Raw genomic sequence first — 175952 nt, 5'->3', positions numbered from 1 at the left:
AGATGTATTGCTGACCCACCGCTATCGCAGGCAAGCCAGCTCCCACATTGGAATTTCACAAGGCTTATGTTCAGGCCAGGCCGGACTCAACCAACAGCGCCTCCAACCCCATCAAATCCGGCACCTTCGCCACCTGCTCCCCTACCTGCACTGCCGCCAGTTCCAGCGGGCACAGCGGCACATCCACATAGCTCAACTCGCTATCGAGTTTGTACGAGCGGGGAATGCCCTGAATAACCAGCGCAATGAATTTCAACGTGGGCCTGCCCCCCAACGCATTCAACACCACGATCCGCGAGCGTTCGCCGGTCACGCTGGCTTCACCGCACACGGCTTCAAAGCTGATCAAGGGGATTTGCCGATCACGCCAGGTCACTTGCCGCAGGTACCACGGCGGTGCATCGCTGGCCGGTTCGCCGCGCTGGAAGTCGATCAGCTCTGCGATGGCCACGTTGGGCAGCACCAGGTGGCGGTCGGCCAGGGGCAGCAGCAGGCCGGTGAGTTGGCTGGCGCGGTGGTCAAGCATGGGACTTGCTCCAGTAGGCGATGCTTTCCAGCAGCACCGACTCTTGGTACGGCTTGCCGAGGTAGTCGTTGACGCCAATGGCCATGGCGCGGTCGCGGTGTTTCTGGCCGGTGCGCGAGGTGATCATGATGATCGGCAGGCGCATCAGGCGCGGGTCATTGCGTATCTGGATGGCCACTTCGAAGCCGTCCATGCGCGGCATTTCGATGTCGAGCAGCATCAGGTCCGGGGTGTGTTCTTCAAGCACCGCGAGGGCATCAATGCCGTCCTTGGCGGTAAGCACGTTCATTCCATTGCGCTCCAGCAGGCGGCTGGTGACTTTGCGCACGGTGACCGAGTCGTCCACCACCAGTACCAGCAGCGGGCGTTTTTTCAGCGGGTCGTTGAGGACCAGTGGCACATCCACTGCCTGGGCCGGCAAGGCCGGTTGGCGGGCGCGGATATGCGCGAGCAGGTCAATGATCAACACCACGCGGCCATCACCGAGGATGGTCGCACCGGGCACGCCCTGTACCCCGGCAAACTGCGGCCCCAGGCCCTTGACCACGATCTCGCGAGTGCCGGCCATGGCGTCCACATGCACCGCTACGCGCCGTTCATTGCAATGCACCAGCAACACCGGCAGCGGTTGGTATTGGCCTAGAAGTTTCGGGCGGCTGACGGTGTGCAGCAGATCCCCCAGGTAAAACAACTCGTAGCGCTGGCCGGCGTATTCATAATGCGGCGGGTCTTGCTGGTAGTGCCCGGCCAGTTCATGTGGCAGTACGCGCACCAGGCCTTCGAGGGTGTTGAGGGGGATCGCGTACTGGTCGTCTGCGCATTGCACCATCAACGCACGGTTGACCGACACGGTAAACGGCAGGCGAATACGAAAGTGCACGCCCACGCCTGGGGTCGAGTCGATCACCATCGAGCCGCCGAGTTGACGCACTTCTTCGTGCACCACGTCCATGCCCACGCCACGCCCGGAGATCTGGGTGATTTTTTCTGCCGTGGAAAAGCCCGGCTGCAGGATGAACTGCAGCACGTCGCGGTCGCTGATGGTTTGATCCGGGCCGAGCAGGCCGCGCTTGATCGCCTTGCGCCGCACCGCTTCAAGGGGCACGCCGGCGCCGTCGTCACGCATGTCGAAGACGATGTCGCCGCCTTCGTGGGTCAGGTCCAGGGTAATGCGCCCCTTTTCCGGCTTGCCCGCCTGCAACCGCACCTCACGCGATTCCAGACCGTGGTCGACGGCATTGCGCAGCATATGTTCCAGTGGCGCCGCCATGCGTTCGAGCACGTTGCGGTCCATCTCGCCTTCGGCATTGCCGACGATGAACTCCACGTCCTTGCCCAGCTCTTGCGCCACTTGGCGCACGATGCGCTTGAGGCGTGGCAGCATCCGCTCGAAAGGCACCATGCGCGTGCGCATCAGGCCCTCCTGCAATTCGGTGTTGATGCGCGCCTGTTGCTGGAGCAAATCGTGGGCATCCTGATGGCGCTGCTCCAGGGTGTCCTTGAGGTCGAGCAGGTCGGAGGCCGATTCGGACAGCGCGCGGGACAGCTGCTGCAACTGCGAATGGCGATCCATTTCCAGTGGGTCAAACTCTTCGTAGCCCAGGCGTTCGGCCTCGGCCTGCTGACGACTGAGCAGGCGCCCCTGGGTTTCGCTGTCGAGCCGGCGCAATTGATCGCGCATCCGCTCGATGGTGGTTTGAACTTCATTCAATGCAATGCGCGCATCGTTGACTTGCTGCTCGATACGGCCACGGAAAATCGAGGTTTCACCGGCGAGGTTAACCAGGTCGTCGAGCAGTTCGGCGGAGATTTTCACCATGTCGGCAGCGGGGTCGACCACCGCTTCAGCCTTGCCCGCAGGCAACGCCACGGGCACCACCGGCTCTACACTGGGGTGCACCAGGCTTTTGATGCGCTCGATAAGTTTGTCCACCGCCCCCACCGGCAGCCCATCCGCTACGGCGTCGACCATCTGTGCCAAACGATCATGGCAACCTTGCAGCAGCGCAAACAGCTCTGGGGTCGGCGCCAGCAACCCGGCGGATAGCCCCTCGTAGAGAAACTCCAGCTCATGGGCCAAATCGCCAATCGGCCCGATCTCTACCATGCGCGCCCCGCCCTTGAGGGTGTGCAGGTCACGCAGCAGGGTTTCGACTTCCTGGCGGTTGCCCGGCTCGGCCTGCCAACGCAGCAACGCGCTGCCTGAACTGTCGAGGATATCGGCGGCCTCTTCGAGGAAGATATCCAGCAATTCAGGGTCTGCACCCGAGGCCGGCGCCGCCGCAGCCGGAGTCGCCGGCGCGCTGTTCTGGCGCAGCTCGCGCAGTTTGGCGATCAGCTCGGCAGCATCGCTCAAAGGCTGCTGCTGTTGCAGTTCTTCCAGTTGCAAAGCCAACCGTTCGTGGCTGGCCATCAGCACCTGGGACAGCTCGGGGGTGTAACTGTAGCGGCGGTCCACCAGGCCCTCGTACAGGCACTCCAGCTCATGGGCCAAGTCGCCCACCGGGTCGATTTCGGCCATGCGCGCACCGCCCTTGAGGGTGTGCAGGTCCCGTTGCAGTGAGGACAACGGCGCGGCGCTTTCGGGCTCCAGCAACCAGCGCTTGAGGGACTGCCCGGCACTGTCGAGGATATCGACGGCCTCCTCAAGAAAGATGTCGACAATCTCATCATCCATGGCTGTTTGCTGATCCAACTGCGCAGTGGCAGCGCCCAGTTCCGAAATGCTCAGGGCGCGGCTGCCGTCGCTTTTGATCAGGCCGGTGGCGGACGGGTCCAGCGCGTCATCCAGCAACGCGTGCAAGGCTTGTACCCGCGCAGGCGCCGGGCTGATTTCCTGGCCGGCAGCCAGTTGGTCGAGCATGTTGATCAGCGCCTCATGGGCCTGTTCCGCCTCATGGAAAAACCGCTCGCTGACCGCCAGGCTGCTTTCTTCCACAGCGCCATACAGGTCGAGCAAGGCCTCGCACAACGCATCGATGGCGTGCAGGTCGGCGATGTGCGCGCCCTCCCCCAAGGTGGTCAGCTCATCCAGCAAGGCGGTCAGTTCCTGGCGTTCGCCGGGATGTTGCTGCCAGCGGCGCAACAGGTTGTCGGCGTCGAGCAGAATGTCCATGCCCTGGGCCAGGAAGTTGGTGATCAGATGCCGATCGCGCTTGATCGGCAGGCCGCTGCCAGGGGCTTCGAGCAGCGCTGCAAGCTGCTGGTCCAACAGGCTTTGGGTGCGTCTGATCAGATCCGCTGCGCCCTGGATGGGTGCCAGGGGATCGCTGTCCAGGTCGCGCAGGCCACGCTGGAACAGCCCTTCGGCTTCCAGCAGCAACTCTACTTCGTCCAGGTCCAGGGGCAAGCGATGGGCCTTGTATTCGCGGGTCAGGTGGTCGAGGGGGCGCGCCAGTTCCGCGATGGGCAACACCCCGGCCATGTAGGCACTGCCCTTGAGCGTATGCAGGGCGCGTTGCAGTTCATCACTGACCTGCAACGGCACCTGTTCGGCGGCGTGGTGCAGGAAGTGGTTGAGGCTGTCCAGATGGCTCTGGGCTTCGTTACGGAAGATCTCCATCAGCATCGGGTCATGGGGCTCGCCAACGGTTGTTGCCGCGCCACTGGCCAAGGCATGGGCGCGGGCGGCCAAGGCGTCGACTTCGTCGCGCTGGCGTTGGTCGTCGATGGCAAAATCGGCGATCAATTCCGGCAGCACGGCCACGGCCTCATCCAGCACCTGCTGCACGTCGGCACCAAGGGCGACGCTGCGTTCCAACACGCGGTTGAGCAGGTTTTCCACGGCCCAGGCCAGTTCGGCCAGCACCAGGGCACGGACCATGCGACCGCTGCCCTTCAACGTATGGAAGGCACGGCGCATTTCGCCCTGGGCGGTTTTGTCCGCACTGTTGGGCAGGTTGCGGTGCAGCACGTCGAGAACTTCGTCGGTTTCTTCGAGGAAGACTTCGCGCAGCTCATCGTCAATCGGCTCTTCACCTGCCGGCGGTGGCAGCAGGCTGCCGGGGCGTTGCAGGGCCGGAGGATTAAGGCCTGACGTGGGGCTTGCCAGTGCGTCAAATTGGGATTGGCTCGGTGCCTGTTCGGTCGACAGTGCGCCATCGGGCGCGACCAATGCCTGGCGCCAGGGTTTTTCGGCCGGCAGATAACCCAGCGCCGCCAGGCTTTGGGTGGCCCGCTCCAGCACACGCTCGCCAGCGGCGTCAGGGTCCTGGAGCATGCGTTCCAGGTAATACTCCAGGCTGCTGATCACATCGGCGAACTGCTCCAGTTGCACCGGCGAAGGCGCGACGTCGCTGATCATCAACTGCTCGTCGACATAATCGGTGCAGCCGCGCATCAGGCTCGCCGCACGCGGCAAAGGGATCATCGCCAGCGCGCCACGCACCTGGCTCAGCAATTGCGGCAAGGATTCCAGACGCTGGCGGTCCCAATGGGCTTCGACGCAGTCGATCACCAGTTCCTTGGCTTGTTTGAGGCACTGGCAGGATTCAGCAATCACCAACTGATGGATCTGGGTCAGGTCGGTGGTGGGCAGCCGGCTTTCTTCGCGGCTTTGCGGCTCCACCGTGCCGATCATGCCCGCCAGCGTGGCTTCGACGTAGAGCAACGCGCCTGCCACGTCCATCAGCACCGCGTCATTGGGTTCGCGTTGCCCCTGGGCCAGGCTCAGCACGACGGCCAACTGGTCGATGATCACTTTGCGCGGCTGGCCAAAACCCAGTACGGCGAGGGTGTCGGCGATCTGCCGCAGGGGCGCCAGCAGTGCGTCGAGTTCGTCGATGTGCTGGCGGTCGCTGCGTACGAACAGATCGAGGCGCTCCTTGACCCGCACCAGTTCCTCACACAAGGCACCGAGCACCGACCCCATGGCATTACGGTCCGGCCCGGCCATGCGCGCACGCTCGGCGTCGACCACGGCGCTGTCGGGCAAAGCTTCATCCAGGCCGTAGCGCTCTTTAAGGCTTTGCATGCGCGGCGTCGGTCGGGTGACTTTGGCCACGTAAAACAACAGGCTTTTGAGCAGCTCATCCGGCGCAGGCTGATTGATGCCGTCAATACCCTGGGCCAGCAGGCGCTTGAGTTGTTTGCCGCTGGCCTTGAGCAGGCTGCGCAGCGCCGGGCTGTTGGCGACCACGCCGGTCAACATGCCCTCGACCAGTGCCGAGGCCACCTGCCACAGCGGTAACAACGGCGCGCCCTGGCACAACGCCTCAAGGCGTGCGAACACCCGCGCCATATCTTCCAGGTTGCTCGGGCCGTGGTCTTCACGCAGCAACCCGGCGAGGGCTTGTTGCAGCAAGGGGTGCCATTGGCGCAACTGCTCATGCAACTGCGGCGTTGCTCGTTGGGCCAGTGTTTCATCAGGCAGCGGCGCGATCGACAGCAGTTGCGGGCTGAACAGGCTGGTTTCCGACAACAGGCTTTCACCCCGCGCAGTGCGCAGGTCGTTGAGCAGCGGCAGTACCACCAGCGGCAGGTCGCGGCGGGCGCTGTGTACGCGATCCAGGTACAGCGGCAACTGGCCGAGGGCCTGTTGCAGCAGGCGGATGCTTTCTTCGCGCTGGCTGACGCGACCGGTCTGGAGCGCCAGGGCCAGTTCCTCGATCTCTTCGGCCAACAGCGCCGCGCCGTAGAACTCGACCATTTGCAGCGCGCCATGCACCTGGTGGATCCCGGCCAGGCAATTGTCGAGGGTGTCGCCGTCGCCGGTTTCAACGTAAGCGTCCAGCGCCGAACGGGCCTGTTTCAGGGTTTCGGCAATGTCGCCCTTGACCCATTCGAGGGCCACGTAGTCGTGCCGATCAACCATAACTGCTCCGCTTAGAATTCGTGGGTTGCTGGTATCTCACAAACAATGGAGATCCAATGTGGGAGCTGGCTTGCCTGCGATAGCGGTGGGTCAGCAATACATCTGTATTTGACAGACCGCTATCGCAGGCAAGCCAGCTCCCACAATTGGACTGTTGCGTTCTTCAGGTCGTATTTCAATCGTCCACCTGCTTGGGTGGCGGCAAGGTGAAACCCGACACCGACCTGCGCAACTGACTGGCCATCTTCGCCAGGTTACCAATGCTCTCGGCGGTCGCGGTCGACCCCGACGACGTCTGTGTGGTGATCTGCTGGATCACATTCATGGTCAGGGAAATCTGCCCGGCCGAAGACGTCTGCTGCTGCGCCGCATTGGAAATGCTCTGGATCAGCGCCGCCAGGGTTTTCGACACGCCTTCGATCTCTTCCAGCGCGACCCCGGCATCCTGGGCCAGGCGTGCGCCGCGCACCACCTCGGTGGTGGTCTGCTCCATGGAGATCACTGCTTCGTTGGTGTCGGCCTGGATCGCCCGCACCAGAGTTTCGATCTGCCGGGTGGCCGCCGACGAGCGCTCGGCCAGGCGTTGCACCTCATCGGCCACCACCGCAAAACCGCGCCCGGCATCGCCTGCCATGCTGGCCTGGATCGCGGCGTTGAGGGCGAGGATATTGGTCTGGTCGGCAATGTCGTCGATCAGGCTGACGATGTCGCCAATTTCCTGGGATGACTCGCCCAGGCGCTTGATGCGCTTGGCGGTGTCCTGGATCTGTTCGCGAATGTTGTCCATGCCATGGATGGTGTTGTGCACCACCTCGTTGCCTTTGTTGGCGATCTCAACCGAGCGCTCTGCCACCGCTGAGGACTCGGCGGCGTTGGCCGATACCTGGTCGATCGACTGCGCCATCTGGTTGATCGCGGTAGACGCTTCGGCAATCTGCTGCGCTTGATGCTCCGACGCCTGGGCCAGGTGCATGGCGGTGGCCTGAGTGTCTTGCACTGCACCGGCGACTTGCCCGGCCGTCAGGTTGATGGTGGCGACCAGGTCGCGCAATTGGTCCACGGAGTAGTTGATCGAATCGGCGATGGTGCCGGTGAAGTCTTCGGTAACCGAGGCGGTGACAGTGAGGTCGCCGTCGGCCAGGTCTTCAATTTCATCCAGCAGGCGCATGATCGCGTTCTGATTGCGCTCGTTCTTCTCGGCGGTTTCACGCAGTTGGCGGTTGGTCTCGCGCACCATCACCAGGCCGATCAGGATGATCGAGGCCAGCGCCAACAGGCCCAGCAGATAGCCGCCGATGGTGTCGAAACTGCGCCCGCCGGCGAGGTTTTCAAAACCGGTGGCCAGGTGCGAGGCTTCATCAAGCAGGGTTTGCGACAGGTTGAAGATATGGCTCGCCGAAGCCCGCACCTGGAACAACTGCGGCGAGGTTTCGAGGATTTCATCCACGGAGCCTGAGACAAACTCGAACAGCTCGGCAATCTCCACCAGCCGCGTACGGGCGTCAGGGTCTTCGACCTGAGTGATACGCAGCCCGGGGTTGCCGTTGAGCATACCGTTGAGCACCACGCCAAAACGGTTGGCGTCGCGACCGAAGGCATCGGCAGCCTGCACGGCGGTTTCATCGCCCGCAAGCACGGTGTTGACCGCCCCCAGGATCCGTTCGGCCAGCAGCGACTGGCGCTGGGCCAACGCCACCTGGCTGGCCGGGGCGCCGCGTTGCAGCAGGATATCGACGACTTTTTCCGACTCCATTTGCAGTTGCGGCACGGTTTCGGCCAGGGTCGCAGCCACCTGGTGCAGGGACAGAACGGTCTGCTCGCTGGCGAGGATCGCATCGGTGTTTTTCAGCAGCGCTTCCCAGTCGGTCTGCACGGCACGCATTTCGGCGCGCACCGCGCTGGGTGCGGCGGGCAAGCCGGTTTGCGGATCACCCTTTTTCAAGTAGCCCCAGCGCTGGGCAAAATCGTTGCGCGCCTCGCCCAGCAGCTTGAACGCGGCGGCCTTGCCGGCGGCGGCTTCGGTGGCGTTCTTGGCAATGCGCTGGGACAGCACGCGCAGCTCACCGGCGTGGCCGATGTACTGCTTGTCGTAGGTGGACTGGGTGTTGAGGTACGCAAAGTTGGCGAACAGCAACATGATGAACACGATCAAGGCGATAAACAGCACAATGATCTGCGAACGGCTGCGCGAAGCGGCCTGGGGTTTGGGCGTAGTAACGGTGCTCATGCGGCGACATCCATGAAGCCAGGGGCCTGGGCCAAAGCGAAGGGGCTGAAGACTTGCCACTGCGGGTCGCCGTCGAACTGGCCCTGGATAAAGGGCGCGCCGGACGCGGTGCTGGCCATCCAGGCATCCAATGGGAAGTGCTGCATACCGACCACTTCGTCTACCAGCAGCCCGACAAACACGTCATTGAACTCCACGACCAGCACCCGCCTTTGCTTGCGCGCCTTGGATAACTCAAGGCCAAGGAAACCGCCCAGGTCCAGCACCGGCAGCAAGCGCCCGCGCAGGTTGGCCACGCCCTTGACCCAGGGTTTGACCCCCGGCATCAAGGTGCAGCGCGGTTCATGCAACACCTCGGCGACCTCGCCCATGGGCGCCACGTACCAGTGTGGCCCCAGGCGAAAGCCGATACCGCTCCAGCGTTGCAGGCGGGTTTCCTGGGACGGCAGGTCGGCGGCCAGCAGGCGGCAACGGCGGTCGATGTCCAGCAGCAGCTCGAAGGCGGTTTGCGACTCGGTCATGATCGCGAGCCTTTAGCCGGCCAGTACCTTGTTCAGGGTGGCGATCAGTGTGTCTTCGTCCACCGGCTTGGTCAGGTAATCCTTGGCGCCCTGGCGTGCACCCCAGATCTTGTCGGTTTCCTGGTCCTTGGTGGTGATGATGATGATCGGAATACCGTTGGTTTCCGGCTCCTTGGACAACTGGCGGGTGGCCTGGAAGCCGTTGAGGCCCGGCATCACGATGTCCATCAACACGGCGTCGGGCTTTTCCTGACGAGCCAGCGCTACGCCGTCCGCGCCGTTTTCGGCTTTCAGGACTTGATGGCCGTGCTTTTCCAGCATGCCGGTCAGTTTGTACATTTCGGTCGGCGAGTCGTCGACGATCAGAACACGTGCCATGGTTTTCCCCACTACATTGGTCGGCGCCGGCCCTTGTGAGGTGGCGTCAGTGTGCTTGTTCTACTGCGGCGAAGGCAGGCACATAGGCCTTGATCGCACCCAGCAGTTCTTCCTTGCTGAAAGGCTTGGTCAAAAATTGATCGACACCCACGATGCGCCCCTTGGCCTTGTCGAACAGGCCATCCCTGGAGGACAACATGATCACCGGGATCGCCTTGAACGCCGGGTTGTTCTTCACCAGGGCGCAGGTCTGGTAGCCATCCAGGCGCGGCATCATGATGTCGACAAAGATAATGTGCGGGTGATGATCCACAATCCGCGCCAGGGCATCGAAACCGTCGATGGCGGTGATGACCTCGCACCCCATGTTCTTCAACAGTGTCTCGGCGGTGCGGCGGATCGTTTTCGAATCGTCGATCACCATCACTCTCAAGGCGTTGGAATGCTGTTCCATATCTGCTCTACCATCGCCACAGCGAATCGGTTTTCGGTGTGTACTGCCTGATGTTGCACAGGATGAGCGCCGCAAGCCTTGGAATTCAAGGGCTGCTACGCCGTGGCAGTCTTTTTAGCACAGTCTCCGGGCGCAATCTATCGAGGCACCCACCCGGTGGTTTTTCCTTGACCCACAACAACCACAGCGCCACTCTGACGCCACTTTTATGCGCCCTAATTTGCTAGAGGAAACCCCCCATGAGCGTTCGCGTCGGCATTGTCATGGACCCTATCGCCAGCATTTCCTATAAAAAGGACAGCTCGCTGGCCATGCTCCTGGCCGCCCAGGCCCGCGGCTGGACGTTGTTCTATATGGAACAGCGCGACCTGTACCAGGGCGACGGCGAGGCGCGGGCGCGGATGCGCCCGTTGCAGGTATTCGCCAACCCCGAGAAATGGTTCGAGCTTTCGGATGAAATCGACAGCCCCCTGAGCGACCTCGATGTGATCCTGATGCGCAAGGATCCGCCGTTCGACATGGAGTTTGTGTACTCCACCTACCTGCTGGAGCAGGCCGAACGCGCCGGCGTGTTGATTGTCAACAAGCCGCAGAGCCTGCGCGACTGCAATGAAAAGCTGTTTGCCACCCTGTTCCCGCAGTGCACGCCGCCGACCGTGGTCAGCCGCCGCGCCGATGTACTGCGTGAATTCGCTGCCAAGCATGGCGATGTGATCCTCAAACCGCTGGACGGCATGGGCGGCACTTCGATCTTCCGCCACCGCGCTGGCGACCCGAACCTGTCGGTGATCCTCGAAACCCTGACTGCGCTGGGCACCCAGCAGATCATGGGCCAGGCTTACCTGCCGGCGATCAAGGATGGCGACAAGCGCATCCTGATGATCGACGGCGAGCCGGTGGACTACTGCCTGGCGCGCATCCCGGCAGCGGGCGAGACCCGTGGCAACCTGGCGGCCGGTGGTCGTGGTGAAGCACGGCCGTTGTCGGACAAGGACCGCTGGATCGCCGCTCAAGTTGGCCCGACCCTGCGCGAAAAAGGTCTGCTGTTTGTCGGACTCGACGTAATTGGTGAGAACCTCACGGAAATCAACGTCACCAGCCCTACCTGTATTCGCGAGATCGACAATGCATTTGGCACGAACATCGGCGAAATGCTGATGGCCGCCATTGAGCGCAAGCTACAAGCCAAGTGACATAGAACAGCCGGACACACACCAACATTGCGTTATCATGCGCCACCTGTGAAACGCGCGATGTTGGTTTTCTTGTCATGACACTCCCGTCCGATCTGCCCCCAGAACTCACCCACAGAGGCGTGCGCCCGGCTGATCGGCTCGGATTTACCCTGTTTCTCGCCGCATTGATTCACCTCGCCTTGTTGCTGGGCGTGGGCTTCACCATGGTCGAGCCCAAGCAGATCACCAAGACCCTGGAAATCACCCTCGCTACGTTCAAAAGTGAGAAGAAGCCCGAAAAGGCCGACTTTCTTGCCCAGGACAACCAGCAGGGCAGCGGTACGCTCGACAAGAAAGCCGTGCCCAAGACCACTGAAGTAGCGCCCTTCCAGGACAACAAGGTCAATAAGGTCACCCCGCCGCCGGTGCCCAAGCCCGAGGTCAAGCAGGCAACGCCCAAGGCCGCCGTGACCACCGTTGCGCCCAAGCCGCAAAAGGCCCCGACCCAGCGCGAAAAAACCAGGACTGAACCCAAGCCCGAGCCGGTGAAGCCCGCGCCAACCTTCGACAGTTCGACGCTGTCCGACGAAATTTCCAGCCTGGAAGCCGAACTGGCCCACGAACAACAGCTGTATGCCAAGCGCCCGCGCATCTACCGCCTGAACGCCGCGTCGACCATGCGCGACAAAGGTGCCTGGTATAAGGACGAGTGGCGCAAGAAGGTCGAGCGCATCGGCAACCTCAATTACCCGGACGAAGCCCGGCGTCAGCAGATTTATGGCAACTTGCGCTTGCTGGTATCGATCAACCGTGACGGTTCGCTCTATGAAGTGCAGGTGCTGGAGTCCTCCGGCCAACCGCTGCTGGACCAGGCCGCCCAGCGCATCGTGCGCCTGGCCGCGCCTTTTGCGCCGTTCAGCGGCGACTTGAATGACGTGGACCGCCTGGAAATCATCCGCACCTGGAAGTTTGCCAAGGGCGACCGGCTGTCCAGCAACTGACACCGCTCCTACACTTGTCAGTTCGCCCCTCCAACGCCACACTAGCGGACATGAAAAACGTCAGCCCGACCTACCTCAAGCACCAATTCCTGATCGCCATGCCCCATATGGCCGACCCGAACTTTGCGCAGACCTTGACCTATATCGTCGAGCACACGGCCAATGGTGCCATGGGGCTGGTGGTCAACCGTCCACAGGAGCTGAGCCTGGCCGATATCCTTGAGCAATTGCGCCCGGAACTCGACCCACCGACCCGCTGCCAGGATGTGCCGATCTATATCGGCGGGCCGGTGCAGACCGATCGCGGCTTTGTGTTGCACCCCACCGGGCCGCAATACCAGGCCACGGTGGATCTTGAGGGCGTGTCACTGTCCACGTCTCAGGACGTGCTGTTCGCGATCGCCGATGGCGTCGGCCCTGAGCAAAGCCTGATTACCCTGGGCTACGCCGGTTGGGAAGCCGGGCAACTGGAGGCCGAGCTGGCGAGCAATGCCTGGCTGACCTGCCCATTCGACGCCGACATCCTGTTCAACACCGCCAGCGAACTGCGCCTTGATGCTGCCGCCGCCAAGCTGCGGGTCAACCTCAGCCTGTTGACCAGCCAGGCGGGGCACGCCTGATGGCCTTGCGTCTGATCCTGGGTTTTGACTACGGCACTAAACAGATCGGCGTAGCGGTCGGCCAGGTTATTACCGGCCAGGCCCGCGAGCTGTGCACCTTGAAGGCCCAGAACGGCATACCGGACTGGAACCAGGTTGAAGCCCTTATCAAAGAGTGGAAGCCCGACGCTGTGGTGGTCGGCCTGCCTCTGAACATGGATGGCACCCCCAGCGACATGTGCCTGCGCGCCGAAAAATTCGCGCGCCGCCTCAATGGCCGCTACAACCTGCCCTTCTATACCCACGATGAGCGCCTGACCACCTTTGAAGCCAAGGGTGAGCGTCGTGACCGCGGCGGGCAGAAGGGCAGTTACCGCGACAACCCCGTGGACGCCATCGCCGCCGCCTTGCTGTTGCAGGGTTGGCTGGATGAAAACACCGCTTTATTTGAATCCTGACCCGCCGCGATCCTGTGGGAGCGGGCTTGCCCGCGAAGAACGTTAACGATACCGCGTGAAGGCTGGATGAACGCGGTACCCATGAGTTTTTCGCGAGCAAGCTTGCGCCTACACACTTAAAAAGGAGCCCCCATGAGCCTGCCCAATCCCGCCGAACTGATCAGCCAGATGGCATTACGCCTCAAGGCGCACCTGGAACACCGCGGCATCAGCGAACCGCGCTTTATCGGCATCCGCACCGGCGGTGTCTGGGTAGCCCAGGCGTTACTGGAAGAACTGGGCAGCGATTCGCCCCTGGGTACGCTGGACGTGTCCTTCTACCGCGACGACTTCAGCCAGAACGGCCTGCACCCACAGGTGCAACCTTCGGCCCTGCCATTCGAGGTTGAGGGCCAGCACCTGATCCTGATCGATGACGTCCTGATGAGCGGCCGTACCATACGCGCCGCCATGAACGAACTGTTCGATTACGGCCGCCCGGCCAGCATTACGTTGGTCTGCCTGCTGGACCTGGATGCTGGCGAATTGCCGATCAGCCCGGATGTCGTAGGTGCAACACTGTCTTTGCAAGCCCGGCAGCGGGTAAAATTGTCCGGTCCCACGCCGCTCGAACTCGAACTGCAAGACCTTGCCCTTTAAACCGCCTTGTACAGAGTCCCCGCGATGACGCCTCTAGATGCCAAGCGCCCGCTGCAGCTCAATGCTCAGGGCCAGTTGCAACATTTCTTGTCCCTCGACGGTTTGCCCCGCGAACTGCTCACCGAAATCCTCGACACCGCCGACTCGTTCCTTGAAGTCGGCGGCCGCGCGGTGAAGAAGGTCCCGCTGCTGCGCGGCAAGACCATCTGCAATGTGTTCTTCGAGAACTCCACCCGCACCCGCACCACCTTTGAACTGGCAGCCCAGCGGCTATCGGCCGACGTGATCACGCTGAACGTGTCCACCTCGTCGGCGAGCAAGGGCGAGACCCTGCTCGACACCCTGCGCAACCTCGAAGCCATGGCCGCCGACATGTTCGTGGTCCGCCACGGCGACTCCGGCGCCGCGCACTTCATCGCCGAGCATGTGTGCCCGCAGGTAGCGGTCATCAACGGCGGCGACGGCCGCCACGCCCACCCGACCCAGGGCATGCTCGACATGCTCACCATCCGTCGGCACAAGGGCAGCTTTGAAAACCTCTCGGTGGCCATCGTCGGCGACATCCTGCACTCCCGTGTAGCACGCTCGAACATGCTGGCCCTCAAAGCCCTGGGCTGCCCGGATATCCGCGTGATCGCGCCGAAAACCCTGCTGCCCATCGGCATCGAACAGTATGGCGTGAAGGTCTACACCGACATGGCCGAGGGCCTCAAGGATGTGGACGTGGTGATCATGCTGCGCCTGCAACGCGAGCGCATGGCTGGTGGCTTGCTACCCAGCGAAGGCGAGTTCTACCGCCTGTTCGGCCTGACCACCGCACGTTTGGCCGGGGCCAAGCCGGATGCCATCGTGATGCACCCGGGGCCGATCAACCGCGGGGTGGAGATTGAGTCGGCGGTGGCCGATGGCCCACAGTCGGTGATCTTGAACCAAGTGACCTACGGCATCGCGGTACGCATGGCCGTGCTGTCCATGGCCATGAGCGGGCAGACCGCGCAACGTCAATTCGAGCAGGAGCAGGCCCAGTGAAGCTCAGCATTCTCGGCGCCCGAGTCATCGATCCAGCCAGTGGCCTGGACCAAGTTACCGATCTTTATCTGGACGCCGGCAAGATCATCGCCATTGGCGCCGCACCTGCCGGCTTCAACGCCATCGAAAGCATCGACGCCAAGGGCCTGGTGGCCGCGCCCGGGCTGGTGGACCTGAACGTCGCCCTGCGCGAGCCGGGCTACAGCCGCAAAGGCAACATCAACAGCGAAACCCAGGCCGCTGCGGCCGGTGGCGTGACCAGCCTGTGCTGCCCGCCGAACACCAAGCCGGTGCTGGACACTTCGGCGGTGACCGAGCTGATCCTGGACCGCGCCCGTGAAGCCGGCAATTGCAAGGTGTTTCCCGTCGGCGCCTTGAGCAAAGGCCTGGATGGCGAACAACTGGCCGAACTGATCGCACTGCGCGATGCCGGTTGCGTGGCCTTCAGCAACGGCCTGGAAAGTTTTCGCAGCACCCGCACGCTGTGCCGTGCCCTGGAATACGCGGCCACCTTCGACCTGACGGTGATCTTCCACTCTCAAGACCGCGACCTGGCCGAAGGCGGCCTGGCCCATGAAGGGGCAGTCGCCAGCTTCCTCGGCCTGCCGGGCATCCCGGAAACCGCCGAAACCGTGGCCCTGGCCCGAGACCTGTTGCTGGTGGAGCAAAGCGGCGTACGCGCACACTTCAGCCAGCTGACCAGCGCCCGCGGCGTTGCCCTGATCGCCCAGGCCCAGGCCCGTGGCTTGCCGGTGACGGCGGATGTGGCGCTGTACCAATTGATCCTGACGGATGAGGCGCTGATCGACTTCTCCAGCCTGTATCACGTGCAGCCTCCACTGCGTACCAAGGCCGACCGTGACGGTTTGCGTGCGGCGGTGAAGTCGGGGGTGGTGTCAGCGATTTCCAGCCATCACCAGCCTCACGAGCGTGACGCCAAGTTGGCGCCATTTGGCGCGACCGAGCCGGGTATCAGTAGCGTGGAGTTGTTGTTGCCGCTGGCAATGACCTTGGTGGAAGACGGCTTGCTCGACCTGCCGACGCTATTGTCCCGCCTGAGCGCCGGCCCGGCCGACGCTCTGCGCTTGCCGGCGGGCAAGCTTGAAGTCGGTTCGCCAGCGGACCTGGTGCTGTTTGACCTGGGCAGCTCGACGGTGGCAGGGGAGCATTGGTTGTCCAAGGGTGAAAACTGCCCGTTCATTGGCCACAGCCTGCCGGCGACGGTGCGGTACACCTTGATGGATGGGCGGATCACTTACCAGGCCTGAAACCGGTCTAGAGTGAGCGCAGTAAAAAATGTGGGAGGGGGCTTGCTCCCTTCCACATTTTGTTCTCTATAGGGCCGAGAGATCAGCGGCCGTTATTGCGCTCGGCATTGCGGATCGAGATCTGCGTATTCAACGTCCAGAAGTCATACAGCACCCCAATCAGGAACAAACCGCCGGTCAGCAGGTAGATCAGGCCGGTGATCCATTTGCCCTGGTACATACGGTGCACACCGAACAGGCCCAGGAACGCCAACAGGATCCACGCGACGTTGTATTCGATAGGCCCGGCGGTAAAACGCAGGTCGGCTTCACGGTCCATGGCCGGGATGAGGAATACGTCGATCAACCAACCAATGCCCAGCAGGCCGAAGGTAAAAAACCAGATCGTGCCGGTCACGGGTTTGCCGTAATAAAAGCGATGCGCCCCGGTAAAACCGAAAATCCACAGCAGGTAACCGATCACCTTGCTATGGGTATCTTGCTGCTGACCAACCTGTTGATAGGTGTTCATGGAGTACCTCTTTTGCTTCGATAGATAAATTTTTTCATTTTCTTTGTGACTTTTTTACGAGCGCCCGACGTACGGCAAATGGTATCTTCCTGTCCTCAAAGCCTTATGCCACCTGACTTGTGTAGGACAATTGCGGCAATTCGTCGCGTTTTTCCTGGATTTGACCCCAAGGTTCAGTCGACAAACGGCCTGAGAACGACACAAAAAGCTGTTATAAAGTTGCGCGCAAACCCATAAGAGCCACGCCTAATGCGACCATTTTTCAAGACATGGCTGACCATCTGCCTATTAATGCCACTGGCCGCCCACGCCACCAATCGTGAGCAACGACTTCCGAACGTCAATGGTTTCACCCCTAAAGTCCACAGCACAACCACCAAGGCCAAATCGGTAAAGCTGACCGTCAACCGCCCGACTCAACTGAGCAAGGCACACGGTAAAGCAACACCCGGCCTGATGGCTGTCAACACCAAGCAAAGCAGCAACGTCCTCAGCCGTGCCGTCAACGTGCTGGGTACTCCTTATCGTTGGGGCGGTAGCAGCCCAAGTAAAGGGTTCGACTGCAGCGGCCTGGTGAAATATGCATTCAACGATGTAAAAGCCGTGGATTTGCCACGCACTTCCAACGCCATGGCTGCCGGCCACGGCTTGAAGGTTGATCGCAAAGACCTGAAGCCCGGCGACTTGTTGTTCTTCAAGCTCAAGAGCCGCCAGGTCAATCACGTAGCCATCTACCTGGGCAACGACCGTTTTATCCACGCGCCGCGTCGTGGCAAGTCGGTGAGCATCGACACGCTGAAAAAGCCATTCTGGGACAAGAACTACGTGATTGCCAAGCGTGTGCTGCCTAAAGAGCAGAACAGCAACCTGCGGATCGTGCAGCGCTAAGCCAGGCGCCACTGAAGCTCCCCATTTGAAATGCAATCAAATGTGGGAGCTGGCTTGCCTGCGATGACGGTGTGTCAGTTGGCAGAGAGAGCGCCTGACAGCCCGCTATCGCAGGCAAGCCAGCTCCCACATGAGTATCTGTGCGTTTTAGATATCTGCAGGCACCCTCGCCTTCTCCCGCGCCTCTTCCCGGCTGACCAGCCCCGCGCCGACCAACGTCTTCAAACTCATATCCAGGGTCTTCATCCCCAACGCGCCACCGGTCTGAATTGCCGAAACCATCTGCGCCACCTTGTCCTCACGGATCAGATTGCGAATCGCCGGCGTGCCCAGCATGATTTCATGGGCGGCCACACGGCCGCCGCCGACCTTCTTCACCAGTACCTGAGACACCACCGCCTGCAACGACTCCGACAACATCGAGCGGACCATGGCCTTTTCCCCGGCCGGGAAGACGTCCACCAGCCTGTCTACAGTCTTTGCAGCCGATGAAGTGTGCAGGGTGCCAAACACCAGATGCCCGGTCTCAGCTGCCGTCAAGGCCAGGCGGATGGTTTCCAGGTCGCGCAATTCGCCCACCAGGATCACATCCGGGTCTTCCCTCAGGGCCGAGCGCAGGGCCACGCAGAAGCTGTGGGTGTCGCGGTGCACCTGGCGTTGGGTGATCAGGGCCAGTTTCGGCCTGTGGATAAATTCGATGGGATCTTCAAGCGTGAGGATGTGCTGGCGCCAGTGCCGGTTCAGATAATCGATCATCGCCGCCAGCGTCGTGGACTTGCCCGAACCCGTAGGCCCGGTGACCAGCACCAGGCCACGGGGAAACTGAGCCATACGCTGGAATACCTCGCCCAACCCGAGGTCTTCCAGGCTCTGGACCTCGGTCGGGATGGCACGAAACACCGCGCCTATACCGCGATTCTGGCGGAACACGTTCGCCCGAAAGCGTGCGACTCCCGGCAATTCGAAGGCAAAATCCGTTTCAAGAGATGTTTCGAAATCCTTTTGTTGGTGTTTATTCAACAAAGGGCTCACCAGATCGACCAGTTGCGCTGCGCTCAGCACCGGCTCATCCATCGGCCAGACCTCGCCATCGACTCGCACCATCGGCGCCAGGCCGGCCGACAAATGCAGGTCACAGGCGCCACGGCTTACGCTGGCCGTCAGCAATTGCGTGATATCCATAGGGCTTTCCATTTCCAGTAGAATGCCGCGGACTCCATATCCACGGGCGCATCTTGAATGTCGACGATAGCAGACAACATCGGCCTGGTTAGCCAGCGCATCCGCGCCGCAGCCGACGCCGTGCAACGTGACGCAAGCAGCATCCACCTGCTGGCCGTGAGCAAGACCAAACCCGCACAAGCCGTGCGCGACGCCTATGCCGCCGGGATGCGCGATTTTGGCGAGAACTACCTGCAGGAAGCCTTGGGCAAACAGGCGGATTTAACCGACCTGCCCTTGAGTTGGCACTTCATCGGCCCCATTCAATCGAACAAGACTCGCGCCATCGCCGAGAACTTCGCTTGGGTGCATTCTGTGGACCGCCTGAAAATCGCACAACGCCTGTCCGAACAACGCCCGGCCGACCTGCCGCCGCTGAATATCTGCATCCAGGTCAATGTCAGTGGCGAGGCCAGCAAATCTGGCTGTACGCCGGCCGACCTGCCAGCCCTGGCCAACGCGATCAGCGCCCTGCCGCGCTTGAAGCTGCGCGGCCTGATGGCGATCCCCGAGCCGACTAAAGACCGGGCCGCACAGGATGCGGCGTTTGCCAGCGTACGCGACCTGCAAGCCAGCTTGAACCTGGCGCTGGACACACTTTCCATGGGCATGAGCCATGACCTTGAGTCGGCCATCGCCCAAGGCGCCACCTGGGTGCGGATCGGTACCGCCCTGTTTGGCGCCCGCGACTACGGCCAGCCGCAAAATGGCTGACTTCCCTCGAAAATAAGGACCTGTCATGAGCAACACGCGTATTGCCTTTATCGGCGCCGGTAACATGGCGGCCAGCCTGATCGGTGGCCTGCGGGCCAAGGGCCTGGAGGCCGAACAGATCCGCGCCAGCGACCCGGGCGCAGAGACCCGCGAGCGCGTCAGCGCCGAACACGGCATTGAAACCTTTGCCGATAACGCCGAAGCCATCCACGGCGTCGATGTGATCGTGCTGGCGGTCAAGCCCCAGGCCATGAAGGCCGTGTGCGAAAGCCTGCGCCCAAGCCTGCAGCCGCATCAATTGGTGGTGTCCATTGCCGCCGGCATCACCTGTGCCAGCATGAAAGCCTGGCTCGGTGACCAGCCGATCGTACGTTGCATGCCCAATACCCCAGCGTTGCTGCGCCAGGGCGTAAGCGGTTTGTACGCCACCGCTGAAGTCAGCGCGCAGCAGCGTGACCAGGCTCAGGAGTTGCTGTCTGCGGTGGGCCTTGCCGTATGGCTGGAGCAGGAGCAGCAACTGGATGCGGTCACCGCCGTTTCCGGCAGCGGCCCGGCCTACTTCTTCCTGTTGATCGAGGCCATGACCGCCGCTGGCGTCAAGCTGGGCCTGCCCCACGACGTTGCCGAACAACTGGCTGAGCAAACGGCCCTGGGCGCCGCGAAAATGGCTGTCGGCAGCGATGTCGATGCCGCCGAACTGCGCCGGCGGGTAACGTCGCCGGGCGGCACCACGCAAGCCGCCATTGAATCGTTCCAGGCCGGGGGCTTTGAGGCCCTGGTGGAAAAAGCACTGGGTGCCGCGGCACATCGTTCGGCCGAGATGGCTGAGCAACTGGGCAAATAGTCGTCCCTTACCAAGGTAATCAAACATGCTCGGAATCAATGACGCTGCCATTTTCATCATTCAGACCTTGGGCAGCCTGTACCTGCTGATCGTGCTGATGCGCTTTATCCTGCAACTGGTGCGGGCGAACTTCTACAACCCGTTGTGCCAGTTCGTAGTCAAGGCCACCCAACCGCTGCTCAAGCCACTGCGCCGGGTGATCCCGAGCCTGTTCGGCCTGGACATGTCGTCGCTGGTGCTGGCGTTGCTGCTGCAGATCCTGCTGTTCGTGGTGATCCTGATGCTCAACGGCTACCAGGCGTTCACCGTGCTGCTGTTGCCGTGGGGCCTGATCGGTATTTTCTCGCTGTTCCTGAAGATCATTTTCTGGTCGATGATCATCAGCGTGATTCTCTCGTGGGTCGCACCCGGTAGCCGTAGCCCGGGTGCCGAACTGGTGGCTCAGATTACCGAACCGGTGCTGGCACCCTTCCGTCGCCTGATCCCGAACCTGGGTGGCCTGGATATCTCGCCGATCTTTGCGTTTATCGTGATTCAGCTGCTGCAAAGCTGGGTGATTCCACGCCTGGCGTACTTTGCCTACATGCCCAAAGAGCTGTTCGGCCTGATCTGAATGCCGTAGCCCCTATAGGAGCTGGCTTGTGTGGGAGCTGGCTTGCCTGCGATAGCATCACCTCGGTGTGTCTGAAACCGCGGTGCCTGCATCGCGGGCAAGCCCGGCTCCCACATCAACCCTTCCCACATTTTGTATCTGCGTACTGGTACAGACCATTGCTTGCCGCTAGGGTCCCCGCTCTTTAGACTTACGCCTCATTTAAACGAGAGCAGGGTCGATGCCAGCTGCCTTCCCCCCCGATTCTGTTGGACTGGTCGTGCCTCAAGTGGCGCACTTCAGCGAACCGCTGGCCCTGGCCTGCGGCCGTTCGTTGCCTGCCTACGACCTGATCTACGAAACCTACGGCCAACTGAACGCCACGGCGAGCAACGCCGTGCTGATCTGCCACGCCCTGTCCGGCCACCACCACGCCGCCGGTTTCCACAGCGTTGACGAGCGCAAACCCGGCTGGTGGGACAGTTGCATCGGCCCCGGCAAGCCCATCGACACCAACAAGTTCTTCGTCGTCAGCCTCAACAACCTCGGCGGCTGCAATGGCTCCACCGGCCCCAGCAGCCTCAACCCGGACACCGGCAAGCCATTCGGCGCGGACTTCCCGGTGTTGACCGTAGAAGACTGGGTACACAGCCAGGCACGCCTGGCCGACCTGCTGGGCATCCACCAGTGGGCCGCAGTCATTGGTGGCAGCCTGGGCGGTATGCAGGCGCTGCAATGGACCATCAGCTACCCGGACCGCGTGCGCCACTGCCTGGCTATCGCCTCGGCGCCCAAGCTGTCGGCGCAGAACATCGCCTTCAACGAAGTGGCACGCCAGGCCATCCTCACCGACCCCGAGTTCCACGGCGGTTCGTTCCAGGAAGCCGGCGTGATCCCCAAGCGCGGCCTGATGCTGGCGCGGATGGTGGGGCATATCACCTACCTGTCCGATGATTCCATGGGCGAAAAATTCGGTCGCGGCCTCAAGAGCGAGAAGCTCAACTACGACTTCCACAGCGTCGAGTTCCAGGTGGAAAGCTACCTGCGCTATCAGGGTGAAGAATTCTCCGGGCGTTTTGACGCCAACACCTACCTGTTGATGACCAAGGCCCTGGACTACTTCGACCCGGCGGCCAACCACGACGACGACCTGGCGAAAACCTTCGAGCACGCCACGGCCAAGTTCTGCGTGATGTCATTCACTACCGACTGGCGCTTCTCGCCGGCCCGCTCCCGTGAGCTGGTGGATGCGCTGATGGCCGCCAAAAAAGACGTCTGCTACCTGGAGATCGATGCACCGCAGGGCCACGACGCCTTCCTGATTCCGATCCCGCGTTACCTGCAGGCCTTTAGCAACTACATGAACCGAATCGCACTGTGAGAACGCCATGAGAGCCGACCTGGAAATCATCCAAGACTGGATCCCCGCCGGCAGCCGCGTGCTCGACCTGGGCTGCGGCGATGGCGAACTGCTGAGCTGGCTGCGCGACAACAAGCAAGTCACCGGCTACGGCCTGGAAAACGACCCGGACAACATCGCCCAGTGCGTGGCCAAGGGCATCAACGTAATCGAGCAGGACCTGGACAAGGGCCTGGGCAACTTCGCCAGCAACAGCTTCGATATCGTGGTGATGACCCAGGCCCTGCAAGCGGTGCACTACCCGGACCGCATCCTCGACGAAATGCTGCGCGTTGGCCGCCAATGCATCATCACCTTCCCCAATTTCGGCCACTGGCGCTGCCGCTGGTACCTGGCCACCAAGGGCCGTATGCCGGTCTCGGATTTCCTGCCGTACACGTGGTACAACACGCCCAACATCCACTTCTGCACCTTCGAAGACTTCGAAGCGTTGTGTGGCGAGCGTGAAGCCAAGGTCATCAACCGCCTTGCCGTCGATCAACAGCACCGCCACGGCTGGGCGAGTAAGCTATGGCCCAATCTATTGGGCGAAATCGGTATTTACCGGGTCAGCAGTCCTGGCCTGACCGACCACAAAGTTGCCGTCTAATCATCTTCAAGAGGGACGTTCATGAGTCGTTTGGCTATTTTTCTATTGACCGCATGCCTGGGCGCCAGCGCCATGGCTGCAGACGCTATCGACGCTAATCGCAAGAAAGACTTTGGCGATATCACCGTCCACTACAACACCTTTACCTCCAGCTTCCTGCCACCCGAGACCGCTCAGAAAGTCGGCGTAGTGCGCAGCAAAGAGAAGGGTTTGATCAATGTGACTGTGATCAAGGGCGTGGCCCCGGTCGCGGCCCAGGTGACCGGCACCATCAAGGATTTGGGCGGCAAAAGCGAGATCCTGACGTTCAAGCAAATCGAAGAGAAAGGCGGCATCAGCTACCTCGCGCCCTACTCGGTGACCCAGCGGGAATACAAGACATTTACCATCAACGTTGAAACCGGCGGCAAAGCCCATGGTTTCCAATTCAACCAAGAACTGTTTCCGGCCGAATGATGAACCTTACCCAACTCGTACTGGCCAGCCATAACACCGGCAAACTCAAAGAACTGCAGGCCATGCTCGGCGAATCCGTGCAACTGCGTTCGATTGGCGAGTTCAGCCAGGTCGAACCGGAAGAAACCGGCTTGTCGTTCGTTGAGAACGCCATCCTCAAGGCCCGCAACGCAGCACGCATCTCCGGCCTGCCGGCCCTGGCGGATGACTCGGGCCTGGCGGTGGACTTTCTCGGCGGCGCGCCCGGCATTTATTCGGCCCGTTACGCTGACGGCAAGGGCGACGCAGCCAATAACGCCAAGCTGCTCGACGCGCTCAAGGACGTGCCCGACGCCGAACGTGGTGCACAGTTCGTCTGCGTGCTGGCCCTGGTGCGACATGCCGATGACCCGCTGCCGATCCTGTGCGAAGGCTTGTGGCACGGGCGCATCCTGCACGCCGCCAGCGGTGAGCATGGCTTCGGTTACGACCCTTTGTTCTGGGTGCCGGAGCGCAATGTCTCCAGCGCCGAACTGAGCCCGGCCGACAAGAACCAGATCAGCCACCGCGCCCGCGCCATGGTGTTGCTGCGCCAGCGCCTGGGCTTGAAATGACCCAGAACACCTCTGCGCAGCCGCTGATCCACGGTGGCGCGCAAACACCACGGGCGGCCCTGCCCCACCTGCCGCCCCTGGCGCTGTACATCCACATCCCTTGGTGCGTGCGCAAATGCCCGTATTGCGACTTCAACTCCCACACCGCCAGCAAGGTGCTGCCGGAAGAAGAGTATGTAGATGCATTGCTGGCGGATCTGGATCAAGACCTGCACGCCGTTTATGGCCGGGAGCTGAGTTCGATTTTCTTCGGTGGCGGCACGCCCAGCCTGTTCAGCGCCGCCGCGTTGGGCCGCTTGTTAAAAGGCGTGGAAGCCCGTATTCGGTTCGCCGCGGATATCGAGATCACCCTGGAAGCCAACCCCGGGACCTTCGAGCAAGAGAAGTTCGTGGCGTACCGCAAACTGGGGATCAATCGCCTGTCCATCGGCATCCAGAGCTTCCAGCAAGAGAAGCTTGAAGCCCTGGGCCGTATTCACAATGGCGATGAAGCCGTGCGCGCCGCTGGCATGGCGCGCCAGGCAGGGTTCGATAACTTCAACCTGGACTTGATGCACGGTTTGCCCAACCAGTCCCTGGACGACGCCCTGGGCGACCTGCGCCAAGCCATTGCGCTCAAGCCGACACACCTGTCCTGGTACCAACTGACCTTGGAACCCAACACCGTCTTCTGGAACCAGCCGCCCGCGCTGCCGGAAGACGACACACTGTGGGACATCCAGGAAGCCGGCCAGGCGCTGCTCGCCGAACACGGTTACGCGCAATACGAGGTGTCGGCCTATGCCCAGCCCGGCCGCCCGGCGCGACACAACCTGAATTACTGGAGCTTTGGCGACTTTATCGGCATCGGCGCCGGCGCCCACGGCAAGCTCAGCCACCCGGACGGGCGCATCGTACGCACCTGGAAAACCCGCGCCCCCAAGGACTACCTCAACCCGGCCAAAAGCTTCCAGGCCGGAGCGAAAGAGCTGACCAACGACGAACTGCCGTTCGAGTTCCTGATGAACGCTCTGCGCCTGACCGAAGGGGTCGATGCCAAGCTCTACGCCGAACGCACCGGCCTTGATCTGGCCAGCCTCGATGAAGGCCGCCGCGAGGCAGAACAAAGTGGATTAATGCAGGTCGAACCGTCACGCCTGGCGGCAACCGACCGCGGGCAACTCTTTCTCAATGACCTGTTGCAGACGTTTTTGAGCTGATCGCTCTTAAGGAAATCGAATGGATCTGGTACTCGACCTGCTCGCCACCGTATCCCGCTGGAGCCGTAGCAACCTGTCGGAAATCTCCCTGGCCCTCGTGGGCTGCTTGCTGGTGCTGTTCGGCGCCGATATCAAGGGCTGGGTCGAAGCACGTCTGGGCAACATTGCCGGCGCCTTGCGCGTACCCTTGATGGCCCTGCTGTGCCTGATCGGCAGCGGTGCGGCGTTGATCTACGCTACGCCGTGGATTGTGCGGGGGCTGAGCCAATTCAATAACTACAGCCTGGCGCCGGTGTTGATCGTGGTGCTGGTGTTGATTGGGGTAGTGGCAGACCGGCGCTGATCCCAGGCCCAACACAGATACAAATGTGGGAGGGGGCTTGCTCCCGATTGCGGTGTATCAGCCAAAGATTTGGTGGCTGACACCCTGCTATCGGGAGCAAGCCCCCTCCCACATTTGATTGCATTTCAAGCTGATGACTGTTTAAGCCAACTTCTCAAACTTCAAATCCCACACCCCATGCCCCAATCGCTCGCCGCGGCGTTCGAACTTGGTGATCGGCCGCTCGGCCGGGCGTGGCACGCATTTGCCGTCTTCGGCCAGGTTGCGGTAGCCAGGGGCAACGTTCATCACTTCCAGCATGTATTCCGCGTACGGTTCCCAGTCGGTGGCCATGTGCAGGATACCGCCCACTTTCAGCTTGCTGCGCACCAACTCCGCAAAGGACGCCTGGACGATACGACGCTTGTGGTGACGGGCTTTGTGCCACGGGTCGGGGAAGAACAGCATCAGGCGGTCGAGGCTGTTGTCGGCGATGCAGCGGTTGAGCACTTCAATCGCGTCGCAGTCGTAAACTCGCAGGTTGGTCAGGCCCTGGGTCAGCACGCCATTGAGCAATGCGCCGACACCTGGACGGTGGACTTCCACACCGATGAAATCCTGCTCCGGCGCGGCCGCGGCCATTTCCAGCAGGGAGTGGCCCATGCCGAAACCGATTTCCAGGGAGCGTGGGGCCGAACGGCCAAACACCTGGTCGTAATCAACCGGCGCATCGGCCAGGGGCAAAACGAACAGCGGCGTGCCTTGCTCCAGGCCCTTTTGCTGGCCTTCGGTCATACGGCCGGCGCGCATCACAAAACTCTTGATGCGGCGGTGCTTGGACTCGTCGCCCGCTTCCACGGTGTTCGGCGTTTCGTTTGATTCAGTCATCAATAGCTCTTACTTGATCAGACCATCCAGCGGCGAAGAGGCGCTGGCATAGAGTTTTTTCGGCATGCGCCCGGCGAGGTAGGCCAGGCGGCCCGCGACGATCGCGTGTTTCATGGCTTCGGCCATCATGATCGGTTGCTGGGCGTGGGCGATGGCCGAGTTCATCAGCACCGCGTCGCAGCCCAGTTCCATGGCGATGGTCGCGTCGGAGGCAGTGCCCACGCCCGCATCCACCAGCACTGGGATCCTGGCTTCTTCAAGGATGATCTGCAGGTTGTACGGGTTGCAGATGCCCAGGCCGGAACCGATCAGGCCAGCCAGTGGCATCACCGCGATGCAGCCGATTTCTGCCAGCTGCCGGGCGATGATCGGGTCATCGCTGGTGTAGACCATCACGTCAAAGCCTTCCTTGACCAGGGTCTCGGCGGCCTTGAGGGTTTCGATCACATTGGGGAACAGGGTTTTCTGGTCGGCCAGCACTTCCAGCTTCACCAGGTTGTGGCCGTCCAGCAACTCACGGGCCAGGCGGCAGGTGCGCACGGCTTCGATGGCGTCGTAGCAACCGGCGGTGTTCGGCAGGAAGGTGTAGCGGTCTGGGGACAGCACTTCGAGCAGGTTCGGTTCGCCTTCAATCTGGCCCAGGTTGGTGCGGCGCACGGCGAACGTCACGATTTCGGCACCCGAGGCTTCGATGGCCTGGCGGGTCTCTTCCATGTCGCGGTACTTGCCGGTGCCGACCAGCAAGCGGGACTGGTAGGTACGACCGGCCAGGACGAAAGGCTTGTCGTTACGAACGATGCTCATGGGAAATCCTCTGTTTGGATGAGGTTCTGCAGAATGCGTTACCGCCGTGGCGGGCTAACCGCCACCGATGGCGTGGACCACTTCGACCTGGTCGTTTTCCTTCAGCGAGGTCTCGGCGTGCTGGCTACGCGGGACGATATCCAGGTTGAGCTCCACTGCGACGCGACGCCCGGTCAGGTCCAGGCGGGTCAGCAGGGCTGCGACGGTTTCACCGTCGGGCAGTTCAAAGGGTTCGCCGTTCAACTGAATGCGCATGCCACGGGCCGCCATCGTTTTTAGGGGCCCGCATTCTAGCGCGATTGGGACCTGCCGGTCAGCTCCAAGCGTCAAGCGGTCAAAGCTGCAAGCGCCACGCTGCCAGGCCAAGGAAGAACCAGCCAAGCAGGAACGCCAGCCCGCCGAACGGCGTAATGATCCCGAGTTTGCTGATGCCAGTCATCGTCAGCACATACAGGCTGCCCGAGAACAGCAGGATACCGACGGTAAACGAGATACCCGCCCAACTGACCAATCGACCGGGAATATGCGCCGCCAGCAACGCCACGCCGAACAACGCCAGGGCGTGCACCAGTTGGTAGGTCACGCCGGTATGGAAGATCGCCAGGTAGTCGGCGCTCAGGCGGTTTTTCAGGCCGTGGGCGGCGAACGCACCCAGGGCGACACCGGTAAAACCGAAAAAGGCAGCCAGCATCAGAAAGCTACGCAGCATGGGGAACTCCAGTCAGACTCATCGGGCAGGGTCTGTATAATGGCCCGCTCAACGGGTTCGGCCAAGCCATCTCTATGCTGCGTGTCCTCTTCAAACGCTTTCTCAACGTCGTGAAATGGTTCGCCATCGGCAGTGTGTTGCTGGTGCTGCTGTTTCGTGTGGTCCCGCCCCCGTTTACCGCGTTGATGGTGGAGCGCAAGGTCGAGTCCTGGATCGACGGCGAACCCATTGACCTGCAACGCAGCTGGGTACCGTGGGATGAAATCAGCGATGACCTCAAAGTGGCGGTGATGGCCGGTGAAGACCAGCGCTTCCCGCAACATTGGGGCTTTGATTTTGGCGCGATCCAGGCCGCGATCCTGCACAACGAACGCGGCGGCTCGATTCGCGGCGCCAGTACGCTGAGCCAGCAAGTGTCGAAAAACCTGTTCCTGTGGGCCGGCCGCAGCTATTTGCGCAAGGGCCTGGAAGCGTGGTTCACCGGGTTGATCGAGGTGCTGTGGCCCAAGGAGCGGATTCTTGAGGTGTACCTCAACAGCGTGGAGTGGGATGACGGCGTGTTTGGTGCCGAAGCGGCGGCGCGGCATCACTTTGGCGTGAGCGCCAAGGGGCTTTCGCGGCAACAGGCCAGTTATCTGGCGGCGGTGTTGCCTAATCCACGGGTGTGGAGTGCCAGCCACCCGACAGCTTATGTGGCACGGCGGGCGGCGTGGATTCGTCAGCAGATGAGTCAGTTGGGTGGGGATGGCTACCTGACTGAGCTGAACAACTCTCGAAAAGCCCCCTGGTCCAACTGACACAACACAAAACAAATGTGGGAGGGGGCTTGCTCCCGATAGCGATAGATCAGTCACTTTGATGTTGACTGACACTCTGCTATCGGGAGCAAGCCCCCTCCCACATTTTTAACCCAGCATTGCCAGCTGGATCAGGCGGCGATCGACAACTTCAACTTGTTCATCGCGCTTTTCTCAAGCTGACGAATCCGCTCGGCCGACACGTTGTACTTCTGCGCCAGGTCATGCAGCGTGGCTTTCTCTTCTGCCAGCCAGCGCTGGTAGAGAATGTCACGGCTGCGGTCGTCCAGCACTTCCAGCGCTTCGTGCAGGTTGTGGTTGGAATTGTCACTCCAGTCGGCGTCTTCCAGTTGACGCGCCGGGTCGTACCGGTGGTCTTCCAGGTAGTTGGCAGGCGATTGGAAGGCGCTGTCGTCATCCGCTTCGGCGGCTGGGTCAAAGGCCATGTCATGGCCGGTCAGGCGGCTTTCCATCTCGCGCACTTCACGAGGCTCCACACCGAGGCTTTCAGCCACGCGGTGGACTTCCTCGTTGTTCAGCCACGCCAGGCGTTTCTTCTGGCTGCGCAGGTTGAAGAACAGTTTGCGCTGGGCCTTGGTGGTCGCGACTTTCACGATGCGCCAGTTGCGCAGGATGAACTCGTGGATTTCCGCCTTGATCCAGTGCACGGCGAACGACACCAGGCGCACACCCATTTCAGGGTTGAAGCGCTTTACAGCCTTCATCAGGCCAACGTTGCCTTCCTGAATCAGGTCAGCCTGGGCCAGGCCGTAGCCACTATAGCTACGGGCGATATGTACAACAAAACGCAGGTGGGCGAGCACCATCTGCCGAGCCGCCCCCAAATCCTGCTCATAGTAGAGACTCTCGGCCAGTTCACGCTCCTGCTCGGGTGTCAGCAATGGAATGCTGTTGACCGTGTGCACATAGGCCTCCAGGCTCGCACCCGGGACCAAGGCATAAGCAGGTTGCAAAGAAGTGGTCATACGAAAAAACCTCCGACTCACATAACTCGTGCAGTTCAGCACTGCGAAAATTGACCTGGGAACCGTAGGACAAGTTCCCTAAACCACTGATACGGTCAATACAAACGAAACCACATTAATCTGGCATTAACTACTTCGGCGCCAGTTCACGTAAATGCCGTGCTACCGCAATCCAGGCACCGATATACCCCAACAACACCGCGCCAAGCAAGAGACTCAGACCATCGGCTACCGGCACCCCGGCCAGGGCAAAATCACTGCCATACAAACCCGCCAGCCCGACAACCGCGTCGTTCAACCAATTCAGGCCAAACGCCAGCACGCCCCAGGACAACACCCCGGCACCCAGGCCATAAAGCGCGCCCATGTACAGGAAAGGACGGCGTACATAGCTGTCCGTGCCGCCGACCAGTTTAATCACTTCTATCTCGGTGCGACGGTTTTCAATATGAAGACGAATGGTATTACCTATCACCAAAAGTAATGCAGACACTAATAACACCGTCAGGCCGAACACAAAGCGGTCACCCAGCTTGAGGATCGCGGCCAGGCGCTCTACCCAGACTAGATCAAGTTGGGCCTGTTGCACCTTGGGCATCTCTGCGAGTTTTTGTCGCAGGGCCTCCAGCGCCGGCTTGTCGACCTCGTTCGGCGTCACCAGCACCACGCCCGGCAGCGGGTTCTGCGGCAGCTCCTTGAGCGCCTCGCCCAGGCCGGACTGCTGCTGGAATTCTTCAAGGGCTTGATCGCGGCTTATGTATTCGGCATCCGCTACGCCCGGAATGTTCTTGATGTCGTCGCGTAGCGCTTCGCCGTCCTTGCTGCTGGTGTCCAGATTCAGGTACAGCGATATCTGCGCCGCCCGCTGCCAGGAACCGCCGAGGCGCTCCACATTATTAAGCAGCAGCGACAAGCCCATCGGCAGGCTCAAGGCTACGGCCATGACCAGGCAGGTGAAAAAGCTGCCGATCGGCTGTTTGCCCAGGCGACGCAGGCTGTCAAGCAGGCTGGCGCGATGGCTTTCGATCCAGGCGCGCAGCAAGGTGCCGAAGTCCGGGCCATCGTCTTCGTCACGCTTTTTCTTCGGCGGTTGCGGATCGGCAGGCTTGGGTGCCACGCGTTCGGATACTTTGGGGCTACGGGTAGCACTCATACGCCAGCCTCCCCATCACCGATCAAGCGGCCACGTTGCAAGGTCAACATACGATGGCGCATACGGGCGATCAGGGCCAGGTCGTGGCTGGCGATCAATACGCTGGTGCCCAGCCGATTGATGTCTTCGAACACCCCCATGATCTCGGCCGCCAGGCGCGGGTCGAGGTTACCGGTGGGTTCGTCCGCCAGCAGCAAGGCCGGGCGGTGGACGATGGCGCGGGCAATACCGACGCGCTGTTGCTGGCCGGTGGACAGGTCCCCCGGGTAAAGGTCGGTCTTGTCCGACAATGCCACGCGCTCCAGCGCCGAATCCACGCGCTTGACGATTTCGGCTTTGGACAGCCCGAGAATCTGCAGCGGCAGCGCGATGTTGTTGAACACCGTGCGATCGAACAGCAGCTGGTGATTCTGGAACACCACGCCGATCTGGCGGCGTAGAAACGGAATTTGCGCATTGCTGATGGTAGCCAGGTCCTGGCCCGCCAGCAGCAACTTGCCGGTGGTCGGGCGCTCCATGGCGAGTAACAGGCGCAACAGCGTGCTTTTGCCAGCGCCCGAGTGACCGGTGACAAACAAGAACTCGCCGCGACGCACTCGAAAGCTCAGCTCATGCAAGCCCACATGCCCGTTGGCATAGCGTTTACCGACCTGTTCGAATCGAATCATGAACGCTCCCGCTCGGCAAACAGTGCCTGTACAAAGGGTTCGGCTTCAAAGGTGCGCAGGTCGTCGATACCTTCACCGACACCGATATAACGAATCGGCAACCCGAACTGTTTAGCCAGGGCGAAAATCACCCCGCCCTTGGCCGTGCCGTCGAGCTTAGTCAATGCCAGGCCGGTCAGCTGCACCGTCTGGTTGAATTGTTTGGCCTGGCTGATGGCGTTCTGACCAGTACCGGCGTCGAGCACCAGCAAGACTTCATGCGGCGCATCGGCGTCGAGCTTGCTGATCACACGGCGCACTTTCTTCAGCTCTTCCATCAGGTTGTCTTTGGTGTGCAGGCGCCCGGCGGTATCGGCGATCAACACGTCGATATTACGCGCCTTGGAGGCCTGCACGGCATCGAAGATCACCGAAGCGGAGTCGGCGCCGGTGTGCTGGGCGATCACCGGGATCTTGTTGCGCTCGCCCCATACCTGCAACTGCTCGACGGCGGCGGCACGGAAGGTGTCACCGGCGGCGAGCATGACTTTCTTGCCCTCGCCCTGCAGCTTCTTGGCCAGCTTGCCGATGGTGGTGGTTTTGCCCGCGCCGTTGACGCCGACCACCAGGATCACGAACGGCTTGTTCGGGGTGATCACCAACGGCGCTTCCACGGGCTTGAGCATTGCAGCCAGTTCGGCCTGCAAGGATTTGTACAACGCATCGGCGTCGGTCAGTTGCTTGCGCGCGACCTTCTGAGTCAGGCTCTGGATGATCACGGCAGTGGCTTCGACACCCACATCGGCGGTGAGCAGGCGGGTTTCGATGTCTTCCAGCAGTTCATCGTCAATGACCTTCTTGCCCAGAAACAGGCTGGCCATACCTTCGCCGATGCTGGCGCTGGTCTTGCTCAGACCCTGCTTGAGGCGGGCGAAAAAGCCGCTCTTGCTGGTTTCGGCTGGCGCGACAGGCTCTTCGATGACCGCAGGCTCGGCAACGACAGCAGGCACTTCAACCGGGATTTCGACCGCTGGCGGCGTCTGGACCACTACCTCTACCGGTGGCGCCACCGGAATGGGCGGCGTCACGTGTTCAGCCTGCACATCTTCAACCAGTGCCACCGGCTCTTCGGCTACCGGTAGCGCAAGCCACGGTTTGTGCTCGGGCTCGGGCTCCGGCTCGGGTTCTGCCTCGACCACCGGCTGCAATACCGGCTCCGCGATGGGCAACACCACCGGCGCCGGCGTCTCGGCAACCGGCTCGGCTTCCACTATAGGCTCTGGAATAGGCTCAGCTTGAACCTGCGGCTGTTCGACGACGGTTTCCTGCGGCTTTTTGCGCAGCCATCCGAACAGGCCTTTTTTCTCGCCAGCCGCAGCTGGGCTCTTCTTGTCGTCGTTGGAACCAAACATGGAGGACGGCTATCTCAAAGTAGCGATGCGCCAGGGCGCCTCGGTAAATAAATTCGATGCAGAACAGACTGCTTTAACGCCCGCTTGTTCATGCGCAACATTTTGTAAGGCGTAAATAAGTGCCTTGGCAAATCGTTTCAATATGGGACTGAAGCGATAAAATCGGCGAAACGTGGAAGATTGTCGGGGAAAAACGCCAACTACTCCAACTTTCCTACGACTGAACCCAGGACTAGATGACGACCGCAGTGGCCGTCCCTAAATCGGATCAGTATCCTAGCACCTCCTCGCCCGCCGACGCTAAGACCAAGCGGGCAGCCCAACAGGTTAAAAAACGAATGAATGCTCTAGCCCGCCGCGCCGCAGGCCTGCTGCTCAGCACAGTTTGTCTGCCCCTTTCAGCCTTCGCTGCCGACCCACAACCCACTCATGAATTCACTCTGGATAACGGCCTTAAAGTGGTCGTGCGCGAAGACCATCGCGCGCCAGTGGTGGTTTCCCAAGTCTGGTACAAGGTTGGTTCAAGCTACGAAACCCCAGGCCAGACCGGTTTGTCCCACGCCCTTGAACACATGATGTTCAAAGGCAGCGCCAAGGTCGGCCCCGGCGAAGCCTCGCTGATCCTGCGTGACCTGGGCGCCGAAGAAAACGCGTTCACCAGCGATGACTACACCGCGTATTACCAGGTGCTGGCCCGCGACCGCCTGGGCGTGGCCTTTGAGCTGGAAGCCGACCGCATGGCCAGCCTGCGCCTGCCCGCCGACGAGTTCATCCGCGAAATCGAGGTAATCAAGGAAGAACGCCGCCTGCGCACCGACGACAACCCGATGTCCAAGGCCTACGAACGCTTCAAGGCCATGGCCTTCCCGGCCAGCGGCTACCACACGCCGACCATCGGCTGGATGGCTGACCTTGAGCGCATGAAGGTCGAGGAACTGCGCCACTGGTACCAATCCTGGTATGTGCCCAACAACGCTACCCTGGTAGTGGTCGGCGATGTGACCCCGGACGAGGTGAAAAGCCTGGCCCAGCGTTACTTCGGCCCGATCCCCAAGCGTGATGTGCCACCGGCGAAGATCCCGCTGGAGCTGGCCGAACCCGGCGAGCGCCTGCTGACCCTGCGGGTGCAGACCCAACTGCCAAGCGTGTTCCTGGGCTTCAACGTACCGGGCCTGGCCACCGCCGAAGACAAACGCTCGGTGCAAGCCTTGCGCCTGATCTCGGCCCTGCTGGACGGCGGCTACAGTGCACGTATCTCCGAGCAACTGGAACGTGGTGAGGAGCTGGTATCCGCCGCGTCCACCAACTACGACGCCTATACCCGTGGCGATACGTTGTTCATGCTCTCGGCCACGCCCAACCAGCAGAAACAAAAGACCGTCGCCCAAGCCGAAGCCGGCCTGTGGCGCCTGCTTGATGAGTTGAAAGCCAAGCCGCCGACCGCTGAAGAACTGGAGCGCATCCGGGCCCAGGTCATTGCCGGCCTGGTGTACCAGCGTGACTCCATCACCAGCCAGGCCACTGCCATCGGCTCCCTGGAAACCGTCGGCCTGTCCTGGAAGCTGATGGACACCGAACTGGCTGACCTGCAAAGCGTGACGCCAGAAGATATCCAGAAAGCCGCGCGCACCTATTTCACCCGCGAACGTCTGAGCGTCGCCCATGTATTGCCTGAGGAGACCGCTCATGAGTGATCGTAAAAGCAGCCGCCTGATCCTGCCCAGCCTGATCGCAGTCACCCTGGTTGCGGCCAGTGCCGTGTATTTCCTGCGCCCGAGCGAGTCGGTCGCCAGCCAGGCTCTGGAAAAGGCCCAATCGGCCAGCACCCTGCAGTCGCTGGCGGAACTGGACGGCAAGGCGCCAACCAACCGCAAGCTCGATGTGCAAACCTGGACCACCGCCGAAGGCGCCAAGGTGCTGTTTGTCGAAGCCCATGAACTGCCGATGTTCGACATGCGCATCCTGTTCGCCGCCGGCAGCAGCCAGGATGGCGACATACCGGGCCTGGCGCTGATGACCAACGCCATGCTCAACGAAGGCGTGCCGGGCAAGGATGTCAGCCAGATCGCCAGTGGTTTTGAGGGCCTCGGCGCCGACTTCGGCAATGGTGCCTACCGCGACATGGCGCTGGTCACCCTGCGCAGCCTCAGCGACAGCGATAAGCGCACCGCAGCCCTGGCACTGTTCGACCAGGTTATTGGCCAACCGACGTTCCCGGCAGACTCCCTGGCGCGGATCAAGAACCAGATCCTGGCCGGCTTCGAGTATCAGAAGCAGAACCCCGCCAAGCTGGCGAGCATCGAACTGTTCAAGCGCCTGTACGGCGATCACCCTTACGCGCACCCGAGCGAAGGCACCCCCGAGAGTGTGCCGAAGATCACCCTGGCGCAGTTGAAGGCATTCCACGCCAAAGCCTACGCGGCGGGTAATGCTGTGATTGCGGTGGTCGGCGACCTGACTCGCGCTGAGGCCGAGGCCATGACGGCCAAAGTGTCGGCCTCGCTGCCCAAAGGGCCCGCCATGGCCAAGATCGCTCAACCGACCGAGCCAAAAGCCGGCCTGAGCCGTATCGAGTTTCCCTCCAAGCAAACCCACCTGCTGTTTGCGCAATTGGGCATCGACCGCGCCGATCCGGACTACGCAGCTCTGTCCCTGGGCAACCAGATCCTTGGCGGCGGTGGCTTCGGCACCCGCTTGATGAGCGAAGTGCGCGAAAAACGCGGCCTGACCTACGGCGTGTACTCCGGTTTCTCGCCGATGCAGGTGCGCGGCCCGTTCATGATCAACTTGCAGACCCGCGCCGAAATGAGCGGCGGCACCCTGCGCCTGGTTGAGGATGTACTGGCTGACTACCTCAAGAACGGCCCCACGCAAAAAGAACTGGACGACGCCAAGCGCGAACTGGCCGGCAGCTTCCCGCTGTCCACCGCCAGCAACGCCGATATTGTCGGGCAACTGGGCGCCATGGGTTTTTACAACCTGCCGCTGAGCTATCTGGAAGATTTCATGAAACAATCCCAGGCCCTGACCGTAGAGCAGGTCAAGGCTGCAATGAACAAACACTTGAGCGCCGACAAGATGGTCATCGTGACCGCCGGCCCGACGATTGCGCAAAAGCCACTACCGCCCCCCACTGATAAACCTGCCGAGCAGCCGCTCGGGGTTCCGGAGCATTAATGGCCAGTTCATCTCGCCCGAAAAAACCTGTCCACAACGTACATAACGGTGTGGGCCAACTGCGCATCATTGGCGGTGAATGGGGCAGCCGCAAGCTGAGCTTCCCCGACGTCGTAGGCCTGCGCCCGACGCCGGATCGCGTGCGTGAAACCCTGTTCAACTGGCTTGCGCCATACATCGGCGGGGCCAAGGTGCTGGACCCGTTCGCCGGCAGTGGCGCGCTGTTCCTGGAGGCGCTGTCGCGTGGCGCAGCCCAGGGCCAGGCGTTGGATGCCAGTAATGTGGCGGTGTCCAGCCTCAAGGAACACCTGGGCACGCTGCGTTGCACCACCGGCCAGGTACAGACGGTCGACGCGCTGCGCTACCTGGAAACCCAGGCGGTGACTGAATACGACGTGGTGTTCCTCGACCCGCCGTTCAACCAGAACCTGCTGCCGACTGTGTGTGCTTTGCTCGAAGAGCGCCAGTGGCTGGCACCGGATGCCTGGATCTACACTGAAAGCGAGACCGCGCCATCAACGCTCGGCCTGCCGGGCAGTTGGCGCCTGCATCGGGAGCAAAAGTCCGGGCGGGTGTATTACGCGTTGTGGCATCGCCTGGTCGAAAACGCCTCTTAACCTGTGGCAGGGGAGCTTGCCACGGCGAGCTCACTGGCTACCGAGAGTTTCATGACCCCCTCTTCCGATCTGTTCAAACCCGCCTTCGGCCTCGGCAACCCTCACCTGCAAACACTGTGGGGGCCGCTGTTGCGCCCAACGACCCATATCGAACGCCAACGCGAACGTCTATGGCTGGAAGACGGCGACTTCCTCGACCTCGACTGGCATGGCCCCCATGACCTGCACGCACCGTTGGTACTGGTGCTGCATGGACTGACCGGTTCGTCCAATTCGCCCTATGTGGCCGGCCTGCAACAAGCCCTCGCCGGCCAAGGTTGGGCCAGCGTTGCGTTGAACTGGCGCGGCTGCTCGGGCGAGCCCAACCTTCTGGCGCGCAGTTATCACTCCGGGGCCAGCGAAGACCTGGCCGCGGCGATTGCCCATCTGCGCGCCAAACGGCCACTGGCACCGCTGTATGCCGTGGGGTATTCCCTGGGCGGCAATGTGTTGCTCAAGCACTTGGGCGAAACCGGCGTGACTTCGGGGCTGCAAGGCGCGGCGGCGGTCTCGGTACCGTTTCGCCTGGACCAATGCGCTGATCGCATCGGTCTGGGGTTTTCGCGGATCTACCAGAAGCACTTCATGCGCGAGATGCTGGCGTACATTCGCGTAAAGCAACGCCAGTTTTTGCAAGATGGACGTGAGGAAGGACTGAAAACCCTGGAGGCACTGGGCTCCCTGGAGAAGATGCGCACGTTCTGGGACTTCGATGGGCGAGTGACTGCGCCGTTGCATGGCTTCTTGAGTGCTGAGGATTACTATCGCCGCGCATCCAGTCGCTACTACCTGGGCGATATCCGCACACCAACACTGATCATCCAGGCCGCCGATGATCCGTTTGTGTTTGCTCATAGCCTGCCGGAAGCGAGTGAGCTGTCGGAGTGCACCGAGTTTGAATTGCTGACAAAGGGTGGGCATGTGGGCTTTGTGGAGGGTTCACTGAAACGTCCCGGCTATTACTTGGAACGCCGCATCCCACAGTGGTTACTGACACAACGCAGTTAAAAATGTGGGAGGGGCGGTGCGACGATTCGACTTGCCCCCGACAGCGGTGGATCAGTTACAGATACTGAGACTGACACACTGCAATCGGGGGCAACCCCCCTCCCACATTTTGATTGGGTTTACAGGGCCAATTGCTCAGTCGCCTGTTGCAATTTCCCGCGCCGGATCCGTAATCCACTCACTCCACGACCCCGCATACAACTTGCCCAACGGATATCCCGCCAACGCCAGGGCAAACAGGTTATGGCATGCCGTCACCCCCGAACCGCAATACGCCACCAACTCCTGCGGCGGGCGCCCCTGCAACTGCGCAGCAAAGCGTTGCTTGAGCTGCTCGGCCGGCAGGAAGCGCCCGTCACTGCCCAGGTTTTCATTGAATGCTGCGCACTGCGCGCCGGGAATATGCCCGGCAATCGGGTCTATGGGCTCTACTTCGCCACGAAAACGCGGCTGGGCGCGGGCGTCGATCAAGGTCAGGCCGGGCTGACCCAGGCGTTTTTGCAAATGCTCGGCATCCAGCACCAGCCGATTATCCGGCGTACCAGTGAAGGTGCCCGGCTCGGTCACCGGCGCATCCAGGCTCAAGGGGAAACCGGCGCTGTGCCAGGCCTTGAGGCCACCATCGAGAATAAACACCCCATCACGCTTGCCCAGCCAGGCCAGCAGCCACCAGGCACGGGCGGCATAGGCACCGGGGCCGTCGTCATACAGCACCACATCGGTGTCGGCGCTGATGCCCCAAGCTCGCAGCTGTTGGGCGAAGGTGTCCGCCGCAGGCAAAGGATGGCGGCCGGTCAAGCCCTTGGTCACCGGGCCACTCAGATGACGCTCCAGGTCGGCGTATTGCGCGCCCTCGATATGCCCTTCGGTGTAGCTGCACAGGCCGTAATCCGGGTCTTCCAGGGCAAAGCGGCAATCCAGGATCACCAGCCCTGCCGACTTCTGGCGCTCGGCCAATTGCGGGGGGCTGATCAGTTGGGCAAGCGGCATGACTGACTCCTGTGAATACAAAGGGGAAAGGTCTTACTTCACTTCTTCCAGTGCCTGGTTCAGGGGCACGTAAAATTCCTTGAACAACGCATCCACCGCTTCTTTGGCCTGGGGCGTGACAAACCCCGCCTCCAACACCAGCACCTGGTACACCCCGCGCTTGATCGCCTCGGCGCTCAGGTGGGTGGACTTTTCGTTGGTGGTGCACAGGAACCGCACCCAGGAGGTCAGGATGATCCAGGCATTCAGGGTCAGGGCTTCGGTTTGCACCGGGCCCATATTCAGAATGCCGGCATCGACAAACCCCTGGTAAATGGCACCGCCCTGGATCAGGCAACGCTGGGAAAACCGCCGATAGCCCGTGGCCAGTTCCGGATCGCTCTCCAGCAGATGTTCGAGGTCGCGGTGCAGGAAACGATAGCGCCACATGCCCGCCAGCACGGCTTGCAGATAAAAGCGTTTGTCCTCCACCACCATCGTGCGCCCCTGGGGCGGGCGCAGGAAACTGTCCACCAGGGCTTCATATTCGCGAAACAGCACGGCGATGATCGCCTGCTTGTTGGGGAAGTGGTAGTACAGGTTGCCCGGAGAAATCTCCATATGGGCGGCGATATGGTTGGTGCTGACACTGCGCTCGCCCTGCTGGTTAAAAAGCTCCAGGCTGGTTTGCACAATGCGCTCGCTGGTCTTTACTCGTGGTGCCATGGGGGATCAGCTTCCAAACACGGGATGGGGCATCTTACGGCCTATGCCGGCCAGGTTAAATCTGGATGTTACTGCAATGTTATTTGACAATTTAGAGCAATGACTCTAAAAATCCAGGCAGACCTATAACAATCGGGAACTGCGCCATGTCTGCCAACGTTGCCTACCTGCAAGATGCCCAGGCCTTGGACCACCTCCAGGAGCTGTTCGAAGCCCAGCGTCGCGCCTACTCCGCCAACCCGATGCCACCGGCTGCGCAACGCCAACAATGGCTCAAGGCCCTGCGCGATGTGCTCAGCGACGAACGCCAGGCGCTGATCACTGCGATCAGCCAGGACTTCAGCCATCGCAGCGCAGACGAAACCCTGTTCGCCGAATTGATGCCCAGCCTGCATGGCATTCACTATGCCAGCAAACACCTCAAGGGCTGGATGAAACCCTCCCGCCGCGCTGTAGGCATTGCCTTCCAGCCCGCCTCGGCCAAAGTCATTTATCAACCGTTGGGCGTCGTCGGCGTCATCGTGCCGTGGAACTACCCGTTGTATCTGGCTATCGGCCCGCTGGTCGGGGCTTTGGCCGCCGGCAACCGGGTGATGCTCAAGCTCAGCGAGTCCACACCGGCCACCGGCGAACTGCTCAAGGCGCTGCTGGCCAGGATCTTTCCCGAGGACCTGGTGTGCGTGGTGCTGGGCGAAGCCGAAGTGGGCATGGCGTTTTCCAAATTGCGCTTCGATCACCTGCTGTTCACCGGCGCCACCAGCATTGGCAAACACGTGATGCGTGCGGCGGCCGAAAACCTCACGCCGGTCACCCTGGAACTGGGCGGCAAGTCGCCAGCCATCGTCTCGGCCGATGTACCGCTCAAGGACGCCGCCGAGCGTATCGCCTTCGGCAAAGCCTTGAATGCCGGGCAAACCTGTGTGGCGCCAGACTATGTGCTGGTGCCGGAGGACCGCGTCGCAGGGTTTGTCGAGGCGTATTCCAAGGCCGTACGTGGGTTTTATCCGACCCTGGCCGACAACCCGGACTACACCGCCATCATCAACGAGCGGCAACTGGCCCGGCTCAATGCCTACGCCAAGGACGCCACCGACAAGGGCGCCACCCTGGTCCCACTGTACGAGCAAGGCCAGGCTCGACGTATGGCCCACAGCCTGCTGCTGAATGTCAGCGACGACATGACAGTCATGCAGGACGAGATTTTCGGCCCGCTCTTGCCCATCGTGCCGTATCGCGGCCTTGACCAAGCCTTTGCCTACATCAACCAGCGTCCACGCCCACTGGCCCTGTACTACTTCGGCTACAACAAGAACGAGCAGGAGCGTGTGCTTCACGAAACCCATTCCGGCGGCGTATGCCTGAACGACACCTTGCTGCACGTAGCCCAGGACGACATGCCATTTGGTGGCATCGGCCCGTCGGGCATGGGCCATTACCACGGCCATGAAGGCTTCCTGACATTCAGCAAGGCCAAGGGCGTGCTGGTTAAACAGCGCCTGAACGCGGCGAAGTTGATCTACCCCCCTTACGGCAAATCGATTCAGAAATTGATCCAGAAGTTGTTTATCCGCTGATAACCGTCACCTTCAGGACGATAAAAACAATGAACCCCAGCCTGAACGATTCACCCGCACTGTCTCGGCGCGGCGTCTTGAAAATCGGCCTGTGCGCCAGCGCTTTCCTCGCCACCGCCGGGCTTGGCGCCAGTCTCAGCGGTTGCTCCAGCAGTACGCCGGCCAGCGGCTTCACGATGTTGCGCGCCAGTGATTTGCCGTTCTTGCGCGCGGTGATCCCAGTGCTGCTGGAGGGTGCAGCCAGCGCCGAGACAGTGGTCGCAGGCATTGAAGACACCCTGAAAAAACTCGACTACAGCCTGCAAAACTTGTCGCCGGAGATGTTCAAGCTCACCCAGCAGTTATTCGACGTGCTGGGCATGGGCATCACCCGCGGCCCGCTGACCGGTATCTGGGGCAGTTGGGAAAATGCCAGCAGCGAGCAGATCCGCAACTTCCTGCACCGCTGGGAAAACAGCTACCTGAACCTGCTGCGCATGGGACAGGGCTCGCTGCTCAAGTTGGTGATCATGGCCTGGTATTTTCGGCCCGCCTCCTGGGCCCATTGCGGTTATCCCGGCCCACCGAAGATCTGATTCGCATCCCTCACAATAAAAACCAGAGACGACCCTGATGCCCGTACCCGATCTGTTCCGCGATGGCCTGGCCCGTGGTTGGAAAACCCACAATGGCGCCGCCCTCGACAACGACCTGACCCTGGAAGCCGATGTAGCCATTATTGGCAGCGGTGCCGGTGGTGGCACCACCGCCGAGATCCTCAGCGCCGCTGGCTACAAGGTGTTGCTGATCGAAGAGGGCCCCCTCAAGACCAGCAGTGACTTCAAGCTGCTCGAAGACGAAGCCTACGCCAGCCTCTACCAGGAAGGCATCGGCCGCATGAGCAAGGACGGCGCCATCACCATCCTGCAAGGCCGGGCGGTGGGCGGCACCACCTTGATCAACTGGACCTCCAGCTTTCGTACACCCGACGCCACCCTCGCCCACTGGGCCAGCGAATACGCGGTGAAGGGCCACAGCAGCACCGAGATGGCGCCCTGGTTCGAAAAAATGGAGCAGCGCCTGGGCATCGCACCCTGGGCGCTTCCACCGAATGCCAACAACGATGTGATCCGCAAAGGCTGCGAAAAGCTTGGCTACAGCTGGCATGTGATCCCGCGCAATGTGCGCGGCTGCTTCAACCTGGGTTATTGCGGCATGGGTTGCCCGGTGAACGCCAAACAATCGATGCTGGTGACGACTATCCCCTCCACCCTGGAGAAAGGCGGCGAACTGCTGTACCTCGCCCGCGCCGAGCAGCTCAAATACAGCGGCGACACCATCAGCAGCCTGGAATGCGTGGCCATGGACGAGCGCTGCGTGGCGCCGACCGGGCGCAAGATCACCGTAAAAGCCAGGCATTACGTGCTGTCGGGCGGCGGTATCAATAGCCCGGCCCTGCTGATGCGCTCGGACGCGCCCGACCCGCATTCGCGGCTGGGCAAGCGGACCTTCTTGCACCTGGTCAACTTCTCGGCGGGGCTGTTCGACGAAGTGATAAACCCGTTCTACGGTGCGCCGCAATCGATTTACTCCGACCATTTCCAATGGCAGGACGGCACTACCGGCAAAATGTCCTACAAGCTCGAAGCGCCACCCTTACACCCAGGATTGGCCAGCACCTTGTTTGGCGGTTACGGCAAACAGAACGCGTTGGACATGAACCAACTGCCTCACACCCACGCCATGCTCGCCCTGCTGCGCGACGGCTTTCACCCCGACAGCCCGGGCGGCAGCGTGGATTTACGCGGCGATGGCACACCCGTGCTCGACTATCAGGTTTCGCCCTACGCCTGGGACGGCCTGCGCCGGGCCTTCCACAGCATGGCCGAGATTCAGTTCGCGGCAGGGGCCAAATCGGTCAAGCCTTTGCATCACGACGCACGGTACGTGAACAGCCTGGCCGAAGCGCGCAGCATGATTGACGGTTTGAACCTGGAGTTGCACCGCACAACACTCGGCAGCGCCCATGTGATGGGCGGCTGTGCCATGGGCGAAGATCCGAAGCATGCGGTAACCGACAGCCTCGGTCGCCACCACCAACTGCGTAACCTGTCGATTCATGACGGCTCGCTGTTTCCTACCAGCATCGGGGCAAATCCCCAGTTGTCGGTGTATGGATTGAGCGCCCAACTGGCGTCAGCCTTGGCCGAACGTCTGAAAACAGCGTGAAAAACCGTTCGATTCACGGCATTTATCTACGTAAGTCGACTTGGCCGACCGGGATGGCTGCGATACCATCCGGTTCCCCAACGGACTCCGCCAGGACGACGCGATGAACCGAGTGTTGTACCCAGGTACCTTCGACCCGATTACCAAAGGCCATGGCGATCTGGTCGAACGCGCCTCTCGCCTGTTCGACCATGTGATCATCGCGGTCGCAGCCAGCCCCAAGAAAAACCCGCTGTTTCCCCTGGAACAACGTGTAGAGCTGGCGCAAGAGGTCACCAAGCACCTGCCGAATGTGGAAGTAGTGGGCTTTTCGACATTGCTGGCGCATTTCGCCAAGGAGCAGAACGCCAATGTGTTCTTGCGCGGCTTGCGGGCGGTGTCGGATTTCGAATACGAATTCCAACTGGCCAACATGAACCGCCAACTGGCGCCGGACGTGGAAAGCCTGTTCCTCACGCCGTCGGAGCGTTATTCGTTCATTTCCTCGACGTTAGTTCGTGAAATTGCTGCTTTGGGCGGAGATATCACCAAGTTCGTGCATCCTGCCGTGGCGGACGCACTGACATTGCGCTTCAAGAAGTAAGACCGCTCAATCGGTGCCTGCTCGCACTGCGGGCGCCAATGCGGCACAATTGCGCGCATTAGTTTTCAGATGCCTTGGCAGAGTGCCCTGGCAGGAGTTTCCATGTCCCTGATCATCACCGACGATTGCATCAACTGCGACGTCTGCGAACCCGAGTGCCCGAACGCCGCCATTTCCCAGGGCGAAGAGATCTACGTGATCGACCCCAACCTGTGCACCCAGTGCGTCGGCCACTACGACGAACCGCAGTGCCAGCAGGTTTGCCCGGTTGATTGCATTCCGCTGGATGAAGCGCACCCAGAGACTGAAGAGCAGTTGATGGAGAAGTACCGCAAGATTACCGGTAAGGCCTGAGTTTTTTAGTGCCTGTGAGGGCCTCATCGGGGGCAAGCCCCCTCCCACATTTTGAATGTGTTCACAAATCAAAGTGTGGGAGGGGGCTTGCCCCCGATGACAATCTCAGCCATCACCAAGCTATCAGCTCTGGCACTTGGGGCAAAACACACTCGCCCGCTGCCCCAGCACCACATTGCGCAACTCGCTCCCGCAGACCTTGCACGCCTCGCCGCCACGGCCATACACGAACAGTTCCTGCTGGAAATACCCCGGCTGCCCATCACCGCCGATAAAGTCGCGCAGCGTGGTGCCGCCCCGCTCGATAGCGGCGGCCAGCACCCGTTTGATCTCAATCGCCAGCTTCAAATAGCGCCCGCGTGAAATGCCACCGGCGGCACGCCGCGGGTCAATACCCGCCGCAAACAACGCCTCTGTCGCATAGATATTGCCCACGCCCACCACCACCGCGTTGTCCATGATGAACGGCTTCACCGCCATGGACTTGCCGCGTGACAGCTGGAACAAACGCTCGCCATCAAACAGCTCGGTCAACGGCTCCGGGCCCAGACGCAGCAGCAGTTCGTGGTTGTGCGGATCCTGGCTCCAGAGCATCGCGCCGAAACGCCGAGGGTCGGTGTAGCGCAGGGCCATCCCCGACTCCAACTCGATATCCACATGTTCATGCTTGGCCGCGGGCATACCGACCTCAACCAGACGCAGGTTGCCCGACATACCCAAGTGACTGATCAAGGTGCCCACTTCGGCATTGATCAACAGGTACTTGGCCCGCCGTTCCACCAGCACGATGCGCTGGCCAGACAGGCGCACATCCAGGTCTTCCGGGATCGGCCAGCGCAGGCGCCGCTCACGCACCACCACGCGACTGACGCGTTGGCCTTCCAGGTGCGGGGCAATGCCGCGTCGGGTGGTTTCGACTTCAGGTAACTCGGGCATGTGTACCTCTTGAATGACGGTTCAGTGCGCACCCAGTTCGCGGATCGACAACTTCAGGCTTTCGAAGTCGTAATCCGACAGGCCCACGTAATCCAGCACCAGGTGCCCGATTGCATTCCATTCATGGTCCACCGCCTGGTTCCCCAGTACGCGGTAGGAAGAACAGATATGCTCGGCCATCTTCAAGATAGCCAGCAGGTTCTTGAGCTGCGGGTTGCGCGACGACTCATCGCTGAAAATCGCCAGAGCGTTGTGGTGATTGGCGATGGCGTCGGTGACATGCTCCGGCAGGCGCCAGGACTTGGCGGTGTAGTAGCCGACCACTGCATGGTTGGTGTGGAACGCGTTGTTTTCGGTGTCGACCACGCGGCAATCCGGGCCGGCGTTGGCGTAAGCCTGTTCCAGCACGGACATGTAGTTGGGAAAACGCTTGAGCATCAACGGTACGCCGCAATCGTGGAACAGGCCCAGGGCATAGGCTTCGTCGACGGTTTGCGAGCCGGTGCGCTTGGCCAGCGTGAGGCAGGTCATCGCCACATCCTGGGCGGTGTCCCAGAAGCGGTTGAGGGTGACGATGGTGTCGTCGCTCATCTCGCCCTTGATCGACAAGGCATTGATCAGGTTGATGACCGACCGGCTGCCCAGCAGGTTAACTGCACGCTGGATCGAGGCGATCTTGTTGCTCAAGCCGTAATACGACGAGTTGACGATCTTGAGCAGCGCACCAGACAAGCCCGGGTCCTGGGAGATCAACCGTGCGATCACTTCCAGGTCCGGGTCGGGCATGTACTGCTCCATCTGCAAATCCACCATGATTTGCGGTTGGGGCGGCACGCTGATGCCTTGCAGGGCCTGTTGAATCTGCTCGGCGGAAAGCTCTTGGGACATAAATACACACTCTGGACTAGGCGCGAATTCTACCCCTTATGCAGCCGTGACCGACACCCAAAAACCCAAGTGAAACCCGATCGAATGTGGGAGCTGGCTTGCCTGCGATAGCATTACCACCGTACGTCTGATACACCGCACCGCCCGCATCGCAGGCAAGCCAGCTCCCACATGAAAGAGTGCGCAAAGGGTATACTCCCGCTCTTTTTTCCGGAGCGACGTCATGTCCCTGCCAAGCCTGCGTCTCAAAGCCAACGCCGATCGTCGTTTGCGCAACGGCCACCTGTGGGTCTACAGCAACGAAATCGACGTGGCCGCCACCCCACTTCACGGCTTCCAGGCAGGCGACCAGGCTATCCTGGAAGCAGCCGGCGGCAAGACCCTGGGCATCGTGGCCATGAGCCCGAACAACCTGATCTGCGCCCGCCTGCTGTCGCGCGACATCAAGTTGCCGCTGGACAAGTCGCTGCTGGTGCACCGCCTCAACGTCGCGCTGTCCCTGCGTGATCGCCTGTTCGACAAGCCGTTCTACCGCCTGGTCTACGGTGATTCCGACCTGCTGCCGGGCCTGGTGGTCGACCGTTTCGGCGACATCCTGGTGGTGCAGATCGCTTCGGCGACCATGGAAGCGCATAAAGAAGACGTGATCGCGGCCCTCACCCAGGTGCTCAAGCCCAGCGGCATCCTGTTCAAGAATGACTCCGCCGCACGCGACGCCGAGGGCCTCAACCGCTACGTCGAAACGGTTTTCGGCCTGGTGCCGGAGTGGGTGGCGCTGGAAGAGAACGGCGTGAAATTCGAAGCCCCGGTGATCCAGGGCCAGAAAACCGGCTGGTTCTACGACCACCGCATGAACCGCGCCCGCCTGGCCCCGTATGCCAAAGGCAAGCGCGTGCTCGACCTGTACAGCTACATCGGCGGCTGGGGCGTGCAAGCTGCAGCCTTTGGCGCCAGTGAAGTGTTCTGCGTCGACGCTTCGGCCTTCGCCCTCGACGGCGTAGAGCGCAACGCCGCGCTGAACGGCTTTGCCGAGAAGATGACCTGCATCGAAGGCGACGTCTTTGAAGCGTTGAAAGAACTGAAAGCCAGCGAAGAGCGCTTCGACGTGATCGTCGCCGATCCACCGGCCTTCATCAAACGCAAAAAAGACATGAAGAATGGCGAAGGCGCCTACCGCCGCCTCAACGAGCAAGCCATGCGCCTGCTCAGCAAGGACGGCATCCTGGTCAGCGCTTCGTGCTCGATGCACCTGCCGGAAGACGATCTGCAAAACATCCTGCTGACCAGCGCCCGTCATCTGGATCGCAATATCCAGATGCTCGAACGCGGCGGCCAGGGCCCGGACCACCCGGTGCATCCGGCAATTGTCGAGACGCGGTATATCAAGAGCATTACTTGTCGCTTGCTGCCTAATAGCTGACAGCGGGATGCTCCCCGTAGGAACAGTCAACGACTGATCCTACGGGCCTTTCAGCTGTTTCCCACTGCCATTTCCATTGACTTCCCTTGCCGTCACACCGACTCTCCTCCCCCCAGCAAGGAAGGATAGAGCGGTCCGGTTGATGCCTATTAGTACAGCCACACCAAACAAGTCATATTTCATCGTACTGTTGATGACCATGACCCTGCTCGCAGTCTTCCCCCTCGACGTAGTCCTGCCATCCTTTCCCGCCCTCTCCAATCACTTTGGCCACACGCCTTCAGAAATCGCCCAGTCCGTCAGTATTTTTGCCATTGGCCTGGCCGTCTCGTTACTGCTGATAGGCCCGTTGTCTGACATGTTCGGCCGCAAAAAACTGCTGCTGGCAGGTATTGCCTTATCGGCGCTGGGTGCAGCCGGTTGTTTGCTGGCCCCGGATTTCAATTGGTTTATCGGCTTTCGCGTGGTTCAGGCCGTAGGGTGCGGGGCGTTTGCCCTGTCGCAGGCGCTTATCCAGGACTTGTTTACAGGACGGGAACTGCAACGGATTCGAATCTGGATGACCACCGCCGGCGGAGTGTTCATCTCAAGCTCGCCACTGATGGGCACCTGGCTGCAAATTTATGGCGGATGGCAGGCGAGTTTTTACGTGTTTATCGTGTTAGCCACAGTGGTGTGGCTCTGGTCCGCACGCCTGCTGCACGACTCGCGCAGCAGCCATCGCCCTTCACCGCTACAGTTCTTCAACGGCTATTGGCTGCTGTTTTCCGACCTCCGTTTCGTCAGCTATTGGTTGATTTCCGCCCTGGCCTTTGCCTGCCATTTCTCGTTTATCGTGATGTCGCCCCTGATCTTCATGGAGCGCTTGAACCTGTCGACGTATCAATTCGCCTGGGCATTGCTGCTATATGGCGCGGCCTACGTCTGCGGCGGAGTGATTGCCAGTATCCTGCATCGCAAAATGGACGCCGACCGGCAAATCAACACTGGCCTGTTGCTGATCACTGTTTCAGGTCTGGTCATGCTCTGGCTGGCCTGGCAGTTCGGCCTGTCGGCCGCCACGGTGCTGATCCCGATGTTGATCTGCACAGCCGGCACCACCATCTGTCGACCCATCGCCAACTCCAAGGCCATGAGCCTCTACCCGCAACTGGCTGGCACGGCGACCTCTGCCGGTAGCTTGCTGATTTTCATGTGCGGCGGCCTGATCAGCCTGGTGATCAACCTGGCCACCGCCAACCTGACCACCGCGCTAGCCCTGTGCTTTCTAACCCTGAGTGCCGCCGGGCTCGCCCTGAATGCGCTGATCAAGCAGCGCCCACATGTCCTGTAGCGGCTATCTTCAAGGTTACGGCCATTCCCTCCAGCCGCCAGCGGTGTAGAATCGGCCCTATTCATCGCCAGTCATCCCCCGGCGGGTTTATGAGCTCGAGGCCCAAGCAAGCGGCGATCCCGCGATGCGAGTGGCAACTTCCGGACACACGGCCATTTTTCGGGTGTTCCAGTCGTCAATTAGAAGCTCACTCCCCTTTGCACCTGATTAATAAGTGATTAGCCGCCCGGAGTGCTCCATGCCAGATTACCGCTCGAAAACATCCACCCACGGCCGCAACATGGCCGGCGCCCGCGCACTGTGGCGTGCCACGGGGATGAAGGATGACGACTTCAAGAAGCCGATCATCGCGATTGCCAACTCCTTTACCCAGTTCGTACCGGGCCATGTCCACCTCAAGGACCTGGGCCAACTGGTCGCCCGCGAGATCGAACGGGCCGGCGGCGTGGCCAAGGAATTCAACACCATTGCCGTGGACGACGGCATCGCCATGGGCCATGACGGCATGCTGTATTCCCTGCCGAGCCGCGAGATCATCGCCGACTCCGTGGAGTACATGGTCAACGCCCACTGCGCCGACGCCATCGTGTGCATCTCCAACTGCGACAAGATCACCCCCGGCATGTTGATGGCTGCCTTGCGCCTGAACATTCCGGTGATCTTCGTCTCCGGCGGCCCGATGGAAGCTGGCAAGACCAAGCTCGCGTCCCACGGCCTCGACCTGGTTGACGCCATGGTGATCGCCGCCGATTCCAGCGCTTCTGACGAGAAGGTCGCGGAATACGAGCGCAGCGCCTGCCCGACCTGCGGTTCGTGCTCCGGTATGTTCACCGCCAACTCGATGAACTGCCTGGTAGAAGCCTTAGGTCTCGCCTTGCCGGGTAACGGTTCCACACTGGCCACCCACAGCGACCGCGAGCAACTGTTCCTGCAAGCCGGCCGCACCATCGTCGATCTGTGCAAGCGTTACTACGGTGAGAACGATGAGTCGGTGCTGCCGCGCAACATCGCCAACTTCAAGGCGTTCGAGAACGCCATGACCCTGGACATCGCCATGGGCGGTTCCACCAATACCATCCTGCACTTGCTGGCCGCCGCCCAGGAAGCCGAGATCGACTTCGACCTGCGCGATATCGACCGCCTGTCCCGCCACGTTCCGCAACTGTGCAAGGTCGCGCCGAACATCCAGAAGTACCACATGGAAGACGTGCACCGCGCCGGCGGGATCTTCTCGATCCTCGGCTCCCTGGCCCGTGGCGGCCTGCTGCACACTGACCTGCCGACCGTGCACAGCAAGTCGATCGCCGAAGGCATCGCCAAATGGGACATCACCCAGACTGACGACGAAGCCGTGCACACCTTCTTCAAGGCTGGCCCGGCCGGCATCCCGACCCAGACCGCATTCAGCCAGTCGACCCGTTGGGATACGCTGGATGACGACCGTGAAAACGGCTGCATCCGCAGTGTGGAGCACGCCTACTCGCAAGAAGGCGGCCTGGCCGTGCTGTACGGCAACATTGCCCTCGACGGCTGCGTAGTGAAAACCGCGGGTGTGGATGAGTCCATCCACGTCTTCGAAGGCCGCGCCAAGATCTACGAAAGCCAGGACAGCTCGGTACGCGGCATCCTCGCTGACGAAGTCAAGGAAGGCGACATCGTGATCATCCGCTACGAAGGCCCCAAAGGCGGCCCGGGTATGCAGGAGATGCTCTACCCCACGTCCTACCTGAAATCCAAAGGTCTGGGCAAAGCCTGCGCGCTGCTGACCGACGGGCGTTTCTCCGGCGGGACTTCGGGCCTGTCCATCGGCCACGCTTCCCCGGAAGCTGCTGCCGGTGGCGCGATTGGCCTGGTGCAGGATGGCGACAAGGTGCTGATCGACATTCCGAACCGCTCGATCAACCTGTTGATCAGCGATGAAGAACTGGCGGCACGCCGGGTCGAGCAGGACAAGAAAGGTTGGAAGCCGGTGGAGAAGCGTCCGCGTAAAGTCACCACTGCGTTGAAGGCCTACGCCCTGCTGGCCACCAGCGCCGACAAAGGTGCTGTGCGTAACAAAGCGATGCTCGACGGTCTGTAAGACTCGTGCAAAAAAATGCCCCGCCAAGTGCGGGGCATTTTTTTGCCTGGCGATAGCCCTAGGAACAATGAAAGTCAAAATGTGGGAGGGGGCTTGCCCCCCGATGACGGTATTTCAGTTAGTCGATTTGTAGCTGACTCACCGCTATCGGGGGCAAGCCCCCTCCCACATTTATGATCGCATTCAGTCTGTTATTGAATGTCCTCGGGCTTAACGATCACCCAGTTCTTGTCCGCCGTCACCGGCAGCCCTTCCTTGGCCTGCGCCGCCGCGTGCTTGGCGATCATGCCGTTAAGCTGGGTCATGTATTTGTCTTTACGGTTGATCCACAAATGGATGCCACCCTTGGCCACGTCCACATCGTGGAACAGCATGTAACCGTCGCTGGTGGGGGTATCACCGCCGACGATCACCGGCTTTTTCCACTCGTCGATGTAGGTGAGGATCGCCGCGTGCTTGCCGGCCATCCAGGTCGCCGGGGTCCACAGGTAGGGCGTCAGCTCCAGGCCGAGGTTGGCCTTCTCGTCATATTTACCCGCGGTGATCTGCTTGCGTGCGGTGGTCAACTCGCCGGTCTTGCGGTCCTTGAGCATCGTGGTCACGCCGATGACGTTCTCGGGCTTGACGTTGTAGCCGTACTTCGGATCGGCCGCGACCATGCGCACCAGTTCCTCGGACGCGGCGGTCATCACATACACCTCGATGCCGTTTTCCATCAGTTTGTTGTACAGCTCGGCCTGGCCGGTGAAGATTTTCGGCGGCTGTATCTCGGTTTTTTTCACCACGTCGCCTTCAAAATAGCTGACGGGTACGGGCTTGCCGGAGGCCATCAGCTCGTCGACCTGCACCTTGAGTTCCTTGAGGGTGAAGCCGGAAAAAATCTGCGCAACCCAGGGGTAGCAGACCATGTCGTCGACTTCGCACAGGCGGTAGTAGTAGCTGAACAGACTTTCCTTATGGTCGGCGGTGTCTTTGAAGGGGATAAGCTTGAGCGATGGGTCCATGGTTTCGCGGGTGATCAGGCCCTTGTTTTCCATGTACGGCAGCAGCGACTCTTCAAGGTCGTAGCGGTAGCTGGTGTTGTCCATGTCGAACACCGCATAGTTACCCTTGTTGGCGTTGGCGGCGATCATTTCGTTGAGTTGCTTGGCGGCCGGTGCCGGCCAATGTTTCAACTCGGTGGCGGCAAACGCCTGGCTGGCGAGTCCGAGGCAAAAGGCTGCGGATAAGAGTAGTTTCGGCGCGAGCTTCATAGGCGTTGTCTCCCTCAAGTGAAAGACATCGACGCTAACAAATCCCTGTGACACTTATCACCCGAGCGCGACGGCTTTGGTTCTGATTCCGCCACGGCCATGCGCAGCAGCGTCAGACGCTTATTCCAAAAACGACAGTCACCATTCCATATTGGTATTAAATCAATATATTTCAAGCTGTTAGGCTTGCCGGTTCGCAATCGCAGGCTGACGCGATTGGCTGCCTTCTCAACGGAGCTTCAATGAATCTGCCCCTGATTCTCAATTTATTGGTGTTCGTGGCCCTCTTGCTGGGCCTGGCACAAACCCGTCGGACTAACTGGAGCCTGGCCAAGAAGGTCCTGTTCGCTTTGGTTCTGGGCGTGCTGTTCGGTGCGGCCTTGCACACCATCTATGGCGACGGCAATCCAGTGCTCAAAGCCTCCATCGGCTGGTTTGATCTGGTCGGCAATGGCTATGTGCAGTTGCTGCAAATGATCGTGATCCCGCTGGTGTTCGCTTCGATCCTCAGTGCCGTGGCGCGCCTGCATAACGCCTCGTCCCTGGGCAAGATCAGCTTCCTGACCATCGGCACGCTGTTGTTTACCACGGCCATCGCGGCGCTGATCGGCATCGGCCTGACCAACCTGTTCGGCCTCACCGCCGAGGGCCTGGTGGCCGGCACCCAGGAAATGGCGCGCCTGCAAGTGATCCAGAGTGATTACGCAGGCAAGGTCGCCGACCTGAATATCCCGCAGTTGCTGCTGTCGTTCGTGCCGGCCAACCCGTTCGCCGACCTGGCCCGGGCCAAGCCGACGTCGATCATCAGCGTGGTGATTTTTGCCGCGTTCCTCGGGGTGGCCGCTCTGCAACTGCTCAAGGATGATGTGGAAAAGGGCCAGAAGGTCATCAACGCCATCGACACCCTGCAAGCCTGGGTGATGCGCCTGGTGCGCCTGGTGATGAAGCTGACCCCGTACGGCGTGTTGGCGCTGATGACCAAGGTGGTCGCCGGTTCCAACCTGCAAGACATCATCAAGCTGGGCAGTTTCGTGGTGGTGTCGTACCTGGCCCTGGGCCTGATGTTTGTGGTGCACGGCCTGCTGCTGTCGTTGGCCGGGATCAACCCGCTGCGCTTTTTCCGCAAGGTGTGGCCGGTACTGACCTTTGCCTTCACCAGCCGCTCCAGCGCCGCCTCGATCCCCTTGAGTATTGAAGCGCAGACCCGCCGCCTGGGTATCCCCCAGTCGATCGCCGGTTTCGCCGCTTCGTTTGGCGCGACCATCGGCCAGAACGGTTGCGCCGGTCTTTACCCGGCGATGTTGGCGGTGATGGTCGCGCCGACCGTGGGCATCAACCCGTTGGATCCGCTGTGGATCGCGACGCTGGTGGCGATTGTGACCTTGAGTTCGGCGGGCGTCGCCGGTGTGGGCGGTGGTGCGACCTTCGCCGCGCTGATCGTACTGCCGGCCATGGGCTTGCCGGTGTCACTGGTGGCGTTGCTGATTTCGGTGGAACCACTGATCGATATGGGCCGTACAGCGTTGAACGTGAATGGTTCGATGACGGCGGGGGCGATTACCAGCCAGATCATGGGGCAGACGGATAAAGCGTTGCTGGATGCCGATGAGCATGCCGAGTTAGCGCAGGTCTGATAGACCGCTATCGCAGGCAAGCCAGCTCCCACATTTGAATGTATTCACACATCAAAATGTGGGAGCTGGCTTGCCTGCGATGCTTTTAGGCTTTTTCCCACACTTCGAAGTTGTAGGCCGGTTTATCACCTTCGGCCGGATTCTCGACATTCGACACCAGCTTCCACTGGTTCCTATCAAACTCTGGAAACCACGCATCCCCTTCCGGGCTCAGCGCCACCCGCGTCAGGTACAGGCGATCGGCCTGCTGCAGTCCCTGCGCATACAACTGCGCACCGCCGATCAACATCAACTCGTCCACGCCTTGGGCCTTGGCCCACTCCTCGGCACGCTCCACCGCCGCTTCCAATGACGGAAACACTTGCGCACCTTCAAGCGTCAGATCGGTCTGACGGCTGACCACCAGGTTCAAACGCCCCGGTAACGGTCGGCCCAGGGAATCCCAGGTCTTGCGCCCCATGATGATCGGCTTGCCGAGCGTGGTGGCTTTGAAATACTTGAAATCCCCCGGCAAATGCCAGGGCATGCTGTTGTCGACACCGATCACACGGTTTTCACCGAGGGCTGCGATCAGGCTTAAAGGGAGAGTTTTTTTCATGGCGACGAGAATACCAGAGCCGCGAGTCAGCGGTTATGCTCCACCTTCACTGAAACAACAGGATGGCGCGTGACTGCACTGACTCCTCTGCACACACTCTGGCTGACAGAAGCCGTGCGCCTGCGTGAAGAACACGCCGGCCCCCTGGAAGACCTGGAAGCCAACCGCCTGGCCCGCACGGCCGGGGGCGACCTGTCGACGCGTATTACCCAGCGCGCCTTGCACCTGGCCGAGCGCGATGGCCTGACCGGTGCCCTCACACGCTGGCTGCAAGGCGCGCGCCTGGCGCTTATATTACTGGCGGTCGTGGCCGTGATCAGTGGCGCCGGCCTGGCATTCGCTGCGCTGGGCAATGGCCTGACGCCGGTGAACGTGTTCTGGGCCCTGGGCAGCCTGCTCGGGTTGAACCTGATCCTGCTGGTCAGTTGGGCCCTGGGGCTGCTGTTTGCTGGCGAACACAGCGCCAGCCTTGGGCGCCTGTGGTTATGGCTCAGCGAGAAACTGGCGCGTGACGCCAAAGCCGCACAATTGGCGCCAGCGTTGCTGCTGTTGTTGCAACGGCAAAAACTCAATCGCTGGGCGGTGGGTGTGTTGGTCAACAGCCTGTGGCTGCTGGCGTTGCTCAGCGCCATGGTGATCCTGCTGACCCTGCTCGCCACCCGTCGCTACGGCTTTGTGTGGGAAACCACCATTCTCGGCGCCGACACGTTTGTCGCCGTGACCCAGGCCCTCGGCAGCCTGCCCGCTTTGCTGGGTTTCAATGTGCCAACCGTCGACATGATCCGCGCCAGCGGTGATTCAGCCCTGAATATCGAAAACGCCCGCCAAGCCTGGGCCGCCTGGCTGGTGGGCGTGTTGCTGGTCTACGGCCTGCTGCCCCGATTGATCCTCGCCCTGTTCTGCCTGTGGCGCTGGAAAATCGGGCGTGCGGCGTTGCGCCTGGACCTCAACCTGCAAGGCTACGCCCAACTGCGCGAACGCCTGATGCCTAGCAGCGAACGGCTTGGGGTCAACGATGCCGCGCCCGAACAGCTGCACCACGTCAGCGGCGGCGTCAGCGAGATGGACAGCGACGGCGCCTTGCTGGTGGCCATCGAACTCGACGATCACTACCCGTGGCCACCCAAACTGCCCAGCAACGTTAAAAACGCCGGCATCCTCGACAGCCGTGAATCGCGGAACAAGCTGCTGGAACAACTCAGCCGTTTCCCGCCCGCACGTCTGGTCATCGTCTGCGACCCGCGCCGCTCGCCGGACCGTGGCAGCCTGGCGTTGATCGCCGAACTGGCGCGCAGCGCCACCGCCACCCGTGTATGGCTGCTGCAAGCGCCGCCGGGCCAGGCGCTGGACGCCGAACGCTTGGGTGACTGGCACACCGCACTGCAACAACTTGAGCTGCCGTTTGCCGATTGCGCACCGCTGAACTGGCTGGAGACCGGGCATGACTAAACCGCTGAAACTCGCCGTGGTCGGCCACACCAATGTCGGCAAGACCTCACTGCTGCGCACCCTCACCCGTGACGTGGGCTTCGGCGAAGTCTCTCATCGCCCCAGCACCACGCGGCATGTCGAAGGCGCGCGCTTGTCGGTGGATGGCGAAGCCTTGCTGGAGCTGTACGACACGCCCGGCCTGGAAGACGCCATCGCCCTGCTCGACTATCTGGAGCGCCTGGATCGCCCCGGTGAACGCCTGGACGGTCCCGCTCGCCTGGCGCGTTTTCTGGAGGGCAGCGAAGCGCGCCAGCGTTTCGAACAGGAAGCCAAGGTGTTACGCCAATTGCTGGCCTCGGACGCCGGCCTGTATGTGATCGACGCCCGCGAGCCGGTGCTGGCCAAGTACCGCGATGAGCTGCAAGTGCTGGCCAGTTGCGGCAAACCCTTGTTGCCGGTGCTCAACTTCGTCACCAGCAGCGACCAGCGCGAGCCGGACTGGCGCGAAGCCCTGGCCCGCCTCGGCCTGCACGCGCTGGTGCGCTTCGACAGCGTGGCGCCGCCGGAAGACGGTGAACGTCGCCTGTATGAAAGCCTGGCCCTGCTGCTGGAAAACTCCCGCCCGCAGTTGGAACGCCTGATCCTCGATCAAGAGGCCCAACGCCAGGCCCGCCAGCAAAGCGCCGCACGCTTGATCGCCGAACTGCTGATCGACTGCGCGGCCTGCCGTCGCAGCGTCGTCACCGAAGATGAACAGCAAGCCATCGGCGATCTGCGCAAAGCGGTGCGCCAACGGGAACAAAAGTGCGTTGAAGCCCTGCTCAAACTGTTCGGCTTTCGCCCACAGGATGCCGCCGCCAGTGATCTACCGTTGCTTGACGGTCGCTGGGGCGATGACTTGTTCAACCCCGAAACCCTCAAGCAACTTGGCGTACGGGTCGGTGGCGGAATCGCCGCCGGTGCCGCTGCCGGTGCTGGCGTGGACCTCCTGGTCGGTGGCCTGACCCTTGGCGCTGCGGCACTGGCCGGCGCTATCGCCGGTGGCGCCCTGCAAACCGCACGCAGCTACGGCAGCCGCCTGCTGGGCAAGATCAAAGGCCAACGCGAGCTGACCGTCGACGACAGCGTGCTGCGCCTGCTCGCCCTGCGCCAACGTCAGTTGCTCAAGGCCCTTAGTCTGCGCGGGCATGCGGCGATGCATAGCATCAAGGTCGACACGCCCCAGGACAAAACCTGGCGCGAGGGCAAGCTGCCCGACGCGCTGCACAAGGCCCGCGCCTATCCGCAATGGTCATCCCTCAACCCCCACGCCAAGCTGAGCCAGGCCGAGCGTCAGGAACAGGTCGAAACATTGGCTGAACAGCTCAACGAAGCGTGACGCGCTTAAAGCGCTCACCAATTCAACCCCAGGAACGCCTTGCATAGCGAGCGAACCAGTTCTTTATCAGCGTTTTCAGCTACCCCGTTGCGGTCGATATCACTATTGGTGGTAGCGGTTTCCAACACGCTGTCGCTGTCGACGTCATAGTCCATGGTTCTGGAGACCAGTAATGTTTTCCCCTCGGACACCTTGCTCTCACGGAACTCCAGCCTCACCGAATCCGGCCGTCCCGCGTCGCTGAAATCATCCGCATAGATGACGAGCGCACACTGCCAATGGCTTGCCGGGTTAAACCAATTGAGTTTCACGAAGCTGTCGGCGAAAGTCGCGATCCGGCGCTTATCCAGGTCCAGCGAACCGGGTTTACTATGCCCTCCCCATTTTGCATTCGAGGTCATTTCCTGTCCGACGATATCGTGGATCAGCTCATCGGGACGACCCGGCCGTTGCTGATAGAAATGCAAAATGACCGTATCGGCATGACCGTTGCCTTGCAGGTCTTGGGCGATGGCTTTCAAATAGTGCATCAGTGTTGCTCTTTTAATGGGTGAAGCAAGCACCTTAGTGGGGTAACAACAAGGGCTCCAGGCGGCGTATCGGCTTATTGTGTAAGGCCCATCTTCGCTGCCAGTAGCCTCGCCGCCTTGGCCTTGAGTACATCAAGGTCGAGCACCGGGCTCATCACGTCTCTCCCCACAAGGTACTGATATTTCGCTCGGCCATCGCCGGCCCCACGCTCATGCCCACGCCGGTGTGCATCAACGCAGCGCTGACACCGGATGCTGCCTGCACAAACGAGAACGGCCCGGGCCCGCGAGCGCCGTAGACGCCTTGCCAGCGTTCGACCACCTGGATTTTGCAGCCCAGGGTCTGTTCGGCCAGCTCGATCATCCAGTCATCTACCTGCTCGGCATTGAAGGGCGACGGGTCGCTGTCGTAATGGTGGGAGTCGCCAATGATCAGTTCGCCATGGGGTGTAGGGCTGATCAACAGGTGAATGCCGTGCTCCTGCAGGTACGGTGTTTCGCGCAGGATCTGCGCCTGCACTGCGGCAGCCTCCGGCAGGTCGGCGAAGGCGCCGTAGTGCACGCAGCTCAGGCCGGTGAGCAGGGCGTGTTGCAGGTTCAGGTTGACCGCCGGCCGGGCGCGCAGCATTTGCAGGCGGCAGGTTTGCGGGTTGAGCGGGGCGATGGATTCGGCCAACAGGGTCTGATAGTCGTGGCCGGAGCAGACGATGATCTGCTCGCCGCGAAAGCTGCCGGCCGTGCTGTGCAATTGGCCCGGTTCGACGTCGCGCACCAGAGTGGAAAAGTGAAACTCCACCTTCAACGCCTGACTCAGGTACTGGATCAGCGCCGGGATCGCCTCGCGGGAATACAGTTGCTGGTCATCCTTACCGTGCAGCGCCGCGCGGTGATGGCGGAACTGGCCGGCGTAAAGACCCTTCATCGCAGCGCCTTGCAGCAGCTCCACGTTATACCCGTACTCCCGGGCACGCCCCGCGCAAAAGGCTTCGAGCAGTTGTTCTTCGGCCTCGGTGCGGGCGAACAGGTAGGAGCCATTGCGCTTGAGCGCAAGGCCCGCTGCTTGCGCCCATTGGCCCCAGATTTCGCGGCTTTCCCGCGCCAGGTCGAGCATCGGCCCCGGTGGTTGGCCGGTGACCAGCGCCTGGCCGAAGTTACGCACAGAAGCGCCCAATGGCGTGGCGCTGCGCTCGAACACCTTGACCTTGAGGCCGCGCTTGGCGGCGGCATAAGCGTGGGACAGGCCGAGGATGCCGGCGCCGATGATCAGCAGGTCGCTGTGGTGTGTCATGGAGTGATGTCCTGAATTCAAAGCCACTATCGCAGGCAAGCCAGCTCCCACATTTTGATGTGTGAATACCTTCAAATGTGGGAGCTGGCTTGCCTGCGAAGGGGCCATAAGCCCTAACGAAAACCTTACTGACCCGCCACCTTCTCCGACTTACCGTCATAGCGCTTGCGCCATTCAGTCAGGATGCTGTCGCGGTTTTTCGAGGCCCAGGCAAAGTCGTTCTTGATCAGGCGCTGCTCGTAGTCGGCCGGCAATTCGGTCTGCGGCTTGGCGATACCCGGCTGGGCGAGGATGGCGAAGTTAGCCTTGTACAGCTCCATCGCCGCTGGGCTGGCGGAAAAGTCAGCGAGTTTTTTTGCCGCATCGGCGTGTGCGCTGCCCTTGACTACGGCGGTGGCTTCGATCTCCCAGCCCAGGCCCTCTTTCGGCAGGATGATGTCCAGCGGCGCACCCTGGCGTTTGAGTTGAATCGCCGGGTATTCAAAGGAAATCCCGATCGGGAACTCACCGGACGCCGCCAACTTGCACGGCTTGGAGCCGGAGTGAACGTACTGGCCGATGTTCTGGTGCAGGTCGTCCATGTACTGCCAGCCCTGCTTCTCGCCGAAGGTCTGCAACCAGGCGCTGACATCCAGGAAGCCGGTGCCGGAGGACGCCGGATTGGGCATCACGATCTTGCCCTTGTATTCAGGCTTGGTCAGGTCCTGCCAGCTCACCGGTTTGGTCAGGCCCAGCTTTTCGGCTTCGATGGTGTTGAAGCAGATGGTCGCGGCCCACACGTCCATGCCCACCCAGGCGGGCGGGTTGGCGGCGTCTCGGTAGTTTTTGCCGATCTTGTCCAAATCCTTGGGCGCGTAGTTGTCCAACATGCCTTGCTGATCGAGGATCGCCAGGCTGGAGGCGGCCAGGCCCCACACCACGTCAGCCTGCGGGCGGTCTTTTTCAGCCAGCAGCTTGGCGGTGATAATGCCGGTGGAATCGCGTACCCACTTGATCTCGATGTCGGGGTTGGCCTGCTCGAAGGCTTTTTTGTAGGTCTTCAATTGCTCGGCTTCGAGGGCCGTGTACACGGTCAACTCGGTCTTGGCGAAGGCATTCAGGCTGAATGCCGTGAGTACCGCAGCGACCAGCGCCAGGGGCTTGAACATGGAGCACCTCCTTCAGGGATGTTTATTGGCCGGGCGCGGTCTGGCGCCAGGCTTGGGAGCGACGCAGCGCGCCACGTGAGGCCCACGCCAGCAACAGCGAGACGCCGACTGAGGTGAACAGGATCAGGGTCGACATGGCCGCCGCGCCGCCCACGTTGCCGGCGTCGTCCATGTTCAGCACGGCGACGGCGGCGAGGATGGTGTCGGGGCTGTAGAGAAAGATCGCGGCGGACACGGTGGTCATCGCCGACACAAACAGGTAGCGCAGGATATCCAGCAGCGCCGGCAGGCAGATCGGCACCGTGACGCGCCAATAGTGGCGGTACAACGGCGCCTTGAGCGACAACGCCGCCGCTTCGAACTCGGCGTCCAGCTGGCGCAGGGCGGTGGTCGCGGTCATCTGCGCGGTGGTCAGGTAGTGCGCAATGGTGCACACCACCAGCAACGCCATGCTCCCGTAGAACACGTGCAGCGGGTTGCCGTTGAGGTTGAAAAAGAACACGTAGCCCAAGCCGAGCACCAGCCCCGGCACCGCCATCGGTACGAAGCTGAGCATGCGCAGCGCCAGGTTCAGGCCCTTCTGGCCCTTGGTCTTCTCCATCAGGTAGGCACCGGTGAAGATCAACACACTGCCGATCAACGCCGTGCACAGCGCCATGGTCAGGCTGTTGCGGTAGGCCAGCCAGCCGCCGCCGGCGGTGTCTTCGAACTGGTAGTGGTTGAGCGATAGCGACAGGTTGTACGGCCAGAACTTCACCAGCGACGAATACACCGCCATGCCGAACACCAGCAGCAACACCGCGCAAATCAGCAACACGATGGCCAGGTAGCAACCGTCGCGCAGCCGCGATGGCGCGGGCAGAAACACCTGGGCGCGACCGCTCATCGAGTCGCCATGCCGACGGCGCAACCAGGCATCCACGCCGAAGCTGAACAGTGCCGGCAGCAGCAACACCATGCCGATCAACGCGCCGCGCCCGAACTGTTGCTGACCGACCACCGCCTTGTAGGCTTCCAGCGCCAACACCTGGTAATCACCGCCCACCACCACCGGTACACCGAAGTCGGTGATGGTCAGGGTAAACACCAGGCAGAACGCGGCGAACACCGCCTGGCGCGTGGCCGGCCAGGTGATGCTGCGAAACGCCCGGGCCGGGCTGGCGCCCATGCTCGACGCCGCATCGAACAAGCGTGCATCCGCCAGGGACAGCGCCGAGAGCAAGATCATCAAGGCATGGGGAAAGGTGTAGATCACTTCACCGAGCACAATGCCCCAGAAGCCGTAGATATTGTCCGAGAGCAAGCCGCGCAACATGCCCTGGTTGCCGAACAGATAGACCAGGGCAATGCCCGGCAGCATCGACGGCGCCATCAAGGGCAGCAATGACAAACCGCGCCAGACGGTCTTGCCGGGAATCAGCGTACGTTGCAGGGCGTAGGCAAACAGGTAAGCCAGCGGTACGACGATGGCCGCCACGCTGAGGGAAACTTTCAGGCTATTTCCCAGCAACCAGTGGAAGTTGGCGCTGGTCAGCAGCTCCCGCGCTGCAACCAGGCCACCGCCCTGCCCGGCTTCGCTGCTGAAGCCGCGCCAGAAGATCGCCAGCAGCGGCAGCAGGACCGCCACCACCAGCAGGCCGAGCCAGAGCCATTTACCGCCGACCACAAAGAGGCGGTCGCCCCACTCGGCGCGGGACACCTGACGCGGTACCGGCGATGTCATGACGGCGGCCATCTCAGGCAAACACCTGCAGGCTGCGCGGCGGCAAGGCCACCCAGATGTCCTGGGCGCCCAGGCGCGGCATGGCTTCGGGCGCCAGTTCGGCCAGCAACGGATGGCCCGGCAACTGCTCCAACTCAAAGCTCATGCGGCAGCGGTTGCCGAGGAAAGTAATTTCGCGAACCTTGGCCGGGAACAGGTTTTCTTCATGCACCGTCGGGTTGACGCTGATCGCTTCCGGGCGACAGAACAGGCGGCCGGACCGGGCCACACCCGCATCGTCGGCCAGGCGCATATTCATTCCGCCGACCTGGGCATGGCTGGCGCTGCTACGGCTGAACGGCAACCAGTTGCCCTGGCCGACAAACTCGGCCACGAACGGCGTGGCCGGGCGGTCGTAGATCTCCTGGGGCGTGGCGTACTGCTCGACCTTACCGTTATTCATCACGGCAATGCGGTCGGCCATCAACATAGCTTCGTCCTGGTTGTGGGTCACCATCAAGGTGGTAATACCCAGGCGCCGCTGCAATTGGCGCAGCTCGGTGCACAAATGCTCGCGCACACGGGCGTCGAGGGCCGACATCGGTTCATCCAGCAGTAATAACGAAGGGGCCGGCGCCAATGCACGGGCCAGAGCGACGCGCTGCTGCTGGCCGCCGGAGAGTTGGCCGGGGTATTTCTTTTCGCTGCCGACCAAACCGACCAGTTCAAGCATCTGCCCGACGCGCTTGCGCACTTCATCGCGGCCGCTGCCGGTGAGGCCGTAGCCGATGTTTGCTTCAACCGTGAGATTGGGGAACAGCGCGTAGGACTGAAACAGGATGCCGTAGTCTCGCGCCTGGGGCGGCAGCAGGGAAACGTCCCGCTCGCCCAGGTAAAGCTCACCGCTGTCCTGACGTTCCAGGCCGGCGATGCAGCGCAGCAACGTGGTCTTGCCGCAGCCGGACGGGCCCAGCAGGCACACCAGCTCGCCGGCGGCGACGTCCAGGGACACGTTGTCCAGCGCGGTGAAAGCGCCAAAGCGTTTCTGGATCCCGCGCACCTTCATGGGCGCGCCGGGTTGGGTCAGGGCTGTGTTCATGCAAGGCACCTCATCGAACGGATGAAGGCCATGCTAGGGAGGCAATGCGTAGTTGGTGTGGCAGAAAGGCAAAACGGGGTGATAGTGGTATTGGTGGATTTGTGTAGGACTCATGGAGATGAGTTGCCTGGCCTACCGCAATCGGGAGCAAGCCCCCTCCCACAGTTGACCGGGTTCCAACATGAGAATGCGGTCAAAATGTGGGAGGGGGCTTGCTCCCGATTGGCCCTCAAGCCAGCCGCAGAACTTAAATTGGCGACATTTCCTGAGCCAGGCCAAGGAATGCCGCCGGCAGCCGTGCACCTTTACGCTCTTTGAGGCAATACAGATACTCCGGAATCTGCGGCGCATTCTCGATGGTCAGCACACGCAATTGCGGATCATGGGGCACTTCCTGGCGAGCGATGATGCTGATGCCGATATTGCGCAGCACCGCCTCGCGAATCGACTCACGGCTGCCAATCTCCAGCAACGGCCCATACCCCACGCCGCCGCTTTTCAACAGTTCTTCGGTCAGCCTGCGGGTGGTGGAGCCGGCTTCACGCATCAACAGCGTGTGCCCGGCCAGCGCGCTCAACGACACATGCTCAAGCTTGGCCAACGGGTGATTGCGATGTACCGCCAGCACCAGCGGGTCGGTGCCCAGCACGCGGCGGATCAGGCGCGGGTCGTCCAGCAATTGCGAAGAGGCCGCAACGTCGACGCGGTAATCATCCAGCGCTTCGAGTACCTGCTGGGAGTTGCCGATTTCCACCGACACTTCCACGTGCGGCAGGCGTTCACGAAAGGCTTTGACCAGGTCGAGAATGTAATACGGCGCCGTCGCGGCAATCCGCAGCGCGCCCTGGACCTGACCATTGTTGCGCAGGAAAAACTCGATATCCGCTTCCTGCTGCAACAGCGTCTTGACCATCGGCAACAGCCGCGCACCTTCGTCGCTGACCGTCAGGCGACGGCCACCGCGATAGAACAGCTCAACGCCGTATTGGCTTTCCAGGTTGCGAATCTGGGTGGTCACCGTGGGCTGGCTCAGGCCGAGTTTTTTCGCCGCCTGGGTGATACTGCCCAGGCGGGCGACCATGAAAAACGCCTTTAACTCAGCACTCAGCACACCACCCTCTCATCCTCTATTTGCGCAACAGGCGCAGGCCATTGAACACCACCAGCAAACTCACGCCCATGTCGGCGAAGACCGCCATCCACATGGTCGCCATGCCCATGAAGGTCACGGCCAGGAAAATTGCCTTGATCACCAGCGCCAGGGCGATGTTCTGCTTGAGGATACTCGACGTTTGCCGCGACAGCCGAATGAAAGCCGGAATCTTGCGCAGATCATCATCCATCAGCGCCACGTCAGCAGTCTCGATAGCCGTGTCAGTGCCCGCCGCTGCCATGGCAAAGCCGATCTCGGCCCGCGCCAGGGCTGGAGCATCGTTGATGCCATCGCCGACCATGCCCACCCGATGGCCTTGGCCGTAGAGGGTTTCGATGGCTTGCAGCTTGTCGGTGGGCAACAGGTCACCCTGGGCCTGGTCGATGCCGACTTGGGTCGCAATCGCCTGGGCGGTGTGGGTGTTGTCGCCGGTGAGCATCAGGGTTTTGATGCCCAGGTCGTGAAGTTGCTGGATGGCTTCGCGGCTACTGTCCTTGACCGTGTCGGCCACGGCGAACAGCGCCAGGGGGCCGGACTTGTCCAGCAGTAGCACGACGGACTTGCCTTGTTTTTCCAGGGCGAAGAGTTTTTCTTCCAACGCCTCTGAGCACAGGCCGAGGTCTTCCACCAGGCGGTGGTTGCCCAAGTGATAGGTCTGGCCGTTGATGTCGCCGCGCACACCGCGCCCGGCCAGGGCCTCGAAGTTATCCACAGCATGAATTGACAGGTTTTTATCCACAGCCGCGTTGGCGATCGCCAGGGACACCGGGTGGTCGGAACGCCCGGCCAAACTGGCGGCCAGGGCCGGGGCGCTGTCTTCAAGATTCGGGAACAGCGGCAGGTAATCGGTTTGCACCGGTTTGCCGTGGGTGATGGTGCCGGTCTTGTCGAGCGCCAGGTAGTCGAGCTTGTAACCGCCCTCCAGGTACACGCCGCCCTTGATCAGGATGCCTTTGCGCGCTGCGGCGGCCAGGCCGCTGACGATGGTCACCGGTGTGGAGATCACCAAGGCACACGGGCATGCCACCACCAGCAGCACGAGGGCGCGATAGATCCAGTCGAACCACACGCCCGCCATGAACAGCGGCGGAATCACCGCCACGCCCAGGGCAAACAGGAACACCGCCGGGGTGTAGACCTTGGAAAAACTGTCGACAAAGCGCTGGGTCGGCGCCCGTGCGCCTTGGGCTTGTTCCACGGCGTGGATGATTCGCGCCAGGGTCGAGTTGTTGGCCGCCGCAGTGACTTTGTACTCCAGGGAACCGGCCTGGTTGATGGTGCCGGCGAAGACTTTATCGCCGATGGTCTTTTCAATCGGCAGGCTTTCCCCGGTGATCGGTGCCTGATCGATGGTGGATTGACCGGCAGTGACTTCACCGTCCAGGCCGATACGCTCGCCGGGTTTTACTCGGACGATCGCACCAAGTTCAATGCTTTTGACCTCTTGTTCCATCCATGAGCCGTCAGCCTGGCGCACGGTGGCCTGCTCCGGGGTCATCTGCATCAAGCCGCTGATGGCATTGCGCGCCCGGTCCAGGGACTTGGCCTCAATCAACTCGGCTACCGTAAACAGGAACATCACCATCGCCGCTTCCGGCCACTGACCAATCAGGATGGCGCCGGTCACCGCGATGCTCATCAGCGCATTGATGTTCAGGTTGAGGTTTTTCAGGGCAATCCAGCCCTTTTTGTAGGTGGTCAAGCCGCCGCTGAGGATCGACACCAGCGCCACCAGTGCGATCACCCAAGTCGGTGCCACACCGGTGAAGTGCAGCACTTCGGCACCCAGGGCGCCCACGCCCGACACTGCCAATGGCCACCAATGCTTCTTGGCCGGCGGCGCGGCGGTGGGGCTGCCTTCCTCGATAGGGTCGGCCTGCATACCGATGGACTTGATCGCCGCAATGATCGGCGCAGTGCTCGGCAGATCATGGGTGACGCCGAGGATGCGGTTGATCAGGTTGAATTCCAGTTGCTGCACGCCGGCGAGCTTGCCCAGTTTGTTCTGGATCAGCGTCTGCTCGGTGGGGCAGTCCATGGCTTCGATGCGGAAAGTGCTCAGGCGCGAGCCGGCGGTGGGCGCTTCGCTCAGGGTCACCACGGCAGGCCCGGCAGCGCCGGAACAGCAGGAGCCTGAGTGGCCGTGGCTATCCACCGGCGTGAGTTTTGCCGGGGCGTGATCATGTGGGTGGTCATGAGCATGGTCATGATCGTGCTTGTGGTCGTGCTTGTGCGGGGTGTGAATGGAGTGGCTCATCAGGTCGCGTCCGTAAAGGTGCCTGTTGCCAAGTAAAGACCCTGTAGCCACTATAGGGTCAAGCACCCATTTGGAGATTGCTGCGATGAAGATCGGCGAACTGGCCAAACTCACCGACTGCCCGGTGGAAACCATCCGTTATTACGAGAAGGAAAGCCTGCTGCCACCGCCTGCGCGCACTGAGGGCAACTACCGGGTCTATACCCAGGCGCACACCGAGCGGCTGATCTTTATTCGCAACTGCCGCAGCCTGGACATGACCCTCGAAGAAATCCGCAGCCTGTTAGGGCTACGCGACAGCCCCCAGGACCAGTGCGAAAGCGTGAATGCGTTGATCGACGAACATATCCACCACGTAAAAGCGCGGATCGACGGATTGTTGGCCTTGCAGGAACAACTGCTGGACCTGCGCCAACGTTGCGGCGGTGGGGATCAGTGCGGGATTTTGCAGCAGTTGGAGGTCAGCGGCGGGATTGCGGCCAGTGAGGCCGAGCCTTCACATGTGGGCCGAAGCCACGGCCACTAAACTCAAGCGAACACGCAACCCATGTGGGAGCTGGCTTGCCTGCGATAGCGGTGGGCCCGCGACATTGATGTCGCCTGACACTCCGCTATCGCAGGCAAGCCAGCTCCCACAGTTTTTTACCGCGTTGGGCCGTTAGATAGCCACGTCGGCCTTGATGCTCGGGTCGGCGTCGTAGCCCACGATCTCGAAGTCTTCGAACTTGTAGTCGTAGATCGAAGCAGGCTTGCGCTTGATCACCAGCTCCGGCAGCTTTTTCGGCGTGCGCGCCAACTGGGTCTGGATCTGTTCCATGTGGTTGCTGTAAGCGTGGGTGTCGCCAGTGGTGACAATGATCTCGTGAGGGATCAGGTCGCATTGCTGGGCCAGCATATGGGTCAGCAACGCCAGCGCGGCGGTGTTATACGGCAGCCCCAGGAATACGTCAGAGCTGCGGATATACAGCTGCATCGACAGATGGCCGTCATGCACGAACGCCTGATACAGCAAGTGGCACGGCGGCAGGGCTTGCTTGCCGTTGCGCGCGTTTTCCTGCGGGCTCTGGGTTTCGTCCGGCAGGTACTCGACGTTCCAGCCGTGGAACAGGATGCGGCGGCTGTTGGGGTTGGTCTTGAGCGTGTGCACCATGTAGTCGATCTGGTTGATCGTGCCGCCGTCCTTGGTGGGCCAGGCGGTCCACTGCTCGCCGTACACCGGGCCCAGGTCACCGTCTTCGGTGGCCCACTCATCCCAGATCTTCACGCCATTTTCGTTGAGCCATTTGATGTTGGTGTTGCCGCTCAACATCCAGATCAGCTCGTTGGCGATGCTTTTGAAGTGCAGTTTCTTGGTGGTCAGCAGCGGGAAGCCGTCGGCCAGGTTATGCCGATACTGACGGGCGAACACGGCCTTGGTGCCGGTGCCGGTGCGGTCGCCCTTGGTCAGGCCATTGGTCACGACGTCGTGCAGCAGTTCGAGATATTGCTTCATGTGAGTACCTGTATCGTTGAAGCCGAGGCGGGCAAACCTCGGCGTTCGAATTTAAAGCGCGGCGTTCTTCAGCGGCTGCGGGCGGTTGTAAGCCCACCACAACATGCCCAGGCCCGCCAGGATCATCGGCAGGCTGAGCACCTGACCCATGGTCAGCCAGCCCCACGCCAGGTAGCCCAACTGCGCATCCGGCACCCGAACGAACTCGACGATAAAGCGGAAAATCCCGTAGAACAGCGCGAACATACCCGACACGGCCATGGTAGGGCGTGGCTTGCGCGAGAAGAGGTAAAGAATAAGGAACAGCGCCACACCTTCCAACGCGAACTGATACAGCTGCGACGGGTGGCGCGGCAGTTGCGCCGGGTCGCTGAACGGCGGGAACACCATGGCCCACGGCACGTCGGTCGGCTTGCCCCACAACTCGGCGTTGATAAAGTTGCCAATGCGCCCGGCACCCAGGCCGATCGGCACGAACGGCGCCACAAAATCCATCAACTGGAAGAACGACTTGCCGTTGCGGCGCCCGAACCACCACGCAGCGATCATCACGCCGACAAACCCGCCGTGGAATGCCATGCCGCCCTTCCACACTTCGAAAATCAGCGTCGGGTTGGCGATATACGCAGACAGGTCGTAGAACAGCACATACCCCAGGCGCCCGCCGACGATCACCCCCATCGACATCCAGAACACCATGTCGGAGAGCTTCTCCTTGGTCCAGGTCGGGTCGAAACGGTTCAGGCGCCGGGAAGCCAACAGCCAGGCACCGCCGATGCCGATCAGGTACATCAACCCGTACCAATGGATTTTCAGCGGACCAATGGCCAGGGCCACCGGGTCGATCTGCGGGTAAGGCAGCATTGCGACTCCTCGTTAAAACATTTAGTCATGACGCACCGGACCATGCCGATGTGCGATTAAGCCTGCGTTACAGCGGCGAGATCAAATTAAGAAGTTCACATACACGCCAAATAGCCCGGCATGTTAACGGATGGAAGGTGAACGGCCCAACTTCGTTACGATGGAACGCCTGCACATCTGTGGGTAGAGTGGCAAAAACACAAAAGGGGTCACCCGATGTGCCTGATTGTTTTCGCCTGGCGACCAGGCCATGCCCAACCGCTGATCGTCGCGGCCAACCGCGATGAGTTCTATGCCCGCCCCAGCCTGCCGCTGGCCCAGTGGCTGGATGCGCCGCAGGTCTATGCTGGCCGCGATCAGGAGGCCGGGGGCACTTGGTTGGGTGTCAACTCGGATGGGCGTTTCGCTGCGCTGACCAATATCCGCGACCCGCACCAGCCACCGGCACGCAAGTCGCGGGGCGAGCTGGTGGCGCGCTTTCTCAGTGGGTCGCTGCCCATTGATGACTATTTAGCCGACGTTAACAGACGTTCGATTGAATATTCCGGGTTTAACCTGCTGGTGGGGACGCGGGATGAGCTGTGGCATTACAACGCCAATGATACCGAGCCTACGCTGCTGAAGGCTGGGGTTTACGGGTTATCCAATGCCGGGCTGGATACGCCCTGGCCTAAGTTGGTGAAGGCCAAGGCGGCGTTCAGCGCAGTACTGGAGAACCCCGAGCCTAAGGCACTGCTGGGAATTCTCAGCGACCCGCAGACCGCCCCGTTTGCTGAACTGCCGGACACCGGCGTAGGCCTGGCGACCGAAAACCTGCTATCGAGCGTGTTTATCGCCAGCCCCAGTTATGGGACACGGGCCAGCACGGCGCTGATTGTGAATGCCGATGGGACGCGCAGGATGCTGGAGCGTAGCTTTGGCCCACACGGCGGGCGGCTGGGCGAGGTCGAACTGGAAATCTGACGGCGCTTGGACTGACGTCATCGCAGGCAAGCCAGCTCCCACATTTGGAATGCAGTTCCCTGTGGGAGCTGGCTTGCCTGCGATGAAGGCGCCTCGGTCTAGAGGGTTTTCGCCGAGGCCGGGTTGATCATCCGGGTCAGCCCGAGGTTCTTCAGCGCCAACTGCAACGAGCTGTGGATAACTTGCGGGTTGTCGATGGTCATCAACTGCGCGAGCAAATCCTTGGCCATGCCCAGGTCAACCTGGCGCAACATCCACTTCACCTTCGGCAAGTTGGTGGCGTTCATCGACAGGCTGTCAAAGCCCATCGCCATCAGCAACACCGCAGCGGCCGGGTCGCCAGCCATCTCACCGCAGATACTCACCGGCTTGCCTTCGGCATGGGCGTCGCGCACCACGTGTTGCAACGCTTGCAACACCGCCGGGTGCAGGTAGTCGTAGAGGTCGGCCACCCGTGGGTTGTTACGGTCCACCGCCAGCAGGTACTGGGTCAGGTCGTTGGAGCCCACCGAGAGGAAGTCCACCTGCCGCGCCAACTCCTTGGCCTGGTATACCGCTGCGGGAATTTCGATCATCACGCCAATCGGCGGCATCGGTACGTCGGCGCCTTCGTCGCGTACTTCGCCCCAGGCGCGGTGGATCAGGTGCAGGGCTTCTTCCAGCTCATGGGTGCCGGAGATCATCGGCAGCAGGATACGCAGGTTGTTCAACCCCTCGCTGGCCTTGAGCATGGCGCGGGTCTGGACGAGGAAGATTTCAGGATGGTCGAGGGTAACGCGAATGCCACGCCAGCCAAGGAAGGGGTTGTCTTCCTTGATGGGGAAATACGACAGTGACTTGTCGCCGCCAATGTCCAGGCTGCGCATCGTCACCGGTAGCGGGTGGAAGGCCTGCAGTTGCTCGCGATAAATCGCCAGCTGCTCCTTCTCGCTCGGAAAACGCTGGTTGATCATGAACGGCACTTCGGTGCGGTACAGCCCCACCCCTTCGGCGCCGCGTTGTTGCGCGCGGGCCACATCCGCCAGCAGGCCGGTGTTGACCAGCAGCGGCACGCGGTGGCCGTCGAGGGTGACGCACGGCAGCTCGCGCAACGAATCGAGGCCCTGGGCCAGTTGCTTCTCTTCTTCCACCACTTCGGCGTATTGCTTGCGCAGCACGTCGCTGGGGTTGGTAAATACCTCGCCGCGATGACCATCGACGATCATGTCGATACCGTCGACCTTGGAGTACGGCAGGTCCACCAGGCCCATCACCGTCGGGATACCCATGGCCCGGGCCAGGATCGCGACGTGGGAGTTACCCGAGCCCAATACCGAGACCAGGCCCACCAGCTTGCCCTCAGGCACTTCGCCGAGCTGAGTGGCCGTCAGCTCTTCGCTGACCAGGATGGTGTTATCGGGGAAGACCATGTTGGTGCTGCGGTCTTCCTGCAGGTACGCCAGCAGGCGGCGACCCAGGTCGCGCACATCCGAAGCCCGCTCGCGCAGGTAGGCGTCGTCCATCATTTCGAAACGGTTGACGTGATCGGTGACCACCTGGCGCAACGCGCCCTGGGCCCACTGGCCGGTCTTGATCACGGTTTTGACTTCGTTACCCAGGGACGCGTCGTCGAGCATCATCTGGTACACGTCGAACAGCGCACGCTCTTCAGGGCGCAGCTGGGTGGCCAGCTTGTTCGACAGGTTGCGCATGTCGGCGCGCACGCCTTCCAGGGCGGTCTTGAACAGTTTGATTTCGGCTTCGATGTCGTGGACGGTCTTGTCCGGCACCACATCGAGGTCGGCCGGCGGCAGCATGACCACCGCCGTACCCACCGCAGCACCCGGCGAACCGGGCACGCCGACGAACTTGGCTTCCTGGATACCCTTGCCCTGGCGCCCCAGGCCGCGGATCGAGCCGGTGGCTTCGGCGTGGGCGATAACCCCGGCCAACTGCGCGCTCATGGTCACCAGGAAGGCTTCTTCACCTTCATCGAACTGGCGACGTTCTTTTTGCTGGATGACCAACACGCCGACAACGCGGCGGTGGTGGATGATCGGCGCCCCCAGGAACGAGGCGTAGCGCTCTTCACCGGTTTCGGCGAAGTAGCGATAACGCGGGTGGTCGGCCGCATGTTCGAGGTTCAGGGGTTCTTCACGCGTCCCCACCAGGCCCACCAGACCTTCATTGGGCGCCATGCTGACCTTGCCGATGGAGCGCTTGTTCAAGCCCTCCGTGGCCATCAGCACAAAACGGTTGGTCTCGGGGTCCAGCAGGTAAACCGAGCAGACCTGGCTGCCCATGGCTTCCTTGACGCGCAACACAATAATCCCCAACGCCGCCTTGAGATCCTTGGCGGAGTTAACTTCCTGGACGATCTTGCGCAGCGTATTGAGCATGGCTCGGGGTCGAACTCCGTCGTCAGTCGCGCGCTAAAAGGCGCGGGGCAAGCTCTTTGAGAGCGCGGCGGTAAACCTCGCGCTTGAATGTCACCACCTGGCCCAACGGGTACCAATAGCTGACCCAGCGCCAGCCATCGAACTCCGGTTTACCGGTCAAATCCATCCGCACCCGCTGCTCGTTGGAGATCAGGCGCAAAAGAAACCATTTCTGCTTCTGGCCGATGCACAGCGGTTGGCTGTGGGTACGCACCAGGCGTTGCGGCAAACGATAGCGCAACCAGCCACGGGTACAGGCCAGAATCTGCACATCTTCACGCTCAAGGCCGACTTCTTCGTTCAACTCACGGTACAAGGCGTCTTCAGGGGTTTCGTCGGGGTTTATCCCACCTTGAGGAAACTGCCAGGCATCTTGGTTGATTCGGCGAGCCCATAGCACCTGTCCGGCATCATTCGTAAGAATAATCCCGACATTAGGACGGAAACCATCGGGGTCGATCACGGCAACAACCTCGCAAACGCATGTCGCCGCATTGTTCCACAAAGATTGTTCCAGCGGCAACGAGGCTTCTTACCTTATGTGCACTCTTGTGAAAAGACCGTATTCTGGACGCCTTTTTACAGACTTTTCAGCGAGTAACTGCAATGCGCCTGGCTTTATTCGACTTGGACAACACCCTTCTCGGCGGTGACAGCGATCACGCCTGGGGCGATTACCTGTGTGAGCGTGGGATTCTCGACCCGGTGGCCTACAAGGCCCGCAACGACGAGTTCTACCAGGACTATCTGGCCGGCAAGCTGGATAACGCCGCTTACCTGAACTTCTGCCTGGAAATCCTCGGCCGCACCGAGATGGCCCAACTGGACGAGTGGCACAACGACTATATGCGCGACTGCATCGAGCCGATCGTGCTGCCCAAGGCGGTGGAACTGCTGGCCCAGCACCACGCCGCCGGCGACAAGCTGGTGATCATCACCGCCACCAACCGCTTCGTCACTGCGCCAATTGCCGCACGGCTAGGCGTTGACACCCTGATCGCCACCGAATGCGAGATGGAAAACGGCCGCTACACCGGGCGCAGCACTGATGTGCCGTGCTTTCGAGAAGGCAAAGTGACGCGCTTGAATCGCTGGCTGGAAGAGACTGGGTACAGCCTGGAAGACAGCTACTTCTATAGCGACTCGATGAATGATTTGCCGTTGCTGGAGCAGGTGACGCATCCGGTGGCGGTGGATCCGGATCCGAATTTGCGCGCTGAAGCGCAGAAGCGGGGCTGGCCGGTGATCACTCTGCGCAGCTGATGACGCTATCGCAGGCAAGCCAGCTCCCACATTTGGAATGCATTCCCCTGTGGGAGCTGGCTTGCCTGCGATGAAGGCGACGCGATCTAACGCTTTAAACCGGCTTGGCGCCCATCAGCCCTGCAATCGCCACAAACCCCACCAGGCTGACCACCGCCAGCACCAGGGTAAAATTCAGGCTGCCGCCCTCACCCTTGCGCAGGCGATTAAGGCGCGCCACCAGCCAGAACCACGCCAGCGCCGCCACGGTGTAGAGGATGCTGGAGCCTAAAATCCAGGTTTGCCCCAGGGGCCAGCCGATCAGGTGCACCAGCCACCAACCGGTGAACGGCATACTGACCAGGCAAATGCCCATCAGCAGCCACACGAACGCCCATGGGCGTTGCACGATGACCGCCGGGCCGGCACTGCGTTTACGCCAGGCCAGTACGGCCAGGCCGAGGCCGCTGAGCAGCAGCAACACGGTGGCGGTGATGTGGATAACCTTGAGGGTGGTCAGTGTTTCCATGGTCTCGATTCCTTAAAGGCCGCTCAGTCAGCGTAGTCGCTCAACCGAGGAACAACTGGTAGGCCGGGTTTTCGCTTTCATCCCAGTACGGGTAGCCGATTTCAGCCAGGGCTGCCGGCACCAGGTGGCGCTCGTCCGCCGGCACCTGCAGCCCGGCGACCACACGCCCGTCCGCTGCACCGTGGTTGCGATAGTGGAACATCGAAATGTTCCAGCGCCCGCCCAGCTTGTGCAAGAAGTTGAACAAGGCGCCCGGACGCTCCGGAAATTCGAAGCGAAACACCACCTCATCGCTGACTTTGGCCGCATGGCCGCCCACCATATGGCGAATGTGCAACTTGGCCAGTTCGTTTTCGGTCAGGTCCAGCACGGGGAAACCCTGGCTGGTCAGGCTGGCGATCAGTGCGCTGCGCGGATCGTTTTCCGGGTGGGTCTGCACGCCGACGAAGATGTGCGCTTCGCTGCCAGAGTGGTAGCGGTAATTGAATTCGGTGATCTGGCGCTTGCCCACGGCCTCGCAGAACGCCTTGAAACTGCCCGGCTGCTCGGGGATGGTTACCGCGATGATGGCTTCGCGGCCTTCACCCAGCTCGGCACGCTCGGCCACATGGCGCAGGCGATCGAAGTTGACGTTGGCGCCAGAGTCGATGGCGACAAAGGTCTGGCCGCTGACGCCGCGAGTCTCGACGTACTTCTTGATCCCGGCCACGCCCAACGCGCCTGCCGGCTCGGTGATGGAGCGCGTGTCGTCGTAGATATCCTTGATCGCCGCGCAGATTTCATCGGTGCTGACGGTGATCACTTCATCCACATGATCCTTGCAGATGTCGAAGGTGTGTTGACCGATCTGCGCCACCGCCACGCCATCGGCAAAGATTCCCACGGTCGGCAGCACCACGCGCTCGCCTGCCGCCATGGCGGCTTGCAGGCAGTTGGAGTCGTCCGGCTCGACGCCGATGATCTTGATTTCCGGACGCAGGTATTTCACATACGCCGCAATACCGGCGATCAGCCCGCCGCCGCCCACCGGTACGAAAATCGCGTCCAGCGGCCCCGGGTGCTGGCGCAGGATTTCCATCGCCACGGTGCCCTGCCCGGCAATGGTGTGTGGATCATCGTAAGGGTGAATGTAGACGTAGCCTTTTTCGTCGACCAGCTTGAGCGAATAGGCCAGGGCTTCCGGGAAGGAATCACCGTGCAGCACCACTTTGCCGCCCCGCGAGCGCACGCCTTCGACCTTGATCTCCGGGGTGGTCTTGGGCATCACGATGGTGGCCTTGACCCCCAGCACCTTGGCCGCCAGGGCCAGGCCCTGGGCATGGTTGCCCGCCGATGCCGTGACCACGCCACGGGCGCGTTCCTCGCTGCTCAATTGGGTCAGCTTGTTATAGGCGCCGCGAATCTTGAACGAGAACACCGGCTGCAAGTCTTCGCGCTTGAGCCAGACCTTGTTGCCCAACCGCTCGGAGAGCTGGCGGGCAGTCTGCAAGGGAGTTTCCACGGCGATGTCATACACGCGCGAGGTGAGGATCTTTTTGACGTAGTCTTCAAGCATCGGCAGGCATCTACTTCACGAGTTGGGCAGGGCCAAGGAGTCTAACCCAGCGTTTGGGCGGGCGACCACACGAATCCGGAGGTTTTGTTGGGTTATACTCGCGCCCCTCGATAACTCCCCGCCCGTTCCGGAGCCCGCATGACCCAGGATCAACTCAAACAGGCAGTGGCCCAGGCCGCCGTCGATTTAATCCTTCCCAAACTCGACGACAAGAGCATCGTCGGTGTCGGCACCGGCTCCACTGCCAACTGCTTTATCGACGCGCTGGCCCAGCACAAGGGCGCGTTCGACGGCGCCGTGGCGAGTTCCGAAGCCACCGCTGCACGCCTTAAAGGCCATGGCATTCCGGTGTACGAGCTCAACACCGTGAGCGACCTGGAGTTCTACGTGGACGGCGCCGATGAAAGCGACGAACACCTGAACCTGATCAAGGGCGGCGGCGCGGCCCTGACCCGCGAGAAAATCGTCGCGGCCGTGGCCAAGACCTTTATCTGCATCGCCGACGCGAGCAAGCTGGTGCCTGTGCTCGGCGCGTTCCCGCTGCCGGTGGAAGTCATCCCAATGGCTCGCAGCCACGTAGCCCGCGAACTGGTGAAACTGGGCGGCGACCCGGTGTACCGCGAAGGTGTATTGACCGACAACGGCAACATCATCATTGATGTGTTCAATATGCAGATCACCAATCCGGTGGAGCTGGAGACGCAGATCAATGCCATCGTCGGTGTGGTCACCAACGGCCTGTTCGCCGCACGCCCGGCGGATGTGCTGCTGCTGGGTACCCCGGAAGGCGTGAAAACCCTCAAGGCTTAACAACACCACAACTCCAATGTGGGAGGGGCGGTGCGACGATTCGACTTGCTCCCGATAGCAGTGTGTCAGTCAGAATATCTGGTACTGATACACCCAATCGGGAGCAAGCCCCCTCCCACATTTGCAGCACTCCCCTCCAAAACCGTGCGCTCTGTCACGGCATCCCCTGCCCCGCCTGGTATCCAATCGGATACAAATTACAGCCACGCGACCCACGCGTTTAACAATGCGCCAATTTGCAGCCGCCCACGGAATGAGGCGCGCATTGTGCAAAGGGTCTGGGCTTTGAACATTCCCATCACCTCAAGGAAGACCTTGTGATAAAGCCCCTAGCCCTCGCCATCAGCGTTGCCGGTGCCCTGCTGTCCGCGCAAGCCCAAGCTTACGAGTACGGCCAGCACGCCAACACCACCCTGGAAAAACTGATCAATGACTACCCCGGTCGTTATCGCGGCACGGCCAATTTTGCCGGCGCTGCTGATTGGATGCAGAGCCAGATGGGCGCGGCCTATTCCATCAGCCGCCAGGACTTCACCTGGAGCAGCGGCAGCCGTGCTTCGCAAAACGTGGTGGCCTACGCCGCCGGCACCAAGCCGCAGTACGTGGTGATTGGCGCGCATTTCGACACCTACTTCGGCCGCCCGACCCTGCAAGGCCTGGATGACAATGGCTCCGGTGCCAGCGTGCTGACCGAGGTGGCGAAGAACCTCGGCGGCCTGTCATTGGAAAATGGCCTGCAAATCGTCGGATTCGGCGCGGAAGAAGAAGGTTTGCGCGGCTCCCGGGCCTTTGTTGACTCGCTGAGCGCCAGCCAGCGCGCCAATATGCTTGCGATGATCAATCTCGACAGCCTGATCACCGGCGACATGATGTATGCCCACGCCGGCCAGAACAGCACCGACAACCCGGCCCTGGCGTCATTGCGCGAGCACACGTTTCAGATCGCCAAGGAGTTGAATATCCCGCTATTCACCAACCCCGGCCTGGACCCGCAATACCCCAAAGGCACAGGCTGCTGCAGTGATGGTGAACCTTTCGAGCCGCTGAATATCCCGATCCTTTATGTAGAAGCCACCAACTGGGAACTGGGCGATCTGGACGGTTATACCCAGACCGACAACCCGAAAATCCCAGGCGGCTCGACCTGGCACGACCCGAGCGAAGACAACAAAGGCGTACTCACCGACGCCTTCGGCCAGGCGCGCATCGACCAGCGCCTGCGTGACTATTCACGCTTGCTCAGCCGCCTGGTGCTGGAACTGACCAACGCCGACCTGATGGCCTCGACGGCGTCCGGCGGTGCCGTCGCACGCAACATGCAGGACAACCTGCAACGTCAGCATCAAGCCATGGTGCGCCTGCACGATCGCCGCTGGCTGACCCTGCAGGCCGCCAGCCGCGAGGTGGGCAGCTTTGATGGCGAGATCGGCGTGGACGGCGAGTACAGCCCGGACAGCGGTTTCGACACGGCCCCCAACCCCGAAGCCCGACGCCTGGGCCTGCATGCCCTTGGCGATTATCAGCTGACCCCAAGCCTGAATATCGGTGCCAGCCTGAGCTACCTCAACGGGCGCGACAAACTGGAGCATCGCGGCAAACTGGACAGCGACACCTGGCAGGCAGCCGTGTACGCGCTGCTCAATGATGGCGGGCCAAGCTGGCTGGCCGGTGACCTGAGCATCGGCCACACGCGTTTCGATTCCAAACGCAACCTGATCATCCAGGCCAATGGCGGGCCGATCCTGCTCAATCAGCAACTGACGGGCGAGACTGATGCCCTGGCGTTGGGCGCGCGGGTGCTGGGCGGCTACGACTTTGACTTCGGTGCGCTCAAGAGCGGGCCTTTCGCCGGCCTGGACTACAGCCACTACCGCATCGACACGTTCCACGAAAAACAGAACCTGCGCACCGCCCTGCAGTATGAAGAGCAGTCTTTCGACTCCCTGCAAGCCAGCCTCGGCTGGCGCGTGCGTGGCGCTGTCGCCCTGCCCTACAGCCTGAGCCTGATGCCGTATGCAGACATCGCCTGGGTCAAGGAAATGGCCGATGGCCGCTTGGATGACCTGCAACTGACAGCCCGCGCCGATGGCCAGGCGCGCACCGCTCGGCTCGGCTCAGCAGACAAGAGCTTTGGTCGCGCACAAATCGGCAGCCAATTGGCGATCACCCCGCAGTTGGGGGTGTATGCCGAGGTCAATGGCCGCCTGGGTCATGCCGAAGGCAGCCAGACCGGCTATACGCTGGGCGTGCAATGGATGTTCTGATCAGGTTTTTTTGAACACGTAAAACAGGTTCGGCTCGCTGACCATATACAGCGTGCCCTCGTCATCCATGGCAATCCCTTCGGCCTGAGGCACGCGCTTGCTCAGGCCATGGCGCCCTTTAAGCAACGACAAACTGCTTAAGGGGCGACCGTCGATGTCCAGCTCCAAAACCAGGAACGATTCATCCGACAGCGCCAGCAGATGGCCGCTGCGCTCGTCGTATTGCAGGCTCGACAGGTCGCGCACAAACAGTCCGGCATCGCGCTTGGGGTTGTTGATCACGTGCACCGAGTAGGTTTTTTCCGCCTTGAAATGCGGGAAGCCATGCACTTCATAGATCAGCATCGGGTCGCGCTCCTTGGCGACGAACAGACGCTTGCCCACCGAATCATAGGCCAGGCCCTCGAACCCCTTGTTGCTGCCGATATGTACGCCGAGGGTCATCTGCTCCGCGTCGGCGGCGTCGAGGAAGGTTGTGTCGTCGTCCACATGCACCTTGATCAGCCGCTGCTGGCGCTCATCGCTGATGACGTAAATGTTGTCACTGATAAACTCCACAGCCTCTGCATCGCCAAACCCCACCAGTGGAATGCGCCGCAGGATCTTGCCCTCCAGGGACAGCTCCACCAGCTCGGCGTTTTTATTGGTGACGGTAAACAGGCTTTTGCGCACCGGATCGTAGGTGAGGGCCGAGACATCATCGTCGAGCCCTTCGATCACCTGGCCTTCCAGGGTCACGCGGTAATCTGCCAGGCCAATGGCGCGCTCATCGGCAGGCTGGCGCCACACCTGCCAGTTGAACCAGGCACGCTCGAACAGACGAAACTGCTGCGCAACGACCCCGGCGGCAACCAGGGCAAGCAACAGCAAGATGAAAACAGCAGGTTTGGGGCGGGCAAGTCGACGCATCGGGGCGGGCTCAGTGAAAAAACTGGCGAATAGATATCAAGGTCGCCTGAATTTAAACTTAAACGCGCCGAACTGTCTGGCGAATGCCGTTTATAAAGAAAAGTCTGACGTAATTCGTCAGTTATTTTTGCTTTTCAAAACGATAGAACAAGTTGGGTTCACTGACCATGTACAGGTTGCCGCTCTCATCCAGGGTCACCCCTTCGGCGCGCGGGATGGTGTCTTTCAGGCCGTTGAAGCCACCGAGCAAGGTCATGAAGCTGACTTGCTCGCCTGTTTCGTCCAGTTCCAGCAACAGGTGGGAATCGGCCGACAGCACCAGCAAGTGCCCAGTGCGCGGGTCAATGGACAAGGCCGAAAGGTTGCGCACATCCAGTTCGGTGCTGGCCAGCTTTTGCTTGTCGCCGGTCAGCGTGTTGCCATCGCTCTTCCACGTGAACAAGGCCGGCGGCCGCTCTTCGCCCAGTACAAGCTGCTGATTGCGCTTGTCCCACGCGATCGCTTCAAAGGCTTTGTTCTGGTCTTTGGAGGGGCCCAGGTCATGGCTTGGGAAATCAGCTTTGTTCAGCGCCGTGGTGCCGGCGTCCACCTTTACCACGGTCACGGTGTGATCGCGTTCATCTACCACGGCCATCGAGCCGTTTTCCATCACCGTCACGCCCTCAGGATTGTTCCAGCCATTGAGCGGCATCTTGCGCAATACGTCGCCTTGCAGGCTCAGCTCCACGAGAAACGGGTTTTTGCCCATGACGGAAAACAGGGTTTTGGTCTGGGGGTTGTAGGACAGGTCGGAAGCCTCATCCTTCTCCATACCGGGCAGCGGCTTGGCGTCGATGACCGCCTGATAGTCCGGGAGCCAAACACTCTCCTGGCGTTCAACCGGGCTCTCGAAGCGCTCCAGCACCCACAGCACACCGCGATCATCCCAGTGCATGGCCCAGGCCACGCCATACAGAATGGCACCGGCCAAGAATACCCAGGAATACCAGCGCATGGACAAGCGCGAGCGAAGCGAGGTTTTCGAAGTGGGTAGAGGCACGGCCATTGAGCGCTTTTCCGGAAAGTCAGCTGTATGGGATAGCACAGGATTCAACGGCCTGCGCGCAAGAGGCTGGGATTATCCGGATGGCGTGTGAAAAAAATGCAAAAGCCCATACTTGGGATATACACAAAACCAATGTGGGAGGGGCGGTGCGACGATTCGACTTGCTCCCGATTGCGGTCTGTCTGCCAGCTTATTTGTAGCTGACCCACCGCTATCGGGAGCAAGCCCCCTCCCACAGTTTGGCCGTTACTTAGCGCACGACGCTTTCGAAACGGTTCACACCCGCCAGCTCCAACACCAGCTCATCCCCCACATTCAACGGGCCTACGCCTGCCGGAGTGCCGGTGAGAATCACATCACCCGCCTGCAGGGAGAAGCAGCCCGCCATGTGCTGGATCATAGGCACGATCGGGTTGAGCATCTGCGCGCTGTTGCCATCCTGGCGCACTTCGCCGTTGATGGTCAGGCGTATGCCGATGTCGGTCACGTCCGCAAAGGTACTGCTGACGACGAAGGGGGCAAGCACCGCCGCGCCGTCGAAGCACTTGGCGATTTCCCACGGTAGGCCCTTGGATTTCAGCTCGGCCTGTTTGTCGCGCAGGGTCAGGTCCAGCGCCGGGGCGAAGCCGGAGATGGCGTCGAGGACTTCTTCGCGGTTTGGCTTGTTCGACAACGGCTTGCCGATCAACACCGCGATTTCCACCTCGTAATGCACCGAACCACGTTCGGTGGGAATCGCAAAACCACCTTCCAACGGCACCACGCAGCTACCGGGCTTGATGAACAGCAAAGGCTCGGTGGGCACCGGGTTATCCAGCTCCTTGGCGTGTTCGACGTAGTTACGCCCGATGCACACCAGTTTGCCCACAGGGAAGTGGATGTTGGTGCCGTCGACATACTTGTGCTGGTAGCTCATGGAACGACTCCTTCAGGTGCGGTTAAACCGCGAAGATTTTGCCAGGGTTCATGATCCCGTTCGGGTCGAACACGGCCTTCACAGCTTTCATGTACTCGATTTCAACCGGCGAGCGGCTGTAGGTCAGGTAATCACGCTTGGTCATGCCCACACCGTGTTCGGCGGAAATCGAGCCGTTGTACTTGGCGACGGTTTCGAACACCCACTTGTTCACGGTGGCACACTTGGCGAAGAACTCGTCCTTGCTCAGGTTTTCGGGCTTGAGGATGTTCAAGTGCAGGTTACCGTCACCGATATGACCGAACCAGACGATTTCGAAATCCGGGTAGTGTTCGCCGACGATCGCATCAATTTCGCTCAAGAATGCAGGCACTTTGGAGACGGTGACCGAAATATCGTTCTTGTACGGTGTCCAGTGGGAGATGGTCTCGGAGATGTACTCGCGCAGCTTCCACAGGTTGTGCAACTGGGTTTCACTCTGGCTCATCACACCGTCCAGTACCCAGCCCTGCTCGACGCAATGCTCGAACGTTTCCAGAGCATGGTTGGCGACTTCTTCAGTGGTGGCTTCGAATTCCAGCAGCGCGTAGAACGGGCACTCGGTTTCGAATGGCGCCGGCACATCGCCACGGCCGAGGACTTTAGCCAGGGCCTTGTCGGAGAAAAATTCGAAAGCGGTCAGGTCCAGCTTGCTCTGGAACGCGTGCAGCACCGGCATGATCGAGTCGAAGTCGGTGGTGCCGAGTACCATGGCGGTGAGGTTTTTCGGGGCACGGTCCAGGCGCATGGTGGCTTCGACCACAAACCCCAGGGTGCCCTCAGCGCCGATAAACAGCTGGCGCATGTCGTAGCCGGTGGCGTTTTTGATCAGGTCGCGGTTCAGTTCCAGCACATCGCCCTTGCCGGTAACGACTTTCATGCCGGCCACCCAATTGCGGGTCATGCCGTAGCGAATCACCTTGATCCCGCCGGCATTGGTGCCGATATTACCGCCAATCTGGCTGGAACCGGACGAGGCAAAATCCACCGGATAGTACAGGCCGTTTTCTTCAGCGACGTTCTGCAATTGCTTGGTGACCACGCCCGGCTGGCACACGGCGGTGCGATCGGTGAGGTTCACGTCGAGGATCTGGTTCATATAGTCGAACGACACCACCACTTCGCCATTGGCCGCGACTGCCGCTGCCGACAGGCCGGTGCGCCCACCGGACGGCACCAGTGCTACCTTGTGCTCGTTGGCCCAACGGACGATGGCCTGCACCTGCTCGGTGGTCTTGGGAAACACGATAGCGCTGGGCGCGGGGGCGAAGTGCTTGGTCCAATCCTTGCCGTAAGCCTCCAGGGAGTCGGCATCGGTCAGCACTTTGCCGGGCTCAACCAGGGTCTTTAGCTCATCAATCAGGGCAGGATGGGTCATCGACAGAACTCTCGAACAATTCATGGTCATCCTGAGAACGCTTCACGTCGCAGGAATAGGTGTTTAGCGGGGTGCGTATGCTAGCATACCGCCCCCGCAGGACAGACCCAAAGGGCGTTTCTGCGGTGACGGCTTTCCTGCCGTCCGGGTCAGCTTGCGCTGCTCGACTCCCTGCCAATTTTCTCCGGGATACAGGTTTACGCAGATGAGCAAGACTTCTCTCGATAAGAGCAAGATCAAGTTCCTTCTTCTGGAAGGCGTCCACCCATCGGCTGTCGACGTTCTGAAAGCCGCCGGGTACACCAGCATTGAGTACATCACCAGTTCTCTGCCGGAAGCCCAGCTCAAGGAAAAGATCGCCGACGCGCACTTTATCGGCATTCGCTCCCGCACTCAGCTGACCGAAGAGATCTTCGACCACGCCAAGAAACTCGTGGCGGTCGGTTGTTTCTGCATCGGCACCAACCAGGTTGACCTCAACGCAGCGCGCGAACGCGGTATCGCGGTGTTCAACGCCCCGTACTCCAACACCCGTTCCGTAGCGGAGCTGGTATTGGCCGAGGCCATCCTGCTGCTGCGCGGTATCCCAGAGAAGAACGCCTCCTGCCACCGTGGCGGCTGGATCAAAAGCGCGGCCAACTCCTTCGAGATCCGCGGCAAGAAGCTGGGTATCGTCGGTTACGGCTCGATCGGCACTCAACTGTCGGTGCTGGCCGAAGGCCTGGGTATGCAGGTGTTCTTCTATGACACCCTGACCAAGCTGCCATTGGGCAACGCGACTCAAGTCGCCAGCCTGACCGAACTGCTGGGCATGTCCGATATCGTCACGCTGCACGTTCCGGAAACCGCCGAGACTCAGTGGATGATCGGCGAGAAGGAAATCCGCGCGATCAAGAAAGGCGGGATCCTGATCAACGCCGCTCGCGGCACTGTGGTCAAGCTCGATGCCCTGGCCGACGCGATCAAGGACAAGCACCTGATCGGCGCCGCCATCGACGTGTTCCCGGTGGAGCCACGCTCCAACGACGACATCTTCGAAAGCCCGCTGCGTGGCCTGGACAACGTGATCCTGACCCCGCACATCGGCGGCTCCACTGCTGAAGCCCAAGCCAATATCGGCCTGGAAGTCTCGGAAAAACTGGTCAAGTACAGCGACAACGGTACCTCGGTATCGTCGGTCAACTTCCCGGAAGTGGCCCTGCCGGCTCACCCGGGCAAGCACCGCCTGCTGCACATCCACCAGAACATCCCGGGCGTGATGATGGAGATCAACAAGGTCTTCGCGGAAAACGGCATCAACATCTCCGGTCAGTTCCTGCAGACCAACGAGAAGGTCGGCTACGTGGTCATCGACGTCGACGCCGAGTACTCGGACCTGGCGCAAGAGAAGCTGCAGCACATCAACGGCACTATCCGTAGCCGCGTGTTGTTCTAAGGTTTCAACCGCACCACGAAAAAGGGAGCCCCTCGGGGCTCCCTTTTTTGCATCTGAACAAATCTTACTTGACGTTAACCGTGATGACTTTCGAGGCTACCGTAGGCTCGAACTGGCGATGCACGTTGTCGCCAGCCACCAGTTGCAAGGTGTGCTTGCCTGGCGTGAGGGTCAGCTCGGTCTCGGTTTGCGCCTTGCCGAAGTGAATCGAGGTAGCGGTGGCCGGGATCGCTTCGTTTGCGTTGAGCGCCCCCACTTCCTGATCTACCAGCAGGTGATGATGGCCGGCGCCCGGTACCTGTTTGTCGATCGGCTCCAGGTCCAGGCCCTTGATGCCAAATTTGACGGTGAAGGTTTTGTCGACAGTAGCGCCGTCTTTGGGCGAGACAATGAACACTTCAGCACCAGCAGGAGCCGGTGTGCGCGGCTGGTCGGCAGCGCTGGCCAACATCGAAGCACCCAGCAGCAGGGACGCCAGGGTTGCACGGGACAAAAGGGCTTTCATTCGCTTCTCCAGTTTTTCAGTGAAATCTGTAGGGTTATGACAACTTCGCGATAAATTGCGGTCCAAGGCACCCAACACCATAGCAAAACGATGCTGAACAGCGCCTCGTCCATTCGAATTCTCTAGGAGTGACCATGCGCTTTTCGCCTGGCCTGTTACTGTTGCTTGCCCTTCTGAGCCCATTGGCCCATGCCGAGCTGATCGATGACGTCAATGATCGCGGCGAACTGCGTATAGCCCTGGAAGCCAACACCCCGCCGTTCAATTTCAAGGAAGGCGACAAGCTCACCGGCTTTGAAGTGGAACTGGGTGAGCAACTGGCGAAAGAAATGGACGTACGCTCCTCGTTTATCACCACCGATGATGCCGACCTGATGAACGGCGTGGCGACCGGCAAGTACGATGTGGCAATCAACCATATCGCTATGACTGCCGAGCTGAAGGATCGTTTCGATTTCAGCGCCGCTTATAACGACAAACCTGAACTGGTGATCCCGTTTCAGAAGGGCAACCCCGCGTTCAAGAGCAGCCTGGACAAGGCGCTGGAGCGGGTGAAAGCGGATGGCCGCTTGAAGGCGCTGGCGCAGAAGTGGTTTGAAAGCCAAACACCGATAGTCAAGACACAGTAGGTCAAATGTGGGAGGGGGCTTGCTCCCGATTACTGAGTGCCAGTCACGGCATCTGTTGACTGAGCCACCGCTATCGGGAGCAAGCCCCCTCCCACATTTTGTCCAAGGCAAGACTTTAGAATCCTTTGCCTGCCTAAAACGGCTCGTTGCCCCGCCGGCGAAACCAGCCGGTCAGGGACAGGCGTTCGCGCGTGGCCGGCAGTACCTCGTGGGGCACCTCGCCCGACAAAAACACCACCAGGCAGCCGCCGGTGGGCACCACGTCATATTCGACGCCGCCCTTGAGGTACATGCGCAACTGGCCGCCATGCTCGGGCAGCCAGGCGTCGTTCAAGTAGATCACCGCCGAGACCATGCGCCGGTCGTCGTCACGAAAGCGGTCCACATGCTTGAGGTAAAACGCACCGGGTGGGTACATCGCGAAGTGGCTTTCGAAATCTTCCAGCCCAAGGAACAGGCTGCGGTTCATTGCCAGGCGCAGGCTGTCCATGACGGCCATATAGGTGTCGCAAACCGCCGCGTCGCCCTCTTCCAGCCACTGAATATGATCACCGCGAATACCCTCGCGAATCTCCTGGGCCGGCCCGCGCCCGACTGCCGCCGGTGCCAGCTCACCTTCGTCCGCACGTTTATGGCACTCAGCCGCCAGTTCCAGGGTCAGAGCCTGGGGCAGGAAGCCATTCTGCTGCGACCAGCCTTTTTCGGCCAAGTCGTCAACGATACGTTGCAGCAGCGGGTCATCGAGGGATATTTGCATGGCGCGCATAGTATCCATACGCCTGAGAATCCGACAGCGCCGTCGAGCGCCCGAATGCACTTTAAATCAGCTGTCTGATAGGACTTCTCGACAAATCCTACGCCCGACACGGACAATAGTGGCCGACTGACAGGAGTCCATATGCGTCGTTTGTTTTTTACCGTGTTGATGTTCTGCGTTTTGCCCGCCTGGGCAGACGGCCATGACCAGTTGTACAAGGTTGCCGGCTGGGCCGAACAACGTGCGCATTTCAATGACGCCCTCAGTGCCGCCCAGCAACGCTACCGCAATAGCCTGCCGCCGGCGGTGTACCAGGCGCTGGTGGACAACAGTAATAAGCGCTTTGGCGCCCAAGCCATGGATCAGCGTGCCGAGGCGCAACTGCGCAAGCACCTGGCCAACCCGAAACCGGCCCTGGCGTTCTTCCAATCGCCCCTGGGCCGCAAGATCGTCGCCGCAGAATTGCTGGCCACGCGCCGCGACCAGTTGGCGAAAAACGCTCAGGGCCTGCCGAAAATCCAGGCCGACGCCACCCGCAGCCTGATCATCGGCCATCTGGCCCAGGCCCTGCCCGCGCGCGAGGCCGGTGCAGAAGTCAGCCTGGCGATTGCCGGTGTAGCGGCCGACAGCTTGAGCCAGATGATCCCCGGTTTGCTTGGCGGCGGTCAGGCCCAGGGTATGTTGAATGGGCAGCGCGAACGGTTGATGCAACAAATCGACAAGGACCTGAACAACACGCTGTTGTACGTCTACCGGGATTTGTCCGACCCGGAGCTGGAAGAGTTCGCTACGTTTGCCGAATCGCCGGAAGGTAAGGCGTATTACCAGGCGGCCCTGGCAGCCATTCGCGCAGGGCTGGCTGTCGGCCAGAGCACCTCAAGCCTGACGCAGTAATTGTGGGAGGGGGCAAGCCCCCTCCCACATTTAAAATGCGTTAGTTCAGGTGATCGGTGAGGTACTTGAAGTACTCATTACGAATCTCTGGAATCTCATTGGCCAGGTGATGCCTGCCCCGCGGCAGCATCAACACCTCGGGCCGGTCGAACTTGCCGCGCAGCACCTGCAAATTGTGTTGCCAATCCACCGTCATATCTTCCTCACCCTGCACGATCACCGGCCGCCGTGGGCTGCGGGGTGCGGCTTCGATGCGTTTGATCCAGCGCGCCAGCGCCCCTACCCAAGCGGTGGGCAATTGGCGCGGCTGCAGTGGGTCGGCTTCAAGGAACGGTTTGAACGCAGGGTCGTTGGAGTTATCGCTGAAGCGTCGGGCGATGCCTTTGACGAACGGGCGCAGCAGGTAATAGCTGACCTGCGACCATCCCCAGGCACGCGGCCGCACCAGCGGTGAGAGCAGGAAGGTCTTGCCCTGGGCCGGGCTGTCGGCGCCGTGGTTGAGCAAGTGATCCACCACAATGGCGCCGCCGGTGCTTTGCCCGAACAGGTGCCAGGGTTGCGGCAATTGCAGCGCCTTGGCCTCAGCGAACAACGCCTGCACCACGCTCTGGTACACCGCAAACTCATCGATGCTGGCGCGCGGGCCGCTGGACAAGCCGTGGCCCGGCAAGTCGCAGGCGATCACCACAAAGCCCTGGTCCAGCGCCCAATCCACCACATGGCGGTACAACCCCATGTGGTCGTAGAAACCGTGGAACATGAACATCGTTGCCACCGGCGCAGGCGGCCACCATACCTGGGCCACCACTTCAAACCCGTCCACTTCCAGGCGCCCCAACCGGCTCACCGCCGGCACCTTGCGAGCGGCCAGGTCAAGCCCATAGAAACGTTGATAGACCCTTGCCTCGGCGCTAAGCGGTTGCGCGTCCACCAGGGGCCGCAAGCTTTCGCGCAGATGATCAGGGTCAAAGGTGACGGGCATAAAGGCTTCCAGACTGGCGGTGAAGATGAATATCGAGCTGCGATATTCATCTGTCAGGACAAGCATGGCAAGCTACGCGACCTGCGAGGATACCTTTGAATGCGACCGCCTTACCGCAACGCCCTGTTCGCCAGCCTGATCCTGGTTATCTGCGCCGGCGTGCTGTGGGCCGCGTATGACTGGTTCCAGGGCCGCTACCTGCGCGCCTTCAGCGAGCACACGGCGGTATTCTCCGGCGATGCGCTGCAACTGCCCGCCGCCCTCAGCGGCCCTGGCCCGATTCGCCTGGTGCACTTCTGGGACCCGGCCTGCCCGTGCAATGTCGGCAACCAGCAACACCTGGGTGAGCTGATCGAGCAGTACGAGCCCCAAGGGGTCGAGTTTTACGCCCTGCAAAAAGCCGGTAGCCACGGCACCCTGCCCGACAACCTGCGCCACATGAAAATCCTCGACGCCCTGCCCGGCGCCGATCGCATACCCGCCAGCCCGGCCGTGGGCATCTGGGACCGCACAGGCAAACTGGCCTATTTCGGCCCCTACAGCGAAGGGCTGACGTGCAATGCCAGCAACAGTTTTATCGAACCCATTCTCAAGGCCCTTGGAACCGGACGCGAAGTGAATGCCACTCACACCCTCGCGGTAGGCTGCTATTGTTCGTGGCCTAAGGATCTGTAGCCCGTCCACTCTGGTAAGGAATGTTCATGAAGCGCGTCTTGCAGATTTTCGCGGTGCTGATTGCGCTGGTCGCCCTCGGCGCCGGTTGGTATGTCTACAGCAAGCAGCCCACGCGTCAGGGCACAGTGCCGCTGGCCCACCTGCAAAGCTCGGTCACGGTGCGCTACGACGACCGTGGCGTACCGCATATCCGTGCCGAGAACGAGGCTGACCTGTACCGCGCCCTGGGCTATGTGCATGCCCAGGACCGGCTGTTCCAGATGGAGGTCATGCGGCGCCTGGCCCGTGGCGAACTGGCCGAAGTGCTGGGGCCCAAACTGCTTGAGACCGACAAGCTGTTTCGCAGCCTGCGCATTCGTGAGCGCGCCTTGAGCTACGCAGAGCACATGGACCCCGACTCAGCGTCGTCCAAAGCCCTGCAAGCCTATCTGGACGGGATCAACCAATATCAGGACAGCCACGCCAGCCCCATGGAGTTCGACGTGCTGGGCATCCCCAAGCGCCGCTTTACCGTCGAGGACAGCATCAGCGTCGCCGGGTACATGGCTTACAGCTTTGCCGCCGCCTTTCGTACCGAGCCGGTGCTGACTTACGTACGTGACCATCTGGGCAGCGACTACCTGAAAGTGTTCGATCTCGACTGGCAACCCAAGGGTGCGCTCAACCTGGCGGCCAGTGACTGGCAAACCCTCGGCGCCATCGCCGCCCTGAGTGAGCAGGCCCTGGCCGACAACGGCCTGCCGCAGTTCGAGGGCAGCAACGCCTGGGCCGTCAGCGGCAGCCATACCAAAAGCGGCAAGCCGTTGCTGGCGGGTGACCCGCATATTCGCTTCTCGGTGCCATCGGTGTGGTACGAGGCGCAGTTGCAGGCGCCAGGCTTTGAGCTGTACGGCTATCACAACGCGCTGGTGCCGGTGGCGTTCCTGGGGCACAACCTGGACTTCGGCTGGAGCCTGACCATGTTCCAGAACGACGACCTTGATCTGGTCGCCGAGAAGGTCAACCCGGACAACCCCAACCAGGTCTGGTATCACGGCCAATGGGTCGACATGACCAGCAGCGAGCAACAGATCCAGGTCAAGGGCCAGGCGCCGGTGACCCTCACGCTGCGCCGTTCGCCCCACGGCCCGATCATCAATGACGTGCTCGGCGAGAACGCGGGCAGCACGCCAATTGCCATGTGGTGGGCGTTCCTGGACACCGAAAACCCGATCCTCGACGGCTTCTACCAACTCAACCGCGCCGATACCCTGGCCAAGGCACGTGCCGCGGCCGCCAAGGTGTCGGCACCGGGCCTGAACATCATATGGGCCAATGCCAAGGGCGATATCGGCTGGTGGGCGGCAGCGCAGTTGCCGATCCGCCCGGCCGGCGTCAACCCGGCGTTCATCCTTGATGGCAGCACCGCCCAGGCCGACAAGTTGGGCTTCTACCCGTTCAGCGCCAACCCCCAGGAAGAGAACCCGGCACGTGGCTATGTGGTCTCCGCCAACGCCCAACCGGTATCGCCCACCGGCATGGAGATCCCGGGCTACTACAACCTCGCGGACCGTGGCCAGCAGTTGAACGCGCAGTTGAACGACAACAGCGTGAAGTGGGATGTAAGCAACAGCCAGGCTTTGCAACTGGGCACCACCACCGCCTACGGCCCACGCCTGCTCGCACCGCTGCTGCCGGTGCTGCGCGAAGGGATCAAGGACCCGGCTCAGCTCAAGCTGGTGGAACAGCTCGCAAGCTGGAAAGGCGACTACCCGCTGGACTCCACCAGCGCCACGCTGTTCAACCAGTTCCTGTTCAACCTTGCCGACGCGACCTTCCACCCGAAGCTGGGCGATGCACTGTTCAAGACCCTGATCACCACCCGTGTGATCGACGCCGCGTTGCCACGCCTGGCAGCCTCGGCGGACTCACCCTGGTGGGATGGCAAGCGCGCGGATATCGTCAAGCTCGCCTGGGACAACAGCCTGGCCCACCTCAAGACGACCTTCGGCGACGACCCGGCGCAGTGGCAGTGGGGCAAGGCGCACACCTTGACCCATGGTCATCCGCTGGGCATGCAGAAACCGCTGGATAAGCTCTTCAACGTCGGCCCGTTCGCCGCACCGGGCAGCCACGAAGTGCCGAATAACCAGACCGCCGCGATCGGCCCGGCGCCATGGCCAGTGACCTATGGGCCTTCGACACGGCGCCTGATCGACTTCGCCGACCCTGCCCACGCACTGACCATCAACCCAGTGGGGCAAAGCGGCGTACCGTTTGATGCTCACTATGGTGATCAGGCGCAAAGCTATATCGAAGGCGGGTATGAGCAGGCGCATTTCAGTGATGAGGAAGTGACGGCCAATACCCGAGGCACCTTGAAACTGTTGCCTGCCAGATAGCTGTTTATCGCTACACCGGCGCCGCAAAGTTAAGCCTGAACTGTTGCGGCGTGACGCCCAGGCGGCGATTGAACACGCTGCGCATGTGCTGGGCGTCGCGAAATCCGCATTGATAGGCCACCGTCTTGAGTGGCGCCGGGCTGCTTTCGAGCATCACCCGCGCCGCATCCACCCGCGCTCTCTCGACAAATTCCGCCGGCGTGATCCGCGCTTCACGGGCGAACACCCGGGAGAAATTACGCGCACTCATATTGGCCGCCCTGGCCAAATCGGCAATGGTCAAATCCCCGGTCAGGTTGGCCAGCACGTACAACTGCACCAGCGCCACCGCCGAATTGGCCTCGGCATGGGGAGTGAGAAACGGGCTGAACTGCGATTGCCCGCCCGAGCGTTGGGTGAACACCACCAGGCGCTTGGCCACGCTCAGCGCCACTTCCGGGCCGTGATCCTGGGCCAGCAGGTACAGCGAAAGATCGATACCCGCCGTGACCCCGGCCGAGGTGTAGAGGTTGCCGTCCTGCACATAGAGACGGTCGGCCTCGACCTGGGCAGAAGGGCACAGGCGCGCCAGGCTGGCGGCGTCATTCCAGTGGGTAGTGACAGTTTTACCGTCCAGCAGACCGGCGCGGGCCAGCATGAAGGCGCCGTTGCAGATCGAGCCGAAGCGCTGTGCCCTGGCAGCGGCACCGCGCAGCCACTCATCAAACTGAGGGCCGAAATCTTCGAAAGGCAGTTGCGGGCCGCCCGCTACCAGCAACAGGTCGTAGGGCTGCCGGGCTTCGCTGTAGTGCTTGTGCGCCTGCAATGACAGGCCATTGGAGGCAGCCAGAGTGCCGTGGCCGAAACCGATCACCTCCAGGCGGTAGTGATCGTCAGGCGCCAGGAAGCGGTTGGCCTCGCAGAACACATCCATGGGCCCGGTCACGTCCAGTGACTGGACGCCGGGGAAGATCAGGATCGCGACGGTTTTGTGCATGGGAGACCTTTATCTCTGGGCTGACGCAAAACCCTGTGGGAGCTGGCTTGCCTGCGATGCAGACACCTGGGCTCATCAGGTATACCGAGGTGATGCTATCGCAGGCAAGCCAGCTCCCACATTAGATCGCGCGCAGCCTTGGCGCGATGTGGCAGCACATTGGCCGAAAACGCTCCCTCGTCTCGATAGCTGCGTCGCCCAAGCGCGAACAGACTGGATGCTTTCCAGAGGAGCACCACCATGAACACCACCATCGCCGGCATCAAAATCCCCGACAGCGCCTTGGCCAAGGCCACCACTGAATACATCCGCGACATCGAATCCGACCTGCTGTACCACCACTCGCGCCGGGTATTTCTGTTCGGCGCTTTGAGCGGAGAGCGCAAGCAACTGGCCTACAACCCGGAGCTGCTGTACGTCGGCGCAATGTTCCACGACCTGGGCCTGGTGGAGGGTCATCGCAGTGACGACCAGCGTTTCGAAGTGGACGGTGCCAATGCCGCCGCCGCGTTCCTCAAGCCTTACGGGCTGAGCGATGACGATATCGAACAAGTGTGGTTGTCCATCGCCCTGCACACCACGCCGGGCGTGCCGCAACACCTGCGCTCCACCGTGGCGCTGGTGACCGCCGGGGTGGAGATGGACGTGCTGGGCATGGACTACGCCGCATTTTCCACGGTGCAGCGCGAAGCGGTGGTGCATGCGCATCCACGGGGTGAAGGGTTCAAGGAGTGCATCATCTGCGCCTTCGCCGACGGCTTGCGCCATCGCCCGCAGACCACGTTTGGCAACGTGAAGACGGATGTGCTGGTGGACCAAGAGCCGGGGTTCAGGCCGATGAATTTTGTGCAGGTGATTCGCACGTCGCCGTGGTTGGCGTAGCTGAGTTGAAATGCGATCAAATGTGGGAGGGGGCTTGCCCCCGATGGCGGTGTGTCAGTCAGCAAATCTGATACTGATACACCGCTATCGGGAGCAAGCCCCCTCCCACATTTGGACCTCACCCAGCTTTAGACCGGGGCTGGCGCCCGGCGCTTGTCCGGCTGTTGCCAGCCGTCAGCCGCGGCTTCTTCGATGGCTTGCTGGATGGCCTTCTTGCGATGCTCTTCGGCCCGACGGCTGAAGAACCACACCAGGAAGGTCACCAACGACACCGCCAACAGGATCAGGCTCGCCACCGCGTTGATCTCGGGTTTAACCCCAAGGCGCACCGCCGAGAACACTTCCATCGGCAAGGTGGTGGAACCCGGGCCCGATACAAAGCTGGCCAGTACCAGGTCATCCAGGGACAGCGCAAACGACATCATGCCGCCCGCCGCCAGCGACGGCGCGATCATCGGGATGGTGATCAGGAAAAACACCTTCCACGGCCGCGCGCCCAAATCCATCGCGGCTTCTTCGATCGACAAATCCAGCTCACGCAAGCGCGCCGACACCACCACCGCCACATACGCCGCACAGAACGTCGTGTGGGCGATCCAGATGGTGACGATGCCACGTTCCTGGGGCCAGCCGATCATCTGCGCCATGGCCACGAACAGCAGCAACAGCGACAGGCCGGTGATCACTTCAGGCATGACCAACGGCGCCGTCACCAGGCCGCCGAACAGCGTACGGCCCTTGAACTGGCTGATACGCGTGAGCACAAAGGCCGCCAACGTGCCCAGCGCCACCGCGGCCACCGCCGTGTAGCAGGCGATTTCCAGGGAACGGGCCACCGAGCCCATCAACTGGGTGTTGTCCAGCAGGCCCACGTACCACTTGATCGACCAACCGCCCCACACCGTCACCAGCTTGGATTCGTTGAACGAGTAGATCACCAGGATCAACATCGGCAGGTAGATAAACAACAAGCCTGCGACCAGCATGAAGCTGGAGAAACGAAAGCGCTTCATATCTTGCCCTCCAGCTCTTTGGCCTGGCTGCGGTTGAACAGAATGATCGGCACGATCAGGATCGCCAGCATCACCACGGCCAAGGCAGAAGCCACCGGCCAGTCACGGTTGTTGAAGAATTCCTGCCACAACACTTTACCGATCATCAGGGTTTCCGGGCCGCCGAGCAGTTCAGGGATCACGAACTCGCCCACCACTGGGATAAACACCAACATGCAGCCGGCGATGATGCCGTTCTTGGACAGCGGCACGGTGATTTTCCAGAAGCTGTTGAAGGTGCTCGAACCGAGGTCGGAGGCAGCTTCGAGCAAGCTCTGGTCGTGTTTGACCAGATTTGCGTACAGCGGCAGGATCATGAACGGCAGGTACGAGTAGACCACGCCGATATACACCGCGATGTTGGTGTTGAGGATCTGCAACGGTTCACTGATCAGCCCCATGGACATCAGGAAGCCGTTGAGCAAACCGTTGTTGCTGAGGATGCCCATCCACGCATACACGCGGATCAGGATCGCGGTCCAGGTCGGCATCATGATCAGCAGCACCAGCACGGTCTGCATCTCTTTGCGCGCCGTGGCGATGGCGTAGGCCATCGGGTAGCCGATCAGCAGGCACAGCAGCGTGCTGAAGAACGCCATCTTCAACGAGCCCAGGTAGGCGGCGATGTACAACTCGTCGCCCGCCAACAGGCTGTAGTTGGCCAAGTTCAGCACCACTTGCAGCTTTTGCTCAACGTAGGTGTAGATCTCGGTATAGGGCGGGATCGCCACGTCGGCTTCGGCAAAGCTGATTTTCAATACGATGAAAAACGGCAGTGCGAAAAACAGAAACAGCCAGAGGAATGGAATCCCGATGACCACCTGCTTGCCATTGGGGATTATGCGATCCAAGCGCCGCTTGAATTTCTTCATGTTCATGAGCGAAGTACCACGCCGCTGTCGTCTTCCCACCACACGTAAACCTGATCACCCCAGGTTGGGCGCTGGCCACGGCGTTCGGCGTTGGCGACGAAGGACTGCACCAGCTTGCCACTCGGCAGCTCCACATAGAACACCGAGTGACCGCCCAGGTAGGCGATATCGTGCACCTTGCCGCTGGACCAGTTGTGCTCGCAGGTTGGCATTTCGGTGGTGACCAGCAGTTTTTCCGGGCGAATCGCGTAGGTCACCGACTTGTCTTCCACCGAAGTAGCGATGCCGTAGCCCACGTAGATGTCGCGATCCAGGTCCGGGCACTTGAGCACCGCATGGCCTTCGGCGTCGTCCACCACCTGGGTGTCGAAGATGTTCACGTTGCCGATGAACTCGCACACCAGGCGGCTGGTAGGGGTTTCGTAGATGTCGATCGGGCTGCCGATCTGGGCAATCCAGCCCAGGTGCATGATCGCGATACGCTCGGCCATGGTCATGGCCTCTTCCTGGTCGTGGGTCACCATCACGCACGTCACGCCGACGCGCTCGATGATCTCTACAAGCTCCAGCTGCATCTGCGAGCGCAGCTTCTTGTCCAACGCGCCCATGGGCTCATCAAGCAACAGCAATTTCGGGCGCTTGGCCAGGGAACGGGCCAGGGCTACACGCTGGCGCTGGCCGCCGGACAGCTGGTGCGGCTTGCGCTTGGCGTATTGGCTCATCTGCACCAGCTTGAGCATCTCCGCCACGCGGGCGTCGACTTCGGCCTTGGGGATCTTGTCCTGCTGCAGGCCGAACGCGATGTTCTGCGCCACGGTCATGTGTGGGAACAGCGCATAGGACTGGAACATCATGTTGATCGGCCGCTCGTAGGGCGGCATGTCGGTAATGTCCACGCCGTCCAGGTAGATGCGGCCTTCGGTTGGGCGCTCGAAACCTGCGAGCATACGCAGCAAGGTGGACTTGCCTGAACCCGAACCGCCGAGCAAGGCGAAGATCTCGCCTTTCTTGATTTCCAGGGACACATCGTCCACCGCAATCGTCTCGTCGAACTTCTTCGTGACCCGGTCGATTTTGACCAGCACCTTTTTCGGTGTCTGGTCGCCCTCGAGGGCTTTCTTATAGGCGCCGGAGGCAACTGCCATTTACGAAACTCCCAAAAAAAGAGTGCAGCTCGCCCAATACGGGCCAGCCTTGGATAGTTTGAGCCTTACTTGCCCGTCTTGACCTTGGTCCAGCTACGGGTCATTAAACGCTGCACTTTCGGGGGTAGCTCGAAGTTGACGAATGTCCGCTCGAGAACCGCCTGCGGTGGGTAAACCGCTGCGTCGGTGCGTATCGATTGTTCCATCAGCTTGTCCGCCCCGGGGTTAGGGTTGGCGTAACCGACGTAATCACTGACCTGGGCGATCACCTCAGGTTGCAGCAAATAGTTGATGAAGGCATGAGCCTCTTTAACGTTGCTCGCATCCTTGGGGATCGCCAGTACGTCAAACCAGAGGTTGCCGCCTTCCTTGGGAATTGCGTAGGCGATGTTCACGCCCTTGCCCGCCTCGGCCGCGCGGGCCTTGGCCTGGAACACATCACCGGAGAAACCGGCAGCCACGCAGATGTTGCCGTTGGCCAGGTCCGAGATGTATTTGGAGGAGTGGAAGTAAGTCACGTAGGGCCGCACTTTGAGCAGCTTCTCTTCGGCCTTCTTGTAGTCGGCCGGGTTGGTGCTGTTAGGGTCCAGGCCCATGTAGTTGAGCACTGCCGGCAGCATTTCATCGGCCGAATCCATGAACGACACACCGCAGGTGGCGAGCTTCTTCATGTTTTCCGGTTCGAACAACACCGCCCAGGAATCGATATGGTCGACGCCCAGCACTTCCTTGACCTTATCGACGTTGTAGCCAATGCCGTTGGTGCCCCACAGGTACGGCACCGCGTACTGGTTGCCCGGGTCGTTCTTTTCCAGGCGCTTGAGCAGGGCCGGGTCGAGGTTGGCGTAGTTTGTCAGCAGTGACTTGTCGAGCTTCTGGAACGCCCCGGCCTTGATCTGCTTGCCGAGGAAATGGTTGGACGGCACGACCACGTCATAGCCGGTACGCCCGGCGAGCAACTTGCCTTCCAGGGTTTCGTTGGAATCAAACACGTCATACACGGGCTTGATGCCGGTGGCCTTTTCAAAGTTGGCCAGGGTGTCGGGGCCGATGTAGTCCGACCAGTTATAAACATGCACCGTCGATGCGGCCTGCACGCTGACAGCCAGCGTGATACCTGCACCCACCAGCAAGGCTTTGCGAAATAAAGAAATTGGCAAGTGGAGGTCCTCTTAAATAGTTGGGCCCAAAGTTGTTGCCCGGCAACAAAACCGGCGCGCAACTTACCCTCGATAAACCGATCCGGCAAAACTTTCTTTGATCTAATTTGTGGGAGAGGGGCTTACCCCCCTCCCACAGCTGCCAGGGCTTACTTGCCCGACTTGATCTTGGTCCAGCTACGGGTCATTTCACGCTGGGTCGCGGCCGGCAAGTCGGCAATCGCGTAGAGCTTGGCCTGCACGTCCGCCGACGGGTAGATGCCCGGGTCGCTGGTGATGTCTTTATCGACCAGTGCGGTGGCTTTCTCGTTACCGTTCGGGAAACGCACGCTGTTGGTGATCGATGCCATGACTTCGGGCTTGAGCAGGTAGTTCATGAAGGTGTAGGCGGCCTCGACGTTTTCGGCATCCTTGGGGATAGCGACCATGTCGAAGAAGCTGCCGGCGCCTTCTTTCGGAATGTCGTAGGCGACTTTGACTTTGCCACCGGCTTCAGCCGCCCGGGACTTGGCTTGCTGGATGTCACCCGAGTAACCCACGGCCACGCAGATGTTGCCGTTGGCGAGGTCGGAAATGTACTTGGACGAGTGGAAGTAACCGATCGAAGGACGGATCTTCAAGAACAGGTCTTCAGCCTGCTTGAGATCGGCTTTCTTCTGGCTGTCGGTCGGCAGGCCCAGGTAATGCAGCGCGATTGGCAGCATTTCGGTTGGCGAGTCGAGGAAGCTCACGCCGCAGCTTTTCAGCTTGGCGATGTTTTCCGGCTTCATCAGCACATCCCACGAATCGATCTTGTCCACGCCCAGCGCGGCCTTGACCTTCTCCGGGTTGTAACCGATGCCGATCGAACCCCACATGTACGGGAACGCGTGCTTGTTGTCCGGGTCGCTGACCGACACGGCCTTGAGCAGGGATTTGTTCAGGTTGCTGTAGTTAGGCAGCTTGGACGTGTCCAGCTCCTGATACACGCCGGCCTTGATCTGCTTGGCCAGGAAGTTGTTCGACGGCACGACGATGTCGTAGCCGGACTTGCCTGCCAGCAACTTGGCTTCCAGGGTCTCGTTGCTGTCGAACACGTCGTACACCACCTTGATGCCCGACTCTTTTTCAAAGTTGGCGATGGTGTCCGGTGCAATGTAGTCAGACCAGTTGTACACGTGCAGCACTTTATTGTCTGCCTGGGCCGCGCCCGCCATTGCGCCCATCAGGGACAAGGCGAGGAGGGTCTTGCCAGCGTTTTTCAAACCTAATGCCTTCATTGGGTGATGCTCCGATTTTTCTTTTTTGGGCCGCACATTGTTTATGTTTCGGGCCCAGCCAAAGGGCAACAAAACAGGACGACAGTCTGGCAAGTTCAGGGGCCCGCTTTCAACCGGCCCCCGCATTTATCTACTCAGCCCTGCAATGCCGCCAACGTCAGGTCCAGGCAATGACGGGCCTTGGTCACCAGCTCGTCGATTTCTGCCTGGCTGATCACCAGCGGCGGTGAAATGATCATGGTGTCGCCCACGGCGCGCATGATCAGGCCATTCTCGAAGCAGAAGGTTCGGCAGATCATGCCGGCGCCCTTGCCTTCATGACGCTTGCGCGTGGCCTTGTCCTGCACCAGCTCGATCGCACCGAGCATACCCACGCCGCGCACTTCGCCCACCAGCGGGTGGTCAGCCAGCTCCCTCAGACGTTTCTGCAAATACGGTGCCGTTTCGTCGTGTACACGGCTGACGATTTTTTCATCGCGCAGGATACGGATGTTTTCCAGGGCCACGGCCGCTGCGACCGGGTGGCCGGAGTAGGTAAAACCGTGGTTGAAATCGCCCCCTTCGTTGAGCACCGCCACCACTTCGTCGCGCACGATCAGGCCGCCCATGGGCACGTAGCCTGAGGTCAGGCCCTTGGCGATGGTCATCATGTGCGGCTTGAGGTCGTAGAAATCGCTACCGAACCACTCACCGGTACGGCCGAAACCGCAGATCACTTCGTCGGCGACAAACAGGATGTCGTACTTGGCGAGAATTTCCTTGATGCGCGGCCAGTAGGTGGCGGGTGGCACGATCACACCACCAGCTCCCTGGATCGGCTCGGCGATAAAGGCGCCGACGTTGTCCACGCCCAACTCCAGAATCTTCTCTTCCAGCTGGTTGGCGGCCCAGATCCCGAATTCTTCAGGGCTCATGTCGCCGCCTTCGCCAAACCAGTAGGGTTGAGCGATGTGGGTGATACCCGGGATAGGCAGGTCGCCCTGCTCATGCATATAAGTCATGCCACCCAGGCTGGCGCCGGCCACGGTGGAACCGTGGTAGCCGTTCTTGCGGGCAATGATGGTTTTCTTGCTCGGCTGGCCCTTGATCGCCCAGTAGTGGCGGACCATGCGCAACATGGTGTCGTTGCCTTCGGAGCCGGAGCCGGTGAAGAACACATGGTTCATGCCGGCGGGCGCGACTTCGGAAATGACTTTGGCCAGTTCAAGCACCGGCGGGTGAGCGGTCTGGAAGAACAGGTTGTAGTACGGCAGCTCTTTCATCTGTTTGGCGGCGGCGTCAGCCAGTTCGTCGCGACCATAGCCGATCGCCACGCACCACAGGCCGGCCATGCCGTCGAGGATCTTGTTGCCTTCGCTGTCCCACAGGTAAACGCCGTGGGCTTTGGTGATGATCCTTGGGCCTTTCTCTTTCAATTGCTTGAAATCGCTGAACGGCGCCAGGTGGTGATCATTGCTCAAGGCTTGCCATTCACGGGTTTGCGGGTTGTTGCTGGACATACCAATCTCCTAGACTTTTCAGTGAAGGGCGCGCCGTTTGAAGGGCGCGCCCGGCGCATCAGACGGCGAAGAGCAGGAATTCCCGCTCCCACGAACTGATCACGCGCTTGAAGTTTTCATGCTCGGCCCGCTTGACCGCGACGTAGCCTGTGATGAACTTTTGCCCCAGGTATTTCTCGATGGTCTTGCTGTTTTCCATACGCTCAAGGGCATCTTCGATGGTCAACGGCAGACGCAGATTGCGGCGCTCGTAACCACGGCCGACTACTGGCGCGCTCGGGTTGTGGCCTTCGACCATGCCGATGTAGCCGCACAGCAGGCTGGCGGCAATCGCCAGGTAGGGGTTGGCATCGGCGCCCGGCAGGCGGTTCTCCACGCGGCGGTTCTGTGGGCCGGCATCTGGAACGCGCAGGCCGACGGTGCGGTTCTCTTCGCCCCACTCCACGTTCACCGGCGCCGAGGTGTCGGGCAGGAAGCGGCGGAACGAGTTCACGTTCGGGGCGAACAGCGGCAGCAATTCAGGGATGAACTTCTGCAGGCCACCAATGTGGTTGAGAAACAGCTGGCTCATGGTCCCGTCTTCATTGGAGAAGACGTTCTTGCCGGTGGCGATGTCGATGATGCTCTGGTGCAGGTGCATCGCGCTGCCGGGCTCGCCGGTCATCGGCTTGGCCATAAAGGTGGCAGCCACGTCGTGCTTGAGCGCGGCTTCACGCATGGTGCGCTTGAACACCAGGATCTGGTCGGCCAGGGACAGGGCATCGCCGTGACGGAAGTTGATTTCCATCTGCGCGGTGCCGTCTTCGTGGATCAGGGTGTCGAGGTCCAGCTCCTGCAGTTCGCACCAGTCGTAGACGTCTTCGAACAGCGGGTCGAATTCGTTGGCCGCTTCTATAGAGAAAGACTGGCGGCCAGTCTCCGGGCGCCCGGAACGGCCAATCGGCGGTTGCAGCGGAAAGTCCGGGTCTTCGCAACGCTTGGTCAGGTAGAACTCCATCTCCGGCGCCACGATGGGCTGCCAGCCGCGGTCGGAGTAGAGTTTGAGGACTTTCTTGAGCACGTTGCGCGGCGACAGCTCGATCGGGTTGCCTTGCTTGTCGTAGGTGTCGTGGATCACCTGAGCAGTGGGCTCGATGGCCCAGGGCACCAGGAATACCGCGTTCTGGTCGGGGCGGCAGATCATGTCGATGTCGGCCGGGTCGAGCAATTCGTAATAGATGTCGTCTTCGACATAGTCGCCGGTCACGGTCTGCAACAGAACGCTTTCGGGCAGGCGCATGCCTTTTTCGGCGATGAACTTGTTGGTCGGCGAGATTTTGCCCCGGGTAATACCGGTGAGGTCGCCAATCATGCATTCGACTTCTGTGATCTTGTGGTCTTTCAACCAATCGGTGAGCTGGTCGAGGTTGTTACTCATAAATGCCTCTGGGCTGGGTTTCCTGGCATCCGTTAAAAGCCAGGCGTTGGTTGACGCAGCATCCGCGTCGTTTGTTCATTCAGGGTAGGAGCTTACCTGCCATTTGCCCAAGGGTTGCATTCCTCACGCCAAAGTTGTGCAGAATCATGATCGGCACGGCGAATATGGGCGGGTGGGTGGCGCAGGCGTTGGTAAAGAGGAGGTCGGACGGGCCGTCAAGAATATTGGCCGGTGCGTGAGCATTCACGCGGGACGAACGGACTGCGCACAATGTGTGGCGCAAGCACGCAGAGACGCCGAATGGCGGCAGGTGAAACATGAAGCACCCCGGTATTATTGCTGTTATGGGTTTGAATCGAGCTTAGCCTTGTTCATTTTTTTACACAACACCCCCGTAAAAAATACAACACGGCCCGCTCAAGCCTGCAGGTCCAAAGACCTTTAAACCCAAAAAACCGCCCCAAAAAGCCCCAAAAAAGGCTTCATGGCGCTTTTTTAGGGCAAAAAATGCCTCGCTTGACTTCGGCAAGCCGTTCGGGTTGACTGAAACCAGAAAAGATCAATGATTGATATTTTTAACAACAAAGGTGTTGCATCATGTCGGTACCCCCGCGTGCCGTTCAGCTTAACGAAGCGAACGCGTTCCTTAAGGATCATCCTGAGGTTCTGTACGTAGACCTTCTAATTGCGGATATGAATGGTGTGGTGCGCGGCAAGCGCATCGAACGCACCAGCCTCCACAAGGTTTACGAGAAGGGCATTAACCTGCCTGCCTCTTTATTTGCCCTGGATATCAATGGCTCGACGGTGGAAAGCACCGGCCTGGGCCTGGACATCGGTGATGCTGACCGAATCTGTTATCCAATCCCCGACACCCTGTGCAATGAACCCTGGCAAAAGCGCCCTACCGCGCAATTGCTGATGACCATGCACGAACTTGAAGGTGAACCTTTCTTCGCCGACCCGCGCGAAGTGCTCCGCCAAGTTGTAAGCAAGTTTGACGACCTCGGTCTGACCATCTGCGCCGCCTTCGAGCTTGAGTTCTACCTGATCGACCAGGAGAACGTGAACGGCCGCCCACAACCGCCCCGCTCGCCGATCTCCGGCAAACGCCCGCACTCGACACAGGTCTACCTGATCGACGACCTCGACGAATACGTCGACTGCCTCCAGGACATTCTGGAAGGTGCCAAGGAGCAAGGCATTCCGGCCGATGCCATCGTCAAGGAAAGTGCCCCGGCGCAGTTCGAAGTGAACCTGCACCACGTGGCCGACCCGATCAAGGCCTGCGACTACGCAGTACTGCTCAAGCGCCTGATCAAGAACATCGCCTACGACCATGAGATGGACACCACCTTCATGGCCAAGCCTTACCCAGGGCAGGCAGGCAACGGGTTGCACGTACACATCTCCATTCTGGACAAGGACGGCAAGAACATCTTTGCCAGCGAGGATCCCGAGCAGAACGCCGCATTGCGTCACGCGATCGGCGGTGTGCTGGAGACCCTGCCCGCCCAAATGGCGTTCCTGTGCCCCAACGTCAACTCCTACCGTCGTTTCGGCGCACAGTTCTATGTGCCGAACTCGCCGTGCTGGGGCCTGGACAACCGCACCGTAGCGATTCGCGTACCCACCGGCTCTTCCGATGCCGTGCGTATCGAACACCGCGTGGCCGGTGCCGATGCCAACCCTTATCTGCTGATGGCTTCGGTCCTGGCGGGTGTACACCACGGTCTGACCAACAAGATCGAACCGGGCGCTCCGGTGGAAGGCAACAGCTACGAGCAGAACGAGCAAAGCCTGCCGAACAACCTGCGCGATGCCCTGCGCGAGTTGGACGACAGCGAGGTGATGGCCAAGTACATCGATCCTAAATACATCGATATCTTTGTTGCCTGTAAGGAAAGTGAGCTGGAAGAGTTTGAACACTCCATCTCCGACCTTGAGTACAACTGGTACCTGCATACCGTGTAAGCGGTTGCGGCATTGAAGAAGCGCCACAGGCTTAGGGTCTGTGGCGTTTTTTTATGGGCTTATTCCGGGAGACCGAATTGGTCTCATCGGGAGCAAGCCCCCTCCCACACTGACCGAGTTCCAGATTTGGAATGGGGTCAACTGTGGGAGGGGGCTTGCTCCCGATGGCGGCCTGGCAGACAACACACCTCCCTGCTCATACAATGCCCGCTGCCTTGTAGGAGACTTCCATGCCCACCCGCCCCGCCGCCCCTCGCAAACCCCGCGCCCGCAGCCAGGCCCGGATCGACGCGATCCTTGAAGCCGCCCGCGCCTTGCTGGCTGCCGAAGGCGTGGCCGGTTTGTCGATCTACAGCGTGGCCGAGCGTGCGCAGATTCCGCCGTCGTCGGTGTATCACTTCTTCGCCAGCGTGCCGGCTTTGCTGGAGGCGTTGACCGCCCAGGTACACGCCGCCTTCCGCGCCGCCATCCAGGCGCCCATCGAACATGACTCACTCAAGCATTGGCGCGACCTGTCCTACATCGTTGAACAGCGCATGCTCAACGTTTACGACCAAGACGCTGCAGCACGTCAGTTGATCCTGGCACAGCACGGGTTGACTGAGGTGACCCAGGCCGATCGTCAGCATGATCTGGAATTGGGGGACTTGATGCTGGAAGTGTTCAACCGCCACTTCGAAGTGCCGAGCTTGCCCAAGGATGTGGATGTATTTGCCCTGGCGCTGGAGTTGAGCGACCGCGTGTATGCGCGCTCAGTGCATCAGCATGGGCTGATTACGCCGCGTATGGCTGAGGAAGGAATGCGGGTGTTTGATGCCTATGTGGGGCTCTACTTACCCGCATATTTGTCCAAACGGGCCTCATCGCAGGCAAGCCAGCTCCCACATTTTTGATCTGTGAATACATTCAAATGTGGGAGCTGGCTTGCCTGCGATAGCGAGCTCAAGAGCGACGCGAATCACAATTTTGCAATCGACACCTCAGTCGATTTCACAAAGGCAATCACTTCACTGCCAATCACCAGCTCTAGCTCTTTCACCGAGCGAGTGGTAATCACCGAAGTGACGATGCCCGAGGCAGTCTGTACATCGATTTCCGACAGTACGTCACCGACCACGATTTCCTTGATGGTGCCTTTGAACTGGTTACGCACGTTGATGGCTTTAATAGTCATGATGTTTTTCCTGTGTGGGTTATTGAGCCCAACGCAATTGCGTCGGCAGCGGTGAAACAGGTTCGGGTTCCGGCGGTGAACCGGGCAGCGACAGCACGCGGTTGAGCACCTCGGCCTCCAACGCGGCCAGGCGGTGTGAACCACGGGCCCGTGGGCGTGGCAGGTCGACGGCGAGGTCGAGACCGATTTCGCCGTCTTCGATCAGAATCACCCGATCGGCAATCGCCACGGCTTCGCTGACATCGTGGGTCACCAGCAACACAGTGAATCCGTGCTTGCGCCAGAGGTTCTCGATCAGTTGCTGCATCTCGATGCGGGTCAGGGCGTCCAGTGCGCCCAGCGGCTCATCGAGCAGCAACAGGCGCGGTTGGTGAATCAACGCGCGCGCCAGGGCCACGCGCTGCTTCTGGCCACCGGACAAGGCCGCCGGCCATTCATTGGCGCGCTCGGCCAGGCCCACCGCTTCCAGGGCCTCCAGCGCCCTGGGGCGCCAGTTGCCCGTAAGGCCGAGGCCGACGTTGTCGATGATCTTTTTCCACGGCAGCAAACGCGCTTCCTGGAACATCAATCGTGTGTCTTCAATCGCCTCGTGCAGCGGCGCGGAGCCGGCCAGCAGCTCGCCGCCACTGGCCTTGTCCAGCCCCGCCAGCAAGCGCAACAAGGTACTCTTGCCGCAGCCGCTGCGACCTACCACGGCCACGAATTGACCGGCCGGAATATGCAGGTCGATGTCCTTGAGCACTTCGCGAGTGCCGAAGGATTTGCGCAACTTGCGCACCGCCAGGGGAATGCCCTTGAGCAGGCGCGGGGGTTGTTGAGCTGTCATGCCGCACCTCCTTTGACTTGATACGCCGGGTGCCAGCGCAGCCATACCCGTTCCAGGCCACGCGCCGCCAGGTCGGCGAGTTTGCCGAGGATCGCGTACATCACGATGGCCAGCACCACCACATCGGTTTGCAGGAACTCACGGGCATTCATCGCCAGGTAACCGATGCCGGAACTGGCCGAGATGGTTTCCGCCACGATCAGCGTCAGCCACATAAAGCCCAGGGCAAAGCGCACGCCCACCAGGATCGACGGCAGCGCGCCAGGCAGGATGACTTGCCAGAACAGGCTGAACCCCGACAGGCCATAGCTGCGCGACATTTCCACCAGCGCCGGGTCGACGTTGCGGATACCGTGATAGGTGTTCAGGTAGATCGGGAACAACGTGCCGAGTGCCACCAGGAAAATCTTCGCGGTCTCGTCAATGCCGAACCACAGGATCACCAGTGGAATCAGCGCCAGGTGCGGCACGTTACGAATCATCTGCACAGAGCTGTCCAGCAAGCGCTCGCCCCACTTCGACAACCCGGTGATAAAGCCCAGGGCCAAACCAATGCTGCCGCCGATCACAAAGCCCAGGCCAGCACGCCAGCCACTGATGGCCAGGTGTGTCCAGATTTCGCCGCTGACCACCAGGTTGACTCCGGCTTCGATCACCGCACTGGGCGCCGGCAAAATGCGCGTCGACAACCACCCCGCCGACACCGACAACTGCCACACCGCCAGCAACAAGATCGGCAGCACCCAGGGCGCCACGCGATGGCTGAATTTTTCAAAGTCCATAACGGCGCCTCAACTCTGTGACGCAGCTTTGGGAAGGATGTCGTTGGCGACCATCTCGCCAAACGGGCTGACGTAACCGGCGCTTTTCGGCAACTCGGGACGTTCGATATCCAGATGCGGAAACAACAGTTCGGCGACCCGATACGACTCTTCCAGGTGTGGATAACCGGAGAAGATAAAGGTGTCGATACCCAGGTCCGCGTATTCCTTGACCCGCGCCGCAACCGTTGGGCCATCGCCGACCAGCGCCGTGCCTGCCCCGCCACGCACCAGGCCGACGCCGGCCCACAGGTTGGGGCTGACCTCCAGGTTGTCACGGCTGCCGCCATGCAAAGCGGCCATGCGTTGCTGACCGACCGAATCGAAACGCGCCAGCGACGCCTGGGCGCGGGCAATGGTGTCGTCGTCCAGATGGGAGATGAGTTTGTCGGCGGCTTTCCAGGCCTCTTCGTTGGTCTCGCGCACAATCACATGCAGGCGAATGCCGAAGCGCAGGGTACGCCCGAGTTTCTCGGCCTTGGCGCGAACCTGGGCGATTTTTTCCGCGACAGCAGCCGGCGGCTCGCCCCAGGTCAGGACCATTTCCACCTGCTCGGCCGCCAGGTCCTGGGCCGCTTCGGAGGAACCGCCGAAGTACAGCGGCGGGCGCGGTTGCTGGACCGGTGGGTAGAGCAGCTTGGCGCCTTTGACGCTGATGTGCTCGCCGTCGTAGTCCACGGTTTCGCCTTCGAGCACGCGGCGCCAGATGCGCGTGAACTCCACCGATGCCTGATAGCGTTCTTCGTGGCTGAGGAACAAGCCATCGCCAGCCAACTCTTCCGGGTCACCGCCAGTTACCAGGTTGAATAACGCACGACCACCGGACAACCGGTCCAGGGTGGCGGCCTGGCGTGCGGCCACCGTCGGGGAAATGATCCCGGGGCGCAGAGCAACCAGGAATTTCAAACGCTGGGTCACTGGAATCAGCGAGGCAGCCACCAGCCACGAGTCTTCGCAGGAGCGACCGGTAGGGATCAACACCCCGCCGAAACCCAGGCGGTCAGCGGCCTGGGCCACTTGTTGCAAATAACCGTGATCGACGGCGCGGGCGCCTTCGGCGGTGCCAAGGTAATGGCCGTCGCCGTGGGTAGGCAGGAACCAGAAAATATTGAGGCTCATGGAGTTGTCTCCTGAAGGAATCGGATTACGGCGCTTTGGCAACCGCGGCGGGTGGCGTCCAGATCACGTCCTTGATGCTCAAGGGCTTGGGGATCAGTTTGAGCTGGTAGAAGCTGTCGGCGATTTTCTGCTGGGCCGCGACCACTTCCGGGGTCAGGAACAGCGCACCGTAGCCCTGGCGTTTCACCGAGGTCAGGGTGATGTCGGCGGGCAGGCCCAGCAGCGGTGCGACTTGTTCGGTGACTTCCTGCGGGTTGGCCTTGGACCACTCGCCCACCGCGCGCACTTCTTCCACCAGCGCCCTGATCACTTCAGGGTGTTGCTCGGCGTAGGGCTTGGTGGCCAGGTAGAACTGATGGTTGTCGGCAATGCCGGTGCCGTCACGCAGGGTTCGGGCTTGCAGTTGTTTCTCGGCGGCGGCCTGGTATGGGTCCCAGATCACCCAGGCATCCACACTGCCGCGCTCGAAGGCGGCACGGGCATCGGCAGGTGGCAGGAATACGGTTTTCACGTCGGTGTAGTTGAGGCCGGCATCTTCCAGGGCTCGCACCAGCAGGTAATGCACGTTGGAGCCTTTGTTGAGCACAACCTTTTTGCCTTTGAGCTCGGCGACCGATTTGATCGGTGAGTCTTTGGGCACCAGGATCGCTTCACTGGTAGGCGCGGGCGGTTCGTAGGCGACGTAAAGCAAGTCGGCGCCGGCCGCCTGGGCAAACACCGGTGGCGTTTCACCGGTGACGCCGAAGTCGATGGAGCCGACATTCAGGCCCTCAAGCAACTGCGGGCCGCCGGGAAACTCGGTCCACTGCACCTGCACACCTTGGGCGGCCAGGCGTTTTTCCAGGGTGCCCTTGGCCTTGAGCAGCACCAGGGTGCCGTACTTCTGATAACCGATCCGCAGGGTCTCGGCGGCTTGGGCTTGAACAATGGCGCCGAAGGACACAGCCGCAGCAAACAGTGCGACCAGACCACGACGCAAGATGACAGTGCGCATGGCGCTCTCTCCACAGTTGCGATTAGGGTTTTGGCTGCACCTGCTTGGCCGTTGGCGGCTGAGTAAGGTGAGTGTTTCTCGATTTTCGGGTAAGGGTCAGATGCTCCAGCGAGCACTCAACAAGCGTTCATTCAACACATCGGGGTCCAGCGGCTTGGGTCGTCGGGCCATGGCGCTGTAGAGCTGCTCCAGGGCTTCGTGCAAGCGTCGTTCAAGTACCGGCACCAGTTGCGCCTGGACGCTGCCTTCGCCATAGGCGATCTGGCTGTCTTCGGCGAAAATGCCGTGGAGCAATTCCTGGGCTTTCAGGGCCGACAACACCGGTTTCAAGGCATAGTCCACCGCCAGCATGTGGGCGATGCTGCCGCCGGTTGCAATCGGTAATACCACCTTATGGGCCAGGGCGCGTTCGGGCAGAAGGTCCAACACGGTTTTCAGCGCGCCGGAAAACGACGCCTTGTACACCGGTGTGGCGATCACCAGGCCGTCGGCATTGGCCACCTGTTGCAACAGGTCGATGACCTTGGGGCTGTCGAACCGTGCGTGCAGCAAGTCTTCAGCCGGGAAGTCGCGTATCTGGTAACTCACCACCTCTACGCCCTGCTGTTGCAGCCATTGACGGGTTTTATCCAGCAACACCCCGGAGCGCGAACGCTGGCTGGGACTGCCTCCAAGTGTTACGACCAGCATGCAGGAGATTCCTTGAGCAAGTGTCGGCGGTTCGCTGTACGGCGATGGCGCCAAGATGGAACAGACCATATCAGTAGATTTATATATCTATAAATCTTATTTATTCATTTGTTTATTCCATAAATACATAAGCCGTTTATCAATCGCCAGGCGAAAAAAAAGGCCGTGAAAACGGCCTGAAAACCCCTGCTGTGTGAGACGGTTTGCAACTTGATGCCTTTGCTGTTCATGAGGCCGCCATCGCGGGCAAGCCCGGCTCCCACAGGGGAATGCGGTCAACTGTGGGAGCCGGGCTTGCCCGCGATGGCGATATCCGCCTTAACGATTGGGTTGTGGGGTGAGGCGCAGGTACGGCTTCACCGCGCGGTAGCCCTTTGGAAAGCGCTTCTTGATCTCTTCCTCGTCCTTGAGCGACGGCACGATCACCACCTCATCCCCATCCTGCCAGTTGGCCGGCGTGGCGACCTTGTGGTTGTCGGTCAGTTGCAGCGAGTCGATCACCCGCAGGATTTCATGGAAGTTGCGCCCGGTACTGGCCGGGTAGGTGATAGTCAGGCGGATCTTCTTGTTCGGGTCGATCACGAACAAAGAGCGCACGGTGAGGGTGTCACTGGCGTTGGGATGGATCAGGTCGTAGAGGTCCGAGACCTTGCGGTCGGCGTCGGCCAGGATCGGGAAGTTGACCACGGTGTTCTGGGTCTCATTGATGTCTTCAATCCACTTGTGATGCGAGTCCACCGGGTCTACCGACAGGGCGATGGCCTTGACGCCACGTTTTGCGAATTCGTCCTTGAGCTTGGCGGTGAAGCCCAGCTCGGTGGTGCACACCGGGGTGAAGTCTGCCGGGTGGGAAAACAACACACCCCAGCTGTCGCCCAGCCATTCGTGGAAGCGAATCTTGCCGGCGCTGGAATCCTGTTCGAAGTCGGGGGCGATGTCGCCCAGTCTTAGGCTCATGGTGTGGCTCCTGATGAGTGCTTATGGAGCCCACTGTGCATGGATTTGGATTTATTTAAAAAGAATAAATATCGATTTATCTAGACGATAAAGGAATATTAAAAATGTGTTCATTGGACTTGGGCACAGGCGAAGATCAACATTGTTTTCAAGGTTCGAGAAGGCCTTGAGTCGCTGTAGTAAAGAGGGTTTCAGGAAGGGCTTGCGGGGGTTGAGCCCGACTTGAAAGCAGTACACCTTGCCCGGCATTGCGCCGGGCAAGGCTTTACAGTCTTACAACAGCGGGATCGAGTAGCTGACGATCAGGCGGTTTTCGTCCTGGTTACGTGCGTTGGCGATGTCGCTGCGCCACATAGCGTTTTTCCACGCCACGCCGACGTTTTTCAGCGGACCTTCCGGTACGACGTAGGCAACAGTGATGTCACGTTCCCACTCGGACTGGCCGGTGAACTCGGCACGGTTGCTGGCAACGGTGTCGATATGATCACCCTTCAGGTAAACCACACCAGCGGTCAGGCCAGGTACGCCCACCTTGGCGAAGTCGTAGGAGTAGCGAGCTTGCCAGGTGCGCTCGCCGGCACGGGCGAACTTCTGGATCTGCATGTCGGTAGTGATGTAGGCCGACGAGCCGTCACCCTGGTTCAACCAAGGGAAGTCGCTGCTGCCGTTGCTGACCTGGTAACCGCCACCGAAGGTGTGGCCGGCAACCGAGTACAGGAACAGGCCGCTGTACAGGTTGTTGTCGACTTTGCCACGACCGGAGTTGACGCCACCGTAGTTGCCTGTGGAGAAGTAGGCAGACTGGTTGCCGTTGTTACCGTCGTCGGAGCTGTTGAAGTAACGCAGATCAGACTTCAGCACGCCAGGGCCGATAGCCCAGTTGTGGGTCAGGCCCAGGAAGTGTTGCTTGTAGAAATCTTCCAGGTTGCCGTAGTAGTACTGGGCGGTCAGGTCCTTGGTGATCTTGTAGTCACCACCGGCGTAGTAGAACTTGTTGCTCGAACGCCAGTTCACGCCACGGCTGTTGGCGCCGGAGATGGACAGGCTTTCGTTGTTGCTGGAGTTACGGCCCTTGGCTTTTTCGATCTGGCCGGCAACCAGGGTCAGGTCCTTGATGTCGCTGGAGGTGATCTGGCCACCCTGGAAGGTCTGCGGCAGCATACGACCATCGTTGGTGACGATGACCGGCAGCTTGGGCTGCAAGGTACCCAGCTTCAGTTCGGTCTGGGAGATCTTCGCTTTGGCGGTCAGGCCCAGGCTGGAGTAGTTATCAACGGCTTCGCCATTGGACTTGCTCGGGAAGATGGTGCCGCCATACGAGCTGGCGGTCGCGCCGTTGGTGCCGCCGCCGGAATCCAGGCGAACACCCAGCAGGCCGATAGCGTCAAGACCGAAGCCGACGGTGCCTTGGGTGTAACCGGAGATGAAACGCAGATCGAAGCCTTGGCCCCACTCTTCGTTCTTGTTCGCACCAGCACCTTCACGGTTGTCGGTGTTGATGTAGAAGTTACGCAGGCCCAGTGTGGCCTTGCTGTCTTCGATGAAACCGGCGGCGCCTGCTTGCTGGGCGATTGCGCCCAAAGCTACAGCCACAGCCAAGGTGGACTTCTTCATGTACCGCTCCTCTCGTTTCTAATTTTTGTATTTCTTTGGCCCCGGGTCTGACGCCCTGGATCCACAGATGCGCGATTAGCGCCAGATAGTGACTAGCAAGTCAATCGTAACCTTGTGTGTCTACTACCTTCGTCTAATCGCAGTTGATTTGGTCCCTGCAGGGTAATGAGTTTTTCATACACCCAAAAAGAATTGTTTCATTCTTTTTCATACGATTCGGGAATAAGCGGATGCGTGAAGCGGGTGGGTCGAGTGACACGAACCGCTCCATAAGCTAATTCCTAAAGGGTATTTACCAGTGCTTTTTTAGATCGATTAGTGTGACCGTACGGTTGCATACGTCACTCACGATCAAAAAGGCGACGCCATCATGGCCAAACGCACATCCTCCCGTCAATTTGTTACAGTTTTTGTATCGGTATTACTTTCTTTTGGTGTCAGCGCGGCCGATTTGACGGTCGGCTACCAGACCGGCATCGATCCCAGCAAAGTCCCCCAGGCTGACGGCCTCTACGAAAAAACCATTGGTGAGAAAATCGCCTGGCGCCGGTTCAACAGTGGCCCGGAGGTGGTCACGGCCATTGCCTCGGGTGATGTACAAATCGGCAACCTCGGTTCCAGCCCCCTCGCCGCAGCCGCTTCGCGCAATCTACCCATCGTCGCGTTTATCGTATCGGCACAGATCAACGCTTCTGAAGCCCTGGTAGTGCGTAATGGCAGTGGCATCGACAAACCCGAAGACCTGATCGGCAAAACCATCGCCACACCCTTCGTCTCAACCTCCCATTACAGCCTGCTCGGCGCCCTGAAGCATTGGGGGCTGGACACTAAACAAGTCAAAGTGGTGAACCTGCAACCGGCCGAAATCGCCGCCGCCTGGAAGCGCGGCGATATCGACGGCGCATTCGTGTGGTCACCGGCCCTGGGCGAAATCCGCAAGACCGGCAAAACCCTGACCGATGCGGCGCAGGTGGGCCAATGGGGCGCACCGACGTTTGAAGTGTGGGTAGCACGCAAGGATTTCGCCGAAAAACATCCTGAGGTAGTGGCCAGGTTTGCCAAGGTCACCCTCGATTCATTCGCCGACTATGCCGCGCATAAAGACAGTTGGACGGTGGATTCGGAACCGGTGCAGAAGATCGCCAAATTGACAGGCTCCAATGCCGACGATATTCCAGAGTTGCTGGCGGGCACGACGTTTCCCGATGCGCAGGCACAACAGACCGAAGCGCTGCTCAAGGGCGGCACGGCGAAGGCGATTGGGGAGACGGCGAAGTTCTTGAAGGAGCAAGGCAAGGTGGAGACGGTGTTGCCGGACTATTCGGCCTATGTGACCGACAAATTCATCACACAATAAATACAGTCTTCGGTGGGAGCTGGCTTGCCTGCGATGCCAGCATCTCGGTCGTTCAGATAAACCGAGGCGCTGCTATCGCAGGCAAGCCAGCTCCCACACAGAGCCGTACTCTTTTACAGGGCCTTTTCAAAGATCTTGGAGTTGCGCTGATAGTTGTACAGCGACGCACGCGCCGACGGCAGGCGGTCCACGCTGCTCGGCACAAAACCGCGCTCACGGAACCAGTGGGCCGTGCGCGTGGTGAGCACGAACAAGGTCTTCAACCCCTGAGCACGTGCACGGGTCTGGATGCGTTCGAGCAACACATCGCCGCGTGCGCCGTGGCGGTACTCCGGGTTCACCGCCAGGCACGCCAGCTCGCCCGCATCCGAATCCGCAATCTGATACAGCGCTGCGCACGCGATGATCATGCCTTCGCGCTCGACCACGCTGAACTGTTCGATTTCCCGCTCCAGCACTTCCCGCGAACGACGCACCAGAATGCCCTGCTCTTCCAGCGGGCTGATCAGGTCCAGCAAACCGCCGACGTCTTCGATCGCCGCTTCGCGCACCAGTTCGAATTGCTCCTGGGCCACCAGCGTACCGCCGCCGTCGCGGGTAAACAGCTCGGTGAGCAAGGCGCCGTCTTCGGCGTAGCTGACGATATGGCTGCGCCCTACTCCACCCCGACAGGCTTCGGCAGCGGCATCGAGCAGCTCGGCTTGATAGTTGCTGCCCAGGCGTTGCAGGTGCGCAGGCACTTGCTGCGGGCGCAATTCACGTACCAGACGGCCGTTCTCATCGATCAGGCCGGGATCGGCACCGAACAGCAGCAATTTGTCGGCACCCAGGTCGATGGCGGCACGGGTGGCGACATCTTCGCAGGCCAGGTTGAAGATTTCACCGGTAGGCGAGTAGCCCAACGGCGACAACAGCACGATAGAGCGCTCGTCCAGCAGGCGGTTGATGCCTTTGCGGTCGACCCGGCGGACTTCGCCGGTGTGGTGATAGTCAACGCCCTCAAGCACGCCAATCGGGCGCGCCGTCACCAGGTTGCCGCTGGCCACGCGCAGGCGCGAGCCCTGCATGGGCGACGAGGCCATGTCCATGGACAGGCGCGCTTCGATGGCGATACGCAGATGGCCGACAGCGTCGATCACGCACTCCAGCGTCGCCGCATCGGTGATGCGCAAGCCTTCGTGGTAAGCCGGGGTCAGGCCGCGTGCTTCAAGGCGGGTTTCAATCTGCGGACGCGAACCGTGCACCAGCACCAGCCGCACACCCAGGCTGTGGAGCAGCACCAGGTCGTGGACGATATTGCCGAAGTTGGGATGTTCCACACCGTCGCCAGGCAGCATGACCACAAAGGTGCAGTCGCGGTGGGCGTTGATATAGGGCGAAGCGTGACGAAGCCAATTAACGTATTCGGGCATAACACCTGGGCCTGTAATAAAAAGCAGCCGAAAAAGGATGAGTCGCAAAAACGCACAGCGGGCTGATGGTTATCGTCGGAACAGGCTTGGCGACACGCTCGCTCTCCTTATGTACGAATGGGCAAGGGTTAATTTATGCAGGTTTCAGGCAGTAATGTTCGATCAGTTCCCGCAATAGACGCACTGTAGGCGTCAAGCGTGACATTTCGAGGTACTCGCCCGGCTGGTGGGCGCAGGCGATGTCGCCGGGGCCAAGCACCAGGGTTTCACAACCAAGGCGCTGAAGATAAGGCGCTTCGGTGCCGAACGCTACTGCTTCGGCACGATGACCGGTCAAACGTTCCGCCACCCGCACCAACTCGGTGTCTTCGGGCTGCTCGAAAGGCGGCACTTCGGGGAATAGCGGCGCGTAGTCGATCTTGACCTTATGACGCTCGGCCAAGGGTTCGAGCTTCTGCCGGATCGCCGCACGCAGCACTTCAGGGTCCATGCCCGGCAAGGGTCGCAGGTCGAACTCCAGGGAGCACTGGCCGCAGATGCGATTAGGGTTGTCGCCGCCGTGGATACAGCCGAAATTCATGGTCGGCTGCGGCACGCTGAATTGCGCGTTGCGGTATTCGCGCTGCCAGGCCAGGCGCAGGCCGCGCAGTTCGCCGATGGCGTCGTGCATGGCTTCGAGGGCGCTGTGGCCCAGGCTTGGGTCCGACGAGTGGCCGCTGCGGCCAAGGATGTCGATACGCTCCATCATCACGCCTTTGTGCAGGCGGATCGGCTTGAGCCCAGTTGGCTCACCGATCACCGCCGCCCGTCCCAGCGGCCTCCCCGCCTCGGCCAGCGCACGCGCGCCGGACATGGAGCTTTCCTCGTCACAGGTGGCGAGGATCAGCAGCGGCTGCTTGAACGGCTGGTCCAGCAACGGCAACACCGCTTCAATGGCCAGGGCAAAAAATCCCTTCATGTCGCAACTGCCCAGCCCCACCCAACGACCATCGACTTCCGTCAGCTTGAGCGGATCGGTCTTCCACAGCGCCTCATCATAAGGAACCGTATCGCTATGGCCCGCCAACACCAAGCCACCGGGGCCGCTGCCGAAACTGGCGAGCAGGTTGAACTTGCCAGGGCTGACTTGCTGGATGTCGATAGCGAAACCCAGGTCGCCCAGCCACGCGGCGAGCAGATCGATCACCGGGCGGTTGGTCTGGTCGAGAGACGCTTGGGTGCAACTCACCGACGGCGCGGCGATCAAGGCGGCGAACTGCTCTTTCATGGACGGTAACGGCATGCGCGGTCTCCCAACTTCCCGGATGAACCTCACTATAGAGGCATCTGCCCAACACAATAAACCGTTGCGGCACGTTGCCGGGCTCAGTCCTGTACACTGCACGACCTTGGCAGCCACACTTTTCCCCGGCTGCGCTCCCGATCCTGGATTTTCCGGCCATGCAGAAAGAAACCGAAATCAAGCTCCGCGTCAGCCGCGAAACACTCGCCGCGCTACGTGAGCACCCGCTACTGAAAAAACGCAACAAAAGTGGCTGGGAACGCCGTGAGTTGATGAATCAGTACTTCGACACCCCCGAGCGCGACCTGGCGCAGGCCAAGGTCGCCCTGCGCCTGCGCAAGGACGGTGACGACATCATTCAGACCCTCAAGACCCGTGGCCAAAGCGTCGCTGGCTTGTCGGAACGCAACGAGTACAACTGGGACCTGCCCAAAGCCAAGCTCGATGTGAAGAAACTCGACGGCGAGTGCTGGCCCGAGCAACTGGCCGAGTTGGACAAAAAGACCCTCAAGCCGATCTTCACCACCGACTTCGTGCGTGAACGCGCCGAAATCGCCTGGGGCCGTGGCAAGGCCAAGGTGGTGATCGAAGCCGCCCTGGACCTGGGCCATGTGGTGGTTGGCAAGCAGAAGGAAGAAATCTGCGAGCTGGAACTGGAATTGCGCGAAGGCGAACCCGCCGCCCTGCTGGAGCTGGCCGCCGAACTGGCTACGACCCTGGCGCTGATGCCCTGTGACATCAGCAAAGCCGAGCGCGGCTACCGCCTGTATGACGCGAGCAGCTACTCATTGAGCCTGCCGGCACCGCAGATCCACGCCGAAATGCCTTTGGATGATGCTTTCGCCGCAATCATGTGGCACCTGTTGGGCAGCAGCCAGCGCCTGGCCGAGCAATACCGTTTCAACGGCCACTGGCGCTTGCTGCAGGACTGGGTCGAGAACCTGGGCGAGTTGCGCGCGCTGATCGGCAGCCTCGGCCAGGCCGCGCCGCGCCAATCCACCAGCGAACTGCGCAGCGCCCTGGATGCACTGCTGGAAGACTGGCGTCCGCTGGTCCAGGCCGGTGACGACGATGAAGACATTCGCAAAGCCGCACCGGAGCAGTTCATCGAAGAATTGCAAGATGTACGCTGGGGCCTGTTCTCACTGAATACCTCGCGCTGGCTGCTGGCTCGCACCTGGACCGCTGAGCGTAACGTGCGCGGCAACCGCCAGGGCGCTGCGCAAATCACCAACTGGCTGCCGCGCTTGCTGGCCGACGACGCCGTCGCCCTGCAACTGCCGCGCTACCAGCAACAGCCCGAAGACCTCGCCGAGCAACTGCCGCGCATCGAACGCATCCAGGCCTGGCTGCACCATGCGCGCCATGTGGTAGACATTGCGGAACTGGACCGTTTGTACGGCGAGCTGAACAAGCTGGCGCAGTTGGCTAACCAGCCGATCACCGATGAATCGCTGGATGCGCGTATGCACCAGGCGATTGCGGTGTATCAGAACCGGGCCTGGAAGACCCTCCTGCGCCTGTAAAATCGCCATCGGGAGCAAGCCCCCTCCCACACAATGTGGGAGGGGGCTTGCTCCCGATGAGGCCCGCCCTGTCAGCGCAATACTGGCAGGCTGGTAGTGGACTTGATCTCCGACAACGCCACGATGGAGTTGACCTCCTGGATCCCCGGCACCATCGATAACTTCTCGAAGAAAAACCGCTCATACGCCTCGATGTCCGAAGTGACGATGCGCAGCAGAAAATCCACCGACCCCATCAGCACATAACACTCCAACACCTCCGCAAATCCGCGAATCGCTTCGGTGAACTCAGTGAAGTTGGAGCGGCCGTGAGCGTTGAGTTTGATCTCGGCGAAAATCTGCGTGTTGAGCCCGATTTTCTTGCGGTCCAAGAGGGTGACCTGGCCCCGGATCACGCCCTCTTCCTTGAGCCGCTGAATGCGTCGCCAGCACGGAGACTGCGACAGGCCGACCTGCTCGGCGATCTGTGCGCTGGAGAGCGAGGCGTCCTCTTGCAGCAGGGCCAGAATGCGGCGATCGTAGACGTCCAACTCGCTGTGCATAGAAATACCTATGAAAGTGTATTTTTTGAATTGATTGATTCGATAATGCGCCAATAAGGCTCATCTTAGATAAGAAATCTCCCTAGGCGAATGTGAAAATTCCTCCAGTCGATTTTGGAGAGTCAGTATGCACGCCGTCGAAACCGCCCACCCTGTCACCCGCGTCGATGCGTGGGCCGTCAACAGCGCCCACTGTCAGGCGCACTATCGGATCGTCGCCGAGGCTGAGCCCGACGTGCTGTGCCGGGTGCTGAACTACTTTGCGCTGCAGTTCCTGACGCCAGCCCACGTCAATATGAGCCGGGACGTCGACCTGCTGAATATCGATATCGTGATCGACGGCCTTAGCTGGCACCGTGCCCAAGTCATCGGTGAAAAGATTCGAAACCTGATCAGTGTCTGCGACCTGGAGCTGTGGCCGGCTGATGCCGAGCGGCCTCAGGCACTGGCGGCGACGGCGCGGTAAAAACCTGCAATACACCTGGGAACGAGGATTTCCAGCGGCTGACTAGTCTGGGATTACACCCCAAACCGCCCAGGAAACCTGCATGACCGCTGCCTCCCTCGACCAACCCTTGGAACTGCAACAATTATTGCCGGCATTGATCGAGCAAGGGCTGATTACCGCACAGGCGGCCCATAGCATTCAGGCAGCATCTTGCACTCAACATCCCCTGGAATGCATCGCAGCCCAAGGCCCTTGTCTTGAGACCCTGACCCAATGGCTGGCACAACATGCAGGTCAGCCTTACCTGCGCATCGACCCGTTGAAGATCGACGTGGCGAGCGTGGTGCCGTTGATGTCCCATGCCTTCGCCCAGCGCCACGGCATTCTTGCGGTCGCCGTGGATGCCCAAAGCGTCACGATCGCCAGCGCCCAGCCGTACATCAGCGCCTGGGAAGCCGGGCTCGCTCAAGTGCTCAAACGCACCATCAAGCGCGTGGTGGCCAACCCCCGCGATATCCAGCGCTGCCTCCACGAGTTTTACCGCTTGGCCAAGTCAGTCAGCGGCGCCGATCAGAAAATGGCGATACCCGGCAACGTCGAACTGCTCAGCCTCGGCGCCAGCGACAAGGAGCCCGATGCCAATGACGCGCATATCGTCAATATCGTCGACTGGCTGTTGCAATACGCCTTTGCCCAACTGGCCAGCGATATTCATATCGAACCCTGTCGCGATCAGGGCCGGGTGCGTTTTCGCATCGACGGGCTGTTGCATGACGTCTATCAATTTCCGCCTCAGGTCACCACCGCAGTGGTCAGCCGCTTGAAAAGTCTTGGGCGAATGAATGTGGCCGAGAAACGCAAACCCCAGGATGGTCGCGTCAAGACCAGGAACCCGGCAGGCGCGGAAGTGGAATTGCGCCTTTCGACCCTGCCGACCGCGTTTGGCGAAAAGCTGGTGATGCGGATTTTTGACCCTCAGGTGCTGCTCAAGGACTTCGACCAGCTGGGCTTGTCGAGCGCCGATCAGCAGCGCTGGCACGCCATGACTCGGCAAGCCAATGGCATCATCCTGGTCACAGGCCCGACCGGCTCGGGCAAGACCAGCACCCTCTACACCACCCTCAAGCAACTGGCGACCCGAGAGGTCAACCTGTGCACGGTAGAAGACCCGATTGAAATGGTCGAGCCGGCGTTCAATCAGATGCAGGTCCAACACAACATCGACCTCAGCTTTGCCAGCGGCGTCCGCGCCCTGCTGCGCCAGGACCCGGACATCATCATGATCGGTGAAATCCGTGACCGGGAAACCGCCGAGATGGCCATACAGGCCGCACTGACCGGGCACCTGGTGTTCTCGACCCTGCATACCAACGATGCGCCCAGCGCCATCAGCCGACTGCAGGAGCTTGGCATTGCTCATTATTTGATCAAGGCCACACTCATAGGCGTCATGGCGCAGCGTCTGGTGAGGGTTTTGTGCACCCACTGCAAGCGTGTGACGGGTGTGGAGAACATAGGCTGCTACGAGGCCGTCGGTTGTATGGAATGCCGTGACAGCGGTTATCGAGGCCGAGCCGGGCTGTATGAAATCATGCCGTTGGACCCAGCGCTCAAGGCGCTGGTGACTCCCGGTACGGACATACAGGCGCTACGCCGTGAGGCGCTCGCGCAGGGCATGAACAGCTTGCGCATGGCCGGCATCGATAAAGTGAACGCCGGCGTGACCACGATGACGGAAATATTACGGGTCACGCCTGGGGATTCAGAAACAAATCCTTTATTTGTTGGGCCGTGAAACCGTCCTTATCGGTGACCAGACCGCTACAATCGGCCCAACGTCGTTCACTGACATCTTCAGATAAGGAATCGCTATGCAGATCGGAACCGTACTGCTTCTTTTTGTGGGCTTGGCCATCGCCATCCTGTTCATGGGTTTCAAAGTGGTGCCCCAGGGCTACCAATGGACGGTCGAACGTTTCGGCCGCTACACCAACACCCTCAAGCCCGGCCTGAACATCATCATCCCGGTCATGGACCGCATCGGTCGCAAGATCAACGTGATGGAAAGCGTGCTGGATATTCCGCCCCAGGAAGTCATCACTGCCGACAACGCCACCGTGCAGATCGATGCCGTGTGCTTCTTCCAGGTGGTCAACACCGCCCAGGCGGCCTACGAGGTCAACAACCTCGAACACGCAATCCGCAACCTGCTGCAAACCAATATCCGTACCGTCCTGGGCTCCATGGAGCTTGATGCCATGCTCAGCCAGCGTGATGGCATCAACGAGAAGCTGCTGCGCACCGTGGACGAAGCCACTGCGCCGTGGGGCATAAAGATCACCCGTATCGAGATCAAGGACATCAGCCCACCTGCCGACCTGATGGCCGCCATGTCCGGCCAGATGAAAGCCGAGCGAATCAAGCGTGCACAGATCCTCGAAGCCGAGGGCCTGCGTGCGTCGGCGATCCTGACGGCCGAAGGCAAGAAGCAGGCGCAGATCCTTGAAGCCGAAGGTAGCCGCCAGGCCGCGTTCCTGGAGTCCGAAGCACGTGAGCGTCAGGCCGAAGCCGAAGCTCGAGCGACACAAGTGGTGTCCGAAGCCATCGCGTCGGGCAATGTGCAGGCGGTCAACTACTTCGTCGCGCAAAAATACATCGATGCCTTGGGCAAGCTGGCGTCGGCCAACAACAGCAAGGTCATCCTGATGCCGCTGGAAGCCAGCCAGGTGATTGGCGCCGTGGGCGGTATCGGCGAAATCGTCAAGGCGACTTTCGGCAACCAGAAAGGCTGAGGCCAACACCATGTGGGACTTTTTGCTGCATTTGTCGTTCTGGGACTGGTTGGCGCTGGGCACCGTGCTGTTGATTCTTGAGGTGTTCGGCGCCGGCGGGTACCTGTTGTGGATGGGTATCGCCGCGGCCGCAGTGGGGGTGATCAAGTTCCTGGTCCCGCCACTCGGGCTGGAGTGGCAACTGCTGCTGTTCGCCATGCTGTCGATCCTGACGGCCGTGTATTGGTGGAAGCGCCAACGCAGCAGCGCCAAGGTCAGCGATCAACCGGGGTTGAACGAGCGCGGCTCCGAATTGATCGGGCGCACCTTCATGGTTCATCAGGCGATTGTGGATGGCCGGGGCAAGATTAAAGTCGGCGATGGCGTGTGGATGGTCACCGGTGCCGATGCCCCAGCAGGCGCTCAAGTACGCGTGGTTGGCCAGGATGGGGTGATTTTAGAGGTTGAAACTGTTTAGTCAGTGATGGAACTGGATCGGCTTAACTACAATCAAAACGTACAGATAACCCACCGGAGTCACCCATCATGCGTCTTAAATATGCTGTCGCAACCCTCGCTGTGCTTTCCCTACCTGTCGGCTCAGCCATGGCCGATAGCTTTTGGCGTAATGTCATCTCGTCGGGCGCCACCACTGGCTCGACTTACCTGACATTCAAGGACCACAAGCTGGTAGTCGCCGCCCAGGACGACGCGGGCAGCTTCGTCGCCAGCGACGGCGGCATCCGCGGCCCGTACCTGGAAGCGGCCATGCAGAAGGTCCGCGCCGACAACCCTGGCCTTCAGGCCACGGACATGGAACTGGCTAACGCCATCCTGGCGAAGAATGCTGTAACCGAGTAACAGCCGCACCGATAAAAAATGCCGCTTTTTCAAGCGGCATTTTTTTGCCTGCCCTATGACGAATCGTTCATAAGCGACAGGCTATATTCAGTCTTGCCGTGCAACCATGCGTTACTGACACGTTTAACATTCATCGCCTATCTTGAACGGATGCCTTCTTCGTCATGAGCCAACAGCCTTTCCTGCCGTTTTCCAAACCGACCATTGATGAAGCCACCATTTCGGCAGTCGGCGATGTCCTGCGTTCCGGCTGGATCACCAGCGGGCCAAAAGTGCAGGCGTTCGAGGCGCAGTTGTCGGAATACTTTGGCGGGAGGCCGGTGCGCACCTTCAACTCGGGCACCTGCACCATGGAGATCGCCTTGCGCATCGCCGGTATCGGGCCTGGGGATGAAGTCATCACGACACCGATTTCCTGGGTGGCCACCGCCAACGTCATCCTCGAAGTCGGCGCTACTCCAGTGTTCGCCGATATCGACCCGATTACCCGCAACATTGACCTGGCCCAGGTTGAGGCGGCAATCACACCACGTACCAAAGCGATCATCCCGGTCTACCTGGCGGGCTTGCCCCTGGACATGCCGATGCTTTACGCGCTGGCCAACAAGTACAACCTGCGTATCGTCGAAGACGCCGCGCAAGCCTTGGGCTCCAGCTGGGACGGGGAACGCATCGGTGCAACCGGTGACTTCGTGTCGTTCAGCTTTCAGGCGAACAAGAACATCACCTCATCCGAGGGTGGCTGCCTGGTGTTGAACAACGCCGAGGAGGCTCGCCTGGCAGAGAAGTATCGCCTGCAGGGCGTGACCCGCACCGGTTTCGATGGCCTGGATGTGGATGTCCTGGGCGGCAAGTTCAATATGACCGACATCGCCGCCGCCATTGGCCTGGGGCAGTTTGCGCATATCGAGAAGATCACGGCCCACCGCCAGCACCTGGCACGCCACTACTTCCAGTGCTTTGGCAGTGACTTCGAAGAGAAATATGGCGCGCAACTGCCGCCGGCGGATTTCGAGAACAGCAACTGGCACCTGTTCCAACTGGTGTTGCCGGAGCGCCAGGACGGCTTGCCTGCTCGCGCAACGTTCATGGAGCAGATGCAGGCCCACGGCGTTGGCATTGGCTATCACTACCCGCCGATCCACTTGCTGAGCCTGTATCGGGCACAGGGTTTCAAGGAAGGCATGTTCCCGGTGGCGGAGCGTGTTGGGCGTTTGATCGTGTCGTTGCCGATGTTTACGGCGATGACAGAGGCGGATGTGGAGCGGGCTGTAGCGGCGGTTAAAGCGGTACTGAAAAAAGACTGAACACAACCAGCAGGCACACCCCAATCAACTGTGGGAGCTGGCTTGCCTGCGATGCGGGCACCTCGGTGTATCGGTGACACACGGGTGATCCAATCGCAGGCAAGCCAGCTCCCACATTGATGTGTGCTGTTGCAGCTATTGCGTTTAGTCGCCGATGGCGGCTTTGTAGCCGGCGGCATCCAGCAGTTTGTCCAGTTCAGCCTTGTCGCTTGGCTTGAGCTTGAAGATCCAGGCGCCATAAGGGTCAGAGTTCAGCAGCTCAGGGCTACCACTCAGCTCTTCGTTGACAGCAATCACTTCGCCGGCAATCGGCGAGTAGATATCCGAAGCTGCTTTGACCGACTCCACCACACCCGCCTGATCTTGAGCGGCAAACACCTTGCCCACTTCAGTCAGTTCAACAAACACCACATCACCCAAAGCTTCCTGTGCATGGTCGGAGATGCCGACAGTCACGGTGCCATCAGCTTCCAGACGGGCCCATTCGTGACTTTCGGCAAAACGCAGGTCGGCAGGGATATTGCTCATAGTCTGTGTCCTCAAGAAGAAATGTCAGCGGCCATTAGCCTGCCGGAAAATAGTTAGATCAAGGTTTTACCATGGCGCACGAAGGTCGGCTTGACCACTCGAACCGGGTACCACTTGCCGCGGATTTCCACTTCGGCCCGGTCGGCAGTCGCCGCCGGTACGCGCGCCAGGGCAATGGATTTGCTTAGCGTAGGCGAGAAACTACCACTGGTGATCTCTCCTTCGCCAACATTGGCGATACGAACCACCTGGTGAGCGCGTAAAACTCCACGCTCTTCCAGCACCAGCCCGACCAATTTGAACTGCACACCGGCCGCCTTTTCCGCTTCCAGCGCAGCACGACCGATAAAATTGCGCCCGGCAGGTTCCCAGGCAATGCTCCAGGCCATATTGGCCGCGAGGGGCGATACCTGCTGATGGATATCCTGGCCGTACAGGTTCATGCCGGCCTCCAGGCGCAAGGTATCGCGAGCACCGAGGCCGATAGGTGAAATGCCCGCGCCCACCAGATCATTGAAAAAACCCGGTGCCTGGTCGGCGGGCAGGACAATTTCCAGACCGTCTTCGCCGGTGTAGCCGGTACGGGCGATAAACCAGTCGCCGTCGGCATGGCCTTCGAACGGCTTGAGCTGGTGGATCAGGATGCCACGGGACTGAGTCACCAGTTCGGCGATCTTATGCCGGGCATGAGGCCCTTGGATGGCAAGCATGGCCAATTCGGACCGCTCATGCAGCTGCACCTGGTAATCGCCCAGTTGCGCCTGCATCCAGGCCATATCCTGATCGCGGGTGGCGGCATTGACCACCAGCCGGTACCCGGTTTCGGTTCGGTAGACGATCATATCGTCCACCACTCCGCCTTGCTCGTTGAGCATGGCGCTGTACAGCGCACGGCCGCAGCCGTGCAATCGATCGACGTCATTGGCCAGCAGGTGCTGAAGCCATTCCTTGGCCTGAGGGCCGGTGACATCGATTACGGTCATATGAGATACATCGAACACCCCACAGTCGCGCCGCACCTGATGGTGTTCTTCAACCTGCGAGCCGTAATGCAAAGGCATATCCCAACCGCCAAAATCGACCATTTTCGCGCCGAGGGCGAGATGCAGGTCATACAAAGGCGTACGCTGTCCCATGGGTTTCTCCTTCCGGGCTTGGCGAAGGTGCGTAGAGCTGCCACTTGTGCCGAACACCTTGATTTACAAGGCCCGCAGCCACATACAGCAGGTCGATCCGAAAGACGGAGCGCACCGAATGCCGCGCATTGTAGCCTCATGCCGTAGGACTGGCACCTAACCGATTTGCCGAGCAGAGCGACGGATCAGCCCGATGACCGGCAACAACCCGACCAGCACCAGGGTCAACGCCGGCAAAGAAGCCCGCGCCCATTCACCTTCACTGGTCATCTCGAAGATCCGTACCGCCAGCGTGTCCCAGCCAAACGGGCGCATCAGCAATGTCGCGGGCATTTCCTTGAGTACATCCACGAACACCAGCAGCGCCGCGCTCAAGGTGCCGGGCAACAACAACGGCAGATACACTTTGCAAAACAGTCGTGGACCGCTCACCCCAAGGCTGCGTGCAGCTTCGGGCAATGACGGGCGAATGCGCGCCAGGCTGTTTTCCAAAGGCCCGTAGGCCACTGCCAGGAACCGTACCAGGTAAGCCAGCACCAATGCCGACAGGCTGCCCAACAGCAAGGGCCTGCCCGCGCCGCCCAGCCAGCCGGACAGTGGCACCACCAGTTCGCGGTCCAGGTAGCTGAACGCCAGCATGATCGACACCGCCAGCACCGAGCCCGGCAAGGCATAACCGACATTGGCCAGGCTGATACCGGAGCGAATCGCCCGGGTCGGCGCCAGGCGGTTGGCAAAGGCCAGGATCATCGCCACGCTGACCGTAATCAGCGCGGCAATACCACCCAGGTAGAGGGTGTGGACGATCAGGCCCGTATAGCGCTCATCCAGGTCGAAGCGCCCGCGCTGCCAGAACCAGGCCACCAGTTGCAGCATCGGGATCACAAACGCACAGGCAAATACCAGGCCGCACCAGGCGCTGGCCGCCACGGCCTTGAACCCGTGCAGGTGGTACAACGCCTTGCCGCGTGGCCGCTCATTGCTCGGTCGGCTGGCCCCGCGCGCGCGCCGCTCGCCATACAGCACCAACATCACAACCAGCAGCAACAGGCTGGCCAGTTGCGCGGCGCTGGAAAGGCTGAAAAAGCCATACCAGGTTTTGTAGATAGCCGTGGTGAAGGTATCGAAATTGAACACCGAGACGGCGCCGAAATCTGCCAGGGTCTCCATCAACGCCAGGGCCACACCGGCACCAATCGCTGGTCGCGCCATCGGCAACGCCACGCGCCAGAATGCTTGCCATGGCGATTGCCCCAATACCCGCGCCGCTTCCATCAAACCCTTGCCCTGGGCCAGAAACGCAGAACGTGCCAGCAGGTAAACGTAGGGATAGAACACCAGCACCAACACGATGATCACGCCGCTGGTGGAGCGCACTCGCGGCAAGCGCAGCCCATTGCCGAACCATTCGCGCAGCAGGGTTTGCACGGGCCCTGCAAAGTCCAGCAGACCGACGAACACGAAGGCCAGCACATAAGCCGGGATCGCAAAGGGCAGCATCAGCGCCCAATCGAGCCAACGTCGCCCGGGGAATTCGCAGAGGCTGGTCAACCAGGCCAGGCTGACGCCCAGCAGCGTCACACCAATACCGACACCGAGTACCAGGGTCAGGGTGTTGCCCAGCAAGCGCGGCATCTGGGTGTCCCAGAGGTGGGACCAGATCTGGTGGTCGATGCTTTGCCAGGACAGCAGCAGTACGCTCAGCGGCAGCAGCACCAGGGCGGCGACGGTGAAGACCGGCAGGTACCAGCGGCGTTGGGCGGGGTGGGCCAAGGAAAAGCTCTCTATAGAACAGACTATTCGAAGACAAACACAAAACAATGTGGGAGGGGGCTTGCTCCCGATAGCGGAGTGCCAGTCAATGATGATTAGACTGATACCCCGCTATCGGGGGCAAGCCCCCTCCCACATTTAGATCTGTGGCAATTTACACATTCAGTTCCAGCCAGCGCGATCCATCAGGCGAATGGCTTCAGCCTGGCGCTTGCCCGCCACTTCTACCGGCAAGGTATCGGCCACGAACTTGCCCCAGCTCGCCACTTCCGCCGATGGCGGTACCGCCGGGTTGGCCGGAAATTCCTGGTTCACGTCGGCAAAGATTTTCTGCGCCTCAGGCGTGGTCATCCACTCCACCAGCGCCTTGGCTGCTTGCGGGTGCGGCGCGTGCTTGGTCAGGCCGATGCCCGACAGGTTCACATGCACGCCACGGTCGCCCTGGTTCGGCCAGAACAGTTTCACCGCCAGATCCGGCTTCTGCTTGTGCAGGCGGCCGTAGTAGTAGGTGTTGACGATACCCACGTCGCACTGTCCGGCATTGATGGCTTCCAGCACGGCGATGTCATCGGAGAACACGTCGGTGGACAGGTTGTTGACCCAGCCCTTGACGATCTCTTCGGTCTTGGCCGCGCCATGGGTTTCGATCAACGTGGCGGTCAGTGACTGGTTGTAGACTTTTTTCGCGGTGCGCAGGCACAGGCGGCCTTCCCATTGCTTGTCTGCCAGGGCTTCGTAGGTGGTCAGTTCGCCCGGTTTCACCCGCTCGGTGGAATAGGCGATAGTGCGCGCACGCAGGCTCAAGCCGGTCCAGGCGTGGGCCGATGAGCGATATTGCAACGGGATATTCTTGTCGATCACAGCGGAAGTGAACGGTTGCAGGATGCCCATTTGCTCGGCCTGCCAGAGGTTGCCGGCGTCGACGGTGAGCAGCAGATCGGCGGTGGCGTTCTCGCCCTCGGCCTTGATGCGCTGCATCAGCGGCGCTTCCTTGTCGGTGATGAACTTGACCTGCACCCCGGTCTTCTTGGTGTAGGCATCGAATACCGGCTTGATCAGCTCATCGATGCGCGAGGAGTAGACCACGACTTCGTCGGCTGCCTGCACGGTGGTGCTGCCGATCAGGGTGAGTGCCAGGGCAGTCAGGAGGCGCTTGGGTGCCAACATGGGTGCGGTCTCTCATTTGCAAATTGAGGGCAAATGATAAGGACTCACATTTGGTAACGCTCGGTGGAGGCGTTACCAGATGTTGCACAGCCCGAATATGCGCGAGGGTTGAGGGCCTCATCGGGGGCAAGCCCCCTCCCACAGGGGACTGTGTTTCAATTCAGGGTTTAGCGAGTTCTGGTAGATCGCCAGTCAAACCTAGCGCCTGGCGCACAAACACTGCCTTGGCTTCGGGCATCTGGTCGACGAATTTCAGGCCGGCATTACGCAGCCAGCGCAGCGGCAGTTGATCCGCCTGGAACAAGCGCTCAAAGCCTTCCATTGCCGCCATCAACGCCAGGTTGTGAGGCATGCGACGCCGCTCGTAACGACTCAGGACCTTAACATCTGCCAGGCGCTCGCCGCGCTCGGTGGCCGCCAACAACACCTCGGCCAATACCGCCGCATCAAGAAAGCCCAGGTTCACGCCCTGCCCCGCCAACGGGTGAATCACGTGGGCAGCATCGCCGATCAGCGCCAGGCCCTCGGCCACGTAGCGTTTGGCATGGCGCTGGCGCAACGGCACGCAAACGCGCGGGTCGGCACTGACCACAGTGCCCAGGCGGCCCTCGAAGGCGCGCTCCAGCTCCCGGCAGAAGCGTTCATCATCCAGGGCCATCAGGCGCTCGGATTCAGCCGGCGTGGTCGACCAGACAATCGAACACCAATCTTCCTGCCCATCCCGTACCAGCGGCAGGAACGCCAGCGGGCCGGTATCGGTAAAGCGTTGCCAGGCCGTGCGCTGGTGCGGCTGGCTGCTGCGCACGCTGGTGACGATCGCGTTATGCAGGTAATCCCACTCGCGGGTCGGGGTGCCGGTCAGGCGGCGTACTGCGGAGTTGGCGCCATCGGCGGCCACCACCAGCGGCGCACGCAACTTGCGCCCGTCAGCCAGGGTCAGCAGCCAGTCATCGCCGGAGCGGCGCATCTGCTCAAGGCGCGCATTGGCCAGCAGGCCGAGGTCGCAGTCGTGCAAGCGCTCCAGCAAGGCATCCTGCACCACACGGTTTTCGACGATATGCCCGAGCACCTCGGCATGCACGCTGGCTGCCGAAAAGTGAATCTGCCCGGTACCGCTGCCGTCCCACACCTGCATCTCGCCGTAAGGGCTGGCGCGACGCTCGACGATGCCGTCCCACACGCCCAGGCGTTCGAGGATGCGCTGGCTGGCAGCGGACAACGCGCTCACCCGCGGTTCAAATGCCGCATCCGGCTCGAACGGTTTGACGCTTAGCGGGCTGCCGTCGAGCAGCAGCACCTGCAAGCCGCTGCCCTGCAATGCCAGCGCCAGGGCGCTTCCGACCATTCCGGCCCCGACAATCAGCACATCTGCGCGCATGTCCATGCTTTAAGCCTTGTCTCGTGTGCGGCACAGGCCGCCAATAAAGTGATGGGCCGGCTCAAACATCGGAGCGCACCCCCAGCCCCATGGCCTGGCGGGCGAACCAGCGTTTGGCCGGCGGCAACAGATCCAGGCCGAGCAAGCCCAGGTTACGGCCCAGCGCCATTAGCGGCTGGCCGCTGCCAAACAAGCGTGTGACCTGATCGGAAAAGCCTACGGTCAGTTGTTGGTCCAGGCGCTGGCGATCCCGATAGCCTTGCAACGTCGCCAGGTCACCTGGCACTGCCGGGCCGGCCAACAAGGCTTCGGCCAAGGCATTGGCATCGCGCAGGGACAGGTTGAACCCCTGCCCGGCAATCGGGTGCAGGCTGTGGGCGGCATTGCCGAGGACCGCAAGATGCGAGCGCACTTGCTCTTCAGCTTCCACCAGGGTCAGCGGGTACAGATGACGGGCGCCCACTTGCTTGAGGGTGCCCAGGCGATAACCGAATACGCCCTGCAACTCGCTCAGGAAGCTGCGCTCGTCAAGGTCGGCCAGGCGCTGGGCGTCCATGCCGATGCGGGTCCAGACCAGCGCACAGCGGTTGTCCGGCAGCGGCAGCAAGGCCATCGGCCCCTCATCGGTAAAGCGCTCGAACGCTTCGCCATTGTGGGCTTCGCTCGGGGTGATATTGGCGATCAGTGCGCTCTGGTTGTAGGGCCGGGTCTTCACGCCAATGCCCAGTTGCTCGCGCAGGCCGGAGCGGCCGCCGTCGGCCAACACCGCGAGGTCGCATTCCAGCACGGTTTCATCGCTGAGGGTCAGGCGATAGCCATCAGGCAGCGGCTCCATGCGCGTGACTTCCGCGGGGCAGCGCCAGCCGACGACGTCTTTATCCAGGCCTTGCCATAGGCATTGGCCCAGCCAGGCGTTTTCCACCACATAGCCCAGAGCCGGTACGCCCTCTTCCATGGCGGACAAGCGCGCGGTAGAGAAACGCCCGCGGTCCGATACGTGGATCTGCTTGATCGGTTCGGCGCGGCGGGCAATGTCCTGCCACAGGCCCAGACGCTGATAAATCTGGCGGGCACCAAAGGACAGCGCCGAAGAACGCGCATCGTAACTGGGCTGGTAGCTGTCGCCCGGGGCAAAGGGTTCGATCAGCACGATCTTCCAGCCACGTGCCTTGGCCCCAGCCTGCAACGCCAGGGCCAGGCTGGCACCCACCAGGCCACCACCAATAATCGCCAGGTTGACCCGGCTCATCGGGCAGCCGCCATCAGTGCTTCGATCTCGGCAACGGTCTTGGGCACCGCGCCGGTCAGGATTTCACAGCCTTGCTTGGTCACTATCACGTCATCCTCGATGCGTACGCCAATGCCACGCCATTTCTTTGCCACGTTCTGGTTGTCCGGGGAAATATAGATGCCCGGTTCCACGGTCAAGGCCATACCGACTTCCAGCACTCGCCATTCACCGCCGACCTTGTACTCGCCCACATCATGCACATCCATGCCCAGCCAGTGGCCGGCGCGGTGCATGTAGAAAGCGCGGTAGGCTTCGCTGGCGATCAGTTCGTCAACGTCACCTTGCAGCAACCCCAACTTCACCAAGCCGGCGGTGATGACCTGCACGGTAGCCTCATGGGCCTGGTTCCAATGCTTGTTCGGTGCGATCTGCTTGAAGGCGGCTTCCTGGGAGGCCAGCACAATCTCGTAGATCGCCTTTTGCTCAGGCGAAAACTTGCCGTTGACCGGCCAGGTGCGGGTGATGTCGCTGGCGTAGCAGTCGATCTCACAACCGGCGTCGATCAGCACCAGGTCGCCATCCTTGAGCAGCGCGTCATTCTGCTGGTAATGCAGGATGCAGCTGTTGCGTCCGGCGGCGACGATGGAACCGTAGGCTGGCATTTTCGCACCGCCCTTACGGAACTCGTAATCCAGCTCGGCCTCCAGGCTGAACTCATGCAAACCCGCACGGCTGGCCTGCATCGCCCGCACATGGGCCGCGCAGGAAATGCGCGCCGCTTCGCGCATCACCCTCACCTCTGCCGCCGATTTATACAGGCGCATGTCGTGCAGCAGATGATCCAGGGCAACGAATTCGTTCGGTGGCTGGGCGCCCAGGTGCGCCTTGGAGCGGATCACGTTGATCCACTCCATCACATGCCGGTCGAATTCGGCATTGCTGCCCATGGCCGAATATACCCGGTCGCGGCCTTCGATCAGGCCGGGCAGGATGTCGTCGATATCAGTGATAGGGAATGCGTCGTCGGCGCCAAAGTCGCGGATCGCGCCTTCAGTGCCGGCGCGCAGGCCGTCCCACAGCTCGCGCTCAGCGTTGCGCTCACGGCAGAACAACACGTATTCGCCATGCTGGCGACCGGGCATCAGCACGATCACCGCTTCGGGCTCGGGAAAGCCGCTCAGGTACTGGAAGTCGCTGTCCTGGCGGTACACGTGCTCGACATCGCGGTTGCGGATGGCCACGGCGGCTGCCGGCAGGATCGCGATGCTGTTGGGTTCCATCTGCGCCATGAGCGCCTTGCGGCGACGGGTGTATTCCGCTTTGGGGATATGAATCATGGGCAGATGGGGTTCCTTTCTTAATGCAGCGAAGGCTTGGGTGCAGCAGGTTCAGCAGACTTTTTGGTCTCGGTGAACAGCAGCAACGGCGCGACGCGCAGGTATTCCATCACTTCCATGTAGTCGCCTTCGCCGTCTTCGGACTCTTCCAGGGCATCTTGCACCTGGGAGATGGCTGCCAGGTCCTGCAGCACTTCCTTGGCGTCGGTGCTCAGCTCCAGGCCACCGGCGTTCACGCCGAAACCGTGGAGGAAACCCTGGCACCACTGGCCCAGGGCAGCAGCACGCTCGGTGAGTGGGGCGTCGTCGGTCGGCAGCAGCAGAACCACGGTGACGTCGTCACCGGTCAGCTCGCCCTTGACCATCTCTTGCAGGCCGATCAGCGCGTTACGCACGTTTTCGGTCGGTTCGGTTTCCAGCAGCTCGGCCACGTCGGCCAGCCAGTTGTCGGCATCAAAGCCCACGCCGGTGCAGCTGCGGCCCAACAGCACGCCGTGCAGTTCGGCAGGCGAGCATGGGTGACCGCTGGTGCTCAGCAGTTTGGAAAAAGCGTCGTACGGGGAATTCTGAATGGGCATGGTGAGCTAGGCGCCAGACGGCGCAATGTCTAGAATGGAGCGCTGTATCCTAGCACCGGCAGACGCACCAAGACTATCGAGGGCGTCAGATCGTTTATCCTGCAGTTGCCATTCATCAGACAAATCCAGTGGAACCCAATGGAAGACACCGACCTGCAAGCGCTGATGGCCAGACTCGAACTGCTAATTGATCGGGTCGAGCAACTAAAGAGTCAAAACGGACTCCTATTAGCTCAGGAAAAGACCTGGCGCGAGGAACGCGCTCACCTCATTGAAAAAAACGAAATCGCCCGGCGTAAGGTCGAATCGATGATTTCGCGCCTGAAGGCCCTGGAGCAAGACTCATGAGTTCAAGCAATAGCGTTACCGTGCAGATCCTCGACAAAGAATATTCGATCATCTGCCCCCAGGAAGAACGCAGCAATCTGGTGAGCGCTGCGCGTTACCTGGACGGCAAGATGCGTGAAATCCGCAGCAGCGGCAAAGTGATCGGCGCCGACCGCATCGCCGTGATGGCCGCGCTGAATATCACCCACGATCTGCTGCACAAGCAGGAACGCCCTGACGTGCAGGCCAGCGGCTCGACCCGCGAGCAAGTGCGTGACCTGCTCGAGCGCGTGGATCTGGTGCTTTCCACCGATTCCGACGCACCCAAGGGCTGATTGCCGAGTCTGTTTAAGGTATACTCGCCCCACTCCCTGGCGTGTTTGCCAGTCGGCGATGTCCCTGAGCCGATTCGCACTACCCTGGAAGTTGCACGTTGGGCTGGTGTGCATGTCCGCTAGACGGAAAGCCTTAAAGCCTACTGCTTCTTCCACCTTGAACTTTCGGGTTCAAGGGCTAAGTCGACAGCGGCTCTGTCGGGGAGCCTGAATTCCCAAACTCAATGCCAGTCCCAGGACTGGCATTGTTTTATGAGCCGATAAGCCATGACCGAACCTGCGCCGCTGTCCCGTCCGCAACTTCGACGCATGTTGCGCAAGGCCCGCCGTGCCCTCACGCCGAGCGAGCAGCGCCAGGCCGCCCTTGGCCTGTACCGGCAACTGGCGCAGCACCCGCTGTTTCGCCGGGCCAAACATATTTCCTTATACCTGCCGACGGACGGCGAAATCGATCCGCGCCTGCTGCTGCGCGCGGCGCAGCGCCGTGGCAAGGCCACCTATCTGCCGGTACTGAGTGCCTGGCCGCGCACCAAGATGGTGTTCCAGCGCGTGCGGCCTGGGGATAAGTTGTCGCCCAACCGCTTTGGCATTCTTGAGCCGCGGGTCAATGTCCACCAGCAGCGCAAAGTCTGGGCGCTCGACCTGGTGCTGTTGCCGTTAGTGGGGTTCGATAGCGAAGGCGGACGCCTGGGCATGGGTGGCGGATTCTACGACCGCAGCCTGGCCTACCTGGCCAGGCGCAAAAGCTGGCGCAAGCCGACCTTGCTGGGGTTGGCCCATGAATGTCAGCAGGTAGACCGCTTGGCGCAGGCAAGTTGGGACGTGCCGCTGGCGGGCACTGTCACCGATAAGCACTGGTATGTTGCACAAACGTCGCTGGAACCAGCGACGCCTTGAAGCCTTATTAACGCTTGAATTGTTGCTGCACTGGCGAGAGTTCAACCGGTGCGTCGGCCTTGTTCGACCACAAGCTCTGGGCATACCCGGTGGTCACAACGCCCAGACCAAACAAAATAACCAAAATCCATAGTAAATCCGGTTTACGTTGCATCGATTGCCCCCCTTCAGGCACCTCGTACACGATGACAACAACGTTCCAAAGTAGTCCGTTGCAGCTGCGCCAAGCCTAAAAGCGCGCATTCTGCGGTAACGTGAACCAACACGCAAACCTTGACGCCAACCGACTGTCGGTTTGTCATGCAATTGCCCGACAACTTGCCCAATGCCTTTTTCAGGAGCCCAAAAATGGCCTACTGGCTGATGAAATCCGAGCCTGACGAATTGTCCATCGAGGACCTGGAAAAGCTCGGCGAAGCGCGCTGGGATGGGGTTCGCAACTATCAGGCGCGCAACTTTCTGCGCGCCATGGCGGTGGGCGATGAGTTTTTCTTCTATCACTCCAGCTGTCCGGAGCCAGGGATTGCCGGCATCGGCAAAATCGTCGAGGCCGCCTACCCGGATCCTACAGCGCTGGAACCGGACAGCCATTATTTCGACGCCAAGGCCAGTGCGGAGAAAAATCCGTGGAGTGCCATCACCGTGGGCCACGTCAACACCTTCCCCAAGGTGCTGGGCCTGGGCTATCTAAAGCAGCAAACCGCTCTTGCCGAAATGCCGCTGGTGCAGAAAGGTAGCCGGCTTTCGGTCATGGCGGTCACGCCTGAACAATGGACGGCCATCCTTCAGCTGCTTTAACTGACCGATATCAAGACCCTCACGGGCCAAACCCATCACACTGGACGCTAACGCCGCAGGATGCAGCCATGTCTACGAACCACCATACGTCCCGTCTGTTCGCCATCGCCCTGATCGTCCTCTTGCTGGGGGCGGGGGCCTTTGGCTACTGGCGTTCGACCCAGGACCGCCTGCCCGAGGGCTTGAGCATGGGCAATGGGCGCCTGGAGTCCACCGAAGTGCAAATCGCCGCCAAGATCCCCGGGCGCCTGGCCGAAGTGCACGTGGATGAAGGCGACAAAGTGCTCAAGGGCCAGTTGCTGGCACGCATGGACACCCGCACCCTGCAAGCCCAGCGCGCCCAGGCCGAAGCAGAGGTGTTACGCGCCAGGGAAAACTTCGCCTCTGCTGAAGCCAACGTGCAGTTGCGCCAAAGCGAGCAACTGCTGGCCAGCCAGGAACTCAAGCGCACCCAAGAGCTGTACCGGCGCGGCTTTGCCAGCAGCCAATTGATCGACCAGCAGCAAGCTCGCCAGAACACCGGCAATGCGGCGGTGATCGCGGCCCAAGCCCAAGTCAACGCAGTGAAGGCCGCGATCGGTGCGGCCCAGGCCCAAGTCGCCCAACTCACCAGCGAAATCGACGACAGCAGCCTGCGTGCGCCCATCGACGGCATCATCCAATTGCGCTTGGCCGAGCCGGGCGAAGTGCTCGGCGCGGGTGGTCGCGTGTTGCTGCTGATTGACCCCAATGACCAGTACATGAATCTCTACCTGCCCGCATCCGTCACCGGCCGCCTGACCGTCGGCAGTGAAGCGCGCATCCTGCTCGACGCCCTGCCCCAGCAAGCGCTGCCGGCCAAAATCAGTTTTGTCGCGGCCAAATCCCAGTTCACTCCCAAGGAAGTCGAAACCCGCGATGAGCGGCAAAAACTGGTGTTCCGCGTCAAATTGCGCCTGACTCAGCCCAGCGCCGTGCCACAAGCCAAACCGGGCATGCCCGGCGCGGGCTATGTACGCACGGCCGATGTCGACTGGCCGGCCAACCTGCAATGAGCGGCCTGGCGCTGCACGCCACGGGGATCAACCACCGCTACGGCAAGCAACAGGCACTGCTCGACGTTGCCTTCAGCTTGCCAGCCGGTACCCGCTGCGGGTTGATAGGTCCGGACGGCGCCGGCAAGTCGAGCCTGCTGGGTCTGATCGCCGGGGTTAAAAAGCTGCAGGAGGGCCAGTTGCAGGTGCTCGGCGGTTCCATCCAAGACCGTCGCCACCGCAATAGCCTGTACGCGCGCATTGCCTTTATGCCCCAGGGCCTGGGCGGCAATCTGTACCCCGAGCTGTCCATCAGCGAGAACATCCGTTTCTTCGCCACCTTGTTCGGCCTGTCGAAAGCCGATTGCGACCAGCGCATGCACAACCTGCTGCTCGCCACCGACCTCGCACGCTTTGCCGAGCGCCCGGCAGGCAAGCTCTCTGGCGGCATGAAACAGAAGCTCGGCTTGTGCTGCGCACTGATCCATGATCCGGACCTGTTGATCCTCGACGAACCCACCACCGGCGTCGACCCGCTGTCCCGCCGGCGTTTCTGGGAGCTGGTAGATAGCGTACGCAGTGAGCGCCCGCAACTGACACTGCTGGTGGCCACCGCCTACATGGAAGAGGCCGAGCAATTCGAGCATTGCCTGATGCTCGACCGTGGCAGGTTGATCGCCGATGGACTGAGCCGCGAACTGGCGGCGATAACGCCCAGCGGCAAGCTGGATGAGGCCTTCACCCACTTCCAGGGCGACAGTGCTCACGACAGCCAGCCGCTGGTAATTCCACCGCGCACAGGCGGCAACGCCGATATCGCCATTCAAGCCCACGACCTGACCCTGCGCTTTGGCGATTTCACCGCGGTGAACAACGTCAGCTTTGCCATTGGCCGCGGCGAGATCTTCGGCTTCCTCGGTTCCAACGGTTGCGGCAAGACCACCACCATGAAAGTGCTGACCGGGCTGATGCCGGCCACCGAGGGCAGTGCAATCCTGCTGGGCAAGCCGGTGGACGCCAAGGACCTGGCGACCCGCAAGCGCGTAGGTTTCATGTCGCAGAGCTTCTCGCTGTATGGCGAACTGAGCGTGCGCCAGAACCTGGTGCTGCATGCGCAACTGTTCGACTTGCCCAAGGCCGACAGCGGTCCGCGCATTGATGAACTGATCCAACGTTTCGACCTGGGTGAAGTGGCCGAACAGCCCTCCGGCGAGTTACCCCTTGGCCTGCGCCAGCGTTTGTCCTTGGCGGTTGCGGTGCTGCATCGCCCGGAAGTGCTGATCCTCGATGAGCCCACCTCGGGTGTCGACCCGGCGGCACGGGATGATTTCTGGCGGTTGCTGATCGAGTTGTCGCGCCAACAAGGCGTGACCATCTTCCTGTCCACCCACTTTATGAACGAAGCCCAGCGCTGCGACCGCATCTCCTTGATGCATGCCGGCAAGGTGTTGGCCTGCGACACGCCCGAGGCGCTGCAACAGCAGTTCCACGGCGATACCCTGGAGGCGGCTTTCGTCACCTGCCTGGAGCAGGCCCAGGGCGAACCCGAATCCAGCGCGCCCCGTGCAACGGTCAACGATGCCCACGCGCCGCCCGCGAGCAAACACGGCTTCAGCCTGGCGCGGTGGTTAGCCGTGGCCAGCCGCGAAGGCAAGGAGCTGCTGCGCGACAAAGTACGCATGGCCTTCGCCCTGCTCGGGGCGATGTTCATGATGGTGATCTTCGGCTACGGGATTTCCCTGGACGTGGAAAACCTCGCCTTCGCCGTCTACGACCAGGACCAGACCCCGCAAAGCCGCGCCTATCTAGAGGCATTTCGCAGTTCGCGCTATTTCGCCGAGCAAGCACCCATTCGCGACGCCAACGAATTGCACCGGCGCCTGCAACGTTCGGAAATCAAGCTGGCCCTGGAGATCCCACCCGGCTTTGGCCGTGACCTCTACGCCGGCCGCCAGCCCACCGTCGCGGCCTGGCTCGACGGCGGCATGCCGTTTCGCGCTGAAACCAGCCGCAACTACGTGGAGGCCGTGCACCAGGGCAACCTTGCGCAACTGGCTGAACTCAGTAGCTTACCCTTGAACAACCGGGCCGCCGTCAAGCTTGAAACACGCTTTCGCTACAACCAGGACGTGGTCAGCGTGAATGCCATTGGCCCTGGCGTGATGGCGCTGATCCTGGCGTTCATTCCGGCCATGCTCACCGCCCTCGGCATTGTGCGCGAGAAGGAGCTGGGGTCGATCACCAACTTCTATGCCACACCACTGACGCGCCTGGAGTTCCTGTTGGGTAAACAGGCGCCCTATCTGGTCGTCAGCCTGGTCAACCTGGCACTGCTAGTGGCGATGAACCGCTGGTTGTTCGGTGTACCGTTCAAAGGCAGCGGCCTGACCCTGGCTTTCGGTGGCCTGTTGTACGTGCTGGCGACCACGAGCATGGGTCTGCTGATCTCGGCGTTCACCCGCACCCAGATCGCGGCGATCCTCGGCACCATGATCATCACCAGCCTGCCGACCATCCAGTTTTCCGGGCTGATCGTGCCGCGTTCGTCCCTGGAAGGTGCGGCGGCGCTGATGGGCATGCTGTTTCCGGCCGGGCACTTTCTGGATATTGCGGTGGGCACCTTCACCAAGGCCCTGGACCTGCGCCAGTTGTGGCCACAATGCCTGGCCTTGTTCGGATTTTTCGTCGGTTTTACCGGGCTGAGCCTGGTGATGCTCAAGAAGCAGGAGGCCTGATGCACAAGCTCGCCCATATCCTGCGCCTGGGGCTCAAGGAACTCACCAGCCTGCGCCACGACAGCGTGTTGCTACTATTTCTGTTCTACGCCTTCACCGTGGCGATCTACATGCCCGCTGCCGGTTCAGTGATTGGCGTGCACAACGCCAGCGTGGCCTTTGTCGATGAAGATCACAGCGCGCTCTCGCGGCAAATGGCCGAGGCCCTGCAACCACCGGAATTCCAGGCGCCGGCGCCACTGGCCTACGACCAGCTGGACAGGGTCATGGACAGCGGCCAATACACCTTCGTCGTCAATGTACCGGCGAATTTCCAGGCCGACCTGCTGGCGGGGCGCCAGCCGGGGGTGCAGGTGAACGTTGATGCCACGGCGATGAGCCAGGCATTCATGGGTGCGGGTTACATCGGGCGGATTTTCCAACGCGAACTGCTGACCTACAGCAGCCAGGCCGATGCTGCCGGCAAAGCTCCGGCCCTGCTGACCACCCGGGCGTTGTTCAATACCAACCTGGAAGGTGGCTGGTTCCTGGCGGTGATCCAGATCGTCAACAACATCACCATCCTCGCCATCGTGCTGACCGGCACCGCCCTGCTGCGCGAACGCGAGCACGGCACCCTCGACCATCTGCTGGTGCTGCCCCTGACCGCGCTGGAGATCATGCTGGCAAAAATCTGGAGCAACATGCTGGTGGTGGTGTTGTGTACGTGGCTGTCCCTGGAACTGGTGGTCAAAGGCTTGCTCGGCGTGCCGCTGGCCGGGTCATTGGGCCTGTTCCTGCTGGTGACGGCCCTGTATTTATTTGCGAGTACTGCGTTGGGGATCTTCCTCGCCACTCTCGCCCGCTCGACGCCGCAGTTCGGCCTGCTGGCGATCCCGGTGATCATTCCCATGCTGTTGCTCTCTGGCGGCAGTACGCCGCTGGATAGCATGCCCGAATGGTTGCAGTGGGTGATGCAGGGCTCGCCATCGACGCATTTTGTAAGCTTGAGTGCAGCGATTCTATTCAGGGATGCGGGGTTGAGCGTGGTGTGGCCAGACTTGCTGGCCCTGACGGCGATTGGCTTGGTGTTTTTTGCGGTGGCGTTGGCGCGGTTTCGCAAGAGCCTGGCTTCCTGAGACGCCTGGCAGGACCTCGCGAATGGCGCTAAGCGCCGGCTTTACTGGATGATCAGATTGTTGAAGAGCAAATCTTCCACCATCGGCTTGCCGGTCTCGTCATTCATCACTTGCTGGGTTTGTTTCAGGGCTTCCTGACGCAGCTTTTCCTTGCCTTCGACCGTACTCATGGCCTCGCTGGTCTGCTGGGTAAACAGCGCCACCAGCTGGTTGCGGATCAACGGATCGTTGGCTTTGACCGCCGCAGCTGCTTCGGTGCCGGTCACGCGCAGGGCGATATCGGCCTTGTAAACCTTGAGCTTCGCCGTGCCATCCAGGCCATAGTTGCCTACGAATGGCGGCGTCAGGCTGATATAGCTGACCTTCGGCGCCTCGCCTTCCTTGGCCTCTTCGGCCTGGACAGCCATCGGCAACGTCAGGGCCAGCATCAACAGGATCCACGCTTTCACAGTTCATTCCTCGAATTCGTTTGCCCGGTAGCATAACGCTAGCAAGGCTGAGCACAAGCTTATGGGGGCTTATCAGGCGCGGGTATGCTCGTTGACCCACGGGCGCACCCTCCTACACTTATCGGCCACGATGCCAAAAGGAATAGTCCGATGAAAGCTGTGCTGTGCAAAGCCTTCGGCCCCGCCGAAACCCTGGTGCTGGAAGAGATCGCCAGCCCTGCGATCAAGAAGAACGAAATCCTGCTGGACGTGCACGCGGCCGGGGTGAACTTCCCGGATACCCTGATCATCGAGGGCAAGTACCAGTTCAAGCCGCCCTTTCCATTCTCACCCGGTGGCGAAGCGGCGGGCGTGGTCAGCGAGGTGGGTGAGAAAGTCAGCCACTTGAAGGTCGGTGACCGCGTAATGGCGTTGACCGGTTGGGGCAGCTTTGCCGAGCAGGTCGCGGTGCCTGGCTATAACGTGCTGCCGATTCCGCCGAGCATGGACTTCAACATCGCCGCCGCCTTCAGCATGACCTACGGCACCTCGATGCACGCGCTTAAACAGCGCGCCAACCTGCAACCCGGTGAGACCCTGCTGGTGCTAGGCGCCTCCGGCGGTGTGGGCCTGGCCGCGGTGGAAATCGGCAAGGCCATGGGCGCACGCGTGATCGCCGCCGCCAGCAGCGCCGACAAACTCGCGGTGGCCAAGACGGCCGGGGCTGATGAGTTGATCAACTACAGCGAAACCAGCCTCAAGGACGAGATCAAACGCCTCACCGGCGGCAATGGCGCGGATGTGATCTACGACCCGGTGGGCGGCGACCTGTTTGACCAGGCCGTCCGCGCCATCGCCTGGAACGGCCGCCTGCTGGTAGTGGGGTTTGCCAGCGGGCGCATTCCCGAATTGCCGGTGAACCTGGCATTGCTCAAGGGCGCGGCGGTAGTTGGGGTGTTCTGGGGCTCGTTTGCCCAGCGCCAGCCGCAGGATAACGCGGCGAATTTTCAGCAGTTGTTCACGTGGTATGCCGAGGGCAAGTTGAAGCCGTTGGTGTCGCAGGTGTATCCGCTGGAGCAGGCTGCCCAGGCGATCAATGATCTGGGGCAGCGCAAGGCAGTGGGTAAGGTCGTCGTCCAGACACGCTGATTGATCTGAAATGCGGTCCTTGTGGGAGGGGGCTTGCCCCCGATAGGAGTCGGTCAGTGAGTACATGAGTGACTGAACCACCGCTATCGGGAGCAAGCCCCCTCCCACATTTTGATCCCCAGTGCTCAAGAGAACTGATCACGACCCACACTTATCTATTAGCGACATGTTCGTAAAAGAACATGCAATTGCTCTCGTTTCCTGTGTTTGCAGATAAGAGGCGATGCTATTTTCGGTAACGAAACTGTAACATTCGCATCCGCAGTCAAAACAAGAAATTTGGAGCTCTTGAATGTTTGCTTTCTTTCGACCTGCCGCACACCAGGCGCCTCTGCCTGAAGAAAAAATAGACAGTACCTACCGACGGCTGCGCTGGCAGATCTTCGCTGGTATTTTCTTCGGTTACGCCGGCTACTACCTGCTGCGCAAAAACTTCTCCCTGGCCATGCCCTACTTGATCGACGAGGGTTACACCCGTGGTGAACTGGGCCTGGCGATGTCGGCGATTGCGATTGCCTACGGTTTATCCAAGTTCCTCATGGGGCTGGTGTCCGACCGCTCCAACCCACGTTACTTCCTGCCGTTCGGCCTGCTGGTTTCAGCGGGGGTGATGTTCATTTTCGGTTTCGCACCTTGGGCAACGTCCAGCGTGACCATGATGTTCATTTTGCTGTTCATCAACGGCTGGGCCCAGGGCATGGGGTGGCCGCCGAGTGGGCGGACAATGGTGCACTGGTGGTCGCAGAAAGAACGCGGCGGCGTGGTGTCCGTGTGGAACGTGGCGCATAACGTCGGCGGTGGCTTGATCGGCCCGCTGTTCCTGCTGGGCATGGCGTGGTTCAACGACTGGCATGCTGCCTTCTACGTGCCGGCCACCGTGGCCCTGGCGGTCGCGGCGTTTGCCTTCATCACCATGCGCGACACCCCGCAATCGGTGGGCTTGCCGCCTATCGAGAAGTACAAGAACGATTACCCGGAAGGCTACGACGCCAGCCACGAAGACGAATTCAGCGCCAAGGAAATCTTCGTCAAGTACGTGCTGCGCAACAAAATGCTGTGGTACATCGCCTTCGCCAACGTGTTCGTCTACCTGTTGCGCTACGGCGTACTGGACTGGGCGCCGACCTACTTGAAAGAAGCCAAGCACTTCACGGTCGATAAGTCGTCCTGGGCGTATTTCTTCTATGAGTGGGCCGGTATCCCAGGCACGTTGTTGTGCGGCTGGATGTCGGACAAAATCTTCCGTGGCAATCGCGGCCTGACCGGTATCGTGTTCATGGCGCTGGTCACCGTGGCGACCCTGGTTTACTGGCTCAACCCGCCGGGCAACCCGATGATCGACATGATTGCGCTGTTCTCAATCGGCTTCCTGATCTACGGCCCGGTCATGCTGATCGGCCTGCAGGCGCTGGAGCTGGCACCGAAAAAAGCCGCCGGCACTGCCGCGGGTTTCACCGGCTTGTTCGGTTACCTGGGCGGTTCGGTAGCAGCCAGTGCGGCCATGGGCTACACGGTTGACCATTTCGGCTGGGACGGTGGTTTCGTGCTGCTGATTGGTGCCTGTGTACTGGCGATCGCGTTCCTGATCCCCACGCTGTGGCACACCAACAGCGTCAGCTCGGCGCGTTAATCGGCAGAGCAATCCCTGGCACAACGCTTGAGCCGCGCCTCCAGGTTTTTATCTGGCATGGCGTGGCTACGCAGGGCGTTCACGGTCTGCTCGACATAATCGCGAGTCGTGCCGTAACGCCCGCAAGCGCTTTGCAGCACATGATTAAGCACAATATCGGGCAAGTTGCCGGCATAGCTGGGCAAGTGCCGCTCCAGAACAAACCCCAACGCCTGCACGGTGCTGCCATCTTCCAATCGGCAACTGAGCCAGTGCGGCCGGTACGAGGGGTAAGGCATCTCACGCTGCCATAGGGCGTAAAGCGAGGCCTCCAACTGGTCCTCCGGCAAGCGGTAGGCAAACCCGCTGCAGGACCCGCCGCGATCCAGCCCGAACACCAACCCCGGCAACTCCGGCGTGCCCCGATGCTCGTGGGACCACAGGTACAAGCCGCGGTGATAACCATGAACCCGTGCGCGCACCCGTTCGGTCGACGAACATTCAGGGCGCCAGATCAGCGAACCATAGGCAAACAGCCACACTGGCCCACCCTTGTGCCGGGCCATAGTGGCCTGCATCGAGCTCATTAATTGTTCGTGAGTGAGTTGCGGCCCAAGATCGAGCCGCGGAGGGTAAGCCAACTGCAAAAGATCGGTTTCAATGGCGGTCATGGCGAAAAGCGGTGCGCCTCCTGTGTGTTACCAGTTGTAAGCGACTTTACCGTAATAGAACGCGCCGCTGTAACCGTACGGCGAAAAAGTGCTGTAGGCGAGATTGCCGCCGCTGCTGGCGTAAGCATTAACCTTCTCTGGGTATTTGTCGGTAACGTTGTCGCCCCCAAGGGTAAAGGTCCAGTTCTTGAGCTTGTAGTCGGCTGACAGGTCCAGCACCCAGGCGGCTTTGAAGGTCTGGTCGTTGACCTTGTCCGCCTGATAACTGGTGAACTCACCATAGCGCACCAGGTTAGTGTGCAGCGCCCAATTACCGAAGGTGAAGTCGTTGCCCAGGCTCAGTTTGTGCTGGGGTGTGGTGTCGCCCAGCAAGCCGATACGTTCGCGACGGTCCACTCGCACCAGGTTGGCCCCCAGGCTATCGAGTACCGCCGGGTTGGCTTTCACATCGGTGACCTTGGTGTGGTTGTAGTTATAGCCCAGGGTGCTGTTCCAGCGAATGCCGTTATCGAGCTGGTATCGATAGTTGGCTACCAGATCGACGCCATCGGTGCTGGTGTCCGTGGCGTTGGTGAAGTAACGGGCCGTGGTGTAGTTGATATTGCCGACGCCATTGGCTTGCAGGTAAGCCACCGTGGCCGGGTTGAGATTGAGGTTAGACGACAGGCTGATGCGGTCGCGGATGTCGATGCGGTACACATCGAGCGTGACGGTCAGGTCATCGGCCGGCTCCAGCACCAGGCCGAGGCTGTAGTTGCGCGACTTTTCCGCCTTGAGGTCTTCGGCACCGAGCAGGCGTGCCACCTGACTGTTGGCCGGGAAGGTGCCGGCTTCCTGGATGGTGCTGCCGATCAACTGCGATGAGGTGTAGGCAAAATTCTGCTGGGCCAGGGACGGCGCACGGAAACCGTTGGAGATGCTGCCGCGCAAGGCCACCTGGGGGGTGAAGTCGTAGCGGGCCGACAGCGAGCCGCTGACGTTGGAGCCAAAGTCACTGTAATCCTCATGGCGCACGGCGGCCGAGGCGCTGAGTTTTTCGGTGAAGTTGGTTTCCAGGTCCAGGTACTGTGCCCAGTTATGGCGTGTGCTGGTGCCGGCGTCGGCATCACGGAAGCCTCCCAGGCCGGAACTGCCGGTCTGGTAATAGGACGCTGGCTCGCCCGCCTCGATTTCATAGCCCTGATGCAGGTATTCACCGCCGAACGCCACGGAGACCGGATACGGCAGAAAGCCCACATCGAACTCACGGGACAGGTCCAGGCTGACTTGCTTTTGATCGTTGCTCAGGGTGCCGTTGTTGAACTTGCGCGGCGTTGCCAGGCCCAGGGAGGTGTTGATGGTTTCGGTGCCCAGTTCGTACTGATTCTTGCCGTAGTTGGCCGACAAGTCGTAATGCCAGTCGTAGGCCAGCAGGCCGCGCAGGCCCACCACCAGCGAGGTGTCTTCCAGGTTGCCTTTGATCAGTGGCAGGTAGCCGTTGGGGTTGAGTGCGGCAATGTTATTGGAAGCGTTGCTGGCCCGGTAGAACGCCGCTGTTTCACCGCGGCGCTTGCTATAGCCACCGAAGGTGTAGAACTCGGCTGCATCGCTGAAGGAATATTCCGAGTTGAACTGGAACTTGCCTTCATTGGTGGCCGGCTCACCTTGGCGGAACACACGCTGGCCGTAGGTGGTGGAGCCAATACTGCCTGGGCGGTAATCGTCGCCGGCGCGGTTGGTGTAATCGTTGTCGGCGCCTTCGGCAGACAGGTTGATAAAGCCATTGTCGCCCAATGCCAGGCCCGTATTACCACTGACATTACGCTGGATGCCATCACCCTTTTTGTACTCACCAAACTTGCTGGACACCGAGCCGCCATGGTCGGCGTGCTTGAGGATCACGTTGATCACCCCGGCGATCGCATCGGAGCCGTAACGGGCAGAAGCGCCGTCGCGCAGCACCTCGATATGGTCCACCGCCGACAGCGGGATAGCATTCAAGTCTGCCGGGGCCGAACCGCGCCCAACCGCACCGCCCAGGTTGACGAAGGCACTGGTATGTCGACGCTTGCCGTTGACCAGTACCAACACCTGGTCCGGCGACAAACCGCGCAACTGCGCCGGACGCACCAGTTCGGCCCCGTCCACCAGGCTTGGCCGGGGGAAGTTGATCGACGGTATCAGCCGCGCCAATACGGCACCCAGCTCATCGGAGCCGGTACTGCGCAGGTTTTCACCGGAGATTACGTCGATTGGCGACAGCGATGCACTGGCGGTGCGCTCTTGGGCGCGGGTGCCGGTGACGATCACAGTGTCGAGTTTAGGTGCATCAACCGCAGAAGTTTCGTCTGCCAGAACTGGATTGAATCCCACAACGGTCAGCAAATTGGCCGACAAAATCGCCGTGTATAGCGCGTGTTTTCTGTAGCTCCCCATACCGCTCCCCTTTGAATCAAAAATAGAACTGCAATACGCGAAGTTCGTACGATCGATCCGGCTGGCGGGCGGTGGCGGTCAGTATCTGGTTATGGTCGGTGAAGTCGGTAGTCCGTTGCGATATAGCTTAAAGATATTCATCATCCAGAATAAATACCTTAAAAGAATAAGCAAAAGCATAAGCACGCTCGCCCATTCGTCAGGATCCACGCGTCTAATCCCGGTAATTTCAGCCCCGGTTCAGCCTGGGCGCGTGCCAAGCCGTCAAACTGGCGCGCCTGTAACGACCCACTTAGCCGTTCATCAAATCGACTACCGAGGTCGCCATGAAAAAATTCCGATTGCCTGGCCTGTTATTGCTTGCCCAGGCCACCACTGCACTGGCTAGCGAAACGCCAACGGCGACTGACGACAAAGGCTTCTGGTACGCCCAGACAAGCGTCTACACCCGGCACTTTGCACCCGACCCGCAACACAACAACAAACAGGACCTGATCGGCCTGGAGCGCAATGAGGCGTCGGGCCTGGTGTATGGCGGGGTGACCTTTCGCAACTCGTTCCGCCAACGCTCGTACTACGCCTATGCGGGCAAGCGCTATGACATGGCCGACTACCCGGTGTATGCGAAGTTGACCGGTGGGTTGATCCAGGGCTATCGCGGCGAGTATCGCGACAAGATCCCGTTGAATCGTTTTGGCGTAGCGCCAGTGATCATTCCGTCCGTGGGTACCCATTACGGGCCGGTCGCGGCGGAGCTGGTGTTGCTGGGGTTCAATGCAGCGATGGTGACGACTGGCTTACGCTTCTGACACGACACTGCCCCCTGTGGGAGCTGGCTTGCCTGCGATAGCGGTGCGCCAGTCGGCAAATGAGACACTGACCCACCGCTATCGCAGGCAAGCCAGCTCCCACATTATTCAGCGCAACACTTCAGGGCCGTGGGGCATAGGCAAAGACATCGGCGCGCATACGGTGCGCATCCATACCGGCATCGACCAATGCATCCAGGGTGCCGTAGATCATTGCTGGCGAACCACTGGCGTAGACATGCACGCTATTGAGGTCGGCAATGTCTTCGCACACCACAGCGTGCAGCAAACCGCAGCGCCCTTCCCAGCCACAGAGGTCGCTGACCACTTTGTGCAGGAACAGATTGGGCAGTTGCAGCCACTGATCCCAGTGCTCGATCTGGTAGAAATCTTCCGGGCGCCGTACGCCCCAGTACAGGTGCACCGGGTGCTTGAAGCCCGAAGCGCGGCAGTGCTCGATCAGACTGTGCATCTGCGCCATACCGGTACCGGCGGCCATCAGCACCAGCGGTCCGTCCGGCAACTCGGCCAGGTGGGTGTCACCGAACGGCAGTTCCACACGGGCCATCTGGTTGCGCTGCAATTGTTTGATAAGGTTGCGCGCACTGTCCTCGCGCACCAGCACATGCAGCTCCAACTCACGCCCGGCATGGGGTGCAGAAGCCAGGGAAAACGCCGACTTCTCGCCGTTCTCCCGTTCGAGCATCAAGTATTGCCCGGCGTGGTAACGCACCGCCTTACCGGCCGGGGCGCGCAGGCGCACACGCCAGACATCGCCGCCGACTTCCACGCACTCGATCAATTGGCATGACAATTTGCGCAACGGCAACTCTCCTGGCGCGAGTACGCCATCCCACAACACAATGCAGTCTTCCAGCGGCTCGGCGATGCAGGTATAGAACTCGCCATGGTCGCGCACTTCACCGGCTTGGCTTACCCGGCCCTCCACCAGCAACGCCGCACACACATGGCACACGCCATTGCGGCAGGCCTGGGGGCATTCGTACCCCAGGCGGCGTGCACCTTCGAGGATTCGTTCGCCAGGGACCAGCTCCAGTACAGCGCCGGAAGGTTGCAGGGTTACACGCATCAATCTATTCCCAATTCTTTCCAGATCGCATCGACACGCGCGGTGACGGCTTCATCCTTGACGATCACCCGGCCCCACTCGCGAGTGGTTTCACCCGGCCATTTGTGGGTGGCATCCAGGCCCATTTTCGAACCCAGGCCCGATACCGGCGAGGCAAAGTCGAGGTAGTCGATCGGCGTGTTATCGATCATCACGGTATCGCGCTTGGGGTCCATGCGCGTGGTGATGGCCCAGATCACATCGTTCCAGTCCCGCGCATTGATGTCGTCGTCGGTCACGATAACGAACTTGGTGTACATGAACTGTCGCAAAAACGACCACACACCCAACATGACGCGCTTGGCATGGCCCGGATACGACTTCTTCATGGTCACGATGGCCATGCGGTACGAACAGCCCTCGGGCGGCAGGTAGAAGTCGGTGATTTCCGGAAATTGCTTCTGCAGGATCGGTACGAACACTTCGTTGAGCGCCACTCCGAGAATCGCCGGCTCATCGGGTGGACGCCCCGTGTAGGTACTGTGGTAGATCGGTTTGACCCGATGGGTGATGCGCTCGACGGTGAACACCGGGAAGCTGTCGACTTCGTTGTAATAGCCGGTGTGGTCGCCGTAAGGGCCTTCATCGGCCATCTCAGCCGGGTGAATCACGCCCTCGAGGATAATTTCGGCGGTAGCCGGCACCTGCAAGTCGTTACCGCGGCACTTGACCAATTCGGTGCGATTACCGCGCAACAGGCCGGCGAAGGCGTATTCGGACAAGCTATCGGGCACAGGTGTCACGGCGCCGAGAATGGTCGCCGGGTCGGCCCCCAGGGCCACAGACACCGGGAACGGCTTGCCCGGGTGTTTTTCACACCACTCTCTGAAGTCGAGTGCGCCGCCACGGTGGCTCAGCCAACGCATGATCACCTTGTTGCGGCCAATGACTTGCTGACGGTAGATGCCGAGGTTCTGGCGATCCTTGTTCGGGCCTTTGGTGACAGTCAGGCCCCACGTGATCAGCGGGCCGACATCGCCCGGCCAGCACGTCTGGACCGGGAGCATGGCCAAATCGACATCATCGCCTTCGATGACCACTTCCTGGCACACCGCATCCTTGACCACCTTGGGCGCCATGGCGATGATCTTGCGGAAGATCGGCAACTTCGACCAGGCGTCCTTCAAGCCCTTGGGCGGCTCGGGCTCCTTGAGAAACGCCAGCAACTTGCCGATCTCGCGCAGCTCGCTGACCGACTCGGCACCCATGCCGAAGGCTACGCGCTCGGGCGTACCGAACAGGTTGCCCAGCACCGGGATATCAAAGCCGGTCGGGTTTTCGAACAGCAGCGCCGGGCCCTTGTTGCGCAAGGTGCGGTCGCAAATCTCAGTCATTTCCAGTACCGGAGAAATCGGCATCTGGATACGTTTCAACTCTCCGCGCTGCTCAAGTTGCTGCACGAAATCCCGAAGATCCTTGAATTTCATTAACCATGCCACCCGTAAAATAGGCGTACATCCTACCTGCTCTGAGGGCGGCTGGCAGCTTAATTGGCCGTCAAGCTGCGTGATTGCAACGAACTGAACAATGGCTCAAGGAAGGCTTCAATGTGTCGCGCCCCCACGTCTGACAGATGGTTATCGTCGGTATACAGCGCGCGGCCATTGAGTTCGACCCGGCACAAACCATCGGCGCCGCACAGCAGGGGCGCAGGGTCCAGCACCGCGACACCACTGTCGGCAGCCGCCAGTTCGTCAAACAATTGCGTGATGAACGCCTGGCGCTTCACATGCTCGGCCACGGCCAGCCCTTCACCACTCACGGGCCGGTTCATCATCGCCAACCGGCTGAGACGGTAAGGCACGATGATTTCCTGCAGCGGCACTTCCTTGACCAGCCATACCTTATGGCCGGCAGCACGCAAACCCTGGATGCGTTCGCGCAAGCCTTGGGCGAAGCGTTGCTCGGCGACGGCACGCACATACTGGCCAGTGCCGGGGTCTTTGAGCGCATGCTCCTTGTCACCCGACATTTGCCCATACACATACAGGCTCCAGCGGGCGGCCAACACCACATCGCTGAATGTCTGCTCAGCCATGGCCTTCTCGACGCGACGGTTGAAATGCGCGCAGCGGGCAATATTCTCCAGGCCATCGAGGGGAATACAGCCGGCAAAACTGGCTTCGACCAGGCTGATATCGTGACGATCAGCGCCCTCTTTGAGTGCCGGTATCAGCGCGGTAGCGTGACTGTCACCCCATACCAACGCTGAAACCGATTGGTCTTTGGGGCCGAAATGGCAGAACAAGCGTTCATCGGGCGTATCTTTGTCGGCCATGCACGCCAGCAGGTCCGGGCTCCACTTCTTGGCTTGGGCAAAGCGCAACGCCTGCTCGGACAAGCGCGAAGGCACGCCGTCAGCTTCGCGTATCGCAAGGCCAGTGAAGCCCAGCCCCAGAATGCCGACCATGGCTGACGCCAGAATCGCCTTACGCGAAGCCAGCAAACGTTTTTCCCGGAACGGCGTTTCCACGAAGCGCCAGGACAGATAGCCCAGCACCAGCGAAAGCAGCATCAGCCCCGCCAGTTCCAGCGCGCTCAAGCCATCCACCGCGGCGTAGTTGGCGTACACGAATACCGGCCAGTGCCAGAGGTACCAGGAATAAGAGATCAGCCCGATACCCACCATGATCCGCGTGCCCAACAGGCGAGCGACCCAAGTCTGTTGCTGGCCGTTGGCCCAGATCAACCCGACCACACCCAGCACAGGCAACAACGCAGTCGCGCCTGGGAACGGCGTTTTCGCGTCGTAACCCAATACAGCGATGAGGATCAATGCCAGGGAAGCCAGGCTGATTCCTTGCGCCAAGGCCGGCGAGGCGCGCCATTCACGCTTGGGCTGCACCGCCAGCATCGCACCGGCCAGTAGCTCCCAGGCCCGCAGATGCAACAGGAAGAAAGCTTTCTGTGGCTCATGCTGAACCGCCCAGACGCTCATGCCAAACGACGCCAGCAGCACCGCGAACAATGCCAGGCGCCAGTGCTTCAAACGGCTGGAAAGCAAGGTCAGCAGCAATGGGAAGAAAATATAGAACTGCTCTTCTACCGCCAATGACCAGGTATGCAGCAAGGGCTTGATGTCCGATGAGGCATCGAAATAGCCGTGCTGGCGCGAGAACAACAGGTTCGAGGTAAAGGTCACCTGATAATGCGCAGACCGCCCCAACTCTTCATAGTCCTTGGGCGCCAACAGAAACCAACCCACTGCCAGTGTCGCGGCGATCATCACAAACAGCGCGGGCAAGATACGCCGGGCACGACGAGCCCAGAAGTCGATGAAACTGAAGCGTCCAGCTTGACGCTCTCGCCAGATAATTGACGTGATTAGAAAGCCCGAGATGACGAAGAAGACGTCAACGCCAACAAAACCGCCAGTAATGCCAGGGACACCAAAGTGGAACAACACGACTGCAAGGACAGCGATGGCACGCAGGCCATCGATGTCTCTGCGGTAAGCAAGGGTGGTCATAAGAATGTGGTCAGTCTGCGACGAAAGGGATGAGCGAAGTCACGCGTCAATTTTTGTTACTTAACGGATACTTATGCCACAAAAATCGCAGAATCTCGACGCAAAAAAAATGGCGCCCCATTAAGGGCGCCATTTTTTTGGACCTGAAACGCTGTATTACTTGCGTTTCATCGACAGGAAGAACTCGTCGTTGGTCTTGGTGGTTTTCAGCTTGTCGATCAGAAACTCGATGGCAGCCACTTCGTCCATCGGATGCAGCAGCTTGCGCAGGATCCACATACGCTGCAGCTCGTCGTCAGCGGTCAGCAACTCTTCGCGGCGAGTGCCGGAGCGGTTGATGTTGATCGCCGGGAACACACGCTTTTCAGCAATGCGACGGTCCAGGGGCAGCTCCATGTTGCCGGTACCCTTGAACTCTTCGTAGATCACTTCGTCCATCTTCGAGCCGGTTTCAACCAGCGCGGTGGCGATAATGGTCAGCGAGCCGCCTTCTTCGATGTTGCGCGCGGCGCCGAAGAAACGTTTCGGTTTCTCCAGGGCGTGGGCATCGACACCACCGGTCAATACCTTGCCGGAGCTCGGGATCACAGTGTTGTAGGCACGGGCCAGACGGGTGATGGAGTCGAGCAGGATCACCACGTCCTTCTTGTGTTCGACCAGGCGCTTGGCCTTTTCGATCACCATTTCGGCTACCTGCACGTGGCGGGTTGGCGGCTCATCGAACGTCGAGGCAACCACTTCGCCGCGCACGGTGCGCTGCATCTCGGTCACTTCTTCCGGACGCTCATCGATCAACAGTACGATCAGGTGAACTTCAGGATTGTTACGGGCGATGTTCGCTGCAATGTTCTGCAGCATGATCGTTTTACCGGCTTTCGGCGGTGCGACGATCAGGCCACGCTGGCCTTTGCCGATCGGGGCGCACAGGTCGATCACACGACCGGTCAAGTCTTCGGTGGAACCGTTACCGGCTTCCATCTTCATGCGCACGGTCGGGAACAGCGGGGTCAGGTTCTCGAAGAGAATCTTGTTTTTCGCGTTCTCGGGGCGATCGAAGTTGATCGTGTCGACCTTGAGCAGGGCGAAATACCGCTCGCCCTCCTTCGGAGGACGGATCTTGCCAACGATGGTGTCACCGGTGCGCAAGTTGAAGCGACGGATCTGGCTCGGCGAGACATAGATATCGTCTGGGCCGGCGAGATAGGAAGCGTCTGCGGAGCGGAGGAAGCCGAAGCCGTCCTGGAGAATCTCCAGCACGCCATCACCGGAGATTTCCTCGCCGCTTTTCGCGTGCTTCTTGAGCAGGGAGAAAATCACGTCCTGCTTGCGCGAACGGGCCATATTTTCTATGCCCATTTCTTCGGCCAGTTGGAGCAGGTCGGTAATCGGCTTTTGCTTGAGTTCAGTCAGATTCATATAGGAATGACGTAATCATTTATGGAGGGGGGAAATTAAGCTTTTGGCTTAATGAGGCCGCGCCGCAGAGAAGGCGACAGGATCGCGTACTAATCGAAAAGGAATGCGTCGGCGACGGCTTGCAGGGGGCAGTGGAGAAACCAGTGCGGGGCCGAATGTACCACCTGAGTTTCGGAGCGTCTAGCCCTGCTTTACGAAAAAGCCCCGAGATTTTCGGGGCTTTTTTGACGACGCTTAGATGTTCGCGTCGAGGAATGCAGCCAGTTGCGACTTGGACAGCGCGCCAACCTTGGTGGCCTCGACGTTGCCGTTCTTGAACAGCATCAGGGTCGGAATACCACGCACGCCGTGCTTGGCCGGGGTTTCCTGGTTTTCGTCGATGTTCAGTTTGGCAATGGTCAGTTTGCCTTCGTAGGTGGTTGCAATGTCGTCCAGAACCGGAGCGATCATTTTGCAAGGGCCGCACCATTCAGCCCAGTAGTCAACCAGCACCGGGCCAGCAGCCTTGAGTACTTCGGCCTCAAAGGTCGCGTCGGTGACGTGCTTGATAAGATCGTTGCTCATGGATGTCTCCGGATTGTAAGCAAAAAAAACGTTGCCCATCATAGCTGCCCTTCCCTCGTTCAGGAAGCCGCCTCTGATTGAGTCTTGCTATGGTGTTGCATGAGTGGGGATATAGCCAACTCATGGCGTCACGGCAGTCACAAACACGATGCCTGTTCGCAACGCCGCATTGCGAACGTGTTCCTGCATGGTTTTCTGCGCTGCCGCACTGCTGCGCCGGGCCAAGGCGCGCAGGATTTTGCGATGCTCCTGCCAGGTCTCCATGGCTCGCTCCGGCCGGATGAACGGTAGTTTCTGGCTCTCCAGAAACACCTCGGCGCTGGCACTGAGAATACTCACCATGGCCTGGTTGCCGCTGGCCAACAGGATGCGCTGGTGAAATTCAAAGTCCAGCCGGGCGGCGGCTTCGAAGTCACCCGCTTTGAGGACCTTGCGCATCGCCTCGACATTGTCTTCCAGGCTGTCGAGCTCGTTCGTGGTCAATGTGACTGCCGCCAAACCCGCAGCGAACCCTTCAAGCGCGTAACGCAGCTGGAAGATGTCCAGCGGTGTGGCCTGCGCCGCAAACGGCCAGGCGAGCTCGGATGGCGGGTCCGGCGCCAGCACGAACACGCCCTTGCCCGGCTGTACACTGACCACACCCAATGCGCTCAAGGACGATAAGGCCTCGCGCAACGACGCCCGGCTCACGCCCAACCGCATCGCCAAATCGCGTTGCGAAGGCAATGCCTCGCCCGGCCCAAAGCCTTGCTCCTTGATCAGTTTGCGGATGGCTTGCAAGGCCGCTTCCGGTACGGCTTGGGCAATGGAATTCATAAAAAACTCAAGGTTCCCGTCAGCTGAAGAGCTAGTTGTAAAGCTATTGAAGTCTGTCGGCAAGCCACGCCCCAAAGGGGCCCGTGCGTTTTTTACGGCGCTCGAAAAGGGTGCGAAAAATCTCGCAACTGTTCAGACCAGTAAGACCATGGCACTTCAACGAATCCGTGCCTTACAGACCATTCCGAGAGAGCTGGCATGGGCTGTGCACTGAGCAAACTCAGAAAATTCCTTCGCCTTTTTCGGAGAGTTGCCATGACCAAGCGCTACAGCGCCCTGCTCACTGCCCTGTTTGCCAGCCTGATGCTGAGCCAGGCACCCGCCCAGGCTAATGGTCTGGACGATATCGTCGCCCGTGGCACCCTCAAGGTCGCCGTGCCCCAGGACTTCCCGCCGTTTGGTTCGGTCGGCCCCAACATGCAGCCACGTGGCCTGGACATCGACACCGCCAAGCTGCTGGCCGACCAGCTCAAGGTCAAGCTGGAACTGACCCCGGTCAACAGCACCAACCGCATTCCGTTCCTTACCACCGGCAAGGTGGACCTTGTGATCTCCAGCCTGGGCAAAAACCCCGAACGCGAAAAGGTCATTGATTTCTCCAAGGCTTACGCGCCGTTCTACCTCGCGGTGTTCGGCCCACCCGAGGCGGCAATCAGCACGATCGACGACCTCAAGGGCAAGACCATCAGCGTAACCCGCGGCGCCATCGAAGATATCGAACTGACCGCCGTGGCGCCCAAGGAAGCCACGATCAAGCGCTTTGAGGACAACAACTCAACCATCGCCGCTTACCTGGCCGGCCAGGTCGACCTGATCGCCAGCGGCAACGTGGTCATGGTCGCAATCAGCGAGCGCAACCCCAAACGCGTCCCCGCGCTGAAGGTCAAGCTCAAGGATTCGCCGGTGTACGTAGGCGTGAACAAGAACGAGCCGGCGTTGCTGGAGAAGGTCAACCAGATCCTGGTTGCGGCCAAGGCGGACGGCAGCCTGGAAAAAAACGCACTGCAGTGGCTCAAAGAACCGCTGCCTGCTGACCTCTAAAGCGGAGTTGAACGATGGCCTATCAATTCGACTTTGTGCCGGTGCTGGCCAATACCGACCTGCTGCTGCGCGGCGCGTTGTTTACCCTTGAACTGACGGCCATCGGCGCCCTCCTTGGGGTTGCACTGGGCACCGTCGGTGCCGTGGTGCGGGCGTGGAAGATCCAGCCGTTTGCATGGATCTTTGGTGTGTATGTCGAATTGATCCGCAACACGCCGTTTCTGGTGCAGTTGTTCTTTATTTTCTTCGGCCTGCCGTCCCTGGGGTTGAAAATCACCGAGTGGCAAGCCGCTGTGCTGGCAATGGTGATCAACCTGGGGGCGTACTCCACCGAGATCATCCGCGCCGGGATCCAGGCCATCCCGCGCGGGCAATTGGAAGCCGCCGCCGCGCTGGCGATGACGCGCTTCGAAGCGTTCCGTCACGTGGTACTGCTACCGGCGCTGGGCAAGGTGTGGCCGGCCCTGAGCAGCCAGATCATCATTGTGATGCTCGGTTCGGCGGTGTGTTCGCAGATCGCCACCGAAGAATTGAGCTTTGCCGCCAACTTTATCCAGTCGCGTAATTTCCGTGCCTTTGAAACCTATGCCCTGACCACCCTGGTGTACCTGTGCATGGCGCTGATGATTCGCCAACTGCTCAACTGGATCGGCCGGCGGTTTGTGATGAGGAACAGTCGATGAGTGAGTTCACCCTCTGGGACATCGTGCGCAACCTGCTCACTGGCCTGCAGTGGACCCTGCTGCTGTCACTGGTAGCATTTGTGGGCGGTGGCCTGATCGGCCTGCTGGTGATGACGATGCGCATCAGCCGCAAAGCTTTCCCACGCAATATTGCCCGCACCTATATCGAACTGTTCCAGGGCACGCCCTTGCTGATGCAGTTGTTCCTGGTGTTTTTCGGCGTTGCCCTGCTTGGCGTGGACATATCGCCCTGGCTGGCAGCTGCAACCGCATTGACCCTGTTCACCAGCGCTTACCTGGCCGAAATCTGGCGCGGTTGCGTGGACTCCATCGCCCATGGCCAATGGGAAGCCTCGGCCAGTCTGGCCCTGAACCCTTTTGAGCAACTGCGTTTTGTGATCCTGCCCCAAGCGCTGCGCATTGCCGTTGCGCCAACGGTGGGTTTCTCGGTGCAGGTGGTCAAAGGCACCGCCGTGACCTCGATCATCGGCTTCACCGAACTGACCAAGACCGGCGGCATGCTCGCCAACGCCACCTTCGAGCCGTTTATGGTCTACGGCTTGGTGGCCCTCGGTTATTTCCTGCTCTGCTACCCCTTGTCCCTCAGTGCGCGCTACCTGGAAAGGAGACTGCATGCCTCTGCTTAGAATTTCCGCCCTGCATAAGTATTACGGCGATCATCACGTCCTCAAGGGCATCGACCTGACGGTGGAAGAAGGCCAGGTTGTGGCGATCATCGGCCGCAGCGGCTCGGGCAAGTCCACCTTGCTGCGCACCCTCAATGGCCTGGAGTCGATCAATGACGGTGTGATCGAAGTCGATGGCGAATACCTTGATGCCGCCCGCGCCGACCTGCGCAGCCTGAGGCAGAAAGTCGGCATGGTGTTCCAGCAGTTCAACCTGTTCCCGCACCTGAGCGTCGGCGAAAACGTGATGCTGGCACCGCAAGTGGTGCAAAAAGTGCCCAAGGCCAAAGCGGTACAGTTGGCCAGGCAAATGCTCGAACGCGTTGGGCTGGGCGAGAAGTTCGACGCCTTCCCCGATCGGCTGTCCGGTGGTCAGCAGCAACGGGTCGCCATTGCCCGCGCGCTGGCCATGTCACCCAAGGTGCTGTTGTGCGATGAGATTACCTCGGCCCTGGACCCGGAGTTGGTCAATGAGGTGCTCAGCGTGGTGCGTCAACTGGCCCAGGACGGCATGACGCTGATCATGGTCACCCATGAAATGCGCTTTGCCCGGGAAGTTGGCGACAAAGTGGTGTTCATGCACCAAGGCAAAGTGCATGAAATCGGCGACCCGAAGGTGTTGTTTGCCAACCCTGGTACCGTAGAGCTCGCCAACTTCATTGGCTCGGTTGAACAGCCGGGCTGACCAGTTCAAAAATGCCCCGTGCCTCCAGGTGCGTCTCCCTGCGCACCGACAAGGCATCGAAGGGCAATTGGGTATCGATATCGACCTGGGCGGTGAGTCGCCGCCCTACCACCGGCATCCCTGCTGCTCGAGCCACCAAAACCTGGCCGGGCAACAACTGGCCTCTGTCCGCCTCACCTGGCACGTGGGCAGCCGACCACCCGACGGTACGCCCATCTACCTGGGCATGCTTGATACTCAGCCGCAAATGCCCCTCGCGACCGAACCGAAATCCCTGCCCATCGGCTGCCGCGCCAACAAAACGCAACGCCATGGCCGCAGGCTCGGCGCAGAGTACATTGACACTCAACGAGCGGGTTGCCAGTACCACGGTAGTGGTTTCAACCAGGGCATCCCTGCGTATCTGGCCATAGTCGATACGCGGCTGGCCCAGCGACAGGTGGCAGTTTTCAGCCATCGCATCAAGCGGCGCCAGCAGTGTGCAAAACAGCGCCAAGGGCGGGCTCAGGGCCTTTTTAATCACCTCGGCATACCGCCGATGCGGCTTCATAAAATTTGTCATTGTCAGGCTTGGCCTCAGGGTCAATGTGCAGTAGGCAAGTGGAAGAGTCCGGCAATGAAACCCGCAAGCTTTGCGACTCCGTAACGTCGTTGAGGAAAATCATGCCCTCACCTACTACGCTGGTGAGAAAGCGGTTGCCCTTGCCCAATACCGAAGCGCCCTGAGGTAACGGTCGGCCGTGCTGATCGCTCGCAGTCACCAGCATTCGGCGTACTTTCACTACGTCAAAATCCACGGTATTGAACGAACCTCGGCCCGCCGTAAGCACTTGGGTGCCGTTTTTCAGGTCCACTCGTTTGGGCAAGGATTGAGTCTGCACTTCGACTCGGCTGTTGGTGTAGGCCGGCAAGCCCGCGATCACCGCTTGGCCGTTGAAGTCGGTCCAGACAGGGCCTTGCGGCGTCTGGATTTTTGCGGAGCCGATATCGCCGACCGAGACGATGCCGAACGTGTCTTGCACGCTGTAAGGCGACAAGGTCACCCCGCCTTCATGCGCCACTGCACCGCCCCGCAACTGCCCGGTATAGCTGGTGCCCAGGGAATCGCGGCTGACGCCCAGGCCCACTTGGGTATAGCGCGGCAACAGGTCCACCCGCCCGCGCACTGACTGCTCCCGGGCCCGCATGTCACGCTCGATGCCGACTTCGTAATTCACATACTCGTTGACCCTTTCGCTGAGCGCGGTACCCGCAGTGAAGTGGTCCCCACGGCGGCTCGTGAAGCTGCTCACACGCCGATCCCCGCCCAGCGGCACGCTGACCTGCAACCGCAAGGACAAGTCGTGATCCAAGGCACTGTCACGCCGGCTGCCATCCAGTGGGGCGTCTCGGCGGGCCCGCGTACCGCCCACTTGCGAGTCCGCGATAAATGCGACATCGACGCGACCGAGCGACTTATTCCAGGAGGCGAATACGTGCTCGCTCGTCTGCCCGCCAAATTGAGCACTGCGAGTGTAGTTCAGCGAAAATATGCCCAGTGTGGGGTCGGCCCAGCTCATGCCCGCGGTGTATTGGTTCTTGAAGTGCGAGTTCAGCTCATCGCCCCTGAGCGACCGACCGGCCTCAGTGACCTCGCGATAACCGCGCGTCTGGGTGGTTGCACTTAAGTTGACATCTAGATCGGCAACCAGTGGGCTACTCACGGAGACGCTGCTGCGTGACCCGGACACCGCGTTGTGGCTGTCTCGGGACAGGTTATGTCGTGCGCTCACAGAGACCCGCTGGAAAAATACACTGCTCAGAGTGCCACCTGCGGCCCAATAGTCATCGGTACTCAACAACCCAAAACCCGCAGACGCATCGCGCCCCAGCCCCCAGGTGCCACTGCCCATGGCGACCACCGGTGATGGCCCCTCTTCACCTGCAGTTTTGCGCAGCTGGCCAATCGAAAAGTAATAGCCCGGCGCCGATGGGGCAGCACCCGCGAACGAAGCCGCCGGCACGACAAAACTGCGCCTGGCGCCACGCACGTCAATCACACTGACATCAAGGTCACTGGTGCCATTGAGCAGCGGTACCCCAGTCAACCGAAACGGCCCTTCGGGCACCAATGTACTGTGGATCAACACCCCGGACTGGCGCACTTCAACTCGCGACTGGCTTTGGGCCAAGCCTTCGACCACCGCATTATTGCCGCCCGCCGGGGCCCTGGACTGCCCATCAGGGGAGAACTGCAAGCCGGACAGCTGGATCCCGCCAAACAGCGGGTTATTACTGGAGAGCTGGCCCACCTGGAAGGTCGACTGCAACGCGGCGATATCCCGTTGGGCATAGGCATGCAGGTGCTCGGTACGGGTATGGCCGTTGTCGGACACATAGAACTGGCGACTGCGAACAATCCAGTCATCCAGGTTGAAGCCCGCTTCGGTATAGGCCGACACGAACCGGGTCGGGCCGCTACGCGAGTGGCTGTCATAACCCAGTACGTCATAGTTGAACAACGCGGCCGCGCCGCCCCGGGAAGAACGCCCGCTCTCCCATTCGGGTTCACGCAAAGCCTGGGTCGGCACCACCAGCGCCACTTCGTCAGTACCGGGGCGCAAGCGCACCATGGTCGCCGGGAACGCACCGAGGAAGTCATGACACGCCTGGTCGGGTGTGGCGCCTTCTCGAATGATCTCCCGAGGCTTTACCAACCCCGCCTTCTCCAGCAACCCGGGAGTGAAACACAGCCCTCCCTGCGAATCGAACCGAGCATCAACCAGCCCAAGGGGGTTGCCATTGACGCGCAATCCCACCATTTGAATACCTTCACGAAAGCGCGCCGCACTGCGAAAGTAATCGGAGACCTGGGGGTCTATGCCGTGGGTCGTCAGCGCAGCCAGGTCAAATCCCTCACCAAGCTCCAGCGCAGCCGTCATGCCAGGCAAACCCCATAGCACCGTGAGCCCAATGAACAATCTGGATTTGCAGGGCCGGAACGGGCCAGCAATACCGCGCGCCGAAGAAACGATCATGAACCGATCAACGCGCATCTGTGTTGACCGGTGCACGGTAGCTATCTACCGAAAATCCATAGACCGTGGCGGGTTGAATCTCAACCTGCGCCACATCGCTCAAAGCACCGTCAACCTTCAACGCCAATGCCTCACCCGGCAAGACATAGGTGCGCGGCAGTGTGGCTTGAACGCCTTGTGGAAGCAGCTGCACATGCGGCGCCAGGCGTACGACGTAAGCGCTGTCGTTGTGGACGGTGAGTCGCTCTGCGACCCGTTCCCACCTCAGCAGCTCCCACGGCGTTTGGTGGCGTGGCAAGTCTTTGGGATGCAGGATCAACGGCAGATTCTGCCGAAGAGTGATACCGATGGTCGCACCGTCCGCGGCACGCGCCTGGGGAATGCCCTCAAAAGATACGCGCTTGAGCCGTTGGGTCTTGAGCGGCTGCTTCAACGTGCTGATGAAACGCACCAGTTGCGTATCCCCCGCTTCCACACGGGTAATGGGAGGCGTGACAATCAGTAGCGGCTCCAGATCTTCAGGCACGTTTTCAATAACAGAATGAAGCAACGCCGGCCCTGCATCGGTGTTCTTGATATTGATCGAGGCTTCGCCAACTTCTTCGTAAAGCACGACCACAGTTGTTTCCGGCAACATCCCGTCCGCCGTAGCAACCACACTGAAAAACACACTCCATAGCCACGTAAGACTTATTAAAAAAACACGCACTCAATATTCCCCACAACTTATGAAGTTGACGTTTGGCCATCCAACGCCCAAAGAAAAACAGCCAACAAGAAAGGGTTGGCTTTCTTGATCGGCTGCTTTCGGTTGTTTAGATGTAACTCAATACAAGCGTGGCGCGCCCATCTATGGAGATGTCGCGGCTCAGGTCCAAGTCCTGGGCCTTGTTGATCACTGCTTTCACCGCCACCGTGGCTGTCAGCTGGCTAATAGCGGCAGGGGTGACGGTCACGCTATTACGCCAGGAGTACTGGCTGGGCGATTGGGCAACCCTGCCGTCGCTGTTCTGCCAGGCACCGAGCCCGGTGCGCATGATCGGAAACAACGTTGTTCCGGTAGAGCGGAGGTCCCTGAGGGTGACCGAATAGCCACCAGTGCGCCGGGACGCTGCCATCCCCAGACCGAAATTCTGCGCTTCGGAAAAGCCCGCCCCCAGGATGCCTGCCACCTTGCTCCCCGCTTGCAGATCGGTAAAGGTGAGCCCGAACCTGGCAGGCGTAGTGCCGCAGTTGATAACCAGAGACGTGGTCCTCTCTTCACGGGGGTTGAATGCCGTGCGAGACAATTCGCCGGAGCGAATAGTGCCGTAGTCGATGATGCCACTGCCCGCCAGGCTGAGGTTGCACGCTGCAGGCGTGATCGTCCCCCTGACGACTAACTGGGCGCTCGTGTTTGCCTGAACCTGCAGGGTCGCAGCCAGACATGCGATGCCGAAAGTCAATCCAATAATTTTTTTCATGTTCGTCCTGTCACTTGAAGTTAGCAGGCGCTCTTTATTTTGGTTTTGGCGACTCCGTCGCCCAACAGCTTATTGTCCCTGATACAAAAACTATAAATAAATAACACCCCGGCAGAATTGCCGAGTGACAGTCTGGCGCGTAGATGCCCGGATAAAAAATCAGACAGCACGGTATTTATTGTAGGCTCCAGCCAGCATAAAAATTACTTTAACCTATCGACCTTGTAGTCTTGAGCAAGATATAGAACAACATCTAGCCCCACTCACTGTAGGAGAAATTATCTAAATACTTACAACTGCATCCGGTTAAAACGTCTTACATCGTCGAAAAAGTTTGTTTGCTGGAAACTTGCGAAGCAGCCCTGAACTTTCCAAAATTTTCCTACAGACCACATCGGGAAAATTACCGAAGCACAACGCGTTGGCTCCAGCGGTCGATCGTGGCACGATGGCAAGGTTATCGACCGAGATCCCCAAACCATGCCGCAATCCCAAGCCAAGAATCTGTCCTTGATCGCCGCCATCGACCTGGGCTCCAACAGCTTTCACATGGTCGTGGCCAAGGCCCAGAACGGTGAGATCCGCATCCTTGAGCGGCTCGGCGAAAAAGTGCAACTGGCCGCCGGGATCGACGACGAGCGCAAGCTCAATGAAGAATCCATGCAGCGCGGGCTCGACTGCCTCAAGCGATTTGCGCAATTGATCAATGGCATGCCGCCTGGCGCCGTACGCATCGTCGGCACCAACGCGTTGCGCGAAGCCCGAAACCGCAATGAGTTTATCCATCGTGCCGAGGAAATCCTCGGGCACCCGGTGGAAGTTATCTCTGGCCGTGAAGAGGCGCGCCTGATCTACCTTGGTGTGTCCCACACACTGGCCGACACGCCCGGCAAACGCCTGGTGGCGGACATTGGTGGCGGCAGTACCGAGTTCATCATCGGCCAGCGTTTCGAGCCACTGCTGCGTGAAAGTCTGCAGATGGGATGCGTGAGTTTCACTCAACGTTACTTCAAGGACGGCAAGATCACGCCGGCGCGCTATGCCCAGGCTTACACGGCGGCGCGGCTGGAGATCATGAGCATTGAACATGCCCTGCACCGCCTGACCTGGGATGAAGCCATCGGCTCGTCCGGCACCATCCGCGCCATCGGCCTGGCCTTGAAGGCTGGCGGCCATGGCACTGGCGAGGTGAATGCCGAAGGTCTGGCGTGGCTCAAGCGCAAGCTGTTCAAGCTGGGGGATGCGGAGAAAATCGACTTCGACGGCATCAAACCTGATCGCCGCGCCATTTTCCCTGCGGGCCTGGCGATTCTCGAAGCCATCTTCGACGCCCTCGAACTGCAACGCATGGACCACTGTGACGGCGCCCTGCGCGAAGGCGTGCTCTATGACCTGCTGGGCCGTCATCACCACGAAGACGTGCGCGAGCGCACCCTCAGCTCGCTGATGGAGCGCTACCACGTCGATCTGGAACAAGCCGCCCGTGTGGAGCGCAAAGCCTTGCACGCTTTCGACCAGGTGGCCGCCGATTGGGACCTGGAAGACGGCGTCTGGCGCGAGCTGCTCGGCTGGGCTGCCAAGGTGCATGAAGTGGGCCTGGACATCGCCCACTACCATTACCACAAGCACGGCGCCTACCTGATCGAGCACTCGGACCTGGCTGGGTTCTCCCGCGAAGACCAGCAGATGCTCGCGCTGCTGGTGCGCGGCCATCGCCGCAATATTCCCAAGGACAAATTTGCCGAATTCGGCAAAGACGGCATCAAGCTGATTCGCCTGTGCGCGCTGTTGCGCTTTGCAATCCTGTTCCACCACATTCGTGGCACCCAGGAAATGCCCCAGGTAAAACTGCGCGCTGCTGATGACAGCCTGGAAGTGATCTTCCCCAAGGGCTGGCTGGATGAAAACCAGCTGACCCAGGCGGACTTCGCCCAGGAAGCGGAATGGCTGACGCGGGTGGGGTTCAGCCTGAACCTGCGCTAAAGCACACTGCAAAACAAATGTGGGAGGGGGCAAACCCCCTCCCACATTTTTTAGACCTTGCTGGTGCTGGGTTTTAGTTCACCGCAAGAATCGGGCTACCCAACTTCTCCAGCAACGTCGCCTGCGCGCTGCGCGGGTTCTGGTTGCCGGTCGGGGTGTTGCGTACATAACGCCCGTCCGACTGCAGGCTCCAGCTGTGGGTGTTGTCGGTAAGGTAGCTTTCCAGCTCCTTCTTGACCCGCATGATCAGCTTCTTGCCTTCTACCGGGAAGCAGGTCTCCACACGCTTATCGAGGTTGCGTTCCATCCAGTCGGCGCTGGAGAGGAACATCTGCTCTTCACCACCGTTGAGGAAGTAGAACACACGGGTGTGCTCCAGGAAGCGGCCGATGATCGAACGCACGTGGATGTTATGCGACACGCCGACAATACCCGGACGCAGGCAGCACATGCCACGCACCACCAGATCGATGCGCACGCCCGACTGGCTGGCCTTGTACAGCGCGCGGATGATCTTCGGATCGGTCAGCGAGTTGAACTTGGCGATGATGTGCGCCGGCTTGCCATCGAGGGCAAACTGGGTCTCGCGGGCAATCATGTCGAGCATGCCCTTCTTGAGGGTGAACGGCGCGTGCAGCAGCTTTTTCATGCGCAAGGTCTTGCCCATGCCGATGAGCTGGCTGAACAACTTGCCGACGTCTTCGCACAGTGCGTCGTCGGATGTCAGCAGGCTGTAGTCGGTGTAGAGCTTGGCGTTGCCGGCGTGGTAGTTGCCGGTGCCCAAGTGGGCGTAGCGCACGATCTCACCGGCTTCACGGCGCAGGATCAGCATCATCTTGGCGTGGGTCTTGAAGCCGACCACGCCGTAGATCACCACCGCACCGGCCGCTTGCAGACGGCTGGCCAGTTGCAGGTTGGACTCTTCGTCAAAGCGCGCACGCAACTCGATCACCGCGGTGACTTCCTTGCCGTTACGCGCAGCATCCACCAACGCATCGACGATTTCCGAGTTGGCGCCACTGCGGTAGAGGGTCTGGCGCACGGCCAGAACATGCGGGTCCTTGGCGGCCTGGCGCAGCAGGTCGACCACTGGGGTGAACGACTCGAAGGGGTGCAGCAATAGAATGTCCTGCTTGCTCACAACGCTGAAGATGTTCTCGCTGTTTTGCAGCAGTTTCGGGATCTGTGGCGTGAACGGCTTGTATTGCAGCTCAGGATGGCTGTCCAGGCCGGTAATGCTGAACAGGCGCGTCAGGTTCACCGGGCCGTTGACCTGGTACAACTCGGATTCGGCGAGGTTGAACTGCTTGAGCAGGTAGTCCGACAGGTGTTTGGGGCAGGTGTCCGCCACTTCCAGACGCACCGCATCGCCATAACGCCGCGAGAACAACTCGCCACGCAGGGCGCGAGCCAAGTCTTCGACGTCTTCGGAATCCAGTGCCAGGTCGGCGTTACGGGTCAGGCGGAACTGGTAGCAGCCCTTGACCTTCATGCCCTGGAACAGGTCATCGGCGTGAGCATGGATCATCGACGACAGGAATACATAGTTGTCGCCAGCGCCCCCTACCTCTTCCGGTACCTTGATGATGCGTGGCAACAGACGCGGGGCCGGGATAATCGCCAGACCCGAATCGCGACCGAAGGCATCGATACCTTCAAGCTCGACGATGAAGTTGAGGCTCTTGTTCACCAGCAGTGGGAACGGGTGCGTAGGGTCCAGGCCGATGGGGGTAATGATCGGCGAAATCTCGTCCCGGAAGTAACGGCGCACCCAGGTCTTGATCTTGGCGGTCCAGTGACGACGACGAATGAAGCGGACCTGATGCTTTTCCAGTTCCGGCAGCAGGATGTCGTTGAGGATTGCGTACTGGCGGTCCACATGACCATGTACCAGCTCACTGATGCGCGCCAACGCCTGGTGCGGTTGCAGGCCGTCGGCCCCGGCTTGTTCACGGGCAAAGGTGATCTGCTTCTTGAGGCCGGCAACGCGAATCTCGAAGAACTCATCCAGGTTGCTGGAGAAGATCAGCAGGAATTTCAGCCGCTCCAGCAACGGGTAGGACTCATCCAGCGCCTGCTCCAGCACGCGGATGTTGAATTGCAGTTGTGACAACTCGCGATGGATGTACAGGCTGCTGTCATCCAGGTTGGTGACCACGGCCACCGGTGCCGGCGCAGGTGCTTCGGCAACCACCGCTGGCGGGGCAGGCTCCAGCTCCGGCGGGGTCTGGGAAACTTGTTCAACCACCGGGTGAGCGTCTTTTACGGCAACTTCGGAGAGTCCTTCGGTATTCATCGAGTGTTCCTGTGAGGGCTATTGTTGCTCTCTAAGCAATTGGGCAGCGCGGGCGGCGAAGTAGGTCAGAATGCCATCAGCGCCGGCACGTTTAAAGGCAGTCAGGGATTCGAGGATCACCCCTTCACTCAACCAACCATTCTGGATCGCCGCCATATGCATGGCGTATTCACCGCTGACCTGATAGACAAAGGTCGGCACTTTGAATTCCTCTTTGACCCGATAAAGGATGTCCAGGTACGGCATCCCGGGCTTGACCATCACCATATCGGCGCCTTCGGCCAGGTCGGCCGCCACTTCGTGCAGCGCTTCCTGGCTATTGGCCGGGTCCATCTGGTACGAAGCCTTGTTGGCCTTGCCCAGGTTCAGCGCCGACCCCACCGCATCGCGAAAGGGGCCGTAATAGGCGCTGGCGTATTTGGCCGAGTAGGCCATGATTCGTACATTGACGTGACCGGCCAGCTCAAGGGCTTCGCGAATCGCCTGGATACGGCCGTCCATCATGTCCGACGGCGCAACCACCTGGGCGCCCGCCGCTGCGTGCGACAAAGCCTGCTTGACCAGTGCATCGACGGTGATGTCGTTCTGAACATAACCCTCTTCGTCAAGAATGCCATCCTGGCCGTGCGTGGTGAACGGGTCCAACGCCACGTCAGTGATCACCCCAAGCTCCGGGAAGCGCTCGCGCAGGGCACGGGTGGCGCGCTGCGCGATCCCTTGCGGGTTCCAGGCTTCGGCGGCGTCCAGAGACTTGAGCTGCGGTGGGGTAACCGGAAACAGCGCCAGTGCCGGGATCCCCAGTTCGACCCAACCGGCCGCCTCGATCAGCAACTGATCAATGGTCAAACGCTCCACACCCGGCATCGAGGCGACTGCTTCCCGACGATTTTCACCGTCGAGCACAAAAACCGGCAGGATGAGATCGTTCGTCGTCAGTACATTTTCACGTACCAGGCGGCGAGAAAAATCATCACGACGATTGCGACGCAGACGAGTGGCGGGGAACAGGCGATTGGCAGGGGTAAAGCTCACGACAGACTCCTGAGCCCGCGTTTACGGGCGAGCGTTGCAGTTATAAGCGGCCATTATGACGAAGGAATGACAGTTGTGCTTATCGATGCGACCTGTAGTCGCATTCGTCATTTATGTAGGAATTGTTCACTTCGTGACACATCTCGATACTTTCATGAATCTTCGTGAAGGCGTAGGCTGCGCGTTCATTTCGCCAGCACCCCAGACCATGCTTCAACAATTTCTGCATGACTTCGGCTACTTTGCCCTCTTTCTCGGCACATTTTTCGAAGGCGAGACCATCCTCGTACTCGCAGGCTTCCTGGCGTTTCGTGGCTACATGGATATCAACCTGGTGGTGGTCGTTGCCTTTTTTGGCAGCTATGCCGGCGACCAGCTTTGGTACTACATGGGGCGCAAGCACGGCCGCAAGCTGCTGGCACGCAAGCCGCGCTGGCAGTTGATGGGCGACAAGGCACTGGAGCATATCCGCAAGCACCCGGATATCTGGGTACTGAGCTTTCGCTTTGTCTACGGGTTGCGCACGGTGATGCCCGTGGCGATCGGCCTGTCCGGTTACCCGCCGATGCGCTACCTGATCCTCAACGGTATTGGTGCGGCGATCTGGGCCGCTGCACTGGGGGCTGCGGCCTATCATTTCGGTGCGGTGCTGGAAGGTATGCTCGGCAGCGTCAAGAAGTACGAGCTATGGGTACTGGGCGCCTTGCTGGTACTGGGCTTTGGCCTGTGGCTGCGACGTCGCTTCAAGAATGCTCGCATCGCCCGCCAAGCGTGTGCCGAGGCCAAGGCGCGACAGGCTGTCGAGCAAGCCTCGGTCGAAACGCCTAAGACGCCAACCGAGTAAAACGGCCTCTGCAACAGTAGAGACCAATCACGCTGAGCAGGCTGTAGCTCGCCAGGCCCAGCCAGGCGAGAGGGCTGGCAGGCCACAAGCCGACCAGCGGCGCCAGCCATACCAACGGCAGGTTCAGCGCCAGGCGCGCCAGCTCGGCCTTCAACGCCCATGGGCGATTCTCCAGTGCCACCCCCAACGTAAACAGGCCCAGGGCCATCGCGCCCCAGCCGAGCACCAACGCCGCCGCAGGCAAGCCCTCACCGAAATTCATCAGATAACTGCCAAAGCCCACATAAGCAGCAAATTGCAAGGCGATGTAGACCTGCTGCCGCGCATCCAAAGGCACTTCGAACTTGCGAAACTGGCTCAGGTCCGGCTTGGCTATCGGGTATTTGGCTTTGACGTCCGCCGGGCGCCAGCCGGTGCGCATGAACCAGATGCGCAACTTGTCCCACCAGCTCTCGGTGCGCCGGGCGTCACTCCATAACTGCGCATAAAACTGCAGGTTGGCCCACAGCGGGTTCCAACTGGCCAGGGGTGTGGTTACCCCAAAGATCACCGGCTCGTTGTCGTCTTCCTCTTGAAAAGTACCGAACAGCCGGTCCCAAATAATGAACACCCCGCCGTAGTTACGATCCATGTAGAGAGCATTCTGTGCGTGGTGGGCCCGATGATTGGACGGCGTCACGAAGAACCACTCAAACCAGCCCAGCTTGGGAACGTGGCGGGTATGGACCCAGAATTGATACAACAGGTTGAGCGAAGCCACGCTGATAAACACCACCAGCGGCACGCCGACCACAGCCAGAGGCAGGTAGAAGATCCAGCTCAGCAGAAAACCGGTGCTGGTCTGGCGCAAGGCGGTGGTGAGGTTGTAGTCCTCGCTCTGGTGATGCACCGAATGCGCGGCCCACAGGATATTGCGCTCATGGCCCATGCGATGCAGCCAGTAATAACAGAAGTCATAGAACACAAAGGCGAACACCCAGGTCCAGGCACTCTGGGCCGACAGCTCGATGAGCGCCAGGTGCTTGAGGGCGAACGCGTAGGTCAACAGGCCCACGCCCTTGGTCAGCAAACCGGTCGTGGTGGACAGCACACCGGTGCTGAGGCTGTTGATGGCGTCCGCTACTCGGTAGTTGCGTGCACCGCGCCAACGGTCGGCCAGCAGCTCCACAACGATCAGGGCGATAAAAAACGGTACTGCGTAAGGCACAAAGTCCATGGGCTAGTCCGGTCTATTTTTGTTACATCAAGATTAGGTGCAGCGACGTGAGATCCCATTGGCAACAGGTTACAAATTAGTAGACATTTAACGCCATGAATCAGGAGAAATGCCCATGAGCAAAAAGATTGCAGTGATCCTTTCCGGCTGTGGCGTATACGACGGCGCAGAGATTCACGAGAGCGTGATCACGTTGCTGCGCCTGGACCAGCGCGGCGCTCAAGTGGAATGCTTTGCACCCGATATTGCGCAATTGCACGTGATCAACCATCTCACCGGCGAAGAAATGCCCGAGTCGCGCAATGTGCTGGTGGAGTCTGCGCGTATCGCCCGGGGCGCAGTGAAGGATATTGGCCAAGCCAATGCCGCCGACTTCGACGCCCTGATCGTGCCGGGCGGGTTTGGCGCAGCGAAGAACCTGTCGAACTTCGCCGTGGAGGGCGCCGGCTGCAGCGTCAACCCGCAGGTGCTGGAACTGGCTGAAGCGTTTGCCGAAGCAGGCAAGCCGGTGGGGTTGATCTGCATCTCTCCGGCCCTGGCCGCGAAGATCTACGGCCCTGGCGTGACCTGCACCATCGGTAACGATGCCGACACAGCGGCTGCCCTGGACAAGATGGGCGCCACGCACCACGAATGCACGGTGGAAGATATCGTCGAGGACAAGGCGCGCAAGCTGGTCAGTACGCCGGCGTATATGCTCGGCAAGAACATCAGTGAAGTGGCGTCAGGGATCAACAAGTTGGTGGATCGGGTGCTGGAGTTGACCCACGAGAACGACTGACGGGTAGGCGCCTGTGGCGAGGGAGCTTGCTCCCTCGCCACAGGTCAGGCTGGGCGCATAAGACGTGTAAGGATTCGGTCCAGGGCATTGGCAAACGCCTGCTTATCCTTCTCGCCATGGGGCGGTGGTCCGCCGCCCATCTGACCTTGCTCACGCAGGTCGGTGAACAGGTTGCGCACCGCCAGGCGCTCACTCATGTTCGCAGGGCTGAACTCCTTGCCTCGCGGATCGAGGGCCGTGACGCCCTTCTTCACCAGCCGATCGGCCAAGGGCACGTCACTGCAAATCACCAGTTCGCCGGGTACGGCGTGCTCAACCAGGTAATCATCGGCCGCGTCGGGGCCACTGGGCACCACGATCAGCTTCACACAGGAAAAGCTCGGCTTGATCTGGCTCTGCCCGGCCACCAGCACCACCTCGAACTGGCGCTTGAGGGCAAACTTCACTACCTGGTCCTTGGCCGCCCGAGGGCAGGCGTCGGCGTCGATCCATACCCGCATGCTACGCCGCCGCCCGGCGCTTCTCGGTCAGCCGGCTGCGGCCATACAGCACCACAATCGCCAGGATCGCCACGGCCTGCGCGCCCAACGAATACGCATCGGCATGAATGCCCAGCCAGTCGAAGTCAAAGAACGCCACCGGCCGCGTGCCGAAGATGCCCGCCTCCTGCAAGGCCTTGACACCGTGCCCGGCGAACACCACCGACAGTGCGCACAGCAACGCAGCGTTGATGCCGAAGAACAGCGCCAACGGCAACTTCGCCGAGCCACGCAGGATCACCCAGGCCAGGCCCACCAGCAGCACCAGCGCAGTGGCACCACCGGCCAGCACCGCGTTGTGCCCGGCAGGGCCGGCCTGCAGCCACAGGGTTTCGTAGAACAGGATCACTTCGAACAGCTCGCGATAAACCGAGAAGAACGCCAGCACGGCAAAACCGAAACGGCCGCCGCCGCCCACCAGGCTGCTCTTGATGTAATCCTGCCAGGCCGCCGCGTGACGCCGGTCGTGCATCCACACGCCGAGCCATAGCACCATCACGCTGGCGAACAGCGCCGTGCAGCCTTCGAGCAGTTCTCGCTGGGCCCCGCTGACGTCAATCACATACGCCGCCAAGGCCCACGTAGCCAAGCCTGCCAACAGCGCCAGGCCCCAACCGACGTTGACGCTGCGAACCGCCGACTGCTGGCCGGTGTTACGCAGGAAGGCGAGGATCGCCGCTAGCACCAGAATCGCTTCCAGGCCTTCGCGCAACAGGATCAGCAGGCCAGAGATATAGCTCAATGACCAGCTCAGGCCATCGCCGCCCAGCAAGCCGGCGGATTCAGTGAGTTTGCCTTTGGCAACGTCCAGACGCTGCTGCACCTGCTCCATAGGCAAACCATCCTGCAACGATTGCCGATAGGCCATCAGGGCCTTCTCGGTGTCTTTGCGCACATTGGCGTCGACGTTATCCAGGGAGCTTTCCACCAGCTCGAAGCCTTCCAGGTAGGCAGCGACGGACAAATCATAGGCCTGCTCGTGGTCGCCGTTGCGGAAGGCCGCGAGGCTCTTGTCCAGCGTGGCGGCCGTGTAGTCGAGCAACTGCGCGGGACCACGCTGAACCTGTGGCGGCTGTGCACGCTGGGCGCGGAACGTCGCCGCAGCGCCAGGGCCGTCAGCGGCGAGCACTTCATTGGGGGTCTGGCGCGCCAGGTCGGCGAGGTTGAACGCCTGCTCGCTTTTGGCGGCAGCCGGGTCGGCGGTGAAACCGGCGATATAGGTCGCCAGGTCCCAGCGCTGGCGATCGTCCAGTTGGTCAGCGAACGACGGCATATCAGTGCCTTCGACACCCAGACCGAGGGTGTTGTAGATCGCATACAGGCTCAAGCGATCCAGGCGCGTGGCGTCACGCAGGTTAGCGGGGGGCGGCGTCATGCCCATGCCAGCCGGACCATCACCGGCGCCGACAGTGCCGTGGCACACCGAACAATGCTGGGCATAAAGCGGCGCGCCGCGTGTCGGGTCCGGCGTGATGGCCGGTGCTTGGCTGACTTCATACGCCACGGCCAGCTTGGCGCCCAACTGACGAGCCTGGCGGGCCACGCTCGCGCCGTCCTGATGGGCGGTGACCGCCGCCAGCAATTCATTAACGCCGCTTATCAACTCAGCGCGCTCGGGTTTGTCGGGCAGATCAGCCACCAAACCCTGCAGCACTCCGAGAAACTCCACCTGCTCGCGGTATTCCGAGTCGTCTACCACCTTGCCTGCCTCTACCGTAGGCGGGTAGTCGGCGCCGATGTAATCCAGCAAATGCAGGGCCTGTGGCGCGCCTTCGGCGGTCGCGGCCAAGAGATTGAAGCTGCACGACATCAGCGCCGGCAACAGCAGCCACGCAAGAAAGCGGAAAGGGGCAGTCATGAATGAATCTCAAGTGGAAATACGAAGTAACACTATTGTTGAGCTTTAATGAATTCGACTCAAGGTGTTATTTCATATCACCCCTAAATCCAATATGGGAGGGAGCTTGCCCCTCCCACATTTCGATTCGGTTTCGGCAATTACGCCGTAGCGCGATGCAGGCTCGCAAGGAAACCCGCAGCGCCGACAAACAAACCTGCGAATGTGCGGTTTACGCGTTTCTGTTGTTTAGGCGTACGCAACAGACGCAAGACTTTCGACGCCAACCCCGTGTAACCCGCCATCACGATCATATCGACGCTGATCATGGTCGCACCGAGGATCAGGTACTGAATCAACAGCGGCGCCTGCGGGTTCACGAATTGCGGCAACACCGCCAACATGAACACCAGGGCCTTGGGGTTGCTGGCGTTGACCAAAAAGCCGCGGAACATCATCGCCATCGGCTTCCCGATCGTGCGCACGGCGGCGTCATCGGTCATGTCCATGGGCAGGGCGCGCCATTGCTTGATGGCCAGGTACACCAGGTAGGCCACGCCAAACCATTTGATCGCATAGAACGCGGTAGACGACGCCGCCAGAATGGCCCCCAGGCCACCCGCGACCACGGCAATCTGCATCGCCAGGCCCAGTTGCAGGCCAATGGCGTTCCAGTAGCCACGGACAAAACCGTATTGCAGGCCGCTGGACATCGAGGCGATGGCACCGGCGCCAGGAGAAAGGGAGATGATCCAACTGGCCAGGAAAAAGGCCAGCCATGTGTCGAGAGCCATTGTGCACCTCAGAAGGGAGTCAGCGATTGTGCCTTTAAGCTAACTCTACCGACCGAAGGCTGGCTATAGATTTTTACAAGATGTAAACGCTAGCGGTCGCCCGGAAATACATGGGTGCCAGGCCAACGGCGCACCGAGCGCTGAAAGAACAAGCTGTTAGGCACTTGCACCATCGCGCTGCTGGTCCCGGCTTCTTCTACTTCGATCAATGTGGTGTAAAGCAGGTTGATCGCCACGACCCTGCCCTTCACGCCGGGTTTGTCGACGGTGTCCACCAGCTCGACAATATCCCCAAGGCGGAACGGCCCGACGGTGAAGATCAGAATTGCGCACAACAGGTTGGACAGCACCGACCACATGGCGAAGAACGCCACTGCCGCTACCGCGACAAACCCTGACAGCGCCGTCCACAACACCGTGGCAGACACCCCCAGGCGCCCCAGCACAAAGATCAGCGCACTGCCCATGATCAGCCAGCGCAAGCCGCCGCGCAGGGGCATCAGCAGTTGCGGCGGGAACGGGTAACGCTCACCCAGGCGCGTCAGGCCCTTGGCGACGAAGCGCTGGGCCAGGTAGCCGGCCAGCAGGATCAGCAGGATTTGCACGCCGATCCATACGGGCTCGACCCATTGCGCCGGTACCGGCAGTTGCAACGCTTCCATCAGGACAGCGCCTCCAGCTCCGCTTGCAAGGTTTCGAGCAGTTCGAGGGCCTCCATCCAGGTTTCCTCCAATTGCCCTTCGCGCACCTTGAGCTTGGCCTGTTCGGCCAGCAGGTCACGCAGCTCATCCTTGCGCGCCGCCTCGTACACGGAGCTATCACCCAGGCTGGTTTCGATCTTGGCCAGGCGCTCGTGCACCTTGCCCAGCTCGGCTTCCAGCTTGTCGGCCTCACGCTTGTGCGGCGCCAGCTGCTGGCGCAGCGCGGCGGCGGCCTGGCGCTGGGCTTTCTTGTCGGTCTTGTCCGGGTTGACCGGGGTGTTGCTGGCCGGCGCATTGCGCAGGCGGTAATCGGTCAGCCAGCGTGCGTAGTCGTCCAGGTCGCCGTCGAATTCTTCGACCTTGCCGTCGGCCACCAGCAGGAAGTTGTCGGTGGTGCTCTTGAGCAGGTGGCGATCGTGAGACACCACCAGTACCGCACCGCTGAACTCCTGCAGGGCCATGGTCAGTGCCAGGCGCATCTCCAGGTCCAGGTGGTTGGTCGGTTCGTCGAGCAGCAGCAGGTTTGGACGGTCCCAGGCGATCAGGGCCAGGGCCAGTCGGGCTTTTTCGCCCCCGGAGAAATTCAGCACTGGCTCGTCGATACGCGCCCCCCGGAAGTCGAAACCGCCGAGGAAGTCGCGCAGGGTTTGCTCGCGCTCGGTGGGCGCCAGGCGTTGCAGGTGCAACAGCGGGCTGGCCTTGGCATCAAGCGAGTCCAGTTGATGCTGGGCGAAGTAGCCCACCACCGTGTTCTCGCCACGGGTCAGGCGGCCAGCCAGTGGCTCAAGCTCACCCGACAGGTTCTTGATCAGCGTCGACTTGCCCGCGCCGTTGGGGCCGAGCAAACCAATGCGTGCGCCCGGCGTGAGCTGCAGCTTGACCTTCTCCAGGATGGTCTTGTCGCCGTAGCCCAAGCGAGCGTCCGACAGATCGAGCAGGGGGCTTGAGATCTTCACCGACTCACGGAACACAAAATCGAACGGCGAATCGACGTGGGCCGCCGACAGTTCTTCCATGCGCTCCAGCGCCTTGATGCGGCTCTGGGCCTGACGGGCCTTGGTGGCCTGGGCCTTGAAGCGGGCGATGTAGCTTTCCATGTGCGCACGTTGCGCCTGTTGCTTTTCAAAGGCCTGTTGCTGCTGGGCCAGGCGCTCGGCACGGGCACGTTCGAACGCGGTATAGCCGCCACGGTAGAGGGTGATTTTCTTCTGTTCGACGTGGGCGATGTTGTCGACCACGGCGTCGAGGAAATCCCGATCGTGGGAAATCAGCAGCAAGGTGCCCTGGTAGCTCTTGAGGAAATCTTCCAGCCACAGGATCGCATCGAGGTCCAGGTGGTTGGTCGGTTCGTCGAGCAGTAACAGGTCGGAGGGGCACATCAGTGCCTGGGCCAGATTCAGGCGCATGCGCCAGCCGCCGGAGAAGTCGGCGACCGGGCGGTCCATCTGTTCGTTGGTAAAGCCAAGGCCAGCGAGCATTTTGCGGGCACGGGCGTCGGCGGTGTAGCCGTCGGCACTGTCCAGCTCGGCGTGCAGGCGGGCCTGGGCGGCACCGTCCTGGGCTTTTTCGGCTTCGGCGAGGTCGTGTTGCACCTGGCGCAGGCGCAGGTCGCCATCGAGCACGTAGTCGATCGCGATGCGGTCCAGGGTGTCGATCTCCTGGCGCATATGGGCGATGCGCCAGTCGGCCGGCAGCAGGCAGTCCCCGGAATCCGGGGTCAGCTCACCGAGCAGCAAGGCGAACAACGTGGATTTGCCGGCGCCATTGGCACCGATCAGGCCGGCTTTGTGACCGGCGTGCAGGGTCAGCTCGGCGTCTTCGAGAAGACGTTGCGGGCCACGCTGTAATGTTAGGCTTTGAAGTCGGATCATAATGGCGGCGGAGTCTACCAGCTTCGTTGGCCGCTGGCTTGGGTGTGAATATGTGCGCTGACCTGTGGAGCTTTGCCCTTTCTACCTACGCTCGCCCGGGTGTAGAGGCCGCTTGCCTGCGTTTGCAGGAACAAGGCGCGGATGTATGCCTGCTGCTGTGTGGTGCCTGGCTGGAGCGGCGCGGTGTGGCACATACACCTGAGCGGGTGCAGGCGCTGCAACAGCTTGCCCGTCCGTGGCGGGTGCAGGTTGTCGAACCGTTGCGATACCTGCGCGTGCAATGGCGAGCCCTGGCGCAGCAGGATACGCAGCTGGCATCGTTGCGCGAGCGGGTCAAAGCCCTGGAGCTGGAGGCTGAACGAACACTGCTGGCGCGCCTGGAAACCTTGGCGCAGGCATGGCCGATCAATGAGGTGGTGGGTCAGTACGAATGGCTTGAAGGCCTGGCGACCGAAGCCGCCAACCTTGACCACGACGCGCTGCAGGCGCTGCGCGTCGCGGCCACCGACGCTTAGGAAGCGCTGGCTGGGGTGGTGCTTGGCGCTACCGGTGCAGGCGTGGTGCTGGCCGATGCGGTTGGAGCGGTAGATGCTGCCGGTGCCGCTGGAGTGGCTGGCTTGGCGACTGCTGGTTTGGCAGCAGCAGGTTTAGCGGCTGGCTTGGCTGCTGGTTTCGCGGCTGCAGGTTTGGCGGCTGGCTTGGCTGCTGGTTTGACGGCAGCAGGTTTGGCGGCTGGCTTGGCTGCTGGTTTCGCGGCTGCAGGTTTGGCGGCTGGCTTGGCTGCTGGTTTCGCGGCTGCAGTTTTAGCGGTTGGCTTGGCTGCT

163 protein-coding genes and 1 other RNA gene are annotated in these 175952 nt (G+C 60.8%); 73 read left to right on the top strand and 91 right to left on the bottom strand.

Annotation, left to right across the window (positions count from 1 at the left end):
- Positions 1 to 70: 70 nt before the first annotated feature.
- The 6 genes from E4O98_RS20845 to pilG all read right to left on the bottom strand — a co-directional run bounded on the left by E4O98_RS20845 (position 71) and on the right by pilG (position 9918).
- Positions 71 to 526 carry a chemotaxis protein CheW gene (locus tag E4O98_RS20845; RefSeq protein WP_005792246.1) on the bottom strand — a complete coding sequence of 152 codons (456 nt, stop codon included), beginning with the start codon at positions 524 to 526 and terminating at the stop codon, positions 71 to 73.
- Positions 519 to 6338: an Hpt domain-containing protein gene (locus E4O98_RS20840; RefSeq protein ID WP_248136147.1), complete on the bottom strand. Its 5820-nt coding sequence runs from the start codon at positions 6336 to 6338 to the stop codon at positions 519 to 521. The genes E4O98_RS20845 and E4O98_RS20840 overlap by 8 nt, the downstream gene beginning before the upstream one ends.
- A gap of 175 nt (positions 6339 to 6513) precedes the next feature.
- On the bottom strand, positions 6514 to 8565 hold the full coding sequence (locus E4O98_RS20835; protein WP_032878941.1) for a methyl-accepting chemotaxis protein: 2052 nt from the start codon (positions 8563 to 8565) through the stop codon (positions 6514 to 6516).
- Positions 8562 to 9086 carry a chemotaxis protein CheW gene (locus tag E4O98_RS20830; RefSeq protein WP_032878938.1) on the bottom strand — a complete coding sequence of 175 codons (525 nt, stop codon included), beginning with the start codon at positions 9084 to 9086 and terminating at the stop codon, positions 8562 to 8564. The genes E4O98_RS20835 and E4O98_RS20830 overlap by 4 nt, the downstream gene beginning before the upstream one ends.
- Positions 9087 to 9098: 12 nt before the next feature.
- Entirely contained in the window at positions 9099 to 9464 is a 366-nt protein-coding gene (gene pilH / locus E4O98_RS20825) for a twitching motility response regulator PilH (protein WP_003234583.1), read from the bottom strand.
- A 46-nt stretch (positions 9465 to 9510) separates the two neighbouring features.
- Positions 9511 to 9918 carry a twitching motility response regulator PilG gene (gene pilG, locus E4O98_RS20820; protein ID WP_005792254.1) on the bottom strand — a complete coding sequence of 136 codons (408 nt, stop codon included), beginning with the start codon at positions 9916 to 9918 and terminating at the stop codon, positions 9511 to 9513.
- 239 nt (positions 9919 to 10157) lie between these two features.
- Here pilG and gshB point away from each other — a divergent pair, with 239 nt between their 5' ends.
- From gshB to E4O98_RS20785, 7 genes are all read left to right on the top strand, one after another.
- Entirely contained in the window at positions 10158 to 11111 is a 954-nt protein-coding gene (gshB, locus tag E4O98_RS20815; RefSeq protein WP_005792255.1) for a glutathione synthase, read from the top strand.
- Between the two features lie 77 nt (positions 11112 to 11188).
- A complete protein-coding gene (locus E4O98_RS20810) occupies positions 11189 to 12094 on the top strand; it encodes an energy transducer TonB (RefSeq protein ID WP_032878937.1) in 906 nt (301 codons plus the stop codon).
- Between the two features lie 50 nt (positions 12095 to 12144).
- Positions 12145 to 12714: a YqgE/AlgH family protein gene (locus tag E4O98_RS20805; protein ID WP_005792257.1), complete on the top strand. Its 570-nt coding sequence runs from the start codon at positions 12145 to 12147 to the stop codon at positions 12712 to 12714.
- Positions 12714 to 13151 (top strand): Holliday junction resolvase RuvX, encoded by a 438-nt coding sequence (ruvX, locus tag E4O98_RS20800; RefSeq protein ID WP_005792259.1) that lies wholly within the window; start codon positions 12714 to 12716, stop codon positions 13149 to 13151. The genes E4O98_RS20805 and ruvX overlap by 1 nt, the downstream gene beginning before the upstream one ends.
- 132 nt (positions 13152 to 13283) lie before the next feature.
- Positions 13284 to 13790 carry a bifunctional pyr operon transcriptional regulator/uracil phosphoribosyltransferase PyrR gene (pyrR, locus tag E4O98_RS20795; RefSeq protein ID WP_005792260.1) on the top strand — a complete coding sequence of 169 codons (507 nt, stop codon included), beginning with the start codon at positions 13284 to 13286 and terminating at the stop codon, positions 13788 to 13790.
- Between the two features lie 24 nt (positions 13791 to 13814).
- Positions 13815 to 14819, top strand: a complete 1005-nt coding sequence (locus tag E4O98_RS20790; RefSeq protein WP_032878936.1) for an aspartate carbamoyltransferase catalytic subunit — start codon at positions 13815 to 13817, stop codon at positions 14817 to 14819.
- Positions 14816 to 16087 carry a dihydroorotase gene (locus tag E4O98_RS20785; protein WP_228309078.1) on the top strand — a complete coding sequence of 424 codons (1272 nt, stop codon included), beginning with the start codon at positions 14816 to 14818 and terminating at the stop codon, positions 16085 to 16087. Before E4O98_RS20790 ends, E4O98_RS20785 begins: the two co-directional genes overlap by 4 nt.
- 82 nt (positions 16088 to 16169) lie before the next feature.
- Here E4O98_RS20785 and E4O98_RS20780 read toward each other — a convergent pair whose 3' ends face one another.
- A complete protein-coding gene (locus E4O98_RS20780) occupies positions 16170 to 16598 on the bottom strand; it encodes a TM2 domain-containing protein (RefSeq protein ID WP_032878933.1) in 429 nt (142 codons plus the stop codon).
- A gap of 249 nt (positions 16599 to 16847) precedes the next feature.
- On the opposite strand from E4O98_RS20780, the gene E4O98_RS20775 reads away from it, so the two are divergent.
- Positions 16848 to 17486 (top strand): C40 family peptidase, encoded by a 639-nt coding sequence (locus E4O98_RS20775; RefSeq protein WP_005792265.1) that lies wholly within the window; start codon positions 16848 to 16850, stop codon positions 17484 to 17486.
- A 147-nt stretch (positions 17487 to 17633) separates the two neighbouring features.
- Here the strand turns inward: E4O98_RS20775 and E4O98_RS20770 are convergent, their stop codons facing one another.
- On the bottom strand, positions 17634 to 18668 hold the full coding sequence (locus E4O98_RS20770) for a type IV pilus twitching motility protein PilT (RefSeq protein ID WP_248136144.1): 1035 nt from the start codon (positions 18666 to 18668) through the stop codon (positions 17634 to 17636).
- Between the two features lie 57 nt (positions 18669 to 18725).
- Between E4O98_RS20770 and E4O98_RS20765 the strand changes: the two genes are divergently transcribed.
- The 9 genes from E4O98_RS20765 (at position 18726) to E4O98_RS20725 (ending at position 25457) form a co-directional block, all read left to right on the top strand.
- Positions 18726 to 19421, top strand: coding sequence for a YggS family pyridoxal phosphate-dependent enzyme (locus E4O98_RS20765; RefSeq protein WP_032878930.1), 696 nt, complete (start codon positions 18726 to 18728; stop codon positions 19419 to 19421).
- A 25-nt stretch (positions 19422 to 19446) separates the two neighbouring features.
- The gene (gene proC / locus E4O98_RS20760) at positions 19447 to 20265 is read left to right on the top strand and encodes a pyrroline-5-carboxylate reductase (protein WP_248136142.1); all 819 of its coding nucleotides are present in this window, start codon (positions 19447 to 19449) and stop codon (positions 20263 to 20265) included.
- Positions 20266 to 20290: 25 nt separating this feature from the next.
- The gene (locus E4O98_RS20755; protein ID WP_003195087.1) at positions 20291 to 20878 is read left to right on the top strand and encodes a YggT family protein; all 588 of its coding nucleotides are present in this window, start codon (positions 20291 to 20293) and stop codon (positions 20876 to 20878) included.
- A gap of 220 nt (positions 20879 to 21098) precedes the next feature.
- Complete coding sequence (locus E4O98_RS20750; protein ID WP_005792271.1) at positions 21099 to 22238, top strand: homoserine O-acetyltransferase; 1140 nt, start codon at positions 21099 to 21101, stop codon at positions 22236 to 22238.
- Positions 22239 to 22245: 7 nt separating this feature from the next.
- Complete coding sequence (gene metW / locus E4O98_RS20745) at positions 22246 to 22866, top strand: methionine biosynthesis protein MetW (RefSeq protein WP_005792273.1); 621 nt, start codon at positions 22246 to 22248, stop codon at positions 22864 to 22866.
- A 21-nt stretch (positions 22867 to 22887) separates the two neighbouring features.
- Positions 22888 to 23322, top strand: coding sequence for a DUF4426 domain-containing protein (locus E4O98_RS20740; protein ID WP_078822557.1), 435 nt, complete (start codon positions 22888 to 22890; stop codon positions 23320 to 23322).
- Positions 23319 to 23915 (top strand): RdgB/HAM1 family non-canonical purine NTP pyrophosphatase, encoded by a 597-nt coding sequence (gene rdgB, locus E4O98_RS20735; protein WP_078822558.1) that lies wholly within the window; start codon positions 23319 to 23321, stop codon positions 23913 to 23915. The genes E4O98_RS20740 and rdgB overlap by 4 nt, the downstream gene beginning before the upstream one ends.
- A complete protein-coding gene (hemW, locus tag E4O98_RS20730) occupies positions 23912 to 25114 on the top strand; it encodes a radical SAM family heme chaperone HemW (protein WP_078822559.1) in 1203 nt (400 codons plus the stop codon). Before rdgB ends, hemW begins: the two co-directional genes overlap by 4 nt.
- A 19-nt stretch (positions 25115 to 25133) precedes the next feature.
- Positions 25134 to 25457, top strand: coding sequence for a DUF3392 domain-containing protein (locus tag E4O98_RS20725; RefSeq protein WP_005792278.1), 324 nt, complete (start codon positions 25134 to 25136; stop codon positions 25455 to 25457).
- A 141-nt stretch (positions 25458 to 25598) separates the two neighbouring features.
- Here the strand turns inward: E4O98_RS20725 and trmB are convergent, their stop codons facing one another.
- From trmB to E4O98_RS20705, 4 genes are all read right to left on the bottom strand, one after another.
- Positions 25599 to 26324, bottom strand: coding sequence for a tRNA (guanosine(46)-N7)-methyltransferase TrmB (trmB, locus tag E4O98_RS20720; protein ID WP_032878921.1), 726 nt, complete (start codon positions 26322 to 26324; stop codon positions 25599 to 25601).
- Between the two features lie 9 nt (positions 26325 to 26333).
- Positions 26334 to 27128 (bottom strand): thiazole synthase, encoded by a 795-nt coding sequence (locus E4O98_RS20715; RefSeq protein WP_032878919.1) that lies wholly within the window; start codon positions 27126 to 27128, stop codon positions 26334 to 26336.
- A gap of 54 nt (positions 27129 to 27182) precedes the next feature.
- A complete protein-coding gene (thiS, locus tag E4O98_RS20710) occupies positions 27183 to 27383 on the bottom strand; it encodes a sulfur carrier protein ThiS (RefSeq protein WP_032878918.1) in 201 nt (66 codons plus the stop codon).
- Positions 27384 to 27462: 79 nt separating this feature from the next.
- Positions 27463 to 27837, bottom strand: a complete 375-nt coding sequence (locus tag E4O98_RS20705) for a DUF423 domain-containing protein (RefSeq protein ID WP_005792284.1) — start codon at positions 27835 to 27837, stop codon at positions 27463 to 27465.
- A 74-nt stretch (positions 27838 to 27911) separates the two neighbouring features.
- Here E4O98_RS20705 and mtgA point away from each other — a divergent pair, with 74 nt between their 5' ends.
- A complete protein-coding gene (gene mtgA, locus E4O98_RS20700) occupies positions 27912 to 28634 on the top strand; it encodes a monofunctional biosynthetic peptidoglycan transglycosylase (RefSeq protein ID WP_078822561.1) in 723 nt (240 codons plus the stop codon).
- Positions 28635 to 28765: 131 nt separating this feature from the next.
- Here mtgA and rpoH read toward each other — a convergent pair whose 3' ends face one another.
- The 4 genes from rpoH to ftsY all read right to left on the bottom strand — a co-directional run bounded on the left by rpoH (position 28766) and on the right by ftsY (position 32832).
- Positions 28766 to 29620 (bottom strand): RNA polymerase sigma factor RpoH, encoded by an 855-nt coding sequence (rpoH, locus tag E4O98_RS20695; RefSeq protein ID WP_177014538.1) that lies wholly within the window; start codon positions 29618 to 29620, stop codon positions 28766 to 28768.
- Positions 29621 to 29750: 130 nt separating this feature from the next.
- A complete protein-coding gene (gene ftsX / locus E4O98_RS20690) occupies positions 29751 to 30773 on the bottom strand; it encodes a permease-like cell division protein FtsX (RefSeq protein ID WP_032878914.1) in 1023 nt (340 codons plus the stop codon).
- Positions 30770 to 31441, bottom strand: coding sequence for a cell division ATP-binding protein FtsE (gene ftsE, locus E4O98_RS20685; protein ID WP_003213784.1), 672 nt, complete (start codon positions 31439 to 31441; stop codon positions 30770 to 30772). Before ftsE ends, ftsX begins: the two co-directional genes overlap by 4 nt.
- Positions 31438 to 32832 carry a signal recognition particle-docking protein FtsY gene (gene ftsY, locus E4O98_RS20680; protein ID WP_032878911.1) on the bottom strand — a complete coding sequence of 465 codons (1395 nt, stop codon included), beginning with the start codon at positions 32830 to 32832 and terminating at the stop codon, positions 31438 to 31440. Before ftsY ends, ftsE begins: the two co-directional genes overlap by 4 nt.
- Before the next feature lie 338 nt (positions 32833 to 33170).
- Here ftsY and E4O98_RS20675 point away from each other — a divergent pair, with 338 nt between their 5' ends.
- The 4 genes from E4O98_RS20675 to E4O98_RS20660 are packed head-to-tail and all read left to right on the top strand — an operon-like array spanning position 33171 to position 37673.
- On the top strand, positions 33171 to 34526 hold the full coding sequence (locus E4O98_RS20675; protein ID WP_032878908.1) for a pitrilysin family protein: 1356 nt from the start codon (positions 33171 to 33173) through the stop codon (positions 34524 to 34526).
- A complete protein-coding gene (locus tag E4O98_RS20670; protein WP_032878907.1) occupies positions 34519 to 36009 on the top strand; it encodes a pitrilysin family protein in 1491 nt (496 codons plus the stop codon). The genes E4O98_RS20675 and E4O98_RS20670 overlap by 8 nt, the downstream gene beginning before the upstream one ends.
- The gene (gene rsmD / locus E4O98_RS20665) at positions 36009 to 36626 is read left to right on the top strand and encodes a 16S rRNA (guanine(966)-N(2))-methyltransferase RsmD (protein ID WP_228309086.1); all 618 of its coding nucleotides are present in this window, start codon (positions 36009 to 36011) and stop codon (positions 36624 to 36626) included. Before E4O98_RS20670 ends, rsmD begins: the two co-directional genes overlap by 1 nt.
- 51 nt (positions 36627 to 36677) lie before the next feature.
- Positions 36678 to 37673 (top strand): hydrolase, encoded by a 996-nt coding sequence (locus E4O98_RS20660; protein ID WP_032878905.1) that lies wholly within the window; start codon positions 36678 to 36680, stop codon positions 37671 to 37673.
- 135 nt (positions 37674 to 37808) lie between these two features.
- Here the strand turns inward: E4O98_RS20660 and E4O98_RS20655 are convergent, their stop codons facing one another.
- Entirely contained in the window at positions 37809 to 38663 is an 855-nt protein-coding gene (locus tag E4O98_RS20655) for a sulfurtransferase (RefSeq protein WP_223017736.1), read from the bottom strand.
- Between the two features lie 33 nt (positions 38664 to 38696).
- The gene (locus tag E4O98_RS20650; protein WP_223017737.1) at positions 38697 to 39368 is read right to left on the bottom strand and encodes a TetR/AcrR family transcriptional regulator; all 672 of its coding nucleotides are present in this window, start codon (positions 39366 to 39368) and stop codon (positions 38697 to 38699) included.
- Between the two features lie 146 nt (positions 39369 to 39514).
- Here E4O98_RS20650 and E4O98_RS20645 point away from each other — a divergent pair, with 146 nt between their 5' ends.
- From E4O98_RS20645 to E4O98_RS20625, 5 genes are all read left to right on the top strand, one after another.
- Entirely contained in the window at positions 39515 to 40942 is a 1428-nt protein-coding gene (locus E4O98_RS20645) for a coniferyl aldehyde dehydrogenase (protein WP_248136139.1), read from the top strand.
- A 29-nt stretch (positions 40943 to 40971) separates the two neighbouring features.
- The gene (locus E4O98_RS20640) at positions 40972 to 41517 is read left to right on the top strand and encodes a twin-arginine translocation pathway signal protein (RefSeq protein WP_248136137.1); all 546 of its coding nucleotides are present in this window, start codon (positions 40972 to 40974) and stop codon (positions 41515 to 41517) included.
- A 37-nt stretch (positions 41518 to 41554) separates the two neighbouring features.
- Positions 41555 to 43150 carry a GMC family oxidoreductase gene (locus E4O98_RS20635; RefSeq protein WP_103734224.1) on the top strand — a complete coding sequence of 532 codons (1596 nt, stop codon included), beginning with the start codon at positions 41555 to 41557 and terminating at the stop codon, positions 43148 to 43150.
- Between the two features lie 103 nt (positions 43151 to 43253).
- On the top strand, positions 43254 to 43733 hold the full coding sequence (coaD, locus tag E4O98_RS20630; RefSeq protein ID WP_003195136.1) for a pantetheine-phosphate adenylyltransferase: 480 nt from the start codon (positions 43254 to 43256) through the stop codon (positions 43731 to 43733).
- Positions 43734 to 43835: 102 nt separating this feature from the next.
- Positions 43836 to 44087 (top strand): YfhL family 4Fe-4S dicluster ferredoxin, encoded by a 252-nt coding sequence (locus E4O98_RS20625; RefSeq protein WP_003195146.1) that lies wholly within the window; start codon positions 43836 to 43838, stop codon positions 44085 to 44087.
- Between the two features lie 123 nt (positions 44088 to 44210).
- On the opposite strand, the gene mutM is transcribed toward E4O98_RS20625, so the two are convergent.
- Together mutM and E4O98_RS20615 are read right to left on the bottom strand one after the other, a co-directional pair.
- A complete protein-coding gene (mutM, locus tag E4O98_RS20620; RefSeq protein ID WP_005792299.1) occupies positions 44211 to 45023 on the bottom strand; it encodes a bifunctional DNA-formamidopyrimidine glycosylase/DNA-(apurinic or apyrimidinic site) lyase in 813 nt (270 codons plus the stop codon).
- A gap of 21 nt (positions 45024 to 45044) precedes the next feature.
- The gene (locus E4O98_RS20615; RefSeq protein WP_177327433.1) at positions 45045 to 45857 is read right to left on the bottom strand and encodes an HDOD domain-containing protein; all 813 of its coding nucleotides are present in this window, start codon (positions 45855 to 45857) and stop codon (positions 45045 to 45047) included.
- A gap of 277 nt (positions 45858 to 46134) precedes the next feature.
- Between E4O98_RS20615 and E4O98_RS20610 the strand changes: the two genes are divergently transcribed.
- The 3 genes from E4O98_RS20610 (at position 46135) to ilvD (ending at position 50744) form a co-directional block, all read left to right on the top strand.
- Positions 46135 to 47331, top strand: a complete 1197-nt coding sequence (locus E4O98_RS20610; protein ID WP_005792302.1) for a class I SAM-dependent rRNA methyltransferase — start codon at positions 46135 to 46137, stop codon at positions 47329 to 47331.
- Between the two features lie 142 nt (positions 47332 to 47473).
- Positions 47474 to 48664, top strand: a complete 1191-nt coding sequence (locus E4O98_RS20605) for an MFS transporter (protein WP_032878899.1) — start codon at positions 47474 to 47476, stop codon at positions 48662 to 48664.
- Positions 48665 to 48902: 238 nt separating this feature from the next.
- Entirely contained in the window at positions 48903 to 50744 is a 1842-nt protein-coding gene (gene ilvD, locus E4O98_RS20600; protein ID WP_248136135.1) for a dihydroxy-acid dehydratase, read from the top strand.
- Positions 50745 to 50935: 191 nt separating this feature from the next.
- On the opposite strand, the gene E4O98_RS20595 is transcribed toward ilvD, so the two are convergent.
- Positions 50936 to 51997: a haloacid dehalogenase-like hydrolase gene (locus E4O98_RS20595; RefSeq protein WP_248136133.1), complete on the bottom strand. Its 1062-nt coding sequence runs from the start codon at positions 51995 to 51997 to the stop codon at positions 50936 to 50938.
- 242 nt (positions 51998 to 52239) lie between these two features.
- Here E4O98_RS20595 and E4O98_RS20590 point away from each other — a divergent pair, with 242 nt between their 5' ends.
- Positions 52240 to 53631 (top strand): L-cystine transporter, encoded by a 1392-nt coding sequence (locus tag E4O98_RS20590; RefSeq protein WP_216090440.1) that lies wholly within the window; start codon positions 52240 to 52242, stop codon positions 53629 to 53631.
- A gap of 85 nt (positions 53632 to 53716) precedes the next feature.
- Here the strand turns inward: E4O98_RS20590 and E4O98_RS20585 are convergent, their stop codons facing one another.
- Entirely contained in the window at positions 53717 to 54229 is a 513-nt protein-coding gene (locus tag E4O98_RS20585; protein ID WP_078822568.1) for a dihydrofolate reductase, read from the bottom strand.
- Between the two features lie 69 nt (positions 54230 to 54298).
- Between E4O98_RS20585 and E4O98_RS20580 the strand changes: the two genes are divergently transcribed.
- Together E4O98_RS20580 and E4O98_RS20575 are read left to right on the top strand one after the other, a co-directional pair.
- Complete coding sequence (locus E4O98_RS20580) at positions 54299 to 55678, top strand: DUF2868 domain-containing protein (protein ID WP_148853838.1); 1380 nt, start codon at positions 54299 to 54301, stop codon at positions 55676 to 55678.
- A complete protein-coding gene (locus E4O98_RS20575; protein ID WP_032878894.1) occupies positions 55671 to 57038 on the top strand; it encodes a DUF3482 domain-containing protein in 1368 nt (455 codons plus the stop codon). The genes E4O98_RS20580 and E4O98_RS20575 overlap by 8 nt, the downstream gene beginning before the upstream one ends.
- A 14-nt stretch (positions 57039 to 57052) precedes the next feature.
- Here E4O98_RS20575 and E4O98_RS20570 read toward each other — a convergent pair whose 3' ends face one another.
- The 7 genes from E4O98_RS20570 to E4O98_RS20540 form a co-directional block, all read right to left on the bottom strand.
- Entirely contained in the window at positions 57053 to 57568 is a 516-nt protein-coding gene (locus tag E4O98_RS20570; RefSeq protein ID WP_248136131.1) for a hypothetical protein, read from the bottom strand.
- A gap of 154 nt (positions 57569 to 57722) precedes the next feature.
- Positions 57723 to 58856 carry a TIGR03364 family FAD-dependent oxidoreductase gene (locus tag E4O98_RS20565; protein WP_032878891.1) on the bottom strand — a complete coding sequence of 378 codons (1134 nt, stop codon included), beginning with the start codon at positions 58854 to 58856 and terminating at the stop codon, positions 57723 to 57725.
- A 125-nt stretch (positions 58857 to 58981) separates the two neighbouring features.
- A complete protein-coding gene (locus E4O98_RS20560) occupies positions 58982 to 60004 on the bottom strand; it encodes a putative 2-aminoethylphosphonate ABC transporter substrate-binding protein (RefSeq protein ID WP_228309091.1) in 1023 nt (340 codons plus the stop codon).
- Positions 60005 to 60026: 22 nt separating this feature from the next.
- Positions 60027 to 61739 (bottom strand): putative 2-aminoethylphosphonate ABC transporter permease subunit, encoded by a 1713-nt coding sequence (locus tag E4O98_RS20555; protein ID WP_248136129.1) that lies wholly within the window; start codon positions 61737 to 61739, stop codon positions 60027 to 60029.
- A 1-nt stretch (position 61740) separates the two neighbouring features.
- Entirely contained in the window at positions 61741 to 62805 is a 1065-nt protein-coding gene (locus tag E4O98_RS20550; RefSeq protein WP_078822573.1) for a putative 2-aminoethylphosphonate ABC transporter ATP-binding protein, read from the bottom strand.
- 247 nt (positions 62806 to 63052) lie between these two features.
- Positions 63053 to 63916, bottom strand: coding sequence for a LysR family transcriptional regulator (locus tag E4O98_RS20545; protein WP_005792324.1), 864 nt, complete (start codon positions 63914 to 63916; stop codon positions 63053 to 63055).
- A 16-nt stretch (positions 63917 to 63932) separates the two neighbouring features.
- On the bottom strand, positions 63933 to 66215 hold the full coding sequence (locus E4O98_RS20540; protein WP_248136127.1) for a heavy metal translocating P-type ATPase: 2283 nt from the start codon (positions 66213 to 66215) through the stop codon (positions 63933 to 63935).
- An 85-nt stretch (positions 66216 to 66300) separates the two neighbouring features.
- On the opposite strand from E4O98_RS20540, the gene cadR reads away from it, so the two are divergent.
- Positions 66301 to 66741 carry a Cd(II)/Pb(II)-responsive transcriptional regulator gene (gene cadR, locus E4O98_RS20535; RefSeq protein ID WP_103734214.1) on the top strand — a complete coding sequence of 147 codons (441 nt, stop codon included), beginning with the start codon at positions 66301 to 66303 and terminating at the stop codon, positions 66739 to 66741.
- 132 nt (positions 66742 to 66873) lie between these two features.
- Here the strand turns inward: cadR and E4O98_RS20530 are convergent, their stop codons facing one another.
- Both E4O98_RS20530 and lgt read right to left on the bottom strand, forming a co-directional pair.
- Positions 66874 to 67707 (bottom strand): thymidylate synthase, encoded by an 834-nt coding sequence (locus E4O98_RS20530; RefSeq protein ID WP_005792328.1) that lies wholly within the window; start codon positions 67705 to 67707, stop codon positions 66874 to 66876.
- A gap of 51 nt (positions 67708 to 67758) precedes the next feature.
- A complete protein-coding gene (gene lgt, locus E4O98_RS20525; protein ID WP_005792329.1) occupies positions 67759 to 68571 on the bottom strand; it encodes a prolipoprotein diacylglyceryl transferase in 813 nt (270 codons plus the stop codon).
- 216 nt (positions 68572 to 68787) lie between these two features.
- Between lgt and E4O98_RS20520 the strand changes: the two genes are divergently transcribed.
- Positions 68788 to 69534 carry an NRDE family protein gene (locus E4O98_RS20520; protein WP_228309094.1) on the top strand — a complete coding sequence of 249 codons (747 nt, stop codon included), beginning with the start codon at positions 68788 to 68790 and terminating at the stop codon, positions 69532 to 69534.
- Positions 69535 to 69632: 98 nt separating this feature from the next.
- Here E4O98_RS20520 and ptsP read toward each other — a convergent pair whose 3' ends face one another.
- Both ptsP and E4O98_RS20510 read right to left on the bottom strand, forming a co-directional pair.
- On the bottom strand, positions 69633 to 71912 hold the full coding sequence (ptsP, locus tag E4O98_RS20515; RefSeq protein ID WP_005792331.1) for a phosphoenolpyruvate--protein phosphotransferase: 2280 nt from the start codon (positions 71910 to 71912) through the stop codon (positions 69633 to 69635).
- 22 nt (positions 71913 to 71934) lie between these two features.
- Positions 71935 to 72414 (bottom strand): RNA pyrophosphohydrolase, encoded by a 480-nt coding sequence (locus E4O98_RS20510; protein WP_003176750.1) that lies wholly within the window; start codon positions 72412 to 72414, stop codon positions 71935 to 71937.
- A gap of 143 nt (positions 72415 to 72557) precedes the next feature.
- On the opposite strand from E4O98_RS20510, the gene E4O98_RS20505 reads away from it, so the two are divergent.
- Positions 72558 to 73214, top strand: a complete 657-nt coding sequence (locus E4O98_RS20505; protein WP_032878883.1) for an HAD family hydrolase — start codon at positions 72558 to 72560, stop codon at positions 73212 to 73214.
- 94 nt (positions 73215 to 73308) lie between these two features.
- Here E4O98_RS20505 and E4O98_RS20500 read toward each other — a convergent pair whose 3' ends face one another.
- On the bottom strand, positions 73309 to 73722 hold the full coding sequence (locus E4O98_RS20500; RefSeq protein WP_078822576.1) for a DUF2269 family protein: 414 nt from the start codon (positions 73720 to 73722) through the stop codon (positions 73309 to 73311).
- 40 nt (positions 73723 to 73762) lie between these two features.
- Positions 73763 to 75277, bottom strand: a complete 1515-nt coding sequence (ilvA, locus tag E4O98_RS20495) for a threonine ammonia-lyase, biosynthetic (RefSeq protein ID WP_032878878.1) — start codon at positions 75275 to 75277, stop codon at positions 73763 to 73765.
- A gap of 138 nt (positions 75278 to 75415) precedes the next feature.
- Here ilvA and rpiA point away from each other — a divergent pair, with 138 nt between their 5' ends.
- Positions 75416 to 76087 (top strand): ribose-5-phosphate isomerase RpiA, encoded by a 672-nt coding sequence (rpiA, locus tag E4O98_RS20490; protein WP_032878877.1) that lies wholly within the window; start codon positions 75416 to 75418, stop codon positions 76085 to 76087.
- A gap of 317 nt (positions 76088 to 76404) precedes the next feature.
- On the top strand, positions 76405 to 78351 hold the full coding sequence (locus E4O98_RS20485; protein WP_248136125.1) for an autotransporter domain-containing protein: 1947 nt from the start codon (positions 76405 to 76407) through the stop codon (positions 78349 to 78351).
- Here the strand turns inward: E4O98_RS20485 and E4O98_RS20480 are convergent, their stop codons facing one another.
- From E4O98_RS20480 to E4O98_RS20465, 4 genes are all read right to left on the bottom strand, one after another.
- The gene (locus E4O98_RS20480; protein ID WP_032878873.1) at positions 78352 to 79260 is read right to left on the bottom strand and encodes an SdiA-regulated domain-containing protein; all 909 of its coding nucleotides are present in this window, start codon (positions 79258 to 79260) and stop codon (positions 78352 to 78354) included.
- A 121-nt stretch (positions 79261 to 79381) separates the two neighbouring features.
- Positions 79382 to 80305 carry an SdiA-regulated domain-containing protein gene (locus E4O98_RS20475; protein ID WP_248136122.1) on the bottom strand — a complete coding sequence of 308 codons (924 nt, stop codon included), beginning with the start codon at positions 80303 to 80305 and terminating at the stop codon, positions 79382 to 79384.
- A 250-nt stretch (positions 80306 to 80555) separates the two neighbouring features.
- Positions 80556 to 81221 carry a fumarylacetoacetate hydrolase family protein gene (locus E4O98_RS20470; protein ID WP_032878871.1) on the bottom strand — a complete coding sequence of 222 codons (666 nt, stop codon included), beginning with the start codon at positions 81219 to 81221 and terminating at the stop codon, positions 80556 to 80558.
- A gap of 22 nt (positions 81222 to 81243) precedes the next feature.
- Positions 81244 to 82638 carry an FAD-binding oxidoreductase gene (locus tag E4O98_RS20465; protein ID WP_005792341.1) on the bottom strand — a complete coding sequence of 465 codons (1395 nt, stop codon included), beginning with the start codon at positions 82636 to 82638 and terminating at the stop codon, positions 81244 to 81246.
- Positions 82639 to 82843: 205 nt separating this feature from the next.
- Between E4O98_RS20465 and serA the strand changes: the two genes are divergently transcribed.
- On the top strand, positions 82844 to 84073 hold the full coding sequence (gene serA / locus E4O98_RS20460; protein WP_005792342.1) for a phosphoglycerate dehydrogenase: 1230 nt from the start codon (positions 82844 to 82846) through the stop codon (positions 84071 to 84073).
- A 64-nt stretch (positions 84074 to 84137) separates the two neighbouring features.
- Here serA and E4O98_RS20455 read toward each other — a convergent pair whose 3' ends face one another.
- On the bottom strand, positions 84138 to 84578 hold the full coding sequence (locus E4O98_RS20455; protein WP_248136120.1) for a DUF4399 domain-containing protein: 441 nt from the start codon (positions 84576 to 84578) through the stop codon (positions 84138 to 84140).
- Between the two features lie 134 nt (positions 84579 to 84712).
- On the opposite strand from E4O98_RS20455, the gene E4O98_RS20450 reads away from it, so the two are divergent.
- Positions 84713 to 85207 (top strand): transporter substrate-binding domain-containing protein, encoded by a 495-nt coding sequence (locus E4O98_RS20450; protein ID WP_248127939.1) that lies wholly within the window; start codon positions 84713 to 84715, stop codon positions 85205 to 85207.
- A 133-nt stretch (positions 85208 to 85340) separates the two neighbouring features.
- Here E4O98_RS20450 and E4O98_RS20445 read toward each other — a convergent pair whose 3' ends face one another.
- Positions 85341 to 85973 (bottom strand): 2OG-Fe(II) oxygenase, encoded by a 633-nt coding sequence (locus tag E4O98_RS20445; RefSeq protein WP_248136227.1) that lies wholly within the window; start codon positions 85971 to 85973, stop codon positions 85341 to 85343.
- A gap of 132 nt (positions 85974 to 86105) precedes the next feature.
- On the opposite strand from E4O98_RS20445, the gene E4O98_RS20440 reads away from it, so the two are divergent.
- Positions 86106 to 86858: a DUF2059 domain-containing protein gene (locus E4O98_RS20440; RefSeq protein ID WP_148853829.1), complete on the top strand. Its 753-nt coding sequence runs from the start codon at positions 86106 to 86108 to the stop codon at positions 86856 to 86858.
- A gap of 40 nt (positions 86859 to 86898) precedes the next feature.
- Here E4O98_RS20440 and E4O98_RS20435 read toward each other — a convergent pair whose 3' ends face one another.
- Complete coding sequence (locus tag E4O98_RS20435) at positions 86899 to 87840, bottom strand: alpha/beta hydrolase (protein WP_032881182.1); 942 nt, start codon at positions 87838 to 87840, stop codon at positions 86899 to 86901.
- Between the two features lie 99 nt (positions 87841 to 87939).
- Here E4O98_RS20435 and E4O98_RS20430 point away from each other — a divergent pair, with 99 nt between their 5' ends.
- Positions 87940 to 88515 carry a DUF6436 domain-containing protein gene (locus tag E4O98_RS20430; RefSeq protein ID WP_005792348.1) on the top strand — a complete coding sequence of 192 codons (576 nt, stop codon included), beginning with the start codon at positions 87940 to 87942 and terminating at the stop codon, positions 88513 to 88515.
- Between the two features lie 26 nt (positions 88516 to 88541).
- Positions 88542 to 90896, top strand: a complete 2355-nt coding sequence (locus tag E4O98_RS20425) for a penicillin acylase family protein (RefSeq protein WP_248136118.1) — start codon at positions 88542 to 88544, stop codon at positions 90894 to 90896.
- A gap of 10 nt (positions 90897 to 90906) precedes the next feature.
- Here the strand turns inward: E4O98_RS20425 and E4O98_RS20420 are convergent, their stop codons facing one another.
- Positions 90907 to 91872 (bottom strand): GlxA family transcriptional regulator, encoded by a 966-nt coding sequence (locus E4O98_RS20420; protein WP_248136116.1) that lies wholly within the window; start codon positions 91870 to 91872, stop codon positions 90907 to 90909.
- Between the two features lie 240 nt (positions 91873 to 92112).
- Between E4O98_RS20420 and E4O98_RS20415 the strand changes: the two genes are divergently transcribed.
- A complete protein-coding gene (locus E4O98_RS20415; RefSeq protein WP_248136114.1) occupies positions 92113 to 92754 on the top strand; it encodes an HD domain-containing protein in 642 nt (213 codons plus the stop codon).
- Between the two features lie 128 nt (positions 92755 to 92882).
- Here the strand turns inward: E4O98_RS20415 and E4O98_RS20410 are convergent, their stop codons facing one another.
- The 7 genes from E4O98_RS20410 to E4O98_RS20380 all read right to left on the bottom strand — a co-directional run bounded on the left by E4O98_RS20410 (position 92883) and on the right by E4O98_RS20380 (position 101158).
- Positions 92883 to 93767: an ABC transporter permease subunit gene (locus tag E4O98_RS20410; protein ID WP_003195236.1), complete on the bottom strand. Its 885-nt coding sequence runs from the start codon at positions 93765 to 93767 to the stop codon at positions 92883 to 92885.
- Complete coding sequence (locus E4O98_RS20405; RefSeq protein WP_231989070.1) at positions 93764 to 94645, bottom strand: ABC transporter permease subunit; 882 nt, start codon at positions 94643 to 94645, stop codon at positions 93764 to 93766. The genes E4O98_RS20410 and E4O98_RS20405 overlap by 4 nt, the downstream gene beginning before the upstream one ends.
- Before the next feature lie 35 nt (positions 94646 to 94680).
- Positions 94681 to 95823 carry a polyamine ABC transporter ATP-binding protein gene (potA, locus tag E4O98_RS20400; RefSeq protein WP_003195240.1) on the bottom strand — a complete coding sequence of 381 codons (1143 nt, stop codon included), beginning with the start codon at positions 95821 to 95823 and terminating at the stop codon, positions 94681 to 94683.
- 65 nt (positions 95824 to 95888) lie between these two features.
- Positions 95889 to 96983, bottom strand: coding sequence for a polyamine ABC transporter substrate-binding protein (locus E4O98_RS20395; protein WP_005792355.1), 1095 nt, complete (start codon positions 96981 to 96983; stop codon positions 95889 to 95891).
- A 149-nt stretch (positions 96984 to 97132) separates the two neighbouring features.
- Positions 97133 to 98227 carry a polyamine ABC transporter substrate-binding protein gene (locus tag E4O98_RS20390; protein WP_032803992.1) on the bottom strand — a complete coding sequence of 365 codons (1095 nt, stop codon included), beginning with the start codon at positions 98225 to 98227 and terminating at the stop codon, positions 97133 to 97135.
- A 149-nt stretch (positions 98228 to 98376) separates the two neighbouring features.
- Positions 98377 to 99741 (bottom strand): aspartate aminotransferase family protein, encoded by a 1365-nt coding sequence (locus E4O98_RS20385; protein WP_248136112.1) that lies wholly within the window; start codon positions 99739 to 99741, stop codon positions 98377 to 98379.
- Positions 99742 to 99799: 58 nt separating this feature from the next.
- Entirely contained in the window at positions 99800 to 101158 is a 1359-nt protein-coding gene (locus E4O98_RS20380) for a glutamine synthetase family protein (RefSeq protein ID WP_003195249.1), read from the bottom strand.
- A 597-nt stretch (positions 101159 to 101755) separates the two neighbouring features.
- On the opposite strand from E4O98_RS20380, the gene E4O98_RS20375 reads away from it, so the two are divergent.
- Positions 101756 to 103132, top strand: coding sequence for a glutamine synthetase family protein (locus E4O98_RS20375; RefSeq protein WP_003213894.1), 1377 nt, complete (start codon positions 101756 to 101758; stop codon positions 103130 to 103132).
- A gap of 230 nt (positions 103133 to 103362) precedes the next feature.
- Entirely contained in the window at positions 103363 to 104025 is a 663-nt protein-coding gene (locus tag E4O98_RS20370) for a TetR/AcrR family transcriptional regulator (protein ID WP_248136110.1), read from the top strand.
- 65 nt (positions 104026 to 104090) lie between these two features.
- Here the strand turns inward: E4O98_RS20370 and E4O98_RS20365 are convergent, their stop codons facing one another.
- The 8 genes from E4O98_RS20365 to E4O98_RS20330 form a co-directional block, all read right to left on the bottom strand.
- Positions 104091 to 104306 (bottom strand): TOBE domain-containing protein, encoded by a 216-nt coding sequence (locus E4O98_RS20365; RefSeq protein WP_003176783.1) that lies wholly within the window; start codon positions 104304 to 104306, stop codon positions 104091 to 104093.
- A gap of 19 nt (positions 104307 to 104325) precedes the next feature.
- Positions 104326 to 105132, bottom strand: coding sequence for an aliphatic sulfonates ABC transporter ATP-binding protein (gene ssuB, locus E4O98_RS20360; protein ID WP_005792359.1), 807 nt, complete (start codon positions 105130 to 105132; stop codon positions 104326 to 104328).
- Positions 105129 to 105914, bottom strand: coding sequence for an aliphatic sulfonate ABC transporter permease SsuC (gene ssuC, locus E4O98_RS20355; RefSeq protein ID WP_032878854.1), 786 nt, complete (start codon positions 105912 to 105914; stop codon positions 105129 to 105131). The genes ssuB and ssuC overlap by 4 nt, the downstream gene beginning before the upstream one ends.
- 9 nt (positions 105915 to 105923) lie before the next feature.
- Positions 105924 to 107072 (bottom strand): FMNH2-dependent alkanesulfonate monooxygenase, encoded by a 1149-nt coding sequence (gene ssuD, locus E4O98_RS20350; protein ID WP_005792361.1) that lies wholly within the window; start codon positions 107070 to 107072, stop codon positions 105924 to 105926.
- Between the two features lie 25 nt (positions 107073 to 107097).
- A complete protein-coding gene (locus E4O98_RS20345; RefSeq protein ID WP_032878852.1) occupies positions 107098 to 108066 on the bottom strand; it encodes a sulfonate ABC transporter substrate-binding protein in 969 nt (322 codons plus the stop codon).
- A gap of 96 nt (positions 108067 to 108162) precedes the next feature.
- Complete coding sequence (gene ssuE, locus E4O98_RS20340) at positions 108163 to 108756, bottom strand: NADPH-dependent FMN reductase (RefSeq protein WP_078822590.1); 594 nt, start codon at positions 108754 to 108756, stop codon at positions 108163 to 108165.
- 318 nt (positions 108757 to 109074) lie between these two features.
- Positions 109075 to 109713, bottom strand: coding sequence for a peroxiredoxin (locus E4O98_RS20335; RefSeq protein WP_003195267.1), 639 nt, complete (start codon positions 109711 to 109713; stop codon positions 109075 to 109077).
- Between the two features lie 273 nt (positions 109714 to 109986).
- A complete protein-coding gene (locus E4O98_RS20330) occupies positions 109987 to 111327 on the bottom strand; it encodes an OprD family porin (RefSeq protein ID WP_032878849.1) in 1341 nt (446 codons plus the stop codon).
- A gap of 370 nt (positions 111328 to 111697) precedes the next feature.
- On the opposite strand from E4O98_RS20330, the gene tauA reads away from it, so the two are divergent.
- A complete protein-coding gene (gene tauA, locus E4O98_RS20325) occupies positions 111698 to 112684 on the top strand; it encodes a taurine ABC transporter substrate-binding protein (protein ID WP_078822591.1) in 987 nt (328 codons plus the stop codon).
- 113 nt (positions 112685 to 112797) lie between these two features.
- Here the strand turns inward: tauA and argA are convergent, their stop codons facing one another.
- Entirely contained in the window at positions 112798 to 114096 is a 1299-nt protein-coding gene (gene argA, locus E4O98_RS20320; RefSeq protein ID WP_005792368.1) for an amino-acid N-acetyltransferase, read from the bottom strand.
- A gap of 133 nt (positions 114097 to 114229) precedes the next feature.
- Positions 114230 to 115378, bottom strand: coding sequence for an acetylornithine deacetylase (gene argE / locus E4O98_RS20315; protein WP_103734196.1), 1149 nt, complete (start codon positions 115376 to 115378; stop codon positions 114230 to 114232).
- Between the two features lie 158 nt (positions 115379 to 115536).
- Between argE and E4O98_RS20310 the strand changes: the two genes are divergently transcribed.
- Positions 115537 to 116904, top strand: coding sequence for a CYTH domain-containing protein (locus E4O98_RS20310; RefSeq protein WP_032878845.1), 1368 nt, complete (start codon positions 115537 to 115539; stop codon positions 116902 to 116904).
- 71 nt (positions 116905 to 116975) lie between these two features.
- On the opposite strand, the gene E4O98_RS20305 is transcribed toward E4O98_RS20310, so the two are convergent.
- A complete protein-coding gene (locus E4O98_RS20305) occupies positions 116976 to 117446 on the bottom strand; it encodes an Lrp/AsnC family transcriptional regulator (protein WP_005792372.1) in 471 nt (156 codons plus the stop codon).
- A 127-nt stretch (positions 117447 to 117573) separates the two neighbouring features.
- Between E4O98_RS20305 and E4O98_RS20300 the strand changes: the two genes are divergently transcribed.
- The 6 genes from E4O98_RS20300 (at position 117574) to E4O98_RS20275 (ending at position 122833) form a co-directional block, all read left to right on the top strand.
- On the top strand, positions 117574 to 117912 hold the full coding sequence (locus E4O98_RS20300) for a hypothetical protein (protein ID WP_223017755.1): 339 nt from the start codon (positions 117574 to 117576) through the stop codon (positions 117910 to 117912).
- Positions 117913 to 117994: 82 nt separating this feature from the next.
- Positions 117995 to 119689 (top strand): GspE/PulE family protein, encoded by a 1695-nt coding sequence (locus tag E4O98_RS20295; RefSeq protein WP_248136108.1) that lies wholly within the window; start codon positions 117995 to 117997, stop codon positions 119687 to 119689.
- Between the two features lie 76 nt (positions 119690 to 119765).
- Positions 119766 to 120686: an SPFH domain-containing protein gene (locus E4O98_RS20290; RefSeq protein ID WP_003195285.1), complete on the top strand. Its 921-nt coding sequence runs from the start codon at positions 119766 to 119768 to the stop codon at positions 120684 to 120686.
- Positions 120687 to 120696: 10 nt separating this feature from the next.
- Entirely contained in the window at positions 120697 to 121143 is a 447-nt protein-coding gene (locus tag E4O98_RS20285) for an NfeD family protein (protein WP_005792377.1), read from the top strand.
- 68 nt (positions 121144 to 121211) lie between these two features.
- On the top strand, positions 121212 to 121526 hold the full coding sequence (locus E4O98_RS20280; protein WP_003176799.1) for a DUF2388 domain-containing protein: 315 nt from the start codon (positions 121212 to 121214) through the stop codon (positions 121524 to 121526).
- Positions 121527 to 121690: 164 nt separating this feature from the next.
- Positions 121691 to 122833, top strand: coding sequence for a DegT/DnrJ/EryC1/StrS aminotransferase family protein (locus E4O98_RS20275; RefSeq protein ID WP_032878841.1), 1143 nt, complete (start codon positions 121691 to 121693; stop codon positions 122831 to 122833).
- A gap of 144 nt (positions 122834 to 122977) precedes the next feature.
- On the opposite strand, the gene gcvH is transcribed toward E4O98_RS20275, so the two are convergent.
- From gcvH to E4O98_RS20235, 8 genes are all read right to left on the bottom strand, one after another.
- Positions 122978 to 123361: a glycine cleavage system protein GcvH gene (gene gcvH / locus E4O98_RS20270; RefSeq protein ID WP_032878840.1), complete on the bottom strand. Its 384-nt coding sequence runs from the start codon at positions 123359 to 123361 to the stop codon at positions 122978 to 122980.
- Positions 123362 to 123414: 53 nt separating this feature from the next.
- Positions 123415 to 124497: a glycine cleavage system aminomethyltransferase GcvT gene (gene gcvT, locus E4O98_RS20265; RefSeq protein ID WP_005792381.1), complete on the bottom strand. Its 1083-nt coding sequence runs from the start codon at positions 124495 to 124497 to the stop codon at positions 123415 to 123417.
- A 156-nt stretch (positions 124498 to 124653) separates the two neighbouring features.
- Positions 124654 to 126270 carry an iron ABC transporter permease gene (locus E4O98_RS20260; RefSeq protein WP_078822594.1) on the bottom strand — a complete coding sequence of 539 codons (1617 nt, stop codon included), beginning with the start codon at positions 126268 to 126270 and terminating at the stop codon, positions 124654 to 124656.
- A 162-nt stretch (positions 126271 to 126432) separates the two neighbouring features.
- Positions 126433 to 127437 (bottom strand): extracellular solute-binding protein, encoded by a 1005-nt coding sequence (locus tag E4O98_RS20255; protein ID WP_078822595.1) that lies wholly within the window; start codon positions 127435 to 127437, stop codon positions 126433 to 126435.
- 160 nt (positions 127438 to 127597) lie between these two features.
- On the bottom strand, positions 127598 to 128815 hold the full coding sequence (locus E4O98_RS20250) for a 2-octaprenyl-3-methyl-6-methoxy-1,4-benzoquinol hydroxylase (protein ID WP_248136225.1): 1218 nt from the start codon (positions 128813 to 128815) through the stop codon (positions 127598 to 127600).
- Between the two features lie 61 nt (positions 128816 to 128876).
- On the bottom strand, positions 128877 to 130064 hold the full coding sequence (ubiH, locus tag E4O98_RS20245) for a 2-octaprenyl-6-methoxyphenyl hydroxylase (protein WP_248136106.1): 1188 nt from the start codon (positions 130062 to 130064) through the stop codon (positions 128877 to 128879).
- Positions 130061 to 131383 carry a Xaa-Pro aminopeptidase gene (gene pepP, locus E4O98_RS20240; protein WP_032878828.1) on the bottom strand — a complete coding sequence of 441 codons (1323 nt, stop codon included), beginning with the start codon at positions 131381 to 131383 and terminating at the stop codon, positions 130061 to 130063. Before pepP ends, ubiH begins: the two co-directional genes overlap by 4 nt.
- A gap of 20 nt (positions 131384 to 131403) precedes the next feature.
- Entirely contained in the window at positions 131404 to 131961 is a 558-nt protein-coding gene (locus E4O98_RS20235; RefSeq protein ID WP_017739071.1) for a YecA family protein, read from the bottom strand.
- A 138-nt stretch (positions 131962 to 132099) separates the two neighbouring features.
- Between E4O98_RS20235 and E4O98_RS20230 the strand changes: the two genes are divergently transcribed.
- The 4 genes from E4O98_RS20230 to E4O98_RS20215 all read left to right on the top strand — a co-directional run bounded on the left by E4O98_RS20230 (position 132100) and on the right by E4O98_RS20215 (position 133520).
- The gene (locus tag E4O98_RS20230; RefSeq protein WP_003177365.1) at positions 132100 to 132309 is read left to right on the top strand and encodes a TIGR02449 family protein; all 210 of its coding nucleotides are present in this window, start codon (positions 132100 to 132102) and stop codon (positions 132307 to 132309) included.
- Positions 132306 to 132623 (top strand): cell division protein ZapA, encoded by a 318-nt coding sequence (locus tag E4O98_RS20225; RefSeq protein ID WP_005792389.1) that lies wholly within the window; start codon positions 132306 to 132308, stop codon positions 132621 to 132623. The genes E4O98_RS20230 and E4O98_RS20225 overlap by 4 nt, the downstream gene beginning before the upstream one ends.
- A 30-nt stretch (positions 132624 to 132653) precedes the next feature.
- Positions 132654 to 132832: non-coding RNA, 6S RNA (gene ssrS, locus E4O98_RS20220), on the top strand.
- A gap of 58 nt (positions 132833 to 132890) precedes the next feature.
- Positions 132891 to 133520 carry a 5-formyltetrahydrofolate cyclo-ligase gene (locus E4O98_RS20215; protein WP_032878825.1) on the top strand — a complete coding sequence of 210 codons (630 nt, stop codon included), beginning with the start codon at positions 132891 to 132893 and terminating at the stop codon, positions 133518 to 133520.
- Positions 133521 to 133527: 7 nt separating this feature from the next.
- On the opposite strand, the gene E4O98_RS20210 is transcribed toward E4O98_RS20215, so the two are convergent.
- Entirely contained in the window at positions 133528 to 133674 is a 147-nt protein-coding gene (locus E4O98_RS20210) for a hypothetical protein (protein WP_005792392.1), read from the bottom strand.
- Between the two features lie 194 nt (positions 133675 to 133868).
- On the opposite strand from E4O98_RS20210, the gene E4O98_RS20205 reads away from it, so the two are divergent.
- The 4 genes from E4O98_RS20205 to E4O98_RS20190 all read left to right on the top strand — a co-directional run bounded on the left by E4O98_RS20205 (position 133869) and on the right by E4O98_RS20190 (position 139184).
- On the top strand, positions 133869 to 134318 hold the full coding sequence (locus E4O98_RS20205) for an EVE domain-containing protein (RefSeq protein WP_032878824.1): 450 nt from the start codon (positions 133869 to 133871) through the stop codon (positions 134316 to 134318).
- A 68-nt stretch (positions 134319 to 134386) separates the two neighbouring features.
- The gene (locus E4O98_RS20200) at positions 134387 to 135352 is read left to right on the top strand and encodes a biotin/lipoyl-binding protein (RefSeq protein WP_032878823.1); all 966 of its coding nucleotides are present in this window, start codon (positions 134387 to 134389) and stop codon (positions 135350 to 135352) included.
- On the top strand, positions 135349 to 138066 hold the full coding sequence (gene rbbA, locus E4O98_RS20195) for a ribosome-associated ATPase/putative transporter RbbA (protein WP_248136104.1): 2718 nt from the start codon (positions 135349 to 135351) through the stop codon (positions 138064 to 138066). The genes E4O98_RS20200 and rbbA overlap by 4 nt, the downstream gene beginning before the upstream one ends.
- Positions 138066 to 139184 (top strand): ABC transporter permease, encoded by a 1119-nt coding sequence (locus E4O98_RS20190; RefSeq protein ID WP_032878820.1) that lies wholly within the window; start codon positions 138066 to 138068, stop codon positions 139182 to 139184. The genes rbbA and E4O98_RS20190 overlap by 1 nt, the downstream gene beginning before the upstream one ends.
- A gap of 41 nt (positions 139185 to 139225) precedes the next feature.
- On the opposite strand, the gene E4O98_RS20185 is transcribed toward E4O98_RS20190, so the two are convergent.
- Positions 139226 to 139633 carry a flagellar basal body-associated protein FliL gene (locus E4O98_RS20185; protein ID WP_005792398.1) on the bottom strand — a complete coding sequence of 136 codons (408 nt, stop codon included), beginning with the start codon at positions 139631 to 139633 and terminating at the stop codon, positions 139226 to 139228.
- Between the two features lie 150 nt (positions 139634 to 139783).
- Here E4O98_RS20185 and E4O98_RS20180 point away from each other — a divergent pair, with 150 nt between their 5' ends.
- Both E4O98_RS20180 and glpT read left to right on the top strand, forming a co-directional pair.
- Complete coding sequence (locus E4O98_RS20180) at positions 139784 to 140761, top strand: NADPH:quinone oxidoreductase family protein (RefSeq protein ID WP_248136102.1); 978 nt, start codon at positions 139784 to 139786, stop codon at positions 140759 to 140761.
- Between the two features lie 292 nt (positions 140762 to 141053).
- Positions 141054 to 142391: a glycerol-3-phosphate transporter gene (glpT, locus tag E4O98_RS20175; protein ID WP_032878817.1), complete on the top strand. Its 1338-nt coding sequence runs from the start codon at positions 141054 to 141056 to the stop codon at positions 142389 to 142391.
- Here glpT and E4O98_RS20170 read toward each other — a convergent pair.
- Together E4O98_RS20170 and E4O98_RS20165 are read right to left on the bottom strand one after the other, a co-directional pair.
- Positions 142388 to 143041 carry a gamma-glutamylcyclotransferase gene (locus E4O98_RS20170; protein ID WP_198707213.1) on the bottom strand — a complete coding sequence of 218 codons (654 nt, stop codon included), beginning with the start codon at positions 143039 to 143041 and terminating at the stop codon, positions 142388 to 142390. The genes glpT and E4O98_RS20170 overlap by 4 nt on opposite strands.
- A gap of 27 nt (positions 143042 to 143068) precedes the next feature.
- Positions 143069 to 145456 carry a TonB-dependent receptor gene (locus E4O98_RS20165; RefSeq protein ID WP_248127926.1) on the bottom strand — a complete coding sequence of 796 codons (2388 nt, stop codon included), beginning with the start codon at positions 145454 to 145456 and terminating at the stop codon, positions 143069 to 143071.
- 326 nt (positions 145457 to 145782) lie between these two features.
- Between E4O98_RS20165 and E4O98_RS20160 the strand changes: the two genes are divergently transcribed.
- On the top strand, positions 145783 to 146265 hold the full coding sequence (locus tag E4O98_RS20160; protein WP_005792403.1) for a hypothetical protein: 483 nt from the start codon (positions 145783 to 145785) through the stop codon (positions 146263 to 146265).
- 121 nt (positions 146266 to 146386) lie between these two features.
- Here E4O98_RS20160 and E4O98_RS20155 read toward each other — a convergent pair whose 3' ends face one another.
- From E4O98_RS20155 to E4O98_RS20130, 6 genes are all read right to left on the bottom strand, one after another.
- Positions 146387 to 147355 (bottom strand): CDP-6-deoxy-delta-3,4-glucoseen reductase, encoded by a 969-nt coding sequence (locus E4O98_RS20155; RefSeq protein WP_248136100.1) that lies wholly within the window; start codon positions 147353 to 147355, stop codon positions 146387 to 146389.
- Complete coding sequence (ubiD, locus tag E4O98_RS20150) at positions 147355 to 148821, bottom strand: 4-hydroxy-3-polyprenylbenzoate decarboxylase (protein WP_248136099.1); 1467 nt, start codon at positions 148819 to 148821, stop codon at positions 147355 to 147357. Before ubiD ends, E4O98_RS20155 begins: the two co-directional genes overlap by 1 nt.
- Before the next feature lie 59 nt (positions 148822 to 148880).
- The gene (locus E4O98_RS20145; RefSeq protein WP_032878812.1) at positions 148881 to 150863 is read right to left on the bottom strand and encodes an acyltransferase family protein; all 1983 of its coding nucleotides are present in this window, start codon (positions 150861 to 150863) and stop codon (positions 148881 to 148883) included.
- A gap of 156 nt (positions 150864 to 151019) precedes the next feature.
- Positions 151020 to 152279 carry a transcription termination factor Rho gene (gene rho / locus E4O98_RS20140; RefSeq protein WP_003176825.1) on the bottom strand — a complete coding sequence of 420 codons (1260 nt, stop codon included), beginning with the start codon at positions 152277 to 152279 and terminating at the stop codon, positions 151020 to 151022.
- A 234-nt stretch (positions 152280 to 152513) separates the two neighbouring features.
- Positions 152514 to 152843, bottom strand: a complete 330-nt coding sequence (trxA, locus tag E4O98_RS20135) for a thioredoxin TrxA (protein ID WP_032881181.1) — start codon at positions 152841 to 152843, stop codon at positions 152514 to 152516.
- 120 nt (positions 152844 to 152963) lie between these two features.
- A complete protein-coding gene (locus E4O98_RS20130) occupies positions 152964 to 153659 on the bottom strand; it encodes an FCD domain-containing protein (protein ID WP_032878811.1) in 696 nt (231 codons plus the stop codon).
- A gap of 255 nt (positions 153660 to 153914) precedes the next feature.
- Between E4O98_RS20130 and E4O98_RS20125 the strand changes: the two genes are divergently transcribed.
- Genes E4O98_RS20125 through E4O98_RS20110 form a run of 4 tightly spaced genes read left to right on the top strand, consistent with a single transcriptional unit; the run spans position 153915 to position 156754 of the window.
- Positions 153915 to 154700, top strand: coding sequence for a transporter substrate-binding domain-containing protein (locus E4O98_RS20125; RefSeq protein ID WP_103734179.1), 786 nt, complete (start codon positions 153915 to 153917; stop codon positions 154698 to 154700).
- 14 nt (positions 154701 to 154714) lie between these two features.
- The gene (locus tag E4O98_RS20120; protein ID WP_005792409.1) at positions 154715 to 155383 is read left to right on the top strand and encodes an amino acid ABC transporter permease; all 669 of its coding nucleotides are present in this window, start codon (positions 154715 to 154717) and stop codon (positions 155381 to 155383) included.
- On the top strand, positions 155380 to 156030 hold the full coding sequence (locus E4O98_RS20115; protein ID WP_228309109.1) for an amino acid ABC transporter permease: 651 nt from the start codon (positions 155380 to 155382) through the stop codon (positions 156028 to 156030). Before E4O98_RS20120 ends, E4O98_RS20115 begins: the two co-directional genes overlap by 4 nt.
- On the top strand, positions 156017 to 156754 hold the full coding sequence (locus E4O98_RS20110) for an amino acid ABC transporter ATP-binding protein (RefSeq protein WP_248136097.1): 738 nt from the start codon (positions 156017 to 156019) through the stop codon (positions 156752 to 156754). Before E4O98_RS20115 ends, E4O98_RS20110 begins: the two co-directional genes overlap by 14 nt.
- Here the strand turns inward: E4O98_RS20110 and E4O98_RS20105 are convergent.
- The 4 genes from E4O98_RS20105 to E4O98_RS20090 all read right to left on the bottom strand — a co-directional run bounded on the left by E4O98_RS20105 (position 156726) and on the right by E4O98_RS20090 (position 161234).
- On the bottom strand, positions 156726 to 157304 hold the full coding sequence (locus E4O98_RS20105) for a hypothetical protein (RefSeq protein ID WP_248136095.1): 579 nt from the start codon (positions 157302 to 157304) through the stop codon (positions 156726 to 156728). The two genes, E4O98_RS20110 and E4O98_RS20105, sit on opposite strands and share 29 nt — an antisense overlap.
- Positions 157270 to 159675, bottom strand: a complete 2406-nt coding sequence (locus E4O98_RS20100) for a fimbria/pilus outer membrane usher protein (RefSeq protein ID WP_248136092.1) — start codon at positions 159673 to 159675, stop codon at positions 157270 to 157272. The genes E4O98_RS20105 and E4O98_RS20100 overlap by 35 nt, the downstream gene beginning before the upstream one ends.
- A 103-nt stretch (positions 159676 to 159778) precedes the next feature.
- Positions 159779 to 160465: a fimbria/pilus chaperone family protein gene (locus tag E4O98_RS20095; RefSeq protein ID WP_256584575.1), complete on the bottom strand. Its 687-nt coding sequence runs from the start codon at positions 160463 to 160465 to the stop codon at positions 159779 to 159781.
- Positions 160466 to 160586: 121 nt separating this feature from the next.
- The gene (locus E4O98_RS20090; protein ID WP_078822608.1) at positions 160587 to 161234 is read right to left on the bottom strand and encodes a DUF1120 domain-containing protein; all 648 of its coding nucleotides are present in this window, start codon (positions 161232 to 161234) and stop codon (positions 160587 to 160589) included.
- A gap of 480 nt (positions 161235 to 161714) precedes the next feature.
- On the opposite strand from E4O98_RS20090, the gene ppx reads away from it, so the two are divergent.
- Positions 161715 to 163217 carry an exopolyphosphatase gene (gene ppx, locus E4O98_RS20085; RefSeq protein ID WP_005792416.1) on the top strand — a complete coding sequence of 501 codons (1503 nt, stop codon included), beginning with the start codon at positions 161715 to 161717 and terminating at the stop codon, positions 163215 to 163217.
- 73 nt (positions 163218 to 163290) lie between these two features.
- Here ppx and ppk1 read toward each other — a convergent pair whose 3' ends face one another.
- Entirely contained in the window at positions 163291 to 165513 is a 2223-nt protein-coding gene (ppk1, locus tag E4O98_RS20080; RefSeq protein ID WP_005792418.1) for a polyphosphate kinase 1, read from the bottom strand.
- Positions 165514 to 165531: 18 nt separating this feature from the next.
- Positions 165532 to 166545, bottom strand: a complete 1014-nt coding sequence (hemB, locus tag E4O98_RS20075; protein WP_005792419.1) for a porphobilinogen synthase — start codon at positions 166543 to 166545, stop codon at positions 165532 to 165534.
- 208 nt (positions 166546 to 166753) lie between these two features.
- On the opposite strand from hemB, the gene E4O98_RS20070 reads away from it, so the two are divergent.
- Positions 166754 to 167389 (top strand): DedA family protein, encoded by a 636-nt coding sequence (locus tag E4O98_RS20070; RefSeq protein WP_032881179.1) that lies wholly within the window; start codon positions 166754 to 166756, stop codon positions 167387 to 167389.
- Here the strand turns inward: E4O98_RS20070 and E4O98_RS20065 are convergent.
- Positions 167370 to 168605 carry a sterol desaturase family protein gene (locus tag E4O98_RS20065; protein WP_248136090.1) on the bottom strand — a complete coding sequence of 412 codons (1236 nt, stop codon included), beginning with the start codon at positions 168603 to 168605 and terminating at the stop codon, positions 167370 to 167372. The two genes, E4O98_RS20070 and E4O98_RS20065, sit on opposite strands and share 20 nt — an antisense overlap.
- Positions 168606 to 168720: 115 nt before the next feature.
- Between E4O98_RS20065 and elbB the strand changes: the two genes are divergently transcribed.
- Positions 168721 to 169386 (top strand): isoprenoid biosynthesis glyoxalase ElbB, encoded by a 666-nt coding sequence (gene elbB / locus E4O98_RS20060; RefSeq protein ID WP_005792422.1) that lies wholly within the window; start codon positions 168721 to 168723, stop codon positions 169384 to 169386.
- Positions 169387 to 169430: 44 nt separating this feature from the next.
- Here elbB and E4O98_RS20055 read toward each other — a convergent pair whose 3' ends face one another.
- The 5 genes from E4O98_RS20055 to E4O98_RS20035 form a co-directional block, all read right to left on the bottom strand.
- Positions 169431 to 169886: a YaiI/YqxD family protein gene (locus E4O98_RS20055; RefSeq protein WP_078822610.1), complete on the bottom strand. Its 456-nt coding sequence runs from the start codon at positions 169884 to 169886 to the stop codon at positions 169431 to 169433.
- Position 169887: 1 nt separating this feature from the next.
- On the bottom strand, positions 169888 to 171783 hold the full coding sequence (locus tag E4O98_RS20050; RefSeq protein WP_223017770.1) for an FTR1 family protein: 1896 nt from the start codon (positions 171781 to 171783) through the stop codon (positions 169888 to 169890).
- A gap of 140 nt (positions 171784 to 171923) precedes the next feature.
- Positions 171924 to 172556, bottom strand: coding sequence for a LysE family transporter (locus E4O98_RS20045; protein ID WP_248136088.1), 633 nt, complete (start codon positions 172554 to 172556; stop codon positions 171924 to 171926).
- Positions 172557 to 172645: 89 nt separating this feature from the next.
- Positions 172646 to 173218 carry a mechanosensitive ion channel family protein gene (locus tag E4O98_RS20040; protein ID WP_005792426.1) on the bottom strand — a complete coding sequence of 191 codons (573 nt, stop codon included), beginning with the start codon at positions 173216 to 173218 and terminating at the stop codon, positions 172646 to 172648.
- Entirely contained in the window at positions 173218 to 175128 is a 1911-nt protein-coding gene (locus tag E4O98_RS20035) for an ATP-binding cassette domain-containing protein (protein ID WP_078822612.1), read from the bottom strand. Before E4O98_RS20035 ends, E4O98_RS20040 begins: the two co-directional genes overlap by 1 nt.
- Before the next feature lie 50 nt (positions 175129 to 175178).
- Here E4O98_RS20035 and E4O98_RS20030 point away from each other — a divergent pair, with 50 nt between their 5' ends.
- On the top strand, positions 175179 to 175643 hold the full coding sequence (locus E4O98_RS20030) for a TIGR02444 family protein (RefSeq protein WP_032878795.1): 465 nt from the start codon (positions 175179 to 175181) through the stop codon (positions 175641 to 175643).
- Positions 175644 to 175952: the final 309 nt, after the last annotated feature.

Origin of the sequence: Pseudomonas sp. W2Jun17 (assembly GCF_023127795.1) — a bacterium.
GTDB lineage: Bacteria > Pseudomonadota > Gammaproteobacteria > Pseudomonadales > Pseudomonadaceae > Aquipseudomonas > Aquipseudomonas synxantha_A.
The sequence above is the reverse complement of the archived record's forward strand: the minus strand, read 5'-3'. Positions and strand labels throughout refer to the sequence as shown.

What these genes read in the sequence shown, in the direction of transcription:
- rsmD (WP_228309086.1), top strand. Translation starts at nt 36,009, where the DNA reads ATGGCCAGTTCATCTCGCCCGAAAAAACCTGTCCACAACGTACATAAC.
- ptsP (WP_005792331.1), bottom strand. Translation starts at nt 71,912, where the DNA reads ATGCTCAATACGCTGCGCAAGATCGTCCAGGAAGTTAACTCCGCCAAG.
- ilvD (WP_248136135.1), top strand. Translation starts at nt 48,903, where the DNA reads ATGCCAGATTACCGCTCGAAAACATCCACCCACGGCCGCAACATGGCC.
- rpoH (WP_177014538.1), bottom strand. Translation starts at nt 29,620, where the DNA reads ATGACCACTTCTTTGCAACCTGCTTATGCCTTGGTCCCGGGTGCGAGC.
- E4O98_RS20520 (WP_228309094.1), top strand. Translation starts at nt 68,788, where the DNA reads ATGTGCCTGATTGTTTTCGCCTGGCGACCAGGCCATGCCCAACCGCTG.
- E4O98_RS20410 (WP_003195236.1), bottom strand. Translation starts at nt 93,767, where the DNA reads ATGAAGCGCTTTCGTTTCTCCAGCTTCATGCTGGTCGCAGGCTTGTTG.
- E4O98_RS20330 (WP_032878849.1), bottom strand. Translation starts at nt 111,327, where the DNA reads ATGAAGAAGTCCACCTTGGCTGTGGCTGTAGCTTTGGGCGCAATCGCC.
- ubiH (WP_248136106.1), bottom strand. Translation starts at nt 130,064, where the DNA reads ATGAGCCGGGTCAACCTGGCGATTATTGGTGGTGGCCTGGTGGGTGCC.
- E4O98_RS20705 (WP_005792284.1), bottom strand. Translation starts at nt 27,837, where the DNA reads ATGCTGCGTAGCTTTCTGATGCTGGCTGCCTTTTTCGGTTTTACCGGT.
- E4O98_RS20555 (WP_248136129.1), bottom strand. Translation starts at nt 61,739, where the DNA reads ATGGCCGCCGTCATGACATCGCCGGTACCGCGTCAGGTGTCCCGCGCC.
- E4O98_RS20345 (WP_032878852.1), bottom strand. Translation starts at nt 108,066, where the DNA reads ATGCGCACTGTCATCTTGCGTCGTGGTCTGGTCGCACTGTTTGCTGCG.
- E4O98_RS20275 (WP_032878841.1), top strand. Translation starts at nt 121,691, where the DNA reads ATGAGCCAACAGCCTTTCCTGCCGTTTTCCAAACCGACCATTGATGAA.
- E4O98_RS20250 (WP_248136225.1), bottom strand. Translation starts at nt 128,815, where the DNA reads ATGCGCGCAGATGTGCTGATTGTCGGGGCCGGAATGGTCGGAAGCGCC.
- E4O98_RS20610 (WP_005792302.1), top strand. Translation starts at nt 46,135, where the DNA reads ATGTCCCTGCCAAGCCTGCGTCTCAAAGCCAACGCCGATCGTCGTTTG.
- E4O98_RS20605 (WP_032878899.1), top strand. Translation starts at nt 47,474, where the DNA reads ATGCCTATTAGTACAGCCACACCAAACAAGTCATATTTCATCGTACTG.
- rho (WP_003176825.1), bottom strand. Translation starts at nt 152,279, where the DNA reads ATGAATCTGACTGAACTCAAGCAAAAGCCGATTACCGACCTGCTCCAA.
- E4O98_RS20790 (WP_032878936.1), top strand. Translation starts at nt 13,815, where the DNA reads ATGACGCCTCTAGATGCCAAGCGCCCGCTGCAGCTCAATGCTCAGGGC.
- E4O98_RS20440 (WP_148853829.1), top strand. Translation starts at nt 86,106, where the DNA reads ATGCGTCGTTTGTTTTTTACCGTGTTGATGTTCTGCGTTTTGCCCGCC.
- E4O98_RS20780 (WP_032878933.1), bottom strand. Translation starts at nt 16,598, where the DNA reads ATGAACACCTATCAACAGGTTGGTCAGCAGCAAGATACCCATAGCAAG.
- gcvH (WP_032878840.1), bottom strand. Translation starts at nt 123,361, where the DNA reads ATGAGCAATATCCCTGCCGACCTGCGTTTTGCCGAAAGTCACGAATGG.
- E4O98_RS20570 (WP_248136131.1), bottom strand. Translation starts at nt 57,568, where the DNA reads ATGCACTATTTGAAAGCCATCGCCCAAGACCTGCAAGGCAACGGTCAT.
- E4O98_RS20500 (WP_078822576.1), bottom strand. Translation starts at nt 73,722, where the DNA reads ATGGAAACACTGACCACCCTCAAGGTTATCCACATCACCGCCACCGTG.
- E4O98_RS20235 (WP_017739071.1), bottom strand. Translation starts at nt 131,961, where the DNA reads ATGCCCATTCAGAATTCCCCGTACGACGCTTTTTCCAAACTGCTGAGC.
- E4O98_RS20810 (WP_032878937.1), top strand. Translation starts at nt 11,189, where the DNA reads ATGACACTCCCGTCCGATCTGCCCCCAGAACTCACCCACAGAGGCGTG.
- E4O98_RS20230 (WP_003177365.1), top strand. Translation starts at nt 132,100, where the DNA reads ATGGAAGACACCGACCTGCAAGCGCTGATGGCCAGACTCGAACTGCTA.
- rpiA (WP_032878877.1), top strand. Translation starts at nt 75,416, where the DNA reads ATGACCCAGGATCAACTCAAACAGGCAGTGGCCCAGGCCGCCGTCGAT.
- E4O98_RS20805 (WP_005792257.1), top strand. Translation starts at nt 12,145, where the DNA reads ATGAAAAACGTCAGCCCGACCTACCTCAAGCACCAATTCCTGATCGCC.
- ssuB (WP_005792359.1), bottom strand. Translation starts at nt 105,132, where the DNA reads ATGACAGCTCAACAACCCCCGCGCCTGCTCAAGGGCATTCCCCTGGCG.
- ssuD (WP_005792361.1), bottom strand. Translation starts at nt 107,072, where the DNA reads ATGAGCCTCAATATTTTCTGGTTCCTGCCTACCCACGGCGACGGCCAT.
- E4O98_RS20210 (WP_005792392.1), bottom strand. Translation starts at nt 133,674, where the DNA reads ATGCAACGTAAACCGGATTTACTATGGATTTTGGTTATTTTGTTTGGT.
- E4O98_RS20130 (WP_032878811.1), bottom strand. Translation starts at nt 153,659, where the DNA reads ATGAATTCCATTGCCCAAGCCGTACCGGAAGCGGCCTTGCAAGCCATC.
- E4O98_RS20035 (WP_078822612.1), bottom strand. Translation starts at nt 175,128, where the DNA reads ATGATCCGACTTCAAAGCCTAACATTACAGCGTGGCCCGCAACGTCTT.
- E4O98_RS20165 (WP_248127926.1), bottom strand. Translation starts at nt 145,456, where the DNA reads ATGGGGAGCTACAGAAAACACGCGCTATACACGGCGATTTTGTCGGCC.
- E4O98_RS20845 (WP_005792246.1), bottom strand. Translation starts at nt 526, where the DNA reads ATGCTTGACCACCGCGCCAGCCAACTCACCGGCCTGCTGCTGCCCCTG.
- E4O98_RS20445 (WP_248136227.1), bottom strand. Translation starts at nt 85,973, where the DNA reads ATGCGCGCCATGCAAATATCCCTCGATGACCCGCTGCTGCAACGTATC.
- E4O98_RS20425 (WP_248136118.1), top strand. Translation starts at nt 88,542, where the DNA reads ATGAAGCGCGTCTTGCAGATTTTCGCGGTGCTGATTGCGCTGGTCGCC.
- E4O98_RS20385 (WP_248136112.1), bottom strand. Translation starts at nt 99,741, where the DNA reads ATGTCCAGCAACAACCCGCAAACCCGTGAATGGCAAGCCTTGAGCAAT.
- E4O98_RS20770 (WP_248136144.1), bottom strand. Translation starts at nt 18,668, where the DNA reads ATGGATATCACGCAATTGCTGACGGCCAGCGTAAGCCGTGGCGCCTGT.
- E4O98_RS20595 (WP_248136133.1), bottom strand. Translation starts at nt 51,997, where the DNA reads ATGAAGCTCGCGCCGAAACTACTCTTATCCGCAGCCTTTTGCCTCGGA.
- pyrR (WP_005792260.1), top strand. Translation starts at nt 13,284, where the DNA reads ATGAGCCTGCCCAATCCCGCCGAACTGATCAGCCAGATGGCATTACGC.
- lgt (WP_005792329.1), bottom strand. Translation starts at nt 68,571, where the DNA reads ATGCTGCCTTACCCGCAGATCGACCCGGTGGCCCTGGCCATTGGTCCG.
- E4O98_RS20145 (WP_032878812.1), bottom strand. Translation starts at nt 150,863, where the DNA reads ATGACCACCCTTGCTTACCGCAGAGACATCGATGGCCTGCGTGCCATC.
- E4O98_RS20115 (WP_228309109.1), top strand. Translation starts at nt 155,380, where the DNA reads ATGAGTGAGTTCACCCTCTGGGACATCGTGCGCAACCTGCTCACTGGC.
- E4O98_RS20635 (WP_103734224.1), top strand. Translation starts at nt 41,555, where the DNA reads ATGCCCGTACCCGATCTGTTCCGCGATGGCCTGGCCCGTGGTTGGAAA.
- metW (WP_005792273.1), top strand. Translation starts at nt 22,246, where the DNA reads ATGAGAGCCGACCTGGAAATCATCCAAGACTGGATCCCCGCCGGCAGC.
- trxA (WP_032881181.1), bottom strand. Translation starts at nt 152,843, where the DNA reads ATGAGCAACGATCTTATCAAGCACGTCACCGACGCGACCTTTGAGGCC.
- gcvT (WP_005792381.1), bottom strand. Translation starts at nt 124,497, where the DNA reads ATGGGACAGCGTACGCCTTTGTATGACCTGCATCTCGCCCTCGGCGCG.
- E4O98_RS20305 (WP_005792372.1), bottom strand. Translation starts at nt 117,446, where the DNA reads ATGCACAGCGAGTTGGACGTCTACGATCGCCGCATTCTGGCCCTGCTG.
- E4O98_RS20670 (WP_032878907.1), top strand. Translation starts at nt 34,519, where the DNA reads ATGAGTGATCGTAAAAGCAGCCGCCTGATCCTGCCCAGCCTGATCGCA.
- E4O98_RS20160 (WP_005792403.1), top strand. Translation starts at nt 145,783, where the DNA reads ATGAAAAAATTCCGATTGCCTGGCCTGTTATTGCTTGCCCAGGCCACC.
- E4O98_RS20640 (WP_248136137.1), top strand. Translation starts at nt 40,972, where the DNA reads ATGAACCCCAGCCTGAACGATTCACCCGCACTGTCTCGGCGCGGCGTC.
- E4O98_RS20430 (WP_005792348.1), top strand. Translation starts at nt 87,940, where the DNA reads ATGCGACCGCCTTACCGCAACGCCCTGTTCGCCAGCCTGATCCTGGTT.
- proC (WP_248136142.1), top strand. Translation starts at nt 19,447, where the DNA reads ATGAGCAACACGCGTATTGCCTTTATCGGCGCCGGTAACATGGCGGCC.
- ppk1 (WP_005792418.1), bottom strand. Translation starts at nt 165,513, where the DNA reads ATGAATACCGAAGGACTCTCCGAAGTTGCCGTAAAAGACGCTCACCCG.
- E4O98_RS20585 (WP_078822568.1), bottom strand. Translation starts at nt 54,229, where the DNA reads ATGAAAAAAACTCTCCCTTTAAGCCTGATCGCAGCCCTCGGTGAAAAC.
- thiS (WP_032878918.1), bottom strand. Translation starts at nt 27,383, where the DNA reads ATGCGCATTCAGTTGAACGGCGAACCCTTTGAACTGCCCGACGGTGAA.
- E4O98_RS20310 (WP_032878845.1), top strand. Translation starts at nt 115,537, where the DNA reads ATGCAGAAAGAAACCGAAATCAAGCTCCGCGTCAGCCGCGAAACACTC.
- E4O98_RS20280 (WP_003176799.1), top strand. Translation starts at nt 121,212, where the DNA reads ATGCGTCTTAAATATGCTGTCGCAACCCTCGCTGTGCTTTCCCTACCT.
- E4O98_RS20120 (WP_005792409.1), top strand. Translation starts at nt 154,715, where the DNA reads ATGGCCTATCAATTCGACTTTGTGCCGGTGCTGGCCAATACCGACCTG.
- E4O98_RS20840 (WP_248136147.1), bottom strand. Translation starts at nt 6,338, where the DNA reads ATGGTTGATCGGCACGACTACGTGGCCCTCGAATGGGTCAAGGGCGAC.
- ppx (WP_005792416.1), top strand. Translation starts at nt 161,715, where the DNA reads ATGCCGCAATCCCAAGCCAAGAATCTGTCCTTGATCGCCGCCATCGAC.
- E4O98_RS20365 (WP_003176783.1), bottom strand. Translation starts at nt 104,306, where the DNA reads ATGACTATTAAAGCCATCAACGTGCGTAACCAGTTCAAAGGCACCATC.
- ftsX (WP_032878914.1), bottom strand. Translation starts at nt 30,773, where the DNA reads ATGAGTGCTACCCGTAGCCCCAAAGTATCCGAACGCGTGGCACCCAAG.
- E4O98_RS20290 (WP_003195285.1), top strand. Translation starts at nt 119,766, where the DNA reads ATGCAGATCGGAACCGTACTGCTTCTTTTTGTGGGCTTGGCCATCGCC.
- E4O98_RS20285 (WP_005792377.1), top strand. Translation starts at nt 120,697, where the DNA reads ATGTGGGACTTTTTGCTGCATTTGTCGTTCTGGGACTGGTTGGCGCTG.
- E4O98_RS20295 (WP_248136108.1), top strand. Translation starts at nt 117,995, where the DNA reads ATGACCGCTGCCTCCCTCGACCAACCCTTGGAACTGCAACAATTATTG.
- pepP (WP_032878828.1), bottom strand. Translation starts at nt 131,383, where the DNA reads ATGATTCATATCCCCAAAGCGGAATACACCCGTCGCCGCAAGGCGCTC.
- E4O98_RS20435 (WP_032881182.1), bottom strand. Translation starts at nt 87,840, where the DNA reads ATGCCCGTCACCTTTGACCCTGATCATCTGCGCGAAAGCTTGCGGCCC.
- rdgB (WP_078822558.1), top strand. Translation starts at nt 23,319, where the DNA reads ATGATGAACCTTACCCAACTCGTACTGGCCAGCCATAACACCGGCAAA.
- tauA (WP_078822591.1), top strand. Translation starts at nt 111,698, where the DNA reads ATGGCCAAACGCACATCCTCCCGTCAATTTGTTACAGTTTTTGTATCG.
- elbB (WP_005792422.1), top strand. Translation starts at nt 168,721, where the DNA reads ATGAGCAAAAAGATTGCAGTGATCCTTTCCGGCTGTGGCGTATACGAC.
- E4O98_RS20725 (WP_005792278.1), top strand. Translation starts at nt 25,134, where the DNA reads ATGGATCTGGTACTCGACCTGCTCGCCACCGTATCCCGCTGGAGCCGT.
- mtgA (WP_078822561.1), top strand. Translation starts at nt 27,912, where the DNA reads ATGCTGCGTGTCCTCTTCAAACGCTTTCTCAACGTCGTGAAATGGTTC.
- E4O98_RS20750 (WP_005792271.1), top strand. Translation starts at nt 21,099, where the DNA reads ATGCCAGCTGCCTTCCCCCCCGATTCTGTTGGACTGGTCGTGCCTCAA.
- E4O98_RS20450 (WP_248127939.1), top strand. Translation starts at nt 84,713, where the DNA reads ATGCGCTTTTCGCCTGGCCTGTTACTGTTGCTTGCCCTTCTGAGCCCA.
- ruvX (WP_005792259.1), top strand. Translation starts at nt 12,714, where the DNA reads ATGGCCTTGCGTCTGATCCTGGGTTTTGACTACGGCACTAAACAGATC.
- E4O98_RS20300 (WP_223017755.1), top strand. Translation starts at nt 117,574, where the DNA reads ATGCACGCCGTCGAAACCGCCCACCCTGTCACCCGCGTCGATGCGTGG.
- E4O98_RS20560 (WP_228309091.1), bottom strand. Translation starts at nt 60,004, where the DNA reads ATGTTCAAGCCCCTGGCGCTGGTCGCTGCGGTACTCACGGCATTCAGC.
- E4O98_RS20715 (WP_032878919.1), bottom strand. Translation starts at nt 27,128, where the DNA reads ATGAGCATCGTTCGTAACGACAAGCCTTTCGTCCTGGCCGGTCGTACC.
- pilH (WP_003234583.1), bottom strand. Translation starts at nt 9,464, where the DNA reads ATGGCACGTGTTCTGATCGTCGACGACTCGCCGACCGAAATGTACAAA.
- E4O98_RS20065 (WP_248136090.1), bottom strand. Translation starts at nt 168,605, where the DNA reads ATGGACTTTGTGCCTTACGCAGTACCGTTTTTTATCGCCCTGATCGTT.
- E4O98_RS20380 (WP_003195249.1), bottom strand. Translation starts at nt 101,158, where the DNA reads ATGAGTAACAACCTCGACCAGCTCACCGATTGGTTGAAAGACCACAAG.
- ilvA (WP_032878878.1), bottom strand. Translation starts at nt 75,277, where the DNA reads ATGCTTGAAGACTACGTCAAAAAGATCCTCACCTCGCGCGTGTATGAC.
- E4O98_RS20110 (WP_248136097.1), top strand. Translation starts at nt 156,017, where the DNA reads ATGCCTCTGCTTAGAATTTCCGCCCTGCATAAGTATTACGGCGATCAT.
- E4O98_RS20550 (WP_078822573.1), bottom strand. Translation starts at nt 62,805, where the DNA reads ATGAACACAGCCCTGACCCAACCCGGCGCGCCCATGAAGGTGCGCGGG.
- E4O98_RS20565 (WP_032878891.1), bottom strand. Translation starts at nt 58,856, where the DNA reads ATGACACACCACAGCGACCTGCTGATCATCGGCGCCGGCATCCTCGGC.
- E4O98_RS20655 (WP_223017736.1), bottom strand. Translation starts at nt 38,663, where the DNA reads ATGCCGCTTGCCCAACTGATCAGCCCCCCGCAATTGGCCGAGCGCCAG.
- ssuE (WP_078822590.1), bottom strand. Translation starts at nt 108,756, where the DNA reads ATGCTGGTCGTAACACTTGGAGGCAGTCCCAGCCAGCGTTCGCGCTCC.
- E4O98_RS20740 (WP_078822557.1), top strand. Translation starts at nt 22,888, where the DNA reads ATGAGTCGTTTGGCTATTTTTCTATTGACCGCATGCCTGGGCGCCAGC.
- E4O98_RS20505 (WP_032878883.1), top strand. Translation starts at nt 72,558, where the DNA reads ATGCGCCTGGCTTTATTCGACTTGGACAACACCCTTCTCGGCGGTGAC.
- mutM (WP_005792299.1), bottom strand. Translation starts at nt 45,023, where the DNA reads ATGCCCGAGTTACCTGAAGTCGAAACCACCCGACGCGGCATTGCCCCG.
- E4O98_RS20040 (WP_005792426.1), bottom strand. Translation starts at nt 173,218, where the DNA reads ATGGAAGCGTTGCAACTGCCGGTACCGGCGCAATGGGTCGAGCCCGTA.
- E4O98_RS20100 (WP_248136092.1), bottom strand. Translation starts at nt 159,675, where the DNA reads ATGACGGCTGCGCTGGAGCTTGGTGAGGGATTTGACCTGGCTGCGCTG.
- E4O98_RS20650 (WP_223017737.1), bottom strand. Translation starts at nt 39,368, where the DNA reads ATGGCACCACGAGTAAAGACCAGCGAGCGCATTGTGCAAACCAGCCTG.
- E4O98_RS20625 (WP_003195146.1), top strand. Translation starts at nt 43,836, where the DNA reads ATGTCCCTGATCATCACCGACGATTGCATCAACTGCGACGTCTGCGAA.
- E4O98_RS20835 (WP_032878941.1), bottom strand. Translation starts at nt 8,565, where the DNA reads ATGAGCACCGTTACTACGCCCAAACCCCAGGCCGCTTCGCGCAGCCGT.
- E4O98_RS20255 (WP_078822595.1), bottom strand. Translation starts at nt 127,437, where the DNA reads ATGTTGGCACCCAAGCGCCTCCTGACTGCCCTGGCACTCACCCTGATC.
- E4O98_RS20055 (WP_078822610.1), bottom strand. Translation starts at nt 169,886, where the DNA reads ATGCGGGTATGGATCGACGCCGACGCCTGCCCTCGGGCGGCCAAGGAC.
- E4O98_RS20190 (WP_032878820.1), top strand. Translation starts at nt 138,066, where the DNA reads ATGCACAAGCTCGCCCATATCCTGCGCCTGGGGCTCAAGGAACTCACC.
- argE (WP_103734196.1), bottom strand. Translation starts at nt 115,378, where the DNA reads ATGCCGTTACCGTCCATGAAAGAGCAGTTCGCCGCCTTGATCGCCGCG.
- E4O98_RS20125 (WP_103734179.1), top strand. Translation starts at nt 153,915, where the DNA reads ATGACCAAGCGCTACAGCGCCCTGCTCACTGCCCTGTTTGCCAGCCTG.
- E4O98_RS20030 (WP_032878795.1), top strand. Translation starts at nt 175,179, where the DNA reads ATGTGCGCTGACCTGTGGAGCTTTGCCCTTTCTACCTACGCTCGCCCG.
- E4O98_RS20070 (WP_032881179.1), top strand. Translation starts at nt 166,754, where the DNA reads ATGCTTCAACAATTTCTGCATGACTTCGGCTACTTTGCCCTCTTTCTC.
- E4O98_RS20375 (WP_003213894.1), top strand. Translation starts at nt 101,756, where the DNA reads ATGTCGGTACCCCCGCGTGCCGTTCAGCTTAACGAAGCGAACGCGTTC.
- ftsY (WP_032878911.1), bottom strand. Translation starts at nt 32,832, where the DNA reads ATGTTTGGTTCCAACGACGACAAGAAGAGCCCAGCTGCGGCTGGCGAG.
- E4O98_RS20050 (WP_223017770.1), bottom strand. Translation starts at nt 171,783, where the DNA reads ATGACTGCCCCTTTCCGCTTTCTTGCGTGGCTGCTGTTGCCGGCGCTG.
- E4O98_RS20455 (WP_248136120.1), bottom strand. Translation starts at nt 84,578, where the DNA reads ATGAAAGCCCTTTTGTCCCGTGCAACCCTGGCGTCCCTGCTGCTGGGT.
- E4O98_RS20765 (WP_032878930.1), top strand. Translation starts at nt 18,726, where the DNA reads ATGTCGACGATAGCAGACAACATCGGCCTGGTTAGCCAGCGCATCCGC.
- E4O98_RS20215 (WP_032878825.1), top strand. Translation starts at nt 132,891, where the DNA reads ATGACCGAACCTGCGCCGCTGTCCCGTCCGCAACTTCGACGCATGTTG.
- pilG (WP_005792254.1), bottom strand. Translation starts at nt 9,918, where the DNA reads ATGGAACAGCATTCCAACGCCTTGAGAGTGATGGTGATCGACGATTCG.
- E4O98_RS20205 (WP_032878824.1), top strand. Translation starts at nt 133,869, where the DNA reads ATGGCCTACTGGCTGATGAAATCCGAGCCTGACGAATTGTCCATCGAG.
- E4O98_RS20645 (WP_248136139.1), top strand. Translation starts at nt 39,515, where the DNA reads ATGTCTGCCAACGTTGCCTACCTGCAAGATGCCCAGGCCTTGGACCAC.
- cadR (WP_103734214.1), top strand. Translation starts at nt 66,301, where the DNA reads ATGAAGATCGGCGAACTGGCCAAACTCACCGACTGCCCGGTGGAAACC.
- E4O98_RS20755 (WP_003195087.1), top strand. Translation starts at nt 20,291, where the DNA reads ATGCTCGGAATCAATGACGCTGCCATTTTCATCATTCAGACCTTGGGC.
- ubiD (WP_248136099.1), bottom strand. Translation starts at nt 148,821, where the DNA reads ATGAAATTCAAGGATCTTCGGGATTTCGTGCAGCAACTTGAGCAGCGC.
- trmB (WP_032878921.1), bottom strand. Translation starts at nt 26,324, where the DNA reads ATGACTGAATCAAACGAAACGCCGAACACCGTGGAAGCGGGCGACGAG.
- E4O98_RS20180 (WP_248136102.1), top strand. Translation starts at nt 139,784, where the DNA reads ATGAAAGCTGTGCTGTGCAAAGCCTTCGGCCCCGCCGAAACCCTGGTG.
- E4O98_RS20465 (WP_005792341.1), bottom strand. Translation starts at nt 82,638, where the DNA reads ATGACCCATCCTGCCCTGATTGATGAGCTAAAGACCCTGGTTGAGCCC.
- E4O98_RS20530 (WP_005792328.1), bottom strand. Translation starts at nt 67,707, where the DNA reads ATGAAGCAATATCTCGAACTGCTGCACGACGTCGTGACCAATGGCCTG.
- E4O98_RS20830 (WP_032878938.1), bottom strand. Translation starts at nt 9,086, where the DNA reads ATGACCGAGTCGCAAACCGCCTTCGAGCTGCTGCTGGACATCGACCGC.
- E4O98_RS20225 (WP_005792389.1), top strand. Translation starts at nt 132,306, where the DNA reads ATGAGTTCAAGCAATAGCGTTACCGTGCAGATCCTCGACAAAGAATAT.
- E4O98_RS20370 (WP_248136110.1), top strand. Translation starts at nt 103,363, where the DNA reads ATGCCCACCCGCCCCGCCGCCCCTCGCAAACCCCGCGCCCGCAGCCAG.
- E4O98_RS20415 (WP_248136114.1), top strand. Translation starts at nt 92,113, where the DNA reads ATGAACACCACCATCGCCGGCATCAAAATCCCCGACAGCGCCTTGGCC.
- glpT (WP_032878817.1), top strand. Translation starts at nt 141,054, where the DNA reads ATGTTTGCTTTCTTTCGACCTGCCGCACACCAGGCGCCTCTGCCTGAA.
- E4O98_RS20475 (WP_248136122.1), bottom strand. Translation starts at nt 80,305, where the DNA reads ATGGCCGTGCCTCTACCCACTTCGAAAACCTCGCTTCGCTCGCGCTTG.
- E4O98_RS20105 (WP_248136095.1), bottom strand. Translation starts at nt 157,304, where the DNA reads ATGAAGCCGCATCGGCGGTATGCCGAGGTGATTAAAAAGGCCCTGAGC.
- E4O98_RS20575 (WP_032878894.1), top strand. Translation starts at nt 55,671, where the DNA reads ATGACTAAACCGCTGAAACTCGCCGTGGTCGGCCACACCAATGTCGGC.
- E4O98_RS20470 (WP_032878871.1), bottom strand. Translation starts at nt 81,221, where the DNA reads ATGAGCTACCAGCACAAGTATGTCGACGGCACCAACATCCACTTCCCT.
- rbbA (WP_248136104.1), top strand. Translation starts at nt 135,349, where the DNA reads ATGAGCGGCCTGGCGCTGCACGCCACGGGGATCAACCACCGCTACGGC.
- E4O98_RS20540 (WP_248136127.1), bottom strand. Translation starts at nt 66,215, where the DNA reads ATGAGCCACTCCATTCACACCCCGCACAAGCACGACCACAAGCACGAT.
- E4O98_RS20200 (WP_032878823.1), top strand. Translation starts at nt 134,387, where the DNA reads ATGTCTACGAACCACCATACGTCCCGTCTGTTCGCCATCGCCCTGATC.
- hemW (WP_078822559.1), top strand. Translation starts at nt 23,912, where the DNA reads ATGACCCAGAACACCTCTGCGCAGCCGCTGATCCACGGTGGCGCGCAA.
- E4O98_RS20420 (WP_248136116.1), bottom strand. Translation starts at nt 91,872, where the DNA reads ATGCACAAAACCGTCGCGATCCTGATCTTCCCCGGCGTCCAGTCACTG.
- gshB (WP_005792255.1), top strand. Translation starts at nt 10,158, where the DNA reads ATGAGCGTTCGCGTCGGCATTGTCATGGACCCTATCGCCAGCATTTCC.
- ftsE (WP_003213784.1), bottom strand. Translation starts at nt 31,441, where the DNA reads ATGATTCGATTCGAACAGGTCGGTAAACGCTATGCCAACGGGCATGTG.
- argA (WP_005792368.1), bottom strand. Translation starts at nt 114,096, where the DNA reads ATGCCCGAATACGTTAATTGGCTTCGTCACGCTTCGCCCTATATCAAC.
- E4O98_RS20155 (WP_248136100.1), bottom strand. Translation starts at nt 147,355, where the DNA reads ATGCGTGTAACCCTGCAACCTTCCGGCGCTGTACTGGAGCTGGTCCCT.
- E4O98_RS20480 (WP_032878873.1), bottom strand. Translation starts at nt 79,260, where the DNA reads ATGCGTCGACTTGCCCGCCCCAAACCTGCTGTTTTCATCTTGCTGTTG.
- E4O98_RS20775 (WP_005792265.1), top strand. Translation starts at nt 16,848, where the DNA reads ATGCGACCATTTTTCAAGACATGGCTGACCATCTGCCTATTAATGCCA.
- E4O98_RS20660 (WP_032878905.1), top strand. Translation starts at nt 36,678, where the DNA reads ATGACCCCCTCTTCCGATCTGTTCAAACCCGCCTTCGGCCTCGGCAAC.
- serA (WP_005792342.1), top strand. Translation starts at nt 82,844, where the DNA reads ATGAGCAAGACTTCTCTCGATAAGAGCAAGATCAAGTTCCTTCTTCTG.
- potA (WP_003195240.1), bottom strand. Translation starts at nt 95,823, where the DNA reads ATGGCAGTTGCCTCCGGCGCCTATAAGAAAGCCCTCGAGGGCGACCAG.
- E4O98_RS20590 (WP_216090440.1), top strand. Translation starts at nt 52,240, where the DNA reads ATGAATCTGCCCCTGATTCTCAATTTATTGGTGTTCGTGGCCCTCTTG.
- E4O98_RS20335 (WP_003195267.1), bottom strand. Translation starts at nt 109,713, where the DNA reads ATGAGCCTAAGACTGGGCGACATCGCCCCCGACTTCGAACAGGATTCC.
- E4O98_RS20045 (WP_248136088.1), bottom strand. Translation starts at nt 172,556, where the DNA reads ATGGCTCTCGACACATGGCTGGCCTTTTTCCTGGCCAGTTGGATCATC.
- ssuC (WP_032878854.1), bottom strand. Translation starts at nt 105,914, where the DNA reads ATGGACTTTGAAAAATTCAGCCATCGCGTGGCGCCCTGGGTGCTGCCG.
- E4O98_RS20090 (WP_078822608.1), bottom strand. Translation starts at nt 161,234, where the DNA reads ATGAAAAAAATTATTGGATTGACTTTCGGCATCGCATGTCTGGCTGCG.
- E4O98_RS20170 (WP_198707213.1), bottom strand. Translation starts at nt 143,041, where the DNA reads ATGACCGCCATTGAAACCGATCTTTTGCAGTTGGCTTACCCTCCGCGG.
- E4O98_RS20675 (WP_032878908.1), top strand. Translation starts at nt 33,171, where the DNA reads ATGAATGCTCTAGCCCGCCGCGCCGCAGGCCTGCTGCTCAGCACAGTT.
- coaD (WP_003195136.1), top strand. Translation starts at nt 43,254, where the DNA reads ATGAACCGAGTGTTGTACCCAGGTACCTTCGACCCGATTACCAAAGGC.